183 protein-coding genes, 36 tRNA genes, 3 rRNA genes, 3 pseudogenes and 3 riboswitches (2 of these 228 cut by a window edge) are annotated in these 230686 nt (G+C 45.6%); of the genes and pseudogenes, 48 read left to right on the top strand and 177 right to left on the bottom strand.

Annotation, left to right across the window (positions count from 1 at the left end; genetic code table 11):
* The 4 genes from fmt to Ami103574_RS11760 all read right to left on the bottom strand — a co-directional run.
* Positions 1–853: the 5' portion of a methionyl-tRNA formyltransferase gene (gene fmt / locus Ami103574_RS11745; RefSeq protein WP_163067198.1), read on the bottom strand. Its footprint begins 104 nt before the window's first position; 853 of the gene's 957 nt are visible here — the first part of the coding sequence; its start codon is at positions 851–853; its stop codon lies off the left edge, out of view.
* Complete coding sequence (def, locus tag Ami103574_RS11750) at positions 837–1301, bottom strand: peptide deformylase (RefSeq protein ID WP_163067199.1); 465 nt, start codon at positions 1299–1301, stop codon at positions 837–839. The genes fmt and def overlap by 17 nt, the downstream gene beginning before the upstream one ends.
* Positions 1302–1565: 264 nt before the next feature.
* Positions 1566–3572, bottom strand: a complete 2007-nt coding sequence (gene priA, locus Ami103574_RS11755) for a replication restart helicase PriA (RefSeq protein ID WP_163067200.1) — start codon at positions 3570–3572, stop codon at positions 1566–1568.
* Between the two features lie 24 nt (positions 3573–3596).
* On the bottom strand, positions 3597–4259 hold the full coding sequence (locus tag Ami103574_RS11760) for an epoxyqueuosine reductase QueH (RefSeq protein WP_246213139.1): 663 nt from the start codon (positions 4257–4259) through the stop codon (positions 3597–3599).
* Between the two features lie 135 nt (positions 4260–4394).
* On the opposite strand from Ami103574_RS11760, the gene Ami103574_RS11765 reads away from it, so the two are divergent.
* A complete protein-coding gene (locus Ami103574_RS11765) occupies positions 4395–5300 on the top strand; it encodes a TIGR01212 family radical SAM protein (protein WP_163067201.1) in 906 nt (301 codons plus the stop codon).
* Between the two features lie 104 nt (positions 5301–5404).
* Here Ami103574_RS11765 and Ami103574_RS11770 read toward each other — a convergent pair whose 3' ends face one another.
* Positions 5405–5983: a thymidine kinase gene (locus Ami103574_RS11770; protein WP_163067202.1), complete on the bottom strand. Its 579-nt coding sequence runs from the start codon at positions 5981–5983 to the stop codon at positions 5405–5407.
* Between the two features lie 158 nt (positions 5984–6141).
* On the opposite strand from Ami103574_RS11770, the gene Ami103574_RS11775 reads away from it, so the two are divergent.
* On the top strand, positions 6142–6480 hold the full coding sequence (locus Ami103574_RS11775; RefSeq protein WP_163067203.1) for a hypothetical protein: 339 nt from the start codon (positions 6142–6144) through the stop codon (positions 6478–6480).
* Between the two features lie 57 nt (positions 6481–6537).
* On the opposite strand, the gene Ami103574_RS11780 is transcribed toward Ami103574_RS11775, so the two are convergent.
* The 40 genes from Ami103574_RS11780 to Ami103574_RS11975 form a co-directional block, all read right to left on the bottom strand.
* Positions 6538–6613: transfer RNA gene (locus tag Ami103574_RS11780), tRNA-Phe, on the bottom strand.
* A gap of 90 nt (positions 6614–6703) precedes the next feature.
* A tRNA-Pro gene (locus tag Ami103574_RS11785) sits at positions 6704–6780 on the bottom strand.
* 47 nt (positions 6781–6827) lie between these two features.
* Positions 6828–6903: transfer RNA gene (locus Ami103574_RS11790), tRNA-Lys, on the bottom strand.
* Positions 6904–6906: 3 nt separating this feature from the next.
* Positions 6907–6981: transfer RNA gene (locus tag Ami103574_RS11795), tRNA-Gln, on the bottom strand.
* Positions 6982–7036: 55 nt separating this feature from the next.
* A tRNA-Arg gene (locus Ami103574_RS11800) sits at positions 7037–7113 on the bottom strand.
* 16 nt (positions 7114–7129) lie between these two features.
* Positions 7130–7203, bottom strand: a tRNA-Gly gene (locus tag Ami103574_RS11805).
* 6 nt (positions 7204–7209) lie between these two features.
* A tRNA-Gly gene (locus Ami103574_RS11810) sits at positions 7210–7284 on the bottom strand.
* A gap of 22 nt (positions 7285–7306) precedes the next feature.
* Positions 7307–7391, bottom strand: a tRNA-Tyr gene (locus tag Ami103574_RS11815).
* Positions 7392–7424: 33 nt separating this feature from the next.
* A tRNA-Thr gene (locus Ami103574_RS11820) sits at positions 7425–7499 on the bottom strand.
* Between the two features lie 23 nt (positions 7500–7522).
* Positions 7523–7599: transfer RNA gene (locus Ami103574_RS11825), tRNA-Asp, on the bottom strand.
* Between the two features lie 10 nt (positions 7600–7609).
* Positions 7610–7685 (bottom strand) — tRNA-Val (locus tag Ami103574_RS11830).
* A 202-nt stretch (positions 7686–7887) separates the two neighbouring features.
* Positions 7888–7963 (bottom strand) — tRNA-Phe (locus tag Ami103574_RS11835).
* Between the two features lie 12 nt (positions 7964–7975).
* Positions 7976–8052 (bottom strand) — tRNA-Ile (locus Ami103574_RS11840).
* A 20-nt stretch (positions 8053–8072) separates the two neighbouring features.
* Positions 8073–8149, bottom strand: a tRNA-Pro gene (locus Ami103574_RS11845).
* Between the two features lie 24 nt (positions 8150–8173).
* Positions 8174–8249 (bottom strand) — tRNA-Trp (locus Ami103574_RS11850).
* A gap of 10 nt (positions 8250–8259) precedes the next feature.
* A tRNA-Ser gene (locus Ami103574_RS11855) sits at positions 8260–8351 on the bottom strand.
* Between the two features lie 13 nt (positions 8352–8364).
* A tRNA-Ser gene (locus tag Ami103574_RS11860) sits at positions 8365–8453 on the bottom strand.
* 38 nt (positions 8454–8491) lie between these two features.
* Positions 8492–8567 (bottom strand) — tRNA-Lys (locus Ami103574_RS11865).
* Positions 8568–8580: 13 nt separating this feature from the next.
* Positions 8581–8657 (bottom strand) — tRNA-Arg (locus Ami103574_RS11870).
* Between the two features lie 16 nt (positions 8658–8673).
* Positions 8674–8747 (bottom strand) — tRNA-Gly (locus Ami103574_RS11875).
* Between the two features lie 6 nt (positions 8748–8753).
* Positions 8754–8828: transfer RNA gene (locus Ami103574_RS11880), tRNA-Gly, on the bottom strand.
* 22 nt (positions 8829–8850) lie between these two features.
* Positions 8851–8935, bottom strand: a tRNA-Tyr gene (locus Ami103574_RS11885).
* Between the two features lie 33 nt (positions 8936–8968).
* Positions 8969–9043 (bottom strand) — tRNA-Thr (locus Ami103574_RS11890).
* 23 nt (positions 9044–9066) lie between these two features.
* Positions 9067–9143 (bottom strand) — tRNA-Asp (locus Ami103574_RS11895).
* 10 nt (positions 9144–9153) lie between these two features.
* A tRNA-Val gene (locus Ami103574_RS11900) sits at positions 9154–9229 on the bottom strand.
* Between the two features lie 118 nt (positions 9230–9347).
* Positions 9348–9422, bottom strand: a tRNA-Asn gene (locus Ami103574_RS11905).
* A gap of 134 nt (positions 9423–9556) precedes the next feature.
* Complete coding sequence (locus Ami103574_RS11910) at positions 9557–10195, bottom strand: YigZ family protein (protein ID WP_163067204.1); 639 nt, start codon at positions 10193–10195, stop codon at positions 9557–9559.
* On the bottom strand, positions 10182–11465 hold the full coding sequence (gene hflX, locus Ami103574_RS11915) for a GTPase HflX (protein ID WP_163067205.1): 1284 nt from the start codon (positions 11463–11465) through the stop codon (positions 10182–10184). The genes Ami103574_RS11910 and hflX overlap by 14 nt, the downstream gene beginning before the upstream one ends.
* A gap of 50 nt (positions 11466–11515) precedes the next feature.
* Complete coding sequence (yunB, locus tag Ami103574_RS11920) at positions 11516–12223, bottom strand: sporulation protein YunB (RefSeq protein WP_163067206.1); 708 nt, start codon at positions 12221–12223, stop codon at positions 11516–11518.
* Positions 12224–12290: 67 nt separating this feature from the next.
* Positions 12291–13073 (bottom strand): GTP-sensing pleiotropic transcriptional regulator CodY, encoded by a 783-nt coding sequence (codY, locus tag Ami103574_RS11925; RefSeq protein ID WP_246213140.1) that lies wholly within the window; start codon positions 13071–13073, stop codon positions 12291–12293.
* A gap of 319 nt (positions 13074–13392) precedes the next feature.
* Positions 13393–14817: an ATP-dependent protease ATPase subunit HslU gene (gene hslU / locus Ami103574_RS11930; RefSeq protein WP_207710497.1), complete on the bottom strand. Its 1425-nt coding sequence runs from the start codon at positions 14815–14817 to the stop codon at positions 13393–13395.
* A 13-nt stretch (positions 14818–14830) separates the two neighbouring features.
* Complete coding sequence (gene hslV / locus Ami103574_RS11935; RefSeq protein WP_163067208.1) at positions 14831–15370, bottom strand: ATP-dependent protease subunit HslV; 540 nt, start codon at positions 15368–15370, stop codon at positions 14831–14833.
* Positions 15371–15395: 25 nt separating this feature from the next.
* Positions 15396–17477 carry a type I DNA topoisomerase gene (gene topA / locus Ami103574_RS11940; RefSeq protein WP_163067209.1) on the bottom strand — a complete coding sequence of 694 codons (2082 nt, stop codon included), beginning with the start codon at positions 17475–17477 and terminating at the stop codon, positions 15396–15398.
* Between the two features lie 77 nt (positions 17478–17554).
* Positions 17555–18421 carry a DNA-processing protein DprA gene (gene dprA / locus Ami103574_RS11945; protein ID WP_163067210.1) on the bottom strand — a complete coding sequence of 289 codons (867 nt, stop codon included), beginning with the start codon at positions 18419–18421 and terminating at the stop codon, positions 17555–17557.
* A gap of 16 nt (positions 18422–18437) precedes the next feature.
* Positions 18438–20021, bottom strand: coding sequence for a YifB family Mg chelatase-like AAA ATPase (locus Ami103574_RS11950; protein ID WP_163067211.1), 1584 nt, complete (start codon positions 20019–20021; stop codon positions 18438–18440).
* Between the two features lie 15 nt (positions 20022–20036).
* On the bottom strand, positions 20037–20378 hold the full coding sequence (locus Ami103574_RS11955; protein WP_163067212.1) for a YraN family protein: 342 nt from the start codon (positions 20376–20378) through the stop codon (positions 20037–20039).
* Between the two features lie 139 nt (positions 20379–20517).
* Positions 20518–21036 (bottom strand): translation initiation factor IF-3, encoded by a 519-nt coding sequence (gene infC / locus Ami103574_RS11960; protein WP_207710545.1) that lies wholly within the window; start codon positions 21034–21036, stop codon positions 20518–20520.
* A gap of 184 nt (positions 21037–21220) precedes the next feature.
* On the bottom strand, positions 21221–21385 hold the full coding sequence (locus Ami103574_RS11965; protein WP_163067213.1) for a zinc-ribbon domain-containing protein: 165 nt from the start codon (positions 21383–21385) through the stop codon (positions 21221–21223).
* 245 nt (positions 21386–21630) lie between these two features.
* Positions 21631–22458: an HAD family hydrolase gene (locus tag Ami103574_RS11970; RefSeq protein ID WP_163067214.1), complete on the bottom strand. Its 828-nt coding sequence runs from the start codon at positions 22456–22458 to the stop codon at positions 21631–21633.
* Between the two features lie 2 nt (positions 22459–22460).
* Positions 22461–23054 (bottom strand): MBL fold metallo-hydrolase, encoded by a 594-nt coding sequence (locus tag Ami103574_RS11975; protein ID WP_163067215.1) that lies wholly within the window; start codon positions 23052–23054, stop codon positions 22461–22463.
* 199 nt (positions 23055–23253) lie between these two features.
* Here Ami103574_RS11975 and trkA point away from each other — a divergent pair, with 199 nt between their 5' ends.
* From trkA to Ami103574_RS11995, 4 genes are all read left to right on the top strand, one after another.
* Positions 23254–24624 (top strand): Trk system potassium transporter TrkA, encoded by a 1371-nt coding sequence (trkA, locus tag Ami103574_RS11980; RefSeq protein WP_163067216.1) that lies wholly within the window; start codon positions 23254–23256, stop codon positions 24622–24624.
* A gap of 6 nt (positions 24625–24630) precedes the next feature.
* The gene (locus tag Ami103574_RS11985) at positions 24631–26100 is read left to right on the top strand and encodes a TrkH family potassium uptake protein (RefSeq protein WP_163067217.1); all 1470 of its coding nucleotides are present in this window, start codon (positions 24631–24633) and stop codon (positions 26098–26100) included.
* A 19-nt stretch (positions 26101–26119) separates the two neighbouring features.
* Positions 26120–27586, top strand: coding sequence for a TrkH family potassium uptake protein (locus Ami103574_RS11990; protein WP_163067218.1), 1467 nt, complete (start codon positions 26120–26122; stop codon positions 27584–27586).
* Between the two features lie 124 nt (positions 27587–27710).
* On the top strand, positions 27711–28133 hold the full coding sequence (locus Ami103574_RS11995; protein ID WP_163067219.1) for a CBS domain-containing protein: 423 nt from the start codon (positions 27711–27713) through the stop codon (positions 28131–28133).
* Between the two features lie 68 nt (positions 28134–28201).
* On the opposite strand, the gene rnr is transcribed toward Ami103574_RS11995, so the two are convergent.
* The 11 genes from rnr to trmL all read right to left on the bottom strand — a co-directional run bounded on the left by rnr (position 28202) and on the right by trmL (position 41435).
* Entirely contained in the window at positions 28202–30310 is a 2109-nt protein-coding gene (gene rnr / locus Ami103574_RS12000; RefSeq protein WP_163067220.1) for a ribonuclease R, read from the bottom strand.
* Between the two features lie 123 nt (positions 30311–30433).
* Entirely contained in the window at positions 30434–30709 is a 276-nt protein-coding gene (locus Ami103574_RS12005) for a hypothetical protein (protein WP_163067221.1), read from the bottom strand.
* A 241-nt stretch (positions 30710–30950) separates the two neighbouring features.
* Entirely contained in the window at positions 30951–32018 is a 1068-nt protein-coding gene (locus Ami103574_RS12010; RefSeq protein WP_163067222.1) for a branched-chain amino acid aminotransferase, read from the bottom strand.
* A gap of 259 nt (positions 32019–32277) precedes the next feature.
* On the bottom strand, positions 32278–34284 hold the full coding sequence (locus tag Ami103574_RS12015) for a sodium-translocating pyrophosphatase (RefSeq protein WP_163067223.1): 2007 nt from the start codon (positions 34282–34284) through the stop codon (positions 32278–32280).
* A 115-nt stretch (positions 34285–34399) separates the two neighbouring features.
* The gene (gene secG / locus Ami103574_RS12020) at positions 34400–34630 is read right to left on the bottom strand and encodes a preprotein translocase subunit SecG (protein ID WP_163067224.1); all 231 of its coding nucleotides are present in this window, start codon (positions 34628–34630) and stop codon (positions 34400–34402) included.
* 213 nt (positions 34631–34843) lie between these two features.
* Complete coding sequence (gene eno, locus Ami103574_RS12025) at positions 34844–36136, bottom strand: phosphopyruvate hydratase (RefSeq protein ID WP_163067225.1); 1293 nt, start codon at positions 36134–36136, stop codon at positions 34844–34846.
* 24 nt (positions 36137–36160) lie between these two features.
* On the bottom strand, positions 36161–36907 hold the full coding sequence (gene tpiA, locus Ami103574_RS12030) for a triose-phosphate isomerase (protein ID WP_163068002.1): 747 nt from the start codon (positions 36905–36907) through the stop codon (positions 36161–36163).
* Between the two features lie 119 nt (positions 36908–37026).
* A complete protein-coding gene (locus Ami103574_RS12035) occupies positions 37027–38211 on the bottom strand; it encodes a phosphoglycerate kinase (protein WP_163067226.1) in 1185 nt (394 codons plus the stop codon).
* 91 nt (positions 38212–38302) lie between these two features.
* A complete protein-coding gene (gap, locus tag Ami103574_RS12040; protein WP_163067227.1) occupies positions 38303–39319 on the bottom strand; it encodes a type I glyceraldehyde-3-phosphate dehydrogenase in 1017 nt (338 codons plus the stop codon).
* A 50-nt stretch (positions 39320–39369) separates the two neighbouring features.
* Positions 39370–40866 (bottom strand): RNA polymerase factor sigma-54, encoded by a 1497-nt coding sequence (rpoN, locus tag Ami103574_RS12045; protein WP_163067228.1) that lies wholly within the window; start codon positions 40864–40866, stop codon positions 39370–39372.
* A gap of 98 nt (positions 40867–40964) precedes the next feature.
* On the bottom strand, positions 40965–41435 hold the full coding sequence (gene trmL / locus Ami103574_RS12050) for a tRNA (uridine(34)/cytosine(34)/5-carboxymethylaminomethyluridine(34)-2'-O)-methyltransferase TrmL (protein WP_163067229.1): 471 nt from the start codon (positions 41433–41435) through the stop codon (positions 40965–40967).
* Positions 41436–41618: 183 nt separating this feature from the next.
* On the opposite strand from trmL, the gene Ami103574_RS12055 reads away from it, so the two are divergent.
* Together Ami103574_RS12055 and Ami103574_RS12060 are read left to right on the top strand one after the other, a co-directional pair.
* A complete protein-coding gene (locus tag Ami103574_RS12055; RefSeq protein ID WP_163067230.1) occupies positions 41619–42593 on the top strand; it encodes a homoserine dehydrogenase in 975 nt (324 codons plus the stop codon).
* A gap of 21 nt (positions 42594–42614) precedes the next feature.
* Positions 42615–43115: an SEC-C metal-binding domain-containing protein gene (locus Ami103574_RS12060; protein ID WP_163067231.1), complete on the top strand. Its 501-nt coding sequence runs from the start codon at positions 42615–42617 to the stop codon at positions 43113–43115.
* Positions 43116–43130: 15 nt separating this feature from the next.
* On the opposite strand, the gene pylC is transcribed toward Ami103574_RS12060, so the two are convergent.
* The 8 genes and pseudogenes from pylC to Ami103574_RS12105 form a co-directional block, all read right to left on the bottom strand.
* Positions 43131–44258, bottom strand: coding sequence for a 3-methylornithine--L-lysine ligase PylC (pylC, locus tag Ami103574_RS12065; protein WP_163067232.1), 1128 nt, complete (start codon positions 44256–44258; stop codon positions 43131–43133).
* Positions 44255–45283 (bottom strand): methylornithine synthase PylB, encoded by a 1029-nt coding sequence (gene pylB, locus Ami103574_RS12070; RefSeq protein ID WP_163067233.1) that lies wholly within the window; start codon positions 45281–45283, stop codon positions 44255–44257. Before pylB ends, pylC begins: the two co-directional genes overlap by 4 nt.
* A 15-nt stretch (positions 45284–45298) precedes the next feature.
* Positions 45299–47074, bottom strand: coding sequence for an ASKHA domain-containing protein (locus Ami103574_RS12075; RefSeq protein ID WP_163067234.1), 1776 nt, complete (start codon positions 47072–47074; stop codon positions 45299–45301).
* Complete coding sequence (locus Ami103574_RS12080) at positions 47071–47817, bottom strand: vitamin B12 dependent-methionine synthase activation domain-containing protein (RefSeq protein ID WP_163067235.1); 747 nt, start codon at positions 47815–47817, stop codon at positions 47071–47073. The genes Ami103574_RS12075 and Ami103574_RS12080 overlap by 4 nt, the downstream gene beginning before the upstream one ends.
* A 58-nt stretch (positions 47818–47875) precedes the next feature.
* Positions 47876–48556, bottom strand: coding sequence for a cobalamin B12-binding domain-containing protein (locus Ami103574_RS12085; protein WP_163067236.1), 681 nt, complete (start codon positions 48554–48556; stop codon positions 47876–47878).
* A 285-nt stretch (positions 48557–48841) separates the two neighbouring features.
* Positions 48842–50257, bottom strand: a pseudogene (mtbB, locus tag Ami103574_RS12090) ([dimethylamine--corrinoid protein] Co-methyltransferase).
* Positions 50254–51744 (bottom strand): annotated as a pseudogene (mttB, locus tag Ami103574_RS12100) ([trimethylamine--corrinoid protein] Co-methyltransferase). The pseudogenes mtbB and mttB overlap by 4 nt, the downstream one beginning before the upstream one ends.
* Position 51745: 1 nt before the next feature.
* Entirely contained in the window at positions 51746–52393 is a 648-nt protein-coding gene (locus Ami103574_RS12105) for a cobalamin B12-binding domain-containing protein (protein ID WP_163067239.1), read from the bottom strand.
* A 240-nt stretch (positions 52394–52633) separates the two neighbouring features.
* Here Ami103574_RS12105 and Ami103574_RS12110 point away from each other — a divergent pair, with 240 nt between their 5' ends.
* Positions 52634–53947: an AraC family transcriptional regulator gene (locus Ami103574_RS12110; protein ID WP_163067240.1), complete on the top strand. Its 1314-nt coding sequence runs from the start codon at positions 52634–52636 to the stop codon at positions 53945–53947.
* Between the two features lie 80 nt (positions 53948–54027).
* Entirely contained in the window at positions 54028–54288 is a 261-nt protein-coding gene (locus Ami103574_RS12115) for a hypothetical protein (protein WP_163067241.1), read from the top strand.
* A 127-nt stretch (positions 54289–54415) separates the two neighbouring features.
* Here the strand turns inward: Ami103574_RS12115 and eutM are convergent, their stop codons facing one another.
* Positions 54416–54700: an ethanolamine utilization microcompartment protein EutM gene (gene eutM / locus Ami103574_RS12120; RefSeq protein ID WP_163067242.1), complete on the bottom strand. Its 285-nt coding sequence runs from the start codon at positions 54698–54700 to the stop codon at positions 54416–54418.
* 213 nt (positions 54701–54913) lie between these two features.
* Between eutM and Ami103574_RS12125 the strand changes: the two genes are divergently transcribed.
* A complete protein-coding gene (locus tag Ami103574_RS12125) occupies positions 54914–55279 on the top strand; it encodes a DUF4180 domain-containing protein (RefSeq protein ID WP_163067243.1) in 366 nt (121 codons plus the stop codon).
* Positions 55280–55289: 10 nt separating this feature from the next.
* On the opposite strand, the gene Ami103574_RS12130 is transcribed toward Ami103574_RS12125, so the two are convergent.
* Positions 55290–56957 (bottom strand): methyl-accepting chemotaxis protein, encoded by a 1668-nt coding sequence (locus tag Ami103574_RS12130; protein WP_163067244.1) that lies wholly within the window; start codon positions 56955–56957, stop codon positions 55290–55292.
* Positions 56958–57443: 486 nt separating this feature from the next.
* The gene (locus tag Ami103574_RS12135; protein WP_246213141.1) at positions 57444–59108 is read right to left on the bottom strand and encodes a methyl-accepting chemotaxis protein; all 1665 of its coding nucleotides are present in this window, start codon (positions 59106–59108) and stop codon (positions 57444–57446) included.
* A 383-nt stretch (positions 59109–59491) separates the two neighbouring features.
* Between Ami103574_RS12135 and Ami103574_RS12140 the strand changes: the two genes are divergently transcribed.
* From Ami103574_RS12140 to Ami103574_RS12155, 4 genes are all read left to right on the top strand, one after another.
* On the top strand, positions 59492–61150 hold the full coding sequence (locus Ami103574_RS12140) for a S8 family peptidase (RefSeq protein WP_246213142.1): 1659 nt from the start codon (positions 59492–59494) through the stop codon (positions 61148–61150).
* 33 nt (positions 61151–61183) lie between these two features.
* On the top strand, positions 61184–62872 hold the full coding sequence (locus Ami103574_RS12145; RefSeq protein ID WP_246213143.1) for a S8 family peptidase: 1689 nt from the start codon (positions 61184–61186) through the stop codon (positions 62870–62872).
* A 100-nt stretch (positions 62873–62972) separates the two neighbouring features.
* Complete coding sequence (locus Ami103574_RS12150) at positions 62973–64154, top strand: restriction endonuclease subunit S (protein WP_281350953.1); 1182 nt, start codon at positions 62973–62975, stop codon at positions 64152–64154.
* Positions 64155–64231: 77 nt separating this feature from the next.
* A complete protein-coding gene (locus Ami103574_RS12155; protein ID WP_163067247.1) occupies positions 64232–65041 on the top strand; it encodes a tyrosine-type recombinase/integrase in 810 nt (269 codons plus the stop codon).
* Here the strand turns inward: Ami103574_RS12155 and Ami103574_RS12160 are convergent.
* The 5 genes from Ami103574_RS12160 to Ami103574_RS12180 form a co-directional block, all read right to left on the bottom strand.
* A complete protein-coding gene (locus Ami103574_RS12160) occupies positions 64985–65269 on the bottom strand; it encodes a hypothetical protein (RefSeq protein WP_163067248.1) in 285 nt (94 codons plus the stop codon). The genes Ami103574_RS12155 and Ami103574_RS12160 overlap by 57 nt on opposite strands.
* Positions 65266–66705: a class I SAM-dependent DNA methyltransferase gene (locus Ami103574_RS12165; protein ID WP_163067249.1), complete on the bottom strand. Its 1440-nt coding sequence runs from the start codon at positions 66703–66705 to the stop codon at positions 65266–65268. The genes Ami103574_RS12160 and Ami103574_RS12165 overlap by 4 nt, the downstream gene beginning before the upstream one ends.
* Positions 66698–67144, bottom strand: a complete 447-nt coding sequence (locus tag Ami103574_RS12170) for a hypothetical protein (RefSeq protein WP_163067250.1) — start codon at positions 67142–67144, stop codon at positions 66698–66700. Before Ami103574_RS12170 ends, Ami103574_RS12165 begins: the two co-directional genes overlap by 8 nt.
* 307 nt (positions 67145–67451) lie before the next feature.
* Positions 67452–69185 (bottom strand): methyl-accepting chemotaxis protein, encoded by a 1734-nt coding sequence (locus Ami103574_RS12175; RefSeq protein ID WP_163067251.1) that lies wholly within the window; start codon positions 69183–69185, stop codon positions 67452–67454.
* A 338-nt stretch (positions 69186–69523) separates the two neighbouring features.
* A complete protein-coding gene (locus Ami103574_RS12180) occupies positions 69524–70516 on the bottom strand; it encodes a hypothetical protein (protein ID WP_163067252.1) in 993 nt (330 codons plus the stop codon).
* Between the two features lie 241 nt (positions 70517–70757).
* On the opposite strand from Ami103574_RS12180, the gene nth reads away from it, so the two are divergent.
* Together nth and Ami103574_RS12190 are read left to right on the top strand one after the other, a co-directional pair.
* A complete protein-coding gene (gene nth, locus Ami103574_RS12185) occupies positions 70758–71393 on the top strand; it encodes an endonuclease III (RefSeq protein WP_163067253.1) in 636 nt (211 codons plus the stop codon).
* A gap of 152 nt (positions 71394–71545) precedes the next feature.
* Positions 71546–71791, top strand: a pseudogene (locus Ami103574_RS12190) (transposase domain-containing protein); the annotation flags it as partial.
* Between the two features lie 198 nt (positions 71792–71989).
* Here Ami103574_RS12190 and Ami103574_RS12195 read toward each other — a convergent pair.
* The 4 genes from Ami103574_RS12195 to Ami103574_RS12210 all read right to left on the bottom strand — a co-directional run bounded on the left by Ami103574_RS12195 (position 71990) and on the right by Ami103574_RS12210 (position 84686).
* Positions 71990–73561 (bottom strand): RCC1 domain-containing protein, encoded by a 1572-nt coding sequence (locus Ami103574_RS12195; protein ID WP_163067255.1) that lies wholly within the window; start codon positions 73559–73561, stop codon positions 71990–71992.
* A gap of 230 nt (positions 73562–73791) precedes the next feature.
* Positions 73792–74433 (bottom strand): hypothetical protein, encoded by a 642-nt coding sequence (locus tag Ami103574_RS12200; RefSeq protein ID WP_163067256.1) that lies wholly within the window; start codon positions 74431–74433, stop codon positions 73792–73794.
* Positions 74434–74520: 87 nt separating this feature from the next.
* Positions 74521–80445, bottom strand: a complete 5925-nt coding sequence (locus Ami103574_RS12205; protein WP_163067257.1) for an RHS repeat-associated core domain-containing protein — start codon at positions 80443–80445, stop codon at positions 74521–74523.
* Between the two features lie 86 nt (positions 80446–80531).
* Positions 80532–84686 carry an RCC1 domain-containing protein gene (locus Ami103574_RS12210; protein WP_163067258.1) on the bottom strand — a complete coding sequence of 1385 codons (4155 nt, stop codon included), beginning with the start codon at positions 84684–84686 and terminating at the stop codon, positions 80532–80534.
* Between the two features lie 311 nt (positions 84687–84997).
* Positions 84998–85177: riboswitch (cobalamin riboswitch) on the bottom strand.
* A gap of 300 nt (positions 85178–85477) precedes the next feature.
* Here Ami103574_RS12210 and Ami103574_RS12215 point away from each other — a divergent pair.
* The 15 genes from Ami103574_RS12215 (at position 85478) to Ami103574_RS12285 (ending at position 98939) form a co-directional block, all read left to right on the top strand.
* On the top strand, positions 85478–87400 hold the full coding sequence (locus Ami103574_RS12215) for an aconitate hydratase (protein ID WP_163067259.1): 1923 nt from the start codon (positions 85478–85480) through the stop codon (positions 87398–87400).
* A gap of 2 nt (positions 87401–87402) precedes the next feature.
* Positions 87403–88530, top strand: coding sequence for an isocitrate/isopropylmalate family dehydrogenase (locus tag Ami103574_RS12220; RefSeq protein WP_163067260.1), 1128 nt, complete (start codon positions 87403–87405; stop codon positions 88528–88530).
* A 37-nt stretch (positions 88531–88567) separates the two neighbouring features.
* Positions 88568–89227, top strand: a complete 660-nt coding sequence (locus tag Ami103574_RS12225; RefSeq protein ID WP_163067261.1) for a GntR family transcriptional regulator — start codon at positions 88568–88570, stop codon at positions 89225–89227.
* 127 nt (positions 89228–89354) lie between these two features.
* Positions 89355–90374 carry a type I glyceraldehyde-3-phosphate dehydrogenase gene (gap, locus tag Ami103574_RS12230; protein ID WP_163067262.1) on the top strand — a complete coding sequence of 340 codons (1020 nt, stop codon included), beginning with the start codon at positions 89355–89357 and terminating at the stop codon, positions 90372–90374.
* Positions 90375–90595: 221 nt separating this feature from the next.
* Entirely contained in the window at positions 90596–91720 is a 1125-nt protein-coding gene (locus tag Ami103574_RS12235) for an ATP phosphoribosyltransferase regulatory subunit (RefSeq protein ID WP_163067263.1), read from the top strand.
* The gene (gene hisG / locus Ami103574_RS12240; RefSeq protein WP_246213144.1) at positions 91704–92378 is read left to right on the top strand and encodes an ATP phosphoribosyltransferase; all 675 of its coding nucleotides are present in this window, start codon (positions 91704–91706) and stop codon (positions 92376–92378) included. The genes Ami103574_RS12235 and hisG overlap by 17 nt, the downstream gene beginning before the upstream one ends.
* Positions 92356–93642 carry a histidinol dehydrogenase gene (gene hisD, locus Ami103574_RS12245; protein ID WP_163067264.1) on the top strand — a complete coding sequence of 429 codons (1287 nt, stop codon included), beginning with the start codon at positions 92356–92358 and terminating at the stop codon, positions 93640–93642. Before hisG ends, hisD begins: the two co-directional genes overlap by 23 nt.
* A 35-nt stretch (positions 93643–93677) precedes the next feature.
* A complete protein-coding gene (gene hisC, locus Ami103574_RS12250; protein WP_163067265.1) occupies positions 93678–94814 on the top strand; it encodes a histidinol-phosphate transaminase in 1137 nt (378 codons plus the stop codon).
* Between the two features lie 11 nt (positions 94815–94825).
* Positions 94826–95416: an imidazoleglycerol-phosphate dehydratase HisB gene (hisB, locus tag Ami103574_RS12255; RefSeq protein WP_163067266.1), complete on the top strand. Its 591-nt coding sequence runs from the start codon at positions 94826–94828 to the stop codon at positions 95414–95416.
* On the top strand, positions 95413–96042 hold the full coding sequence (gene hisH, locus Ami103574_RS12260; RefSeq protein WP_163067267.1) for an imidazole glycerol phosphate synthase subunit HisH: 630 nt from the start codon (positions 95413–95415) through the stop codon (positions 96040–96042). Before hisB ends, hisH begins: the two co-directional genes overlap by 4 nt.
* Positions 96039–96809 carry a 1-(5-phosphoribosyl)-5-[(5-phosphoribosylamino)methylideneamino]imidazole-4-carboxamide isomerase gene (hisA, locus tag Ami103574_RS12265; protein WP_163067268.1) on the top strand — a complete coding sequence of 257 codons (771 nt, stop codon included), beginning with the start codon at positions 96039–96041 and terminating at the stop codon, positions 96807–96809. The genes hisH and hisA overlap by 4 nt, the downstream gene beginning before the upstream one ends.
* The gene (hisF, locus tag Ami103574_RS12270) at positions 96806–97561 is read left to right on the top strand and encodes an imidazole glycerol phosphate synthase subunit HisF (RefSeq protein WP_163067269.1); all 756 of its coding nucleotides are present in this window, start codon (positions 96806–96808) and stop codon (positions 97559–97561) included. The genes hisA and hisF overlap by 4 nt, the downstream gene beginning before the upstream one ends.
* Before the next feature lie 28 nt (positions 97562–97589).
* On the top strand, positions 97590–98243 hold the full coding sequence (gene hisIE, locus Ami103574_RS12275; protein ID WP_163067270.1) for a bifunctional phosphoribosyl-AMP cyclohydrolase/phosphoribosyl-ATP diphosphatase HisIE: 654 nt from the start codon (positions 97590–97592) through the stop codon (positions 98241–98243).
* Positions 98244–98430: 187 nt separating this feature from the next.
* The gene (locus Ami103574_RS12280; RefSeq protein ID WP_163067271.1) at positions 98431–98727 is read left to right on the top strand and encodes a hypothetical protein; all 297 of its coding nucleotides are present in this window, start codon (positions 98431–98433) and stop codon (positions 98725–98727) included.
* 5 nt (positions 98728–98732) lie between these two features.
* Positions 98733–98939 carry a helix-turn-helix transcriptional regulator gene (locus tag Ami103574_RS12285; protein WP_163067272.1) on the top strand — a complete coding sequence of 69 codons (207 nt, stop codon included), beginning with the start codon at positions 98733–98735 and terminating at the stop codon, positions 98937–98939.
* A gap of 90 nt (positions 98940–99029) precedes the next feature.
* On the opposite strand, the gene pfkA is transcribed toward Ami103574_RS12285, so the two are convergent.
* From pfkA to Ami103574_RS12360, 15 genes are all read right to left on the bottom strand, one after another.
* Positions 99030–99992 carry a 6-phosphofructokinase gene (gene pfkA / locus Ami103574_RS12290; RefSeq protein WP_163067273.1) on the bottom strand — a complete coding sequence of 321 codons (963 nt, stop codon included), beginning with the start codon at positions 99990–99992 and terminating at the stop codon, positions 99030–99032.
* A 74-nt stretch (positions 99993–100066) separates the two neighbouring features.
* Positions 100067–103528, bottom strand: coding sequence for a DNA polymerase III subunit alpha (locus tag Ami103574_RS12295; RefSeq protein WP_163067274.1), 3462 nt, complete (start codon positions 103526–103528; stop codon positions 100067–100069).
* A gap of 151 nt (positions 103529–103679) precedes the next feature.
* A complete protein-coding gene (locus tag Ami103574_RS12300) occupies positions 103680–105215 on the bottom strand; it encodes a YfcC family protein (RefSeq protein ID WP_163067275.1) in 1536 nt (511 codons plus the stop codon).
* A 179-nt stretch (positions 105216–105394) separates the two neighbouring features.
* Entirely contained in the window at positions 105395–105874 is a 480-nt protein-coding gene (locus tag Ami103574_RS12305; RefSeq protein WP_163067276.1) for a EutP/PduV family microcompartment system protein, read from the bottom strand.
* A gap of 4 nt (positions 105875–105878) precedes the next feature.
* Positions 105879–106262 (bottom strand): BMC domain-containing protein, encoded by a 384-nt coding sequence (locus Ami103574_RS12310; RefSeq protein WP_163067277.1) that lies wholly within the window; start codon positions 106260–106262, stop codon positions 105879–105881.
* Between the two features lie 211 nt (positions 106263–106473).
* Positions 106474–108495 carry a sodium-translocating pyrophosphatase gene (locus tag Ami103574_RS12315; RefSeq protein ID WP_163067278.1) on the bottom strand — a complete coding sequence of 674 codons (2022 nt, stop codon included), beginning with the start codon at positions 108493–108495 and terminating at the stop codon, positions 106474–106476.
* 354 nt (positions 108496–108849) lie between these two features.
* Positions 108850–110379, bottom strand: a complete 1530-nt coding sequence (locus Ami103574_RS12320) for an amino acid permease (protein WP_163067279.1) — start codon at positions 110377–110379, stop codon at positions 108850–108852.
* A 673-nt stretch (positions 110380–111052) separates the two neighbouring features.
* Positions 111053–112087, bottom strand: a complete 1035-nt coding sequence (locus Ami103574_RS12325; RefSeq protein ID WP_246213145.1) for an FAD:protein FMN transferase — start codon at positions 112085–112087, stop codon at positions 111053–111055.
* Between the two features lie 138 nt (positions 112088–112225).
* Positions 112226–113257: a hypothetical protein gene (locus Ami103574_RS12330; protein WP_163067280.1), complete on the bottom strand. Its 1032-nt coding sequence runs from the start codon at positions 113255–113257 to the stop codon at positions 112226–112228.
* 65 nt (positions 113258–113322) lie between these two features.
* Positions 113323–113862, bottom strand: coding sequence for a Gx transporter family protein (locus tag Ami103574_RS12335; protein WP_246213146.1), 540 nt, complete (start codon positions 113860–113862; stop codon positions 113323–113325).
* Between the two features lie 28 nt (positions 113863–113890).
* The gene (locus Ami103574_RS12340; protein WP_163067281.1) at positions 113891–114283 is read right to left on the bottom strand and encodes a NusG domain II-containing protein; all 393 of its coding nucleotides are present in this window, start codon (positions 114281–114283) and stop codon (positions 113891–113893) included.
* 34 nt (positions 114284–114317) lie between these two features.
* Positions 114318–115223, bottom strand: a complete 906-nt coding sequence (locus Ami103574_RS12345) for a UbiA family prenyltransferase (RefSeq protein ID WP_163067282.1) — start codon at positions 115221–115223, stop codon at positions 114318–114320.
* Positions 115224–115271: 48 nt separating this feature from the next.
* Entirely contained in the window at positions 115272–116243 is a 972-nt protein-coding gene (locus tag Ami103574_RS12350) for a polyprenyl synthetase family protein (protein WP_163067283.1), read from the bottom strand.
* A gap of 10 nt (positions 116244–116253) precedes the next feature.
* Positions 116254–118263, bottom strand: coding sequence for an NAD(P)/FAD-dependent oxidoreductase (locus Ami103574_RS12355; protein WP_163067284.1), 2010 nt, complete (start codon positions 118261–118263; stop codon positions 116254–116256).
* A gap of 147 nt (positions 118264–118410) precedes the next feature.
* Positions 118411–118890, bottom strand: a complete 480-nt coding sequence (locus Ami103574_RS12360; protein WP_163067285.1) for a ferritin-like domain-containing protein — start codon at positions 118888–118890, stop codon at positions 118411–118413.
* Between the two features lie 205 nt (positions 118891–119095).
* Here Ami103574_RS12360 and Ami103574_RS12365 point away from each other — a divergent pair, with 205 nt between their 5' ends.
* The gene (locus tag Ami103574_RS12365) at positions 119096–119746 is read left to right on the top strand and encodes a DUF3298 and DUF4163 domain-containing protein (protein WP_163067286.1); all 651 of its coding nucleotides are present in this window, start codon (positions 119096–119098) and stop codon (positions 119744–119746) included.
* Positions 119747–120003: 257 nt separating this feature from the next.
* Here Ami103574_RS12365 and Ami103574_RS12370 read toward each other — a convergent pair whose 3' ends face one another.
* The 9 genes from Ami103574_RS12370 to Ami103574_RS12410 form a co-directional block, all read right to left on the bottom strand.
* Positions 120004–120948 (bottom strand): copper amine oxidase N-terminal domain-containing protein, encoded by a 945-nt coding sequence (locus Ami103574_RS12370; RefSeq protein WP_163067287.1) that lies wholly within the window; start codon positions 120946–120948, stop codon positions 120004–120006.
* 201 nt (positions 120949–121149) lie between these two features.
* On the bottom strand, positions 121150–121473 hold the full coding sequence (locus tag Ami103574_RS12375) for a hypothetical protein (RefSeq protein ID WP_163067288.1): 324 nt from the start codon (positions 121471–121473) through the stop codon (positions 121150–121152).
* A 319-nt stretch (positions 121474–121792) separates the two neighbouring features.
* On the bottom strand, positions 121793–124036 hold the full coding sequence (locus tag Ami103574_RS12380; RefSeq protein ID WP_163067289.1) for a U32 family peptidase: 2244 nt from the start codon (positions 124034–124036) through the stop codon (positions 121793–121795).
* A gap of 226 nt (positions 124037–124262) precedes the next feature.
* A tRNA-Cys gene (locus Ami103574_RS12385) sits at positions 124263–124337 on the bottom strand.
* Between the two features lie 27 nt (positions 124338–124364).
* A tRNA-Gln gene (locus Ami103574_RS12390) sits at positions 124365–124439 on the bottom strand.
* A gap of 14 nt (positions 124440–124453) precedes the next feature.
* Positions 124454–124529 (bottom strand) — tRNA-His (locus tag Ami103574_RS12395).
* A 36-nt stretch (positions 124530–124565) separates the two neighbouring features.
* Positions 124566–124642, bottom strand: a tRNA-Asp gene (locus Ami103574_RS12400).
* Between the two features lie 12 nt (positions 124643–124654).
* Positions 124655–124730 (bottom strand) — tRNA-Val (locus Ami103574_RS12405).
* A 7-nt stretch (positions 124731–124737) separates the two neighbouring features.
* A tRNA-Met gene (locus tag Ami103574_RS12410) sits at positions 124738–124814 on the bottom strand.
* 388 nt (positions 124815–125202) lie between these two features.
* Between Ami103574_RS12410 and Ami103574_RS12415 the strand changes: the two genes are divergently transcribed.
* Positions 125203–125883 carry a TIGR00266 family protein gene (locus tag Ami103574_RS12415; protein ID WP_163067290.1) on the top strand — a complete coding sequence of 227 codons (681 nt, stop codon included), beginning with the start codon at positions 125203–125205 and terminating at the stop codon, positions 125881–125883.
* Positions 125884–126022: 139 nt separating this feature from the next.
* Here Ami103574_RS12415 and Ami103574_RS12420 read toward each other — a convergent pair whose 3' ends face one another.
* Positions 126023–135934, bottom strand: coding sequence for an immunoglobulin-like domain-containing protein (locus tag Ami103574_RS12420; protein ID WP_163067291.1), 9912 nt, complete (start codon positions 135932–135934; stop codon positions 126023–126025).
* Between the two features lie 176 nt (positions 135935–136110).
* A riboswitch (cobalamin riboswitch) is annotated at positions 136111–136298 on the bottom strand.
* A gap of 276 nt (positions 136299–136574) precedes the next feature.
* Here Ami103574_RS12420 and Ami103574_RS12425 point away from each other — a divergent pair.
* Positions 136575–137264, top strand: coding sequence for a hypothetical protein (locus tag Ami103574_RS12425; protein WP_163067292.1), 690 nt, complete (start codon positions 136575–136577; stop codon positions 137262–137264).
* 43 nt (positions 137265–137307) lie between these two features.
* On the opposite strand, the gene Ami103574_RS12430 is transcribed toward Ami103574_RS12425, so the two are convergent.
* From Ami103574_RS12430 to Ami103574_RS12460, 7 genes are all read right to left on the bottom strand, one after another.
* Positions 137308–137961, bottom strand: coding sequence for a Dph6-related ATP pyrophosphatase (locus tag Ami103574_RS12430; protein ID WP_163067293.1), 654 nt, complete (start codon positions 137959–137961; stop codon positions 137308–137310).
* A 6-nt stretch (positions 137962–137967) separates the two neighbouring features.
* A complete protein-coding gene (locus tag Ami103574_RS12435) occupies positions 137968–139443 on the bottom strand; it encodes an LlaJI family restriction endonuclease (RefSeq protein WP_163067294.1) in 1476 nt (491 codons plus the stop codon).
* Positions 139440–141431, bottom strand: coding sequence for an AAA family ATPase (locus Ami103574_RS12440; protein ID WP_163067295.1), 1992 nt, complete (start codon positions 141429–141431; stop codon positions 139440–139442). The genes Ami103574_RS12435 and Ami103574_RS12440 overlap by 4 nt, the downstream gene beginning before the upstream one ends.
* 26 nt (positions 141432–141457) lie before the next feature.
* Positions 141458–142924 carry a phosphodiester glycosidase family protein gene (locus Ami103574_RS12445; RefSeq protein ID WP_163067296.1) on the bottom strand — a complete coding sequence of 489 codons (1467 nt, stop codon included), beginning with the start codon at positions 142922–142924 and terminating at the stop codon, positions 141458–141460.
* Positions 142925–143179: 255 nt separating this feature from the next.
* Positions 143180–144451 carry a GNAT family N-acetyltransferase gene (locus Ami103574_RS12450; RefSeq protein ID WP_163067297.1) on the bottom strand — a complete coding sequence of 424 codons (1272 nt, stop codon included), beginning with the start codon at positions 144449–144451 and terminating at the stop codon, positions 143180–143182.
* Between the two features lie 40 nt (positions 144452–144491).
* Positions 144492–145631 carry an aminotransferase class I/II-fold pyridoxal phosphate-dependent enzyme gene (locus Ami103574_RS12455; RefSeq protein WP_163067298.1) on the bottom strand — a complete coding sequence of 380 codons (1140 nt, stop codon included), beginning with the start codon at positions 145629–145631 and terminating at the stop codon, positions 144492–144494.
* 29 nt (positions 145632–145660) lie between these two features.
* Entirely contained in the window at positions 145661–146674 is a 1014-nt protein-coding gene (locus Ami103574_RS12460) for an ornithine cyclodeaminase family protein (RefSeq protein WP_163067299.1), read from the bottom strand.
* A 281-nt stretch (positions 146675–146955) separates the two neighbouring features.
* On the opposite strand from Ami103574_RS12460, the gene Ami103574_RS12465 reads away from it, so the two are divergent.
* From Ami103574_RS12465 to Ami103574_RS12475, 3 genes are all read left to right on the top strand, one after another.
* Positions 146956–148131 (top strand): PucR family transcriptional regulator, encoded by a 1176-nt coding sequence (locus Ami103574_RS12465; RefSeq protein ID WP_163067300.1) that lies wholly within the window; start codon positions 146956–146958, stop codon positions 148129–148131.
* Between the two features lie 78 nt (positions 148132–148209).
* Positions 148210–149025, top strand: coding sequence for a MerR family transcriptional regulator (locus Ami103574_RS12470; RefSeq protein ID WP_163067301.1), 816 nt, complete (start codon positions 148210–148212; stop codon positions 149023–149025).
* A 95-nt stretch (positions 149026–149120) separates the two neighbouring features.
* A complete protein-coding gene (locus Ami103574_RS12475) occupies positions 149121–149597 on the top strand; it encodes an SAM-dependent methyltransferase (RefSeq protein ID WP_163067302.1) in 477 nt (158 codons plus the stop codon).
* 53 nt (positions 149598–149650) lie between these two features.
* On the opposite strand, the gene crcB is transcribed toward Ami103574_RS12475, so the two are convergent.
* The 4 genes from crcB to Ami103574_RS12495 all read right to left on the bottom strand — a co-directional run bounded on the left by crcB (position 149651) and on the right by Ami103574_RS12495 (position 152639).
* Entirely contained in the window at positions 149651–150040 is a 390-nt protein-coding gene (crcB, locus tag Ami103574_RS12480; RefSeq protein ID WP_163067303.1) for a fluoride efflux transporter CrcB, read from the bottom strand.
* Positions 150033–150425: a fluoride efflux transporter FluC gene (locus tag Ami103574_RS12485; protein WP_163067304.1), complete on the bottom strand. Its 393-nt coding sequence runs from the start codon at positions 150423–150425 to the stop codon at positions 150033–150035. The genes crcB and Ami103574_RS12485 overlap by 8 nt, the downstream gene beginning before the upstream one ends.
* 75 nt (positions 150426–150500) lie before the next feature.
* A riboswitch (Fluoride riboswitch) is annotated at positions 150501–150561 on the bottom strand.
* A 49-nt stretch (positions 150562–150610) separates the two neighbouring features.
* Positions 150611–151864: an L-lactate MFS transporter gene (locus Ami103574_RS12490; protein ID WP_163067305.1), complete on the bottom strand. Its 1254-nt coding sequence runs from the start codon at positions 151862–151864 to the stop codon at positions 150611–150613.
* Between the two features lie 16 nt (positions 151865–151880).
* The gene (locus tag Ami103574_RS12495; RefSeq protein WP_163067306.1) at positions 151881–152639 is read right to left on the bottom strand and encodes an SDR family NAD(P)-dependent oxidoreductase; all 759 of its coding nucleotides are present in this window, start codon (positions 152637–152639) and stop codon (positions 151881–151883) included.
* Positions 152640–152890: 251 nt separating this feature from the next.
* Between Ami103574_RS12495 and Ami103574_RS12500 the strand changes: the two genes are divergently transcribed.
* Positions 152891–153733, top strand: a complete 843-nt coding sequence (locus Ami103574_RS12500) for a MerR family transcriptional regulator (protein ID WP_163067307.1) — start codon at positions 152891–152893, stop codon at positions 153731–153733.
* A gap of 95 nt (positions 153734–153828) precedes the next feature.
* Here Ami103574_RS12500 and Ami103574_RS12505 read toward each other — a convergent pair whose 3' ends face one another.
* The 4 genes from Ami103574_RS12505 to Ami103574_RS12520 all read right to left on the bottom strand — a co-directional run bounded on the left by Ami103574_RS12505 (position 153829) and on the right by Ami103574_RS12520 (position 156581).
* On the bottom strand, positions 153829–154323 hold the full coding sequence (locus tag Ami103574_RS12505; RefSeq protein WP_163067308.1) for a rubrerythrin family protein: 495 nt from the start codon (positions 154321–154323) through the stop codon (positions 153829–153831).
* 135 nt (positions 154324–154458) lie between these two features.
* On the bottom strand, positions 154459–155712 hold the full coding sequence (locus Ami103574_RS12510; RefSeq protein WP_163067309.1) for a DUF429 domain-containing protein: 1254 nt from the start codon (positions 155710–155712) through the stop codon (positions 154459–154461).
* Between the two features lie 5 nt (positions 155713–155717).
* Positions 155718–156113, bottom strand: coding sequence for a DUF2500 domain-containing protein (locus Ami103574_RS12515; RefSeq protein ID WP_163067310.1), 396 nt, complete (start codon positions 156111–156113; stop codon positions 155718–155720).
* 63 nt (positions 156114–156176) lie between these two features.
* Positions 156177–156581 (bottom strand): hypothetical protein, encoded by a 405-nt coding sequence (locus Ami103574_RS12520; protein WP_163067311.1) that lies wholly within the window; start codon positions 156579–156581, stop codon positions 156177–156179.
* Positions 156582–156821: 240 nt separating this feature from the next.
* Here Ami103574_RS12520 and Ami103574_RS12525 point away from each other — a divergent pair, with 240 nt between their 5' ends.
* On the top strand, positions 156822–157751 hold the full coding sequence (locus Ami103574_RS12525; RefSeq protein ID WP_163067312.1) for a YncE family protein: 930 nt from the start codon (positions 156822–156824) through the stop codon (positions 157749–157751).
* 383 nt (positions 157752–158134) lie between these two features.
* On the opposite strand, the gene Ami103574_RS12530 is transcribed toward Ami103574_RS12525, so the two are convergent.
* The 5 genes from Ami103574_RS12530 to Ami103574_RS12545 form a co-directional block, all read right to left on the bottom strand.
* Positions 158135–158794 (bottom strand): hypothetical protein, encoded by a 660-nt coding sequence (locus Ami103574_RS12530; RefSeq protein WP_163067313.1) that lies wholly within the window; start codon positions 158792–158794, stop codon positions 158135–158137.
* Between the two features lie 198 nt (positions 158795–158992).
* Complete coding sequence (locus Ami103574_RS15980) at positions 158993–159328, bottom strand: Na+/H+ antiporter NhaC family protein (RefSeq protein WP_207710500.1); 336 nt, start codon at positions 159326–159328, stop codon at positions 158993–158995.
* Positions 159325–160401 carry a Na+/H+ antiporter NhaC family protein gene (locus tag Ami103574_RS15985; protein ID WP_207710501.1) on the bottom strand — a complete coding sequence of 359 codons (1077 nt, stop codon included), beginning with the start codon at positions 160399–160401 and terminating at the stop codon, positions 159325–159327. The genes Ami103574_RS15980 and Ami103574_RS15985 overlap by 4 nt, the downstream gene beginning before the upstream one ends.
* Positions 160402–160437: 36 nt before the next feature.
* Positions 160438–161373: a glycyl-radical enzyme activating protein gene (locus Ami103574_RS12540; RefSeq protein WP_163067314.1), complete on the bottom strand. Its 936-nt coding sequence runs from the start codon at positions 161371–161373 to the stop codon at positions 160438–160440.
* Positions 161374–161393: 20 nt separating this feature from the next.
* Positions 161394–163772, bottom strand: coding sequence for a glycyl radical protein (locus tag Ami103574_RS12545; RefSeq protein ID WP_163067315.1), 2379 nt, complete (start codon positions 163770–163772; stop codon positions 161394–161396).
* A 447-nt stretch (positions 163773–164219) separates the two neighbouring features.
* Here Ami103574_RS12545 and Ami103574_RS12550 point away from each other — a divergent pair, with 447 nt between their 5' ends.
* Positions 164220–166085: an AraC family transcriptional regulator gene (locus Ami103574_RS12550; RefSeq protein WP_163067316.1), complete on the top strand. Its 1866-nt coding sequence runs from the start codon at positions 164220–164222 to the stop codon at positions 166083–166085.
* 236 nt (positions 166086–166321) lie between these two features.
* Here Ami103574_RS12550 and Ami103574_RS12555 read toward each other — a convergent pair whose 3' ends face one another.
* From Ami103574_RS12555 to mraZ, 30 genes are all read right to left on the bottom strand, one after another.
* On the bottom strand, positions 166322–167347 hold the full coding sequence (locus Ami103574_RS12555) for a restriction endonuclease (RefSeq protein WP_163067317.1): 1026 nt from the start codon (positions 167345–167347) through the stop codon (positions 166322–166324).
* A gap of 257 nt (positions 167348–167604) precedes the next feature.
* A tRNA-Met gene (locus Ami103574_RS12560) sits at positions 167605–167680 on the bottom strand.
* 37 nt (positions 167681–167717) lie between these two features.
* Positions 167718–167806 (bottom strand) — tRNA-Leu (locus Ami103574_RS12565).
* Positions 167807–167847: 41 nt separating this feature from the next.
* Positions 167848–167922 (bottom strand) — tRNA-Asn (locus Ami103574_RS12570).
* 188 nt (positions 167923–168110) lie between these two features.
* Positions 168111–169208 (bottom strand): tetratricopeptide repeat protein, encoded by a 1098-nt coding sequence (locus Ami103574_RS12575; RefSeq protein WP_163067318.1) that lies wholly within the window; start codon positions 169206–169208, stop codon positions 168111–168113.
* The gene (locus Ami103574_RS12580) at positions 169205–170731 is read right to left on the bottom strand and encodes a B12-binding domain-containing radical SAM protein (protein ID WP_163067319.1); all 1527 of its coding nucleotides are present in this window, start codon (positions 170729–170731) and stop codon (positions 169205–169207) included. The genes Ami103574_RS12575 and Ami103574_RS12580 overlap by 4 nt, the downstream gene beginning before the upstream one ends.
* Before the next feature lie 39 nt (positions 170732–170770).
* Complete coding sequence (locus tag Ami103574_RS12585) at positions 170771–171643, bottom strand: B12-binding domain-containing radical SAM protein (protein WP_163067320.1); 873 nt, start codon at positions 171641–171643, stop codon at positions 170771–170773.
* A gap of 19 nt (positions 171644–171662) precedes the next feature.
* Positions 171663–173381, bottom strand: coding sequence for an arginine--tRNA ligase (gene argS / locus Ami103574_RS12590; protein WP_163067321.1), 1719 nt, complete (start codon positions 173379–173381; stop codon positions 171663–171665).
* Positions 173378–173827 (bottom strand): DUF523 domain-containing protein, encoded by a 450-nt coding sequence (locus Ami103574_RS12595; protein ID WP_163067322.1) that lies wholly within the window; start codon positions 173825–173827, stop codon positions 173378–173380. Before Ami103574_RS12595 ends, argS begins: the two co-directional genes overlap by 4 nt.
* A 29-nt stretch (positions 173828–173856) precedes the next feature.
* On the bottom strand, positions 173857–176232 hold the full coding sequence (locus tag Ami103574_RS12600; RefSeq protein ID WP_163067323.1) for an endonuclease MutS2: 2376 nt from the start codon (positions 176230–176232) through the stop codon (positions 173857–173859).
* 7 nt (positions 176233–176239) lie between these two features.
* Complete coding sequence (gene zapA / locus Ami103574_RS12605; protein ID WP_163067324.1) at positions 176240–176830, bottom strand: cell division protein ZapA; 591 nt, start codon at positions 176828–176830, stop codon at positions 176240–176242.
* Between the two features lie 96 nt (positions 176831–176926).
* Entirely contained in the window at positions 176927–179356 is a 2430-nt protein-coding gene (gene pheT / locus Ami103574_RS12610; protein ID WP_163067325.1) for a phenylalanine--tRNA ligase subunit beta, read from the bottom strand.
* Between the two features lie 11 nt (positions 179357–179367).
* Positions 179368–180390 carry a phenylalanine--tRNA ligase subunit alpha gene (pheS, locus tag Ami103574_RS12615; protein WP_163067326.1) on the bottom strand — a complete coding sequence of 341 codons (1023 nt, stop codon included), beginning with the start codon at positions 180388–180390 and terminating at the stop codon, positions 179368–179370.
* A gap of 66 nt (positions 180391–180456) precedes the next feature.
* Positions 180457–181281, bottom strand: coding sequence for a TrmH family RNA methyltransferase (locus Ami103574_RS12620; protein WP_163067327.1), 825 nt, complete (start codon positions 181279–181281; stop codon positions 180457–180459).
* Between the two features lie 77 nt (positions 181282–181358).
* Complete coding sequence (gene ftsZ, locus Ami103574_RS12625) at positions 181359–182486, bottom strand: cell division protein FtsZ (protein WP_163067328.1); 1128 nt, start codon at positions 182484–182486, stop codon at positions 181359–181361.
* Between the two features lie 86 nt (positions 182487–182572).
* On the bottom strand, positions 182573–182962 hold the full coding sequence (locus Ami103574_RS12630) for a small basic family protein (protein ID WP_163067329.1): 390 nt from the start codon (positions 182960–182962) through the stop codon (positions 182573–182575).
* On the bottom strand, positions 182959–183696 hold the full coding sequence (locus Ami103574_RS12635; RefSeq protein ID WP_163067330.1) for a DUF881 domain-containing protein: 738 nt from the start codon (positions 183694–183696) through the stop codon (positions 182959–182961). Before Ami103574_RS12635 ends, Ami103574_RS12630 begins: the two co-directional genes overlap by 4 nt.
* Before the next feature lie 15 nt (positions 183697–183711).
* A complete protein-coding gene (locus Ami103574_RS12640) occupies positions 183712–184449 on the bottom strand; it encodes a DUF881 domain-containing protein (RefSeq protein ID WP_163067331.1) in 738 nt (245 codons plus the stop codon).
* A 10-nt stretch (positions 184450–184459) separates the two neighbouring features.
* Positions 184460–185206 (bottom strand): cell division protein FtsQ/DivIB, encoded by a 747-nt coding sequence (locus tag Ami103574_RS12645; RefSeq protein WP_163067332.1) that lies wholly within the window; start codon positions 185204–185206, stop codon positions 184460–184462.
* Positions 185196–186455, bottom strand: a complete 1260-nt coding sequence (gene murA, locus Ami103574_RS12650; RefSeq protein WP_163067333.1) for a UDP-N-acetylglucosamine 1-carboxyvinyltransferase — start codon at positions 186453–186455, stop codon at positions 185196–185198. Before murA ends, Ami103574_RS12645 begins: the two co-directional genes overlap by 11 nt.
* A gap of 102 nt (positions 186456–186557) precedes the next feature.
* Positions 186558–187655, bottom strand: a complete 1098-nt coding sequence (gene murG, locus Ami103574_RS12655; RefSeq protein WP_163067334.1) for an undecaprenyldiphospho-muramoylpentapeptide beta-N-acetylglucosaminyltransferase — start codon at positions 187653–187655, stop codon at positions 186558–186560.
* A 49-nt stretch (positions 187656–187704) separates the two neighbouring features.
* Positions 187705–188829: a putative lipid II flippase FtsW gene (gene ftsW / locus Ami103574_RS12660; RefSeq protein ID WP_163067335.1), complete on the bottom strand. Its 1125-nt coding sequence runs from the start codon at positions 188827–188829 to the stop codon at positions 187705–187707.
* A 14-nt stretch (positions 188830–188843) separates the two neighbouring features.
* On the bottom strand, positions 188844–190214 hold the full coding sequence (murD, locus tag Ami103574_RS12665; protein WP_163067336.1) for a UDP-N-acetylmuramoyl-L-alanine--D-glutamate ligase: 1371 nt from the start codon (positions 190212–190214) through the stop codon (positions 188844–188846).
* 10 nt (positions 190215–190224) lie between these two features.
* Positions 190225–191181, bottom strand: a complete 957-nt coding sequence (mraY, locus tag Ami103574_RS12670; RefSeq protein ID WP_163067337.1) for a phospho-N-acetylmuramoyl-pentapeptide-transferase — start codon at positions 191179–191181, stop codon at positions 190225–190227.
* Positions 191182–191195: 14 nt separating this feature from the next.
* Positions 191196–192578 (bottom strand): UDP-N-acetylmuramoyl-tripeptide--D-alanyl-D-alanine ligase, encoded by a 1383-nt coding sequence (locus Ami103574_RS12675; protein WP_163067338.1) that lies wholly within the window; start codon positions 192576–192578, stop codon positions 191196–191198.
* Positions 192579–192582: 4 nt separating this feature from the next.
* Positions 192583–193785, bottom strand: a complete 1203-nt coding sequence (locus Ami103574_RS12680) for a UDP-N-acetylmuramoyl-L-alanyl-D-glutamate--2,6-diaminopimelate ligase (protein WP_163067339.1) — start codon at positions 193783–193785, stop codon at positions 192583–192585.
* Between the two features lie 6 nt (positions 193786–193791).
* The gene (locus Ami103574_RS12685; RefSeq protein ID WP_163067340.1) at positions 193792–195801 is read right to left on the bottom strand and encodes a penicillin-binding transpeptidase domain-containing protein; all 2010 of its coding nucleotides are present in this window, start codon (positions 195799–195801) and stop codon (positions 193792–193794) included.
* Between the two features lie 144 nt (positions 195802–195945).
* Entirely contained in the window at positions 195946–196380 is a 435-nt protein-coding gene (locus Ami103574_RS12690; RefSeq protein ID WP_163067341.1) for a hypothetical protein, read from the bottom strand.
* Positions 196381–196386: 6 nt separating this feature from the next.
* Positions 196387–197325 carry a 16S rRNA (cytosine(1402)-N(4))-methyltransferase RsmH gene (gene rsmH, locus Ami103574_RS12695; RefSeq protein WP_163067342.1) on the bottom strand — a complete coding sequence of 313 codons (939 nt, stop codon included), beginning with the start codon at positions 197323–197325 and terminating at the stop codon, positions 196387–196389.
* A 16-nt stretch (positions 197326–197341) separates the two neighbouring features.
* Complete coding sequence (mraZ, locus tag Ami103574_RS12700) at positions 197342–197767, bottom strand: division/cell wall cluster transcriptional repressor MraZ (RefSeq protein WP_246213147.1); 426 nt, start codon at positions 197765–197767, stop codon at positions 197342–197344.
* A 431-nt stretch (positions 197768–198198) separates the two neighbouring features.
* Here mraZ and Ami103574_RS12705 point away from each other — a divergent pair, with 431 nt between their 5' ends.
* A complete protein-coding gene (locus Ami103574_RS12705; protein WP_163067344.1) occupies positions 198199–199428 on the top strand; it encodes a hypothetical protein in 1230 nt (409 codons plus the stop codon).
* Positions 199429–199792: 364 nt separating this feature from the next.
* Here Ami103574_RS12705 and Ami103574_RS12710 read toward each other — a convergent pair whose 3' ends face one another.
* The 14 genes from Ami103574_RS12710 to Ami103574_RS12775 all read right to left on the bottom strand — a co-directional run bounded on the left by Ami103574_RS12710 (position 199793) and on the right by Ami103574_RS12775 (position 211227).
* Positions 199793–200266, bottom strand: a complete 474-nt coding sequence (locus Ami103574_RS12710) for a DUF523 domain-containing protein (protein ID WP_163067345.1) — start codon at positions 200264–200266, stop codon at positions 199793–199795.
* Between the two features lie 43 nt (positions 200267–200309).
* Positions 200310–201362 (bottom strand): ABC transporter substrate-binding protein, encoded by a 1053-nt coding sequence (locus Ami103574_RS12715; RefSeq protein WP_163067346.1) that lies wholly within the window; start codon positions 201360–201362, stop codon positions 200310–200312.
* A gap of 16 nt (positions 201363–201378) precedes the next feature.
* Positions 201379–202152: an ABC transporter permease gene (locus Ami103574_RS12720; protein WP_163067347.1), complete on the bottom strand. Its 774-nt coding sequence runs from the start codon at positions 202150–202152 to the stop codon at positions 201379–201381.
* A 33-nt stretch (positions 202153–202185) separates the two neighbouring features.
* On the bottom strand, positions 202186–202953 hold the full coding sequence (locus Ami103574_RS12725) for an ABC transporter permease (RefSeq protein ID WP_163067348.1): 768 nt from the start codon (positions 202951–202953) through the stop codon (positions 202186–202188).
* On the bottom strand, positions 202950–203723 hold the full coding sequence (locus tag Ami103574_RS12730) for an ABC transporter ATP-binding protein (protein ID WP_163067349.1): 774 nt from the start codon (positions 203721–203723) through the stop codon (positions 202950–202952). Before Ami103574_RS12730 ends, Ami103574_RS12725 begins: the two co-directional genes overlap by 4 nt.
* 177 nt (positions 203724–203900) lie before the next feature.
* On the bottom strand, positions 203901–204836 hold the full coding sequence (gene cysK, locus Ami103574_RS12735; RefSeq protein WP_163067350.1) for a cysteine synthase A: 936 nt from the start codon (positions 204834–204836) through the stop codon (positions 203901–203903).
* A 328-nt stretch (positions 204837–205164) separates the two neighbouring features.
* On the bottom strand, positions 205165–205935 hold the full coding sequence (locus Ami103574_RS12740; RefSeq protein WP_163067351.1) for a tRNA threonylcarbamoyladenosine dehydratase: 771 nt from the start codon (positions 205933–205935) through the stop codon (positions 205165–205167).
* An 82-nt stretch (positions 205936–206017) separates the two neighbouring features.
* Entirely contained in the window at positions 206018–206689 is a 672-nt protein-coding gene (gene deoC, locus Ami103574_RS12745) for a deoxyribose-phosphate aldolase (RefSeq protein WP_163067352.1), read from the bottom strand.
* A gap of 245 nt (positions 206690–206934) precedes the next feature.
* Positions 206935–207144: a hypothetical protein gene (locus tag Ami103574_RS12750; protein ID WP_163067353.1), complete on the bottom strand. Its 210-nt coding sequence runs from the start codon at positions 207142–207144 to the stop codon at positions 206935–206937.
* Between the two features lie 566 nt (positions 207145–207710).
* On the bottom strand, positions 207711–208805 hold the full coding sequence (ychF, locus tag Ami103574_RS12755) for a redox-regulated ATPase YchF (RefSeq protein WP_163067354.1): 1095 nt from the start codon (positions 208803–208805) through the stop codon (positions 207711–207713).
* A gap of 16 nt (positions 208806–208821) precedes the next feature.
* The gene (gene lgt / locus Ami103574_RS12760) at positions 208822–209619 is read right to left on the bottom strand and encodes a prolipoprotein diacylglyceryl transferase (protein ID WP_163067355.1); all 798 of its coding nucleotides are present in this window, start codon (positions 209617–209619) and stop codon (positions 208822–208824) included.
* 162 nt (positions 209620–209781) lie between these two features.
* Positions 209782–210303, bottom strand: coding sequence for a hypothetical protein (locus Ami103574_RS12765; RefSeq protein ID WP_163067356.1), 522 nt, complete (start codon positions 210301–210303; stop codon positions 209782–209784).
* A gap of 243 nt (positions 210304–210546) precedes the next feature.
* The gene (locus Ami103574_RS12770) at positions 210547–210789 is read right to left on the bottom strand and encodes an AbrB/MazE/SpoVT family DNA-binding domain-containing protein (protein WP_162362799.1); all 243 of its coding nucleotides are present in this window, start codon (positions 210787–210789) and stop codon (positions 210547–210549) included.
* 102 nt (positions 210790–210891) lie between these two features.
* Positions 210892–211227 carry a hypothetical protein gene (locus Ami103574_RS12775; protein ID WP_163067357.1) on the bottom strand — a complete coding sequence of 112 codons (336 nt, stop codon included), beginning with the start codon at positions 211225–211227 and terminating at the stop codon, positions 210892–210894.
* A 231-nt stretch (positions 211228–211458) separates the two neighbouring features.
* Between Ami103574_RS12775 and Ami103574_RS12780 the strand changes: the two genes are divergently transcribed.
* The gene (locus tag Ami103574_RS12780; protein WP_163067358.1) at positions 211459–212037 is read left to right on the top strand and encodes a nucleoside recognition domain-containing protein; all 579 of its coding nucleotides are present in this window, start codon (positions 211459–211461) and stop codon (positions 212035–212037) included.
* Positions 212038–212110: 73 nt separating this feature from the next.
* Complete coding sequence (locus Ami103574_RS12785; protein WP_163067359.1) at positions 212111–212638, top strand: spore maturation protein; 528 nt, start codon at positions 212111–212113, stop codon at positions 212636–212638.
* Between the two features lie 56 nt (positions 212639–212694).
* On the opposite strand, the gene Ami103574_RS12790 is transcribed toward Ami103574_RS12785, so the two are convergent.
* The 10 genes from Ami103574_RS12790 to Ami103574_RS12835 all read right to left on the bottom strand — a co-directional run bounded on the left by Ami103574_RS12790 (position 212695) and on the right by Ami103574_RS12835 (position 224761).
* Positions 212695–213459, bottom strand: a complete 765-nt coding sequence (locus tag Ami103574_RS12790) for a tRNA1(Val) (adenine(37)-N6)-methyltransferase (RefSeq protein ID WP_163067360.1) — start codon at positions 213457–213459, stop codon at positions 212695–212697.
* A 7-nt stretch (positions 213460–213466) separates the two neighbouring features.
* The gene (locus Ami103574_RS12795) at positions 213467–214390 is read right to left on the bottom strand and encodes a PSP1 domain-containing protein (RefSeq protein ID WP_163067361.1); all 924 of its coding nucleotides are present in this window, start codon (positions 214388–214390) and stop codon (positions 213467–213469) included.
* A gap of 3 nt (positions 214391–214393) precedes the next feature.
* Positions 214394–215209: a hypothetical protein gene (locus Ami103574_RS12800; RefSeq protein WP_163067362.1), complete on the bottom strand. Its 816-nt coding sequence runs from the start codon at positions 215207–215209 to the stop codon at positions 214394–214396.
* Positions 215210–215215: 6 nt separating this feature from the next.
* Positions 215216–215854 (bottom strand): dTMP kinase, encoded by a 639-nt coding sequence (gene tmk / locus Ami103574_RS12805; protein WP_163067363.1) that lies wholly within the window; start codon positions 215852–215854, stop codon positions 215216–215218.
* A gap of 294 nt (positions 215855–216148) precedes the next feature.
* Positions 216149–216265 (bottom strand): 5S ribosomal RNA (gene rrf / locus Ami103574_RS12810).
* Between the two features lie 80 nt (positions 216266–216345).
* Positions 216346–219239 (bottom strand): 23S ribosomal RNA (locus Ami103574_RS12815).
* Between the two features lie 272 nt (positions 219240–219511).
* A tRNA-Ile gene (locus Ami103574_RS12820) sits at positions 219512–219588 on the bottom strand.
* 38 nt (positions 219589–219626) lie between these two features.
* Positions 219627–221145 (bottom strand): 16S ribosomal RNA (locus Ami103574_RS12825).
* Together the 16S, 23S and 5S rRNA genes with 1 tRNA gene alongside form the textbook arrangement of a ribosomal RNA operon.
* A 478-nt stretch (positions 221146–221623) precedes the next feature.
* Positions 221624–222337, bottom strand: coding sequence for a pyruvate formate-lyase-activating protein (gene pflA, locus Ami103574_RS12830; RefSeq protein WP_163067364.1), 714 nt, complete (start codon positions 222335–222337; stop codon positions 221624–221626).
* Between the two features lie 75 nt (positions 222338–222412).
* A complete protein-coding gene (locus tag Ami103574_RS12835; protein ID WP_163067365.1) occupies positions 222413–224761 on the bottom strand; it encodes a peptidase U32 family protein in 2349 nt (782 codons plus the stop codon).
* Positions 224762–224928: 167 nt separating this feature from the next.
* On the opposite strand from Ami103574_RS12835, the gene Ami103574_RS12840 reads away from it, so the two are divergent.
* A complete protein-coding gene (locus Ami103574_RS12840; RefSeq protein ID WP_163067366.1) occupies positions 224929–226167 on the top strand; it encodes an AI-2E family transporter in 1239 nt (412 codons plus the stop codon).
* Between the two features lie 75 nt (positions 226168–226242).
* Positions 226243–226641, top strand: coding sequence for a hypothetical protein (locus Ami103574_RS12845; RefSeq protein ID WP_163067367.1), 399 nt, complete (start codon positions 226243–226245; stop codon positions 226639–226641).
* 191 nt (positions 226642–226832) lie between these two features.
* On the opposite strand, the gene Ami103574_RS15870 is transcribed toward Ami103574_RS12845, so the two are convergent.
* Both Ami103574_RS15870 and Ami103574_RS12855 read right to left on the bottom strand, forming a co-directional pair.
* Positions 226833–227501: a hypothetical protein gene (locus Ami103574_RS15870; RefSeq protein WP_246213148.1), complete on the bottom strand. Its 669-nt coding sequence runs from the start codon at positions 227499–227501 to the stop codon at positions 226833–226835.
* A gap of 174 nt (positions 227502–227675) precedes the next feature.
* The gene (locus tag Ami103574_RS12855) at positions 227676–228326 is read right to left on the bottom strand and encodes a GntR family transcriptional regulator (protein WP_163067368.1); all 651 of its coding nucleotides are present in this window, start codon (positions 228324–228326) and stop codon (positions 227676–227678) included.
* A gap of 239 nt (positions 228327–228565) precedes the next feature.
* On the opposite strand from Ami103574_RS12855, the gene Ami103574_RS12860 reads away from it, so the two are divergent.
* A complete protein-coding gene (locus Ami103574_RS12860; protein WP_163067369.1) occupies positions 228566–229336 on the top strand; it encodes a dimethylarginine dimethylaminohydrolase family protein in 771 nt (256 codons plus the stop codon).
* A gap of 125 nt (positions 229337–229461) precedes the next feature.
* Positions 229462–230686, top strand: the 5' portion of a protein-coding gene (locus Ami103574_RS12865; protein ID WP_163067370.1) for a basic amino acid/polyamine antiporter. The gene runs 227 nt beyond the window's last position; the window shows 1225 of its 1452 coding nt (coding positions 1–1225); it begins with the start codon at positions 229462–229464; its stop codon lies beyond the right edge, outside the window.

The raw sequence follows: 230686 nt of genomic DNA on the forward strand, positions 1-230686 counted from the left end.
GCAGCGTACCCCCTCCTGCGGCCACCCGGATGCCTTCATTCGAGACCCCTAGAATAGTGCCAACTGCTTCTGTACTCTCTTCATTCAGAACCTCTGCACACCAAAACTTAATAATCTGCCCCTGGTAGGAACTATATGCTCCCGGCCAAGAATCCAGTCCCCGAATCAGCTGTTCGATTTCCTGCGGGTCCTTGGAAAAGTCCACTTCTCCGTCTTTCTTGAAAATCATGGCTGCATAAGTCGCTAAGTCATCCTGCTGCTTTTCTCTGCTGATATTTCCTTCTGCCAGATGAGGAAGCTGTTCAGCCAGAAGTTCTGCTCCCAGCTCCGCCATTTCATCGTGAAGCTTTGCCGCTGTCTTTTTTAAGATGGGTACAGTCTTTTTGGCAATCATATCTCCGGTATCTAAGCCTTCTTCCATATACATCAGCGTCACGCCGGTATACTTGTCCCCCGCCATGATGGCCCGCTGCATTGGAGCAGCTCCCCGCCAGCGGGGCAGCAGTGAGGCGTGGATATTAATACAGCCTAGTCGTGGCAAATGGATGATTTCAGGGGGCAGCAGTTTGCCATAAGCGGCTACCACAATCAAATCCGGTTCATAATCCTGAAGCAGCTGAAAAAATTCATCATTTCCCTTTATTTTCTCCGGCTGTAACACAGGGATTTCTAATTCCAACGCTTTTTCTTTCACCGGCGTAAACTGAATCTTTTTGCCCCGGTCTCTGGCTTTGTCCGGCTGGGTAACCACATAGCCGATTTCGTGCCCGCTGGCTGCCAATGCTACCAGACCCGGTACAGCAAATTCCGGCGTGCCCATGTAGACAGTTTTTAATTTATTCCTCTTCTGCATCCCGCACATCCTTTGCCTTGTCGGTGTATAGAATTCCGTCCAGGTGATCATTTTCATGACAGAAGGCTACTGCTTTAAAGCCTTCGGCTTCATGTACGACCTCCTTACCAAACCGATCTAGCCCTTTTATCTTTATATATTCTGGCCGTTCCACCATACCGATGAGGCCTGGCAGGCTCAGACAGCCCTCGTCCTCCCAAACAGCGCCTCTCGTTTCTATTATCTCAGGATTTATCATTTCTATTACATCGCCTTCTTCCACCTCGATAATAAACATCCTTTTGAGGATGCCCACCTGTGGAGCCGCAATGCCCACACCGTTGTAAGCCCGCATGGTTTCCAGCATATCATCTAATATAAGCCGGATTCTCTCATCTACTTCCGTTACCTCCCGGCATTTTTTTCTTAATATTTCATCGCCTTCTACGATAATGTTTCTTAAAGCCATCTTCAACCTCCAATATTTCAATTATTTCATCTTACAATTTATTTCATACAGCAATAGTCGTCCATTCAATATCTCTTTCTTGCAGCACCTACGCAAACTTCGTTTGCTACGCTGTCCGTTTTGCCATCAAAGTTTCTTCGAGCCGTTGGTCAAAAAGGCGATGCTGACTCACAATAGTAGCAATTATTATAACACAAAAACTGCCTAGTATAAACCAATTGGTCAATTTTTTTCTATCCCAGCATTTTCCACAATAGCTCCTTTTTAATAGGGATTTATGTCCACAGAAACAGAAAAAGGCACTTTTTTGCCGATGTTTACCGCCCGCTTAATCTTGTCCACCGCCCACAGGCAGGTTCCCCGCTTCCCTTTGGGGCATTTGATTAAAATACCATATCGGAAATGCTCTTTTTTGCTATTAATCAGCAGGGGTTGAGGCGGAAAAATTTGATGTTTAAATTCTTCTCCCAGCTCTCGCTCCAACGCGCCTAGCACTTGCTGGGCGCCATTTATACATACATTCTCTTTCGCTGCTGCCACGATGACCTGTACAATGTCGCTAAAAGGCGGGTACAACAGACTCTGTCGAACCATCAGCTCGGTGTGATAAAAGGCCTGGTAATCTTGCTGTGCAGCGGCTTGAATGCTGTAATGTTCCCCATTATAGGTCTGAATTACCACCTTGCCTTCCTTGTCTCCTCGTCCAGCCCGTCCTGCCGCCTGGGTGACCAGCTGAAAAGTAGTTTCCGCTGCCCGGTAGTCGGGAATGTTCAGAATCACATCGGCCGAAATGATGCCCACCAGGCCCACCTGCTTGAAATCCAAGCCCTTGGCCACCAGCTGAGTGCCGATGAGGATTTTGGTCTTCCCCTTTCGGAAATCGTTGATAATTTTGTCCACACTGCCCTTCAGGCGAATAGTGTCCAAGTCCAGCCGTCCGATGGGATAGTCCGGAAACAACTCTGCTGTGAATTCCTCCACCTTTTCTGTACCGGTGCCGAAGTGGCGGATGTATTTGCTGCCGCAATCAGGACAGGCAGTGGGCAGCGGTTCTGTTTTACCGCAGTAATGGCAGACCGCCCCCTGTTCCGCTTTGTGATAGGTCAACGCAATACCGCAGTCGGGGCATTTCATCACATAGCCGCATTCCCGGCAAGAGATGAAAGTAGAATAGCCTCTCCGGTTGAGAAAGAGGATGACTTGCTGCCCTTCCTCCAGGCAGGTTTTCATCTGCCCGTACAGGGCTGTGCTGAACATGGATTTATTGCCTGCTTTCAACTCCTGACGCATGTCTACCACTTCTACCATCGGCAGCGCTACCTGATTATAACGTTCTGTCAGTTCTACCCGCTTGTATATGCCTTGTTCTGCCCGATAGGTGGCGGATACCGATGGGGTTGCACTACCCAGCACCACCAGTCCGTCATAGCTTTTAGCCCGTTTGATAGCCACTTCTACCGTATCATATTTAGGCGCCATATCCGACTTATAGGTTGCTTCGTGCTCTTCATCCAGAATGATGATGCCGATATCCCTTAAAGGGGCGAAAACCGCTGACCTAGCCCCGATGACGATGCGGACTTGCCCGCTGCGAATCCGCACCCATTCATCATATCTCTCTCCTAGGGAAAGGCGGCTGTGCAGCACCGCAATCTGGTCCGGCCCAAATCGGCCGATAAAACGCTGAATGACCTGGGTAGTCAGCGAAATTTCCGGTACCAGCACAATTGCATTTCGCCCTTCTTCCAGAACAGAGTTGATTAACCGGATATAGAGCTCTGTTTTTCCGCTTCCAGTGATGCCGTGAATGAGAAAGATTTCATGCTGCTTGCTTTTGATATCCGGCTCCATGATGGCCATGGCTGCGGCCTGCTCACCAGTCAGCTGAGGCGGGAATCGCCCTTCCCCTTCCATGTCCTTGTAAGGCCGCCGCTCTTTGCCCCGCTTGGAGACACTGCCTGCCGGCGTAAAACAGTTGATTCCATCTATGTACCGACACAAATACCGCTTGCGCATCCAGCGGCAGGTGTCCATCATCTCCGTCGATAAACGAATCTCTTCGTCGACGCTCTCAATATATTTCAGTCCCTTGATTTCCTCTTCCAAATGATCCAGCACGTCAAAGACGTATCCCGTCCTAACACGGTTTCCCTTGGCAAAGGGTACCGTCACCTTACTGCCTACCTGGATATCGTCAAAATGGGAGCCATAGGTATATAAATTATCAGTATTATCATTTTTATTGTCAATCGCTACATTTACGTATTTCATAAATCTCCAACTCAGTCTTCAGCTCTAATCCCATTTGGAAAAACAGCATCCGCAGTAATTTTGGCGGTACAGTCCATATTCTCGGGATAATTCCACACTTCGCTGATAACCTGCTTTTTTCTTGAAATCCATGTCCAAAAACGAAAGAGCATATTTTAAGGACAGGTCTTTGCCGATTTTAGCAATCAACGGATAGTCCTTGTGGGGACTAACTGTCAAGGTGGTACCAAAGATAGAAAAGCCGTTGAGCCTAGCCTCTGCTGCCGCCCGCTCTAATCGCAGCTTAAAACAAACGGTACAGCGTTTGCCCCCTTCTGGTTCTTCCTCCAACCCCTGCACTGCCTGGAAAAATTCCTCCGGGAAAAACTCCCCTTCCGAAAAAGCTACTTTTTCTCCCTCTGGGGCCTGCTGATTATAGGATTCAATAAAGGACAGTTGGGTTTGCTTTCGCCGTTCGTATTCCTCTTGGTCTGTAATATTAGGATTGTAAAAAAACACAGTGATATCATAACTGCCCGCCAGCCGTTCCAGCACAGCGGTGCTGCAAGGTCCGCAGCAACTGTGAAGCAGCAACTTGGGCCGTTCCTCCATCCGGTCCTTCATATCCGACAGGAGGACCATTTCGGTTCCCTTAAAATATGATTCTGCCAGTTCTCCTGAAGGCCCGTTTTGTCTTTTATCTCTCATGCTTTCCTCCCATTTTGTTATCGTACTTATAAAGTTAATTATACCATAAATTTAACGCTCATAAAATTATTCTTCTGATTTGTGTTATAATGATTGCTACGATTAAATTTATCATACCTATAGTGAGGAGTTTTCATGAATACCACCACCTGCGGTCCCGACCTGCCCATTAACAGCATCGGCCAATATTTAAAAAATTATTTTGGAAAAAAGACAATTAAGCTCTCTTTGGATGGGGGCTTTACCTGCCCCAACCGAGATGGGAGCAAAGGCACCGGCGGCTGCATTTTCTGTTCTGCAGACGGCTCTGGAGACTTTGCCAGCAATATCGAAGATCAAATCAGACTACTGTCTGACAAATGGCCAGATAGCAACCATCTGGCCTATTTCCAGAATCATACCAACACCTATGCATCGGTTGCTGAGCTGAGGGAAAAATATGAGACGGCCCTAAATCATCCTGGCATCGCTGGTCTAGCCATCGCAACTCGGCCGGACTGCCTGTCGGAACCCATCTATGAGCTCCTCAGCGAAATCAATCAAAAGACCTTTCTCTGGGTAGAGCTGGGATTGCAAACTATCCATCAACAAACGGCAGAACGAATCAACCGCTGTTACTCCTTGGAGGTATACGACCAAGCCGTCAAAAGGCTCACCGAATTAGGCATACGCACGGTGGTACATGTAATCTTCGGCCTGCCTGGTGAATCCAAACAAGATATGCTGGATTCCATTCGCTATGTCTGCACCAGTCCCATCTTCGGCCTGAAAATACATATGTTGAATGTGGTAAAAGGTTCTCAGATGGAAACGTTGTATCCTGATTATACGTCGTTTTCCAGCATTGACGAATATGTCCAACTAGTAGCTGATGCGTTGGAACTCATACCGCCAGAAATTACCATTCATCGCATGAGCGCCGATGCCCCCAGACCCATCCTGATCTCTCCGGAATGGAGCTATCAAAAACGAACCATCTTAAACGGCATCCACCGAGAACTGCGAAAAAGAAATAGCTGGCAGGGAAAGAACTGCACCTAAATAAGATAAGTTTTTTACATCTAAAAATGGGAGTGCATTGCCACTCCCATTTCCTCTAATATCATTTTTTAATTCGGTTTACACAAGAGTCCCGCTTTATCTTCTTATGGCTCCAATCGTCCATCGTTATAATGCTTCCGGCACAAGGAAACATACATATCGTTGCCTCCTACCAGTACCTGCTCCCCCTGCTTGACAAACCTTCCATCCACTACCCGGGCGACCATAGTAGCCTTGCGTCCGCACCAGCAGATAGTTTTGATTTCTTCAATCTTATCTGCGTAAACCAGCATATAGTAAGACCCCTCAAACAGCTCATTTCTGAAATCATTTTTCAAGCCATAGGCCAAGACCGGCACATCGCAACTGTCTACAATTTCCACCAGCTCTTGAACGTGATGCTTCTTCAAAAACTGACATTCATCCACTAGTACACAGTCTACCTTTTCCTTGGTGTTTTCTGACAGGAACAATTCCAGGATATTGGTATCATCTGCCACCATGATGGCCTCCCGCTGGATGCCTATTCTTGAGGTAATCACACCTGCGCCATAGCGGTCGTCCACACTTGGAACCAAGGTCAGGACTCGCTTGCCCCGCTCTTCATAATTATATGCTACCTTGATCAGTTCAATAGACTTTCCCGCATTCATCGTACTGTATCGATAATAAAGCTGTGCCACGATCTGCCCTCCCCATAGTTCTCCATGTTCCTTCTTTAGTGTTGCGAAACTATTGCTATGCAATTCCGCTGCTCTTATCATTGTAATTGAAATTCCCGCTAAAATCAAATATAATTAGTGCTAGACAAATTGTTTTAGAGGAAGGATACAAAGGAAAGATGGAATTATTTTGGTTTATTGGAAAATGTGCGCTGATTGGTATCATCTGGGCGGCGCTTTTAATCCCCGTGCTCTTTGATAAGGGAGGTGCTTTTAAATATATCCTGGCTGTGGGTATCATCGGAGCGCTATGCTTCTTCTTTAAGAACTATAGTGCTTTGATTAATACTATGACTCTGATCGGTTTAGTGGCTCTGGTTATTGCCTTTATTTCCTCCATGGCTGTCTTCGATAAGGAATCCAAGGCTAAATCAAAAATCATTGCCTTTTCCTGCATCATAGCAGGCTTGTCTTATCTGGTGACGGTGCTGTTTTTCGACAGCGTGCATATTCTTTAAACGGTACATAACAAAAATACCTGTTCCTTGAACAATCAGGGAACAGGTATTTTTTAATGGTGCCCAGACTCGGAATCGAACCAAGGACACGAGGATTTTCAGTCCTCTGCTCTACCTACTGAGCTATCTGGGCAGGTTTCTTGAATAATAACACCATCTTACTTTTTAAAAAAATAACGTCATTCCGTTCTCAGCAGAAGACGTCTTGTTCTATCTATTCTTATGGTCGGGGTGGCAGGATTTGAACCCGCGGCCCACTGGTCCCAAACCAGTTGCGCTACCAAACTGCGCTACACCCCGATAGAAAACATTTCCCCCATCTCTGAAGAACTGCATAATAATTTAAATGGTGACCCATCGGAGACTCGAACCCCGGACACCTTGATTAAAAGTCAAGTGCTCTGCCGACTGAGCTAATGGGTCATATGGCTGGGGTAGCAGGACTTGAACCTACGAGTGACGGAGTCAAAGTCCGTTGCCTTACCACTTGGCTATACCCCAATCTCAAGGTCTTAGCATAATCGTCCATTGATTCATGGCAAATATTTTAAAAAAATGGTGAGCCCACAGGGATTCGAACCCCGGACACACGGCTTAGAAGGCCGTTGCTCTATCCAACTGAGCTATGAGCCCATAACATGATCCTCTTTGGAGCGGGTGATGAGAATCGAACTCACGCCATCAGCTTGGAAGGCTGAGGTTCTACCATTGAACTACACCCGCAAAAGTTGGAGCGGAAGACGAGATTCGAACTCGCGACCCTCGCCTTGGCAAGGCGATGCTCTACCCCTGAGCCACTTCCGCATATTACTTTTTACTATTTAATTGGTCGAGGGTGGTGGATTCGAACCACCGAAAGCTCAGCTAACGGATTTACAGTCCGCCCCCTTTGGCCACTCGGGAAACCCTCGATATTTTGTCAAGTCTACCAAACTTTTTTTGTTTGGAGCTGGTGGAGGGAATCGAACCCCCAACCTGCTGATTACAAATCAGCTGCTCTACCGTTGAGCCACACCAGCCTACCTAGCTTGCTTTATTTTAATGGCGACCTGGATCGGGCTCGAACCGACGACCTCCAGCGTGACAGGCTGGCATTCTAACCAACTGAACTACCAGGCCATTTGTAATTTGGTGGGCGTTATAGGGCTCGAACCTATGACCCTCTGCTTGTAAGGCAGATGCTCTCCCAGCTGAGCTAAACGCCCAAATCACTTGCTGTTTCAGTATTTAATTGCTTGGCACATTTATACATGTTACATGATTTGTCATTGTTTGTCAATACTTTTTTAAAATTTTATCTATTTTTTATTTTTTTCAAACAATTTGAGTATTTATGGCCATTTTATCAGCACCCTTTGGGAAAAAAATAGCCTCTCGGACTAAGTCTGCAAGAAGCTACTTTTCAAATGGTGCCCAGACTCGGAATCGAACCAAGGACACGAGGATTTTCAGTCCTCTGCTCTACCTACTGAGCTATCTGGGCATGTGTGTGTAATGGTGGGCCATCAGGGACTTGAACCCCGGACCTGCCGGTTATGAGCCGGATGCTCTGACCAACTGAGCTAATGGCCCCTATGTAACATAACGGTTAATGGTCGGGGTGGCAGGATTTGAACCCGCGGCCCACTGGTCCCAAACCAGTTGCGCTACCAAACTGCGCTACACCCCGTAGCTATGATAATAAAGAAAAAAATGGCAGGGGTAGTAGGACTTGAACCCACGGCGCATAGTTTTGGAGACTATCGCTCTACCAACTGAGCTATACCCCTATAAAATATATGGCGGAGAAGATGGGATTCGAACCCATGCGGCCCTTACGAACCCTAACGGTTTAGCAAACCGTCCTCTTTAGCCTACTTGAGTACTTCTCCATTTTATATTTAATGGCGGAGAGGGTGGGATTCGAACCCACGGTCCCTTTCGGAATCACTGGTTTTCAAGACCAGCTCCTTAAACCACTCGGACACCTCTCCATATGAGTTCTACTTTTTTTCATCTTATTTAATTAAATTGGTGACCCATCGGAGACTCGAACCCCGGACACCTTGATTAAAAGTCAAGTGCTCTGCCGACTGAGCTAATGGGTCATAATTCTTGAAATGGTGAGCCCACAGGGATTCGAACCCCGGACACACGGCTTAGAAGGCCGTTGCTCTATCCAACTGAGCTATGAGCCCATAACATGATCCTCTTTGGAGCGGGTGATGAGAATCGAACTCACGCCATCAGCTTGGAAGGCTGAGGTTCTACCATTGAACTACACCCGCAAAAGTTGGAGCGGAAGACGAGATTCGAACTCGCGACCCTCGCCTTGGCAAGGCGATGCTCTACCCCTGAGCCACTTCCGCATATTACTTTTTACTATTTAATTGGTCGAGGGTGGTGGATTCGAACCACCGAAAGCTCAGCTAACGGATTTACAGTCCGCCCCCTTTGGCCACTCGGGAAACCCTCGATATTTTGTCAAGTCTACCAAACTTTTTTTGTTTGGAGCTGGTGGAGGGAATCGAACCCCCAACCTGCTGATTACAAATCAGCTGCTCTACCGTTGAGCCACACCAGCCTACCTAGCTTGCTTTATTTTAATGGCGACCTGGATCGGGCTCGAACCGACGACCTCCAGCGTGACAGGCTGGCATTCTAACCAACTGAACTACCAGGCCATTTGTAATTTGGTGGGCGTTATAGGGCTCGAACCTATGACCCTCTGCTTGTAAGGCAGATGCTCTCCCAGCTGAGCTAAACGCCCAAATCACTTGCTGTTTCAGTATTTTTATCTACTTGACACATTTACTTATATTACACTATCTGGCATTGTTTGTCAACCACTTTTTATCAGAAATTTACTTTCCTTTTTCTTAAAAAGTTGGCTCCAAGGGTGGGGCTCGAACCCACAGCCTATCGGTTAACAGCCGAGTGCTCCACCATTGAGCTACCTTGGAACGCCCTTGCTAACGAACAACATTCATTAGCGACGATATTTATCTTAGCATAGCCCCATTCATATGTCAAACACTTTTTTACAATTTCTTATCGCTTTTTATGATTTTTTCAAAGGCCTGCTTCTTTTAGAAGGTCAGGCCTGCTCTAAAGGCACCGAAGTCAGCTCAGTACCCTCTTCCAGAAATACGCCAGTGCCACTTGTCAGGTCAGAAACAAGACCTTTTAATTCCGCTTCCTTTTCCGGCTCTGCTGCCAAAATAACTCGCACCGCCTCTTCATAAAACACCTGATTAATTTGAAAAATACCAGTGGAAGCCAGGTTTTGCAGTTTGCTCAAATAGGTATAATCCAGCTTTACCTGAGCCACATACATATCCTTTACCGCACAAATTCCAGCTTCCGCCAGCCCCAACTTAGCAGAACTGGTATAAGCACGGACTAGGCCGCCAGTCCCCAGCTTAACCCCGCCAAAGTAGCGTGTCACCACCACCACCAGGTTGGTCAGCCCTTCTTTTACCAGCATTTGAACCATAGGTGCCCCTGAAGTGCCCTGAGGTTCCCCATCGTCACTGGCCCACTGAATTTGAAATTGATCCCCAATGACCATAGCTGGTACATTATGCGTAGCATCCCTGTGCTTAGCCCGGATTTCTGCCAAGAAAACATCCGCCTCGTCTTTAGAGCTCACCGGACGCACATAAGCAATGAAACGGGACCGATCGATAATCTGCTCCGCCTGTGCTTCTCGCTGTATTGTCTTATATCGTATCATATTGCTTCAACCTGCCATAATCAGCTTGGTCTAGTTCTACCTCAAAGACAGTGCCTTCCTCTGTGTAATCCATAGAAATCACCTTGGCTTTTTCACATAAGTAAGAGGTGATATCTCCCCGATCATAAGGGATGACCAGTCTGGCCCGTATCCAATCAGAAAACAGTTTTTCTCGAATCACTTGCAGCACCTGCTCAAAATTATCTCCCCTCTTGGCAGAAATACAGATGTGCTCCTGTTCTGTCATAGGCAAGTCTTGGCCTTGCAGCAAATCAATTTTATTGTATACTAGTACCCTTTCCTGATCCCCGGCTCCAATCTCCTCCAGCACCTTGTCCGTAACAGCAATGTGAAAATCATTAGCCTCATAGGACACATCTACCACGTGGAGCAGCAAGTCCGCATATAAAACCTCTTCTAGGGTAGCTTTAAAAGCCCTCACCAGGGAATGGGGCAGCTTGCTGACAAATCCTACTGTATCAATGAGGACAAACTCTTCATTTTTATCCAGCTTAAAACTCCGCTGCGCCGTATCCAATGTAGCAAAGAGCATATCTTTCTCTAAAACCGTCTTTTCTTCTCGGTCCACGCCCTCCAGCAATCGGTTCATAATTGCAGACTTACCCGCATTCGTGTAGCCTACCAGCGCAACGATAGGCAGTCCGGACCGCTGCCGTTGAGCACGCTGTACATTTCGAGTTCCCTTCAACTCCTCCAGCTCTGCCCGAATGTCATCTAGCCGCCGTTGTACGTGACGCCTGTCCGTCTCCAGCTTCTTTTCCCCCGGACCTCTAGTGCCAATACCTCCCCCCAGCCGGGACAGGCTTTTACCAAACCCCAGCAGCCGAGGCAGCCGGTATTGCAGCTGTGCCAGCTCTACTTGCAGTTTTCCCTCCCGGGATATCGCTCGATCCGCGAAGATGTCCAAAATCAGAATCGTCCGGTCAATAACGCGGACCCCTAAAGAATCTTCTAGGTTCCGCAGCTGCATGCCTGAAAGCTCATCGTTAAAAATGACCGTGTCTGCCCCCATATTTCCGCACAGCTCCGCTAGTTCCTCCACTTTACCCTTTCCGATAAAGGTTGCGCTGTTAGGCCGTTCCATATTCTGCGTCATACGCCCCAGCACCTGCACGCCAGCAGCTTCCGCCAGCCCCGCCAGCTCCTCCATGGAATAGTGAATATCCTCTTTCAGCTGAGCACCTACCAGAATAGCCTGATATTCTTCCTGCTGAATGACCTGGTTATCTTCCGTAAATTTTACTGTCATGTATTTTATACCACACTTTCTCACTGCTTATAAATCTCTGGTTCTGCCCATTATTTTTGGTCGCCAGAATTCATACCGTCCAGAATCTCCTCCTTCGGCACGTTTACGTAACTGTTAGGAACCTTCCCCAAGATAACCGCTTCAGATACTAATACTACATTGCGCACCTCCATAGTACGGGAAGAGAAGGGCGCCATGATCTTCACCTTGCTGGTCAGCGACAGGTATACTTTGTATTTAGTCTGATTGATTCCCTGAGACTCAAATTCGCTCAAAAACTCAATATTAGCTACGCTGATAGGAAGAACCTTCAAATCCACATAAAGATCGGCCTGAGACATCAATTGACTGCCCAGGATGGTCCCTAAAGGCACCTTCATGGTGGTGGGTTCCATTTCCCGGTACCGCTGCTTAATCTCCTTGCCCAGCTCCGCCGCCAAAATATTCATCGCGATGGTGTTGGATTGCACCAGTTCTATACTTCCCTCTTGGTCGGTATTTATAATTAAAAGCTCCTCTGCCTTCGAAGAATCCTTAAAAAATTGCTGGAAGGTCGCTTCGTTTATAGCGTAGGTGACCATTTCTTTGGCTTTAATTTCTGCCAGAGATTGAATAGATGGCTGTACCACCTTTACCACCTTCCACCCCAGCCCACCAGCCATGCCTGAAAACAGAAGCAGCACAAGTATCCAACTCAGCCATCCCCTTTTTTTCTTTTCACATGCCTTGAACCTTTTGGAAGAACGCCATCCAAGCATAAAAAACACCTCCGAACAGATATAGTCATCATATGCTGAACGGAGGCAATCTGTGTCAAATGGATTTTTACATATCTAATTTTCCCAGTTCTTCGTAGAATTTTGGGTTTAAAATCTTGATATGAGTTCCCTTCATTCCCAGGGAACGGGATTCAATAACGCCAGCACTCTCCAGTTTTCTCAGCGCATTGACGATAACGGAACGGGTAATACCGGAACGATCTGCAATCTTACTGGCCACCAAAAGGCCTTCGTTTCCATCCAGTTCGGCGAAAATCTGCTGTACGGCCTCGATCTCCGAGTAAGACAGCGTACCGATTGCCATCTGCACGATAGATCTCATCCGTTCTTCCTCTTCGAATTCTAACGTCTTTCTTCTCTGAATCTCCAACCCTACTACCGTAGCGCCATACTCGCCCAAGGCCAGGTCTTCATTGCTGAACTCCGGCTCATATCTGGTGCAAATTAAGGTGCCCCATCGTTGGCCGCCCCCTAGAATAGGAATGATTGTGTGGAGCTTATCGTAGGTATCATAGTCATACTTAAAGACTTCCAGTGCTTCCTCCGCCTTCAGGTTAGCCTCCGTAGAGGTAATCCGCAGCAGAGCCTCGTTGTATTCCCGGGGGAATTTTTCCACACCGGTCTCCGGTTCGGTAATAGTGGAACTATCGGATTTAATCTTGTAATGAACCCCTAAAACCTTGCCCCGCACATTGGCGATATATACATTGGCTTCCATCATGTCACTCAATATATTGCAAAGCTCATCAAAAGAAAATGCCCCTGTCGGACTCTCTTGTAGCACCCAATTCAATTTTCTGATCTTGCTTAAAAAATCTTTCTCTAACACGTTTCTCTTTCTCCTTCTATATCTAATTATATCTGTCATCTATCAGCCAACCCAAGCAGAAAAACTGCTCATCGGTAAACTCTCGCCAAGAAACCACAAGTCTATGCCTTGTAAATTTCTGCAATATTTTAAGGCTCTTTAAAGCCTATTTTCCATGTTAATATATATTATATCTTTTTCCTAAAAGAATCAAGCTATTATTTTGACTTTTCTAAAAACTGTTTATTTTACAAACAATTTAGTAAAATACCTAAGTTTTTTGGTAAAAAAACAGATTGGCTACCTAAAAGATATACCAATCTGCTCATTTCTGTCAAGATTAAAGAATAAATTTGTCTATATCGTCCTCATGTATCTTCTCTACAAATTTCTCGTTTACGTAGCACTTGTCGATGATAATCTCTTCTTCCTCCATCTCCGGAATGTTGAAAGAGATGTCCTCCAGCAGTTTTTCCATGATGGTGTGAAGTCTTCTGGCACCAATGTTTTCTGTCTGCTCGTTCATCAAAAATGCCATGGTAGCAATTTCTTCCACAGAATCCTCTGTAAAGGTAATTTTGATACCTTCCGTCTCCAGAAGCATCTTGTGCTGTTTCAGCAAAGCGTTCTCCGGCACAGTCAAGATTTTCACAAAAGAATCTTTTGTCAAGTTTTGCAGCTCTACCCGAATCGGGAAACGTCCCTGGAGCTCTGGAATCAAATCTGTCGGTTTAGACGTGTGAAAAGCACCTGCACCGATGAAAAGCACATGGTCTGTCTTCACTGGCCCGTATTTAGTATTGACCACACTGCCTTCTACGATAGGAAGGATGTCTCGCTGAACACCCTCTCTGGACACATCAGCCCCGGATTTATAACTGGATCCTGAAGCAATTTTATCGATTTCATCAATAAAGATAATGCCATTCTGCTCCGCATTTTCCAGCGCTTCCTCTGTCACCTGATCCATATCAATCAAGTTCTGGGCTTCTTCCTCCCGCAGGATTTTCTTGGCATCCTTAACTTTTACCTTTTTCTTTTTCTTCTTCGGCGGTACCATATCCCCAAAGATATTGCCGATGGCGATACTCATGCCTTCATTTCCTAGGTCTAAAGCATTATTTTTAGGTGCTTCGCTGACCTGAATTTCAATATACTGTTCCTCCAGCATGCCATCTCGCAGCTGCTGGCGAACCTGCTCCCTGGCCAGCTCAATGTCATTCTTGTCATCCCCAGATAAGGTCTCCTCCTGCTCCAGCTGAGGCTTCTGCTGGAAGCCGCCTCCCAGGATGAAATCAAAGGGGCTTTTCACGCCTCCTGCTCCACCAGAAGATTTCTTCTTTCCAGGAATGATGGCCTCAATAATCTTTTCTTCGGCAATCTCCTCAGCAATGGAATATTTTTCCTGAAGACGGTTCTGCTTAGTAATGCGGATAGATGCTTCTACCAAGTCCCGAACCATGGAGTCTACATCTCTTCCCACATAACCCACTTCTGTAAACTTAGTAGCTTCTACCTTTACAAAGGGAGCATCCATCAATTTAGCCAGCCGACGAGCGATTTCTGTTTTACCACAGCCGGTAGGTCCAATCATGAGAATATTCTTCGGTGTAATCTCCTCCCGCATTTCGTCCGGCAGCAGATTTCTCCGATACCTGTTCCGCAGGGCAATGGCCACTGATTTTTTGGCCTCGTCCTGACCGATAATATATTTATCCAGTTCCGCCACAATCTGTTTCGGCGTCATGTTGTACAATTCTCCCATGTTTTCCTACCTCCTACAGCTTTTCTACAGAAATATTATCGTTCGTATAAACACAGATGGAAGACGCAATCTTCAGGGACTCTCTCACGATATTTTCCGCATCCATCTCCGTGTGATTGAAGAGCGCATTAGCCGCCGCATAAGCATAGTTTCCACCTGAACCAATAGCGATGAAATCCTGATCCGGCTCGATAACCTCTCCGTTTCCGGATATGAGGAGCATGCTCTCCTTATCTACCGCAATCATCAACGCTTCCAGATTTCGCATGGCCCGGTCGGACCGCCAGAGCTGGGCTAAAGCTACCGCTGCTTTTTTTAGATTGCCGGAATGTTCTTCCAGCTTCTTTTCAAATTTTTCTGTCAGGGAAAACGCATCTGATACAGAACCTGCAAATCCTGTAATTACAGAGTTCTTGTAGATTTTCCGAACTTTCTTCGCCTTATGTTTCATCACCGTGGTCTCGCCCATAGTAACCTGGCCGTCTCCTCCGATGCAAATGTCATTTTCTCCTCGTCTTACTGCTACGATTGTCGTTGCATGAAATTGTGTCATCTAACCTTCCCTCTCTTTCGTTATATTACTCTTTATACCCGCATTCACTGTTTGAACACGCCAAAGAAGTAGTTTTTGTCTTTTTCTCTAACAACAGTGACCCGCACTGAGGGCACTTCTGATTCGTGGGCTTACTCCAGAAAACTTGATTGCACTCTGGATAGCCGCTGCAACCATAAAACATCCGCCCATTTTTGCCTCTTCTTGCCACAATATCTTTGCCGCACTTCGGGCATTGAGCATCAATCTTGGTAATGATTGGCTTGGTATTTTTGCATTCCGGATAGCCAGTACAGGCGATGAAATCACCAAATCGTCCGCTCTTTTTCGCCATGGGCTTGCCGCACAGCTCACACATGTCACCAGTAAGTTCGTCCTCCAGCTTAACCTTTTCAATCTCTTTGTCAGCCACCTCTAACTCTACTTTTAAAATCTCATAAAAATCGCTGACAATCTGTTTCCAGTTGAGATTTTTTATTTCGATGTCATCCAAGCGATCTTCCAGCTCTGCTGTAAATCCAACATCCACGATTTCTTTAAAATACTTTTCCATGAGTTCAGTGACGATAAAGCCCAGGTCCGTAGGAAGTAAAGATTTCTTCTCTCTGGAAACGTATTTCCGCTCCATGATGGTGCCGATAATCGGCGCGTACGTGCTGGGCCGACCAATATTTTTTTCTTCCAAGTCCTTCACCAGGCTAGCCTCCGTATAGCGGGCAGGAGGCTGCGTAAAGTTTTGGTCACATTGTAATTCCAGCAGGTTTAACTTCTGTCCCGGCACCAACTCAGGCAGCATCTTTTCGTTGCCATCCTCTCCGCCATCCTGGTAAACCCGTAGATACCCGTCAAATTTCAACTTGGAGCCATTGGCTTTTAACGTATAATCGCCATTTTCAATCTCTACCGCCATGGAATCATATACCGCCGCTGCCATCTGACTAGCCATGAACCGAGACCAGATTAACTTGTACAGATTGTACTGGTCCTTGCTCAAGGAATCCTTGATTTCATCTGGGACTAACTCAATATAGCTGGGACGAATGGCTTCATGGGCATCCTGCACATCTTTCTTCTTGTTAGAGAACACATGGTTTGTATAATATTCTGGGCCATACCGCTGACTGATAAATTCTTTAGCGGCTCCCTTGGCCTCATCAGAAATTCGCACGGAATCGGTACGGATATAGGTTACTAAACCGATGGTACCGTGTCCTTTTACCTCTACGCCTTCGTACAGCTGTTGAGCAATCATCATCGTTCTTTTGGTATAAAATCCCAGTTTGTTGGCCGCATCCTGTTGAAGACTACTAGTAGTGAAAGGGGCATAAGGCCGCTTATTCCGCTCCTTCTTATCCACCTTTTTTACCATATAATCGTGGGCATTTAAAGCTGACACCACCACATCTGCTTCTTCCTTGTTGTCTACGGTAATTTTCTTGCCTAAATGCTCAATGAGCTTGGCTGTAAATTTCTTTTTTTCGGCAGGCTTTCCGCCTGCTGCAAGCTCCGTTAAAAGAGCTGCAATATTCCAGTATTCTACCGGTTTAAAGTTTCGGATTACATTTTCTCGGTCGCAAATCATCTTTAGTGCTGCCGACTGCACTCGGCCTGCACTGAGGCCTCGGCGAATCTTCCGCCACAGGAGCGGGCTGATCTGATACCCTACCAATCGATCCAGAACTCGACGAGCCTGCTGCGCATCTACCAGCTTGGTATCAATATTTCTTGGATTCTTCACCGCTGTCTGAATGGCGTTCTTTGTAATTTCATTAAAAACAATCCGGCACGCATTCTCCGGATCAATTCCCAAAAGGTGTGCGATATGCCAGGAAATTGCTTCGCCTTCTCGGTCCGGGTCAGTTGCCAGATAGATTTTATCGGCCTTTTTGGCTTCCTGCCGCATGGCTTTAATTACGTCGCCTTTGCCTCGTATGGCTATATATTGAGGGTCAAAATTGTTTTCGATGTCAATCCCCAGCTTGCTTTTAGGCAAATCCCGAACATGCCCTACAGAAGCCACTACCTTATATCTGCTTCCTAAAAATTTTCCTATTGTCTTTGCTTTGGACGGTGATTCCACAATCACCAGGTTCTTAGCGCCTGCCATATATCATTCCTCCTGGGAAGTTTTTTTCTTCATATATTATTATCCCTATTCAAAACATGATTATATTTCTATTTTCATCAGTTTGCAATAAAAATTTTCCCAAGAGCCGAGTAAACCACTCCTTTCATTTCTAAAATGGTCAGCAGTGAATTCACTTCCCACACCTTCATACCCAACGTGCGGCACAACGAGTCTACCGTTACTTCTCCACCTTGGCAAACCGCCTCCACCATCCGCTGTTCTTCAACCCCCAACCCCGATATCCGCTGTTGCTGATCTTTTTTAGGAAGCCCTAGCACGTCAAAAATATCGTCAATAAAAGCCAGTGGATAAGCGCCGTCTTGAATTAGTTTATTGGTGCCAATCGAATAAAAACTGTTAATATTTCCAGGCAAGGCGAAAACTTGACGGCCCTGCTCCACCGCCCGCTCTGCCGTAATCAGTGAGCCGCTGTTGACTCCTGCCTCTACGATAACCGTAGCCAGAGACAGACCACTGATAATCCGGTTTCGTTGTGGGAAAGTATACCGGCTGCCGGGAACCCCCGGCGGGTACTCTGACAGCAGCAAGCCCTTTTTTCCAATCTCATTGCGCAGATTCCGATTAAAAGCTGGAAAGCAGATATCAATCCCACAACCCAGCACGGCCACCGTAGCGCCTCCTGCGGCCAAGGCTCCCTTGTGGCTGATGGAATCAATTCCAGCCGCCATACCGCTGACCACCACTAACCCGCTGGCTGCCAGCCGTCTGCTGATTTCTTCAGCCGCCCATCCACCATAAGGGGACGCCTTTCTGGAACCCACCACGGACACCGCCTCCCGAGAGGCTAACTGCAAATCGCCTATATAATACAGCTTCTCCGGCGGATCTTTGATAAGCCGCAGTTGTGCCGGATAATCCTCTGAATCAAATTCTACCACCCCAATTTTCCTCGTTTCGTCCATATGAATTCCCCTTTCTTCACAAACTTCCGCCCGCTCCATGCCGATCCATCGTCCGGTAACTCAGTGCTTCGGCCACGTGGGCCGTCTGAATCTGAGAACTGCCTTGAAGGTCGGCAATGGTGCGGGCTATTTTCAGGATGCGGCTATAAGCTCTGGCGCTAAGACCATAGGCCTTAAAGGCAGTTTCCATCAACTGCTTACCGTCCTGGTCCAGCTGGCAGTGGCGTCGAATCAACGTTGGGGAAAGTTGTCCGTTGAGCAAGACAGCAGAATCCCCTTGATTCCTTCTGGACTGACTGTCTGCTTCTGTCTCGTATCGCTCTCGCTGCCGCCTTCGAGCCGCTTCTACTTGACTTCGCATATCAGCTGAACTGACAACAGGCGGTCCGCTCTCACTCCGGGACAGCGCTTGACAGTCCACTGGCAGCACCTTGACATGAAGGTCAATTCGGTCCAGCAGCGGACCAGACAGCTTGTCCATATATCGATGGATCTGAGCAGAAGAACAGGTGCACTGATGAAGCGGGCTGCCGAAATAGCCACAGGGACAAGGGTTACTGGCAGCCACCAGCATAACTTGACTGGGAAAGGTAAAGTTTCCGTTTACCCGTGCGATAGTCACCTGGTTGTCTTCTAAGGGCTGCCTCAGCATTTCTAAAACCCGCTTGCTGAACTCCGGCAATTCATCTAAGAATAGCACCCCTCTGTGGGCCAAGGAGATTTCTCCCGGCGATGGCCGACTGCCGCCACCAATCAGCGCTGCCCCGGACACGGTGTGATGAGGCGCTCGAAAAGGTCTTTGCTGAATTAAGGGCAGTTCTCGGGACAAATGGCCACCTACACTGTAAATCTTGGTCACATCCAGGCATTCTTCATAGGTCATCTCTGGCAGCACGGTCGCCATCCGCTTGGCAATCATAGACTTCCCCGAGCCCGGCGGCCCCATGAGCAGCATGCCGTGTCCCCCAGCACAGCAGATGGTTACAGCCCGCTTCACCCTCTCTTGACCTAGCACATCGGCGTAATCCAACTCGTAGATGCCCTTTATCCCCGCTGCAAGCTCTCTCTTTTGGTTTTCTCTTATGAGCATCCCCCCGCCGAAGTGAGCAACCAGCTGACTTAAATCCGCTGCGGGATACAGACGGATTCCTTGAACTAAGGAGGCCTCTGCTAGATTGTCTTCCGGCAGAATCACCCGTTCTATGCCTCTTTCTTTCAGCCCTAATACCAGGGGCAGAGCTCCGTCCACCCGATTGATACTGCCGGTGAGGGACAACTCCCCCAGAAAGGCGTATTCTTTCAAATGTCCAGTCTCTAAGATCCCCGTGGAGATCAGTATACCTACAGCGATGGGGAGGTCGAAATGGCTGCCTTCTTTTCTGGTGTTAGCAGGAGAAAGGTTGACCGTAATCCGCTTAGAGGGGAAGGCGTATCCAGAGTTAATAATAGCACTGCGGATACGCTCCTTCGCTTCCCGGACTGTTATATCTGGCAGCCCCACCATGGTCAAGGTCGGAAGCCCTGGTGACAGGTCGGTTTCCACGGTAACCAGCTCGGCCTCCAACCCATGAAGCACCGCCGTATATACAGTTGACAGCATATTTACCTCCTTTTCTTAAAAAGCATTTTCTGTATGCCGAATATAGGCTTTTTCTCCCTGATATAGGATTTCCACTACGTCGATTCGCTGATCGATATGGCTCATATTATTTTTCAGCAAATAAAAACCTGCCACTCGACGGATATGTAGTTGCTTGGTCTTTGTTACCGCCTCGCAAGGCAACCCATACGTCTGGCTACTTCGAGTCTTTACCTCCACAAAGACCAAAATACGTCCGGTGCAGGCAATGATGTCGATTTCCCCCATCCGGCAGCGGAAATTCCGCTCCAATACGTGGTACCCTTTATTTTTTAAGTAGTTTGCTGCAATTTCTTCCCCCTGTGCACCTAAGCTCATCTATATTCTCCTTCCTTCTCTCAACATAAACTCCCAGACACCTTCGCCTTAACGTTTTTCTATATTTTATATTTATTGTAATTATTTGTCAATATAGCCCATAAAAAATACTTTGGGATTCCAAAGTATTTTATTTTTTCTATATATTCTTAGGCCCTATAATCATTGTCATGATTCTGCCTTCAAGAGTAGCATTCTTCTCAACAACTCCCACTTCCTTTACGGACTCGGCAAATCTTGAAAAAACTTCTAAGCCATCTGTTGCATATTTTTGTTGCCTGCCCTTAAAGCGGAGGCTTACTTTTATTTTATTTCCTTGTAATAGAAATTTTTGAGCATTTTTACTTTTTACCTCTAAATCGTGGTCGCCAATCCCAGCAGATATCCTCACTTCCTTGAGGGTTACAGTCTTCTGGTTTTTCTTTGCTTCTTTCTCTTTTTTAGCCTGTTCATATATGTTTTTATTGTAGTCAATAATTTTGCATACCGGTGGAACCGCATTCGGCGAAATTTCTACTAAATCGAGATCTTTATCTGATGCCAATTTTAATGCCTCTGAAACAGGCACGATTCCTAACATGGTGCCGTCTGTGTCCACAAGCCGAATCTCATTATTGTTGATTTCCTCATTAATGCGTATGTTCTTTTTGTTATTAATATTAAATACCTCCTATTAATCCTTAAAGATACCTCTGTGAGGCCCTTTGGCTCTCATGACCTGGCATTTAAGGTACAGCTGCTTCTGAAATCTAGCAAATATCAGCATTTCATCCATATTTTCTAGATTACAAATAAAAGTGGACTATTAAATCCACTTTTATTGCTTGAAATAAACATTATTATTAATATCTATTGCCGTTATTTCTCTGTTGTTTTCTTGCTCTTCTGCATTCAGCACATCTTTGTGGTTCGTTATCAAATCCCTTTTCTTTGTAGAATTCCTGCTCACTTTCAGTAAACGTGAATTCTGTTCCGCAATCTTTACATACAATTGTCTTGTCAGCCATAACACTAACCTCCTTTGTTTTATTTGGGCTCTCAAAATCAGAGACATCTCTCTCGAAATAAATCAAAGAAGTGTTGTCAAAAATAAATTAACCCGTTATTGATAATGCTCTTATTTACCTTTACAAGTATAATATAATTAACATTATTAAACAAGAGTATTTTAAATTTTTTAATTTTTCTAATTTTAAATAGAAGTAGTCCTAACGTTATCCGCGTTGTCTCCTTAAGTTATGTAATCTTTTCTTCAGCCCTTTCCCAAAGCAAATTTCCTGATGGCTTCTGCCACCCCGTCCTGATCATTGGTACCAGTTATATAGCCTGCCCGCTGCTTCACCGCCTCTTCGGCATTGCCCATAGCCACAGCCAAGCCAGCTACCTCCAGCATTGCCTCGTCGTTGTGACTGTCTCCGCAGGCCATCATCTGGTTTATGTGAATCCCCAGCCTTTCACACAGCGCTTTCAGGGCAGATGCCTTGCTGGTGGTAGCTCCTCCAATCTCAATATTCCGCTGGGAAGAGCTGGTGACCGTTATGTCTCTCAGTTTCAAAAGCTTTTCCCGCATGTGGCGCCTCTCTTGCAAATCCGTAAAATTAATATTTATATTCTCCACAAGATTTTTGTTCCTAATCATCATATCCATGACCCCTACATGGGGCTTTCTGGTTCGCCGCACGTAGCTCATATGGCTGTCGGAAAGGCCTACCTTCTCCAGATTCTCAAAAATATGCTGTTCCACGTAAGCGCGGCCCCGAATAAAGACCTCAATCATGAATTTTTCTTGACTTAAAACTCGGTGTACCTGTTCCAGCGCCAAGGCATCAATGTAATTTTCATAAACCAGCACATCTCGTTGCAATTCAGTGATAGCAGCTCCATTGGAGGTGATAACGTACTCCACTCCAGGCAGGTCCGCTACCTCCTCTGGAAGAGAGCACCGGGCCCGGCCTGTAGCGATAACAACATGAATGCCCTGGTTTGCTGCCTGTACCAGTGTTTCTCTGGTGACCGTTGTCAGCTTTCCTTGACTGTTCAAGGTCGTGCCGTCTAAATCCAATGCAATCAGCTTAATCATCTTTACTCCCCTACTATTGCTAAAAATTCCTGGTTGTACCGTCGGACAAACTTCATGTTACATGAATCCCCATGTCCAGGATAAATGGTAATATCATTTTCCCACTTGTCAATAATCTCCCGAATAGAGTTTTCCATCTTTTCCGGGGAGCCATCCTTTAAATCGGTTCGTCCTAAATCCACATTGAAAATCGTGTCTCCTGTAAAGACCAGCTTGCTCTTTTGGGCATAGAAGCAAACCCCGCCCTCTGTATGGCCAGGGGTATGGATAACCCGCAGTTCTTCTTCATCCAAATCTAGTATCATACCGTCTTCCATAATCACATCTACCGTTCCCTTGTACATACCCAGGTCCCCCCAGTGCATGTATACGGGGCAGTCCGTCAGTTCCCGCAGTCGCGCCACGGCTCCGGTATGGTCATAATGGTGGTGAGTCAGCAAAATGCCTTTGATGGACAGTTTCAATTCCTTCATCTGCTTGACAAACTTTTCTGCATTATAGCCGGGATCTATAACAAAGCAGCTGCCGCCGCTCTTTTGAAAGATAATATAGCCATTGCTCTCTAAATTGCCGCCGACAATTCGTTTCATTTTCATACTTATACCTCTTCCTATACATATTAATACTGGAATCACTCTTTATTCTAGACTATTTTCAAATATCTTGCAAATAAATGTTGCCAAAACTGCTGGAAGTGATACAATAGTTCTTACTACTGTGGAGGCAGTAGCATTTTAAGTGCCTTCACGGGCTTGGACGAGCAAGCCGCAAAAAACGAGTAAAAGAGGAAATCACATGAAGATAGCTATCGCGGGAGCCGGAAAGCTGGGATTAAAAATTGCAGAATCTCTGCTGGGGGGCAACCATTCCATCACCATCATCGACAAGGATGAAGAGGTCACCAACAAATTAAACAGTCATATGGATATCCTGACAGTCACGGCTAACGTGAAGCAGATCAGTATTTTACAGGAATTAAATATCCATACTTATGACTATTTTCTTGCCGCCACTGATCGGGATGAAAAAAATATTGTGGTGGCTAGCTTTGCTAAAAAGCTGGGCTGTCCCAAGGTCATTGCCCGTGTCCGGGACCCGGAACACATGAACCAGTTGGACTTCATCAAGGAAACGATGGATATTGACTACATAGTCAACCCCGATTTAGCCATTACCGTGGAAATTTACAAATATCTGGTGGAAAAATATACACTGGGTAACGGGATTTTTTCCAGCGGCAAGGCATCTCTTTTGGAATTTCCAGTAAAGAAGATGCCACAGTTGATCGGCGCTACCATGGCCGAAATGAGCGAAATTTTTCCTGGCATGCTGCTGGTGGCCGTTTCCAGAAGCGGGAAAGTAATTATTCCCCATGGCAAAACTTCTATTGAAAAAGGCGATGGCCTGTACATCATTGGTGAGCGTCAACCCATCCAGAAACTGGCTTCTAAGGTTCATGAAAAGGGCAAGTACACGAACCTGCAAAAGGTGATGATTATCGGCGGCGGAAAAACTGGACTATACCTGGCAAAAAAACTGTCGGATTTTGGCATAAGCGTAAAGATTATTGAACGCAACAAGGCCCGCTGTCATTATCTGTCTACCCATCTGGACGATGTAATGATTCTTCACGGAGACGCCACCGACATCAACCTCCTGGAGGAGGAAAATCTAGACGACATGGACGCCGTAGTAACAGCCACCGGTTTTGACGAAGAAAACCTTCTGTTGGCCCTCATGGCTAAACAGCACAATATCGAGGATGTCATCGCCAAAGTCAGCCGGGAAAGTTATGTGAGCCTCATCGAAAAGATGGGTATCGACATGGCCCTCAATCCTTTAGATATTACAGCTGCCAGCATCCTGCGATTTATTCAGGGATCCAAACGGGTTCTCTCCTCTCAGCTGATACAGGGCCAGGCGGAGGTTATGGAAATCATCGCAGTGAAGCCTATGCCGCTGGTGGGTGTGCCTCTGAAAAACTTGAAGCTGCCGGAAGGAGTCATCGTGGCGGCCATCCATCGAGGTATTCAGGTAATCATTCCTGACGGAGAAACCAAAATTCAAGAAGATGATAAAGTAATCATTCTCTGCCTCCTATCGGAACTAACCGATTTGGAGAAGTTCTTAAGCAATCATAAAATAGGGTTTTTAGGCAGGAGATAATAGGTCATGAATTTAAATCGGAAAGCATTTGTCAGAGCCTTGGGAGTCCTCATGATGGTCATGGGAGCCACCATGCTCCTGCCCTTGGCGGTCTCCATCCTCTATGGCGAGGGGAAGGTCGCGCTGGCTTTCGCTGGCACGATCATACCAGTGTCTGCCTTTGGCTTCCTATTATATTATGTCGTCGTTCCCGGCCACACGTCACTGACCGCCCGAGATGGCTATTTGACGGTGTCCATCTGTTGGATTTTAGCTTCCTTTATCAGTGCCATTCCCTTTGTGCTATCTGGTGCAGTTTCCAACATCTTCGACGCCTTTTTTGAGTGCTCCTCCAGTTTAACCACCACAGGAGCCACTTCCATAGCGGATGTAGAGAGTCTGCCTCACGGCATACTTTTTTGGCGTGCCTTCACCAACTGGCTGGGAGGTATGGGAATCCTCATCTTTGCTGCCGCTGTTCTGCCATCTCTGGGCATCGGAGCAAATATCCTGGCTGCCACAGAGGCCCCCGGCCCAACTATGGACAAGATAACGCCTAAGATTTCTGACACAGCTAAAAATCTGTACAAAATTTACACCATCTTCACCGTGTCAGAAATCATTCTTTTAATGGCAGCAGGGATGGACCTGTTTGATGCCTCCACCCACACCTTCGGCTCCGTGGGAACCGGGGGTTTTTCCAACTACAACAACAGCATCGCCCACTTCAACAGTATGCCTATTGAAATGATTATAACGGCTTACATGCTGCTATCGGGGGTAAATCTGAACTTATATTTCTATTCCTTTAAAAGGCGCGGTGGCATCCGCAACTTATTGGCCGACGAGGAATTTAAGTGGTATATCATTATCATCGCCACGGTGTCCGGCCTAATCAGCTTGAATCTGTGGCTGACCCATACCTATGAAAATTGGGGGCAGTCCTTCCGCTTCTCCATCTTTCAAACGGTGTCCATCCTCACCACTACCGGCTCTGTATCGGCTAATTACGATTTGTGGCCGACCTTCAGTAAAATGCTGATTTTTACCCTTATGTTTATTGGCGGCTGCTCGGCCTCCACGGCAGGAGGACTGAAGGTCATCCGCTTTCTGGTGGTCTTTAAGCTGATCAAGCGGAGCATTCAAGTACGGCTGCATCCCAACGCCATCATCTCCATTAAAATTAACGATAAGAACTTGAGCATCGACACGGTATCAGAAATTACCAGCCTCATGTTCCTCCACATCCTGGTGGTCACAGGGGCAACCCTGCTCATCAGCATCAACGGGTATGACATGGTCACCAACCTAAGTGCCGTCCTGACTTGTATCGGCAATATCGGCCCTGGCTTCAATCTGGTGGGTCCTGCTCTGAATTTCAGCATTTTCTCTAATACAGATAAATTGCTGCTTTCCTTTGTTATGTTGGCAGGTCGCTTGGAGCTGTACGCTTTTATCGTCCTCTTTCTGCCTCGATTCTGGCAGCAGAATAAATAAATGAACAGAAGGGTATTCTATGTCTTTTAATTACCGCGTTATTTTTAAATTTGTCAGCTTAATCCCCTTGATTATGGGGCTGGCGATGATTTTGCCCGCCGGAGCAGGTGCCTTTTATGGTGAATGGCCGGAGTGCCAGGTTTTCAGTTTCTTGGCCCTTTTTTCCCTTCTCTTGGGCTCAGGGCTCTTCTACTTTTTCAGGCCGCGTTCTGGGTCCTTGCACTTGCGGGATGGGTATTTGATTGTGTGCCTGTGCGGGCTGATAGCCTTTGCTTTTGGTGCAGCGCCTTATCTGCTCACCGGCCAAACGGCTTCCTTTATTGACAGTTTTTTTGAGTCCGTATCTACTTTGACCACCACAGGCTCTACGGTGTTTCATCTAGATGACCTTCCTCGTAGTTTGCTGTTGTGGCGGGGAATTTGCAGCTGGCTGGGCGGCATCTCCATTTTGGTCTTGTGCATCGCCATTCTCCCCTCCTTTGGCATGGAAGGCAAGTCGCTGGCTCAGGCAGAAGTGCCCGGGCAGATTTTAGGACGCAGCATCAGCAGAACAGCGGATTCTGCCAAGTACCTGTACATTTTATACATTGCTTTTACGGCAGCAGAATGGCTGCTGCTGGCTCTTGGGCCGATGGACATCTTCGATGCCCTCATCAATACCATGAGCAGCATCAGCACCAGCAGCCTGGGTTGGACCCGCCATTCCTTCGCCCAATACGACGACCTGTATACCGAGGCCATCGTCGCCGTTTTTACCCTGCTGGCTTCGGTAAATTTTGCGCTGTACTTTCTGCTGATTCATCGAAACTGGAAGGCTGTTTTGAACAATATTGAGCTGCGGGCTTTTTTCCTTATCATCCTGCTCAGTTCCTTGCTGGTATCCCTAAACTTATATCTGACCCACAGCCACAATCTAGTGAATTCAATCCGTTATGGTATTTTCCAGGTGATTTCTATGGCCACCACCTCGGGCTTTTCCATCGCTAGCCAAGAAAATTGGCCAGCTCTTAGCCTGGGGATTCTCTCTGTGCTCATGCTTATGGGCAGCTGCTCTTTTTCTACTGGAAGCGGAATCCGGGTTATTCGAATTTTGGTCCTTTGTAAACTCGTAGCCAGAGGTTTTACCCGGCGAATTCATCCTCGCTCCGTCGTGGCGGTAAAAATTGGCCCGCGATCGATTTCTGCCCTGCGCGTATCCTATATCACGGTATTTGTTCTCCTGTATTTTATCCTGATTGTGTTCGGCAGTATTCTGCTATCTCTGCAAAATCTGGATATGCTCACGACCCTATCCACTTCCCTCTCTATGATTTCCAACGTGGGAATTGGTTTTGGGGAAGCCGCCAGTGGGAATTTCAGTATTTACTGTGCCCCTCTAAAGCTGGTGCTGTGCTTCCTGATGATTGTCGGCCGCTTGGAATTATTTACTGTTATCACCTTATTTATGCCGTCCTTCTGGAGTCCGGACAAATACAAGAATAATTGAGAATAAAAACCCACAAAAAAAGCAAACTATCAAAAGAGTTTGCTTTTTTGTTTTAAGTTTTTTCCCTGTGCACAAAACAACAGGAAGCAAAAGCTTAAAACATGCCTTGAAAGGAGTTTTTATTATGCTAGTAAAAGACATCATGACTTCTTGCGTCAGCTGTGTCCGTCCTGACAGCCCCCTCTCTCAGGTGGCAAAACAAATGAAGCAAGAAAACATTGGTTCTATCCCTGTATGCAGCGATTCTGGCAAAGTGATGGGTATTATCACGGATCGGGACATTGTTCTTCGAGCTGTAGCTCAGGGTCAGCAAGACCTGAAAGCTCAGGATATTATGACCCAGAGTATTACTTGTGCCTCTCCCAGCATGAATACCCACGATGCAGCCATGCTTCTATCTAAGCATCAGATTCGCCGACTACCCGTAGTATCCAGCGATCGGCTGGTAGGCATCGTCTCCCTTGGCGATATTGCCCAGAAAACTATTTTAGTAGATGAAGCAGGGGATGCCCTCTCCGCTATTTCAAAACCAAACGGCTTGAGTTAAACTCAAGCCGTTTTTTAGATCATTTCTCATTTGACAGCCTCCTCATTTCAAAACCGAAATCAGAAGTCCTATTTCGCACCAGTTTTCTTTTTTGCTTTTGTCTCTTCCTCTGCTACGATAAAATCAATTTCTTTATCATTGACCTCCGCTCTAGCGACCTGAATCCGCACCTTATCCCCTAAAGTATAAATTTTGTGAGTTCGTTGGCCTATGAGCCGGTATTTTGTCTGTTCATAGTCGTAATAGTCGTCTTTCAGGCTTTCCACCCGCACCAAGCCTTCAATGGTGTTAGTCAGCTCTACATAAAAGCCAAAGTTTGTCACCCCGCTGATGACGCCTTCAAAAGATTCACCGATATGGTAAGACATATATTCTGTCTTTTTCAGTTTTTCTACTTCTCGCTCCAGCTCTTGAGCATGTCGTTCTGCTTTAGAAGAAAGCTCTGCCGCTTCTTCCGTCTTCTTCTTCAGCTGCCGATTGCGCTTCTCCCCGATACCTGCACCGATGGCTTCTTTGATAATCCGATGAATAATTAGATCCGGATACCTTCGGATCGGTGAGGTGAAGTGACAATAAAATTTTACGCCCAAGCCAAAATGTCCATCGCAAGAAACATCATAAAAGGCCTTTTTCATCGACCGAAGCATAACGGTATTGACAACGGTCTCATAGGATTGGCCTTTGACTTCCTTAAGCATATCACTAAGCACCCTCGGGTGGACATTTTCTGTACTGCCATGGAGTGTTAACCCAAAACCCCGCACAAAGTTTTTAAATTCGTCCATTCGATCCATCGCTGGTTTTTCGTGAACTCGATATACAAAAGGGAGTTCCAGCCAGTAAAAATGCTCTGCCACCGTCTCGTTGGCAATAAGCATGAATTCTTCAATCATCCGATTAGCAATCCGGCGTTCTGCTGTCTCTACCGTCACCGGAATCCCTGCTTCATCTAGCGTGATGTACGCTTCATCAAAATCGAAGTCCAGACTCCCCCGAAGATCCCGCCTCTTATGAAGAATATCTGCCAGTTCTTTCATATGGAGAATATCCTTGTAAATATCATCGTACTTGGAGATTAAGTCCACCGCATTTCGCTCCAGCATGTCTGATACGTCGTCGTAAACCATCCGATGAGCGGAATGAATAACGCTTTCAAAGATCTGATGACGTACCACCTGTCCGGTGCTGTCGATTTCCATAGAAACAGACAAGGTCAGTCGATCCACGTCCGGGTTTAAGCTGCAAATACCGTTAGAGAGGGCCTTTGGCAGCATCGGGATGACCTGGTCCACCAGATAAACGCTGGTACCTCTTTTTAGCGCCTCTTTGTCCATCGCCCCCCCTTCAGCCACATAATGGCTTACATCGGCAATATGAACGCCCAGCAGGTAATTACCTCCCGGCAGCTGCTCGATAGAGACGGCGTCATCCAAATCCTTGGCATCCGGTCCATCTATGGTAATAATATTCTTTTCTCGAAGATCCACGCGACCTTTTAGCTCTTCTGGCGCAATCGGCGTAAAATCTGCTTCTTTCTGCTCCTTCAGCCTAGATACAGCCTTAGCTTCTGCATTAACCCGGCTAGGAAAGGTCTGAAAAAGATTGTATTGGCGAATCATTCCCTTGATGTCACCGCCAGGTTCACCTTTTTTGCTGATAATCTCTGAAATCCGACCCTCGGCCCGATTCCCTTCCTCTGGGTACTTGGTGATCTGCACCACCACCCGGTCGCCATTCTCGGCATTTTTCCAATCACTTTTTTTCACAAAAACATCTTCGTTATTAAAGTGCTTATCATCAGGCACTACAAAGCCGAACCGCTTATTCTTTTCAAAGACACCTACGATTTCCGTCACTCCATGGGTGAGAATCTGCTGAATGATGCCTTCCCTGGAACGATTGGTCTCTTCTTTAGGAATCAGCAACACAGATACCAAGTCCCCATTCATGGCACCGTTTAGATTTTTTCCAGCAATAAAAATATCTTGCCGTTCCCCATCCTCTGGAACCTGTTCAGTCCCTTCTTCTGGGGTGACAAAACCGAAGCCTTTTTTGTGCCTCGAAAGAATGCCTTGGACTAATTCTGCGTCCTTTGCGGCCTTATTTTTCTTTTTTATAAACGGCACCCCCTGTTTGGGACCGTCTTTTTTCTTCTTTTTCGCTATTATTTTACTCATAACTTCAGTATACCACAATTCTCCAGAATATGTTCTTATTATTCACGGGAATTTTTCTGTCATCAGCCATTTTTCATAGAAAACATAAAGGATGGCAAACGCCACCCTTTACGCTTCTCTTCTTTATAGGTTGTTGTTTTTTACTGTACCGTCATCATTCAGCGCGCCATCACTGGTCACTAAATCTCTGGCGGCATCTCCCGTATCATCTACAGCTTTCTCCACATCGTTTCCAGCTTTGTCTACAACGCCATTATCATTTACCGTTCCATTGTTATCCGTCACGGGATTTGGCGTGTTGGTATCTGGATCCAATGAGGTGCCGTTGTTACTGCAGGCTGCAAAAGCCATCAACACGACAACCAATAAAAGTCCTAGAAAAATTCGTCTTTTTCTCAACTGTTTCAACTCCTCTCTTTTTTCTCAATCTTAGTATGAACCGAACAACATTTTTTACTCGGGTTAAAACAGTAATTTTAAAGTTAAAATTAAACAATTTGTTTTTATCAAAAAAAGACAAAAAATTATAAAGGAGGAAGTCCCTTATACCATTCCCTGTGTATTGAATATGGGATAGTACAGTTGCGGGATTCCGCCTTTATATTTTGTGCAGTATATTTTATTTTCGTTCAAACTGTTTTTAAACTTCTACGGTCCACCCCATCTTGTCTTCGACTTCACCAATCTGCAAGCCGTAGAGTTCATCATAAAGCCGTTGAGACAGCTCACCGATCTCTCCGTTATTGATGGTGATTTTCTCTCCCTTCCAAGAAAGTTCTCCGACCGGAGAGATAACGGCCGCCGTACCGGAGGCGAACATCTCTACCAGCTCGCCGGCCTCTCCTGCTGCAAAGACTTCATCAATAGTCATGCGGCGCTCAGATACTTTTATGCCCCACTGCTTTAACAAATTAATAACAGAATCTCTCGTAATACCTGGCAGGATGGTGCCTGTCAGAGGGGCTGTCACTACTTCGTCTCCTATTCTAAAGAAGGCATTGGAGGTACCAATCTCTTCCACATATTTTCGCTCCACGCCGTCCAGCCACAGCACCTGCTCATAGCCATTCTGATGAGCCTTCTCCTGGGACTTTAGACCAGCAGCATAATTCCCGCCAATCTTTGCCGCACCAGTGCCACCCGGCGTAGCCCGCACAAATTCGTCTTCTACATAAATCTTTGTCGGTGCCAGACCACCTTCATAGTAAGGACCGACTGGACTGAGGATGACCATGAAGAGGAAGTGGTTTGCCGGGCGTACTCCCAGAAAAGCTTCATCAGCAATGATGAAAGGACGAATATATAGAGAGGTTCCCTTTTTGTTTGGAATCCAGTCCTGGTCTACCTTGACTACCGCCTTAATAGCCTCCACAAACAATTCTTCGTCGATGTGTGGAATGCACATGCGCTCATTGGTATTGGTGGTCCGCTTAGCATTCATATCCGGCCTAAACAGTAAAACTCTGCCATCCTTGGAGCGATAGGCTTTTAACCCTTCGAACATCTCCTGGGCATAATGAAACACAGCGGCAGCAGGATCTAGCTGTAAGGGCGCATAAGGCTGCACACGTCCGTTATGCCAGCCATTCTCCGAACTGTATTCCATAATGAACATGTGGTCGGTGAAGAGCTGGCCAAAGCGCAGAGTATCCGGGTTTGGTTTCTCCTTCGGGCTAGCAGTTTTGATTACTGGAAAATCATATTTCATGGCGAACCTTCCTCTCTTATCTTCCTCTATAAATAAATTCCATTCGTTGTTTATTACAACAATATAATACCTCTTCTCTTTCAACATGTCAACAGTATTTATTGTTTTTAACAACAAGTTTTATGCTAATTATTTGTTTTTACTTACAACTATTTTTAAATATTTTCATTTAATGGTATCATTTAGCTCCGATTTTCCTATTTCTCCCACAAAAAATACCGCTTCAAAAGAAACGGTATTTTTTACGTAAAAATGAAATCTAAAGTAAGCCGCCTACTGCCGCAAACAGCGGCGCAAAGACTAGAGAAACGATGGCCATGCACTTGATAAAAATATTGAGCGCAGGCCCTGAGGCATCCTTTAATGGATCGCCTACTCCATCTCCAACTACAGCTGCCTTGTGGGCCTCAGAACCCTTGCCACCAAAATGGCCTTTTTCAATATATTTCTTCGCATTTTTCAATGCGCTTCCGGTATTGGTCAACATCATAGCCAACAGCATACCCGCAGGCAGCACGCCCATAAGCATAGCCCCCAGGATTTCCGGTCCGAAAACAAGACCTACCACCAAAGGCGTTGCAATGGCCATCACCCCTGGTGCTACCATTTCCTTCAAAGCCCCCTTGGCGGAAATATCCACACAAGTCGCATAGTCCGGCTGAGAGGAACCCTCTAGGATACCCTCGTCCAGATTGAACTGCCGCCGTACTTCCTCTACCATGAGCTTAGCCGCACGTTCTACTGAACCTACGGTCAACGCTGCAAACAAGAAAGGAAGCATAGCCCCTACAAAAATAGCCATCACCACCATCGGGTTCAGCAGACTGAGCCCCTTTATACCCACTACTTGCACATACGCTAGGAAAAGTGTCAAAGCAGTCATGGCCGCAGCGCCCATGGCAAAACCCTGGCTTGCTGCTGCCGTCTTATTGCCCACGGTGTCCAAGGCTTCTGTTACCTCTCGAACCTCCTCCGGCAGACCGCTCATCTCCGCAATGCCGCTAGCATTGTCTGCCACTGGCCCATACACCGCCACAGCAGCAGTCACCGCCACCGTAGACAATAGGCCTACGCCAAAGAGACCGATACCGTATAGGTCTCCAAACTGAAAAGCCGCATAGCCGCCTATAGCAATCGTGGCCAGCGGCCATACTGTAGATAGCAGTCCTGTGCCCAACGCAGAAATAATAGCAGTGGCTACGCCTGTACCCGCCTGCTCTGCTATATGCTGCACATGCTTGTAGTCGCTAGATGTGTAGTATTCCGTAATCTTACTGATGAGAATGCCTACCAACAAGCCAGCACCGACTGCCACTGCCCAACGGAAACCGCCCAACAGAACCTTTGAGAGAATGCAGGCGGCTACTGCCATAATCACGCTGGCAATATAAATGCCCAAATTCAGGCCCTGAGCCGGATTGCCTTGTTCCCGGCTGCGGACAAAGAGAATGCCCACCATAGAGGCCACAATCCCCGCCGCTGCCAGCAGCAGCGGAAAAGCAACCCCTGCCATATGGCTGAAGCCTACGCCAGAGCCGGAAGCTACTGCCAGCACCATAGCTGCAATAATCGTCCCCACATAAGATTCAAAGAGGTCAGCCCCCATGCCCATCACATCGCCGACATTATCGCCGACATGGTCTGCGATGACTGCTGGATTGCGAAAATCATCTTCCGGCATACCGGCTTCCAGCTTGCCCACCAAATCAGCACCTACATCCGCCGACTTCGTATAGATGCCTCCACCGATGCGCCCGAAAAGTGCAATCGTGGAGGCCCCCATACCAAAAGCCGCCACGCACTGCAAGGCGGTAGCCAGATTAACGGCCACAAAGGCGGCACTGAGACCTAAAAGCCCCATCCCAGCCACGCAGAGCCCTACGGCAGAGCCAGAGCGAAAAGCAACCTTAAAAGCCTTGCTCAAACCCGAAGACAGCGCTCCATTAGCTGCACGTACATTGCCCTTGGTAGCTGTTCGCATACCGCAATAACCTACCAACGCCGAAAGCACGACGCCTCCTGCATATAAAATAGCCGAAGCCCAATTTACCAAAAATCCCGTCAAAAGAACCAGCGCCACCAACACGGCCGCCATAGCCCGATATTCTCTCTTTAAAAAAGTCATAGCACCTTCTCGAATATAGGCTGCCACGTCTTTCATCTGGTCGCTGCCCTCCCGAACCCGGTTGACCCAAGCCGTCATGGCATAAGCGAAGACCAGGGCCAGGACCGCTGTCGCAATAGCTGCTAGAGCGAAAATACGCATTGATCTTTCCCCCTCCTTAAAAGACATTTAAGAGGCGTCTTCGACACCTCTTAAATGTAAGCAATATGTTCAATTTTTATAATAATCAAATATGCTAACGGCTGCACCCGATGAATTATTCGATAGTGACTAATGCCAGTGAAATGATGATAAAACAAGCGGCCGCCACCGTAGTGATTTTGTTCAAAATAGCTTCATATCCCTTGCTCTTCTTTTTACCGAACAGCTGCTCTGCGCCGCCGCCGATGGAACCGGACAAGCCTGCACTGTTTCCAGACTGCAATAAAATGCTTGCAATCAGCACGATACTGGCAATCGCAAGTATGGCCATCAGAAATATTTTCATCTCTACACCTCCTAATACATGATTAACTTCTAGAGTCTACCACATGTCCACTAAAAAATCAAGAGTTTTTACGCGGTTTGGATACATGTCTATACAGATAAAGCCGCAGGACTTTAACCTCCTGCGGCTTTGCTAATGTGGTTTCTACTTATATATCAGTTCCTTTTTCCTTTCAGCTTCTTTGTAAGGCGGGAACCGATATAATTTGCTCAACTATGCTCGTAAATTGTAGAAAGCGGACAATCCAGCGTACTGGCCGGAAGTGTCTAAGGTCTCTTCAATCCGCAGCAGCTGATTGTATTTTGCAATCCGGTCTGTTCTGGATAGAGAACCGGTCTTAATCTGTCCAGCGTTGAGCCCCACCACGATGTCAGCGATGGTCACGTCTTCTGTCTCTCCGCTTCTGTGAGAAACGACGGCAGTGTATCCAGCTCTCTTAGCCATTTCAATGGCATCAAAGGTTTCCGTCAAAGTACCAATTTGATTAACCTTGATGAGGATTGAGTTGGCGATACCTTCCTGAATACCTCTGGCCAGCCGCTCGGTGTTGGTAACGAACAGATCATCTCCCACCAGCTGCAACTTCTGACCCAGCCGTTCAGTCAACAGCTTCCAGCCTGCCCAGTCATCCTCTGCCAAGCCATCTTCTATTGAGATAATTGGATATTTAGCTGCTAGCATCTCGTAGTAAGCCACCATCTCCTCTGCCGTTCTGGTAACCCCTTCTCCTGTCAAGTTGTAAGCCTTAGTCTTTTCATCATAAAATTCACTGGCAGCTACATCCAGCGCAATTTTAATTTCTTCTCCTGGCTTATATCCAGCCTTCTCAATAGCTTCCAGAATAACCTGAATGGCCTCTTCGTTGGTAGTCAAATTAGGAGCAAAACCGCCTTCATCTCCTACCGCTGTGTTTAACCCTTTTCCTTTCAGAACAGCTTTCAAGCTGTGGAACACTTCTGCACCCATGCGCAGGGCTTCCCGAAAGCTAGGTGCTCCCACCGGCATAATCATGAATTCCTGAATATCCACCGTGTTGTCCGCATGAGAACCACCATTTAAGATGTTCATCATTGGTGTCGGCAGAGTCTTTCCATTCACGCCTCCCAGGTATTGGAACAACGGCAAACCCAGGCTGTTTGCTGCTGCATCCGCAGCGGCCATAGACACACCTAGGATGGCGTTAGCGCCCAACCGACCTTTATTTGGTGTACCATCCAACTCAATCAGCAGCTTGTCCAGTCCTACCTGGTCCAGTACGTTGTAACCGATGATCTCATCAGCAATGATGCTGTTGACATTCTCTACCGCCTTCAAAGTCCCTTTTCCTAAATACCGAGCCTTATCCCCGTCTCTCAGCTCTACAGCCTCATGAACACCTGTAGATGCGCCGGAAGGAACGATAGACCGTCCCATACTCCCATCCTCCAAGTAAAGTTCCACTTCTACTGTTGGGTTTCCTCTGGAATCCAATACTTCCCGTGCGATTACATCTTCTATAAACGGCATAAATGCGTCCTCCTTTTTATCTACTTAAAAATTTACGATTTGTATAAAGTCCTCTGGTACCAGACTGGCACCGCCTACCAAAGCTCCATCGATATCTCCCATGTTCAGGAGTTCGCTGGCGTTGGACGGCTTTACGCTGCCACCATAGAGAATCAGCACCTTGTCAGCCGCTTCCTCTCCATACAGATCCTCCACCACCTGACGGATAAACCCGCACATTTCGTCGGCCTGTTCTGGTTCAGCAGTCCGGCCTGTTCCGATGGCCCATACAGGTTCATACGCGACGATTAACGCCGCCGCCTGATCTGCATGAAGGCCCTGCATGCCTGCCTTCATCTGGGAACGAACCAAGTCAAAAGCTTGTCCTCCGTCTCGTTGTTCCAAACTTTCCCCTACACAGAGGATGGGGCGGATGCCTGAAGCGAAGGCCTGATGCAGCTTTTTGTTCACCATTTCATCCGTCTCCCCGAACAACTGCCGCCGTTCCGAATGGCCGATGATGCAGCAATCTACACCGATTTCCTTCAGCATGGCTGCTGAGATTTCTCCTGTAAAGGCCCCCTCTTCTGCAAAATGCAGGTTTTGGGCACCTACCTGAATATCCGTATCCTGAAAGGCTTCTTTCAAGGCCTCCAACTGAGTGAAAGGGGCACATACCGCCACCTGGATATCTGAACTCACATATATTTTTTTAAATTCCGCCGCAAAGTCTTTAGCTTCTGCGGTAGTCTTAAACATCTTCCAATTCCCCGCTATCAGTGGTTTTCTAATCATGGTCTCCTCGCTTCCTCTTCTGACTGCCAGTCCCAGGGACTGCACCTGCGGCCCCATCCGGCATCGGGAGCTATTTTAGAAATAGCTCCCGATTTGCCAGTATGTTTACGGTTGTACTACTTATCCTGCAAGCAGGCAATGCCCGGCAGTACCTTTCCTTCTAAAAATTCCAAGGAGGCCCCTCCGCCAGTGGAAATATGGGTCATCTGGTTCGCTAGGCCGAATTGTTCTACCGCAGCCGCTGAATCCCCACCGCCGATAACCGTAATCCCCTTGCAGACTGCCAAAGCTCTGGCTACTGCCAAAGTTCCCTCCGCAAAATTCGGCATTTCAAAGACCCCTACCGGGCCGTTCCAAATCACCGTCTCTGCCGTCTCAATCGCCGCTGCAAAGAGTGCCTGCGTCTTCGGACCAATATCCAGTCCCATTCGATCTGCTGGAATTCGGTCCATATCGCAGTAAGACCACTCCGAATCGTTAGCAAACTCTTTCGCTACCTTGATGTCCACCGGAAGAAGCAGCTTCACACCAGCCGCCTCGGCCTTTTTCAGCAGCTCTGCCGCCAAACCCACGTTGTCTGCATCCAAAATTGATGTGCCGATTTCATAGCCCTGTGCCTTATAAAAGGTATAGGACATGCCTCCGCCGATGATGAGGGTGTCCACTTTTTTCAATAGATTCTCAATGACTAAAATCTTATCGCCTACCTTGGCCCCGCCCATAATAGCTACAAAAGGCCGTTTGGGAGATTCCACCGCACTGCCTAAAAACTGTACTTCTTTTTCAATCAGGAAGCCAGAAACCGCTGGCAAATAATCTGCGATACCGGCTGTAGAGGAATGGGCCCGGTGAGCCGTACCAAAAGCGTCGTTGACAAAGATGTCACCCAAAGAAGCCAGTTCCTTGGAGAAGTCGGCACCGTTTTTGGTTTCTTCCTTGCGGAACCGCACGTTTTCCAGCAACATCACCTGTCCCGCTGTCAGACCAGCGGCCTTCTGACGAACCGCCTCATTGACCACCTCTGGCGCACTGATAAAGGCTACGTCCTTGGCAAGAAGCTGGCTGAGCCTGTCGGCCACTGGCTTTAAGGTGTACTTCATGTCCCCTTGGCCTTCCGGTCTGCCCATATGAGACAGGAGGATGACCTTGGCTCCCTTGCTGATCAGATAATTGATGGTCGGCATTGCGGAAGTGATGCGGATATCATCGGTGATGACTCCATCCTTCATCGGCACGTTAAAGTCACACCGTACTAGGACTTTCTTCCCAGAAACGTCTATATCTCTCACCGTTTTTTTCATGTTTAAATCTCCCTATCCATAATTTTTTGGCTGCCCTTTGAAAATTTCCGGCAAGCCTGCGGCGTTGCTGCTCCCTGCAGAAAAAAGGGTCTTAAGCCTGATCTACCTGGTACATATGTTGAATCAGCATGAGAATCTTGCTGGAATAGCCGTATTCATTGTCATAGAAGGCAATGAGCTTAACAAACTTTTCATTGAGCATAATCCCTTCTCTGGCATCGAAGATGGAAGTATGAGGGTCTCCGATAAAGTCGCTGGATACCACCTCGTCGTCCACATATTCGACGATGCCCTTCATGGCGCCATCAGCAGCTTCCCGCACTTTTTTGCAGATGTCTACATATGTAGCCGGATTTTTCAGCTGCACGTTCAAATCGATAACAGATACGTCAGCTACCGGTACCCGGTAGGAGATGCCTGTCAGCTTTCCTTGAACCGATGGAATAACCAGACCTACCGCCTTAGCTGCACCTGTTGAAGAAGGAATAATGTTGCCGAAAGAAGAACGGCCTGTGCGCCAGTCCTTCATAGAACGGGCATCTACTACTTTCTGCTTGGCTGTAGCCGCATGAATGGTGGACATAAGGCCCTGCTCAATGCCCCAGTTGTCTTCCAGTACCTTCACCAGCGGTGCCAGGCAGTTGGTGGTGCAGGATGCGTTGGATACCACATGAATATCCTTGCCGTATTGATCATGATTTACACCCATCACATAGGTCGGAGTCGCCTTGTCTTTAGCTGGAGCAGAAATAATAACCTTCTTCGCTCCGGCCTTAATATGCTTCATAGAGCTTTCCGTGGTTACATAAGCCCCTGTGGCCTCTACGATGTACTCTGCCCCGCATTCTCCCCAAGGAATATTTTCGGCATCACTTTCACTATATACGGGAACCTTTTTGCCGTTAATAATCAAGCCTTTCTCGTATACGTCCAGACTCTTTGGAAACCGTCCAAAGATGGTATCGTACCGGAGCATGTAGACCATATATTCCAGATCTGCATTTCGCACGTTAATACCGCAGATTTCGATGTCCTCAAAATCCATCGCTGCGCGTATAACCACCCGTCCGATACGACCGAACCCACTAATGCCAACTTTAATAGCCATTTTCTTCTCCTTCCAGCAATCTCTGCTCTTTACATGTTAACTTTTATTTATTAATATCTTTTCCTTTTAGAGGAAGATAGGATATTCAATTCATCCCGATACTTGGCTACCGTCCTGCGGGAAATCTCAATGCCCTTGCCTTTAAGCAGCTGGACCATATCCTGGTCACTGTATGGGGCTTTAGGATCTTCTCCTGAGACGATTTCCTTGATAAAGGATTTAATGCTCTGAGAGGATATGCCCTCTCCCTGGTTGCCTGCCACCCCACTGGTAAAAAAGTACTTTATTTCATAGACTCCCCTAGGGCTCTGCATGTACTTCCCATTAATAGAGCGGCTGACGGTGGATTCGTGAATCCCCACCTCTTCTGCAATCTGCTTTAAGGTCAAGGTCTTCAGATGTTTTGGGCCCTTATCAAAAAAGCCTTGCTGATACTTGACCACAGCGCTGACCACATTGTAAATGGTCTGCTTGCGTTGCTCAATGCTGCGAATCAGCCAAATGGCTGAATTTAACCGGCCCGACAGAAACTTGGTCAGGTTGGGATCGTTGTTCGATTCCTGTAGAACTTTTTCGTAATAAGAACTGACCATCAGCCGAGGGGTACTGCTCTCATTAACCGTAACCAGATATTCTCCATTGACCTCCTCCACAATAATGTCCGGTACGATGTACCGGGTGGTGGATTGTGAGGCAAACTGCCGTCCAGGCTTTGGCTCCAGGCTGCGAATCAAGTCGCAGATTTCCTGAACCTCCTGAACCGTAGCACCTAGCTCCCGGGCAATAGCGGATAATCTATTATCGGCCAAATCCTCCAGATAGTCATCGATAACCCGCTTGACTTGCTGATCCAACTGCCCCCGGCTCTCCAGCTGGATCAACAGACATTCCCCCAAATCTCTGGCACCAACCCCCACAGGTTCAAACCCCTGGATGGCCTGGAGCACCAGTTCCACCTTTTCACGAGACACGCTCAAGGCTCTGGCAATCTCCTCCACGGTCAACGTCATATAACCATTATCGTCCAGCGACTCGATGATGTATCTGCCGATGTTTCGATAGCTGGGCTTAATAGCCGCAAACTGAAGCTGAAACATGAGATGCTCCGACAAGGTCACATCTGAGGTGACGAACTGTTCAAAAGAATAGTCCTTATCCTCCTTGGTGTAATCTCCCTGACGATAGCTGATGTCATCGTATTCCCGCTCCTTGATGTGTTCAGCCCACTCCTTGCTGCTCAGTTCGTTACTGCCCAGGGTTTCACTGTTTAACTCTCTGGTACGCTCCCGAAGTTCTTGTCCTGAATCCGGCCTTTCAGCGTGCCCACCGATTTCCAGGCCTTCTCCTCTGTCTCTGCTGCTACTGGAAGCCTCCCCTGTGTCGGCAGGGCTCACCTGCTCCAATACGGGATTGACCAGTATCTGCTCCTGGACGTAATTGTCCAGTTCCTGAGTATTGAATTGTAAAATCTGAATAGCCTGAATCAGCTCTGGAGTCATGACTAGCTTCTGCGTCTGTTCTATTGTTAAATCATACCCAAGTTTCATCTTTCACCTCAAATCGCAAGAAAAGCAAAGTTATTCATCATAATTATACTATAAAACAACAAGAATGCCACCCCAAACTGGCAATCGGTTTGGAAAAATTACTCCAATCCTGGAAAACCCAGCTGACGCAAGGCTTCAAAGAGGATAATATTAGCCGAATTAGACAAGTTCAGAGACCTCAGCCGGGTATCTGCACTCATAGGGATGCGGATGGCCTGTTCCTGATGCTCTTTGATAAAGTCTCGTGGCAAGCCTGCCGTCTCCCGTCCAAACAAAATCATATCTTCATCCTGAAACTGAACTTCTGCATACTGGCGCCCTCCTTGGGTGGTGGCCAGATAAAGCTGACGATCTCCATACTTCTCCATAAAAGCATTTAAACTCTCATGGACCTCCAACCGCACAAAAGGCCAGTAATCGAGACCGGCCCTTTTGACACTTTTGTCATCTATCGAAAATCCCAAAGGTTCCACCAGATGGAGAACGCTGCCAGTGGCCGCGCAGGTCCTGGCGATGTTCCCTGTATTTGGCGGGATCTCCGGCTCTACAAAAACGATGTGAATTGCCATATTTTCACCTTCCAATCCTATTAGTATTCTATTTGTGAGTTTATTTTATCACATTTTATGCCAAAAAAACAACATTTGCCGTCAGACTTCCCAAAAAATTAAAGACAAATCCCACTAAATAGTATATAATATTTTCTACGGTTAAACGGCGTTGCCGGCAAAAATGATCCAGGAGGTATGAACATGAAAACAATCAAAATTGGACTACTGGGCCTAGGTAACATTGGAACTGGCACTTACAAGACTTTGGAAATGAACAAAGTGCAGATTACTGAGGCAACCGGTCTGAATCTTGAAATCAGCAAAATTCTTGAAAGGGATACCACCCGTGAAAGAGATATTACCGTGGTTCCCCAACAGTTTACACAAGACCCGGACGAAATCTTCCGGGATCCGGAAATAGACATTGTTATTGAGCTTTTGGGCGGCATTGAACCAGCCACCACCTTTATGCTGGAGGCGATGAAAAATAAAAAGAGTGTGGTCACCGCCAACAAGGCTGCTGTGGCTGCCAACTTTGAAAAGCTTGCAGAGACTGCTAAGGCCAATCAGGTGGAGTTCCGCTACGAGGCCAGCGTAGGCGGCGGTATTCCTATCATCAATGCCCTGACCACCGTTCTCCAAGCTAACCAGTTTGTGGAAATTCAGGGCATCCTCAACGGGACCACCAACTACATCCTCACACAGATGACGGACTTTGGTCTGAATTATGAGGATGTACTGAAAAAGGCTCAAGAGCTTGGCTTTGCAGAAGCGGACCCTACCGCGGACGTGGAAGGCATCGATGTGGCGAACAAGTTGTCTATCCTTATCGCCATTTTATTTCGCAGTTATGTTGCTCCGGGGCAGATACCAACTCAAGGCATCAGCAACATTACTCCTGAAGACATTGCGGAAGCCAAGGCTGAGAACAGCAAAATCAAACTCATTGCCTGCGCCCGCATGGAGGAAGGTCAGCTGACCTACAGCGTCAAGCCGACCAAGCTAAGCAGCGACCATCCTCTGGCCGCCGTCAGCAACGAATTCAATGCGGTTTACGTGACCGGCAATGCAGTAGGCGAATTGATGTTCTACGGCAAGGGTGCCGGCCCTCTTCCGACGGGAAGCGCCGTTATGGGCGACGTGCTGGAAATCGCCAAGAAAATTACAAGTAGATAAAAAATATCAGAGGTGAATACAATGAGTTTATATGAACAATGGCAAGATTTAATCAACAACCAGACAGACGACAGCTTCGCTGAATTCTGGGAAAAGTACAGCTCCACAGAGACAAAAATCTACACCGATATTCTGGAAAATCACCAGCATACACCGGTAGGAACCTTTCAGGAACTGAAAGAAAAGTATGAAGCCGACCCGGTGATTTTCATGGGTTTTCTGGATGGCATCAACACCAGTTTGAAAAATCCGCTTCCCATTGAAGAATACGATGAGACAGCAGCCATCCAACTGGATATTGATTTTGAAACGTTATTCTTCAACATGCTGGGAGCCGAAGCGGATTACTTATATTCCATTCCGGCTTGGGATCAGGTGCTGCCACTAGAAAAACGAGAAGAAATCGTCCGGGAATTCAAAAAATCCAAGACCGTCGTTAAAGAAAAAGAACCTGGCAGAAATGACCCGTGCTCTTGCGGAAGCGGCAAAAAATACAAAAAGTGCTGCGGCGCTGCTAAATAAACGTCTCGAAATTTTTCATAAAAGCTGACCTTTTAGGTCAGCTTTTAATTTTTGCCGCTTTTGTTCCAATCCATCTTCATCTTCTCCCCAGTTGACAAAGATGCCCTTAAATTCTCCGCAGCCAGGAAAGTAATCCGACAAAGCAACATCCGACCCGAAAAGCCCTTCTGATCTAGCCAAAGGCCGAGCCTGGCTCATCATATGCTCCCCCTCCTGAATAATTCGGCCCTCCTCCAGCTTGTAATGCTCATAGGCGCACCAGCGGCCTTCATTCTCCTGTTTCCTCTGAAACCGCCCCCACAGGGCTATATCCGCCAATTCTGCCAACAGGTTTACCCCTGAGGCATGGTACACGGCTATGGGAGTCTGGCTGGGCAGCCGGGCATCGATTTCCAGCACCTTCAACAGTCCTCCCTGATGGATAACTTCCACATCCATGATTCCTCGCAACTCAATCAGTTCCGCTAGAGAACATGCTATTTTAGCAAACCTCTCCAGCTCCTCTCCTGTCAGCTGCGGACAGGGGGCCGTCACTTTACAACAGTCGTAAACCTTATCCATATGAATCTGGGTAACCGTATACGTTCGATAATGCTGTTCGCTGCCAATGACCTCTAAGGAATAAGAGGGCCCCTCCAGGTATTCCTGGACAATCCATTGGTCCGAATCTGACTGATTGGCTAAAAAGTCCTCTACCTGCAAGTCCGTCTCCAAAAAGGTCACGCCGACAGAGCCACTTTCTCCGGAGGGTTTAGCGATATAAGGAGCCTTTCCCTGGGGGTAATACAAGGGTGAAGGAATGTGATTGTGGCGAAACAGCCGGTCCGATTGAAGCTTGGAAGCCGTTACAGCATAAGCATTGAAGTCAAAGGCTACCGTCAAGCCCTCTTCCTCCCCTATTTCCCGGATGGCTTGCAGGAGCTGCCAGTTCTCATTAGTGGGGAGCACCAGATCCGCCTCCTTCATCGCCGCCATCACCTGCGGCTCCCTAGCCACCACATCTCCACAAACAAACCGGTCACAGATCCCAGCTGCCGGGGCCTGAGGATTTCTGTCAATCAGAATGCTCTCCATCCCCGCTTCCCGGGCCAGGTAAACCGCCTCCGTCCCCTGTAATTTCCCGCCGATAATGGCAATCTTCATGACTGCACCTCCTCTTTCCCCCATAAAAAGGCTTTGTATTCTTCTCGGGAGGCCATGCGCAGCCCCATCTCTCCCAGAATACGTGCGGCCTCTTCCACGGTGCGGCCGCCGTCATCCACGTCCATGGTATTCTGTGCCACACCCATGAGGCCAGACCGTGGAGGGATAATAGAGGTAATTAAATTCGCTCCTGCTCCGATTCGCTCTTTAAGACCGCCGATGCCATCCACATCCAGAGACGCGGGAATCAGAGCATGAGGATAAAGAATTCGCAGGAGGGCGATAATTTTTAATTCTTTCAACCGATCGGGAGTCTGACAGCCCTCCATGGGGCTGCCCTGCTGAGGGACAAAGCTCATGACCCGCACCTGCCGAGCACCGATTTGGCCCATGACCAACAAGGATTCGGCAATGTCTTCGTCCGTTTCTCCCACTCCGGCCAACAGCCCCTCTTCAATGCACATTCCCTGATTTCGAGCATATAGCTTAGCGTTCATCCGCTCATCATAGTCCTGTTCCTTGCGCAAAGTTTTAAACAGCTGTCGGTTATGGGTCTCCTGATAGAGCGCATACCAATCGGCTCCGGCGTCAGCCATCCGCTGGATGGTCTCCGGTTCCACCACCCCAGGGGAAATCATCACCGGCGTGTCATACTGGTCTTTGATGGTTTGAATAATCCCCACGACGCTGTCAAAGGCCTCTTCATGATAGACAGGGTCTTCCCCCATGGTCAAATCGATGAGGTTCACCCCGGAATCAATCAGCTCCTGTGAGATGGACAAAATCTCCTCGCTTGTCTTTCTGTACCGCTCAATGGGGTTGGACTTCCGGTAATAGCAAAAATTACAGTCGTTTCTGCAAAAGGTGGTAAAATATACGAATCCATAGGCAAAAATCTTTTTTCCCTGTATCTCCTGCCGAAGCTGGCAAGCTCTAGCAAAAAGTTCTTTCAACACCTGTGGGTCGGAACTGCCCAGTAAGTCGACCAATTGCTGTTTGGTCAAAGCACCGTTTTTTAAATCCATCGTCCTTTCCTCCTTTTAAAATCCCATGGCCGCCATGTAATATTCCTGAAAATCGCTTCTGGCCGCCAGTTCTACATGTTGAATCTGTCTAGCCAGCGCCTCTGCTGCCTTCTGGCAGTCTGCGGACAGCAGAATCATCGCCGCACCGATTCCCGCCGTATTGCCAGCAAAAAAGAATTTATCTTCCTCTACATTGGGCAACAAGCCCATATTCACCGCACTTTCTCGGCGGATGTAACTGCCGAAGGCTCCAGCAATAGTAATCCGTTCCAGTTCCCGGAGCTCCAACCCCAGCTCTTTCATCAAAATAGTCATGCCTGCTGAAATGGCTGCCTTGACCAGTTGTACTTCCCTCAGATCTTTCTGAGTCAACACCACATCCCTAAACCCGTCGGGACTGAAATAAAGCACGAACTGGCTAGACCGTCCTTCTTCCCGTACATGCTCCAGCAGGGGCTCACTGATTCCCTTTTGCCGCAGCTTCTCTTTGCTCAGCAGACGGCCCGACTTATCCAGCAGCCCGGTGCGAATCAATTCCCCTACCGCATCGATAATACCAGAACCACAAATGCCTAGGGGTTCTCCCCCGCCAATGGTCTGAATCCGCACCTGTTCCTCTTCAATCTCTACTTGCTCGATTGCGCCAAGGGCGGCCCGCATGCCTTGTCGGATAGAACTGCCTTCAAAAGCTGGTCCAGCAGCGGTCGAACAAGCTGCCGCCCGGCCTTTTCCTGCCAGCACAATCTCCCCGTTGGTACCGATGTCCAGAAACAAGTGTCCTTGCTGCCAATCCAGCAACGAGGTAGTAAGAATGCCCGCTGTAATATCCGAGCCTACGTGGCCAGCTATGTTGGGGGCAAGGTGGACCCCAGCGTTGGTATTGCCCTTTAGCCCCAGTTCCAAGGCCCTCACCTCTACTCCCCTCGTAAACACTGGTTCAAAGGGAGACACGGCCAGTGGACAGGGGTCAATGCCCAGAAGGATATGACTCATGGTGGTATTTCCCACCAGGGAATAGCGGTAAATGTTCTCTGCTTGGACACCTTCTGTTTCCTCAAAGCTGCTGACGGCCTCGTTGATACACTGAATCATCAGGCCCTGGAGCTTTTGAAGGTTTTGCCCATCTTCCATGACCCCGGTGATGCGCGAAATCACATCCGCTCCGTAAACGCTCTGAGGATTCGTCTTAGCGGCCACCTGGACTAGTTGTCCTTTGTTCAAGTCCCAAAGCATGATAACAACTGTGGTGGTGCCCATGTCCACGGCTACCCCATAGTTTTTCCACTGCTGGTCTCCAGCTTCTGCATGAAGCACCTGACTGCCCCATAAGGTCAAAGTCAGTTCCTGGCTCTCTTTCAACAGAGTGGGCAAGACTCTTAACACCTGACAGGGAAAGACCAGCTCTGACTGCCCTAGGGCGTTTTGAATACGCTCCTGAAGACTCTGGGATTCTGCTAAGCCAGTCTTCGTCAGCCGAACGAGCTGCTTGCGAACAGTTGGCTGGGGCACGAAGTTTTCTGGCAGACGAATCAGTTTTTTCTTTCGGTCGTCTGCCGTCTCCAATTCGGGTACCTGAACGATCATGCCATCCCACACGAGTTCAGTACAGGCCAACCGATATCCTGCCTCCTGCTCTGCCCTGCCCGAAATTTTCACCAGACACTTTCCACAGGTCCCTGCTCCGGCACAGTTTCCGTCGATATGGATTCCTGCTCTGGCCGCAGCTTGGAGAACCGTCTCTCCTGGCTGCCCTTGGATGGTTCGGTTTTGTGGTAAAAAAGTTATGTTCATTCCGCGTCTCCTTCCCGCCTCTCTTTATCACTCGTTGAAAATCGGCAAAAGCCACAGCCAGAAGCAGTCCCCCGGCACTTCATACATCCCGGCTCTATACGAACCTGGGCATCGTTGAGCACAAAATATAGTCCAGTACAGGATTTTTGAGGAATTATCAAACCATTGTCCTTGACTGCTATACCTAACTCCTCTCCCTGTAATAAACTCATAATTTTTTTGGATTCCTGCACTGACATGCCGTAATAACCCGGTCCAAATTCCTCCGACAGATACGCCGAAGACGGAATCCCGAAAATGGAATCTCCCATACGGCTTTCCAAATCTTTCCGAATGCGATCCCGCAGAAGTTCTGCCGCCGCATCCACATAAGCCGTTCCCCACATGTCGGCATAGAGAAAGTCTACAATATTCTCCTCACTGGAAAAATAACATTCTCCTGCGGTGAGCAGGTACAGGTACAGGCCTGATACCGCTTCTTCCGGCAGCTGCTCAAAATAATGACAGTGAATTTCCAGTTCTCCCAAAGTAAGCTTTCCCTGATGGAAGTATTCCGCCCCCCAAAATGAAAAGACACCCCCAAGACGAATTCCCGCCAGACCATCGGCCCGAACCTGGCTGCCCCTCTTCAGCATCCGCTGGTGTTTCGGCTTGCTGAGATCGAAGCCACAGGCCTTTATAAAACGCTGTTCCGCCAGGGGATAGGCGGTTGCCTCCTCAAACCATAGAATCTCTCTCTTCATAAATGCCCTCGTTCCTCTATCTTGAGAAAAAAGGTGATAAACCCTGGGGCCTACCACCTTACCGCTTCATTCTTTTTTCTTTTTCTTTCATCAACTTATCCGCTACCCACACCGCTTCAACGGCATCCTCACTGTAGCCATCTGCGCCGATTCGCTTAGCCCATCTGGGGGTACAGGGAGCTCCCCCTACCATAGTCATAAAGGCTGCCTTTTGACCAGCCTCCAGCAGCAGCTTCTCCAGCTTTTTCTGCTCCGCCATGGTGGAAGTCAGCAGTGCACTGGTGCCGATGATATCCACCTGATTTTTGACCGCTTCCTCCAAAATAACTTCTGCCGGCACCTCGCAGCCTAAATCAATGACCTCAAACCCTGCCGTCCGCAAGGTGGAAGCCACAATGCCTTTGCCTATATCGTGAACGTCGCCAGCCACGGTGGCCAGCAAAACCGTACCTTTCTTCTTAAAAAAGGAGTCCTCTTTTTCAGGTGAATTCAACAGCTTTAAAATGTTATCGGTGACATTTTTCATCACCTCTGCTGCATAAACCAACTCTGGAATAGACAATCGCCCACTGTCGAACCGTTGTCCCAACTCCTGATTGCCTGCCCCAAAACCGGACATCAGCAATTCTAACAAATCTACCTGCCTCATCTGCGCTTCTAAAATCAAGCTGAAGGCCTGCTCCTCATCCGCCTCGACGATAGCCTCTTTTGCCCGTCTGAACAATTCCTGTTTTTCCAAACCTGCGCCTCCCGACATCACCTGACGTTCCTCGTGAAATATGTCATAAACTCACAGCACACAAACGTTTCCCTCGCCTGTGATTTTATTCATATTTTATCATACTTCCCATTTCTTTACTATCTGTAATTGCGGTGATAGAGACAAGCTTTTAGAAAAAAACAGAATGCTCCAGATTGGGACTGCTCCTCGCTGAACCACCCTGGAGCCTGTTTCTTTCTAGTTCTATATATTCTCCCTGGTAAGGTTTATGGTCAGGCTTCTAAACATCCTGCTCCTCGCAGTTTATTTTAAGCCGGCCCGTTCCTTAAACCGCTCCACGGAATTAATTTTGACACCGAGAAGTTCCTGAATCCGAAACTTGGCTTCCATCCCTGCATTGGCACCGGCACACGGTTCCACGTGGGCTAAACCCAGCCCCAGCTCTTCTCTCTTTTCCGACATGGTCACCACGTCGCACAATTCTTCTAAAGATACCCCCAGCTTCTCTGCCACGTATGCCTTCGCTTCGTCGATTTTCATCTTCTCCGCTAGCTGTAGCCGCATAACCAGATCTCCGGCAGTGCGGGTACCGCCCATACAAGCGGCCAGAGCGTGTGCAGCCTCGGCACCTAAAGGATCCCCTACGCCTATCTACAATCCGTCAATCTTGCCGATCTCAATTAATGCCTTATCCGCTCTAGATACCACATCTGCCGGAAGATTCTCACACATAGGAATACCACATACACCCATGCCTGCGTTGGCGTGGACCGGAATATTGGCGACAGCAGTACAGGCCTTTACAAAGGTGCAAACCCGAGCAATATTCCAAGGAAAAGACTTGTTGCAGTTGGTGTTGACTACCAGTCCAAAGATGCTGGCCCCAGCCTCTTCCACCAGCTTCACCTGTTTGTGGGGATACAGTCCCGCCAGCCGTTGCCCATTATACTTTAGCTTGCCGTGCATCCCCAGTACAAACTCACCGGCCATGCCAATTTCTACTGGCATGTGAGGAAATTTCTCCCGAATGACCTCTGTGGCCTTTAACGCTACTAAAAAATCAGCATCGCCGGCAGCCCCCGAGGTGTCCAGCATAAATCCATCCGCACCCACGTCGTTCATCTGCTCCGCCACATAGACGATATCCCGAACCGCATGACCTACCGCCTCTTCCTGAGCCGCCATGGCTTCCTGAATCTTGCCCTCTGGCAGCAGCACCGCCCAGTTGTCCACCGGACCGTCCGGCTTGGTATAAAACCCCAGGTTTGGCATGGCCCCGTAAAACAGGGGCATGGTGCAGCGGCCTAAGGCCTGTTTTAATACGGTGGCCTCTCTTTTTGCCACCCCTTTTACAGTTTTATAATTGTAGTCACTGTAACCGATATCTACCGAATCCGCTCCCAATACGCGCTCGTGAATCATCGCGTTTGTATCCCTGGATGTAGGTACGCCGCACTTGGTGCTGATTTTATCTGATCCGGAATCGTTGGAGGAAACCACCTCCATACCCGGATTTACTCCTACAATACTGCCCGGCATGGTGACAATCTCATAGAGATATTCCGCCTCTGCCTCGGTCAGGGCATCAATCTTGCCTCTGCGAACGGCATCCGCAATGCCCTCTTGGATGTCTGCCCGGATAGCTTCTTCCGTCATATGCACGATGGACCCATCGCCCATACGGGTAAAAAAGGTTTTCTCTTGGCCCATATGTATCATCCTTTCTGCTTTCTAGCCTTAAACTGCGCTAATTCTTCTGCTTCTTCCTCTCCTTCCAAGACGATGTCATGAATCCTCTTCTTCACATCCTCTGGCAGGGGTGTTACCTGGTAATTTTCTAAGATTTGGCGAGCTTGTTCGTTGGCGGCCTGATCCATGGTTTTTGAACCGTTTGCCTCCCAATTCTCTCGCATACGGCGGTTAATCAAGTTGGTGGTAGACAATTCTTGCCTCATATACTGTCTGGTGTGCTTCTGAGCCAGATAATTTCCGGCAGGTCCTACTGCCTTGATTACCTCTAAGGCCAAGGTGTCCTTGTTTACTGGGATACCTTGAAGAATTCGTCTGGTCATCTTTACAATTTCCTGATCGATGAGCAGCTGCTCATAACTCATGGTCATACCCATTTCCAACATGCCCATACCGTAAATTACATTGCTTCCAGTGACAGCCGGCAACAGGTTTGTGAGAGTCTTCTCATGTCCCAGCTGTTCATCCAAACATTTACTGTCCCCCTATGTGCCGCCTACATTGGTAGGTATGCCATAGTAATGACCAAGCTGGCCTACAGCGGCTCCGCATAAAGCATGCTCGGGAGCGCCTACCGGCGATTGGGCTGTCTTCATGTCCATGATGGTGGTAGAGGTCCCATAGAGAATTGGATTTCCTCGGTTAATGATTTGAGCCAAGACAATCCCTCCTAGAATCTCTGCATTGGTGCAGACCAGCGTACCCGCCAGGGTAGCCGGCGTGGTTCCGCCGCACAGGCCCATGGATAAAATATCAATCGGCAAACCATACTCGGCAGACAGCTTGATGATGCTGGTCTCGTTTTCATTAATCTCCAGCGGGCTGTTGGGACAGGCCCCCATGGTGATGATCGGACGCTCTCTCAGCTTGTCATATCCCCCTTGTATGGCCGCCGCCATGTCTATAAAGCGTTTCGTATTTTTGATCCCTTCCAGGTCGTGAGCGAAGTTTTTAGTCAGATTGTTCAGCACGGCCTCCGCTTCGTGAAGGGAACGGACTTTCTGGTTCACATCTCCGGCTGTGACAGCGATAGAAAATACGTCACAGGCTTCCATGGCATCGCAAAACCTGGCTACATCACACAAATCCTGTTTGGTCGTTTCCCGGAGTTCATGGGTGTAAGGGTCCAAGATAAATACTCCTGTACCAAAATTCTTATACGCCACTCGTTTTCCGCCGACCAGGGTATCATGCTTAGGGTCACGTCCGCAGAGCGTGAATTCTGCGGGACAAGCTTCAATGGCGTCGATAATCAGGTTCCTAGGAAATTTTACCCGGTCACTTTCGTAATTAACTTCACAGCCGGCACCGGCATAAATGTCTAAAGCTTCTTTCCCGTGAATTTGCAGACCGTACTCTTCCATGAGCTCCAGCGTAGCCTCATGAATGGCATCTAAATCTTCATTCCTAAGAACGCAATACCCGTATATATCTGTTTCATGGGTAAATTTAGCCATCTTATAATTCCTCAATCCATTTTAGAAGGTAATTTACCGTATCGGAAGCATCCTCGCAATAAGCATCTGCACCAATTTTCTCTGCCCAGCGGTTGGTCACCGGAGCACCGCCCACCAAAGTCTTCACCTTGTCCCGGATGCCAGCTTCTTTCAGTGCTTCTTCGATGTCTTTCTGCACGGTCATGGTGGTAGTCAGCAAGGCACTGCTGCCTACAAACTGCGCGTTGTGCTCAATTGCTGCCTCTGCAAATTTTTCTGCGGGCACCTCTCTGCCCAGGTCGTACACTTCAATACCGTTGGTCTTCACCAAAGAGGCCACGATGCCCTTGCCAATATCGTGCACGTCTCCTTCTACGGTGCCAATAACAAATACGCCTTTGGACTTCATGGACGACATATCCATCTTTCCTTCGATTTCTGTACTCACAATCTTCATAACTTCCGTAGCAAAAATCAGCTCAGGCAAAAATACTTCTCCCATGCCGAAAAGATCGCCCAATTCTTTCATCCCGGCACTGTAGCCTTGAGTTAACAGCTCTACCAGGTCCAACCCTTCTGCTTCAGCGTCGGCGAGAGCCTCCAAAGCCAAGTCCTCATCTGCTTCGATGATGGACTGCTTTGCTGCTTCCATGATTGCTTCTTTACTCATTCCTATTTCCTCCCAATCAACATTAAAAGCCCTTGTAACAAACATATTGATGGTTTCATTTTACTGGTTTCAGCCCATTCAGGTATATAAAGTATTTTAGTAATTTTAGTGATATTTTTATGTGGATTATTCGATAGGATTTGTCTTTTTACCGCCCCTGTGATACAATTCATGTAGAAATTTTTATAAAATTTAGAATTATCTTTGTATAGTAACCAATGATTTGATTGGAGGACAGGCATGAAAAATGTTCTTATTCCCATGATGGATAAACCCAAGGGCAACTCCCTGTCCGACTATCTCATCCATTCTCTGGAAGCCTTTGCCACAATTGCCGAAATTCCTGTCACCTACTTTGATAATCGGCACCAAATCTGCCGAGAATTCAGGCGGGACCACAAAATCTGCAACTTTTTTGAAGTTTACCAGCGGTGCTCCGGCCCTTGCAGACGCAACCTGGCCTCCTCGGGCCAATTTGCCTCTCGGCTGGGAGAACCCTATATCTTTCTATGCAAAGCTGGTTTAACCCATATTGCCACTTCTCTGATTGTGGAGAAGAAATCAGTAGGCTACTTCATTGCTGGCCCCTTGGTTATGGGTGAACTGAGAAACAGCACCTCCGGCAAGTTTTCCGCTCTGAATAGTCTGGAGCAAAAAGACCTCTCTCAGGCAGAAGCTTTTGCCCGCCAAATGAAGGTTTATCACCCCAATGAAATCTCTCAGCTGGCTTTACTCTTTTACAACTCTATTATTACCTCCGCTTCTGCTGCCATGGACTACGACGACCTGCGAAACCAATATAGCCAACAAAACCGGATAGGCAGTGACATTCAGCAATACAAGAAAGACCTGCGCCCGATGGAATATCCTTATGAACTGGAAAACCTCTTGCTTGACAGCATTACCCAAGGGCAGATGGACGAAGCCAGAAACCACCTGGACCAGCTGATGAAGACATTTTCCGTCCTGGAGGCTGGAGATCTGGAAGGAATTAAAGCCAAGACTCTGTGGCTCTTTGCAATTATCCTGCGCATCGCTGGAGAAAATGAGAAGAACCTCAGCGACATATTAGATGCAGACCTAGACGTCATTCACCGGCTCAGCGAAGCCACCTCCTGCAATCAGCTAATAGACGCGGCCCAGGATATCACCCAGGTAATCACGAAGAACATGCTGACCTCTATTTATAATGGCCATTCCCAAATCGTCGCGAAAGCACTACAGTTTATTAACCGACATTACCGGGATAAGATTACCCTGCGTGACATGGAGGAGACCCTTCACGTAAATCCATCCTACTTCTCTACCCTCTTCCGCCATGAGATGGGCGTCACTTTTACCGATTATTTGAACGCTTTAAAAATTCAATGGGCCTGCCAGCTGCTATCCACCACCAATCTGAGCATCATTGACGTGTCCTTGTCTTCTGGCTTTGACGATCAGAGTTACTTCACTAAAGTCTTCAAGAAGGCCAAAGGGGTCACGCCTAAGCAGTACCGCGGCACTCATTCTTCTGGGGATACGGATTCTTCTTGGCGAACTTTCCTGAATTGACAGGAAAAGGAGAATGCGTTATATTTAATTAAGTAGAATACATGGAAAGCATGTACGAGAAAGGATTTATAAGAATTTATATGGAAAAGTTAAGAAATCTTCTAGTCGTCCTGGGCATCATGGTAGGCCTTCTGCCATCATTTCTCTACTACACCCAGAACACCTATTATGGAATGTCCTTCAGCCTGATTACCACCTTTGCCACGGTCGGCTTCTTTATTGCTGCCTGTATCACACAGATACGCATTAATCGCCAGGTAGGCCGCAGCATCATGTTTCCTTGTATCTTTATTGGAGGTTTTGTGGTTCTGGTCGTGTACGTCATTTATCGGTTTATTTAAAAGAGTTATCTGAAAAACTCAAAAAGAGTACCGTTTCCCCTAGAGGAATCGGTACTCTTTTCAGTTTAAGGATACAGCAAATGGACAAGGCTGGTCCGCCTGCTCATCCCGCTGTAATAACTTGTGTTTATTTTGCCTTTACAGCAGGAAGGATAGTCTCTACCTCTGCATGTGGTCTAGGGATTACGTGTACAGAAACCAGTTCGCCAACTCTCTGGGCTGCTGCTGCCCCTGCATCGGTAGCTGCCTTTACAGCACCTACATCTCCTCTGACCATGACGGTAACTAATCCACCGCCAACAAATTCTTTACCAATTAACGTTACGTTTGCTGCCTTCACCATGGCATCTGCCGCTTCGATGGAGCCTACTAGTCCCTTTGTTTCAATCATTCCTAATGCATCATACTTCATCTTAAAACCCTCCTGCACCTAAATTCACCTTTATATTTTTATTTTAATAGATTTTTTAATTTTATTCAAGAACTTCTTTTCGCTCTTGTCTATCCTTTATTCCCCAATCAACCACAGGATCTGGGCCTGCCAACTCAAGTCTCCTTGTTTTTAAATTTTCTAAAATAGGTTATAATGAATACAACATGAAAAAATATACAAAGGAGAAGCCATATGAACCTAGAGAACATAAAGGAAAATGGTGCAAATATCGCCGTTATCTTTAGCCAGATACCTCTAATCACAGATACTCAGTCCGCCCTGGACTTGATTATGACGGTGAAATACGACACAGGAGCCCAGCGAATTGCCATCAACAAGGAGGCCATCGCCGAAGAATTTTTCATTCTGAGCAGCGGACTGGCAGGAGATATCCTCCAAAAATTCATCAACTATCAGATTAAGTTTGCCATTTACGGCGATTACAGTAAATACACCAGCAAACCGTTAAAAGACTTTATATACGAATCCAACTGCGGCAAGGATGTCTTCTTTCTTGCATCAAAGGCAGAAGCCGTTCATCAGCTGGCAAACGTTTAATGACCACCGTTTAAGCCAATCGGAATTGGCGAACCTCTTTTTGCAGCATATGAGCCTGAGCAGCCAATTCCTCACTGGAAGCCGAGCTTTCTTCTGCTGTTGCTGCGTTATTTTGAACCACTGCTGAAACCTGAGCCAGCCCTTGATTTACCTGTTCAATAGCTCCGGCCTGTTCTACTGTAGATTCCTCTACCTGCTGAATGGACTGCTGAACTAGCTTGGCCTTCTCTTCCACATTCATCAAAAGCCCCAAGGTCTCTGAAGCCAAACGTTCCCCTTCGGCTACAGTAGCGACGGACTGCTGAATCAAAGCAGCCGTCTGTTTAGCGGCTTCGGCAGATTTGCCTGCCAGACTTCTCACTTCGTCTGCTACTACAGCAAAACCTTTCCCTGCATTTCCTGCCCGGGCAGCTTCTACCGCCGCATTCAGGGCCAAAATGTTAGTCTGGAAGGCAATATCCTCTACCAGCTTCGTAATCTTGGATATTTCTTGTGAAGACTCCCCAATTTCTGTCATGGCGGTGTTCAGATCTTCCATGTGTCGATTGCTGTCGACCACGCCTGAGCTTGCCTGCTCAATGTACGACGTAGCCTTGCGCACGTTGTCTGTATTAGCCTCTGCCTGCTGTGTAATGCTTGCAACAGCAGCAGTCAGCTCTTCTACGGTAGCAGCCTGTTCTGTAGCCCCTGATGCCAGAGCCTGAGAGGCATTGGATACCTGTCCAGATCCGGCGTCCACCTCGTCGGCAGCAGAATAGATAGCCTTTAGTGTACGGCTTAAATCCTGCTCTACCCGCTGGAGTGCCAACCCTAAAGCATCTTCTTGCGACCGCAACGGCACCTCCTGGGTAAAATCGCCTCGGCTAATCAGTTCGGCAACCTGAACCTGCTTGCGTATGCCAGCCAGCATATTGTTGAAGGAATCAGCCAAACGTCCAGTCTCGTCTTTGGAATCCACTTGCAGGTCAACATCAACCCGCCCCAAAGAAATATTGTCGGCTGCGGCTACTACTTGCTCAATCGGCTTGCTGATAACATTAGATATCCGCCGACCCAATAAGATGGCGGCTACAACGCCCAACACAATAACCACCAGCGAGGTGAGAATCATAGCTAAAGATAAGGTATTATTTCCTTCTGCCACCTTTTTAGCACTAGCCATTCCGTCCTCAACCAAGGAATTAATGTTTTGTACCAATACCTCGGTATCGTCAGCCGCTGCGTTGAGGGCCACCATCGCTTCATCCATCTTTCCTTGTTGTGTCAGAGAAAGGACTTCTTCCACCGATGGAAAATAGTCCTCTGTAAAGATTTTCTCTATGGTCGCAATTTTTTTCTTAGCACTCGTGTTGGACACCGTCAGGTTATAGGCTGACAGATACTTTAAAAAATCTTCTTTGTCCTGTCGGCATAACTCCGCATACTGATTTAGCTTCTGCGGATCCTCTGCGTAGAGCATGGCACTGCGCACATCAATGCGGATTTGAAAGAAGACTTCCACTCCCTTGGTTAAATCTTCAAGAGGTGCGGTCTGCTCCTTGTACAATTTGGTGTCGGCCTTCGTAATCTGGCTCATGCCAAAGATACCCACAAGCCCAACCACCAGCATCAAAGCAGATAGAACTAAAAATCCGGTCAGTAATTTTTTTGAGATGGAAAAGTCTTTAAAATTCTTCATGATAAAAGCCTCCTTCTTTCACCAGGACGTATATAAGTAATAGCGGATGAACTGCCTCCTATACGCACCTTTATTTTTGCATAAACTTTCACCTAAAAATTTTTATACATTTTAACGATTCAGATTTTGCCTTGATTGCAGTAAAATCAATAGGTTTCTAATATTACACAATTATACAAAATATTACAATTACTCTCTAATTATACGCTCGTAACAATATCTTGTCAATATCCACATTTCTGTGGGTTTTTGAGACTTTTATTCCTGTAAATATTTCTAACATTTCCCAATTAATGTTCATCAAATTTCTTCAAAATTGTTCGTTTAAACATAAAAATACACCGCCTTAAAAGAAATTCTTTCTTCCTTCTTGTTGACGGTGTATTTTTGGTTATTTATACAGTTATATACACTTTTCTTGTTTTACGGTTTCAATCCTTCTCCGATACCCACAAAGTACTTGTTCCACTAGGCCTTTATTCCCCGCTAATTCAGCTTGAACTCATGAACCTCGTTTTGCAGCATTTGGGCCTGAGCAGCCAACTCTTCGCTGGAAGCAGAACTTTCCTCTGCGGTAGCGGCATTGTTCTGCACTACGGCGGACACCTGAGACAGTCCCTGATTAATTTGTTCAATAGCTGCCGTCTGTTCGACAGAGGCCTTGTTTACCTGTTGAATGGACTGAGCTACCAGCGTAGCCTTTTCCTGTACTTTGGCCAGCACCACCAAGGTCTCCGCAGATAGGCGCTCCCCTTCCCCTACAGTAGATACCGACCGCTGAATCAGCTCTGCTGTCTGTTTAGCTGCTTCTGCCGATTTACCTGCCAGATTTCGCACCTCATCTGCCACCACAGCAAAACCTTTCCCTGCATTTCCTGCCCGGGCAGCTTCTACTGCCGCATTCAGGGCCAAGATGTTGGTCTGGAAGGCAATATCCTCTACCAGCTTGGTAATCTTGGATATTTCCTGAGAAGCTTCGCCGATTTCAATCATGGCGGTATTTAAATCTTGCATGTGTTGGTTGCTTTCAGTCACGCCGCTGACAGCCTGTTCAATGTACTCCGTAGCTTCCCCTACATTCACCGTGTTTTCCTCCGCCTGCTTGGCGACACTCATAATTGCCGCCGTCAGCTCTTCCACAGTGGCTGCCTGTTCTGTGGCCCCAGAGGCCAAGGCCTGAGAAGCCGTGGCCACCTGTCCGGCTCCCGCATTTACCTCATCAGCTGCCGTATTAATCGTTCTCAAGGTCTGGCTGAGGTCATCTTCAATCTGCTGCAACGCCACTCCTAAAGCATCTTCACTAGACCGCAGCGGCACTTCCTTGGTGAAGTCTCTTTTGCTGATGCAATCGGCTACCTCTACCTGCTTTCGGATTCCTTCCAGCATGCTACGAAAAGCCTCTGCCAAGCGCCCCGTCTCATCTTTCGAGTCTACTTGTAACGCCACATCAATCCGCCCCAATGCAATCTCATCGGCAGCTTTGACCACTTGGCTAATCGGCTCGCTAATCATGTTGGAAATTTTGCGGCCTAGGATAATAGCCGCTATCATTCCAATAAAAATCGCTACCAAAGAAGATATAATTAAGATGATAGCCATCCGCGTATTACTGTCAGCCGTCTTCTGCGCACTGGCCATTCGGTTATCCACCAATTGATTTAAATCGTCTTCCAGCTTTGAGGCATCGGCAGACACCTCTTCTAGAAGAGCTCTTGCCTCCTGAGTTTTACCTTCCTTAGACAAGGCAATCATTTCTTCCACAGCCGGATAATAGCTATCAAAGAACAGGCTATTGACTTCTTTCATCAAGTTTTTGGAGGAATCGCTGGCTACCGTTGCTTCATAGGCTTCCAACGAATTCGAAAAATTTGCTTTAGCCGTCTGGCTCTTTTCTTCGTATTTTGCCAGTTCATCGGCATCTCCCGCATTTAAAATGACCTCCCGTGCATCCAGCCGCAGTTCTATAAAGGATTCGATAATGTTGGTCATATCCTTTAAAGGCACCGTCTGTTCCTTATATAGCTTGGTGTCTGCCTTGTTAATCTGAAACATACCAAAAATGCCTAAAAGGCCTACGATAAGCATAATCGCTGCCACTGTAAGAAACCCCGTCAGCAGCTTTTTAGAGATGGAATAATCTTTAAACTTCATGATACTAAAATCCTCCTTTTATTCATATGGTATACCAAGACAATAACAATTCCAGTTTCACTATTTACACAGGTTCTGCTTGTGAAGTTTTACAAGCAGGATCTGCTATTTCTTTATCAACTTCTCATTTCTGCTATCTGAAACAAAAGAACTGCCTGTCGGCCTATCCTATGCAAGTTTATGTAGCCGGCAGGGATAAATTTCGACCATATTCTACTTTTTACGTCATATTTCACACTTATAATATGCTTTTAATATACTCTTGTCAAGATTGTTTTTCCATAATTAACCAATTTATGAAAGATTTTTTCTTTTGCTCTGATGATTGTTTTGTTAGGAGGTGTGTTCCCATTCCAGAGGAAATTCTCTTTGAATCGGACATCATGGACTTCACTATTCGAAAAGACGCCTATTACACTCCTTTTATTCTGGCAAACCCTAAGCTGGTTGCCAGCCATACGGTATCTGACCTGTACATCATCTGCTATGTTCGCTCAGAGGATTTTCCTGAAATGATGACTTATATGGGCTCGGACTTTATTAACAGCATCTCCAATGTCTTCGGGCTGACGGACCAGCCCAGCTTAGAGGATTCTGGCATCATCCAGGTTCAATCGCAGCCTTACCTGAATCTTCTGGGAAGTGGCGTGCTGTTAGGTTTTGTGGACACGGGCATCGACTACACCTTACCAGTCTTCCTTTATGAAGACGGCACCAGCAAAATTCATGCAATCTACGACCAAAGTATTCCCGGAACACCTCCAGAGGGCTTTCCCCTAGGCCAGGAATACACCAACCAGCAAATTAACGAAGCCTTGGCTTCCGATGACCCGTATGCCCTAGTGCCTCATCAAGATGTGTCAGGACATGGCACATTTTTAGCTTCTGTAGCTGCCGGCCGCCCTGTAGATGGGTATACGGGTGCTGCTCCAGATTCTGAAATCATTATGGTCAAATTAAAAAAGACGTCTCCTTTCTACTTGGATTATTATTGTGTTCCTCCAGAACAGGATAACGCCTTTTCCTCTACCGCAATCATGATGGGCGTTCAGTATATCTTGAGAAAAGCCCAAGAATTAAAACGTCCGGTGGTCATTTGCATTGGCTTAGGTTCCAATTACGATAGCCACGATGGGGAATCCCTGTTAGAGGATTATCTATTTAACACGTGCACCATACCAGGGGTATGTACCTGCATTTCTGTGGGTAACGAAAGCCAGGCCCGGCATCACTTCTTTCAGCAGGTAACATCAACTGATCCCCCGACAAATGTCGACATACGCGTGGGTGAAAATGCGGGAGATATCTTTTTGATTGTCACTAATAAATACAGTGACCGGCTTTCCATCTCCGCCCGTTCTCCTACCGGCGAACTGATTAGCCGTGTGCCTGCGAAAGCCGGGCGTACTTACACCACTCAACTCATTTTGGAACGTTCCACCGTAAGCATTTCCTATTATTTCCCTGTAGGCGGCAGCGGAAATCAGGCTACGATCATCCGCATCCTAGATGCGACTCCGGGGGTCTGGTCCATTATTATCTACGGCGACATCATTATTGAAGGTCAAATCAATGCCTGGCTGCCTCTGACCGGCTTTGTTTCCCCTACGGTAGAATTTTTATCTTATACGCCTTACAGCACCATCACCTCTCCGGCCATCAATCTGGGACCAATTCGCTGCGGGGCCTACAATAATTTCAATAACAGCTTGTACCCCCGCTCATCCTGGGGGCCTACTCGCCACTCCCAAAATGTGCCGGATTTCGTCGCGCCTGGCTATCAGGTGGGGGGCTTTTATCCTACCGGCTACGGCACGATGGACGGTACCAGCGTGGCTACCGCCATTACGGCGGGGGCCAGCGCCCTGATGATGCAGTGGGGTATTGTAGAAGGCAATGATCCGGGTTTCAACACGCCTACTATCCGTACTTATCTGATTCGAGGCTGCCGCCGCAGCGAAAATATTCAGTATCCCAACGTCCAGTGGGGCTACGGAACCCTGAACCTCATGCAGACCTTTATTGCCATGCGTCAGTTATAATCACAAAATAAACCAATTATAGGAGGTATTTCCTTGGACGACGATATTCTCTACTCCCCCGACATCGTGGACTTTATGATTCGCAAATCTGCCTCCTACGCAGACCAAATTCTGGCGCATCCCGGCTTGATTCGCGTTCATTCTGTAGGAATCTATCTCATCTGCTACGCTCGGATGAAGGATTATCAAGAAATGATTGTCTATATGGGCAATGATTTCATCAATACGGTGCCTACTGTGCTGGGGCTTTTGGATCGAGCCAGCCTGGAGGCTGCCGGAATTATTCAGGTTCAACAGCAGCCTTATTTAAACTTGTATGGTGAAAATGTCCTCATTGGCTTTGTAGACACAGGCATCGACTATACTTTGCCAGTTTTCCGCTATGATGACGGCACCAGCAAAATTCGTTACATCTACGACCAAAGTGTGCCCGGCCAGCCGCCAGCAGGATTTCCTTTAGGAACAGAATACACCAATGAACAGATTAACGCTGCACTGGAATCTGAAGACCCCTTGACAGAAATTTCGCACATAGACCTAACCGGCCACGGTACTTTTTTAGCCTCGGTGGCCGCCGGCCGTCCTGTGGATGATTTTATTGGAGCTGCTCCTGACTCAGAAATTATCATGGTAAAGTTAAAAAAAAGCTATCCTTTTTATTTGGATCGGTTCTGTGTTCCTTTAGAACAAGAAAATGCTTTTTCTGCCACTTCTGTTATGCTAGGCATCCAGTATATCCTTCAAAAAGCCGAAGAACTAAAGCGTCCGGTGGTCATCTGCGTGGGCCTGGGCTCTAATTACGACAGCCATGATGGGTATGGCATTTTTGCGGAATACCTCTATAACATTTCTAACAACGCAGGAGTCTGCCTCTGTGTCGGAGTAGGAAATGAAAGTCAGGCCCGGCATCATTTCTACCAAGAATTCACTGCCAGCGGGGAACCAGAAAATATTGACATTATGGTAGGTGAAAATGCCGGAGATATTTTCGTGCTGGTAACCAACACCATCAGCGACCGGATCTCTGTGTCCGTGCGCTCTCCCACCGGGGAACTAGTGAACCGGGTTACGCCTAAATCCGGCTATACCTTCAGTACCCAGCTGGTTCTGGAGCGCTCTCAGGTAACGGTATCTTATTACTACCCGCTGGACGGAAGCGGTGACCAGATTACCATTGTGCGCATCTTAGATGCCACCCCGGGCATCTGGACCATCACCGCCTACGGGGACATCATTCTCAATGGACAACTAAACGCCTGGCTGCCTCTAACCGGCTTTGTCGCACCTTCCGTTGAGTTCCTCTCCTCCACCCCATATAATACCATTACCTCTCCGGCCAACGCTCCCGGTGGTGTTCACTGCGGTGCGTACAACAGTATACGTAACAGTCTGTATCCGAACTCTTCTTGGGGAACCACTCGACTACCTTTGGATCTGCCAGATTTTGTGGCTCCTGGCTACCAAATCGGCGGATTTTACCCCTACGGCTACGGCACCATGGACGGCACTAGTGCCGCCGCTGCAATTACTGCCGGTGCCTGTGCCCTCATGCTACAATGGGGTATCGTGGAAAGCAACGACTTAGGCTTCAGCTCGCCTCTAATTCGGGCCTACCTCATTCGGGGCTGCCGCCGAACTGACGTTATGACCTATCCGAATCCACAGTGGGGCTTTGGCACCCTGAATCTGCTGCAAACGTTTTTCTACATGCGAGAACTGTAAAAAGAGAAAATAATCCGTCGGCATCACTGCACATAATTGTCATTATGAGCAGTTCACGAATTCAAAGGCAATTTGTGTCGAAGCAGAACTGCCTTTTCAGCTGCCCGAAGGCTGGGCTTGGTGTCGACTTTCTTCTTTAGTGGCAATTGGATCTGCCAAGCGGGTCTTACAAAAAGACTGGCGACCTTCCGGCATTCCCTTCTACCGAGCCAGAGAGGTTGCCAGGCTGGCGGCACAAGAAGAAATTGAACAACCGTTGTTTATTTCAGAGGAGCAGTATGCCCGCTTGACCATCGATGACAGCGGGCCTCAGGCCGGTGATTTGATGGTTTCCGCCGTAGGAACTCTAGGTAAAATCTACCTGGTGCCAGAAGGCCAGCGTTTTTATTACAAGGACGCCAGCGTAATTCGTCTTTCTGCATGGCAGAAGCGGGTATCTTCAGAATACCTAAAAATCTATTTGGAATCAGATTATGCACGCTGTCAAATGATTCAACATTCCCAAGGAAGTACGGTTGACACCATCAGCATCTCCGCCGCAGGCCGATATCTGATTGCACTTCCGCCGTTGAGAGAACAGCGGGCTATTGCCGCACGGTACGCTGAGATTTTGATCAGAATTCAAGAGCTGGAACAAGCAAAGAAAAGGCTGCTCCAAGCAACAAACAAAATAAAAGTACGGCTGCTGGACCTAGCTATGACAGGAAACTTGCTTCCCCAAGAGGTAAAACGACAACAGCAAGGGAATTGGCCTTTTTCCCTTCCGGAAGACTGGAATTGGTACCGAGGAAGCCGCTGCTTTGGAAAAAAGGCAAAAAAAAATTCTAGCAGCCCTACAATCCGCTACATTGATATTGATGCCATTGACAATCAAGTCTGCCAAGTCACGCTACCAAAAAAAATGCCAGCTACCCAAGCGCCTAAAAGAGCTCGCCATACCGTGCAGGAAGGCAACGTTCTCTTCTCTCTAGTGCGGCCATATCTGAAAAACATCGCCTATATTTCCGCTGATTTAGAGGGCTGTGTGGCTTCTAACGCCTTCTTTATCTGTCATCCCAGCAGTGTTCTTTTAGGTAGATATGCCTACTACCTGATGCAGTCCAGCTATGTGGTCTCGGGTCTAAATCAACTGATGCGGGGCGACAGCTCTCCTGCAATCAATCAGGCAGATGTAGAAGCTTGGCTGTACCCCATTCCTCCCATTTCAGAGCAACAACGCCTTGTGCAAATCTTAGATCAAAACTTTGACCAAATTGAAAAATTAGAAAAAAATTTTTTTTAGGATTTTTTTCTCCTTCAGCTTCTGTATAATAAATTTTGTGCGGTCATACGCAACTATTTATTATGGAGGTGTCCAAGATGAAGACACAATCTACCTTTGAAGAGCACTTAAGAAAAAATAATCTCTCGGAAAACACCATCGCCTCGTACCTATGGACCGTGGAATTCTATCACTCTCACTATCAGAGCCTGAGCAAGGAAAACTTGCTGGCCTACAAAGGCTATTTGACGGAGTTTTTTAGGCCCAAAACCGTCAATCTGAGAATACAAGCCATGAATAAATATTTAAAATTTCGTGGGAAAGAGCAGTTGCAATTAAAATCTGTCAAGGTTCAGCAAAAAAACTTTTTAGAGAATGTAATCAGTGACGGAGACTATGCTTTTTTAAAGAAGCAGTTAAAGAAGGATGGGAATTTAGACTGGTACTTTCTGGTATGGTACCTGGGAGCTACAGGCGCGAGAATCAGTGAGCTGATTCAAATTAAAGCAGAACATGTTCAGCTAGGCTATTTTGACTTGTACACAAAGGGAGGCAAGGTACGCAGACTGTACATACCTAAAAAATTAAAAAAAGAGTCACTGCTGTGGCTGGAGGAAGCAGACCGTTCCTCTGGCTATTTGTTTTTGAACCGTTTTGGTCAGCGAATTACCCCTCGAGGAATCGCTCAGCAGTTAAAGACTTTTGCAGACAAGTATGGCTTGGATAAGCGCGTCATCTACCCCCATTCCTTCCGCCACCGCTACGCCAAGAATTTTCTAGAGGCTTATAATGACATTGCCTTACTGGCGGACCTGATGGGGCATGAGAGCATTGAAACCACTCGAATCTACCTACGCCGTACTGCCAGTGAACAGCAGGCTTTGGTAGATCAAGTGGTTACATGGTAAGCTTTTATTCGTGAACTGCTCATAATGACAATTATCCGCTGCTAGAAAGATAATCGAATCCCCCTTAGCCTCCTTGGGTCTCAGCTTGCCTGCCTGGATCAGCCGGGCCTTCTCTTGGCGAATTTCCTTTAGCAAGGCTGAGGCGGGTTCATCCGCCGGATCCTGGGGTATCAATCGTCCTCGCACGGCCAATTCCAGCACTTTCCTGCGCAATGCTGCGGTATTCATATTTGCTCCTCCACTTCTGCCATCAATTCTTTCAACGCTGCGATGGCCACATTCATCTGGCCTGCTGCTGCCTCCATTTCCCCTAACAAGTTTGACAGGCTCTCCTCTTCCATATCTTTGCTGTCAGCTATCCAGGTAATATCCAGGTTTACTCTGGGCCGCTGCAAAATTTCTTCATAGGAATACTTTCGCCAACGGCCTCTTGGGTTTTCTCGGCTATAAGTTTCCTGCCGATCCCCCATATGACCTGAACAATAGCACTGAATAAAGTCCTCAAAATATTCTTTTTTCAGCGGGTTGCTCTTGTTAAAGGCCGGCATATTCTGGCGCAGGTCATAAATCCATACCTCTTGGGTTTTTTGGCAATCCTTCTTTCCCCTTTGAAAAAACAACACATTAGTCTTAACGCCCTGAGCGTAGAAGATTCCCACAGGCAGCCTCAGAATAGTATGTAGGTTGCAGGTCTCCATCAGTTCTCGGCGAATCAGCTCGCCGTAAGCGTCGGCAAACAACACATTGTCCGGCAGCACCACCGCGGCTCTGGCAGTTTCTTTATCCCATCTCAAAGAACCGTAAATGTGCTGTAAAAAGTCTAGCTGTTTGTTGCCGGTAGGATAGGTCAAGTCTGTTCTGGCACTTCGCTCGCCTCCCTTCTTACTGCCAAAGGGGGGATTGGTCAGCACCACATCATATCCTTTCATGGATTGACCCATAAGGGACAGGGTATCTCCTAGCTGAACAGCACTATCCAGCTGATGTAAAGCGGCGTTCATCAAGGCTAATCGATGAGTGTCTCGTACCAGCTCACCGCCGGTAAATGCTTCTTTTTTTTGAAATTCCTGCTGCTCCCTTGTCATTCCTGTCAAGCCGCCATTTTGCTCTTCTATGTAACGATGGGCTGCTGTCATAAAGCCAAAAGTGCCACAGGCCGGATCGCAGCACCGTTCACCCAGCTGAGGGTCGGTTAGCTGAATCAGAACATCTATCAATACTCGAGGCGTAAAATATTGACCTGCCCCCGACTTTTTCTCTCCGGCGTTCTTTTCCAGCAAACCTTCATACAACTGCCCCAGCCCTTCCTCTTTAGCACTATACCAATCCAAGCAATCCATTTGATAAACAATTTTACTCAGGTTGGCTTCTTCTTCGATGCTGGATCGAGCTCCCTCATAAATCTGTCTAATACGTTCATTCTCCCCAGTACCTAAAGCGGTTAACAAACGGTAGTAAAAGACTTTTAATTCGCCTGTCTTCTGGCTGACCAGCTGATCCCAGCGGTATACCGCCGGGATAGCCTCTTCAGCTCCAGTCTCTTTGGCAAGCTTTAAAAACAACAGGTAAGTCAGTTCTGTCACGTACTGGTGGTAAGTGATGCCGTCATCCCGCAATACGTGACACAGATTCCAGAGGCTGTTCACCAGCTCCCGGTTATTCATGAATAACCTCCTGGATGGTCTTGACCACTTTCAGCCTCGGACGACCGGTGAGCTTGTAGGTGCTGGCAGAGGTCACATATTTGACGCCCATCTGACGAGGCATATCCTTCTGTCCAGCAGGCTGGTAACCAAAAGGTTCCAACGCAGTGCGCACCATACGCCCCAATCCTTGCTTGGTAAAGTTGTCCGTCAAATCAAATTCTTTTATCTGCTTCTCTTCATAATACGTCTCCACCTCCGAAATACAAGCAGACAAAGCCGGCTTTCCTCTTTCAGCGGCCTCCACCATGGCAATCAAGTTTTCTTCTCTAGAGAGGATGTTCTCAAAGATCTCTTTCCCTTGACGGTTCCCTTCAAATTTTCGATAATTAGGGCTTCCCTCCAAGAAGTCCTCATAAGATGCCTTTTTTACAGCGGTTTTCTGAATACTCTTGTCCATTTGCTCTCCTTTCAGATATGTGATATTACGTGTTTATATTAAACTCAATTTAACATATCCGATTTCAGTTGTCAACACGTAAATCTTTACTTTATTATTCTTTATCTTTGAGCTATTTTAATGCACAAAGCAGGAGCTCTCTCCACGTGCATTCCTGCTTTAGTCTATCCATTTAGTTAAAATAAAAAAAGCCTCTGCGAGGCGATTTTTGCAATATTTCCTACGTTATAAAAAAACAGACCGGCTGCCTATATGACAAATAACCGTTCTGCTTACTACATCTTCGAACTATTCCTCGGAGGCAGACCTATAGCTGTCTTTTTAAAGAAAACTTAGAAACTTCATCCCGCAACATCTGCGCTTGAGCGGATAGCTCCTCGCTAGAAGCCGAACTTTCCTCGGCAGAAGCTGCATTGGTTTGTACAACCGCAGAGAGTTGAGACAGGTTGCTTGTAACTTCTTCAATAGCCGATACTTGATCGCTGGAAGCCGTTTCAATCTGCCTGGTAGACTGCTCAATCAATTGCGCCTTTCCTGCCACAGCCTCCAAAAGCCTAGCCGTCTTTATGGCCAGCTGCTCGCCATGAGCCACCGTACTGGCAGACTTGTCAATTAGCATAGCAGTCTGCTGCGCCGCTTCTGCCGACTTGCCCGCCAGATTTCGCACTTCATTAGCAACCACCGCAAAGCCTTTCCCTGCATGCCCCGCTCGAGCCGCTTCAATAGCTGCGTTCAGGGCCAAAATGTTAGTCTGGAAAGCAATGTCCTCAATAACCTTGGTAATATCTGAAATCTTCTCGGATGAGATGCTAATCTCTCGCATAGCACCGTTTAAACTTTGCATGTGTGCATTTCCCTCCTGGATGCTGTTTGCCGTCTGCTCCACATATTCAGAGGTCTTTCGGACATTTTCTGCATTTTGCCGAGCCTCCCGTTCAATCTTTCCTACAGAAGTGCTCAGTTCTTGAATAGCAGAAGCCTGCTCTGTGGACCCAGAAGCCAACCCTTGTGAGGCACTAGCAATCTGTATAGCCCCACTCCCCACTTGGTCGGCAGAAATCTGAATAGCTGCCAAAGTCTGGTTCAGGGCTTGAATGGTTCCATTTATAGCTTGCTTAATAGTATCAAAATCACCTAGGTATTCCAAGTCCACCTCTAAACACATATTTCCACCAGCCAACAAAGTCAGTTTGTCGGAAATGTCCTGTATATAGGCGACTAACATGCGATTGGTCCTCCGAATGGTGTCCGCCATATGCCCCAACTCATCTTCCCCTTCATAGGAAACGGTACTTTGAAGGTGGCCCCGGGACATATCCCCAAATACTTTTTCAATTTCCTTAACCGGATTCATGATGGACCGAGCGATCAGACGGATAACCGTTATCGCAAAGAAGATTGAAGCAATGAAGGCACTCATCAAAATTAGGATAGATACCCTCATGGCAGCAGCAGCCTCTTTATTCAGCTTCTGCATTTGAGAGTCAATATGCTCAGCGGCTACATTGATTACATCGTCTACTTTAACAGCATTAGGCACGTACTCATTGACCAGCACTTCCCTCCCCCGTATATCGGCTTCTGCGGTGTTTTGCTTGGCCATCCGTATGATTTCATCCTTGGCTTCATTGTTGACCATCATGATGGCATTCAGTTCTTGGAGAACCTCCTCCGAGGTCTTGTAATTTTTCTTAAACTCAGTCAAGGCTACGCTCAGACCTGTTTGCTCAGAGGTCAGCTTTTCTATGTAATCGGCCCGCTTTTCGTTATCGGTGGTGGTGAACATCAGTGCCGCATAGCGCTGCAAAGACAAATTATACCGCCGGATGGTCCAAATGCTTACCGTATTGGGCAGGGCCTCCTGTTCATATCGCTGTACCTGAGAATATATTCGGTTCAGATTCACCCCAGATAGTATGGTAGAAATAAACATCAGCAGCAAGATTACCGCAAACCCCAAGATTAATTTTCTTCGGACAGGAAGGTTCCGCACCATCCTGTCAAGCCCTTTACTTCGGCCAACTGTTTCAGTGTTTTTCATAGGCTATTTCTCCTTTTTAATGTATGCAATCCCGGTTGACCTTGTCCATCCACCCAATGGCCACAATCCTTTATTCAAATTCGCTTCCAGTCTACGGCAAAGTACCCAAAATCATTCAAAACAAGCTAATTTTTTTTATATTATACTAATCTACTGCAAGCCATGTCAACACTACCGAGCTTAAATTTTCTTAATTTTCGAAACATTTTACAAATTTTACTTCAATTTTACCAAAGGGCTAATTTTCCTAGCCGTGAATCAATACAGAGTCCTTTACTGAAAAGGACTCTATTTTGCATGAGAGGTTTATCTTTTATTAAAATGCGCGATACTATTTTTTATCCTTTAACTGGCAATACTTCTATCTTTGGCAGGGCGGCCTTTTCCGTACTTCGTCCAGATAAAAACGAAAGCGGGTCTGATGTGGTAAGCAGCCGAGCAATACGCAAAGAAGATACCACAATCGGGGTATTCCCATCATCGTCCGAAAGAACCAGAACGCCTGGTTCATTTCTATAAACTCGGCCTGAAGCAGAGACATTAGGTCCCATGTTCATACTTAAATCCGTCCCCACAGGCACATAGCTGACCACGCCGAAGGCTGCATCTGCATCACAGCCTTCCGGTACCGGCTCTGGCAAAGGCAAGAAGGTAAAGGCCGGGTCCCATACTGTACCCTCGCCGGGATATACTGCATTGAGATTTCCTAAGGCCAATGCCTGATAGCTGCCTCCGCCGTCCAGCAGCCGTAAAAACCACGGGCCCGCTGCCCCGGGGGCTTGATACAGGTCTATCGGCTGTCCGCTGTAAGAGGGCAGCGTATTCATGAATACCGACCAAGTGCTGCTCCCATAAGCGGTAATCATTTGCTCCAGTAGATTTGCCAGCTGCCTCATGGCAAAGCAAGTCATGGAAGTCTCTGTCCGATTTTCTTGACCGATAACAGCCAGGGAAGCTTTTACCGGCATAGCTGCTGAGTCATAAATCATCCCGCCGCCGCTGTTGCGCAGGCCAACTGTAGCAGGTGCGGTTTCCACCTTGATCAGACCCATACCCACCACTTCGCCAATTTTAGCCGGAGAATTCCCCAAGATGACGGCCTCCTGAGAAGTAAACAGTTCAAAACCTACGCCAACCCCTGATACAGAGGACTGCGTGGCCACCCACCAATGAACCTCATAAGTGCCCGGCTCATTCAGGCTGACTAAACCCGTCACATTATCGTAAGTCATATTTCCCGCTGAAATCACGGTTGAATCGAAGAGAAGGGTTGCCCCCGCCCCTACAGGTCCCGCGATTAAGCGCTGTATTTGCAGTATTTGTGTGCTCATTTGCATACGCTCCTTACCCAATATGATAAATTCTTCCTGAACGAAAAAACGCAACAGGAAAATATATCCTACATTTATTCACATAGTTTATTTTATTCTGATCCTGCTTCTTTCGTGTCTGAGGCCGTCCATCTTTTAAAGGGTCAAGCGTTTTGGCGTTCCCTTATGGGGGTAAAAAAGTTATAATAAAGATATTAACTAAAGAAAACGATGCACAAGAACAAACGGAGGGACTTAAAATATGAAATTTACCAAACAAAAGATAAAAAAATTATTAGATAAATTAGAAGAGATGTATCCGGAGGCGGACTGCGCCTTGCACTTTCAGACCATATTCCAGCTGCTGGTGGCCGTTGTCCTCTCTGCCCAGACCACCGATAAAAGCGTAAACCTGGTTACCGCAGACCTGTTTGCGAAGTATCCCGATGCGTCTTCCCTGGTTCAAGTGCCAGAAGAGGAATTGCAGAATATTCTCCGGCGAATTGGCATGTATAAGACCAAATCAAGAAACGTGCTGGCCCTATGTCATACCTTAATTGAAAAATATGATGGACAAGTTCCCGAAGATTACGACAAGCTGGTGGAACTGCCCGGTGTAGGCCGCAAGACAGCTAATGTAGTCCTTTCAGTAGGGTTCGGTCACCAGCGCATCGCTGTGGACACTCATGTTTTTCGGGTTTCTAACCGCTTAGGCCTGGTACACGAAAAAGATGTGTTGAAGACAGAGCTAGCCCTCATGGAGCTCCTACCGGAGAACAGATGGTCCCGAACTCACCACAGTCTAATCTTTCACGGCCGCTACTGCTGCGACGCCAGAAAGCCCAAATGTGAAGTCTGCGGCGTGTCTGAATTCTGTGAGCACTTTCGAGCTAAGTAGCTGATACACTCCATATTTTATAGGGCCGCTTCTTCTAATCTTCATAAACAAAACGGAAAATATGTTATCAGGCCTAAAAGCGTTCCGAAAACGCATGTCAATAAGGGAAAAATAATTAATCCTCCCCCCCTCCGGCAAGGCCAGTATAAATATTGTCACCTTTTGTTATTGGCAGAAAGCACTGGCTCTTTTCCAACACATCAAAAGGAGCAGAGGCAAGTGCTGTGATTTACAGTCTGATTGAAACGGCCAAGGGAAATGATCTAAACCCTTTTTCGTATCTTGAGTATCTGTTGGAACAGCTTCCTAACGTGGATATAAAAGATTGGGGAATACTAAAGAAATATCTTCCCTGGTCAAAAGAATTGCCACTCATATGCAGAAATCTACAAGTGTAGTTGATGGATAGTTAATGAGTGTTAGCGGCCTCTATTGATACCTTACAATCATATAGATTCATAAAAAATTTTCAGGTGCAGCAACGGTGAGTAAACACAGCTGGTTGACGTGCTCAAATCAGATCAAAACAAGGACAGGATCTCAAATCCAATTTGAGCCCAGTCCTTTTCTTATCAACTGTGAATAGTAACGGAGTACTAATTACTCTCAGATTCAATTTTTATTACATTCTGTGTAGAATCCCAATTAACACTAAATCCTAATTTTTCCCCTATTTCCCTTAACTTAAAATAGTTGTTGCCAGCAATATTATATGCTACAAGGTTAATCTCTTTACTATCAACATATAACTTTGATGATGACAAAATTGCATTTTTAGCAGTAGTTCCTCTGCTCTTTGAAAGTTCACTGCCAACCGGTGTGTAAACTTTTCTATTTAACAAACTGATAGCATTCTTCTCTTTATCCCAAGCGACATCAAATTGGCTTGCAGTACCATTGATGGACATTGCTATATCTCGAAGTTTAAAGTAATTATATCCTCCAATATTATAAGCTTCAAATCCAACTTCTTTGCCGTTCACTAACACTTTTGATTTGATAGGTACTGCTTGAAAAGAGGAATTCGTATCAAATGAGGTGTTGACTTCCTGTAAGCCTAAACTAATTGAAACCGCCGTAGGCGTGGCCACTCCTTCTTCCGAGCCATCTAGATTTCCCCAATTCCATAAGCTGCCGTCTTTCTTTAATGCGATAGCATGATCGCTCCCTGCTGAAATAGCAATCACATCATGCAGTGAATCAATGCAGGCAGGTCTAGGCGAATCTTGAAGTTCTTCATCTGATGAACCTCTGCCAAGTTTTCCATATAGATTATCTCCCCAGCTCCATATAGTTCCATCCTTACAAAGTGCCATTGAGTAACTATCTCCAGCTGAAACTGCAATAATATCCTTTAATCCATTTATTTGAGCAGGCTTGTTTCTATACTCAAATGTATCTATCGCAAGTTCTCCCATAGTATTATATCCCCACCCCCATACCGTGCCATCTTTTTTCAGTGCCAAGGTATGAGTATCTCCGGCTGAAATGCATTGAATATCTGATAACCCTTTCACTTGAACTGGCATATATTGATTCATTGTAGTTCCATCCCCCAGTTTTCCAAAGTAATTTTCACCCCAGCCCCACACCGTTCCATCTTTTTTGACTACAAAAGCATTTAAAGCGCCCATTGATATGGAAACCGCATCAATGAGGTTTGGTATCTTCATAGGAGTAACATGTTCTTCTTTTGTCCCATCTCCCGAAATCCAAGTGTCCCAAGACCAAACTGTACCATCCTTCTTAATCGCCAATGAGCCTGCCAGATTAGTCGATATTGAAATAATATCAGAAAGTCCTTCAACTTTTACCGGATTCACGCTTCCTCTAGCATCATCAATATCTCTTCCCCACATCCACACAGTCCCATCTCTTTTTAAGGCTATGGCATGATACCATCCTACAGAGACTGCTGTTACATCTGTCAATCCTTGAATCTGTGTAGGTTTACCGTTTGGCTTTAAACCAAAGTCAGAGAAGTCATTAATTCCCCAAATCCATACTGTCCCATCACTTTTAAGAACAGTAGTCATCCCCAGGCCACATGAAATAAAATTTTCAGATGATTTTTCCAATCCATAAGCCGGGGTTAAAACTCCACCCACGCTGAAACAACATATGAATATCATCAACGATAAAAAAATGGATAAAATACGTTTCTTCATAATCTCCTCCTAAGTATATAAATTTATATGTTTACTTAATATGTTAGGTCAATAATTCTACCTGCCAAAATTGGGTTCATTGCTAATTCTGATTGGAGGATTAAAGTAATCGCCCGTCTGAAATTGAATAAAATTTTGTTTCATCATCGGTTTCAACATATATATATTTCTCTGAGACTTCGTAGTTATTTATGATATCTGTACATCTATACCAAACTACAGCAAATGCTCTATTCTAAATGCTCGTCTTCAATCTTCTTAGCTAAATAGTATTTTAGGAAACACGACGTTCCCCCATATGCACACGTAAATGCAACAAGTATAAGCATTAATAACATTGCTTTATCCAATATATTTCGATCTATGGCACCTAGTATTTCTCTTCCGCTTACTATCATAATTATCATTATGCCTGAGGTAATCCATTTCACATTTTTATATTTTTTTTGTTGCCTGTAATGTCCTTTTTTTATCCATTGGAAAATGATCGTAATATATACAGCTATACATATAATATACACCCCTAAAATAAAGCATATTATTTGCAATGGCACTTCATGGTTATTATTACTTGCATAAGTTTTATAAGCTAAAATTAAAGTTGATAAAGAAATAGACAGCGCACTTGCACCCAAAAAGAGATTCAACTTATTTTGATTAATTGGATTCTTTAATAATAAAATACCCCAAATACATATCCCCATAATAATTGGTAGCATTACAGCACTAGTAATATTTGAATACGCACCAAAAATTGCTGTTGGCATACCTAAAATTAGTATCAAAAGTAAGAATGATCTAATCATCTTTTTAGGAGGAGAATAGCTTTCTTGATTAATAAAATATTGTATGTCGTCTTTTTGAATGTTCATAAGTTTTTCCCTTTTCTTTCATCATAAAAATCTACAATAAGTTATATGTAGGAGAAAGAAACAAATTTCTTCTCCTACATATACTCTTTATCTTTTAGGATCATATAAATCAATTGCCCACTGTCTAGCTGTTTTGTTACCTAAATTTTCGTATGTTTGTACATCAACATAATAAGTATATGCCACCGGTCCAGCTACTCCACCTATTATAGCTCCAGGCGGACCACCCAAGCCTTCCCCCGCTACAGTTGAAAGTTTTGTTGCTCCCACACCTCCAATACCCACGGCACCATTCACTGCGGCATCATAAGCTATTTTGCTTATAGGTTTTCCTGCATTATAATCTTGGTAAATGCTGCATCCAACATCTATTACAATAGCGGTATTTCCTACTTTTGTACCAAAATTAGATACTTTATTCATATCGGAAGCCGCTGTTGCAGTATTCGCTGCAAGAGTTTTATTCCATGTCCCAGCGCCGATATTATTGGGTTTTGGTGTGTTTGCAATTGCGTTAGGCATGGCCACCTTTCCAGTATCCCCTAAAGCAGTAATTCCAGTTCCCATAGAGCTTGTAACAGTACCTAGTGTATTTAAATTAGCATAAGGTGATACTTTTTTACCACTGCCCCCGGACATCCTATAGTCACCCGAAGCTGTATGAACCACTGCTCCCTCTGGCGGTCTACTGCCATTTGTTAGAGTAGTCACTCCATTTTTAAGCGTCGCCTTTACAGTGGTCCCATTTTTCAAAGTGACCGTAACAGATACCGAACTGCCCTTGGAAGAACCACCCGAAGATGTAGATTTATTTGACGATGAACTACTGCTGTTTCCACTCTTAACCTTTTCTGATTTATAGCTACCATTCTTATTAACACCCGTTATCTTATAGTTACCACCCGCGGTCTTTACTATATCACCTTTTTTTAGGCCTGTAGGTGCTTTGCCATTGGACTGAACTTTAACTGTTTTGTATCCACTAGGATCAATATTATTAATTGGATCGTTCCCGCAGTACGCATACCAGTTCAAGCTTCCCGGCTCCATAACACTTCCAGGATAACTATCTTCTTGTGTAAACCGCTGAATACTTGGGTCATAATACCTTGCTCTCAGGTAGTAATTTCCGTTCTCTTGATCCTGATACTGACCGGTGTATTTATACGGGTTATTTAAAGCCTGATCTTCTACCTCTTCTTTCCATTTGCTTTGGAAGTAGTTATCTCCAAAGGTATTTTTCCTACCCTCTATGTCCTTGCCAAAAGGCTCGTATTGGTAGTCCTTGATGACCTTACCGTCACAGTCCAATAGTTTGGTCACGTCACCATTACTGTTCTGAAGATAATAGTAGGTAATGAAATCCTTGTATGCCGCCTGATCTTCTTCTCCTTCTGTTAAGTTTGCGTTAGAAGCAAGAGAAGAAGTCGGCACTAAATTCGGGTTGGCTGCTTCCTTAGCGGTAGCAATAGCAGCAGGCAGCGCACCCTTTGTTTCTCTTTTAATCAGGTGGATTCCATGAAGAGTTTTGGCTGTAGTCTGGTTATCTTTGTCTGTTTCCAGGACAATATTTCCATTATTGTAATAATAGTTTATCACATTAGCAGGCTTATTGTCCTCAGTTTTTAAGGGAGTTTGCTCTATTTCATTCTGAAAAGTTGGGTTGCTCAAGCTCTGTAGTTTTTCTTTTCTGGATCGCAGCCCTTCCGCATTGTAATAATACCGATAATCTCCCTTTCCCCCGCTGTACCCGGTCTGCTGGTTAAAGCCGTTATAGGTATACCTATTTATTTCTGTTCCCAGGTTGCCCATGTTCTCATTTCTGGAGTAGTCTTTCTTCTCCAGCAGATTACCTTCGCCATCATATTGCAGGAAAGTTTCCTTCTGTATATCAAAAGTTCTGCTTCCTTCTGTATAATTTAGATAGGTCAAGCGGTTTCCTGAATCATACTTGTAGTCCGTTTTAGAATAGGCAAACATTTTATTGGGCTTGCTTTGGTCCTCTTTATATTTGATTTCCTGCTGGATATTGCCGTATTTATCGTATTCATAATCGATGTGACTGTCATTAAAGATAGAGTATTCAAGCCGACCCAGCATATCGTAGTTGTATGTATACTTGTCCTGATTCTCTTCCTTATAGGTAATGTTTCCAAGCTCGTCATATTCATAATAGGCTCTGTCTATGGCAGCCAGATTGATAGAATCTTTTCCAACCTTATCTGTAACCACGCTCCGTACTTTACCTGATTTATAATAGGTGTAGTTTCGGTCTACGTTTGTCACCGGATTGCTTTCTTTTAAGAGCTTTCCTGTCTTATCGTATTCATAAGCATAGAGGATGCCCTTTTCTTTTATTCCCGTCAGCCTGGATAGTTCATCATACCTGTATTCTTCTTTTTGCTCTAAGGTCGTATTGTTATAGATTTCAAAACTTTTTATCCGGCTCAGGTTATCATAACTATACTTTTTCTGTATCACTGTACTGGTCCCCTTGTCATTGATGAAAGGGCTCTGAGCTTTATCGTACAGGCTGTATTCTGAGTTTTTGACCTGAACATTGGTTACCCGATTCAAGTCATCATAGGAATAATCTGTTACAGCTAATTCATCCTTTGTTCTGACTAGATTACCCATCAAGTCATATTCATAGTTGAGTAAATTTTCCTCAGATTCCTTGCTGTTTCTCTTTTCAATCAGGCGTCCAGCTCCATCATATTTAAAAAAGGTCGTAATGCCGTTTCTATCTGTTTTTTCTATCAGCCTTCCTTCTTTATCGTACTTATAGCTTGTTTCCTTCCCCTGTTCATCCAGTTCCTTGACAAGGTCTCCCAAACCGTTATAGAAATACTTATTTTCCTGATAGCTGGTATCATCCGTTTCATTGGTTATGCCCTTTTTTAAGGAAGTAAGCCGTCCTACATTATCATAAGTATACTTGGTGGTGATAGACCTCTGATTTTTATCATACTGTTTTACCCCGGTGAGTTGTCCTCGTTTATCATAGGAGTAATCCAATTTTTCATTTTTTGCATTTACTGTGCGCACCAGATTCCCCAGAGAGTCATAATCCGCATAGCTTTTTACATAAACACCATCCTTGTAAGGCATACTCTGGCTGATAAGCAAGCCTACGTTGTTATATTCATAATAATAATTGATATCATTGGCATCTTTCAATCTGGTGAGATTTCCTAGTGAGTCATAATAATAATTGGTGGCATATTTTTTAGGATTCACATCTTTTAATAAATTGCCGAAGATATCATATTCATAAGTAGAGCTTTGTTTTAACTCGTCTTCATAGGAAACCACATTTCCCTGGTAGTCATAGTCATAGCTTTTGGTTAGTTCCTGCTCCCCTGAAAGGATACCTTCTTTTTCCAGTTCTTCATATCTGTTGTAATAGAAGTTCTTGGTGACTTTATTGTCATTACCAATTTGGCTTAAACTTACCCTTGTATAAAGTCGTCCTGATTTATCCTTATATACATCCTCATATTTTAGCTCTTTTTTCATCAAAAGCTTGTTTCCTGCATCCAATAAGGCGACTGCTTCAAGGCGTGAAAAAGAATCATAAGCGTATTCCACTCTTGCTCCTTCCGCATTTTCCTCTGATGTCAGTCTTTCATAAGCATCATATTGATTTCTTTTGGCAACCAACTGCTCACTGGGGTATTCAATAGCTTCCAGACTTCCCGTGGGGGTATATGTATACTTAGATAACTCTCCGTTTTCATTAACTGCTTCAATAATATTTGTTTTATCATCATACTTATAGTTGATCTCTGTGCCATCTGGATTTACTACATTTACGACCCGGTCTGCTTTATCATAATCGTAATAGGTCTGATTATCTTCTGCGTTTTTTTGGCGCAATAATAATCCTGTAAAAAAATCGTATTCATATTCGGTCACGAGATCCCTTTTATCTGTTTTTCCCAGTTTCACATCCTCTATAATCTGCCTGACAGGATATAATCCTTTTTTATCATACTCATACAAATCCGTGCGCACTGGCTTATTGTCGCTAAAGAGCTTTGCTTCAATAAGATTGTTATTTCCATCGTATCTATAAGTAGTTTTCCTTATGGGAACCAAATTCTTAGTATCCACTTTTACCAGCTCTGAAGCTTGAACATTCTCTTTTACGAACCGAAATACATTTGTTTCAATGATATTTTTTCTATTGTCATCCAGCTTATTTTCCACCAGTATACCGGTATTCTGGTCCTTTTTATAGCCTTCCCGAATCTTAATATTAAAGCTATAATCATACACATTCCTTGTTTCATAAGCTTTTTTACTTTCTTCTGTGTTTTCCTTCGGGCTTGCTGTACTTACCAAGTTTCCTCTGCTGTCATACCCGTAATAATCGTAGTGCTCTTTCTTTAAGCCCTCCGCTCCATATTCTGTGCTTACCACCTTTTGCGGCAGATTTAATTTGTCAACGTAGCTTGTGGCTATGCTCTTCTTCAACTGATATTCTTTTTCAACAAGAACAGATTGCTCTTCTTTAATCAGCTGATGCCGACCATTATAGGTAAAATCGATTGCTTCTCCTTTCTTATCCGTCTGCCTTGTTTTATATTGATAGCTTTCATTGACGTTTTCATGTCCATTTGGATAACCATCTGGCTCACCAAAATACTCGTATTTCAGCTCATTTTTTATAGTTCCCTTTGATACATCATATCGTTTTGAAACCTTATAGTATTTGGCCTGCCCTTTTGAAAAATTTTTTGTTCCTTCGCTGTACTCATACTTTGTTTCTAATCCATTTTGATACTTAATATTGGTTACTAAGGCTATCTTGTTAGCAGCCATTTTGCCCGTTCCTATGCCGTCAAAGGCCGCCTCTTTTATTTCATAGTCATAAGACGTTTCATTCCCCATTTCGTCAATAATTTTATCCAGTACCCATTTATCCTTTGCGATTTCTTTTTTAATCAGACTTATTTTTTTCTCCCCATAGTCAATGGTTACTGTATCGGCTGTATAACTCAAATTAATACAGCGGCCTGATTTATCCGCTATTTTTACAAGTTCTTTTTTGCCTAGAACTTGATCATAGTAATAGATTATTTGATTTCCATATAAACCCTCTTCTTCAATAACTTCTCCACTTGCATTGTAGTAGATCTTATACCCATTGGCATAACTGAGCTTATAGGCCGAATTCTCTGTGGCGGTTTCTTCAGCAGAATATTTTGCAAACTGAATATTGGTCAACTCATAGCCTGTTAATCCGCTTTGCTTATTAAAATCAGCCCGATAAGTTTGTCCATTATCAAGCGTTACATATATCAGCCCATTGTCTATATTTAAACTAGGCATGTCTATATTAAGGCCCAGTCCAAAAGTACTATCATAATCCCCCTTACTCTTTTCCCGTACACTGTTTTTGATATTTCCTGCATGATAGATGTTTTTTTCAGACCCTTCATAACAATAGTAGCCATTAAAAAATAACTTCTCATTTGTGCCTTTAATATTTACTTCTTTCTCAACGGTTACCTTTTCTCCAGGCTGTGTCTGATAAGGGACTCCTCTGGTATTTCTAAAAGAACCATCTGTCTCAAAGCTGTCATAGTATGCAATAAGAATCTTTCCTTTTGACACGACACTTATTTCTTCTGCCCTTGTGGTCTCATCATAAAAACTTGCCTGAGATGCCTGATACCTTAAATTTAATTCCAAATTTAGATCATTTTTCCCACTTACATTGATTAGTTCCTTTCCGATGATTAGGTCTCCTGTATCTAATCGGATCTCCTCCCGAATTCCGCCGGTAGCCTGATTAAAGGGGGCATTCAGTTTCGTATTATATCTGCTGTCTAAGGACCCTGATTTGATATCCTCTAAGGTCCTGGACATCTTTACGGTCTTTTTCCCCTCAATCTGAGGTGCATTCATTGAAAAAACCTGACTTATGGGGATCATTACCAACAGGGCCACTATCAGTATTGCCGCAATCTTGTCAGATTTCAAACCTTCTTTTATCTTTAACATAAGTACCGTCCTTGATTATTTAAATATTCAGCAAAAGATATCCCCCATATCAAAACCTAAAATGGGGGATATTAAATAAACGTCCTTTATTCCTGAACTGTCACGTTGACAATCATGTAATAGTTTATAAACTCATTTGTGTTTCCACTTTTTAAGCGGTAGAAAATTGGACCTTGATTTACCTGTCTTCCTGCCACCCATTCCATAAAATCCTCCACCTGTACTTTCGAAAGATTGGAGTATTCTTTTGTTTTCCCATCATTTTGCTGAATAACAATCTTTAAGTTTTCACTTTCAAAGTAATTTTCTGTGGTACTTAATCGAAAAGCCACTTTATATTTTGCAATATCCCCATCATCTAGCTTAGCAGCATAAACAATCCCCATAACCGCTTCGGACGTTGCATCTGTTAGAAATTCTTTTGTCAACGCTTCTGCGGGAATATTAATTAATTCTGCCTTTGTCATACCTGCTAGCTTTAAATCAATCCAGTTCTTCCTGACATCTTTTAATAAAGAATCTATACTATCCCCTTCACTAAATTCACCCTCTTCATTGTATGTCAGATACTTGTCTCCTTTTTTTAGAAAATAAACATATTCTGTTGGTAAGTTAACGGACTCTACCGCATTTATGCCATTTATTTTTCTTACATTATCAAGACTAATATTTTCTTCCTTGGCCATATAGGTCTTTTGCCCATACAGTTTACTGTCCATATCATCTTCATTGATAAAGCATCTTATTTGCCTGATGTTTTGCGAGCCGTAATATGCTCCCGATTTTATCATAGCAGCTACGTCTACAGAGTAGATCTGTCTGTCGTTTATATATAGCTTATTAAAATCTTCACTATTTAGTGCATTCATTTCCAAAAGACTCATGCCGTATTTTTCAAAACTTTCATCTGTTAGATTGTTGGGATTTGGAACAGTAACCCATCTTCCATTTTTATAGCTCTGGAACGTGCATTTTCCATCAAAGGAAAGTAGATAATACTGTCCTGCAGCTTCGGTTATTTCATCTAGATACTTCACCTTTAATTCATTATTTGTAGTCTTATAGATAATCTGTCTTCCATCTTCTGCTACCAAATATTTATCAATATCAGCATCTGCTGGCCGGATATCTTTCATTTCCTCTGTCTGCACATCAAATATCATGTATCGGGAATTGGCATCATAGAGGTACAGCTTGTTATTCTCGCTTACATAAATAATCTCCGGATCATTCAAATCTATTTTTAATTCTCTTGCAGACTTGGTTTTCGCATCTACCATATACCATTTTTGATCCTGTAATTTCACAAAGGCTGTATCTGCTTTGCTGTTTGCTTTAATGTCAATCACATTGGCCTTTAAGCTTGTAAGTTTCGTTTTCAAATACCCACCGTCAGGACCTTTTGTATTGAGGTAGATATTGAATTTTACATTCTCAAGACCGCTTTCATCATTTACTATTTTCCCTGAAAGTCGATCATAGCGATAAGTAAAAATCATACTATCCGCTACATAAGTTATTTCTACAATATTCTCATTATCACTAATTCCTATAACCGTTCCATTATCATAGTCAAAATTCAATAAAGTAGCCGTCTTTTTATTTACATCTATTGCATACCAATCATACTTTTCCTGCGTTTGAACTGAGTTTGTGATGGTAGTACTTTCAGGTGAAAGTTCTCCTACACTTTTTACTGTAGTTGAAGTAGATTCGCTATCTGTTTTTGTACCGTCTACACGCGTATTTTGGTTTATAGGCACTGGAACATTAATTGCTGTGGAAGTTGAACTACTAGTCGTTGTTGATGTTTCATTTGTCTTGTTTTTAGTTGTATTTTGTATTATCGTCTTTGTATTTGGTTTGGTTTTCACTATCAACAAATCTTTTCCAGGATTCTCTATTATAGCTTGGATGTAGGATTTAAGTGTAACTACGTTTTCTGTCACCTTTTCACCTTTTGTATTTGTATGTGTTACAACAACTTCATTTCCTCGATCTGTAAAAGTCCTGTCAACACCATATTTGGAAATAATATAGGCATTTTCATCTTTCTCTTGTTCCTTTTTATAGGAAAAATATTTTTCTTGATTTCCGTTCATAGACAAATAATTGAGATATTCATCCTCTGATATAATATTTTCAGTAATCCCATTATTTTTAATTTCAAATAATTTGTACCGGTAAATTCCCGTCTCTATATCTTTATCAAATTCATTCATTATATATTGATTTTCTTTTAACATAAGTATATCGTTTGATAAATACTGTAACTTATCAACCTTATATTGTGCACCAATATCTGTTACCTTTTGCCCATTAATATCTATATTATTAGTCAAGTCTATTCCATCTTTAAATTTGTTATAATAAATAGCTCTATTATCATTTGTCAAAAACTTAGTTATACCTATCGTATCCTCCACAGCAATAATTTTTTTACCAGAAAAATCTTGCTGCTTTGGTATATATAGAAATTCACCTTTGTGGCTTGAACCCCATTCCCATATGGTTCCATCTTTTTTTATAGCATAGCTAGTATCATATCCAGCTGTTATTGAAATGATGTTGCTTAGATTGGTAATCTTATTAAGTGCAATACCGCTGTTGGTAGTTTCAATTCCTAATTGGCCTTTTGAATTATCTCCAAAAGACCATACGTTTTTTTGTTTATCCAAAACGAGCAAATGATTATTCCCCCTTGAGATTAGAAAAGGGCTGGCTATATCATTCTTCTTATATAAATTTACGCCCTTACTCTTACCATTTATAAAATAAAACCCGTCATTAGCAAAGGCTAATCCATAAGAAGCAAACGCACAAACAGAAACAATGTTATCATCTTTTAATGAAAGGACTTGTGTTGGCAGTTTTTGAATGTCGTTTAAATCTGATTTTCCCCAGATCCATACGGTTCCATCTTTCTTTACCGCACAACTAAAATTATCCCCTGCACTTACTGAGACAACATCCGTTAAATTAGAAACGCGTATCGGAGTCTCTGTCTCTACCGTTGTTCCGTTTCCCAATTCTCCCTGAAAGTTCTTGCCCCAGGCCCAAACAGTTCCGTCCTTTTTAAGTGCCAAGCAATGATTCGGTCCTGCAGAAATGGATTTTACTCCAGTTAACCCTCCTATTTGTTTAGATATGCAATGGACATCAGGAAAAAAACGAAGTGTCCATTCCCAAACTGTTCCATCTTTTTTCAAACCCAAACTCTTGCCATTTGCATTAGAAACTTCTACCCATGGTGTATATTCATCCACAATATTTGAAACAATATTTTGAGTATCAGAATTAACATCAAATGAGTTTACCCTTTGTGAAGGGCCATCAAGCTTAACTTCCGGCTTTCTTATTAGAATCTCTTCCTGCGTCTGTCTATCATATTTATAAAACCCATCATTACTCTTAATATAATATAGGTATCGTCCATCTTTACTTGCTTTAAGTCTATCTTCAGCAATCTTACTTATAATGCCGTCTTTTAGCTTAATAGTTCCCGATTCAGAAGAATTCCTCGTATCTTCACTAATTTTAATGCCACTGAGCTTTCCATGTTCCATAGAATTGTTTAGTGTTGATTGCCCGTAATAAAGTATATTATGTTGCTCAGCTGTGGCAGATTTAAACGATGCCTGAGATAAACGCTCTAAATCAAATGACTTTTCCCTTTTAAGCTCTATTTTATCAAAATACCATACAGAGTTTTGATTTATCATTGCCTTAACATTATTAATATTATGCCAGGAATCAAGTAAAGAAAGATCAATTTCAATCTCATTCCACTGTCCGCTTTTTAATCTATCCCCAACCTTAAAGCTTCTTGTTGTTTTATCATCTATCAAAACTGTTAATTCTTTTGCATTTTGGGCGGGTTTTACATATAGCTTCATCTTACCAAATTGGTTAGCCATAAGCTCCTCGCTGCTGTTAAAGGTCATTAAATCTATATAACATGAATTTGCCGTTCTATCATTACCAACACTTACTTTTAATGAGTATTTTCCATCAGCACTGTCATCAGATAACTCAATAGAGCTATTTGTAGTTAATTGTGATTTATTATTTAGTACAGTTACAGCTTTTATATCTTCTTTACTTTCAAAAGAATTGGTTTTTGGTTTAGCATTTTCTTTATCTTCATAAATCAACTTTTGGTCTGCGAATCCAAATTGAAAATTTGAAAGAATAAGTGACAAAGTTACAATAAATATTAAAGCTTTTTTACATTTATGCATTTTTTTCTCCCCTGTATCATTATAATTAAAACCTGTTTATAATCATTGTTACGATTTTTCATTGACAGTACAGCCTTTCTCTTGTAATATCCTCAAAAGGCTTCTCATCAAAGATTCGTTGCCTACTATTTTTTATCTGTCCCCCCTTTGTACACTTGAAATATACATTTTCCTTCAAATAATCTTTTTGCACACAAAAAAACTGTAGCGAAATTGCTACAGCCGTATTTCTGTATAATATTAAAAGATACACAACAAACACACACTTTATGTTGTCTAAGCCTCTTCCATGCATTGCCGATTATCCGTCGGATTACATCACATTTTATGCAGGTATTCTGGCTTACGAATCACCATCTTTATCAGTCCTTCCCAAGTATTTCTTAGTGGTTATTCTGATAGACTCCTCGAATACAGCGGCGGTACCGCGCAGGATTCAAACCTGCTTCCCTCTTAGCTATCCTATTACTAGTCACAGAGTGAAATCACCGAGACTTTTAATATACAGAACATAAATGCTAGATTAAATTAATTCTATTATACCCCTTCTATTAAGCCTTTGGTTTTATCATTTTTTGCCTTTTTCTTTCATTATTCGACATTTTACGTTAAAATATAATAATAATATTTTTGCCCTTTTCTTCCCATTTTCCCCACGGAAACCTTGACAGCAAGCCCTATTAATTGTATAATCGTATACACATATACAATGTTTTGAATTTGTAAAAGTTGAAGGGAGAACAGCACATCGTTCTCTTTTTCACCTGCACGCATATCAGAGGAGGACTTAAATGGGCAATACGTTAACCTATAAAATTCTACAAGCGCACCTGCTGGAGGGCACCCTCACCCCAGGAAGCGAAATAACCATTAAAATGGACCAGACCTTAACTCAGGATTCTACCGGAACCATGGTCTATCTCCAGCTGGAAGCCATGAACGTGGACAAGATTCAGACGGAGCTTTCCGTGGCCTATATCGACCACAATACACTGCAAACAGGCTTTGAAAACGCCGATGACCACGCCTTCATCAAAAGTGTCGCTCAGCGTCATGGGGTACTGTTCTCCAAGCCAGGCAACGGCATCTGTCACCAGCTCCACTTGGAAAATTACGGCAAGCCAGGCAAAACCCTGTTAGGCTCCGACAGTCACACACCTACCGGCGGCGGCTTGGGCATGATTGCCATCGGCGCCGGCGGTTTAGACGTAGCGATGGCCATGGCCAAGGGTACGTATAGCTTAACGGTTCCAAAGGTGATTCAGGTAGAACTGACCGGTTCCCTGCGCCCTTGGGTTTCCGCTAAAGATGTTATTCTCTATGTACTCCAGCAGCTGACTGTAAAGGGCGGTGTCGGCAAGGTTGTAGAATACACTGGCGAAGGCGTCAAGTCGCTGTCCGTTACAGATCGGGCCACCATCACCAACATGGGTGCTGAATTAGGCGCTACCACCTCTATCTTCCCAAGTGATGAGAATACTCAGAAGTACCTGACAGAACAAGGCCGGCCCCAGGACTTTACTGCTCTGGCTGCGGACCCAGATGCCATCTACGACGAAACCCTTACCGTGGATTTGTCTCAGCTGACTCCGCTGGCTGCTATGCCTCACAGTCCAGACAACGTAGATTCCATCCGTCATATCGGACCGATTAAAATCGACCAGGTAGCTATCGGCAGCTGTACCAACGCGTCCTACACAGACCTGATGAAGGTAGCTGCCATCCTGAAAGGCCACAAGGTACACCAGGACGTGAGTCTGGTTATTTCCCCGGGTTCCAGCAAAATCTTATCGAAGCTGGCTCAAAACGGAGCCTTAGCCGCCATGATTGATGCCGGTGCCAGAATCATTGAAAACGCTTGCGGACCCTGTATCGGCATGGGCCAGTCGCCAAAATCCGGCGCAGTGTCCCTGCGAACCTTCAATAGAAACTTTAAGGGCCGAAGCGGTACCTTGGATGCCGATGTGTATCTAGTCAGTCCAGAGACAGCGGCTATTTCTGCCATTACCGGCCTGCTTACCGATGGCATGAACTCTGGCAGAGACCTGCCAGCCATCGAATCCGTAGATTTTACCTTCAGTGATCAGTTTATCGTCTATCCTGAAGGCACCAATAAAGAGAATACCCCGGTAGAAATGGGACCAAATATCAAGCCATTCCCGAGGAATACCGCTTTAGGCCACACTGTAGAAGCGACCGTCGTTCTTCATGCGGGGAATAATATCACCACTGACGATATTATGCCATCCGACTCCCGACTGCTGCCATACCGGTCCAACGTGCCCCACTTAGCCAACTACTGTTTTGAGAAGATTGACAGTCAGTTTTCTGCTCGCTGCAAGGAGGCTGGAAGCTGCGCCATTATCGGCGGTGAAAATTACGGTCAGGGAAGCAGCCGAGAACATGCCGCCTTGGCTCCCCTTTACTTGGGTGTTAAGTTCGTGCTGGCCAAATCCTTTGCTCGTATTCACCGTTCTAACTTGATCAATAGCGGCATCATGCCGTTGGTCTTTGAAAATCCAGCAGACTACGACGAACTGGCTATTGGTCAAAAGCTGGTCATTGAACAGGCAGATAAGCAGGTTCAGGAAGCGGTTATTTTAGTGAAAAACCAAGAGACAGGAAAGGTATACCGTACACTTTCCCATTTCTCCGAATTAGAGATGCAGATGATTCTCTGCGGCGGAAAAATTAATTCCATTAAAGGAGCGTAACCATGACATATATACAGGATTTTGAGAAAATTATTACAGAACAGCTGGCTCGAGTGGAACGCATGAAAGAAGGCGAAGCCTTCGCCGACTTTGAACACATGGATAAAATCGTCATCGGCGTTATTGATGGAGACGGCATCGGACCAGTCATTGTCCGAGAAGCGCAACGCGTACTGGAAGTTCTCCTCAAAGAAGAGATTGTCAGCGGTAAAATAGAGCTGCGCCAAATCCAAGGACTGACTATCGAAAACCGCATTGCCCAAAATGCTACGGTGCCAGCAGAAGTGTTGGCAGAAATCAAGGCTTGTTCTGTGCTTTTAAAAGGCCCAACCACCACCCCGGGAAAAGGCGACAATCTGCCAAACATCGAAAGTGCTAACGTAACACTGCGCCGGGAACTAGATCTTTTCGCTAACGTGCGGCCCGTATTCATTCCGGAAAAGAACATTGACTGGGTGTTCTACCGGGAAAATACCGAAGGGGAATATGCCCTGGGAAGCCGCGGCATTGAAATCAGCCCAGACATCGCCATTGACTTTAAAGTAACCACCACAGGCGGCACTCAGCGCATTGCCAAAGCAGCCTTTGAATACGCCAGAGCCAACGGCGGTAAAAATGTATCCATCGTCACCAAGGCCAACATTATGAAGAAGACTGACGGAAAGTTCCTGGACCTCTGCTATCAGGTGGCCAAAGACTATCCGGAAATTAAAGTAGATGATTGGTATGTGGACATCATGGCTGCAAATCTGGTTAATGAACAGATTCGTTCCAATTTCAACGTATTCATCCTGCCGAACCTATACGGCGACATCATTACTGATGAGGCCGCACAGATTCAGGGCGGTGTAGGTACAGCGGGCAGCGCTAATGTAGGCGGAAAGTATGCCATGTTTGAAGCCATCCACGGCAGTGCTCCGCGAATGGTGGCTGACGGCATCGCCGACTACGCGAACCCGTCCAGTATCCTCAAGGCAGCAGAGATGATGCTTCGTCACATCGGTCAGGCTCAGAAAGCAGATAAGCTGTCTGACGCTCTTCAAGCTGCCCAGGCAGAAAAGTCTATGACCGGAGACAGCTCTGGTGAAACAGCAGCGGCCTTTGCAGACTGTGTGCTGGCTCGCCTGTAAGAGATATTTAATATCTCAGGATTGGAGGCTTACGAACATGGTACTTTACCAACACAACGAACATGCAAAATCTCAAAATTTACCGATTTCCAACAGTCTTTTTTCCAAACTGCAGAAAGATATTCTGCAAGGAAAAATGCGTTCTGGCGAAAAGCTTACTGAGCAAAGCATCTGTGATAAATACCAGGTGAGCCGAACTCCTGTGCGGGAAGCCCTGCGGCAGCTGGAAATGGAAGGGCTAATTGAGACTATCCCCAACCGGGGAGCCTTTGTCATCGGCTTTTCTCCCCAAGATATGGCCGATATGTACGAGCTGCGCAAAGCTTACGAGGTCCAGGCTGTGAAATGGGCCATCCAGCGTATTACCGACGAAGAGATGGAAGACTTGGAAGAAACCTTTGAATTCATGGAATTCTACACACAGAAAAACGATATTGACAAGATGCTGAACATCAATACCGGCTTTCACCAGCTGATTTACACAGCTTCCCATAACCGGATGCTCCAGCATGTGCTCTCTTCTTATCAAATTTACATTAAGCACAGCCGCCGGCCAACTCCTTATCCGGAGAATTATCTGGCGGAAGTACTGGAAGAACACCGGGCCATCTTTGAGGCCTTTCAAAACAAAGATGTGGAAGCAGGTGCTCTAGCTATGACCAAACACATGGAAAAGTCCATGTCCCGGCCACGCTGACCGTTCCTTCCGGGAATACGCCAAAAATAGGTATAGCTTCCCGGAAATTCAAACACAATAGGATAATGGAAGGAATCACGAGTGCCCTTCTCTGGCCCGGTGATTCATATAAGGAGGTTCAGGCAACATGAAAAAAAAGATTGCTATTAATGGATTTGGACGAATTGGACGGTTGACATTCCGGCGCATCTTTGAAGAAAAGCTTTTTGAAATAGTGGCTATCAATGATTTGGCCCAGACAGACATGCTGGCCTATCTGTTGAAGCACGACAGTGTTCAAGGACAGTACGACAAATATTCCATTGAGCACGATGAGGATTCCCTGACGGTCAACGGTCAGCGGATTCGCTTCTGTAAGGAATCGGACCCCGCCAATCTGCCTTGGGGGGAGCTGGATGTAGACATTGTTCTGGAATGTACAGGCTTTTTTACATCGAAAGCGAAAGCCCAGGCCCATATCCAGGCCGGTGCCAAAAAAGTGCTGATTTCCGCCCCATCTGGAAATGACCTGCCGACCGTGGTATACGGTGTCAACGAAGAAATCCTCACAAAGGAAGATACCATCATCTCCGCCGCATCATGTACCACCAACTGTCTGGCCCCTATGGCTAAAGCCCTTAACGATTATAAGGAAATACGGACAGGCTTTATGACTACCATTCACGCGTATACTGGAGATCAGATGCTTCTGGATGGCCCTCATAAAAAAAATGATTTCCGGCGGGCGAGAGCAGCCGCCATTAATATCGTACCCAACAGTACGGGTGCCGCAAAAGCCATTGGCTTGGTCATCCCCGAGCTGGATGGCAAACTGATTGGCTCCGCCCAGCGAGTACCGGTTGCCAGCGGCTCCCTAACCATTTTAGATGCCGTTTTAAAGGATTCTACGGAAAGTGTTACCCTAGAGGGCGTTCATGAAGCGATGAAAAAAGCAGTCTCTTCTTCTTTCGGCTATAGTGAGGAAGAACTGGTTTCCAGCGACATCATCGGCATGGATTACGGTTCCCTCTTCGACGCCACTCAGACACTGGTAGCTCGAAGCGGCACTGGCGTCTACGAAGTACGGGTAGTAGCCTGGTACGACAACGAGAGCAGCTATGTAGCCCAACTGGTTCGGACGTTGGATCATTTATCTACGCTCTTCTAAAAAAACTGCCCACAAGCTCTTGATGGCTTGTTCAATTGAAACCTTATAGCGATGGAATATTACCCAATATTCCATCGTTTTTTTGTGTTCTTACACAATTTTTTCATTTTCCTCTTTACTTTATCGCTTTAAAGTGTTATATTGTTATCGTGTTAAATCAAAGTTGTTTTAGTAAGCCCTGTTCAGCAAAATAAGAGGGCTGCACAGATGGAGATGGTCTTATGAAACCAATAGAAACCTTGTTAAGCCAAGAAGAACGAATCACCTTAGATCTGCGCTTTCTCTATGAAAGCCATGGCTACAGTCCCTTTAAAATGAGTAAATTTGAGGAATACGACTTATACGCCCGCAATAAAGACTTTCTCCTTAGCGATACCATCATCTCCTTTACGGATACAGATGGCCGCCTCATGGCGCTAAAGCCTGATGTGACCTTATCTATCATCAAAAATATTAAAGAAGATAGAGGAGGCCTGCAAAAGGTCTATTACCATGAAAACATCTATCGGGTTTCCAAAGACACCCACACCTACCGGGAATTCATGCAGCTGGGTCTGGAGTGTATGGGCCTCATCGACTTATACCATTTGGTGGAAGTAAGCCTGTTAGCTGCTGCAAGCTTGAAGGCCATCCACAGCCACTACATTCTCTCCCTCTCTCACATGGGTATTCTCTCTGCTCTGCTAGCGGACCTGTCGTTGAATTGGGAGCAGGAAAAACAAATTCTGCAATTTATTGGTGAGAAAAACCGCCACGGCATTAAAACAGTTTGCCAGCAAGCGGGCAGCAGTCGGGAAGCCTGCCAGCGGCTCACAGATTTACTCGCTGCCTACGGCCCGCCGAAAGTGGTTCTGCCTAGGCTGAGAACCATCTGTACCAGCGAAAAAACCGCTTCTCTTCTAGATGAACTGGAGCGCATCTGCCAAGTTCTCACTCCTGACCATGGAGACAGCATCTTGCTGGACTTTTCTATCAAAGGAGGCATGAACTATTACAACGGCCTGGTCTTTCAGGGTTTTATCCAGGGCATTCCTTCCGCCGTTCTCTCTGGAGGCCAATACGACAAGCTCATGGAAAAAATGGGCAAGACCCAAGGGGCCCTTGGCTTTGCCATCTACCTGGACCTGCTGGATTACTTAGGAAGCGTTCAGAAAGATTGCGATATAGACGTGTTGCTGCTGTACCAGGAAAGCACCGATGTGACACTTTTGATTGAAACGGTAAAAAAGCTCCAAGAAGAAGGCCTGAGCGTTCAAGTTCAGCCCCTTATTCCAGAAAAACTTAAATATAAAAAATTATTGCAAATTAAAGGTGGGAGGCTAGAAACTCTTGAATCAACTGATTAACGTCGCACTGCCCAAAGGCAGATTAGGCGACCAAGTATATAAGCTGTTTGCAACGGCAGGTTTCCCCTGCCCCGCTGTGGAAGAAGACAATCGCAAGCTGATTTTTGAAAATCAGCAGGCCGGCGTGCGCTATTTCTGGGTAAAGCCTTCGGATGTGGCCATTTACGTGGAACGTGGTGCGGCAGACATTGGTGTAGCCGGCAAAGATATTCTTTTAGAATACACTCCCGACGTGTACGAACTGCTGGACTTGAATATCGGCAAGTGTCGGATGGCCGTGGCAGCTCAAAAAGACTTTCGGGACAATACTGACCGCACCCTGCGGGTAGCTACGAAGTTTAAAAATATCGTTCGGGAATATTATGGTAATCGAGGTCGGGCTATTGATATCATCAAGTTAAACGGCTCTATCGAACTGGCCCCTATTCTCAACCTCTCTGACGTCATCGTAGATATTGTAGAGACGGGCACCACCCTAAAGGAAAATAATCTGGAAGCCATTGAAACCGTCATCCCCCTCAGTGCCAGACTGATTGCTAACAAAGCCAGCTTTCAGTTTAAAAGCAGCCGGATTGAACGCCTTTGCAGTCAAATGAAGGCTCAGTGCCCTCCATTAGAGAAAGGAGCATGTACATATGATTCAGATTTTAACATATGACGGCACAACCGATGCCGATATTTTTCAGCGGATTCATTCCTCTTCTGGCCTGGAAGAGGCGGTGGCCGGCATCATCACAGAGGTGCGAGAAGGCGGAGACGAAGGGCTCCTTCGCTGCTGTGCTCGGTTCGACGGAGCGGCCCCCAGCCATCTAGAGGTAACTCCAGAGGAATTACAGGCAGCTTTTGATGGGGTAGATCCAAAATTTTTAGCTATTTTAGAAAAGGCTGCTGCTAACATCACCGCTTTTCACAGCTGTCAGCGGCGAAACAGCTTCATTCTCAACGACCAGACCGGCATTGTTCTAGGCCAGAAAGTACTGCCTTTAGAACGCGTGGGCCTCTACGTCCCGGGGGGCACAGCCCTGTATCCTTCCTCGGTGCTGATGAATGCCCTACCGGCTAAAATAGCCGGTGTGGAAGAACTGATTATGGTCACGCCCGCCAAAGAAGGCAACATCAGCCCAATGATTTTAGCTGCCGCCAAAATAGCCGGTGTAGACCGAATATTCAAGGTTGGCGGGGCACAGGCCGTAGCCGCCCTGGCCTATGGCACCGAATCGATTCCCAAAGTAGACAAAATCGTGGGCCCGGGCAATGCCTACGTGGCCGAAGCGAAGAAACAGGTTTTCGGCCTGGTGGATATTGACATGATTGCCGGTCCCAGTGAAATTCTCATTGTAGCTGATGGCACCGGAAATCCCCGTCATCTGGCCGCTGATATGTTATCCCAGGCAGAACACGACAAACTCGCCAGCGCGGTGCTGGTAACCGACAGCCCTCAGCTGGCAGCGGGAGTCAACTTGGAATTGGAGCGACAGCTGCCGCTCTTGCCACGAGAAGACATCGCCCGCCACGCCATTGAGCACCATGGCAAAATCATCCTCACCGCAAATTTAGAAACTGCTATCCAGTTGGCCAACCGCATGGCTCCCGAGCACCTAGAATTGTGCCTGGATACCCCTTTTGATTACTTGGATCAAGTTCGTCACGCCGGTTCGGTGTTTCTGGGCAAAAACTGTCCAGAAGCCTTAGGTGACTACTTAGCAGGCCCGAACCATACGTTACCTACCAGTGGTACTGCCCGTTTCTCCAGTCCCCTGTCTGTAGACGACTTCGTAAAAAAGTACCAGTACACCTACTACACAGGAGAAGCCCTAGCCGCTGTAGCGGAAGAGGCCGCTTACTTTGCAGAACAAGAAGGCCTGTCCGCCCACGCCAGAAGCCTGCTGGTTCGATTGGAAGCAGCAGTTTCCATCCCATAATCATCCCTACAGAAATAAATTAAAAGGAAGCAGACATGAGCAGATTTTTAAATGAAAAATATCAAGGCCTGGAAGCATATACGCCGGGAGAGCAGCCTCAGGACATGATCTACATCAAACTAAACACCAACGAATCCCCCTATCCACCATCCCCTTCCGTACTCCAGTCAATCGGACAGGGGCAGTTGGAACAACTCCGGCTCTACTCTGACCCCGAGAGCACCCGTCTTCGGAACAAGCTGGCAGCAGCATATGGCGTTGGGCCAAAACAAGTATACGTAGCCAACGGCTCTGATGACATTCTCCACTTTGCCTTTATGGCCTTCGGCAACCCTAAGACTGGCGTGGCCTTTCCCGCCATCAGCTATGGCTTTTATAAGGTCTTTGCAGACCTTCACCAGCTCCCTGGGTTCCCGATTCCATTGAAGGCCGACTTTTCCATCGACGTTCAAGATTACTTGGGCCTGAAACAACTCATTGTTATTGCCAATCCCAACGCCCCTACAGGCCTTGTGCTCTCCCTAGCTGAGATAGAGGAAATCCTCAAAACCAACCGGCACAACGTGGTGGTTATAGACGAAGCCTATATCGATTTCGGCGGCGAATCCTGTTGTTCCTTCATCGGACAATACGAAAACTTGTTGGTGGTACAGACCTTTTCCAAATCCCGTTCCATGGCCGGAGCCCGGCTGGGCTTCGCCTTGGGAAACCAAGCCCTCATAGAAGATCTGGAGCGGCTAAAATACGCCACCAACCCCTACAACATCAACCGACTGACTTTGCTGGCCGGAGAAGCCGCTATCGAAGACCAGGCCTATTACCGAGAGAAGTGCCGTCTCATCGCCCAAACCCGGGAGTATACCGCCGACAGGCTGCGGCAGCTGGGCTTTACAGTCCTGCCTTCCAAGGCCAATTTTCTCTTTGCCTGCCACGAAAACATCAGTGGGCAAACCTTGTATCAGGAACTGAAACAGCGAGGGATTCTTATCCGCCATTTTTCAACTCCTGCCATCGAAGCCTATAATCGAATTACCATCGGGACCAGAGCACAGATGGAGCAGTTTCTCCTTCAGACAGCGGAACTTTTGGCTCAGCGGCCTGCTGCTTTTCCGCCGATAGCTGCATCTAATTTCGCCCGCAATGCAGCCACGCTCTCCATCTGCAACCAGTGAAAGGAGCTCTCATGCGCACCAGCCAATACAAACGAACCACCACCGAGACTGATATTTGCCTGTCTTTAAACCTAGACGGCAGCGGGCAAAGCCATATTGCCACTGGCTGCGGGTTTTTGGATCACATGCTGATTCTCTTCACTCGCCACGGCAACTTTGATCTGGAGCTTCAGTGCACCGGGGACAACTACATAGACGATCATCATACGGCAGAAGACATTGGTATCTGCCTGGGCACTGCCTTTGCCGAAGCCCTGGGGGAAATGCGAGGCATTCAGCGCTATGGCCACATCATCCTACCCATGGATGAGGCCCTGATTCTCTGTGCCGCTGATTTCTCAGGCCGCAGCTTTCTGGCTTTTGATTTACAGCTAACCAGGCCTAAGGTGGGCACCTTTGATACGGAGTTAGTGGAGGAGTTCTTTTTAGCCTTTGTGCGAAAATCCGGCCTGACTCTTCACATCCAACAGCTGGCTGGCAGGAATACCCACCACATTATTGAAGGAACGTTTAAGGCTTTTGCCCGAACTATGGCTCAGGCCATTCAAATCGACCAAGCCCGGCCTGATCAGATTCCTTCCACAAAAGGAGCATTATTATGATAACCATCATCGACTACGGCGTAGGGAACCTATTCTCCCTCAAAAGCTCCTTGGAGGCAATCGGTCAGCCGGTAACCATCAGTAACCAGCCTGAAACCATCCGCCAGGGACAACGAATTATCTTGCCAGGTGTAGGCGCTTTCGGGGATGCTGCCCAAAAGTTAAGACGCAGCGGCCTTGACCAAGTCCTCCTAGAGGAAGCGGACAAGGGCAAGCCTCTCTTGGGGATCTGCCTAGGCATGCAGCTGCTCTTTGATACCAGCAGCGAATATGGGCTGCACACCGGACTTGGATTGATTCGCGGTCAGGTACAACCCATTTCTTCGGTCATTCCCCCGGATCTGAAAGTACCTCACATGGGCTGGAATGCTCTGCACTTTCCTACAGATCAAGAAAAACATCCCCTTTTCAATTATACAAATGACGGGGATTGCGTATATTTTGTCCACTCCTATTATGCCGCTCCCTGGGGTCCGGCCCTCATCGCCTTCAGTGAATACGGAGCAGCTCTTACCGCTGCAGTAGCCCGAAGAAACATCTGCGGCTGTCAGTTCCACCCAGAAAAAAGCGGCCTGGTAGGCTTGAATATTTTACGAGCATTTTGCGAGATGGGAGAAGATCTATGAACATTTATCCAGCTATCGATTTATACCAAGGTGCCGCTGTACGCTTGTTTAAAGGGGATTATAGTCAAATGACAATATACGATGAATCCCCCTTGACAGTGGCAGAAGCCTATAAAATTCAAGGGAGTTCTTCTCTTCATCTAGTAGATCTGGAGGGGGCCAGAGATGGTAAAACCACCAATCTGTCGGCTATAAAAAATATCGTCGAGCATGTGGATCTGTTTGTTCAGCTGGGAGGAGGCATCCGAGATATGAAAACCGCAGAGACCTACCTAGATATGGGCGTGGATCGGCTGATTCTGGGCACAGCAGCCATTACAGACCCTGCTTTTCTAAAAGAGGCCGTCCGCAGCTACGGCAGCCAGATCGCCGTAGGCATCGATATAAAGGAAGAAAAAGTAGCGATTAAGGGCTGGACGGAGTTATCGACATACACTTGTGACCAGTTTTGCCAGCAAATGCAGGAGTTGGGCGTTCAAACCATCATCTGCACCGATGTTTCTAGAGATGGAGCCATGAAGGGAACGAACCGCCAGCTGTATCGACGGCTTTCTCAGGCCTACTCTTTAGACATTATCGCCTCTGGAGGAGTGTCCACCCTGTTAGATATCAGTGCCCTCTCTGCCATGGGCCTTCACGGGGCTATTTTAGGCAAGGCCCTATACACAGGGGCTTTTACCCTAGAAGAAGCCTTAGAGACAGCTGTAGCCACTTCAGCAAGCCAGAATCCCCTCCCAGAAGCAGAGAGAAAGGAGGCCCGCCGATGATTACGAAACGGATTATCCCCTGTCTGGATGTGCGAGATGGACGGGTGGTCAAAGGCGTAAACTTTGCCGGTCTAGCTGACGTCTCCTCTCCGGTGGAGCTGGCTAGATATTATTCGGAACACGGAGCGGATGAACTCGTATTTTACGATATTACTGCCTCTTCGCAAAATCGGCGGTTGTTTACGGATATCTTAACCAAGGTGGCTGGCAGTATCTTCATCCCCCTGACTGTAGGCGGCGGCATCAACAGCCTGGCAGATTTTGACCGGGTGCTGAGATGTGGAGCCGACAAGGTCAGCGTTAATTCAGGCGCTTTAAAAGATTCTCAGCTGATTCGTCAAGCGGCTCTTCGCTATGGGAATCAGTGTGTCGTTCTCTCGGTGGATATCAAGCGGGTAAATGGTTGTTTTACGGTTTTTGCCAAGGGTGGCCGGGAAAATACCGGCCTGGATGCTCTCGCTTGGATAAAGGAGGCCGTAGACTTAGGCGCCGGAGAGGTGGTGGTCAACAGCATTGATACAGATGGAGTCAAGGCAGGCTTTGATCTGGAGCTGCTGTCTGCAATCTGCCAGGCGGTATCGGTACCGGTGGTAGCCTCCGGGGGTGCTGGGGGCATAGAGGATTTTATTGACCTCTTCCAGCAGCTTCCCAAGGTGGACGCGGGGCTGGCGGCCTCTATCTTCCACTTCGGGGAAGTGTCCATTCCGGATTTGAAAGCTCAGTTGGCTCAAGCAGGTATTACCGTTCGCTGATTCCCACGGTGAGCAGAAGGAGTATGTAATGATAAAGATAGATAAATTGAAGTACGATGAAAAGGGATTAATTCCGGCTGTGGTGGTGGATGCAGTCAGCGGTCAGCTGCTGACCTTGGCCTATATGAACAAGGCCAGCCTGGAGCGTTCTATAGCCGAAGGGCTCACTTGCTTTTGGAGCCGTTCTCGGCAAGAATACTGGTTAAAAGGAGAAACTTCCGGCAACTATCAGCACATTGCAGCGATTGAAACCGACTGCGATCGAGATTCTTTGGCGATATATGTCCACAAAGACGGCCCCGCCTGTCACCTGGGGAGGGAATCCTGTTTTAAAGAGCCGGTGTACATCAGTGAAACCCAGACCTTGCCCTTCAATATAAATCTGCTGATGGAATTGATTGCCGAACGAAAAGAAAACAAGCAGGAAGGTTCTTATACCACTTACTTGTTTGAAAAGGGCTTAGATAAAATCTTAAAAAAAATTGGAGAAGAAGCCACTGAGGTCATTATTGCCGCCAAGGCCCAGGATAAAAAAGAAACCATCTACGAAGTGGCTGATTTGGCCTATCACTTAATGGTGCTCCTAGTGCAGATGGACATCTCCCTGGAAGAAGTCCGTCAGGAACTGTCCTCCCGGCACGTAATTGATCAGAAAATTAAGCAAGAGAAGATGACAACATAAGATTCCTCCAAGGAAGCAACTACCAGATATAAAAATGATGAGACAAACAGCCAACAGATTTAGCATGCATGCAAAACAGATATTTCCAAAATCTACTGATATCAAAATGTAAAAAACTATTGACATTTTTGTGTGTGGACAGTACTCTATAAATGTAAAATTCTTTTTACATTATGGAGGTTTAATTATGAGAAAAATGGACGAAATGGAATGGCAGATAAACTTGAAAGGAATCAAATGGAGTTATTTATTCCTAGTAGTATCGCTCTTTATATGGGGTGCATATAACTTTATTAAAACTCAAGAAATGTCATTGCCATCGATTTTAGTCATCCTACAATTTTTAGTTTATTTCTTTGTCACGAACGTTGCTAAATCTAATGTAGATGATGATAGTGGAAAAAAACAAACATTTATTTCTTTGGGTGTTATCTTCTTGCTACTTGTGTTTGGTGCAATTTTGTATTTTACCGTTGGTCGCTGAAAATTATGAAGAATAATATTAGGGAACTGCGCAAAGAAAAAAAATATAGACAGGAAGATTTAGCGACGGCATTAGGCGTCACACGACAAACAATAAATGCAATTGAAAATGACAAATATGACCCTACTCTGCTATTAGCCTTTAAACTGGCAAACATACTGAAAACCACAGTAGACGAACTTTTTGAACCCGACCCAACCATCCTAAAATGAAAAGCTGCCCTGCGGTATAACCACATCGGCGTGGCTGACCCCTATGAGTTGATGCCCATTAAGACACAGTCCTAATGGGCATCGTTTCAGTTAGATTGACAAAATATCCGCCAGCTCCATCACCTGCTTGTCGTAATCCCTCTTCATCTGCAAGGCATCTGCCAAATCGTAGTGAACAATCTCACTGCCGTTTATGCCAATGGCCCGGCTTTCACTGCCTTCATTTAACAGCTCCACTGCCTTATAGGCTGATCGACTAGCCAGCATCCGATCTCTAGCCGTAGGGGAGCCTCCCCGCTGGATATAGCCCAGGACCACAATCTTTGTCTCCATGCCTGTCCGCTCCCGCAGGATGTCGGCCAGCTCTTGAGTAGACATGTCAATCCCCTCTGCTTTGATAATGATATTGTGCAGTTTACCTCGGTTCCGTCCCTGCACCATCTTTCTGCATACAGCATTAATATCCACGCCTACTTCCGGTATTAGAATCGTCTCGGCTCCGCCGGTGAGTCCGGCATACAAGGCGATATCTCCGCAATGTCTGCCCATGACTTCAATAACCGTTGTTCGCTCATGAGAGGAGGAGGTATCCCGAATGTTGCTGATGGCCGACAGTACCGTGTTCACCGAGGTATCAAAGCCGATGGTGTAATCTGTATAGCCCAAATCGTTGTCGATAGTGCCTGGCAGCCCCATGACCACGATGCCCATTTTAGACAAATCAAGTCCACCCTTCATGGAGCCGTCTCCACCGATGACCACCAGCCCTTCGATGCCAAAGCTCTCCAGCATCTGCTTGGCCCGCTTTTGCCCTTCTACCGTCATGAATCGGTCACTTCTAGCCGTCCGCAGGATTGTGCCCCCCTTGTGCAGAATATCAGAAACCGAGGAAATGTCCATCTGCCGGATATCACCGTCGATGAGCCCTTCATACCCCTTCTCAATGCCATAGACTTCCATGCCCAGATAAATGGCTCCCCTGACAGCAGCCCGAATAGCCGCATTCATGCCTGGTGAATCGCCACCGCTTGTCAATACGCCGATTTTCTTCATCACTCATTACCTCCCACTCTCCTATAGTATGGCCTTTTTTATGCTTTTCTTTCCAGGTCCTCGAACGCGCCCCTTCACAGCTTTACATTTTCTGCTCCCAACAGCGCTTCCACCGCTTGAAGAAAGCTGTCATTGGCATCAACCCACAAGTCCCGATTGGTCTTAAACCGCTGTCCGCTCTGTTCGCTGTAAATCATTACGGGCTTTTCTCCCTTATTAGAGAGAATCAACTCTTTAATCAGGCTTAGGCATTTGCCTTCATCCAAGGCCTTCGGTATGCGAATTTTCAGCGGACTTTGTACCTCTCCCTCAGGTTCTTCCAGTGGTATAATCTTATCCGCCAAAATCTTCGGATTTTCATCCTCTTTGAAGTTCACCGTACCTCGAATGGCTACGATGGCTTCTTCCTTGAGATGTTGTCCATACCGCTCGTAAATATTAGGGAACACAACCACTTCAATCTCGCCATATAGGTCTTCCAAATCCAGAAAAGCCATCTGCCGGTTATTCTTTGTCACCAACATCTTCTTGCCGCTGATGATACCTGCCACGGTGGCTTTCATGCCATCGGTAATCGTTTCGTTAGTATCCGCATGAGCTAAATCCTCCGCGGTGACCGTGGTTAGCTTTTCAATCTGCTGCTCATAGTCTTTCAGCGGATGTCCCGTTAAGTAAACCCCCAGCATCTCCTTCTCCATGGCCATGAGGATAGCCTGAGCAAAATTAGCCACCTCTGGCAGCTTCCCAGCGATGGATTCCACCTCCATCTCCTGACTGTTCAGCTGGAAAAGTGACATTTGCCCTTCAATGTTCTTCTTCGAATTGCTCTGGGCCGATTCTACCAGCCCTTCATACACCGCCAAATGCTGAGCTCGGTTTTCATTAAGGCAATCCAACGCGCCGGCCTTAATCAAGCTTTCGATGGCTTTCTTGTTCACTTCGTGAATGTTTAGGTTGGCTATAAACTGGAAGATGTCTTTTGGCTGCCCCTTTTCTTCCCGAGCCCGGAGAATTTCGTCGATGACGCCCGGCCCCACGTTTTTTACGCCCAGTAAGCCAAAGTGAATCTTACCATTCACCACGGTAAACTTTTTATTGCTGCCCTGAATACAAGGAGGCAGTACCTCGATGCCCATTTCATTACAATTGCGGATGTACTTGGCGATTTGAACTCCATCCCCGATGACGCTGGTCATCAGGGCAGCCATGAATTCCACCGGATAATAAGCTTTTAAATAGGCCGTCTCATAGGCTACCACCGCATAGGCTGCTGCATGAGACTTATTGAAAGCATATTCGGCAAAGCTGACCATCTGGTTGAAAATTTCTCCGGCGATGTCTTCGGGAATGCCATTTCGTACACAGCCCATGACCTCCACCTGGCCATTCTCGTCGTCCTGCCCATGGATAAAGTATTCCTTTTCCTTGAGCATCACATCCATCTTCTTTTTTCCCATGGCACGACGCACCAAATCGCTTCGGCCAAAGGTGTAGCCAGCCAAGTCCCGGACAATCTGCATAACCTGCTCCTGATACACCATGCAACCGTATGTCACGGACAGGATTGGCTCTAGGCTTTTATGTAGGTACTCGACTTGCTCCGGATTCTTTTTGTTGGCAATATAGGTAGGAATGGACCCCATCGGTCCTGGTCGGTACAGGGAGATACCGGCCACAATATCTTCAAAGCAGTCCGGACGCAGGTTTTTCATAAATTGCGTCATACCGCCGCTTTCCAGCTGGAACACCCCTTGTGTGTTGCCAGCAGCAATCATCTCATACGGCAATGGGTCGTCGTAGGTCATCTTGGAAAAGTCAATCTGCACGCCGTGATTGGCCTCAATCATTTCCAGCGCATCCCGGATAACGGTCAAGTTCCGCAGACCTAAAAAGTCCATTTTCAACAGACCCAGTTCTTCAATGGTCGTCATGGTAAATTGAGTAGATATGCCTTTTTCTGCTAGATACAGCGGCACGTATTCGTCGATACTCTTTTTAGAGATTACCACTCCTGCGGCGTGGGTGGAGGCGTGTCGAGGCATCCCTTCCAAGGCCTTAGCCATGTCGATAACCTGTGCCACCCGTTTGTCGTTTTCGTAAGCAGCCCGCAACTCCGGATTCATCTCCAAGGCTTTGCCGATGGTCATCTTCAGATCAAAAGGAATCGCCTTGGCAATGGCGTCGGTCTCCGCATAACTCATGTTTAAGGCCCGTCCCACATCCCGCACGGCCGCTTTTGCCTTCATGGTACCAAAGGTAATAATCTGGGCAACTTTATCCTCTCCGTATTTTTCAATAACGTAGTTGATAACTTCCTGCCTGCGTTCGTAGCAAAAGTCAATGTCAATATCCGGCATACTGATTCGCTCCGGATTGAGAAATCGTTCAAAGATTAAAGAGTAGCGGATGGGGTCAATATCGGTAATCTTTAAAGCATACGCAACAATGCTCCCCGCTGCCGAGCCTCGTCCCGGACCGACTACAATCTTATTTTCTTTCGCGTAATTAATGAAATCCCAGACGATGAGAAAATATTCCACATACCCCATCTTCTCAATGACAGACAGCTCATACTCCAACCGCTGCCAAATCTCCGGACTGCCCTCCCCATAGCGATAGTGAATGCCTTTTTCGCACAGTTCCCGCAGATACTGACTCTTTTCCTTCCCTTCTGGCACTTCAAATTCCGGCAGATGAAGCTCTCCAAAGGTAAAGTCCACCTGGCACTGGTCAGCAATAATCTGGGTGTTTTCTATGGCCTCTGGTATGCCGGCAAAAAGAACTCGCATCTCCTGCTCAGATTTCAAATAAAACTGGTCATTGGGGAAACGCATGCGTTTTTCGTCGTCCACATTGGTAGCGGTCTGAATGCACAGCAGCACATCGTGGGCTACTGCATCCTCCTGTCTTACATAGTGCACATCGTTAGTGGCCACAAAAGGAATGCCAGTCTCTGCCCGCAGCTTTTTCATATCTTCCATGATTGCATATTCTTCTTCCAACCCCTGATCCTGCAATTCCAGATAGAAGTTCCCTTCCCCGAAAATATCTAAAAGAGCCAACGCCTCCTCCTTTGCCCCCTGGTAATCCCGGTTCATCAGCTTCCGCTGGATATTTCCCGCCAGACAGCCCGATAAAGCAATGATTCCTTCACTGTGCTGCCGCAACACGCTCTTGTCGATTCGCGGCTTATAATAATACCCTTTGGTAAATCCCTCAGATACAATTTTAATCAAGTTCTGGTAGCCTTGTTGATTTTTTGCTAAAAGGACTAAATGTCCCTGATATTTATCTTTATCTGCATCCTTGTCCAGCATCGTTCTGGCAGCGGTGTATACCTCGCAGCCAATGATGGGCTTGATGCCGTGTTTCAGCGCTTCTCTGTAAAAGTCAATGACGCCGAACATAACCCCGTGGTCGGTAATGGCGATGGAATCCATACCCAGTTCCTTGGCTCTGGGTATCAGCTCCTTTATCCTGGCCGCACCGTCCAGCAGGCTGTATTCTGTATGTACATGAAGATGTGTAAATGCCATATTTGTTCTCCTTCTTGGGCATAAACCCTACCTCTATATTTTACCACATTCCCGTCTTTTCTACCAGATACGGGCAGAAAAAAAAGGCCTTCCAGTACATTGACCGGAAGCCCTTTCTTCTCTTTATCCTACATATAGCTATTGGCGTTTCCTAAACCATTGCTACCTCAACGCAGAGGAAGGCAATGGAGAATACCACCAAAATGCCCATCAACGGCAGAACAAACTTTATGTATTTGTCGTAATTTACTCGAACCAGTTGGAGAACTACCAATACTAAGCCGGTTGGCGTGATGAAGCCCATGGTACCCTGACCAAACATGTATGCGGTAATAACAACTTCTCTAGGAAGTCCTACTGCATCTGCCAGCGGAGCCATAATTGGAATAGACAGCACAGCCAGACCAGAAGAAGAGTTGATAAAGAAGCCCAAAATGATGTAGATAAAGTACATCACGATAGCAAATACATATGGGCTCATGCCTTCTACCCAGCCGGACATGGTGTTCAACAGGGCATCGGATACCAGACCGTTTTCCAGAATTACGTTGATAGACCGGGCTACACCGCAAATCAAGGCGACACCAATCATATCTCCAGCACCTGCCAAGAATTCGCTGACCATCTCGGTTTCGCTCATACGCAGAATCAGGCCCATGATGATGGCAGAAACCAGGAACAAGCCTGTCATTTCGCCGAACCACCAGCCCAGCTTTACAACGCCGTAAACCATGATAGCAAAGGTTGCAAAGAATTGAAGAAGGATAATCTTGAACCGCAGAGTCAGTTCAGGCACTTCTGCCTCACTGCAATACTTTTCATCGATATAAGCCTTGCTTTCCAGAATCAGAGACTTTTCTGGATTCTTCCGTACCATGTTTCCGTAACGAATTACGTAGAGGATACAAATCACTGTACCCACAATCAGCGCTGCCACTCTCAGCTGGAAACCTTCCATAAAGTTGATACCAGCGGCATTGGAAGCGATAACTGCGGAAAACGGATTAACTGTAGAACACATTGTACCAATGCAGGATCCAAAGTATACAGCGGCGATACCTACCAAGGCATCATAACCGGCGATAACAAAGATTGGAATGACTACTGCATACAGTGCAACCGTTTCCTCGGCCATACCAAAGGTAGTACCACCCAAGGAAATTAAGAAAGTAATCAAAATGACCAGAATGTATTCTTTTCCCTTGGTTGCTCGAGAGAGCGCCCCCATACCTGCGGAGAAAGCGCCAGACTTATTCAGATAAGCCAGCATACCGCCCAGTACAAAGATGAACAAACTGATATCAATGGTATCATATACACCGTTGACTAAAGCTAAAACACCGTCGGTAAAGCCCTGTGGGTTTGGATCGATGGCTTCATAGCTTCCCGGAATGCCGATGGGTTTATAGATACTGCCGTCCAGGAACAAGTCCAGCTTTGCTTTAATGTTCAGTTCATCCAAAGTCTGCTGATCCGCAGCCATGGATGCCACACTGCCATCTGGCGCAGTGATATCAAACTGATTGCTGTCTGCATTGTAAAGCAGCTTGGAATAAGTTCCCGTAGGCATGAAATTGGTGGCAATAGCGGCAATGATTAAAATAATAAATAATACCGTGAAAGCCGATGGGAATTGACGCTTTTTCTTCGCTGGAGCTCCCGACCCCACTACATTTTTTTCCTCCATGTTTAACTCTCCTTAACAAATTATATAGAATTTAGCTAGTGCAGTTGTTATTGTATACAGTTTTGTTATAGGGTTCAATGGTTTTTGGAAAAAAATTAAATAATTATTCAAAAACTGTGAGTTGCAACAAATTATCATTATTTTTATGGTGTTTTTTGCCACATCTATAGAGCAATTTGCTATATCAACAGGTCGTCTTTTGCTTTCGCTTCCTCCCAAGGGAGTACATCCCCATCTTCTTTTAAATATTCTAAAATATCTGAAATTCCTTCTCCTGTATAGGAACTGATGAAAAAGATTTTCTCACAGCCCGCCAGACGCAGCCATTCCTCCGCCTGCGCCACATTGGCATCTTTATGATCAATCTTCGTGATAATGCCTACCACTTCCCGGGTGGCAATCGCACATACCGCAGGAGGATACAAGGAGTAAGGTTCGATGGCACTGAGCAGCATACCGATTACATCCGCCTCATAGGAATAGATCGCCAATGCTCCAGCCAGCTTGTTGGTCTCTGCATATTCTCCCGGCGTATCGATAATCACATCATAGTAGTTGACATACTGGGTCTTATGATAAGTAATTTTCTCTCCCTTTAAGGCTTGAGTCAACGTGGTCTTTCCCGCTTCACTGCGTCCAAGAAGCATAATTTTCCTCATAATATTACCTTCTTGTAATCTTGCACACCGCAAATTCCAGTTCATTCTTAAAATAGTTGACAATCGCTCCCATAGCCGTATCCACCTCTGACAACCGACCCGTGATAATCAAGCTGCCGCTGAACCGGTCCACAAACCCCAGATACACGTCTCCGGACTTGATGGCCACATCACTGGCGATGACAGCCGATTCAGGCGGCGTCACGTTTAGGATGCCAATAGCGGAACTGTCAAAATCAATGTCAGGATTGAGCCCCAGCTTCTTGTAGATAATTGGTCTCGGTCCACCAATAATGTGGGCCAGAGAAATCTGCTTTCCTGGTACGCTTTCCTGTATAATCCTCAATCTTCCTTCTGAATCCTCTGGTAATAAATCTCTTATGTCCATACTCTTCATCTCTTTTCTTTACGTTTTTACATTATAGTTTATCTTTTTCATTATGATGAACGGCAAGCAACGCTTGCAATTCTTTCATTAATTATAACACATTTTCTGAAGTTGAACAAATTTTACACGGAAATTTACCCATAAAAAAGACTGTGTCTAAACTTCATTAAACACAGTCTTTTTTCATGCTTTATTTATAAATCTGCAAGATTTAGATCATAGCAGCGATAATCGGAGCAACAATCAAGGAAATAGTACCCATAACCTTGATAACAGCGTTTAAGGACGGACCAGCTGTATCCTTGAACGGGTCACCGATGGTGTCGCCAACTACAGCAGCCTTGTGAGCTTCTGAGCCTTTGCCACCCAGGGCACCAGCCTCGATATACTTCTTCGCATTATCCCATGCACCACCGGCATTGGACATAGTCAGCGCCAATAATACACCACTGGCTGTACCGCCTACCAGCATACCGCCCATAACATTTAAGGCGACTTCTGGATTAAAGGCTGCAATACCGAAGCCAACAACGATAACGCTTAAAGGGGCCAGCAGACCTGGCTTAATCATTCTCTTAATAGCGGCCTTTGTAGAAATATCTACGCAACGCTTATAGTCAGCCTTCGCCTTGCCGTCCAGCAGGCCCGGGATTTCTCTGAACTGTCTTCTTACTTCTTCGATCATTTCAAAAGCTGCTGTTCCAACTGCACGCATTGCATATGCGCAGAAAAGGAACGGAATCATCGCACCGAACAACAGACCCAGCATAATCATCGGATTCAAGATATCCAAAGATGCCAGACCAGCTCGCTGTGCAAAAGCGGAGAACAGCGCGATGGCCGTAATAGCAGCAGAACCAATGGCGAAGCCCTTAGCGATAGCCGCTGTAGTGTTTCCTACAGAGTCCAGCTTGTCCGTTACCTGACGAACTTCTGGATCTAAGCCAGCCATTTCAGCGATACCGCCTGCATTATCTGCAATCGGACCGTAAGCGTCGATGGCAACAATGGTGCCAGCCATAGACAGCATACCCATAGCAGCCAAAGCGATACCATAGAATCCATATACGCCGCCCCCTGGTACCAGATAAGCTACTGCTACAGTAGCGATGATGATGATAATAGGCACCGCTGTACTTTCCAGACCTACAGAGAAGCCGTAGATAACGTTAGTAGCCGCACCAGTCTTGGAGGATTCTGCAATATTCTTAACCGGTGCATAGTGCTGAGCTGTAAAATACTCCGTCACAAAACCGATGAGAAGGTTAGCTATAAGACCAGCCATGATGGCAACGAAAAATTGAATCTGGTGATCTGGTAGTAAGTATCTAGTCAAGAAAAATGCAGCGATAGCAGAAAGGATGAAGGAGGAGTAAAGGCTCCTGTTCAGTCCGGACTGCGGATTTTCGTCGTTTCCAGTATAGATAAACAAAGTTCCAACGATGGAAGCAATGATACCAGCTGCACCCAACAGAAGCGGCAGGATTACGCCGGTCTGACCTGGCATAAAGGTACCTAACAGCATAGCTGCAATTGAAGTAGCCGCATAGGATTCAAACAAGTCAGCGCCCATACCGGCAACGTCACCTACGTTGTCACCTACATTGTCAGCAATAACAGCCGGATTTCTCGGATCGTCTTCAGGAATTCCTGCTTCTACCTTACCTACCAAGTCCGCACCTACATCTGCTGCTTTGGTGAAGATACCGCCGCCGATACGGGCGAACAGAGCAATCAGGGAAGCACCGAAAGCAAAGCTGTCAATAGCAGCGATGGAATCCGGATTCTGCTTTGCCACGAAAAAATATAACAGAGATACGCCTAGCAGGCCTAACCCTACTACGCCCATACCCATTACAGAACCGCCTTTAAAAGCGATACCTAATGCTTTTCGCAGACTGCTCTTTGCTGCATGAGTCGTTCTGGCGTTAGCTCTGGTAGCGATGTACATACCCAGATAACCTGCCAAAGCAGAGAAGAGGGCACCTACGCCGAAAGAGATGGCCGAAGCCCACTTGTGTTCAGTCAACAATCCAAGAACAATAAAAATAATGATAGCGATTGGAAGCAAGGACTTGTACTGTCTGTTTAAAAAAGCCATTGCCCCCTGCTGGATTGCCTCTGAGATTTCAATCATTTTTGCAGTTCCCATATCTTCTTTAAGAACTGACCTGGATAAATAGGCTGCAAATATCAATGCTAAAATAGATGCTGCCACGATAAAATTGGTCATTTTTATATCTCCCTTTACATTAAAAAATTTGCCAGATTGAAGGTCCCTTAATAGGTTTTCTTCAACCAAGCATGGCATACTGATACCGTATATTTACAATTCTACCCTTTTCCTTCTTCATCCATTCAGATTTACTCCCGACATAAATCTGTGGTAAATATATAAAATCTATAATTCCGGAAATAATCAGGGGAATTAAACGGGATGCTCGCTAAATATTTTATACCAGGTTCACAAATAAGTCCAATAAAACTTATTAAATTTGGCAAAAAAGATGAAAAAACAAGAAAAGAGACAGCAAATTTCTCATCTGCTGCCTCTCCTGTTTTACTTTACTTTATTTTAGTTCGCTTTTCAGCCAACTTTTCCATCTGAATTTTTCCCTGCAACTACCACTGGGTCCTCTCTAGTCTCATCTGGAATGGTGAAGTCACATTCCGTCAAAGGAACCATCTTGGTCTTTTTCTTAATCTTATAGCCGATAATCAGCAATGGGAATACTGGAATCAGCGCATAGTTGGTGATAAAGTCGAACCAAGTAAAGTTGCCTGGTTCAAATACCCACATGTTTGCCAAGAAGATAATAATGGTAATCATCACTGCGGCAAAGATTGGTCCAAACGGATAGAGCAAAGACTTGTATTTCAGCTCAGAAACGCTATGGCCCTGTGCTACCCAAGCTTTTCTGAAACGGTAATGGCAAATAGAGATACCCAACCAGATAAAGAATCCACTCAACGCAGATGCATTATAGAAAATGGTGTAAATCTTACCTTCACCAACCATGGAAGCAAAGAAGGACAAGGCTGCGATACAGCCAGTAGCCCATACGGCATAAACAGGAACGCCGTGCTTATTGGTAACAGAAAATAACTTTGGTGCGTTGCCTCTTACAGCCATGGCATGCAACATTCTGGAAGAAGTGTACAAGCCAGAGTTACCGCAAGAAAGCACGGATGTCAGGATAACAGCGTTCAACACAGAAGCTGCCGCCGCAAACCCTACATTTTTAAATACTAAAACGAATGGGGAAGCTGCAACGTTCTCAGCACTTCCATTCAATAAATCCGGTTCAGTAAACGGAATCAAGGTACCAATTATAAAGATACTACCTATGTAGAACAACAGGATCCGCCAAAATACCGTGTTAATCGCTTTCGGCACGTTCTTTTGAGGATCTGCTGTCTCAGCAGCAGCAAGACCTACAATTTCTGTACCTTGGAAAGAGAATCCAGCAACAGCAAATACGCTCATCATAGCGGCAAATCCGCCTACAAACGGTGCTTTTCCTGCATCACCTGCATCTAAATGCCAGTTACCCAGTCCTATGGTATGAGTACCGATGATACCCAGGATGCACAGAAGACCTGTTATTAAGAAAATAACTACTGCTACTACCTTAATGCCAGCAAACCAATACTCTGCCTCAGCATAAGAGCGAGTAGACACTAAATTTAACCCCATCAATAATGCAAAAGATAGTATTGCAACCAGAGTACCCGGTACTTCTGGCATCCAGAATTTAACAATCAAGCCTGCTGCAACGAACTCGGCAGCTACTGTGATTGCCCAAGAGAACCAATAGTTCCAGCCAACGGCAAACCCGAATGCCGGATCAATAAACCGGTTGGCATACGCTTCAAAGGACCCTACCAGCGGCAGCTGAGTAGCCATCTCGCCGAGAGATGACATCATAAAAAATACTATAAGACCCATCATTCCATAAGCAATCATTGCGCCGCCTGGACCGGAAGAGGATATCGCGCTTCCGCTGGCAAAGAACAGTCCCGTTCCGATAGCACCGCCGATGGCTATCATAGTAAGCTGTCTCGATCTTATACCACGACTAAGCTTGGTATCTTCGCCATGTTTTTCTGAACCCATAAAAATTCCTCCTTACCTTCAAAAAAAGCAAAATCATTTCAATTGTGCCAGTCAAACCGTACCTGATCGGTCTGACTCCTACTATTTTAAAGGCCTCCCCTTAAAATAGTACAATTTTGTTGTTTTTGGCCTCGTATCACCTCCCAATTTGTCATCCAGGATACTACACAGAAAATTCATTCCTATCAGCAATAAATTGATTTTGCGAAGTATTCTGTAAATTCGTTTTTAATTATAGCACGGTGTCGGGAAAAAGCAAGAGCCAACCGATACTTTCTATAGTTTTTTCATTTCCAGATGCCAAGACTTTTCTTCTACATCCTATAAAAATCAACGTTCTTGCTCTGACGCTGAATTAAAATTCATAAAATTGGCTAAACACACTTTTTTGTTTATTTAGATTATATGCTGGTATTATCTGAAATCTTCCCTAAAAAAAGTGAAAAAAACACACGAGCCTTTGAGGGGATTTCAAATTGTTAATAAAGCAACAATGTACAAAAATTTTTAATATTTTTTGATCTCAGAAGAAAAAATTTAATATAGGCCTTTGCAAAAGAACATAGTTGCTTTTTGTTCTCACCCGCTGGAGAGGTGCTTTAATGATGTCTTTGTTCTAAATTCGCCCATAAAAAAACACCGATTGCAACATCGATGTTTTTACTAAAAGGTTTCAATCACTTATTGGAAAGCCCGAACTGTATTTTAAAGACCCATCCTCCAGAACCCATAAAGCTTCTGTATCCGGTAAGCTTTCGATGAGTGCAAGACCTTCTTCATACGGCATATTAAAGATTTTCGCTAAGGCATCCGCCTTGCCCGAGTCTTTACACAGGATTGTAACTGATGCAAAGTACCTTGCTGGAAAGAGCGTATCCGGATCAATAATATGGTGATATTTCACACCATCCACTATGTAGTATCTCTCATAGGTTCCACTAGTTACTAGGGAGGCATCTATCAGGTTCACATCACAAACATTGGCCCCATCTTGATCAATGGGATTCTGAACACCCACCCGCCAAGAAGTTCCGTCTCCTCTTATGCCGATTGCCCGTACATTGCCGCCAACGCTGATCAACATGGAATTTATACCATGTTGGGCTGCCAACTGGGCTACCTGCTCTGTGGCATAACCTTTTGCGACACCGCCTACATCCAAACTCATTTCAGGGTCCGCAAGGAATACTGTGGAGTTTTCCTTATCAATGATTACTTTGTTGATATCTGCATGCTTTGCCGCCTCTTCAAGCTGCTCCACAGCGGGCAGTTTTGCTTTTTCCGGATTATCAATGCCTTCTGTGCGATAATCATGCCAAATCTTTAGTACGGCACCCATGGCCACATTTAGCTGCCCATCGGTGAGTTCATAGCTTTCCTTTGAAAATAGCAGTAAGTCAATAATTCTAGGGTCCACTTTTACAGGAGCTTTACCCGCTTGCTCATTAATCGTTTTAACATTATTGATTCCTTCGTAGTCGTTATAAATATCGTAAAGCTGGTGATATTCTTCCAGACTGTCATGAACAAACTGTGCCTGATCTGTAAATGCCTCCTTGCTTTCAGCATAACCGACAATTCTGGTAACCGTATCGAATAAAGTTAAAAATTCAGCCTCATACCGATTATTTTCTGGTTTTGAAGCGCACGAAGCACTGTTTAAAGCCATCATTAGTGCTACTATAACGACCATTAATTTTTTTAACAATGTTTTCCTCCACTATCACTGAAAAGGATAGATTTTCGGAATTCATAAAAACCCGCAAATCTATCCCTCAGCCATTCTTTTAATGATAGAAAGGAGTAAAATTCCTGCCTACCCTATCGTTGATGATTGAAGACAGCCTTACTCTGCGTCATTAAGCGCCTTCTCAAGAACGGTTATTAAGTCTGTCACATGAATCGTTACAGAGGTCTTTAAATCCTCTCCACTTGGCACGCCATCTGTTACCGCAATGCCCTTAACTTCGTTGATATTCTTTCCAACTACATATTCAGCAAAGGAAGCGGCCTGTTCATTCCATTCTTTACCGATGGAGGAGGCTTTCTTCATTCCGTAAGCATCTCCCAATTCATTCTTTGTCTGGAAATCAGCTTTCAGATCAGACGTGATTTTACCTTCTTTTGAAAAGTTAATGTTTGTCTGTGAGGCATCGATAATGCTGCTTGTAATGGCTCCGTCAGCAGTAAAAGTAGTAGCCGTGTAATACGTGTAGGCTTGAGCTAAACCATCTTCTGCACCAGCATCCGTGGACTTATCAATAGTGGTAACAAGCCCCAGACCCAGCTTGTCGTCAGCCGCAGCGCCCATGGCCTTTGCATTGCTGACAGCCTTCTCAATACCAGCGATGAACTCCGTTACGTGAATAGTTACGGAAGAGGTTAAATCACTTCCAGTCGGTACACCCTCTTCATTAACGGCGATTCCCTTTACTTCATCCACCGTCTTTCCAGTAACATATGCCGCAAAAGCGTCGGCCTGTTCGTTCCACTCTTTGCCGATGGAAGAAGCCTTAGCCATACCATACTCTTTGCCCAGTTCTTTCTTGGCTGCAAATACAGTGTCCAGCGGAGTTACAATCTTTCCGTCCTTACCGAATTCAATCTTTGTCTGAGCCTGATCGATTGAGCACTTTACGATTTTACCTGCATCATCAACCATAACGGCCACAGCGAGAGAATCCGCCTCAGCTACGCCGTTGCTTTCGCCAGCATCTACAGACTTATCCGCAGTTGTAATAACTGCCAACCCTGTTTTTACAGCACCTGTAGCAGCGTTATCCTCTGGTGGCGCTTCATCTGTCTTACTGCCTCCGCAGGCAGCAAAAGTCAGTATTACCATAGCTAGAACAAGAAATAGTGCCATTTTCTTTCTCATAATTTCTCCTCCAAATATTTTTTATTTTATGAAGAATTGCTGATCAAGATTATCAGCAACCTTTATTAAGCCAGCCGATTAAAAGCCGGCATAATAAACCGCAATAAGGTCGAAGTCACGATTCCCGCGGCCAGACCCGATATGAGCAGTACCGGAAAGTATGCCCACAAGTTCATACCTGTATAGATAACAGTAATAACGATGAATTGCCCTATGTTGTGAAATACTGCGCCGAAAATGCTGAGCACTAGATAGGTTATCTTATCCTTAAAGACAAATAAGAGCACAATCATCACCGTAATGGAAAGTACGCCTCCTGTCAGGCTAAGTGCCGCAGCAACAGCGCCCCTTGTGATAAACACAAACCCGGCTTTCAGCAGGGCTACCGTATAAGCCTCTTTTCTTCCCAGAAAAAACACCGCGTACATAACAGCAATGTTGGAAAGACCAAATTTCACTCCTGGCACTGGGATAGGAAGCGCAGGCAGCATATTTTCAACAATCGCCAGGACGATAGCAGTTGCAAATATCATAGACGTTAATACCATCATCTGCGTCTTATTCTTTTTTTGTATCATTGTCTTCTCGCTGAATTTGTATTTCATGTTAGCCCTCTCTTTATTTCCAGCCTGTTCAACGACCCACGACGATATCTGCGTCTCCTTCACTATGCTCTCCTGCCGGCACAACTTTCATCACAAAGCCTTTCGGCAAACAGGCTGCAAACTGTCCAGCCGTTTTTATTCGTCCGGCATGAACGCAGACCTGATCGGGACAGTCCGACGATTCGAAAGCGATGGATCCGTCCTTATATAGATGAAATACTACTTGCTCATCCTCCGGCGGGGAAAAACGGCGTTCATCCCCCGTATCTAAATCTACCGTCATTACCAACTTGGAATAATAGTATATTTCAGCTTTTCCCGGCTTCTCTGCCAAGAAATGCTGATACCCCCACCAAGAGAGCCCACTGATCACAAGAATGATCAAAATAATCACCACATCTGTTTTCTTTGCAAATAGCATATTACCCCCTAGCTAAACACTGCAGCTGACACAATCAACGGAGCAATCCGCCTAAAAAGATCAAAAGTGAAATGGCCCCCATAATAATGACATAATTCTTGATAGCAACTATAAACGTTTTCTCTTTATCCTGCACCCTAAAAAATTGGTTGATGTTCTTTTGCACAGGAATCAGCGTGACTAGAAAAAGCAGGCTGACAACAGGCAAAATCCCGGCAGCAGTCATAACCAGCACCGCTGCATAAGTACAATAATAGATGGCGGCAAATAAGTAAAGAGAGGTCTTTTTCCCTAGGTAGTAAGGAAGGGTATAGCGCTTTACTAAAATATCCTTTTCCACATCACAAATGTTGTTCGCCAGCATAATGTTAGCGGTCGTGCATACCGGGATGACCGCAAGCAGCGCAAGGGTAATTAACGGTAAAATCTGAAGTTCAAGGGAAATCGTCTTTAAATTCCACTGTAGGCTTATATACGTCCCTTCTGGCATGTTCATATATAACAAGATAAAGGGAATAAAAAAGCCGTAAAAAATTCCTGAAAGGATTTCACCCCAAGGCTGCCTGGAAATAGGCACTGGCCCATAGGTATACAATATCCCGCAGAGAAAGCACAAACCACCCAGCAGCAGGACAACAATGTCCGTCTGATATACCAACAGCAGTCCCAGCAGCGTACTGCTCCCCAGCAATACAAGAATAATTAGCAGCGCGATGCTCCTTTTAAAGGGCAGCACCTGTTCATTGGTCTTCGTATCAATATAATTATTTATAGCAGTAGTTGTCAAGTCAAAAAGAAACATGGCTCCAAAGAACATCAAAGTCAATCCCCATTTAATTGGCTGGCTACTGTAAAACAAAAATGCAAGGGTAAGAAGAAAGGCAAAGGTGCTGGTAATCTTTGTCTTTATTTCAACATAATTCAGAAATCGCTTTATCACTTATTTACTCCATTTCTGGCTCTTTTGCTGCCTCATTCCAGCTATCTGCTATACCAACCGAAAAGACTTGTCCAAAATAAATTTCAGCCGCTCTCGCTTTTCCTCTGGTGCGTGAAGTTCTTCAATCAACGCCAGCGATCGGTTATAATATTTTTTTGCCACAAGCCTAGTATAGCTTAGGCCTCCCGTATCCGCCACCACCGTATTGATTTCAGTTCTTGTCAACACATTTTTCTTTGCCTTATCCTTTAAGTCCGCTGCCTTTTTAAACGCATAAATCAGCGGCAGCGTAATCACATTTTGTTCATAGTCAGACTGCACCGGCTTCATAGCAGTCTCTTCTGTTTCTTCAAAGTCCATACAGTCATCGGTAAGTTGAAAAATCATGCCAATATTTCTTCCCAATTTCATATATTTTTTGAGTAAATTAGGATCCTTTTCACAAATAGACGCTCCGGCGAAAAAAGCGGCCTCAAAAAGTGCAGCCGTTTTTCCCGAAATAATTCGTAAGTACTGGTGTAGGGTGAGATCAATATTGCCGTTATTGATATGTTGATTCAGTTCCCCTAGGCAAATTTTCTCCATATAATCTGGCAGTTGAAGTTTTTGCTTCTCCTTCCAGTCTGCCTCATCGGCAGCGGAAGCGGCAGTCTTCATTGCCACACAGACAAGATAGTCGCCACAGATTACGGCGGTTTTCTGTCCAAATTTCTTCTGTAAAGTAACCTCACCTCTTCTTAAATCTGCATTGTCAATCACATCGTCATGGACCAGCGTAGCAAGGTGCAGTATTTCAACTGCCGCCGCCACCTTTATGGTCCTTTCTGGAACCAAGCCATTTTCATCCTGGGCGCAGGCTGCTACGGAAGCCGCACGTATGAATTTTCCAACGGACAAGGCCAGATGCTTTGTATATCTACGAATAATCAAAGGTGAGGAGGACAGCACGCTGTCAACCTCACATCTTATTTGTTCAAGAGCATCTTCGTAGGTCAGCTTCTTCTCAAGTGTTTTTTCCATACTTTATTCCTTAATCATGGTAGAGATAAGACTTCTTTACAACTGACACGCCGTTCCACCCGCTTTTCAAGGCAGGCATGGCGTAATAATCCAGCCCAAAGGTCCTTCCTGCACCAATCAATACCGCGATCCCAGCAAAAATCATCCAGAAAGTTCCCAAATACAGTCCCGTAGTCGTAACAAACATGAACTGGAGTATTAAGGAAAATCCGGCTGCCGGTGAACTGAATAACCCGCCGATTAAAGCCAGGCCAATGAGTATTTCCGCGATAACGATAAAAGCCTGCATACCGATCTGAAGACCAGCATTAGGGATAATCAGTTCTTTAATCATCCAGTTAATCAGAGGGACATCTACCTTAAAGGCCAAATCTTGCAAGGTTGAATGGGCGAGTTCTTTGCCACTTACGAAAATTGTGCTAAAAAGACCTAAGAAATCAAGGTTAAAAATCACCGTTCCCGCAGCTGTTGCTGCATTTCCGGTCTGAGCGGCTCCCTCAGCAGCTCCTGTGCCGGTTGCGGCAGATACCGCATCGGCAGCGGCCGTAGCTGCTTTAGCAGCAGTTCCGGTTGCATTAGCATCGATAATTGTATTATACCAAGTTTGTGCCCCGCCAAAGAATCCAGTGAGCTTCGGGGAGGTCATCCAGCCTTCTATAACCTTCATTACGCCTTCATAAAACCACACGGCCCCCAGCCAGACTCGCAAAGGCACCAGCAAGAAACTAGGCGTCCGGTTAGAAAAGTGTCCTCCTACGAAACTCCGGCAGTTTCTTATGGTAAAGAACTCGTGCTTCATATAACTGAAAACTTTATTCCAGCCGAGAACCTGAATAAAGTAAATGATATTGATAAAATGCTTGGAAAACATAGCTAGCCAGGATGGAAGGTTAAACATCTTATTAGGCATGCCAACTCGCGCTACACCATACCTTCCCCCGATGCAAACCATAAAACCATGGAATGACGGCTTATAGGCTTTCATTTCACCTTTACCTGTAATGGCACAGGTAATATTATGAGCAGCCGTTGCTGCACTGTGTTCACAGTTCTCTACGATTTGAGGCACTGGCTTTTCTTCGCCCTCAGGCGTGTAAAGCATGTTGTCACCCACAACGTAAACCTCTTCATTGTCAAGAGAACGCAGGTGCGCATCCAGCGCAATACGACCTCTGCCACCCGATTGAAGGGACTTAGCAGCCTCTGCGGTCACATCGGCACTTTCAATACCAGCTGCCCAAACTACTGTATAAGTTCCTTCGCTGGTAATATGATCATTGTGTTTGGTTTCTACGAAATCTTCGCCTACCCGAACAACGCTGGTATTCATCATGATACGAACACCCATCTTTTCCATGCGTTTCTCCACCTTGGCGGATAATTTCTCCGGCATATTAGGGATCGACCTGGAGAGCACATCAACATTGCAGATAGTAACTTCGCTGCGGTCAATCTCGAAATTCTTACATAAAATCGGTGCATATTCAGCCAGTTCTCCAGCCATCTCAACACCCGTAAAACCTGCTCCCACTACAAAAAAGGTCAACAGCTTTCTTCGTTCTTCCAGATTCGTCTCAATAGCAGCCTTTCGGAACATATTGTGAATATGATCCTTTAGCAATACCGCATCGTTATAAGACCACAATTTATAAGTATATTCTTCTGCTCCTGGCGTACCAAAAAAGGTCGGCTTTGATCCGGCGCATAATACCAAATAGTCATAGGCATAATTTCCGGCAGTCCCTTTAACCATCTTCTGCTGAAAATCTACTGTCGTTACAGTATCTAGTTTAACATCAACTTTTCTACCTGCAAAAACTCTTTTCAGGCTAATCTTGATGCTCTCTTCATCCACCCGATTAGCTGCCACCTCGTGCAATTCAGTCAGCATCGTGTGAAACGGGTTTTTATCAATAATTGTTACGGAAACATCATCATCGTTTTTAAAATTTTTAGCAAGCTTCTTGGCAGTCAGTATGCCGGAGTACCCCGCTCCAACTATTACGATTTTCTTTCCCATGTTTTTCTCCTCATCGTTAATTGATTCTAAATTCAAAACAAATAAAAGTCGCAGTATAGCAGGACTTCGCAATATTAATATACCCCAAAAAATTCCGTTTAATCAATCACAATCTTTAAAAAATTACAAGATATGGTATATATAAGTTTAATATTCTTCTCTAATTCCAAATTCTGCCGATTCTACCCATTCCCTAGGTCTGCTCACCATTTCCACCAGCTGCTCCATCATTTTTTCATGGCCTTTTTCTTGTTCAATAATAAAGTTTATAACTTGCCGTTCCTCTTCATTGGTAGCTTCCTTCAGCATTTCCGTATAAAGTGATATGCTTCGCCGCTCATTTTCAAGTGCAGTGGAATAGGCATCGACGGCATCTGGTGCCAGTGCGATCAAGTCTCTATACTCCTCAATTTCTAAAAATAAATTTTTAATTTCGGCATAGGTATCGACTAATTCATACGACAAGGCTTCTGCCTTATTCTGGAGGATTTGCGCATGAATACGCTCTTCCTCTGCCAAGGTATGAAAAATTGACTTCAATCCGTTGTTAGTAGCACTTTCAGCCTGTTGAAGATAAAAATTTCTTCCGTCTATCTCTAGTTTAATCGCACGTTCTATACTGTTCATAAGTCTCCTCCTTGTGTAATTTTCAAACATTTCAGTCTTTTCTAAATTATAGCAGAATTTCGTTTTAATTCAAGAGCATTCTTATATAAAAACTGCCTAAAGGCTGCCCCGCTGAAAAACTGTTTTTCTGCCTTGTAGTATTGTCATTTTATCTTTTTCTTTTGCTCTTGCATATACTAATGCAACTTTTAATTTAGGAGGGGCTATGCAAACAGTATTCCAAAAAACCTTAAAAGATACCATGTATTATAACAATATCCCCGTATTCATTTATCAAATTAACTACCCTTGTTTTATGACCACCTGTAGCACCATATCTGCTGTAAATATAAATAATCACTACATTTATAACGCCAAACAGACTGAAACCTATTGCCGTACAGTTCTTTATTCCCAGGCTTTAGACAGTGCAAGATATCTTCAACCTGCCAGCCCATTCAACAGCTATACCTTTGATGTGGATTTTGAAATAACGTATAATGCCGGTTGCTTCACCAGCCTCTATATGGACACGTCCATGTATCTGGGCGGCGCCCACGGCCAAACGAAACGGGAATCCGACACTTGGGACTTTAAAACGGGGAATCGGCTCTTTCTTAGTGATCTCTGCCCGAACACCCCTGACTATTTATCTAAACTTCAAACTTCTATAATCAACCAAATTAGAAAGCGATTGCAAGAATCCCCTGGTTCTTATTTTGATGATTATGAAACGCTATTACGGGATTCATTTAATCCGAATAGCTTCTACCTAATACCTAATGGTTTTATCATATATTTTCAGCAATATGATATAGCTCCATATGTTAGTGGAATGCCGGAGTTTTCGTTCTCTTTACGTCTTGATCATTTTTAAATAGGCAGGTTGGCTTACGGTTTTATTTTAGGAAAAGCTATATTATCTAATATCTTTTAGTTTTTTATTTATATGAAGCAGTAAGATTAATATTATAGCATTTCTATTTTCTATAAAAGATAATAAAAAAGGTGCCTAAACAGTCGATTTTTCAACATTTTAGGCACCACATTAAAAAGCAAATCTCATTGTTTCGTTTAAATTATCCTCGGCTCTCTCTATGGTTCATCCCCTCAAAGATTTCCTTGCAAATTTTTTTATAATGGTTTGCCCAGTAATCCCAGTTTATACAAATCTTCTCCCTTGAATTTTATGGATGGCTCGGCCATACCATCTATCCCAGAACTCACACCAAATTCAATAGTAACGCCATCAAACTCTTTTATCGTTCCGAGGTCTTTCTTCAATAAGGTGTACTCCGGGACATCAATGGTCACTGTACTTCCTTTCCCTTTCAGTATAATTGTTCCACTAAAAATATATGTACGATCCTCATATGAGTCCCCTTCTCGCTTCATGGAAAAGGCAGAATAATCGGCTTCAATCCCTTTCTCCTTAAGACTATTATAGTCGCCGTCATACCATTCAAAATAATAAAATACGCCGGTTGGTTGGCTGTATCTGCTCAATACATCTCTCTCCGCCAAGGCGGTTGCTACCTCCTTGTCCTTTTTTAACTGCCAGCTTCCTTTATAATATTCAATTAAATCATTAACGGTCTTTATATTTTGGCCTTGCTCTGTCAAAACCTTTTCCTGATTATTAATATAGTCCGTAAAATTTGCTGCATACACAGTCTGCGTTGTTTGATCCCATTGTACGCTGAAACCTGCAGCCTCCAGCACCGGACGAATTGGCAGATAGGTTCTGCCCTCAATAATAACAGCAGTCGTATCCGTTTCTACTTGCTTGCCATCTACAAGGATATATTTGGCGCCCACCGGAACTCGAACCACCTTTCCATATTTTTCAACTGTTGCAGTCTTGGTATCCTTATCCCAAGAAACTGTAGCCCCAGCCTTTTCCATTGTGATCCGAAGCGGTACTTGAGTTCTATCATTAGCATCCACATACGGAGCCCCCGTCTCTTTTGTGAATTGTACCCCTTCCCCATTCACATTAATATTAGTAGCATAAACACAAGAAAAAGAGCTAACTACTAAGGTAAAAATTATTGTTGTACTTAATAACCTTTTTTTCATTACACGCACCACCTTTTTTAATTTTAATAATACCACCATATATTACCAATTTCAATACATTTGTATATTCATCATAATAAAAAGCATTTTAGTTTAAATATAATAGCTATTTTCACTCCAATGCTCTCCTCCATTTGGGCTCCCAAAACTAGGAGTTTCTATCCCATCTATTGCCAAACTGAATGCCTCTTACCTCATCTTTTAATAAATACCTACATAACCATGCTGATTAATCACGAACTTTTCTATACCATACCAATCACCAAGCCGAGCGTTATATTTAAGGTATTTATGTGTGCAATTTTGACTTCTTGCGCCAGAAATTCCTACTTCCTTTCCATCTGAATTCACAGTTCCCTTCATTGACCTTTGGCCTGGCAAAACTCTTACAGTTGCACTTTCCGCTCTACTAACAACTTGTCGGGAAAAAAAGAAGCACATCTCTTCCCCAATCCATGTGCTTGTCATAAATCCATAAGAACAAGCCTTTAAAATATAATAACAAAATTTTATATTAAACTTCACATAGCAAGATTCACCTTCTACTCCATTTGTATTAACAGGTTCATAAGCTCAGTTGCTTTCCAGTAAATCATAAAATCCCACAGATGCATGAACACAAACAATGCGTGCAAATAGAAAAAAGTGATAAACTAGGCTAAATCATATTTAAAGCGTTCCGGCCACCTAAGTTGTAAGATTGCTAGTCTTAAAGGTTTACACTCTTAAAAACCATCCCCGCGTCTAACGCGTGGTTTTCTTTATACAAAAAAGGAATCAGCTTTGAATCTTCGCTGATTCCCCAAATTTCTGGAGATACCACCCCTATTTAAACTAAAATTTCCTACAAAATCTCTTTATTAAAATGCCCTCTGGTATCGGTTTCCCGATTAAAGACAGCTTTATCCACTCTGCCATTTAATTTACTTAAGGCCTTCTTGATAGTTTTCACGACCTGCTCTTTTGATTCAACGGTGAAGTTTAATCTAAATGCTTCGACTCTTTTTATGCTTGGCAGCTCATCTAAAAGATTGAGAGTCTTGCCATTCAGAATAGTCGTTGTACAATCCTCATGACAAATAATAGGGAATGTTCCGTGCTCATCTTTTAGCTCATATCGTTTTGTTCTGCAAATACCGCACTGATTCATTTTTTTCAGCGGACAATATTTTGTAAACAGCAAAGGAGCCTTACCATATACAACCATTTCTAGTGCAGGATAGCCGTCATTTTCTTCATAATAAGCATGAATTAAATCTTCAATTTGTTTCTTATTTAATTCATAAGATAACGTTACTCGTTTCGCACCTAGTCTATATAATTCATAGCAGCTAGCAGAATTAACAACATTGAGAGAGTAGTCTGTAACAAAAGGATTCGTTTTTCTGTAGTGATAAATTCCGCCATATCCTCCGATGAGCAACGGCCCTTCTTTTTGCTGATAAGCGTTCTGGTTTCTTCTAACAACGTTTTCAAAATAGATTTCCTCTATTCCACAGCTCACGCAAGCATCATACTGTTCCTTCGTCGTTACAGAAGCCGTAAGGATTGGTTTTTTAGGGACAAAGCTTATTTTTTCTTTTGCTTTCAACGCCTTGGTCCTTTTCTTTTGGCTGTTAAGCTTTAAGTCATATAAGCCCTGCACAAGTTCTCTTCTCGCTGCATTTAACAGTTTAGCTGGAATAAATGCATTACATTCCTCAAAATCCACCTGATTAAGTTCGAATATCGTATCATTTAATCTTGAGAATTGCTTTATTACCTGCTCTTTTGTTGTTGGATTATTAATTGCACTCCCCAGTATTTCCTCGCTTTCATATAAATAGTTAAAGCCTAAGCCCGACCCATCTATGATAAGCTTTGAATCTGGGTATGCGTACACGCTAATATCTAGGTTAAAACGCTTAAATTCTTTTTCCAGCGATGCTTCTAATTCTTTGTAATAGGAATACTCCTTCGTTATATACACTACATCCCCTGTAGAAATTTTTTCTTTAATCTTGATATAACAGACATCCTCTGCTTTGTTGATTAAATTCCCATCTTTATCATACAACTTTACAACCGTTAAATTAATATCCTCATTGTTATGACTTATTCGGATGATATCGTTTTGATGTAAAGTCCGTGTAAGAGCTATTTCAACCATGTCTTTAACTGTCCTGCTAATTCTGCCAATTTCATAGCCAAAGTTATTCGGTCTTAAAATGTTTGTAATATCTTTCGGATCTTCGCGAAACAAATATCCCTTCGTAAAGGTTCTATTGAAGGTTTTGTTCAGATTTTCTTTATCTTCTTTGGCTATCTTACCGTCTAAGGCCATGCGATATGTTGATACCACGTTAGCAACATACGCAGGTTCTTTCATTCGACCTTCTATTTTTAAAGAATCAATTTCTTTTAAATCATGAATATAATCAATTGTGTTTAAATCCTTCGTCGATAGAATATAGCTTTTTTCTAGAGGAGTATTTGTTGTTTTATCAATTAGTTCATACTCCTTACGACAAGAACCAACACATCTTCCACGATTTCCGCTTCGATAACCTATAAGTCCTGACATGAGACAGTTCCCAGAATAAGATACACATAACGCCCCGTGAATAAAAATTTCTATAGGGATTTTAGCTATTCTCTTTATTTCTTTTACTTTTTCAATCTCAAGCTCACGAGACAGGACAACTCTTTTCGCACCAAGCTCTTTAAATAATAAAGTTCCGTCTAAATCGTCTATGCCCATTTGAGTGGAACAATGTGCTTCCATATCAAGAAAGTTTTTAACTACATAATCGAAAGCTGCTAGGTCCTGAACAATAATTCCATCCACACCGATTTCATTTAATTGGTGCATCTGCTCTTTCATTTCTTCCACTTCGTTTTCGAAAACAATGGTATTCATTGTTGCATAGATTTTAACATTCCTTAGGTGCGCGTAGGTAACAGCCTCTTTTAACGATACTACATCAAAATTAGAGGAGTATGCCCGTGCACCAAATTTTTGCATCCCTAAGTATATCGCATCACAACCATTAGAAATTGCAGCTTTTAAAGCCTCCATATTTCCTGCTGGCGCTAATAATTCAGTCATTTTTTCCTCCATACTACTCGCTACTTAGCACTAAGTGCTTCTAACTGCCTGCAAATCTTGTCTAAATTTGCTACAGTAGAATTATAACAATTCACACCACACAACACAAGAAAAGTTGCAAAACAACATTATCTCTTTTAAGATCGTACCACCCGTTGCATGTATAATCAAAAACAAATAAAAAACTCTAAACTCATCAAATTCAATGTGTTTAGAGTTTCAACTTTGGAGGCGACACCCAGATTTGAACTGGGGAATAGAGGTTTTGCAGACCTCTGCCTTACCACTTGGCTATGTCGCCACAACTGACCGGATGGTCAGTAGTTATTGGCTAGGGTAGCAGGATTCGAACCTGCGCATGATGGAATCAGAATCCATTGCCTTACCGCTTGGCGATACCCCAACATTGCATATATATGGGGTGGATGATGGGATTCGAACCCACGAATGCAGGAGCCACAACCCTGTGTCTTAACCACTTGACTACACCCACCATATATACTTTTTTATTAAATTTGCTTTAATAAAATGGCGACCTGGATCGGGCTCGAACCGACGACCTCCAGCGTGACAGGCTGGCATTCTAACCAACTGAACTACCAGGCCATATTATTAAAATGGTGGGCGTTATAGGGCTCGAACCTATGACCCTCTGCTTGTAAGGCAGATGCTCTCCCAGCTGAGCTAAACGCCCATTTTAATGGTAGCGGTGAGTGGACTCGAACCACCGACCTTCCGGGTATGAACCGGACGCTCTAGCCAACTAAGCTACACCGCCATCTTGTGTTTTCAACATTTTGTGCCGTCAACATTAAATATCTTACCATTTCCCCTTCACTATGTCAACATCTTTTTTTACATATTATTATTATTTTTTTACTTTTCTTGGAAAGACTGTCTTTTCAACGTTTCAAGAACTTTCCAAATAAAATCTTTTTAAAAGCTGCTCAACTTTTAAAAATTTCTCCGAGGTTTTTCGCCAGTAGAACCCCTGTGTATGCTTGCTATCTTACAGAAAATTTTTAAATCTAATTGACTTTCCAAAATTACCCTTATATTATGAAGATATCCTTGTTAATAGATGTTGACCTGTGGCATCGCCATAAGGTCTTCGCACTTATTCTATCACAAAAGTAATAAAACACAAGAAAAATATGGAGGTATTTATGGAGTATAAGATTGAAGGGGCACCGCTTCCGGTGCTGATTTGTACGTTAAATGAGGGGGAGACTATGATCACGGAAAAGGGCTCCATGAGCTGGATGTCCCCTAATATGAAAATGGAGACCAGCAGCAACGGTGGTGTCGGCAAAGCGCTGGGCCGGATGTTTGCCGGCGAATCTCTCTTTCAGAACCGCTATACAGCTCAGAACGGAAAGGGCTTAATTGCCTTTGCATCCAGCTTCCCCGGATCGATTCGAGCTTTTGACATTACACCACAGCAGTCCATAATCGTTCAAAAGGCTGGTTTTTTGGCAGCTCAATCCACTGTAGAATTGTCGATTTTCTTCCAGAAAAAAATTGGTTCCGGTCTCTTCGGCGGAGAAGGCTTTATCATGCAGCGCTTATCCGGCAGCGGCCAGGCCTTTATTGAAATTGACGGTCATGCCGTGGAATATGATTTGGCAGCTGGAGAATCCATGATTGTAGATACTGGTTATCTAGCAGCTATGAGCGATACTTGCTCTATGGATATCGTCACCGTGCCTGGTGTAAAAAATATGATTTTTGGTGGAGAAGGTCTGTTTAATACAGTCGTTCGGGGTCCGGGAAAAATCATCCTGCAAACGCTGCCAGTCAATGCGGTAGCCAATTCTCTGCGACCATACTTCCCTGCCAGCAAATAGATAGCAACGGTAGTCGGTCCCAAACAATAGCCCTATTTGAAGCTCTATTTCAATTAAATAGGGGTCTTAATCGGTATACGTAAAGAGGCCGCAGCACAAAACGTGCTGCGGCCTCTTTTAGCTTATGCTCCCATTATACTTATAAATAATCCTGCATTAACACAGATATCATTTTTGAGCATTCCGCTCTCGTTGCATTTCCTTTCGGTGCGAAACCATCTGCGGTCTTTCCATTGATGACGCCTGCCCGCTGTAACTCTTTTACAGGGGACAGGGCATAGCTGTCTACTTGATCTCTGTCGGTAAACACGATTTCCGCATTTACTTCCCTGAGCTGTTTCTGTGCAATCTTTGACATGTATCTGGAAAGGATTACAGCCATATCTTGCCTTGTAATATTGTCATTGGGATTAAAAGCGACGTCTCCATTGTCACTTACAGTTCCCGTTGTAAGGCCTTTTTCAGCTGCCCAGGCTGCTGATTTTGCAAACCAGGCATCTTTCTTCACATCATTAAACGGTGAAACGTCATATCTAGTTACATCTTCCCCTGATAAATTTGCAAGAATCTGTATAAACTGTGCCCTTGTTATACTGCTATTGGGTTCAAACGTAGATTCAGACATTCCCTTAATGACTTCTCTTGCCGCCAGATAAGTAATATTGCTGTCCGCCCAATGGTTTTGGGTATCTGCAAAATTCACCTCCTGGTATGTGATAACATAGGTGGACCAATGATCTGTTGTTATTTTAAACATTTTTTGATCCTTTTCCATTTTTCCATTAAGCACTGGTTTCATCACTCCATCAGAGTTTAGTTCATAAGCGACAATACCCTCACTTTTTTGATTTGCAAGCTTTTCATATGGCATTTTTATTACCACATTCCCCCCAACCTGTGAAAGGACTTTTGTTCCTGCTGTCACCGCAATCTCAAAAATCTTGCTTTTTTCCATCCGCTTTTCCTCTTCATCGGAAAGCTTTTGTACATTTGCAAGAGTCGTTTGCACATCTTTTTGAGTAATTGTCACCTTTAATTCAGTAGCTTCTTTCGCCATCGCCTTCACCGCGTTATGATCGAAGCTAATTTCTCCCATGACAGTGGATAGTTTAAGGGTATCTACTTTATTATTGAGCTCTGCAATTGCTTCTTTCGCCATGGCTGCTTCTATGCGGCTGGTTGCTGAATCGGACCGAACGTCTAAAACAATTTCTTTATTTGTAACAAAACCTTGTTTTTCAACAAGCTCCGACTCTTTTAAAACCTGGGCAATCGCTGCATTGATGGTCTCCGTGCTTATGGCAGCTTTTGCTGTCCCCTGCCCATCGGTCTTAGCTTCTGCCGTCACGGTTGCCGTCACGGTTTTTAGCTGTTCGGAGCTAGGTTCAACTGCTTGTATTACTTCTTCCGTTTTCCACCCTCTTGTTTCTGGCACCTTTGTCCAGTCTGGTGTATAGAACCAAAGAATCTTCTCTCCGCCGTTCAGCTTCCAATCCGCTGCACTGATATCAATTAAGTCGTTGTTGACTTTCACCATCCAGCCCGAGTTTTTACCTAAATCGAACTCCCCTAAGCCATTTATGCTAGAGATATATTTGTCTCCGGCTTTGATCGTATAGGTTGTCCCATGAAGGGCTAACACAGCCTTTAAGGCATCCATCACTGAAGTAACGCTCGGATTGATGACGTAGCTGTCACTAATCCATAGTTTATTATTTGCCCCTCTGATGGTCAAAATGACCGACTGTTCTTTTACTTCCGGTGTTTCTGTGCTGCCCTCACTTACGTTTACCACAAAAACAGCGGTCGCGTAGATTCTCTTTATGAAGTTCTGGTTGACATCATAATAATCCTCATAATAAGACACTTGAACGCTCTGTGCCCCTGTTTTCTGACTGTCAAACCCGTCAACGGTACACCGAGCTGTATCAATTTCCTTTAAGACAACGGCTCCATTAGAGATATATTTACCCTTTATAGTCAGCCCTGTCAGGTCCAGCTCTTCCCCTATTTTGTATATACTCTTATTTGGTAAAGCTGTAACAATTAAATCAGATAGATAAGTGGTCAGTTGAGCTTCTGCGTTATCTTCAATTGTTACCCCGGTTACGTTAATCACATATACCGTTGGCTCTTTTTCGCCATTCTGCACCAGAATCCTCACCTTGTAGGATAAGGCCAATGGCTCCGAAGTGGCACCAGAAGACACTCTTTTATTATTGATAAAGATGTTGTCTGTGCTTTCACCAGTTGCTGTAATAATCAAGCTCTTTGCTTCCGCAGCATTATATACATAATCATATTTGCCGTTGATTAAACCGATTTGTTTGCCATTTATAATCAGACTCTTTAAATCGGCTGTCACGCCCACTGCATCAGCTTTACTTTGTGCCGCCAAGATACCAGCTACTTCAGTAGAGCTTTCTCCCATAATTCCATGGTTTTCAAGTACAGCCGTATAAATTTTTACATATTTTATGTTGTCAACTTGTACCGGATTACCGTCTTGGTCAACCGCCCAATCCAAGTCCATGCCATCGCCATTATATCGTTCCATATTATAGGCATATGGATTAATAGCAATGGAATTGCTGCCTGTCTTATGACAATCGGCATAACCGAAGGCCGGCACGGTTTCTGCATTAATCTTATTTCCTGTAAAAGAAAGGGTTGTATCCGAGTACTTTAAGTTTGCAGCAACCCCCTGGTTGTATGCACTATATATTTTGGGGTTTGGATAATACGCCTGTGTATGGGCATTATTTTTATAAATATATCCCGGCTTTTTATCGGATGTTACCCAAGAAACATCGGCTGCACCCTTAAACGAGCTATCTGGGTTCGTATAGGTTATCTCCAGGTTTTTCTTGGTATCGGCATTGTAATATTCACTTCCTGCCAATTCGTACCAGTTTTCCCCATCGTTGGAAACCATAACCGCTCCAGGCTCACTTTCTCCATTCCCTGCATTTCCATATACAATAAAGTCTACGCCGTAAGGATTGTTGGGGTGATTGGTTATTGGCTTATCAAATTCATATACGATATACCCGCCATAGGCTCCCAGAGAAACTACTTTTTCAGAAAGTGGATTTTCCAAGGTCACCTCTGGGTTTGGATAGGCATTATACAGCATTTCCGTTTTATTTATAAACTGGCCCGGAGCCGGTGAAAAGGCTGCGATTTTGCTCGGTTTATTTATTTCTGTGGAAATCGGTTCTGCTTGATACAGCGCTAGTTCCTGCTCATCCTTATAATTGGCCCGGACAATCAGTTTCTCCCCTCTTATCAAAAGACCATAACCCGGGTCAATGCCTATCATCTCATCGGATATCAATTTTTTAACTTTATTCTTTAAATCATAAGCGTACACATCCCCCGTATTGTCCACGAGATAAAGAATTCCCTTATATTCAATCTGGGCGCGAATATTCTTTAATGAAATATTTTGTAATGTCTGTACTTGCGTATTTCCCGCCCCATCAAAATAGATTTTGCGATACCGGGTTGTACTGCTTTGATTTTCTACATTGAAGAAGGCCTTCGCTTCAGCATCGTATACAAATGGTACGGTACTGGTTTTCCACGGTGTATCTCCGGCATAAGGTTCTACACACTTGATATCATATCGAGTGGACCATTGGCTGTGGTGAGTCTGGTCTTTTATCTGCTCATCACTCAGTAAGAAATAATCATGCTTTACTGCTCCTGGCCTGTCTGGCGTGTCATCTGCCCAGGTAGAGTCCACATGGTACCAGCTCCCTGCGATTTTCACCACATTCCAGGAATGATCTTGTCCGCTTACATAATGGCTTGATACCCCTGCTTTCTGAAGCAGTAAATTCAAGGCCATTGAATAGCCTTGGCATACGGCATCCCCTTCTACCAAAGCACCATAAGCCGTGTAAGCATTCATGGTATCTGCTTTTCCGTTCAAATGGCCTGCTTGATTATATTGGCAGTGGTTTACAAGCCAGTCATGAAGGGACAGCAGTTTTTCCAGATCGGTCATTTCCGCAGAAATGCACTTTTCAATTGCTGAATTGAATACCTCTTGGAATTGATTTATTGCAGCGGTGAGGGCTTCCTTGCTATTAAAATCTTCAAGGATGGAAGGGGTTATAATCGCTGTCTTTCCTTCAAATTCTATGTTGTATTCTGTTCTCACATAAAACAGTTCCGGATGTTCAAATAAAACATTTAAATATAAGTTGACCAGATTCTTTTGGATTGCATCTTGTGTACCGGAATAAGGCACTGCAACGATAATCTCCGTTGGCGCACCGCCTTTATAAGCCTTCAAGCTTGTGTAAATCACATCATAAGCCGCCTGTTCCTGTACGATTCGTTCTTCTATTGTCAACTGAGCATTTGTTTTAATGGTGTCAATTTTCTTTTTGGCTTCCGAAAGTGCTGTCTTGACCAAATCAAAAGTTTCCGCCTGATTAATTATTTCCGTCCCTTTGGCAATAGCATTCTCTAGCTCTTGCTTTTGAGCTTCCCGGTAATCCATGCTGCTTTTATAGGCGGTCAACTCCTGTACGGCTGCCGTTTTCTTTTCCTGTAAAGTTCCTCCTGATACGACGACGATCTTAGAAAGCGGTAAAAGAATCGGCGTGGAGCTGCTCCGGGTAGCCGTCATAACATAAGTCCCTGGGGCTAAGGTCAGTCTCGCTTGCCCATTTGCATCCGTAACAGCCTGTTGCATTGGCACTATTACACCATTCTCATCCACCAGCGCAAGTTGTGCCCCCACCATGTTTTTAGTGTTCTTCTTGATCTCCCCATCGTCTTTCATGCCATCACGGGCAATAGAGAATCCTTTTAAAGACACGTCGAAGGGAACATTAGCTGTTGCCTGGATTTCTTGACCTTCTTCAAACCAAGTATAGAGGTCTGAATAGTTCGTTGTATCCCCATAGATAAAAAAGTCTATCAAATCATTGTTTTTTAAGGTCGCCTGATTGAGGTTGTACCCCGTATAGCCTCCATTGAGTTCATTATAAATTCCATCATTCGGCGTCTTTCCGTTAACTGCAAAGCCGTTGTTTGACGTTTTTCTTTCAAACAGAAGGGAAACAAACCCGTTGGATCCTACTTGTAAATATTTATTTTTTGTCTCCTTGGTAAAGGCTTCTCCAAAGCGCAATTCGTGTGCTTTGACTAACGCATCCAAGGCAGATACATGATTTTTTACCAGGTCGGTGTACCCGTAGTTTTCAGCTAGATCATATGCCACCGTGACGGTTTGCGGTGCCACTAAGAAGCTTCCATCTGCTTGCGCTTTAATGGATGCCGACACTTCCACCTCTGGCGGTTCCGGATTTGGATCTACCGATCCATCGCTGCCTTTGACGATGACAGTTGCCGCTACCAGCTGATTGACTAATTTCTTAAAGCTTTCATTTGTCGGATATTTTTCCGCATATTTGGCAAATTGAGCGCTCCGTAAATTGCTGGTTATGATAATCTCTGTATCATACTGCGGTACGGATGCCAACACTAAATTTTCATGCTGAAGGATTGTCGGCTCACTGGAATGAAACAGATTATAGGATTCATCATATCCGGTTTTAGGTAAACCATATGCCTCAATGCCCGTATCTTTACGCTGAGAATAGTCATATACCCAAACTAAATTATTCTCGGCATCTAGATAGCACTCTTTAAAGGCATGTAAATTTTTTGTCACCTGACTTCCATCTGCACCGTCTAAGATACCCTCTGCATAACTAGCTTTCACCCGCTCCATCAGCGCGATCTCCTGGTCGATTTCTGTTTGCACAAGGGGCTGAACCTTCACTGTTAGGTCCTTGCTCACAATGATGTCTGTATTATTTCGCTGCATAAAGACAGTAAGAATTACCTTTTTTGCAGTCTCCTCCGGAAGCGGCCTGTATACAGCTGCTCTGTAGCCGTTGATAGCTATTGTTTCTGGGTCACTGCTGGATACCGTAAACTTATAATCAAAATATTTGTCAATTCCCGTATTTTTCCCTACAAGCAGTTGAATATCTTCCGTGATGTTTTCTGAATCAATCGGTTTGCCGCTTGAAGAAATTTTCAACTTATCCAGCGTATATTTTTCATTTAATTGACTCTGCATATAGCTAGGCCAATCAATATTATCACCTTTCAGCACTATGTTAAAAATCTTTTCAACAGTTATGGGTGTTTCTTCATTTGAACTACCTGTTTTATTGAACGTAATAGTAGCGATCAGCGTTACTTCTGTATCATTCTGAGGTCTGGTTACTTCTCCCGTAAGATCACCAAATAATACACTATCCTTCTTCACCGGATTGATGTATGTACTGCTTGACTGCCAGCTAATGGTTGCCCAAGCTTTTCCACTTAGCTGCTGTGGTAAATTTAAATTTTCAGTAACCCCATGGCTATCTGTATTAGCTCCCCTTATCTTCTCAAAGGTAAGATTGGCGGCAATCTGCTCGTTTATCGCCTGGAGAACTCTGCTGCCATCCCAGCGGATATTTGCATTTACCGTATAGTCCACATGCTGATGAGCTTTGCTCAAAGCAAATTTTAACTCTTTTACTTGCGCAAAATTCATTACATTATTTAAATTGGGATCCACATAAAAGTACGTAATATCCCCATTGGGTGCAATATAGGTTTCGTCTACATTATTGATAAGCGTTACTGTTATGTCTGAAAAGCCTAATGTATGAAGTTTTTCTTCTACCAGATCAACAACATTTGTATCTGCCCCAAAGGCTGGTAATAACAATTTGCCCAATGCATTATTTGCTGCTGTCAGATAATCCATGGTTGCTTCATCCAAAGATTTTACGGTCACTGCAAACTGCTTTGTATCAGAAACCGTCCCTTTTCTGATGGTGGCGGTCAGAATAACTTGAACATTTCCGGAGGAAGGCAGCTGGACCAAACCCGTATCGGTTATAATATCTGTATTGCTACTTACCCAGGAAATAGTCGTTCCATGCTCTCCTACAACCGGAAGCGTTAAATTTCCTGCCTCTTTTATAATCAGCGACGCCAGTTGAAGCGCCGTTCTATCGGCTGCAACCGCTTCCACATTTGCATTGCCGCCTACTTCTAATCCGCCCTGCCATTTTAATACCGGGTATCCCTCGTTAATGGCCTGCGCCCCCGAATTATCCTGATTAAAAGCCTCCCCAAGAATGGTAACGAATGTTTCATCCTTTATTTCCGTCTCGGTCTTCGCTGTAACATCTCCTGTACCACTTCCTAGTCCAGTACCAAAGCTGTCTGCCAGATAATAACAATTGCTGGAAGTTCCTGAAGAAGAGCCTGCTACCGCACCGACTTTACCCATGGTAGCAGTTTCTTTCGTTATAACGCCAACATTATAGCAGTTCTGCATGGAACCGGTTGATTTTCCAGTAATCCCCCCGATTTCCCCATAGCCAGATGCCGGGCAAGCTCCACTTATGGCTCCTGCATTATAACAATTTTTCAAAGTTCCTGAAGATTGTCCAGCAACACCTCCTGCATACAAGTCGGTTGCAAAGCTTGCGGTCGACACCTTAGTCGACGCATAATTGACGCAGTTTTCAACCGTTCCTCCGGCGTTATTTCCGGTAATACCGCCAACACGCTGTCCTGTAGAAACAATGCTGCCGCGGAAAGAGCAGTTGCTTATCATTCCAGAATTTACGCCCATAATGCCGCCGACATTACTGCTGGCTGGAGCGATAATGCCTTCAACAATGACATTTTTTATGACGCTGTCCACATCACTATAAGCGAAAAGGCCATTGGAGCCTTTTAGTCCCGTGATTTTAAACCCTTGTCCATCAAAGGTTCCTGCATAGGCCTTGTTGTAAGCACCTATAGATATCCAAGTATTATCTTGTTGTTCATTACTTAAAAGGATGTTCCCTGTCACAACTGCATTGGCCGTTACCTTGCCAGAATTCACATAATTGGCAAACCAGGCCAGGTTTTCACCATTTTCTATCTGATAATAGGTTTTCCCATCTTTTAAAAGCGTGGAAGGTTCCTCTGCCGCTCCGCTCCAAACGGTTCGGATATCCATGGTTTTTGGGATATGAATTCCTTGGCCTGCTACCGTGATGGTGCCCATGATTGTCTTATATCCATGGCAGGTTATGGCATAGGTGTATTCCCCGTCTGCTAAGCGATAGCTCCCATCCTGGCTTTTTTCTTGCACTTCCTCCCCATATTTTACGGTGATGCTGCTTACAGCCGAGGGATTATTATCTATAAAAGAAATCTCAAAGGTAACCGGACTTCTAGCCGATTCGGCCAACACAATTTTAGGGATTGTTGCATTCACACCGGTTACAGTAAAACTACCGACTGCTGTTTGAAAGCCGAATTTGTCAATCGTATACGTATAACTGCCTTTGGGCAAATGATACACCCAGCCATCTCCTGGGCAGACAGTTCCCTGGGCATCTTTAACCAGAATGTTGGCACTGACTGGGCTGATTTCGCCAAAAGTAACGTCATAGGTTTTAATCTCTAAATTTACGGTAATTTTTTTTCCACCGTTATTGATACTAAAACTGTCTTCTACCGTTTTATATTCATCCTTTGAAACAGTATAGGAGTACGTGCCTTTACCTAACTTATAAAGCCCCTCTCCTTCAGCGATAATCAATCTGCCTTCGCTGTCTCTTACTGCGATCTCCGCCTGCTCTTGATCGATATCAAAGGCAACCGTGTATTTTGCCTGGGGATCCTGCCAGCCGATTATTGGATAGCCATTATTTTGATTTGGCATTGTATCTGCTACAAAGTTTCCCCCGAGGTCTGCTACAAATCCAGCAGTTTTCATGGCATCAGCAGACTTTACAGTTGCATTGGCATTTGTACTGTCATTACCTATGCTCACTGTATAGGTCCCGTCAAGATAATAGGTCTTTTCTAAAATAGCCGTTGCCGATTTAAATAAGAAGCCTACGACTGCACCGACATTAGAGGTGCCAGTAGATGTAACTGCGCCGACATTGTAACAGCTTGTAATTGATCCAGTGTAACCATATCCTACAACACCGCCAGTATTAGAACCTGCTGATTCTACCTTTGCCAGATTGTAACAGCTGCTGATATTGGCGTTTCTGTTTTGTCCGGCAATTCCTCCTGTATCCGACTTTGCAGAAATAACCCCCTCATTATAGCAACCTATAAGGTTTGCATACGAAGTAGCTCCATAGTTGCTACCAGTAATTCCTCCTACATACTTTTGAGTTGAGGTAATAGCTGCCTTATTGCAGCAGTTTTCAATGGTTCCGGCATTGTACCCTGCTATGCCTCCTGCATAGTTGGCTTTTGCCGATATATTTCCTTCTACGGTGGTGTTTCTAACAACACCTGTGCTTCCTACATACCCGAACAGTCCTTGGTAAATAGCCGTTGCCTCTATCCTGAGGTCACAAATGGTGTAACCCGCCCCGTCGAAAGTTCCTGTGTACTGATTAGAAGAATTTCCTACTGGAGTCCAGTTCGTTTGGATGGTATCGCTTCCCAGAACAATATCATTTACAAGAACAGCTTTTGCCCCTTTGTTCTGTGCCGTTCCGTCTGAAAGCGTTCCGTTTACCAGCTTTGCAAACCAAGCCAGATTTTCGCCGTTGGCAATTTGATAAATTTCATTTTCATCCACTTGCGGTTTGGTTACGGTTTGCCCATCCCAAACCGTTCCAGCCTGTTGACCCGCTAGTGCCAGTTTTTCTTCTACCGTCACCCCTTCCGGCTGCGCTGTAAGAATAGAGGTTTCATCTACATCCTCTTCTTGATTCCGGTCTTCCGGAAACTTGGATGCTTCCTCCTCACTCAGCTCTGGTGAAAGTTCTGGGACCGTCTCTCCCTCTAGTGCCTCAGAAGGCACTCTTTCTTCTGGAGTGAACCGTTCTGATTCTAAGCTGTCCTTAGCCTTGAGACTGTTTTCTTCCTGCACCAAAACCGGCGGTTCAACAGTTTCTGCCGTATCCGCCAGTGCAAGGGTTGGAAACAAGTTTAAACACATTATTCCACTTAAAATGATTGCTAAGATTTTCTTTTGTGTCTGCTTGTTCTTCATTTTTTTGTATCACTCTCCTTCTTTTATTTTTACTTTCATTTATATAATCGCTAAAGCGTTATTTTCTACATAAAAAAACTGTAGCAATATGCTACAGTCCGTTTTTCTGTAAATTATATGTTTCGTATTACACGAAAATATAAAAGTTTCCATCCACACAACCGATTACCGCGGCCTGCTTTCTAACATTCTATGCAGGTCTTCTGGCTCACGTATTACCATTCCTCTCTGCCTTCCCAGATAAAATCCAGTGGCCTTGTCGGAGAAACTACACGTATACAGCGGCGGTACCGCGCAGGATTTTCACCTGCTTCCCTCTTAGCTGCGCAACCTGGCCTAACTCAGACTAAAGGTTAACAAGTCAGAGGTCTGGCACGCAGAACGTAGATGCTTTATTCAGTTCTGCTTCATCATAGCATTCCCGTGGAAATATTGTCAAGTAAACTTCGACAAATTTTGCAACATTTCCCTATCCTATTTTTATTGCCTTGCCGAACCCTAACCTGTGCCGAAGCAACTACTGAACGATTTGACAAAGCTAAGATTCTTATATAAAATAGACACAAGAAAATCATGCCTATGAACTCTCGTTCATAGGCATGATTACGCTATAACATGTAGAAAGAAAAATTGGGGCATTATGAAAAAAAGAAAAATTGACGGAAAGACGGTTTTGGTGCATTTCGTACTGTGGTCCTTGGTGGCCTCTGTTATTTTTGTGGTCATCAAGCTGGTCCTATCCCCTTCTGAGGCGGCTTACGCGAAGCAGCGAAGCGACTACGTCCTGATGCTGCTCCAGTGTATTATCGGGATTTTTGCACTCATGCTTCCTTCTATCTTAAATCACCGCTGGAAGATTGAACTACCCAGCTTCATGCTGGTGCTCTATGTATTGTTTCTCTACGGTGCTATTTACCTGGGGGAAGTGCGGAGCTTTTATTACCGCATACCGGGCTGGGATACCATCCTCCATACCTTTAGCGGTGCCATGCTGGGTGCTTTGGGTTTTTCCATCATCAGCCTGCTGAACGCGAAACACACCTGGGTCAATTTAAGCCCTATCTTCGTTTCGCTATTCGCTTTCTGCTTTGCCGTTACCGTAGGCTGTATCTGGGAAATCTACGAATTCAGTGCAGATGCCATCCTGTCTACCAATATGCAGAAATTCATGCTGGAGGATGGCACGCTGTTAGTAGGTCGAGCTGCTCTGACAGATACCATGAAAGATCTGATTGTAGATATCCTCGGTGCCTTTGTCATGTCGACGGTGGGTTATTTATCCCAGCTAAAAGAGAGCGGCTTTTTAAAACGATTTGTGATTAAGAACTAAAGGGCTTCCCCATAGGTGGCCCTTCCTGCTCTTCATCAACAATTTATGCAATCTTAATTCTTACATATCTGCCATCAAAGCTTGCAGTTCCAGTATCCAGTTGAATCGGTCTGTTGAAAAGCGGGCCGTCGCATACAAAAGTATGGTATTCCCCATTCTCCCCACATACATCAATCCCTTCGGATTTAAGTTGTGAGACAAGTTCACGAGTCAAGGGTTTTCCAATGTGGCTGCCATCCATCTTCTCCGTATCAATTACCGTGATATACGTAATAAACCCACTGTCTATAAAGTCATAGACTACCTGCTCTCGCGCCTGCTGCCAGAGCGGCAGGAAGGGCTTTAGCCCTGTATTGTTGCAGCGTTCCTCATTCCAATCTAAATGTGCCTGAATGTCGATGTCTCCAAAGACACACACGTCAGCTCCTTTTCGCCTCTCTTCTAGCAATGTTTTTTCAAAATTTGCTTCATATTCATTTCCCGATGTTGGTATGAGTTTTATAGGAATTTTTAAGGATTCTGCAAGCCGAACGATCATGCCCCTGTCAATGCCATGAAACCAAGTTCGTTCCTTGTCCTTGTTATAGGTCATAAGTAAGCTTTGGGGTTCCAGCCCCATGGAAACCGCTTTATAAATAGCGAAGGTACTGTCTTTACCTCCGCTGTATGCGGCTGTAAATTTAACTGTATTTTTCAAGCCTCTTTACCTCCTTACTGCCTGTTTCCTCTGCTCTGCCTGAAAAGGCTCCACGAAGCCGTGATAAAAGGCTTCCTCCGTAACTTTTTCTCCTCTCAGACACCATTGATACAGCAAGTCCGGCCTGACGCTGAACAGCAACACCCGATCCTCCGGCCAAGCTTCTGCGCACGCTTCCCCTTCTTCCGCTTCCCACCGCTCTCGCCTTGACTCCAACTGCTGCTGAACCTCGTTTTTGTCCAATCCCAGCAGCTGATCAATTTCCCGGTGGTGCTGCCGATTAGGACAAGCATACCCCAACTGCTGAAACATCTCCTCCTGTTCGGGGTCCGTGGCAGGAAAGAGAAAAGCGTTGGTATATCGGATATCCCCTTGAAAATATAAGGTCTTCGTATATCGGTAATAGCCGATTTGTTTAGCAATATCCCCATTGGCCGGCGCTCCGTAGAGCAATCCGTTATCTGGATTCACCTGAGGGCAGTAGTATTTGGCATCGAGAATGCCGATAACCCGGCAATCCGCTGACGGGTGTTGGTATACTCGCAGAATATCCGGAATAAAGTCACCCTGAGCCTGGTATTCTCGATTTTGGAGAATATAATGAGGGGGACCAGACCTGGTATCCGTCAAGTTGCCGAATACAGCTTTGGCTGCATATTCCCAAATTTGCTCAAAAGCGGTAACCCCCAACTGCCGACGATAAAATGCACTTTGGCCGCACCAGGCCCATAGGGCTTTTAGCAGCCGCACTTCCCGTTCAGAAAAGACAACCGTCAGCCGATCGGCTAAATAAGCAGTAAATTGAGACAAGTCGCTGCCGTCAAAGTCCTCTGCTTCCGGAAGTTCCAGTTCCTGGTATTGCCCCAACCCCTGCATCAGCAGACCGCACTGGCGCAAGATAAACCCATGGAGCTGTGTCAGCAGTTGGGAATAGTCCTGCTGGTTCTGGCGATGGAAGGTATCCAGGTAGACCACGTCTCTGCCAAGAAGGGGTGTCCCCTGAGAAATGGTCTGCTGCCATTGGATGGGGCCGTTGCCGTTTCTTTTCAGCTCGCTTTTTTTACTGAAATAAATTCCGTTATTCTGGTAATCCTGTAACAACCAGCTGGCCAACTGAAATCGATCAACCTGTTGTTGGTGTTCCTGTGCATGATAGGCATCAAAAGCATACGCCTCCTCAAAGCGGGATCGGTCTAATTGGCTCTGAGCCCGCTCCACCAACTGGCAAATCAAGCCTACGTGATGGAGGACCGCTGGCAGTTCCTGACTCCCAATGTCTGATTTCAGGTATTTCGGATATCCAATAACGGAGGTATCTGTCTTGCTGCTGTAATAGATTCCTACAAAGGTAAACCGCTGTCCGCTGAAAAAGCCACATTCCATCAGTTCCGGCAACACGGGATGAGCAGACCAAGGCTGGCCTTTCTCCCTGCCGCCTATCCGGCTTCCTTCCCGAATCAGTAACAGTTCCGGCCTCTTCATAAGGAGCTGCCCACGCTCTCTGAAGTTGATTGAGCTTCATTTTTGCTCTCCGCCGAAGCCGATTCAAAGGCGGATGCCCTTCCGTCTTTTGCCACTGTACCCGCTGCCCCGCCAGCACTATAATCGACTGCAAATTCCAGTTGTTCAGGCTCTTCCTCTCTCTTTTCTCTTGGGGTGGCCGGCACGGCTACAAAAGCAGAATCCGGAAGTCCCGTCACCTCCCCCTGCAAGGAAACCGGCTGATGCCCAGCTACTTCCAGATGATTGACGGCCAGGCGAATAGCTGACAGCGTGCGGCACTCCTCCCTGAAAAACTGAGTGGGAATGTTGCGGAACACATCCTGCCTGAGATAAGCCAGCAGCTTGTCCATAAAGGGATTAGGCAGCCCTTCTAGCTGGCTGGCTGCGGCTGGATCTCCCTGGAAAGCCTGAACCACACAGTTGCTGTGAACTTCAATATCTGCCAGCTCCTCTTTTGTGAAAAACCAGTAGCCAATACAGCGGTCTTCATCAAAACCCGCCTGCAAAATAAGCCGATTAATGGCTTTTCGCAGTACATTCCAATCATATCGTTCTGTCCGAACCAGATTAGAAGTCTGGCAATCGGGCAGACAAATAACCGCTCGATTAGCTTCTTCCGGGGCCAGCCCGTTCAAATCCTTATAAATAAAAGACCAACGTCGTTTAAAAGCAGAATCCAAAGGGAATACCCCTTGATCCGCACTGTTCATCGTTCCCCATATGTATAGATTTTCTGGCAGCCTAAGGTTTTTAAAAGATTCCGCTGAAAGCCACGGCCATTGCGTCGTCTTTCCAGCCAGTTCTTCAGAAACGGCTCTATAGAGATACTGTGCAAAGGCATCTGGCAAGGTGATGGCATAATTACTCACCCCTTTGTCTCGATCCAGCAGCTGAAACAAATCTCCAAACACACCAGCGGCGTTAGCCCGGTTCATCTCCTCAATAATCAGCACGTACTTGTCCGGCCTCCCGGACAACTTAGCTGCCAGGGATTTAGCCAGCAAAGAGCCGAAGGGGCCGGGAACAAATTCATAGGTGATGCGGGGGCCTGTCATATTGCCGCTGAAAACTCGAGTTCCATCGGTCACTTCCAACTGCTCCTGAATATCCCCTCTGGGAACAGGCATATATCCTCCCACAAACTGCTGATAGGTATAGTCCGCATAGAACGTTACCCGACTAGCCTTTACCTGTCCTTCTTTATTTTTCTCCGCCAGTTCTTTTACCTTCTTTGCCAGCAGATGACTCTTCCCCGTACCAGGGGCACCAAATACCAACATATTCCAAGGGTAACGGCTGTCCGCTGCCGCTGCTTTTTCAAACAAGGCTGACGGTTCATAAACCACCTGCTTTCCTTCCCGGCTGCTCAGCACATAAGGCCTATTGTCGAAATAGGTCAGATACGCTTGCAGCACCTCTGAACCAATCGGCTGTCCCTCCCTGCTGATGCGGATGAACGAAGCCTGCGCCACGCTGGCACAAGCGTGTTGTCCTGCGGAAAGACGGAAATACGCCTTCCCCTGATTCTCTGCTAACGCTTCGTACATGCTGCGGATATCAATCCGACCACTGGGGCAGCGGTCAAAGCTGCTTTCCAGGGATACCAAATAGTCGTCTGGATAGATGCCCGCTGAAAATTTTAGGGTAGCAGGGTCGGTCTTACAGATGACAAAGGCGAAAAAACGCAGTTTCTTCCACTTAGCATATTTGTAGGCAGCGATAAGCCGATCTGTAAAAAGTCGAATCTGCGGTTTAGCTCGCTCTGTTCCTGTCACCGAAGTCTCAGAAAAAATCGCTACGATTTGTTCCCCTTGTGGACTCACCAGCAGACTGACTTGCTGGGGTGTAAAGGCGGCAGTTCCAGAAGCTTCTTTTTCTGCCTCGCTTAGCGGTGGAATCTCCTGCAAGCTCCACCCCGGCAATCTGGTATAGAAAAGCTGATAGATGTCGGTAACTGTTTTAGGCATAAGTACGTTCTCCCTTTCTTCTGCTGTTATTTGGTTTGAATAGTAATCGTCTTCGCCGAATAATCATAATCTACGGCGATATCAAACAGCTGAGCCACATCCCGCAATTTAAAATAATTATTCCCGCCAATGCTGTAGGCCATTAAAGCCTGGCTCTGTCCGTCTACATAAATGGGGCTGCTGGTAGCTGCGATGGTTTTAGCAGAACCATCTCCCCACGCAAGTTCACCGCCCACCGGCGTATAAGCTGTCTCCGATAACAGCTGAACCGCTTTTTTCTCCTGGTCCCAGGCAACTTGGAAATTCTTCTCCGTATGATTCACCGCCATAGCCAGATCTCGAAGCTTTAAATAATTGCTTCCATCTATGTTGTAGCCTTCAAAATCTACCATTACACCATCTACCTGAACCTGAATGTGACTGGCCTTCGTCAGCGGTGCATTATTGCTGTATGTAAAGCCCAAGGCATTGTTTACCTTTCTGCCGGCGGTCAAGCTTTTCCCCTGATGATACAAGGCGATAGATCCGCCCCCATCGAGGCACATGGCGTTAATCAGCCCCAGCCCTTGGCACACAGCGGCCGCTTCCTTGATGGTAGCTGCTTGAATGGTCCCCATCCGTACTTTTCCATCGGCACCAGCGCCAATAAAGGTTCGGGCGGCTTTGCCTGTCAAGATTTTACCCTCAAAGAATTGCTCCGCTTCCCCATCTGCTGTCACTTGTCCGTTGATAATCAGGCTAGGGCCTGCACCCACCGCCTGAATGACTGAATCCCAAGTCTCTGCTTTGGTAAAGGTCGGCGTGATTTCTACCTCGTAGCGAACTTGATCCCCCACTTGGAAGCGTTCATCTACCAAATCCGCCACCTGTGGATTATATACGATAGCAAACCCCCCAGCCGGCACATAAAAATCCGTCGTTGCAATATACGTCACCGTCCCATTTTCTACCACAGGAGCCTTCGCTCCCCCCGCCATTTTCACAACCGCGCCGTATTCCGGTGTAAAGATGGTAATGGCTTCTGCTTCATCGCTGGGATGATTGATTCTCCAGGGAATAGCGCGATATTCCCCATTGATATAGCCTTTAAAGTGAAAAGAAAGCCTGTCCACCACCAGCCGGCCTTGACTGGTAAAGCCCGCCACCGCCCCGCCATTGCTGACATGGAGCACCTTCCCATTGCGAATGATCGTGCCCCAAGGTACAGGAATACCGTCATAAGCAGAGAAATACGTGCCGTTGATGGCGGCAAAGCAGTTGTTGTTTCTAGCCATATTCGCTACAGAATCTGCCGAGCACAGGTTGTTCCCTGCGGTCATTATCAACGGCTGAACCTGTTGATTATTCATATCCACCACCATGTAATTGGTGCTGAGGCCGTTAATCTTGGTCCCTGAAATATAGGCCGACGGTTCTGCAAAAGCAGTCAGCGGCGTGCTGATCAGCAGCAGCAATGCAACCAACACGGACCATCCCTTGGTCTTAAAAATCATAGCGGTTTCTCCTTCTTTTGCTATTTTTATATTTATTATGCTTTAAGTATGTAGAGAAAACAAGACTAATCACACAATTATAACTACTTTGCGGACAAAAATTACATTTTATTGTCTCAATTACGTGCACCCATCGAGAAGCTCAACAAAAAGAAGCCACAAGATTGCATAACCGATGCCACATCTTACAGCTTCTTTCTACTTGCCTATACGTGTTGGTATCAGCCGCTTCTGATACCCCGAAGATTCCGTCTGCTAAAAATCTGAGTTGCCCCAAGGCTTCTGCCGATAATAAAACAGTTGATCAACCACGTCTATATAGGTCGAATCGCTGATTTCCATTACCCCCAGACGAATCATGGCAGCAAATCGGCAAGAGCCCAAAAGCAACGAAGACAAATCGGACTTTTTACAACGAATCTCCACGAACGCCCCTTCTTCTTCCGAACAAACCCGCCAATGGGCTTGACCTTTTTTCCCATCTCCACCAAAGGCTATGCTGACCGCCTCCTGTCGGTGGTTTAGTTCATCTTCCCAGCTGATTCGCAGATTCACCTCTTGGGACGGAAAGGCTCGATATTCGGTTTGCTGAATAAACTTCTCTACCGATAGGATTTTGTGCATAATGCCAATAGCTGATACATTGGATTGTAAGTAGCCAAAAGGAATATAATTATTTGAAAGATCCTGGGGGCTGCGAAGGAGATGGTAGAAATCTTCTTCCCCTGTACGCAATACCACAGACTGCGCCTCGTCGGCCTGCATCCGCAGAAAATTCAACAAGCCTTTTAAGATGGCTCCATTTTCATAGATCAGTTCATCCACTTCGATATGGTTTAAGGTATAATTCATCGGGCTGTCACAGATAAAACGGTAAGCCAAATATCCCTTTAGTTCACCCTCTTCTAGCCAACCAAGCCTCCGAACTGGCGAATCGGCTTCCATGGCCCGGATTTCTTCACTGAATTTCATCAACATGCCGTGGTTGTTCTTTGCATATCGTTGATGGCAAGCCAGGACCTCAGGCAGATCCTCTTTCCCCAGCAGTTTCAAATGGGTCAACTCCCCGTCTCTTGGCAGACTGTCAGCAGGAATGTGGTATTCGTCCAGCTTACTGCCAAACCCATAGCCCATTCTTCTGTAAAAATCCATGCTGAAAGGCAGAAGCAAGGCTATCAGTCCTCCACTTTTCTCTGTATATTCCTCAAAGAACTGCACCATATTCAGTGCCACCCCCTGTTTCTTGTGCAGGGGGTGGACTGCTAGAGACATCAGGCCTACCGCTTTTTGCATCTGCCCAAAAAGATTCATCTTGAACTCAATCAGCTTCATGGTAGCAATGAGTACCTGTTCTTCATAGAGGCCAAAAAAGTGCACATCTTCGGCCTCTTCCATATCCCGTAAAGTCTTTTTGCGGTAGGTCTCATAGCATTCCCCATCTAAGGTTTTAAAGGCCGGGTAAGCATTCAAATAAATCTCCAAATAGTCCTCCATAACATCCGGTCCGATGGCCTGAATTCTTCTCATTTCTATACCTCCTTCTTTTTCCGGGAGCACCTTCAGCGCTCTAAATAGCTCCTTTTTCTTCTAATGACTTTACATATTCGCCGATGCGAGCCAAACCACCCTTAAAATAGTCCACATCTCCGAAACCATAGCCAATCCGGAAGCTGTGTTCCTGCTCGAAGCAAGCTCCGTGGCATACCAGCACCTGCTTCTCCTCATATAACCCTTGGGCGAATTCCAAGGCTGGAATATCAAAGTCGTAGCAGATAAAAGAGGTGGAACTTTTACTGTCACAGGCCACTTTAAAGTGGGGCTGCCCTTTGATCCACTCATACAAAGCGGCCCTGGCCTCCTCGACAATGTTCTTGTTTCGCTTATAGAACAGGTCTTTATTCTCCAGTACGATGGCCGCAATTAGCTCATTAATTGGCCCTTCGCAAATGCTGTGATAAGAGCGCATGTTCATCAACGTATCCTTCAACGCTAAATCCCTAGTAACAATCCAGCCTACTCTGGTACCGGCACTAGAGAACACCTTGCTGGTACTGCTGGTGGCAATGCCCTTTTCATACAAATCACAGATAGAATACATGTATTCATCGCTCAGGCCCCTGTAAATCTCATCACAAACCAGGTATGCATCTACTGACTTAGCAATGTCAACCAATTCCTCCAGCTGCCCCTTGGTCAGGGTATAGCCCGTAGGGTTGTTGGGGTTGGCCAGATTAATCATCTTGGTGTTCTCATCTACCATAGCCCGTATCTTGTCAAAATCTATGGCGTAACCAGATGCGGCATCACAGGTAAAAATTCGCACCTCCACCCCTATAGCCTCCGGGATGGAATAATACTGCTGATAATTTGGCAGGATGCTGACAACGTTGTCCCCTTGCTCACATAGGGCGTAGCAGACGATGGAATTAGCTCCCGTACCGCCGTGAACTGAGAGAATCATGTCTTCCGAAACCGCATCAGTATACAAGCCGGCAATAGCTTTTTTCAGCCGGGGCATTCCTTCAAAATATCCGTAGTGAAGGCTCATGCTGCTTATTTCCTGAAAAAAGCCTTCTTTATCCGTGCCAGTCATCTCTAAAAGCTGCTCTACCGTCACCGGCTGACAGCAGCTAGAGCCCAAGTTGTATTCGGCCTTGTCATCCAATGGGTTCAGCCAATATTCCACTTTAAATTTGCTGATGTTCATTTATACACCCTTCCTTTCTTCTCCTTCGATTAAATATCCGCTAAGATTCCCAACTCTTTAGCTTGAGCTAAATCGATGGCACGCTTGCCTGTAACCAAGTCTAACAACGCCAAACCAGTGGCATCAAAGATGGTAATCTCCTCTTCGGAGCAGCGGCCAGGTATTTCTCCGCTCAGCACCTGACCAATCTCTCCAGCAATATCAGCCTCACGTATAACTCCCTGTTTAATCGGCAGCTCCATCTCCCCTACCTGCACACATTGCTTCACATCGTCAGCATAAATTTTGGCTCCCTGGAATAAGGTCGGGTCAATTTCTTCCTTTCCTTCCATATCTGCCCCAATGCAGCTGAAATGGGTGCCCGGCTTTACCCACTCCTTGAGAATGACCGGGCTGCGGGAGGGCGTAATGGTGATGATGATGTCGCTTTCCCCCACCGCCGCAGCTAAATCTTCCGCAGCCAAAAACGCCCCCTGGCTGCATTCTAAGGAAAAATCTTTCTGAAGACGTTCAGCACAAGCGGCAGCAAAAGTTCTGGCATGTTCTTGATTCAGAGCGTCAGCTATATAAACCTTTTTGATGCCTGGCAGAAGGGTTAAGGCCGCTGCAATCTGATAGATGGACTGCTTTCCTGCTCCCAGGATTAAAAGTACCTCTGAATCGCTCCTGGCCAAGGCCTGGGCTCCTATAGCCCCTGCCGCCCCCGTCCGCATGCAGGTGATATAGGCCGCATCCATAACGCCCAAAGGAATACCTGTGGTGGAATCAAAAATCATCAGCATACCATTAAAAGGCGGCAGCCCCTTCTCGGTGTTAGCCGGAAAATTATTCAGCATTTTCAAACCGTGGAGATTCTCACCGAAAATACACCCGGAGCGAATGTCCATCACCCCGCCGACCTCTTCAAAATCATAGGATACCAAGGGCCAAACCACCGTTTTTCCCGCCGCCTTCAGCCGATAGGCCGATTTTACTCCTTCGATGACACTGGGCAGCTCCAGCACCTGTTCTAGATTTTTTCGTCCTAAGATTGATACCTTCATCCTTTTGCTCCTTTCAAGTTTTATCTTTAATATAGCTGTTTCATAACTTCTTTAGCCTTATTATATCCCAGCGTTTTCCTCTTTGCCATGGTATTTAATTGTACGAAAGTATAATCCATCAGCTCTTGTTTTATACTATTTTACAAATGAATTGGGTGAAATCTGCACCCTCTTCTCATCTTTTTGTACACAGACAGGAGACGAGGCGGTATAATGATATGGATTGGTGGGGACGAGCCTTTTGCCTTCCTCTTTCCTGACAGTCCAGCGGAGGTTTAACGATGAGTTACTTAGTTTCTGATTTTTATCACACCTTTTCTCACGGCCTAAAAATTGTCGCGGGTATGGGCGGCGTATCCAGAGCCGTTACCAATGTAGGTATATTGGATTACGAACTGGAACCCAGTTTAAAAAATAAATATTTTCATACAAACATTCACGCAAATCAACTGATTATCACCACTTTTTTATATGCGAAAGACAACCCTTTCCTGGTGACGGATGCGGTTAAATACTTAATCGCTAAAGGCGCCAGCGGACTAGTCATAAAAAACGTCTTCCACATTCCCCTTCATGAATCCCTGCTTCGGTATGCGGACTCCAAAAACTTTCCGATTTTTGTAGTAGAATCTCAGGATATTTATGTAGAACAGATTATCGCTCACGTAAGCCGCCACAGCCAGTTGCTTTCGGACATGCAGTTTGCCAGTGAAAAAATCCGTCTTATTCTTTCCCAGGATTTCACCGAAGAGGCAGTTAAGCAACAAGCCCAGGCCATTAACCCTTCCTTTTATAATGAATTTTTTACCGCTTTCATTCAGCTGGACGATTTTTTCGATTTGACCGCCTTTCAACGAATCTATGATGCTTACGCCAAAAGCAGCCTGAATCAGATTGGCAACAGCCTGATTTACTGCCAGCACGGCCTGCTCTTGGTCTGCTCCGGTGAAAATATTACTCAGCCCTGTGCAGATCCTTTGGTCCGAGAAGCACTGGACGTACTCCTGCCTGATGAAACCGACCTGTCTGTGGGTATCAGCGATTTGCATCTGAAGCTGGAGGAATTCAAAACCAGCATTCTGGAAAGTCGGTATGCCTGCCAGCTGCCCGGCATCTCCGGCAATGCTATCCAGCAATACAGTCAGCTGGCTGCCTACAAAATCATCTTTCCCTTTTATAACAGCGATCATATGCAGAAATACGCCGATGAACTGTTAGACCCTATCTCCGATTATGATATCGAGAACAATACGCATCTGTTAGACACCCTGCTCTGCTACATCCAGTTGGATTGCAGCCTGCTGGAAACCGCCGAACAGCTCTCTCAGCACCGCAATACCATTCGCTACCGGCTGGAAAAGATATCAGAAATCACTCACCTGAATTACAAAAGTTTTTCCGCCATGGAGCAGTTGTCCCTGGCAGTAAAAATACACCGTTGTTCTGAAAAAAGATAAGCCGTTGTTATCCGTGCCAGAAAACGATTGAAGTGTTTAAAACAATAAGTATAATAATAGTTGACAGGTGGTGATAACATGTTCAAAATAGGAGAGTTCTCCAAATTAACCCAAGTCTCCATTCGTATGCTTCGGTATTATGATGAGACAGGACTTCTAAAACCAGCAGAAATTGATAAATGGACAGGATATCGTCTTTATTCCGTTGAACAAATACCTATCCTCAATAAAATCGTCTATCTTCGCGACAGTGGCTTTCTTATTTCAGAAATCATAACGGCGCTTAATAAAAAAGATGACCCTGGGCTTTTAGCCCAGTTGGACAAGAAATATAAAGAAATAGAACAAAATATTCAAGAAGAACAAGAACGGCTAAGAAAAATAAATCTCGCCAAAGCTGAAATTTTGATGGGCAAAAGGGATATACACTACAATATTTCAATTAAAGAGATTCCCAGTTATCAAGTGCTTTCCTTGCGTAGAATAATCCCCGATTATTATGCTGAAGGAACCTTATGGCAAGAACTGTCCGCATTTGCTGCGGAGCATCAGATCCCCCTGTCCAGTAACACCTTTTCGATTTACCACGATACCTCTTATAAAGAAACGCTCGTAGATGTTGAATTGTGTGCTCCCGTAGAAAGATTGGGGAAAAGCAGCGAAAACTTTGTCTATCGAAGCACAAGTCCGGTACCAACGATGGCTTGCACCATGGTCTATGGCGCTTTTTCTAATATCAGAAAAGGTTATCTGACTTTTTCCAACTGGCTGCAAGAAAACAACCGATATCAAATGTCCGGACCAACTCGCCAAATCGTGCACCGAGGACCTTGGAATGAAAACAACCCCGACAATTATTTGATTGAACTTCAAATACCATTCGTGCAGATCTAAAAATATCTTGCTTTTGCAGGATATTTTTTTATGCCCTTGACCCTCACACCATGTGAGGGCTTACGCTGTACTCACATCAACTAAGGAGGTATGATATGAACAATTTAACACTGCGCCCTATTGGCAAAGTCTGCAACAACGAGAATGGCACCTATATCAAGCTGGATAAAAATTATATTCCAGCTTTACAAGCCCTGGAGAGCTTTAGCCATATTAACGTGCTCTGGTGGTTTAGCGATTATGATGACGCCCCATCACGGGCTGAACTGCAAACGGAACAGCCTTATAAGGGTGCCCCCTCTGTAGTGGGTATTTTCGCAACTAGGTCGCCCATACGCCCCAACCCCATAGCATTGACTACGGTAGAGGTTATCCATATTGATTTGGAGGAAGGCCTCATTCAAGTTGCCTTTATCGATGCCAACGATAACACACCCGTTCTCGATATCAAGCCGTACACCCCCAGCTTTGACCGAGTTGAGGCGCCTAGTGTGCCTGCATGGTGCAGTCAATGGCCAAAAAGTACAGAGGAATCTGGCTATTTTGACTGGTCTGAAGTTTTTAATTTCTAAATAAAATCCATAGAAAGACGGCGGTACCCTAAAAAGTATCGCCGTGTTACTTTTTACAAGCCACTATTGCTGGCAGACAGGTAAATCAGTAGATTTCCTATCTGCAATCCCACCATGGCCAATCCCACACCGCCGACACCAGATGACAGCACGTAGAGGATTAATTTCCGGTATGCACGCTGCTGAAACAAGGTAATGTTTTCCATTTCAAAGGTAGAAAAGGTGGTGAATCCACCGATAAGGCCTGTCCCTATCAGCAGCTGGCTAAAATGATTGGCGTGAATGCCAACCAGCAGGCCCATGCCAAAAGAACCAACTAAATTAATCCATAAGGTTGCCAAAGGAAAGGAACTTGAAGTGTCCCTCTTCATAAGGGAAGAAAGCCCAAAGCGGCATAACGAGCCTATAGCCCCGCCAGCCATGACCAACAAGAAATTACTCATTCTCTGTAAGCCCCCTTCTAACAATCCATTTATTGCTGGCATAAACGCCCAGAGCTGCTGATAAAAAACCGCATAATAGGCTAATCAGCACATACGCTCCCCCCATGACATAATGCCTGTTTAAGATGAAGTCAGCAGCTTGTACACTAAAAGCAGAAAAGGTGGTAAAAGAACCAATCAAGCCTGTCCCCAGACCTACGACCAACCTATTGGAAATCCCCGGTAAGGTAGACAAATATGTGACAACAACGGCTAAAAGGAAGCTGCCGGCAATATTAATTAAAAAGGTCCCATAGGGAAAAAGGTTCCCCTCCAGCGTTATGCTGATCCAATATCGGAGTGCAGATCCAATCGCGCCAAAGATGGCAATATAGATGTAATACATGTTTCATTCTCCTTACCCATCATGAACTGCTGCAATTATATTTAGAAAAACAAAAAACTCCTACATAGCGAAAAAACGCTTGTAGGAGTCATTAGCTTAGCAGCACTTAAAGGCGAACTCCATCGCCGTTTACTATTTAATTCTGCACTTATCTTATCATAGGCCGTATAGAAATTCAACTTATTTTAATAAGCAAGCTTTTTCTTTCTCAGGGTGCAAAATAGAAAGACTAACAAAAGCCCCAGAAACGTAATCCCCAGTGCAATCAGATAAGCGCCTTGGAAGTTGCCTACATAATCTTTGAAATACGCGGCAATCCTCGGTCCCACAAAGGCACTTCCCGCATAGCCAAGAAATACAAAGCCATAGTTTGTGCTGAGATTTTTTACCCCGAAAATCTGACCGCAAAGAGGCGGAAAGATAACCATAACCGCACCAAACCCAATGCCAATTAAAGAAACCGCCATGATGTAAAAGGGTAAATCCCTCACAAACATCATCAGCACCAGCGTTATCCCCGTAATACATAAACTGATTATAAGGGACTTGACAGCACCAACCTTATCCGTCATATAACCAAACAAAATCCTGCCGCCAAAATTGGCCAGTGCGCAGATGCTGACTGCCATAGCCGCTTCTGAAGCATCTGCACCAATCTGAATCTGTGCGATACTATAATTAGCACCTACAAACATGTTGCCTGCGGTGGTGGCACTGATAAAAATAAATAGTAGGGTATAAAATAGCGGGGATTTCAGCATTTCTTTCCAGATAAAATCTATGGAAGGCCCCATACCATTTGCCTGTATTTTCGGGACCGTATAGCCGGCAGGCAGATACCCGTCATCTGCTTTTCGCAGAAATAAGGCCGAAGCAGCCATAAAAATGACACAAACCACACCAAAGATTTTAAACGCTGTCTGAGAACTGCCAAAAGTATGAATCATGGTGCTGGCAACTGGCGAAAAGGTGAAGGGTCCAAGCGCTGCACTAGCTAACAGCAAGCCCGATATCAGCCCTCTCTTGTCCGGGAACCACCGCAGAGCTGCGGTCACATTAGGGTTGTAAACCATACCGGCACCGCTTCCTGCTAAGATTCCAAAGGCCAAGTAAATTTCTACGATTTCATCACAGAATCCAGTAATAAACCAGCCTAAAGAGAAAACAAGGGACCCAATGAAAACGACCGTTCGAGGCCCCATTTTATCGACGATCCTTCCTGCAAAAATGCCCACAATAGCCAGACAAAGCTGATAAATGGCATAGGCATTGGCTAACTGTGAAGAAGTAAATTTTGGGTTGCCAAGAGTATCCAAAATCCCTGTTGTGCTGTCCGTCATGCCCGCTGAAAGGACACTAAATGCTGATACAGCGGAAACAAAAAACGTTATTATCCATGCCATGGCGAGAATGCCATAGCGCTTTTTATCTTGTTCCATCTAATTTATTCTCCTTCTAGGACAAAAGCCATCCACCATCTACAAAGAGTGTCTGACCGGTTATGTAAGAAGCTTCCTCGGAAGCCAGGAACAACACCGCATTAGCAATCTCGCCCACCGTCCCCTGCCGACCTAGCGGCAGGCGGCTTTTAAGGGCTTCCAGCTTGCCTGGCTGCTGATAAATGTCTTTATTGATATCTGTAGGAATACTTCCGGGACCAACAGCATTAACCCGGATACCAAACTCACCCCAATCCTTCGCCAAGCACTTTGTCAGCATTTGAACACCCGCCTTGCTCACACAGTAAGCGGTGCTGTTTGGCACGACAGACTGCGCATTAATGGATGCAATGTTGATGATAGTACCTGGCTTATTACGTTCAATCATATTCTTTGCTGCAAATTGTGAGCAAAAAAACTGGCTCTTCAGATTGACATCCAGGGTCAAATCCCATTGGCTCTCTGTCACATCAACGCTAGGTGTTACCATGTAAACCCCGGCATTATTGACTAAAACGTCAATTTGCCCAAACCGCTTCACCGCCTCTTTCATGAAGCCATCTAATGCATCCATTTTAGTCAAATCTGCCGCCATCCCAAAGATACGTTCTCGGTTCGCGCCTGCAATCTCTGTTAATATTTCATCGGAATAATCTCGTTCTACACTGCAAAGAGCTAAATTAGCCCCTGCATCATAAAAACTCTTTGCAATTTGTTTTCCAATCCCCTTTGCTGCTCCTGTTACAATAACTGTTCTTCCTGTGAAATTAAACATATAAAAATCCTCCTGTTTGTTATTTTTTTAACTCACAGTTGCAGAATAACACATAAAGCAACTTTAAAGTCAATTGGAAATAAAGCTATTTTTATCGGAAAGAATGGGATTATATGCTCTTCAGACTTGTAAACTTGCATAGAATCCGTTATACTTCCCTATATCAGAATACAATATGTCAAACATTTCACAAATCTGCCTGGAAGGAGATTAAAGTCCCTTTAAGGTTTTCGAATAAGGAGGGAGAAAAGATGGAAGGAAAAGGAGGCGGAGAAAAATATAAGATCGGCGACGTGGCAAAAATGCTGGGGATTACCCCGGAAGCCATCCGTTTTTATGAAAACCACGGCATTATTAAACCGCAAAAAGATGATAACACGGGATACCGTTATTATGATGTCTGGGATATTCACATGCTCATCCGCGCACGCTCATACCGCCAATTCGGATATTCACTGTCGGACACCGTAAAAATGCTAAATGACTATGGTACCGATGAATTTATCGGTCACCTTGAAGAAAAAGAACAACAAATTCAACAAGAAATCATCTGGAATATTAATCTGCTCAAGCGATTGCGTCAAACACAAGAAATTGTAAGCGAAACACAAAAAAGCTTCGGAACCTATAGCATACGCACACGTCCGGCCATCTATCGCCTGGAAACACAACAGGCCTATAGCATTCACGCCAATGCTGATATTCGCAGGAAATTACAAGAATGGATTTCCAAAGTTCCTTTTGTATATCCCTGTGCACTTTTTTCTCAGCAAGAAGTGCTCCTTGGAGGAACAGAAGGAACCTTTACTTTTGGTCTTGGGGTTGATGCAGAATACAAAGAATTTTTTGATTTAAAACAGCAGGACGATATTCAGTTTTTCCCTGAACTTACTGCCGTTTATACGACGATTCGTACAGACTCCAACGAAGTGTTAACCACAAAGCGCCTGATACCGGCCATGGAATACCTGAAAAGCCAAGGACTTACCTTGACTGGCGATATTTTGAGCCGTGTCGTACTTATGCGAAAAGAAGAGGATATTTATGTCAGCTATCACCAGCTCTGGTTTCCTTTTGAGACCTTTAGCAAGTGACGATAGCACAAGAGCCTGTCCCCTACGGGGACAGGCTCTTCCTTTTCTTAAAAGATACGCGGATTGCTATCCTATAGCAACCAGTTCTCTAGGCATTAGTATTTAATAAACTTATCGCCAGGAACACCGCAAATGCTGCATTTTTCCGGAACAAATTTTTCAATGTTTCCACATACGGGACATAGATAATAGAAGACTTCTTCCTTCTGATCCAGATTATCCAAGGCCTCTTGATAAAGCTTCGCATGCACTTCTTCCGCTTTCATGGCAAAGGTAAAGGACATAACTGCCGCTTTATTGCCTTCCTCTTCTGCCAGCTTCACAAAGTCTGGATACATGTCTTTGTATTCATGTGTTTCACCTGATACCGCATCTTGCAGATTCTCCACGATTGAGCCCACTTTTCCGGCTACTTCAAAATGCTTTAGGGCATGCAAGGTTTCCGCATCAGAAGCTGCCTTAAATAACTTTGCAGCATTCAGATGTCCGTCTTTCTCGGCTTTTCTGGCATAAGCCAAGTACTTTCTATTTGCCTGAGATTCTCCTGCAAAAGCTTCCATCAAATTGTCCATTGTCTTACTTTCAGCCATTTTTTCTCCTCCTGTGTTTCACAAATACTTTTTCCAATTACTACCCTTATCTTACTATAAATAGTTTGCCAAAGGTAGCTAAATTAAATTCAATTTAGTAATATTCACACCATTTATTAAATCCTAAAGTATGTTTTACACAATATTAAGCTCCACCCCAATGATTGCCATGTTAAGGCCTTCCGCATCATTTTTGACTTCTTGAGGCACGGTTGTAAAACCATTTTCAAGCCCAAGTTTTCCTATTATAGCTAAACAAAGTGCATCCAGTACATCATCTCTATTCCTCTGGCTCTCAATAGTTTTTGATATACAAGGGCAATACTTCTCTAACAACTGCATTCTTTCTAAAGCCCCTTCATCCGTCCTTTTCTTTGACATAACTGGGACTCCACCATTCAGAATACTGAATCCGTACTCGGGATGACCCTCTTTCAAACGATTTTTCCATTCCGAGTTTCCATTAAGAAATTTATCGACCTGCCTTATAGCCGGTATTATAGCCAGCGACTGTTCTGACAAACTTTTTCCAACTAATTTCATATTTTCTTCTTTTGCCAGTTGCTTATTTTCTGCATATACAGCGTTCCGATATGGCACATTAAAAACGCTAGACGCTTTTCCCTTCAATATTTTTCGTAGTGCATTATCCGGCCTACGCTCTGCCATCTCCTTGCTGTCCGGCAACCCTATAGGTATATCTATAATCATAGAACCTGCATCCGTATAGGTTCTGCAAATGTCGTCTATACATTTATATTTATGTATATTTACCTCTTCGTCCGTTAATACGGCTACTATCCACTGACCTTTACATCCATCAATGCCTATCGATAAGAGTGTGTTTTCTCCATTTTTTAAAACAGTATATTGCCTTAAAAACTGTTTTTTTATCTTTGTATGAGCTATTTCTTCTACAGGTAGTGTAATCCTTAATTCCGGTTCTTTTTCAAATAATTTCTCCCCATTATAAAGCTTAAACTCATGGTAAAGAAGGCTGTCATCAATTTCTTTTACTGCTTTTTGCTCTTCTTTATCAATATCAGGTATTTCTAGTGCTCTTAATATAATGGTCTGCATAAGATTTTCGTATTCGCTATAAGCCGTTAATTGTCTTTTAAGTGGTCTTGTCATATCACCGATGTATGCTTCAGATGCATCATGCAGTAAGCATGCAAGTTGTATTTCTCTTGACAACCCTCTTGCTTTTGCTTCCATTGCACAATTGATGGAATGTTGAGCAACAGAATAAAACATTTTAAAGTGCCCATTAGCTCTACAAATCATCGACAATGCATGAGCAATATCCTCTATTGTAATATCCCTTATCTCTGGTGCCGTTGGATTAAACCGTCTTCCAGTTATTGTTGAAATGCAATTTTTATCCATTCCTCTTATAAACTCCGTTCAAAACTCAGGTATCGGCTCCCCTGAAAAGATAATTGTCCATGATCCCCTTCTACCAGAAACCCATACTCCGAACCACCTATCAGAAATTCGATTCGATCCCCACTTTCCACTTGAAAAGTCACATAATAACTTGTAGAAGAGGTGGTGTAAGAGCCTTGTGCTCCGGTGATATCGCCCCCATTGTTGTGGTGCCCATGACTGACGTCGATACGCTTTGCCACGACCGTCGCGGCTACTGTCAGCCGAGGAGAATGGTTATTTTTATTCCATTGTCCAATGCCTCTAACAATATTGACCACTATAATACAAAGCACTAAAATAAATATCAAAAAAAACACGATTTCAAAGCCCCCACCGAAAAAGAATACATCACTAATCATCTCTATTACCTCTCATTTCACTTATCTTAATATACTAAAGCTTCTTCATTCAACAAAACAACATCATTCTCGGAATAAATCTATCAACGATAAAACCGTGGTAGAAATCAGCCGGCCCGGCATTAATAGCACCATAATAAAAATTAGCATTCGATTCATATCGTCAGAAATTCTAAAGGGATTGTTAAAAAGCCCTCCAGCCCAACCAATATTCGAGTAATCTGGTCTTGGTGTAATAAAATAACTGACCGTACTGTAAACTGTAATTCCAGCTATAAAGGATAGCAGCTCTTTCATATGAAAGGACAGGCCTACGATTAACCAATACAGCCCTCCTATAATTACTGTTGATAAGAAGGTTTTTACCATTAACAGGCCTAGATGCTTCTCTTTTTCCCCTTTGCGTATATCCACTGTACCTACTTTTCCCGGGTTTATCCATTCACCGATGAGTTCTATTAATCCCATAATACCATCCCCTTATTTCACCCATTGCTTTCTATGCGGCAACACCGCCTATACAACCAATGCATTCATTATATCATGAATGGACCATTAATTGATTAATTTTTAAGAGGCCTATGCGATTGAAAAAGAAACTAAAACAGTCGATATCAACAGGTATCGATTGTGCACATATACTGGAGTACTGGAGAAACCATTTTATATTTTACAGCTATTTTGGGGAATCACATGGAGGATATGAAGATGAATCACATGAATATGAATATAAATTGCCAGAAACCACTTTGCCCTCCCCCGGCATATATCTGTTGCAGTACAAGTGCTAAAGTTGCCATTGTCAACTTGGCGGAAGGCCGCCATCTCGGTGATATTCCCTGTGGAGAGGATTCCAATCCGTATTATATTGTTATCAGTGCAGCTGATAACATGGCTTATGTGGCAGACTACGCTCATAAGAAGATCCTAAAGCTAGACTTAACAAGCAACCAACTGATACTTCAAGCTGCTGTTGTCAGTTGGCCAAGAGGATTAGATCTATCGCCTTGTGGTCAATATCTTTATGTCGTCCTTGATGATGAACCCATTATGCAGATTCTTAATTCCAAGCTGGAAAACTTAGGGCAAATCACTTTACCTTCCTCCAGCGGGTCTGTAACCGTTACAAATGGAGGTTCTCAAGCATACGTTACCCAGCCTGTCTTAAATCAGACAGCAGTAATTGACCTATGCAACCAGACCCTCATCCGGCTAATAGATACTGGCACAAATCCTGGCCGCATGACGTATTCGGCCAAAGAATCATTATTGTTAGTTGCTGGCAGAGACAGCCAGACTTTGACTCCCATTGACACGTGTCAGCTATGCAGCTACCCGAACATTACCCTTAGCGGCTCCCCTTCCGGGTTGGCACTTACCAGCGAGAATCAACAGTGCCTGGTGGCGATTCCTCGTGACAATGAAGCAGCTATGGTAACCCTTTGTTCTCAACAAGTAACCGCACGAATTCCTGTTGGCGACGTGCCAGGGGGCGTAGCTGCCAGCAAGTTTTATCCGCTGGCGGCAATCTGTAATCAAATAAGCTCTACCGTAAGCATTATTAACACAGCAACCCTGTCTGTTACTGCCACCTTAAGCGTTGGGAACGGCCCTGCGGGAATTGCCATAGTCGGTTAATCGCTCTATCAGTTTTTCCTCATATTTTTTAACTCACTTTTCTACATGGGTTGAAAAAGAAGCTGCCGCTAAGGCCATCGCTGTTCCGGTAACAGATATTTTACACTTGAAGACAGGTGTAGTTTATAGAAGCTTATGGCGCAAATGTAATCTTTATGAACGACACAGTTGTCGTTGCAGAAGGTTACCCAACTGTTTTAGCAAAACTGAAAGAGTTGGGATACGATACCATGGACAAGTCTTCCCTAAAATGAGCTTGTAAGAATCTCTACAAATTTTATAGGAGAATAACTAGTGCGGCCTTCTATGATAAAATACATTCATAGAAGGCCTTTTTATTGTATTCAAAAGGAGTGCATAGACAGGCACTAAAAAAAGGAGAATTATTCCCCTTTATTTAGTATCATCTCGTTTTCCTGAATGTCTTGTATTTCTGGCGTCCCTTTCATGGAAATGTTCATGGTCGTTTCATAATATTTCCGTTCAAACTGTGACCAACTGACACCATCTCTATTGCTGTCGTTCTTACTAAAGCTAGATTCGTCTGTCTTTTGTCCTAATAGCAGCGACAAATAATCCGGGACATCGAAGGCATGTTTCCAAGCTTCTGCCTGCTGCTTGGCCACGGCCATCTCATGCTGCATGATGTATTTATTGTAGGCAACCTCCCGATCCGCTTGTGCCTGTTTGTCAACAGCGGTCAGTTGTGCTTTCACCTCATCGGTTAGGGGTATATCGGTACCGTTTACGGTAATATAGCCTCTTGATACCGCCCTGCTTACCATGGCGCTGTCAGAAAAATGAACAACATAGGAATCCTCCCCACTCCCCTTTGTGATTCCAAGGGTGTCTTTACCAGAAGTAGCACTTGGTTCTTTAGAATTCTCCTTCCGTCCATAGGCTTCTGCTGAAATCTCTACCGAATCCCTTTTAGCCATCGCCCTAGCTGACTTCGAATCATCCAATTTATTTATTAAATTAGTATTGCTAATTTTAGAACGTTGATTACTATATTCATTGCGCATAATCGAATTTATGTTCATTCCCCACCTCTTTACTTCTTTTAATCCTATCAATTCCTTTATACCTACTATATCGACAGGTAGCTATAAAACTAAAGCAAAACAAGGGTCTGATTGTTCTCTAGTCCTTTCCCCTTTGATGACTGCGATATAAAACTTTACTGCAATTGAAAAGGGGCCGGATTGAGAATCCAGCCCCTTTTCACGTTTTGTCGTCGTCTATGACATGGCGAAACCAAAGATTACATATCCGACAAAAGATATTGCAGTAACAATCCCGATGTATGGCAGTTGTGCCACGGCATAGTCTACATTATTAATTTTACAAGCTGAAGCCGAAAGCAGCGTTACGTCTGAATAGAAACAAGCCTGTGCGCCAAAGCATGCTGCGGAAATAATTGCGCCCAGTGTAAGCGGTATGCTTGCACCGCTTGAAACAGCCAACGGCAAAATGATCGGTGTACAAACTGCCGGAATGCTCCAGATATTGCCGGTTGCGAAACATACAAGACCGATGAGAATAAATGCAATTGCCGGAAGCCATGCTGCACTCATATATGGCCAGCAACTTCAACAAGGTAATCCGGTAAACCGATTAAGGTGATTGATTCTCTATAGAATAAGGATGTAACCAGTACAGCGGCTATAAATAACATGTCTTCAAGGCCTTTGTAACAAGCGTCACAGAATTTGCCAAGACTCATTATCCTGGTGGGAACAAACAGAAGGAAGCAAGCGAAGATACCGCAGCTTACACCGTAAAGAACATCGCTCAGCCATATAGTGACGATAATAACAACTGCCATTGGTACCATGAAGGCCCAAAGATGTGGAGTTATTTCTTTTTCTTCCTTGCCATTATCCGAGATAGCACCCATTACCTCACCGAGTTCATCGCCTTGATTCTGCATATTACTTGATGGCGGCCAAAGTTGTCCGGTTTCTTCCACTCGCTGGTAGGCCTTTTTAATACCACCCATCTTCGGAACGATTCCCAAAATTACTAGAAGCACGAAGAGTACACAGAGAAACGGATAGAAAAAGTATGGCATGATATTATACCAAATGCTCATTGCACTATCGCCGACTACTGCGGCAGCTTCCTGTTGCTCAAAGATTCCGGAGAAGAATACAACCCATGCAGAAATCGGTATGATCAGGCAAACCGGGGCAGAGGTGGTATTGATGATGTAGCAAAGCATTTCTCTCGGCGTCTTGTGTTCATCTGCAAGAGACAATACACAGTTTGCAGTAACCAGAATGCCGAGATAGTCGTCGATAAAAATGATGATTCCGCATAACCAAGTTATTAATAGTACTTGTTTTTGTGACTTGATATACTTTCTAGCTAAGTCGCCGATTGCGACTGCGCCCTTTGCCTGTTTAAGCAGTTGTATAAAACATCCGAAGAGCAGACAAATGATAACGATATAATTGTTGTCTGCATCGCAGGAGGCGGCAAGTAATGCATCCATCATTGGTATGAAGAACCCTGCCTTGTAGTAAAATATATATCCGAGTATACCTGATAGCATGATACTCAGGATACACTTCTTTGTTATTAGCGCGAATGCTAAGAAACCCAGCGCTGGAATTAGGGTGATGATACCTAAATTAGTCCCGTCCATAGTGTTTCCTTCCTCTTAATTAACAATAAATACTTCTTATACCCTACCCAAAATTTCCACCTTTAAATTTAATTCATTTTTAAAATAATTTTCTATTTCTGTTAAGCGCTCTTCTGTGGGCTGCTCAAATTCTTCCTGGGCCCCACCTACGTTCCTTTTCTTACTGATTCCCAGGCTGTGGTATGGCAGCAGATTCACTCGTTTCACCCCAATTTCTCTGTAAAGCTCGCCTGTACGCCTAATGATATCGTCGCTGTCATTTACACCCTTGATAAGCGGCATTCTCATGGTTAACTTATCTGCCGTCCTGGCATCCGCTGCCAGCATTCGCAAATTATCAAGGATTAACTGATTGCTGACTCCGGTATACTCTCTGTGCACGTCGTCGTCAATGGCCTTCATATCGTAAAGAATGTCCGTGACATTTTCCTTGAGGGCCATTTCCATAAAAGCCTGTGAATCCCCAAAGCCGCAAGTATCCATACATACATGAATCCCCTGTTTGCCCGCTTCATCAATGAGCTTGTTTACAAAGTCTGCATGGAGAAGGATTTCTCCTCCGCTGACGGTAATACCGCCCCCTGTGTTATCATAGAAACCTTTATCCTGCAAACCTATACGGAGTATGTCATCAATGGTCATGGGCTTGGCCACAGGTCTCAGGGCCTGTGCGTAGCACTCGTCTGCGCATTTAAGGCACCGATCGCATTTGGCTCTGTCAATGACAACGCCCTCTTCCGGGTTCATTGTCACTGCCCCCTGGGGACAGACCTTGACGCAGTGACCACATCCGATGCAGTTGTTCGGTGACTGAATCAGCTGCTGCTGTGGGTCGATTAGCTCCGGATTGTGGCACCACTTGCAACGGAGCGGGCATCCTTTCAGGAATATTGTTGTCCGGATGCCGGGTCCGTCTTCTACAGAAAATTTCTGAAGGCTGCCTACAAGAACGCTTTCAGGTGCATTACTCATTGAAACAACCTCCTGTACTGCTAATTCTGTGATAAGTGCGCCGTTCTGTAGATAATGGTATCCTGTGCACTCTTATCAAGTTCGGTGAAGTATGCCATGTAGCCGGCTACGCGAACCATAAGGCCCTTGTAATTCTCCGGGTTTTCCTGTGCCTTTTTGAGGGTTTCATTATCAACTACATTTATCTGTATATGTTGGCCACCATCTTCGAAATAAGTCTTGATAACCCCTTCGATAATATTCAGGCCATCTTCTCCCTGAACCCCCTTCGGGTCGAAACGCAGGTTGTATAGCGCACCTTCGTGTAAGGCCTCATCTACCATGCTGGCAACGGATTTCACGGTAGCTGTTGGGCCATTCCTGTCCCTGCCCATCATCGGTGAAGACGCATCGCAAAATGGTTCCCCGGCAAGCCTTCCATCTGGAAGTGCTCCTGTAACCGCACCGTGTGGGATGTTCATCGTCTGGGAGTCAATACCGAAAGCGTAATGTCCGCCTCTGGCATCGGGCCATTCCTGAACAATATCGGCAATATAGTTCATCATCTCCTTGTAGATGCTGTCCACATGCTGCTGGTTGTTTCCGTATTTCTCCGGCTTGTTCAGCAGAAGCTGGCGCAGTCTTTCCTGTCCTTCGAAGTTGGTGTCGCATGCCTGAATCAGTTCATCCATGGTCAAATCCTTATCCTGGAATACGCACTTTTCTACTGCTGCAATGGAGTCTGCTAAGTTAGCTGGTCCGGTAACGTACAGGCCATTTGTTGAATACCTTGCCCCACCGTGCTGTACGGATTTGCCGCTTTCAACACAGCCCTTGGTTACCATGGACGCGAAGATGACCGGGTATCTGTTCATGTGAATGCTCTGCATTAGATTGTATCCAGTTCTGATTAGACTATAATGGTGGATAATCTGCTTCTTGAGCGCATCCTTAAACTCTTCTATATTCTTAAATTCTCTTGGATCTCCCGTTTCAAGCCCCATCAGCTCACCAGTAGCCGGGTCAACGCCGTTGTGGAGGACAAATTCAAGCATCTTGCCCATGTTAACATATCCGGCATCCGGGGAACCATCTGTTCCGCCGCCGCCAGGCCCTGGCTGAATACAGCCGACGATGGTCCAGTCTCTGGCTTCTTCTAGGGTGCTGACCCGACCCTTGCCCAGGCACATCTTTATAGCCGCATCGTCGTTAAAGAATCCCGGGTTTGCCTGTCCTTCCTGAATCATTCTGCACCCAAACTTAATCAGGTCTTCAGGGGTTTCTTCCCAAACTCTTAATGCCATTACCGGCTGTTTTACCTGAAGCTCGCTTGCCGCTTCCAGACAGAGGTAGGATAAGTCGTTTGTCGCATCTTTACCCTCCGGAGTCTGTCCGCCTACCACCAGGATTTGCCACATTGGATACCCTGCAAAGGCAGTAGCGTACCAACTGTCTCGTACTTCATATACCTCGCAGCTTTTGAGATAAAGACATTCCAGCATTTCCAACGCTTCTTCTCTGGTGATGTTATTCTCGTCAATTACATCCTTCTTGTAGAACTGCCACATGTACTGATCAAATCGGCCGAATCCGCAGGCAGTCGTACACACTTCAATGTAGAAATAAACATGTACGAACCATACGGCCTGAAGGGCCTGCTGGAACGTCTGCGGTGGGTTTTCAGGAACGGCTCTGCAATTTTCTGCAATCGTGAGAAGTTCCTTTTTTCTCTTTTCATCGGTACATGCTGAACCCATTCTTTCAGCTTCAGCTGCCATTCTATGTGCGTAAGTAATCAAGCCTTCGCTCTGAATGATGCAGGCTTTCCAAAAATCCACCTGGGCCTGTTCTTCCATACTCTGTGGAATCATGCTATCGATATTTCTCTGGCACTCTTCTATGTACCCTCGAATTCCCACTGTCAGAATTTTTTCGTGGTTGCATGTCGTTTCTCCTGAAACACCATTCTCCAGACCTACGCAAATGATATCACCTTTCTCAAGTTCTCGAATGTGTGCCGGAAGTGCTGTCTGTGCCAGATCTTCCATTGACCTACCCTCCCAGTACTTGAGTGTCTCCAAAATAGTCACCTTGTCTTCTGGTGAAATATAATAGGGGTCCTTGTCTCTTGCCCCAAATTCGTCAATATCACTGATGTACCATGAACTTGACTGGAACTCTGGGTGCAGATTGGCACCTCGATATACATTTGTTGTGGTTCCCACGATAAGCTCATCATCCATGATCAGTGTTGTCATGTTCTCCATGATGTAGTTGACAACCTTAGCCCTGAAAATAGGAACGGCATCGCCAGCAAACTTCTGATATGCTTCCGTTGCCAGCACCAGTCGCTCTGCTGTGATAGCGGGAATCGTCTCAAAATACTTTTCCTTCATTCTTTTAACTCTCGGTGTTAACATATTGTCCTCCTTTCATTTTTTAATTTCTTACAATGATATATTACCGTAGAATTGAAGGCAAGAACTGACTTGCTGACTTTCCTGATTGTATTGTTGCTCAGAAAAAAAGATCATAAACTTAAAAAATCAAGACATATCGCCATACTCCTAGAAGATAATAGTCAGCTGCTTTAGTCCCTCATATCAACAGTCACGAACATTTTTATTTTTTTGCTCGACCTAAATTCATGCCATTTTTTTCCTCCTAGGTAAAAACGTATCCTCCCCCCCTTTTCTATATCGCGAGGACTTGCAGCGATTAGCTTGCTGCAAACCCTGATTAGCTTGCTAAAAAATCATGGAAAAGCTTTTCCCCCTTTTCAAATCTGGTATATAATATATACATCGGATTGTGTACGAAGACTTGGTTTTAAATAGGCAGGTTAGTTTTCTAAGGAGGGGTTCGGCATGTTATTTGAAAAAACAACATATCTTGATGACTTTCCAATAAAAATAAGAATTGCAAGAGTTACGGAATATCCTTTTCATTATCATCAGGATGTTGAGTTTATCTATGTTCTCAAAGGTGAAATCGCTCTGAAAAACGTCTGTCATCATTATCTTCTGAAAGAAGGAGACATTTTTACCAACAGCGGCCATGAGGTTCACGGTTTAACTGCGACAGATAAAGAGAATGTTGTCGCAATCATCCAGGTCAGCAATCGCTTTTTTACACAGTATTTTCCAACTTTAGGTAAGGCATGCTTCATGTCATACGTAAACGACGATAAATATCTTAAGATGGATACACTCCGTAAAATGCTTCTTCACATTCTGCTGGATTATTCAAGGAGAAGCTTTAATTATAAAAGCACCTGTATCGATCAAATGATTGAAGTAATCAAATACCTGAACCAGTACTTCAACTTGTTTGCTTTCGAAGGTGAAGTTGTGGTGAATTTCCAAAATGACAATTCTATAGCAGTTGAGCGAATCAGCCGAATCATAAATTATGTATACGCCAATCATGCCAGCAAAATCACCCTGGAAGACCTGGCAGAAAGAGAACACTTAAGTACTTTTTACATTTCTCATCTGATCCGGGATTACATGGGCATCAATTTTCAGGAGCTCCTCTGTTTCGCCAGAGCTGAAATGTCGGAAATACTCCTGCTGGAAACCGACCGCAAAATCAGTGCGATAGCCCGTGATGTAGGTTTTTCAACCACTTCATATTATGATAAATTCTTCAGCAAATGGTTTGGTCATACACCATCGGAATACCGTCAGCTTTATATGCCACACATTCTCAGTGCCGCAAGGCCTGCACGGTTTGAATTGTTTTCTGACAATCAAGCGGTCAGTCTCATCAGACGGTGCATGTCAGCTGTTAGTGATCAGGAAAAAAACGCTTCCGTCATAAATCGCCTTCATCTCACCGTTGATGTAAATCCTCAGACAACGCCGGTGATGAATATACGCCATTTTCTTGAAGTCGTTATCACTCAGGAGGATTATCACATAATGGGTGAACGGCTTTTCAATCTGCTCTATGACCTTAACGCCTCCAAGGTTATCCTTGCTTTCCGCCAGGGTGACAGCGAAACAACAACCGCACTGATTGCAAATCGGCTTAGTTTCATCGGATACAACGTGTCTACGGTCTGTGACAACGGATTGTGTTGCGGTTCTTCAGCCGGGTATGACTCCATAGTCGCTGCGATACACATATTCCGAACCTATTTCATCTCAAAAGAGAACAACTTACATTGTAAATTGAGAGATCAGGGTGACCCATCAAAAATATTAAAAGGAGCCCCTTCCTGCATCACTTCCTCTCTTATTCCCAAACCTTCCTTTTATGCCTACCGGCTGCTTAAGAATATAAAAGGAAAGCTGCTTTACTGGGGAAAATATTACTATGTCATCAAAAATGACTTGTCCGAAAGAGATTCCTATACCCTTGCGGTTATCAACTATAATGACGACATCCAAAATCTTTACATGCGCAATGCTGGTGCCTACGAAGTAAATGACATCATCAATTCCTTTAAAGATGAACTCCAGGTTGACTTCAGCATACCGGTTGAATCCGGTCAATATGTTATCGCAAAATATGCCTTGTCAAATGCCAATTCTATTTTTGCGCATATGTCACATCTGGAATTTCCGGAAGATTTTCCTTTGTCAGAAGCCTGGGTTCACATGCTGAATACAGAACCCCCTGCACAGGTCAGCATAGAAAATGTTGACGATCGACTTCATATCACATCCACCATAAAAGGCACAGGAATCCATATTATTGTCGTGGAGAAAGTCGGCGGCACGGATTAGGTGATGATAGACAAACTTTCACTGCACTCAAAAAAGAGCAGGACTGAAATTCAGCTCTGCTCTTTTTATGATTTTGTTGGTTATGATAAAGTGTCTCAAATCGTCTATTTGCGTTCTGTAAGCAGTCCGGCTCTCGCGCAAAGATCTCAAGTGGTTGATTTTACGAATTCATCGTATTTAGGCGATGTAAAATCCCGATCAGCCGCTTCACAGAAAAATTGTCTCAAACTACGTTTCTAGTCTTCTTCACTTAGAATCCAAATATTTTTAAGGGGTATTTCTGCTCTTATTTCTGGGCTAAGTTTTTCATAGTTTTCAAATAGCTCTCGAATAACATCGTTTGAATCCCAGAGCCTAATTCTAAAAAACTGCTTTCCTTCTTCTCTTGCCACACTATCCTTGAATCCGCTCCAAGATACCAGCAATCCATATTCAGCATTAACATTATTCATCACTCCGCCCAACTGGTCTAAAGTCGGCCGATCCACTGCAGCATCATGTGATTTAACTTGTACACAAATTTTAGGTGTCCCAAATCCCATTTCACCCCCTGCTGCCAATATATCTTTTCCCCCATCAGCACCAGGCTTACTATGATAAACTGTAAAGCCCTTTGCCTTTAATATATCCATTATTAAATCTTCAAGTTTATATCCTTGAAATTTACGAATAATGTATTTAGAAATCGAATCATAAACCGCTTCTTCAAGATTTGCCTGCGAGTTCGCTTCAGTATCCTCTGCATCATTAAAAGAAATCGTTGAAATCGATTTTACCTTCCAGTTGTTCTCTGCCATTGCCTTTATTCGTTTCTCTGCGTCATTTCTCGTAATCTTGCATATCGTCATAAATGCACCAAATGAATAAAGAATATCTTGGTCAAAATTATTTCTTGGAATATCTTTTGCAAACCAATCTACTTTTCTATAATGAAAGTACGGCTCACCATTGTTTTCATTGTATTTGTATTCACTTACTATAGTTCCAATGTGAATAGTACTTGTCCTTTTGCTTGGCAAAACAACCCAATCACCAATTTCCATTCGATGTGCAATAGGATATATTTGAGACGCCCAATTCTTTATTGTGTTTAATTTTTCGCCGGAATATAGTTCTAGCAGCTTACTTAAAAGTTTTCCTCTATCCTTGTAATCCTCTAGATTAATATGTAAATTAGTCCAAGTCAAATAGATACGGCCGTCCATAAGAAATTTTTCTTCGAATTCCCCCTTACTTCCAGCTCTAAACAACCAAACTCCCATAATATCGTCTCCTCTTGTTTTAAATGGATTATATCCTAGCTCATAAAATAATTTTCCTCTTTATTCCATCATTATTATACCTCTTAATAAAACAGAATCCAACAATAATTGGATTTTACTTTATTAAAGTTACCATAATATACAACTTGTTTCATAATTTTTCATCGAGGGCAGCAGTTCTGCGGAATGATACAAGACTACCCATGTTTGGGCATAAAAAAAGACTTCCAGAAAAACTCTGAAAGTCTTAAATTACATGGTTGCGGGAGTAGGACTTGAACCTACGGCCTCCGGGTTATGAGCCCGACGAGCTACCAACTGCTCTATCCCGCGATATTGTTATTTGGTGATATTCATTCCAACACATTATTGGTGCCGAAGACCGGGGTCGAACCGGTACGATCGGTAAAGATCGCAGGATTTTAAGTCCTGTGCGTCTGCCAATTCCGCCACTCCGGCGTATCACCTATCTTCAGGAGAGAATGTCATGAATTTTTCATTGGCTCCAAGGGTGGGGCTCGAACCCACAGCCTATCGGTTAACAGCCGAGTGCTCCACCATTGAGCTACCTTGGAACATTCATTTTTTTATCATTTCTCGCTGACGACAAGATTAATTATAGTACAGATACCCCCTGTTTGTCAACACGTATTTTAAAGTTTTTTACCTTTTTTGTAAATAAAGTGGAAATGATGAAATCAAAGGGTTCTCTTTGTCAAGTCTGGGTGCAGACAACCCTTGTAAATACTGATGTTCACAAGTCTTACTCTCCAGTGCGGTCCGCTTCCTGCTGAGACAAAATCAGCTCCACCTTATCCGTATATTTCTTCTGATTCTCTAAATCGCCCTCCGCCCGGTAGATGGCCGCCAGTTCCAGCATAGCCTCCACATGGCTGGGTTGTAAGGTCAGCAGATGCTTAAAGCTCTTTTTCGCCTCCTGGTGCTCTCCCAAGCCTGCGTGGGCCATACCCAAATAGTAATACAGCGGCCACCAGGAACTAAAGGAAGACTTCTCATAAGGTTCCAGTTTAAAAATGCCCTCTTCATACCGACCAGCCAATACATCGTTGCAGCCGTCCTCAATCTTCACCGGACCCTCCAACTGAGTAAGCCGCTCTTGAATCTCCTGCCGCTCCTCCTGATCTTCCGACCGGTCCAGATACTGCTGCCAGGTGATGGCCGCTTTCGCATACAGACCCAAATTGGCATAGGCATAACCCAGATAGTAGTACCCCGGCCCGAAATCTGGATGCTCCAGAGTCAGCACCTCCAGATACTCCATGGTCTCTGCTTTCAGATTGCCCACGTAGTCCTCATCGCCGCCTTCTAAATACATATCCCGGCAGACCCGGATATAGCCGTATAGGCCCTCCAGGCTGTCAGGCTGCAATCGCAGGCAGGCCCGAAAGTAAATACAGGCCTTTTTCAGTTGCCCCTGCTCAGCGGCATCTTGGGCCTCTCTCAGGGTGCTGTCCAAAATCTGCTGCCGAAACAGCTTCAACAGAAAGGCCAGATAATGTTCTCCGTACTTAAACTGAGGATCGACTCCCAGAAGCCAAATCATATTTTCTGCCAGCTGATTAGCTGTCAGCTGCTGACCCTGCTGAATCTGAACCAGCTCTCCCCGGCGAATTGGTACCGGAACCCCCGCCATCAATTCTGCCACACCAATCTTTTTCAGAAACTCAGGTGAAAGCTCATCAAAGACGAAATCCGCTAGAAAACTGGTCAGATAGGGGCCTACCCGATCACCTCGAATTCGCCCCTGCCCTGGACCTTGGCTTCTGCCATCAGCCTTCGCCTCAGCATGACTGCCGCTCTCCACCTTCTTCAACTGTCTTTCCGTCTTCTTTACCTTCATATAGTTCTCCTGTCTATGTTCCAGCCTTTTTTATTAAACTTTTTCACGGCATCGGGATTCAAGGTTCGCTGCATATCTGCCGTCAACAACTCCTGTATGTCTGCTGCCACCCCAGGCAGGCTCCGGTCTTTCCAGCAAGCGTATTCATAAAAAATCCGGTACAGGTCTTCCTTCTTGTGAGAACGGTGCTGATATCCCTTCAAATAAAAGAAATACGCCAACTCCTCATAAAAGTCAAAAGCGGTCACCTGCAAGTGCTGAATAGCATATTCCAAGGTCTTCTGGAAGCCACCCCGGTTGTAATATAAGTCTAACAAATGTTCCACCATTTTCAGCCGGGCCATCCCCTCTGCCGACATAAACTTGTTGGCAATGACTTCGTAAGGAGCTGATTCCCGAAACACATACCCGTATTTATCCTTTTCTTCCCGTATCTTCGTCCCTTTCAACAGCTTTAAAAAGCCCAGCTGGAGCTGATCCGCCCCTAGCTGGTATACGCCATTAAAAGAATCAATGAAGGACAGGTAATCCTCAAAAGGCAGCCCGGCAATCAAGTCTACGTGAGTATGTACTGTTCCCAGCTGAACCAGCTGCTGAATGTTAGGCAGCAGCTTATCCGTATTCTTCTGCCGGTCCACCGCCCCCAAAGCCAGAGGATTTAAGCTCTGAACGCCGATTTCTACCTGGAAGAGCCCTTTTCTGGCCGCTCCCAGCAAGCGGAGGAATTCCTCGTCGATTAAATCGCCGCAGATTTCAAAATGAAAATTGGTGATGCCATTATCATGATCCATAATATACTTCACCAATTGATTACATCGCCCTCGGTCATAATTGAAAGTCCGATCGATGAACTTAACCTGCTTCACGTGTTTGAACAGAAAAAAGCTCACTTCTTTCTTTACCCGTTCCAAAGGCAAAGGCCGCACATGCTTTTCTACGGAAGACAAGCAATAGCTGCACTGAAAGGGACACCCCCTGACCGACTCGTAGTACACAATGCGGTCGTCGCTGGGCAAGAGAAAGCCATAGGGGAAAGGAACCGAATCAAATTCTTGCATATCTGCCGGCGGGTTGACAAAAATCTTGCCCCCTAACCGGTAAATTAGGCCTTTCACCTTGTCAAACGCTTGGTTCCGGGAGACAAAAGTTTTCACAAAGTCCCGGAAAATTTCTTCTCCCTCCCCCACCATGATGTAATCTACAGATTTATGACTCCGCAGAAAATCAATGGGTTCAAAGCTGACTTCCGGTCCTCCCAGGGCAATCTTCATCTCTGGTTTGGCCTTTTTCAGGTTTTCCACCAAATACAGCACCCTGGAAATATTCCAGATATAGCAGGAAAAACAGACGGCACTGTATCCACCTCGAATAATCTCTGTATAAATATAGTCGTCATCGTTGTTGATGGTGAACTCCCGCACATCTATGGAACGTCGGTGCTCTACGGCAGACATATACAGGTACTTCAAAGACAGATTTGAATGAATATATTTAGCATTTAACGTTGTGAGTAATATTTTCATACAAGGTTTCCCCTACTCTTCGTCTATTTGTAAAGTTCTTTAAAGGGCTCGGAATCGCTCGTCCTTAATCAGTCCGGTGTTTTCCATCGCCCGTTTCAGCTGTCCCATCATCCGCTCCTTATCCCGAGGCAAATCGCCTTTTAGGGACACGTAGTTGGAAGCATGGTTGCTGCGGAATACGCAAGGTTTCGTCACCTGAATATTTTTCAACATCAGGGCAGTTTCCCCCAAAACCTCTTCCGGGGTCAATACCCGGAACCGTCCAGCCCGTATATCCTCATAAATTGGTGCATCTGGTTCCACCATCAAGGTTAGCAGGCCCACATAGGAAGGCTCCATGGCGGAAATCATACTAGCAGTTTCCAGCGCGTGCTCCTCCATATGCTCCGGTCCAGCCAAGCCGGAAATAAAGGTAACAGAAGCCTTGATACCAGCAGCTTCAATCTTTTTCACCGCCTCAATAATCTGTTCCCGGCTGACCCCCTTGTTGACGGCTTCCAACACCTTTTGGCTGCCGGATTCTGCTCCGATGTAGACAATACCCAGGCCGTGCTGCCGCAGTTCCGCCAGTTCCTCTGGGCTCTTTCCCAGTACGTCCTGTGGGGTACCATAAGCCCCCACACGCTGACATTCCGGGAACAGCCGTCGGATGTGCTTCAAAATCACCAAAAGCTTACTATTCGATAGGCAGAGGGCATCCCCATCGGCCAAAAATATCTTTTCTACGTGACCGTAATGGCGTCTGGCAGACTCGAGGTCTTCCAGCACCTCCTCCATCTGGCGCACCCGGAAAGTCTTGTCCTTGAACATGCTGCAAAAGGTACATTTGTTATGGGTGCAACCGATGGTCACCTGAACAATCAGGCTGTAGGCCTCACTGGGAGGCCTGTATATATTTCCCTCGTAACGCATAACGCCTCCTTATCCCAGCCTACATCTTCTCCGGTGCTTGAATACCCAGCAGGAAGAGGCCATTTTTAATGGTGTTCTTGGCGGCTATAACCAGAGCCAGCTTCGCCAGCTTTTCCGCTTCATCCTCTACCAGAATGTATTCATTGTGATAGAAACGGTTGAAGCTCTGGGCGATATCCACGATGTGACGTGTCACTACGGAAGGCTCGTACTTGTCTCCGGCTTCTTCTATCACCTGCGGGAACTGATAAATCAATTTAGCCAGGTCATAAGCACTGTCAGATGTCACATGAGACATATCCAGCTTCTGAACCTCTGAGGCCTTTTTCACGGCTTCTTCTCCGGCCTTTCTCAGCACGCTGATGGCACGGGCGTGAGTATACTGTACATAAGGTCCAGTCTCCCCTTCAAAGTTCAGCACCTTATCCCAGGAGAATACATAGTCCTTAATTCGGTTGTTGGACAGTTCTTGGAAAATAACTGCACCAATACCAACCATCTGGGCCGTCTCATCCACATTGTCGGTGGCTACGTTCTTTTCCTTGATAACGGCCTTCGTCTGCTCTACTGCTCTGTTCAGTACATCCTCCAAGAAAACTACCCGGCCGTGTCTAGTAGACATAGTACCCTCTTCCAGGCTTACCAGCCCAAATGGAATGTGTACGCAGTCTTTAGCCCATTCACAGCCCATGAGTTCCACGATTTTAAACCACTGCTGGAAGTGAAGATTCTGCTGAGAGGCAACAATATATAAATTTTTATAGAAGTTGTAATGCTCTTTTCTGTAAACAGAAGCGGCAATATCTCTGGTGATATACAGCGTAGAGCCATCTTTCTTGGTAATTAAAGCTGGGGACATCCCATATGGCTCCAGATCTACGATCTGTGCGCCTTCGGATTCCTGCATCAGATTCTTATCCTTCATCCATTCCACTACCCGATCCATCTTGTCGGAGTAGAAGCTTTCTCCTGCATAAGAATCAAAGCTGATGCCCAGCATGTTATATACCCGGTTAAACTCTTTCAAGCTTTCGTCCCGGAACCACTGCCACAGTTCCACTTCCTCTGGGGAGCCATTTTCCAGCTTCGTAAATACGGCTCTGGCTTCGTCATCCAGACTCGGGTCTGTTTCTACCTCCACGTGGAATTTCGTGTAATATTCCAGCAATGTCTTAATCGGGGACTTAATTACATCTTCTTTATTTCCCCATCTTCTGTAGGCCACAATCATTTTACCAAACTGGGTACCGTAGTCTCCCAAATGGTTGATACGCACAGTGTCATAGCCTAAGAAATCATAAATTTTGTAAATAGAGTTACCGATAACGGTACTCCGGATGTGACCGATATGAAACGGCTTGGCAATGTTCGGGGAAGAAAATTCTACAATGACCGTCTTATCCTTACCCAGGTCGCTTCTGCCGTAGTTATCCTGTTCACTTACAGCTTCCTTGACCACGTCTTCCATAAAGCCCTTTCTGGTCAGAAACATGTTTACATAGGCGTTGACGCTTTCCACCTTGGCAAAGGCAGCCTCTCCGCCCAGTTTTTCTGCAATATCCTGAGCAATGGCAGGAGGAGCCTTTCTCAAGGTCTTAGCCAGCTTAAAGCACGGGAATGCGTAGTCACCCATCTTTGTATCTGTAGGAACTTCTACCATGGACATGATTTCTTCAAGGGTGAGGCCCTCTACATTTTTGCAGATTAACTCTGCGATCTCTTTCTTATAATTGATCATTTGTTCTTCCTCCGATCCATTTCCAATTCAGTTATAACCTCTATATTCTTTTCTTTTAAAAAGGTTGTCAGAAAGCCATCTCCTGGAATCTCCCGGTGTGAAAAGCTCCCATCATAAATGATGCCGCAGCCACAAGAAGGGCTCTTCGCTTTTAAAATGGCCCCTTCTATTTCTTCATTCAGCTCCCGAGCCCTCTGACAGCTATCTGCCCAGACAGCCTTACAGCCTTGCAAGAAAGCTTCCGTCACATCCAGCCCTTCTTGATTAATCGCCCGGCCTTCTACGATTTCCACGGGCGGCCGAGGTGCTTCCAAGCCCCCCGCCAGCTCCGGGCAGACAGAAATAAACGGATGGGCCCGGGCAAATTCTACAATCCAATCCGTCCGGTTATTGCCGCCGTTGTACTTACAGTTTTCTCCTAATAAACATCCGCTTATAATATACATGGCTTCCCTCTTTTCAACCTACTTGCCGTTTATTTCAAGGTCACCACGGTGACCCCATCTCCGCCTTCGTTAAAGGCCCCTTTCCGGTAACCTTCCACATGCTTATGCCGTTTGAACATATCCTGAAGACCATTTCGCAGGATGCCTTCTCCACGCCCGTGTATGACGGTAACTTCCTTTAGACCTGCCATATAGGCATCATCCAGGTATTTGTCCACATCCATCAGGGCATCTTCCAGATTTTTTCCCCGTACATTCACCGACAGGGAGATATCCTGTGCCTTGGATTTGTACATGCTCCCGTATTTGCTCCTGCCTGGGGCTGGCTTCTTCTTTTTCCCACCGTCATGAATTAACATCAGATTCTTGACATTGACATTGGCTTTCAACAAGCCCACCTGCACCAGCAGCTCACCTCTGTCGTCAGGCAGAGACAAAATCTCTCCGTTCTGTCCCAGTGTCAGCACCTTGACCCGGTCACCGATTTTCAGTTGATCGATGGTCACTGGCGCATAGTTTTCCGGCACCTGGATGGTCTCCCGATACTTATTATCTGCTTCCCGAATCCGACGTTTACTGTCTGACAGCCGGGCGTGTCGCTCTGCCATGGAGTCCATCTTATCCAGGTCTTTCAACTGCTTCTGGGCATCCTCTGTCACCTCTTTGGCTTCTTTGAGGATATCCCGGGCCTCGTCGCGAGCCTTCGTCAGAATCTTTTCTTTCTGTTCTTCCAGCTTTTTTAGCCTGCGCTCCAGTTCTTCCCGCTGCTTTTTCATCTCCAGATTAATGGCGATGGCCTCGTCCCGTTCGGCTTCTGCTCGTTTTTTATCTTCTTCAATGGAACTGATGACGTTTTCAAATTCCAAGTCTCCTTTGTCCAAAAGGGCCCGGGCCTTACGGATAATCCGTTCTGGCAGCCCCAGCTTTTCCGATATTTCAAAAGCGTTGGATTTTCCCGGTATGCCGATGGTCAGCCGGTAAGTAGGACTTAAGGTCTCCACGTTGAATTCCATGGAGGCGTTCTGTACCCCTTCCCGTTCAATGGCATACTTTTTTAATTCGGTGTAATGGGTGGTAGCAATGGTGTGGGCGCCCTTGTTATACAGGTCTTCCAGTACAGCGATAGCCAGAGCTGCTCCCTCTGTAGGGTCCGTTCCTGCTCCCAGTTCGTCTACCAGCACCAGCGTGGCACCGTCCGCCTCTTCCACAATGTTTACGATGTTGTTCAGGTGGGAGGAAAAGGTGCTCAAGCTCTGTTCAATGCTCTGCTCATCCCCAATATCCGCATAAATCTTTTCAAAGATTGGCATAACCGTTCCCGAACCTGCGGGAATGTGCAAGCCGCTCTGGGTCATCATGGCCAGCAGACCTACCGTCTTTAAGGTGACGGTCTTTCCGCCTGTATTCGGGCCGGTGATGACCAGGGTGTTGTAATCTCCCCCCAATGACACATTAATCGGTACAACCTTTTTAGCATCCAGCAGTGGATGCCGGCCTTTTTTAATATCCAGCCAGCCCTCCTGGCTGATTTGGGCGTCCGCCCCCTTATACTGGACACTGAGCCGGCCCTTGGCAAAGATGAAGTCCAGCTTCACCAACAGTTTTTGGTTGTTCAGCAGCGGATGAAAGTGCTCCGCCACGTTGGCGGATAGTTCCGCCAAAATCCGTTGAATCTCTTTTTTCTCTGCCAGCTCCAGCTCCCGCAGTTCGTTGTTCAGCACCACGATGGCCTGAGGCTCGATAAACAAAGTAGCTCCGGTGGAGGACTGGTCGTGAACAATACCGGGAAATCGATTTTTATTTTCCTGTTTCACTGGTATTACGTACCGTCCCTGACGCATGGTCACAATGGCATCCTGGAGCAGTGTTTTGTTATCGGAAGAGGCAAGGATATGGTTTAGCTTAGCCTTGACTGCTTCATTTTGCCGGAGGATGCTCCGGCGAATCTGCTTCAGTTCCGGGCTGGCGTTATCAGACATTTCATCTTCGGACAGAATACAGCGGTCAATGTTGTCTTCCAGCCGTCTTTGTACGGAGAGCAAGTCCGACATCTCGTGGATGATAGGCAGTTGCGGTAAATCTGTCTTTAAAAAGCTCACCACTTCCCTGGCTACCCGCAAGTTGTAAAGCACTTCCAGCAACTGTTTCATCGTCAACGTGCCGCCTTTTCGGGCCAGATGCAAACTTCCCTCCACATCGTAAAAACTACCTAGTGGCAAAGGGCCTTTATGCACAATAACGGAAACCGCTTCCGAGGTTTCCGCTAACAGTTCTTCAATTAATCCCCCATCCAGCTGAGGCCGCAGCTGAGAAATGATTTCTTTGGTCATTTCCGAGGCCGCCTCCCCTTTTAGTCGCTGAATAATTTTATCATATTCCAATACCCTGTATGTTTTTTCATTCATGAATTTTCTATTCCATTTTCTTTTTATAGCGGTCCAATTCTCCCTTCAGCTGGATGTTTTCCATCTGAATGTCAAAGAAGCTGCTTTCCAGATCCTTGTACTTGGCTTCCAATTCGTTGACCATATCGCTGGAAGATTCCATGAGCTGCACTTCAATTTTGGCGGAATCTTCTTTGAGTTTGCGAATTAACGCCTCTTTTTCTTCCCGCTCCCGCTGGAATTCCGCCAGCTGCTCTTCCAGACCTTCTTTTAAATCGGTCTTTTGACGGCTCAATTCTTTGATTTCTTCCTGCTGCTGGATGTGGCTTTTCTTCGCCTCTTCCCACAGCTGGACGTAATGTTCCGTATCCTTTTCCGCCTGAGCATTGGTTACCTCTAAGTGCTGGAATCTCTCCAAGGCACTGAAGTAGTCATCGGCGATGTTCACGGCCGAAAGTACTGCTATGGACGACAGGGGGCCAGCATTTAATGCCTGAGAAATCTCTTTCATCCTAACGTCAACATAATCTGCCACCTTCATGATGTGCTCTCTGGGCTTGCTGCCCATAATGGTATATTCCTGGCCAAAAATCTTTACGGTCACTTTGTTGTTGTCCATGTTCATGTTCCCCCTTGCCACTAACACTATACTATTTTCCTCTCGGCGACACCGCAGGGGACAACCGTGTTGTCCCTAATATAATTCAAAGCAATATTACATTTCTCTCAGCACTGCATCCAGCTGATCCTTTAAGGCTTCTAAAACCTTGTGATGAACCTTTGCTACCTGTTCCTCCGTCAGAGTTCCTTCCTCCGAGCGATAGGTCAGATTGAAAGCTGCGCTCTTCTTGCCTTCCGCTACCTGCTTTCCTCTGTACACATCAAACAGCTCTACCTTTTCCAAAATCTTGCCGCCGTTGGAACGGATGATGTTCTGTATCTGGCCCACGGCCACTTTTTCATCCACCAGCAGCGCAATATCTCTGGAAGTAGACGGATATTTTGGCAGCGGCTCGTAAACTACTTCCCGGTCGGATTTAGTCAATACGTTGTCAAAGAACAGCTCGCATACATAACAACGTGTAGCAATGCCGTATTTTTCCGTCACATCTGGGTGTACCTCACCCATAATGCCCAGTTCCATATCTTCCAGCTGAATTCTGGCACACCGACCCGGGTGATATACGCCGTATTCGCTTTCGCTGGTAAAGTTGACGTCCGTTATACCTAATACATTAAGCAGTTCTACCACCATCCCCTTCAGGGTGTAAAAGGATTCTTCTTTGCCATAGACACCGATGCACATAGAATCGGATTCCTCCGGCAGCTGATGAGGGTCCACCTCATTGGCCATAAAGGTGTTACCCAGTTCAAAGGCTCGCACGTTCTCAATGTTTCTTCTATAATTGGTTCCCAGCACCTCCAGCATGTTCGGCGTCAGGATGGTTCGCATAACGGAGGTCTCTTCGCCCAGTGGGTTCAGCAGACGCACAAAACTCCGCTCCCAAGAATCCTCGTCGATGCGCACATTGTCTACGCTTTTTGGGCTACAGAAGGAGTAGGTCTGAATCTCGTTGGCACCCAGTCCGCACATGGTATCTCTAGCCAGGTCTTTCAATGTCCGTTCCTTAGATTTACAAGCTTCCGTGTTGTTCTTCGGCAGAGTTACTGGCAGCTTATCATACCCATACATTCTGGCGATTTCTTCTACGTAATCCTCTTCTATTTCCAGATCCTGGCGAACAGTAGGCGGAGTCACGGTCAAGATGTTGCCGGCTCCTGCCACCTTCATCTCCAGTCCTTCCAAGATATGAACCATCTCTTCCCGGCTCAGCTGAATACCCAGCACCTGATTAATTCGGTCTACCCGCACATCTAAAGTCTTCGCCTGAACGGGTGCCGGATACACATCTACACTGCCTTTGCAGACAGTTCCTGCGCCTAAAATCTCCACCAGCCGACACACACGGTCTGCTGCTGCCTGACACAGGTTCGGATCGATTCCCTTCTCAAAGCGGGCCGATGCTTCGGTCCGCAGACTCAGCTTCTTGGAGGTAGTGCGAATGCTGTCCCCGTTGAAGTTGGCAGCTTCGATTAGGATTGTAACGGTATCTGGCTGAATCTCTGAATTCAGCCCCCCCATAACTCCAGCGATTGCCACGGACTTCTTGCCATCTTTTATCAGCAGCATATCCTTGGTCAGTTTTCGCTCCGTTCCGTCCAAGGTTGTAAATACCTCGCCGTCTTCCGCGGTATCCACCACAATCTTGTTGTCCTCTACATTCCGAATGTCAAAAGCATGGAGGGGCTGGCCATATTCCAACATAACGAAGTTGGTGATATCCACGATGTTGTTAATCGGCCGCATACCTGCTGCAATCAGCCGCTTTTGCAGCCACCATGGGGACTGCTCAATTTTTACATCTGTGATGATCCTGGCTGCATACCGCTTACATAATTCTGGCTGCTTCACCTCTACCTGAATGTAGTCCGCCGCATTCCCCTGTTCATTAACGCAGATAATATCCGGATACCGCAGCTCTTCTTTAAACGTAGCCGCAGCCTCTCTAGCCATGCCAATCATGGACAGGCAATCCGGCCGATTCGGCGTAATTTCAAAATCTACCACGGCTATCTTCATGCCTAACGCTTCTGTGAACTCCTGTCCGATGGTATAGCCCTCGCCTAAAATCCAGATGCCTTCTTTATGGGCTACAGGAATAACTTTATCCTCCAGTCCCAGCTCGCTGGCGGAGCACAACATCCCAAAGGACTCCACGCCTCTCAGCTTGCCTTTTTTAATCTTCACGCCTTCTGCCTGTTTTGGCTGGCCGTGAATAGGACCTGGTATCGTACTGCCATCTAAGGCCACTGGAACCACAGCACCCTCAAAGACGTTGGGTGCTCCCGTCACAATCTGCACCGGGTTTTCCTGTCCTACCTCCACCTGACAAATAACCAGTTTATCTGCATCCGGATGCTTTTCAATCTTAGCAATCCGTCCTACTACAACCTTTTCCGTATTTTCTCCGAAATATTCCACCGTCTCCAAGTTTGAGCCGGACATAATCATTCTGTCGCAGAATTCATCTACGCTCACCTTTACATCTGTATAATCTTTTAGCCATTCTACTGGAACTAACATGCTGGCACCTCCTATTTGAACTGGTTGATGAATCTCATATCGTTTTCATAGAAATTCCGTATATCATCAACTCCATATTTAAGCATTGCAATTCGCTCTACGCCCATACCGAAGGCAAATCCTGTATACTTTTCTGTATCCAGCTTGCCTACCTGAAGCACGTTTGGATGTACCATGCCGCAGCCCAGAATCTCAATCCAGCCGCTGCCCTTGCAGACATTGCAGCCTTTTCCGCCGCACTTAAAACAAGATACGTCCATCTCTGCACTAGGCTCTGTAAACGGGAAGTGATGAGGCCTGAACTTGGTTTTGGAATCAGAACCGAACAGCTGCTTGGCGAAGCTGTCCAGGGTGCCCTTTAAATCTGCCATGGTAATGCCTTCATCCACCACCAGACCTTCCACTTGGTGGAACATCGGGGAATGAGTAGCATCCGGCGTGTCACAGCGGAAACATCGGCCTGGGGAAATAATCTTAATAGGCGGTTTCTGCTTCATCAGCGTTCTAGCCTGTACTGGAGAGGTTTGAGTACGCAGCAGAATATCCTCAGAAATATAGAAGGTATCAGAAAAGTCTCTGGCCGGATGGTTCGGGCCTGCATTCAAGGCATCAAAGTTCAGGAATACGGTCTCCACTTCTGGTCCTTCCGCAACAGAAAACCCCATGGACATAAATACTCTAGAAATTTCTTCTATGGTAATTGTCAACGGATGTTTTACCCCTAAATTGTGGGCAACTCCAGGCTCTGTCACATCGATGGTCTCCAGCTTAAACCGTTCCTGTCTGGCGGCTTCCTTAACTGCTGCAAATTTTTCTTCCAGCAGTGCTTCGATTTCTCCCCGCACGCTGTTGGCTGCTGCGCCTAAGGCCTTCCGTTCTTCTGGTGCTAACTTACCCATGGACTTGAGAATCTCTGTCAGCTCCCCTTTTTTGCCGAGAACTTTTACCCGGATTTCTTCTGTTTCAACTTGCGAGGAAGCTTTTTTCACTTGTTCTTTTACTTCCTGCAAAATCCTGCTTAATTGAGTCTGCATGTTCTATTCCTCTCTATATCTTAATTTTAAGGAGGGACAGACCGTCTAACGGCCCACCCCTTTTCTTCACTTTCTCATAGCCTCATACATGAGGACTGCGGCAGCCGCTGCCGCGTTTAAGGACTCTACTGAACCCCACATAGGGATTTTCACCAGCTGATCCGACTGCTGCTTAAACGTTTCACAGATACCATTTCCTTCATTGCCCAGAACCAGCGCCACATCCGACTTCAAATCTACATCATAATAATAGGTCTCCGTCTGAAAGCCTGTACTGATTACTCGCTTACCCTGCCGTCTCAGCAGGGCTAGGGTGCCCTCCGGCGATTCCCCAAAGAGGATAGGCATCCGAAAGAGGGAGCCGGTACAGGACCGCACCACCTTGGGAGAAAAAATGTCCACCGTCCCTTTCAGTACAAGAATCCCTTCATAGCCGGCGGCATCTGCCGTGCGAATCATGGTTCCCACATTGCCGGGGTCTTGAAGGCGGTCTAGCACTAGGATGTTGCCGCTGCCCCGCCGCTTCTGAAAAAACGCCTCCTCACTCCAAGAAGGCTGCCGGACTACGCCAGCGATACCTTGAGAGTTCTCCGTCTGGGCCAGCCGCCGGAAGAGACTGGATTCTAGTACCAGCACCTTTTCCCCGGCATAAAGCTTTCCAGCCTCCGCTAACCGGGTTTCATAATCCGAGCACAACTGACGGATTTCCTCCCCTTGACTATCCCCCTCATCTATCAGCAAAAACTCTGGCAATACTTGATTTTTCAGTGCTTCTCCTATGAGGTTGGGGCCTTCCAGCAGGTACATTCCGGTCTTTTCCCGATGTTTTCTGCTTGCCAGCTGCAAGGTGTTTTTAAATATCTTGTTGTCCTGAGATGTAATCTTCTTCATAAAATATCAATTTTCACCATTTTTCTGATTTCCGCTATAGAAAAAGCCGGTTGTGGTACCGGCTTCTGCTGATTCTTTTAAAACCCGTTTCGGTCTTTGTTCTGAAGAAAAACCGGAATCTCAAAATGCGGATTTCCTCCTGGTGAAAATGGGTCTTCTTCTCTTCTGCCAGGTTCCTCAGCCTTCTCTTCCGGCTCCTCCGGTGCAGCCGCTGGCGCAGCTTGCTTCGCCAGACCAATGGCATCACCAGCTCTGTCTTCAAAGCCGGTAGCGATAACTGTAACCAGAATCTCATCCTGCAATTCTTCCTTGATGGAAGCACCGAAGATAACGATGGCATCTTCCCCTGCTGCGTCCTCGATTTGAGCCGCCGCCTGACTGACTTCCAACATACCCATGTCGTAGCCACCCATGATGTTGAGGATGATAGCCTTGGCTCCGTCGATGGAAGTCTCCAGCAACGGACTTTCGATAGCGTTCTTTACAGCCTCTTCTACTCGGCTGTCGCCGGAAGCTCGTCCTACGCCCATGTGAGCAATGCCCCTGTCGCTCATAACGGTCTTCACGTCAGCAAAGTCTAAGTTGATCAGACCTGCTTCGGCGATTAAATCGGAGATACCTTGAACACCCTGTTTCAAAATCTCATCCGCCATACTAAAAGCTTGGAGCATAGAAGTGTTCTTCTCTGCTACCTGGAGCAGCCTGTCGTTCGGTACTACTACCAGAGAATCGACATATTTTTTCAGCAGGCTGATTCCCAGCTCTGCATGCTGTCTTCTTCGCTTTCCTTCAAAGTTAAAAGGCTTTGTCACAACCCCTACCGTCAGGATGTCCATATCTTTGGCAATCTTAGCGATGACCGGCGCTGCGCCGGTACCCGTGCCTCCGCCCATACCGGCGGTGATGAAAATCATATCCGAGCCCTGTATGAACTTAGAAATATCTTCTATATTCTCTTCTGCGGCCTTCTGTCCAATCTCTGGATTGGCTCCTGCACCAAGACCCTTGGTCAGCTTCTCGCCAATCTGAATCTTCGTCTCTGCCAAGCTTCCGGCTAACGCCTGCTTGTCCGTATTAACCGCCATATAAGTAACGCCCTTAAGGCCTTTTTCAATCATTCGATTCACAGCATTGCAGCCGCCGCCGCCAACACCGATGACCTTAATCTGGGCAGCATTTTGTTCGTTTACCTCAAACTGCAGCATGGTTCAGTAACCTCCTGTCACTATAGCACAAAATTAAAACACATGTTAATGGTTTATTATATCATAAACATTGTATATTTGCACTATTAATCCTCAATATTTTGTTTATTTTTTAACCCGTTTTTTCGCTGTTTTCCTTCAAAGTACCGCTCTATAGCTAGCCTTCTCAAGACAGCTAAATTGTTGAATAACCGTCCGCCAAAAACGAATATTGCCGCAAAGTAAAGAGGCACGCCTAACTTGTCGCCTACGTAAGTCAAAACCATCGCCAGCAAGGCATTGGTGATAAAGCCCGATGTAAAAATCAGATTGTTGTATTTCTGTTCCATCATTGAACGGGCTGCCCCGACGATTGAGTCCATTGCTGCCAATAAACCCATCGTAATGTAAAAAGAATATTCTGCCGGATAGGAGATATCCAAGCCAAACCCCAGGGCCAGGCCTATGGCCAGACCAATCACAATTGCAAATATCAATTTGTTCCCTCCTTTTGAAGCTTGTTCATATACCGGTACACGTATTCTTTGGACAGGGCATCAATCGTGATGTCGTCCTTTAATCGGACCTCAAACTGTACTCCCCAATTTTTCAGGGAAGTGCCATACCCATCGGGATCTACCAGCGCTGCCGCCATCCGTTTTCCATCACCAATCGCTTTAATACGAAACGGGCGGGCGTACACTTCTCCGTTTATGCGCACGGTGTAACCAGAGCAGTAAACAGAGGTATTCGCCGTAATACGCTGACCATTTACAGCTACAGCTTCCGCTCCGCAGCGGTTCAGCTCATTGATAATCATCAGAATATCCAAATCGTGAACCAACAGGTTGTTCACGTCTTCTCCAGCGAACAGCTCTCTGGTTCCGTCGTCGATAACCACTTCTACGCCCGGTCCTCTGACGGTCTCCAGTCCGCTGGCCATCTTATATTTTTCCACATCAGCTGCCAAATTTTTCTGGAAGGCCTCATCAGACTGGCCATCCTCTTGGCTGTCTTGCTCATAGCTGGCCAGCTTTTCCTCTGCCTCCTGAATCATCAGCTGCAATTTAGTGACCTCTTCCTTCTCACTGTTAATCGTGATTTTATAGTCCTCCACCGTCTTAGGTGACACATACAACCGCTGGCCGTCACTGACCTTCATCTGACAGGCTAATCCTATGCCAATCACGGTACATATGGCAAAGACCATCCACATCCTTCTCTTATTCATCTTGCACCCCTGCCGCTACTCAGGCTTTTCTGATTCCACAGGCTTGGCATACTTGAAGTTGATAGTGCCTGTGTATCGTGGGATGACCATGTTGTCTTTCTTCTCCGTGGTGACAATCAAGTTGTATTTCAGCTTCATGGTCTCCAGAATACCGCTCCGGATGTTGATCGCATCGTGAAGGGTATCCGGGTTGCCGATGGCCTTTACGTAATAAGGAGGAGCCGTCGGAATGCCGTTGATATTGACATTGCTGCCGGCCATGCTGATCTCTGTGGTGCCTACAATTCGCTGTTCATTGATAGAGACTCCCTCTGCACCCGCTTCCTTCAATTTGTTTACCAGACTCAACAGCAATTCGTAATTGTACATAATCGGACTGAAATCCTGTTCGTATTCGTCAGAAGTAATCGGGTCCTTAATCGTGACCAGTACCCCCGGCCCCTGAACATCCAGCACCCCAGCTGCGATCTTATACTTTTCCAAGTCCGACACCAAGCCATTGATAAAATCATCTTCCTTAGCCTTGTCCCCTTCTATGGAATTTAATCGCTCCTCCAGTTCTACCAACTGCTGAACCACAATTTCCTTTTCATCCTTCACGTTTTTCAACTCTGCTTCATATCCCCTGAGCTTTACCAGAGGAACCAGACCGCCCTGGTCGCTGCCGGCAGTCATTCTCATCTGCACGGACAGGACCAGCCCAATGAACAGGGCTAGCATTCCCAAAACAATGTATCCGCTGTATTTCTTCATCCTTACTCTCCTACTCCACCTTGGGGTCAAAAGAACAGTAGCTGTCAGAACCAATCTTCAGAGTTCCTCGCTTTATTCCCTTGCTGTACATCTCATAAAGGGCCGTCTCCAGATTGCCGTTTTTCAGACTTTCTTTCAGGTTCTCCGGCACACCCTCGCAGACCAAATCATCGTAAATATGGGCCTTGACAATTACGCTTGAAATATTAATCTTCTTAAAAAACAAGTCGGAAGCCTCCATGGAAGCCAGCATGCTAAGGGTATCTGTCAGCATAGAATTTTCTTCCACTTTTAACGCCTTCCCCGGCTTCGCTTCCTTGAGAGTCAGCCCTTCAATCAAGGTAAGCTTCGGTTCTGCATGGGTCTTGCGCAGCACCAGCCCATCTCCGTCAATGATAATATAGGTGCTCTTGTAGAGAACCGCCGCTTTTTCTGACCGTTCCTCTACCTGAATGACCACGGTAGATGGCAGCTTTCGCTTAATGACCACATTTTTGAAATAAGGATCTTTCAATAGCTTGTCTTTAATAATGCTCTTCTTCATGGAAAAAATATTTTCACTAATTTTGACCCCAGCCATGTCCTTGACTTGCTCCACTGTATAATAGCTGTTGTTCTCCACCTTCACAGCGTCAATGTCAAACCACTCAGAGGTCAGCAAAAAATATAAACCAACTCCTACAGCTATTATCACTAATAGCCTTAGGAGATAGTTCTTTTTCTTTCGTTTTTTCTTCTTTCTAGGTTTATCCGCCATGTGTCTTCCTAATATCTGCTCCCAATCCCCGTAAGGTCTGGGAAAAATCTGCATATCCTCTCTCTATATGTTCAATCCCTTCCAGGATCGTCTCTCCTTGAGCCATGAGTCCAGCTATGACTAAGGATGCCCCGCCCCGCAGGTCGGTGGCCTGAATGTGGCAGCCTTGCAGCCCGCCAATTCCCTCTACAGCAGCCCGATTTCCTTCTACAGTAATCTGTGCCCCCATCTTTCGCAATTCCTCGGTAAAAGCAAAGCGATTTTCAAAGATGGTCTCTTCTACGGCACTCTTTCCCTCCGCCTGAGTCAGCATGGTTAAAAACGGTGATTGCAAATCAGTAGGGAATGCCGGATACGGTCCAGTGACCAACCGGCTCAGCGGTTTTAGCCGCTTCGGTGCTTTAAGGTATATTTTATCCTCTTTCACCCCTATTTCGCAACCTGTTTCTATAAGCTTTTGCAAAATACTTTCCAGATGTGCTGCTTGAGCGTGTTGAAGAGTAATTTGGCCTCCGGTAGCGGCCGCAGCAGCTAGATAAGTACCACTTTCAATGCGGTCCGGTATAATCCGGTAGCTGCATCCGTGAAGGGCCTGACGGCCCCAAATATGTATAGTCTTTGTCCCTGCGCCGCTGATCTGAGCTCCGCAAGCGTTAAGAAAGTCCTGTAAATCAGTAATCTCTGGCTCCATGGCACAGTTGTGCAGCACCGTGTGTCCTTCTGCGGTGGCGGCGGCCATGATAGCATTTTCAGTAGCTCCTACGCTGGGAAAGGAAAAGTGGATATCTGCCCCCCTCAGCTTGCTGGCCTTGCAAAGAATGACACCTTCCGTTTCAAAGATCTCTGCCCCCAGCTTTTTTAAGGCGTATAAATGCAGATCGATGGGCCGGCTGCCAATATTGCAGCCCCCCGGCTGACTGATGACTGCGCTTCCGCATCGGCCTAGCAGTGCGCCCAACAAAAAAACGGATGACCTCATTTCTCGCATCCGCTCCAAGGAAATGGTGTCAGTCATCAGCCCCCTTGAATCCACGATTACCGTCTCGCCGCTTGTGTCTGTCTTACATCCTAATTCATCTAATATTTTTTTCATGCTGCAAACGTCTGTTATTTCAGGAATATTAGAAAGTTGACATTCAGCCCCACTCAATATGGTGGACGCCAAAATTGGCAGCGCTGCATTTTTAGCTCCTTTAACGCAGCACTCACCGCTGATCTTGTGGCCGCCCCGTATATGATATGATTCCAAAACAGATACACCTCCACTATTATTACTATATAATATGAAAATGTACTCTTTTGGTTCCAACTTATATGAATCCTGTTAAAAAACAACATCCCTTTGGGGATTTCAGCCCATCCCCAGATGCTCATAAATAATTTGTGTAGCCTCATTAGGTGCCGCTGTTCTGCTAGCCAGCTCCATATCCCGGCGTTTTTGAGGGTCTGTCTTGAATTGGGAAATGATCTTCATCAGCGCTTCCGAATTCAAATCCTTTTCCTCCAGCAGAATGGCTCCGCCTTTATCAGCCACCGACTTAGCATTGTAATACTGATGATTGCCCGTCACATTAGGAGAAGGAATCAGCACGGAGGCCCTGCCGCAAACCGTAATTTCTGACACCGCCAGCGCACCCGCCCGACTGACCACCAAGTCCGCAGCACTGATATAATCCTGCATGTTGCTGATGTATTTTTTTAGGTGGATGTTGTCTTCCTCTGGGATACCTTTTTCCTTCATGAGGTGAGTCATCTGATCATAATAACCCTTCCCTGTGACAAAGTACAAGGATACATCCTGAACTCCGCTGAGGCTTTCGGCCACTTCTGCCATAACACTGTTAATCTTGCCCGCTCCTTGGCTGCCGCCAAAGCACAAGATGACAAATCGATCCTCCGGTTCGCCAATAATTTTCCGTGAATCACTCTTCACCGCCTGGAAAAAAGACTGCCGCACAGGGTTCCCTGACAGCACCAGCTTGCCCTTGTCCTTAAAATACTTTTCTGCATCTGCAAAGCTGATAAACACTTGATCCACGTATTTTTCCAACATCTTATTCGTCATGCCGGGAAAAGCATTCTGCTCGTGTATAAAGGTCTTTACGCCTAGTTTATGAGCCGCCCGTACCACGGGACCGCACACATAACCGCCGGTACCAATGACTACATCCGGCTTAAATTCCCGAATAATTTTCTTTGCTTCCCGGCTTCCTTTCAGCAAGTCCTTAACGACCTTTACATTTTTAAGCAGTTGCTTGCGATTAAACCCACTGACCGTTATAAATCGAATTTTATAACCGTTCTGAGGGACTAAATCTTTTTCCAGCCCCCTTTTGGTGCCAACAAAGAGAATCTCTGCCTCCGGATTGTTCTCCTTGATTTTATCCGCAATAGCTATAGCCGGATAAATGTGGCCGCCCGTGCCTCCTCCTGTCATGATTACTCTCATAAGCTGCTCCTTCTCTCCGGCTTCCTTCCCTAGGAGGCCGACTTCTTCCTCATTCCACTGCTGCGGTATGCCGCGATATATTTAACAATATGCCCACCGAAGCCATAAAAATCAGCAAGGCGTTGCCTCCATAACTGACAAAAGGCAGTGTCACCCCTGTAGGTGGCATGGAGGAAGTAACTACGGCAATATTCAGGATAACCTGTATGCCAATCATGATAGAAATACCGGATGCCAGCAAGCTGCCGAATAAATCTGCCGCATTGATGGCGATGTGAATGCCCCGCCATACGAGAATGATATAGGCCGTAATTAGTATTAAGCAGCCAATGTAGCCCAGCTCCTCACCGATAATAGCAAAGATAAAGTCGTTCTGAGGCTCCGGAAGATAAAGGTTTTTCTGAATGCTCTTGCCCAAACCCAAGCCGAATAATCCGCCAGAACCCAGTGCCAGCAAGGACTGAACCACCTGATATCCAGTATTCAGCGGATCGGCAAAGGGATCCATAAAGCTGGTGAACCGCTTCATCCAATGGCTGTCCGGATTGGTGATTAACAGAACAAAAATACCTAAGCTTCCTGCTCCCACCAGCCCGCCCAAATAGATGTAATTGAGCCCAGCTGCAAACATAATACCAATGATAATGATACACACGGTAATAGCCGTGGACAAGTTGGGTTGCAGGACGATAAGTCCCCCATAAATCCCACACAGCACAAACAGGGGAATAACGCCCTTAGTCAGGGACTTGATAAGGCGGGGATCTCTGCTCAAAAACCACGCGGTAAAAACAATGGCTGCCGGCTTTGCCAGCTCCCCGGGCATGATGGTAATTCCCCCCACACCTAGCCAGCGGACGGCATTGTTTCGATCAATACCCAAAGGCGTGAAGAGCAGTACCAGCAGCACAATGCTGACAATCATCACCGGTTTAGCAAACTTACCGTAAATCCGATAATCGATGGATGCTGTCACCATCATAGCACACAATCCCAAGCCGGCCCAAATTACATCTCGTATGAGATAGGCATAGGGATTGCCACTCTTGTTGATAGAAGTGTAATAGCTGGCGCTAAACACCATGATGATGCCGAAGATAACCAGGGCCATGGTGATGAGCACCAGCATAAAATCTCCGGATTTCATTCTTCTTTTTATCTTTGTCTTTGCCATTTTATACTCCAACCTTATTTCTCTAGGCCATGGACACAATTTTTAAAATGTTCTCCCCGCTGCTCAAAGCAGGTATACATATCCCAGCTGGCACAAGCTGGCGACAGCAGAACGGTATCCCCCGGCACTGCCAGACGGAAAGCCTCAGCCACACATTCCTCCATATTCTTAGCCATGGTAATATGCCTAAAGCCTACAGCCTCGGCCTGCTCTTTTATCTTGGCCGCAGTCTTCCCCAGCAGAATCATATGCTTTACCCGCCCGTTAAAGCCCTTTATAAACTCCGTAAAGTCGGAGCCCTTGTCGTATCCCCCCGCTATGAGAAGGATATTTTCTTTCATAGCCTCGATGGCCTTCATCGAAGCGTCTGGATTGGTTCCCTTGGAATCATTAACAAAGCTCACGCCATCCACCTGGCCACAGTATTCCAATCGATGCTCTACGCCCCGGAAAGTCCGCAGCGTATCGCCAATTACCGATGGAGCAATTCCCGCAAAATAAGCCATAGCGGCGGCGGCCAGCGCATTTTCCAGATTGTGGGTGCCAGGTATTTTTAATTCGTCCACTCGGCACAAGACTACTCGCTCTCCCTCATCACCTAAGATTGTCAATTGATCTTTTTCCACAAAAGCGCCATAAGACAACTGGGTCTTGGTGCTGAAAGGCACCACTTTAGCCTTTTCACAGTGGCGGCTCCATTCATAGCTGACCGGATCATCAAAGTTGGCAATGTGGTAATCCTCTGCCTCTTGATTCTCAAATATTTTAGCCTTAGCTTTACTATAGTTCTCCATGGTGTGATGTCGATCCAAGTGGTCAGGCGTTAAATTCAAAAGGGCTGAAATCTTTGGTTTAAAAAGTTTGGTGGTTTCCAGCTGAAAACTGCTGGTCTCCGTTATGAGCCAGGAATCCGGCTCTGCATTTAACGCCATGGAAATAACCGCAACACCAATATTTCCTACTACATACGTCTTTCGCTTGGCATTCCGAAAGATTTCTCCCACCAGAGTGGTGGTCGTGGTTTTACCGTTGGTGCCCGTGATGGCCACATAATTGCCTTGACCCACTCGGTAAGCAATCTCCAACTCTCCTACTACTTCCACGCCGCTGGACATGGCTTTTTGCACAAAGTCCGTCTCCAGAGAAACTCCTGGACTCATGACCATCATATCCATTTCCTCCAAGGCTTTCGGCTCCTCTGCAAAATAGCAGGTCACCTCCCGGCTGTTGAGGAAGTTTATCAGCTGCGGCTCTATATCCGAAGCAGGCTTCGAATCCTGCACGTATACCTTTGCGCCCAGTTTCAGCAAGGCCTGAGTTGCTGCAATGCCCGATTTGCCCATGCCCACTACTAAAACCTTTTTATTTTCCATTTTATTTCTCATGTGCTCACCTCTATAGAATCAATAGTCCAACCACGCAGCAAATCAACGTGAATGCCCAAAACAGCCCAACTACCCGAGTTTCTTTCAGGCCGCAAAGCTCAAAGTGATGATGAAGGGGTGCCATCTTAAACACCCGCTTCCCGGTGGTCTTGAAGCTGATTACTTGGATCATAACCGAAAGGGCCTCCAGCACGAACAGCAACCCTGCAATCGGCAGCATCAACTCCATGTTCATGATGATGGCCGCCGCCGCCAGTCCTCCGCCCAAAGCCAAGGACCCAGTATCGCCCATAAACACCTTGGCCGGATTCTTGTTAAACATCAAGAAACCCATGCAGCCTCCCGCTAAAGCCGAATTAAAAATACCGCCGGCATTCATGCCAAAATCTACTGCCACAATGGCAAAGAACAACGCTACCAAGGTCGTTACCCCAGAAGCCAGTCCATCCAGCCCGTCGGTTAAATTGACGCTGTTGACCATAGCAACGACCACAAAGGCTACAAAAGGGATGTACCAGATGCCGAAATCCCAATGCTGATTTAGAATCGGAATGTAAATAGATGTTCCATACACAGAAACGCTAGCCTGATAGGCTGCCACCGTGGCAGCGATAACAATTTGCAGCACCAGCTTCTGCCAGGCCCTAAGCCCTAAATTCTGCTTTTTTGCTACTTTGAGATAATCATCCAAAAAACCAAGCAGCCCAAAAAGGATAAAGGCAGCCAGAATCACCAGCATATCCCGGGACATACCCCCAGAAGTCAGACAGGTAATCGTAGTGGCCGCAATGATAGCCAACCCGCCCATGGACGGTGTCCCCGCCTTTGCCAGATGGGCTCTCGGCCCCTCCTGGCGAATGTTCTGTCCCGCCTTTAAATTTTGTAGGATGGGGATCGCCACATAGGTGAGAACCAGACTGATGAAAAAAGCCACGACTATTAAAATTCCGATTTGCAAATAACTCATAACATCTCCTAAAACTATTCCATAATTTTTTTCACGACCTGATCCATGGCCATGCCTCTGGAGCCCTTTACCAGGATAATATCTCCCAGCTGAACCAATCCTTTTATATCAGCCGTCAGTGCTTCTTTCTCTCTGTAATAGCGGACCTTTTCCTGGCCCAAAATAGCTGCCGCAGCCTCTGCCATATGCTGAGATTCCTTGCCTACGGCAATAAGCAAATCAACTTGCTGCTGGGCGGCGTACTCTCCCACCTGACGATGGTATGCCGGGCTGTCCTTTCCCAGCTCCAGCATATCAGCTAAAATGGCAACTTTCCGCATGCCTTTGGCTGCTGCCAGTACGTCAATTCCTGCCTTCATGGAATCGGGGCTGGCATTATACGTATCGTCTATTACCTTTATACCATCTTTGCCCTTGATGTTGAGGCGCTTATCAGTAAGAACCATCTTTTTCAAGCCTCTGGCGGCCTCCTCCATGGTAATGCCCAGCTCCAAAGCTGCAGCTACTGCTAAAGTCCCGTTGATAGCGTTATGCCGTCCGGGAATAGTCAGTTCAAACCGCTGGGTGTCCAGTTTATGCTCTACCGTAAAAGCAATTCCTTCCTCACCATTATCCACAATATCGGAAAGGATGAAATCACTCTTGCCGTTGCTACCCACTGTCAAGGTTTTGTAAGCTCCATTCGTGTTTTCTCTAGTCAACAGGTCGTTGATTTCATTTATCACCAGCACATTCTCTGCGCCAAAATAATCTGTAATCTCCAGCTTGGCTTTCAGTATTCCATCTCTGCTGCCCAAATTTTCTATGTGAGAAGTGCCGATGTTGGTGATGATACCCACATCTGGACGAACAATATCTGCCAGCAGGTGAATTTCACCGAACTGACTCATACCCATTTCCAGAATCCCCACTTCTGTCCCTGCTTCAAAGCCCAATACGGTTAAGGGCAGCCCGATATGGTTGTTGAAATTTCCCACATTACGGGCTGTCTTATACTTTTCGCTGCATATGTAGTACAGCATATCTTTTGTCGTTGTCTTGCCAGTACTTCCCGTCACACCAATAGTTTTCATAGAAAAGGTAGACAGGTAATAAGAAGCCAGCTGCTGCAATGCCTCTGTGGTATCTGCAACTTGAATAACCGTCAGCTGGTCCCTCAAAGGATGGTCTGCCAGGATGGCAGAATCTGAAACAATCAAATCCCGGCAGCCGCCTTCAATAGCCATGGGTATAAATTTATGAGCATCGTGGGACTCTCCAATCAGCGGGAAAAACAGATCTCCTGCTGCTGCCTCTCTGGAATCCGTGCAGATCCGCCGGATGGCATGTTCATCTCGTTCCAAGATCATCTCACCTTTTAAGGCCTGACAGACCTCTCTCATCATCAGTGTTTTCATATGTTCACTCTCTCTTTTCCACCCGTTCCCGGATGATATCCTCCACGGCCTTTTCATCGTCAAAAGGCAGCTTTTTCCCGTTTATCAGTTGATATTTCTCATGACCTTTTCCGGCTATGACAATTAAATCTCCCGGCTCATACATATCGATGGCCTTTCGGATGGCTTCTTTTCTGTCGAGCTCTACCGTGTATGGGCAGCCCGCCTCCTTTACTCCGACCTCAATCTCCTCTGTAATCCGTATCGGTTCTTCAAATCGAGGATTATCGGAAGTGATCAGGCAGAAGCCGCTGCGATTGCCAGCGATTCGACCCATGATGGGGCGTTTTTCCCGGTCCCGATTGCCTCCGCAACCAAACACACAAATCAGCCGGCCGTCATGAAGCTCTCCTGCGGTTTTCAGCAAGTTTTCTAGGGCATCTGGCGTATGGGCGAAATCCACTACCACGTGAATGCCTTGGTTATTCTGTATCTTCTGAAACCGTCCCGGGACACCTTTCAGCTTGCGCAGCCCTGCGGTGACCGTTTCCCTGGAAAGTCCGGCCTGTCTCGCTAAAGCCAGCGCCAACATTCCATTGTAAGCCGTGGTCCTGCCTGGCAGACTAATCGCTACAGGCCCCCAAGAACTGCCCTTCTCGAAGGGCTCCAGCAAGATGCCCTCTATAGTATTTTCCAGGAGTTTGCCGAAATAATCGGCCTTTGAATCCTGGAAAGAAACCGACTCAATTCGGATCTCTGGAGCGATATGTTCTCGCCGTTGATCCTCTAAGAGTTTTTCGTAAAGTCGTTTCCCGTAAGCGTCATCCACGTTAATGACCATGCCTCGCTCCGCCTTATAAAAAAGCTTTGCCTTGGCCTGGAAATAATTTTCCATGGTCAGGTGATAATCCAGATGGTCCTGGGTCAGATTGGTAAAACCAGCATAATGAATCGGTATTCCCTCAATGCGCCCCTGATCCAATCCATGGGAAGACACCTCCATAACACAGGTTCCAATCTGCTGGCTCTCCAACTCCGTGAAATACTTTTTCAGCACCTCACTGGATGGTGTAGTGTTCAATGCATCGTATTCTTTCTGTCCAATGGCATGGGTTATGGTCCCCACTAGCCCGCAGTTTCTGCCTCCCTCTTCCAATATGCTTCTCAGCATGTATGATACGGTGGTTTTTCCGTTGGTTCCCGTTATACCGAAAACTTCTATGGTCACCTATAATCACTCCCTATACAAATATACTGCTCCACCTGCGCTTATTTTCTCGCCGGCCTTTGGATACTGATCCACTACGGCCACCTCGCCCAGGCTTTCTCCTTCACCTAATGCCGGTGAAATGGTATACGTCAGGGATACGCCGCCCAAAACACCGATGGCTTCTTCAAAGCTCATACCGGTTACAGTTGGCACGACAGTTTTTCCGCTGTTCATCTGAGCCTCTTCCTCCTGTGTGTAGGAAGGCTGTATATTTAAATATCTGAGAGTATCTTCTAAAATCAGCTTCACGCCTGGCGCCGCTGTCTGGCTTCCGAATTTTACCCCTTGCGGATTATCCACGATAAGGAGAATCGCTACCTGAGGGTCATTCATCGGAGCCATGCCGATGAAGGAGGAGTAGGTCTCCTCGCTGTAGGCCCCGTTTTTCGGCTTGTTGGCGGTACCTGTCTTTCCGCCGACCCGATATCCTGGAACCTTTGCTGTTCCGCCTCCGCCTTCAGAAACAACGCTTTCCATAATCAAGCGCATTTCTTCTGCCGTCTTTTTGGAGACTACCTGACGAACCACTTTGGTATCAAACTTTTCTACGACATTACCGTCACTATCGGTAAGCTGCTTCACCAGCCGAGGTTGCATGAGCTTTCCATCGTTACCAAAGCTGGAAACCGCAGTGATGAGTTCGATTGGGGTAACAGCCACACCTTGGCCATAGCCCATGGTGGCCAACCCTACAGGACCTGCTGTGTCTTTGTTCTGGAGGATGGCGGAGCCTTCCCCTGGGTAGTCGATGCCGGTCTTATCTTTAATGCCAAAGAGTTCCAGATATTGATAAAACTTTTCAATTCCCAACCTGGAGGCCAGTTCAGCAAAGACCGGGTTACAGGAGTTACCTACGGCCTGCACCAACGTTTCCACTCCATGAGGTTGATAATAACGCCAGCATTTCAGCAGCGTCCCGGCAATGGTATAGGTACCGTGGCAGACAAATTGTTCTGTCAGCGTAGTCAGCTGCTCTTCCAAGGCCATGGAAGTGGTAACCAGCTTGAAGGTAGATCCGGGTTCATAGGTATCGCTGACCATGGGATTCCGCCACATAGCGTTCCAATAGTTCAACTTTTCACTGTCCGGAAGGGTTTCTACATAGGTGGCCTGTTCCGGATTCGTCGGTACTCTTGGATCGTTCGGGTCATAGTCCGGCGTCATGGCCATAGCCAAAATATCGCCGGTCTTCGGGTCCATCATGATACACATAACCCGATCCGCTTGGGTTTTCTGCTGGACGATATCCAGAGATTTTTCTACATAATGCTGGATGACTTCGTCGATGGTCAACACCAGGTTCAGTCCGTCTTCCGCTTTATAATATTTTTCCATGCCGTAAGCCAGCCCATTGCCGTTTACGTCGGTGTTTTTTATCCATCTGCCAGGAACGCCGCTGAGGTACTGGTTGTATCTCAACTCTAAACCTGCCAGCCCGTTATTATCATCAGTAACACTGCCCAGCACCTGAGAGGCAAAGGACCCCAACGGATAATATCGTTTTACGTCCTCGGCGATTTCAATGCCTGGCAAGCCCTCCTGGCGAACAGCGTCTGCGATGTCTTTTTCCACGTATTTAGCCACTTTGACCAGGGCCTTGTTCTGGCTGATAATTTTCTTGACATCTTCGCTGGTCATATTCAGCTGTTTTGCCAAAAAGTCCGCCGTCTTATCGATGTTCTCTTCCTCGCTCAGCTTCTTACTGCCAAAACGAACCTTATCAGGCCTGGCCCATACAGAGAAAGTCACCGCACTGACGGCCAGTTCCTTTCCGTTCCGGTCGTAAATAGCACCTCGCTTTGCCGGAATGGGCACATCTCTGGTCTGAGACTCCACCGCTTTTTTAGAAAGCTCTGCTCCGTCTACAATCTGCACCCAGCCCACCCGAAAAGACAGGCCTGCCGTCACCAGGCAGATCATCAAAAAACCGGCTATTATTCTCTTTTTTACACTGTTTGGTGTGGGATTGTTCATCTATTTCTTCCTAATTTCCTCTTCCATAAAAATCAAACCGGACTAAAAAATTGCTGTTAATTTAATTGTCCGGTTCCATTCCATATGCAGTTAAAAGACTTCAATTTAGTATATTTCTATTAAAAACTATTATTCCATTTAAAGCTAATTATATGCTTCCTCTTTCAGCAATAAAGCAAAATCCTTAACTGGTTTTTCCTCTGCCGAAATGTAAACAAAATCGTTGGGATCCGGGTATACCATGCCTAGTTCGGTAGTTGCCTTGTACTCGATAGCCTGTATGTTATTTGCCTTATTCAGCTGCACGGTCAAATTTTCAATTTCACCGATTATCACTTGATTTTCTTTGATGATATTGTTGATATCATACTTTACGCTGGCCGCATAGGCCGTCATGATGATGGCCGATACACAAAGGCCCCCCACCACCACTGTGAGAAACAGGATAGCGATTCGATCTTTGGGCGTCACGCTGGACTTTTTTTTCACCTTAACCTTTTGAGGCTTTTTTGGCTTCATATCAAAGCCATATTTCTTGTAATTGTCCTGGTACTCGTACCATTTCTCAGCAGGCATCATCCGTCTTCACCTCTTCTTCTCAATAATTCTAAGTTTGGCACTTCGTGCCCTAGGGTTTTCTTCTAGCTCTTCTTTTCCAGAAACAATTGGTTTCCCTGTCACTTTTACCATGTCTGTCACTTTTCCGCAGGTGCACAGCGGAAATTCCTTGGGACAAGTACAAGGGTTCAACCGTCGATTAAAGTATTCCTTGACGATACGGTCTTCCAAAGAATGAAAAGTAATGATGCAAAGTCGGCCGCCTGGTCTGAGGGCATCGCAAAACGCTTCCACCGCCCGCTCTAGGTGACCCAATTCATCATTTACTTCAATTCGTATGGCCTGAAAGGTCCTCTTGGCCGGATGGGGCCCCTCTCGTCTGGCCGAAGCAGGAATAGCTGCCTTAATCACGTCTACCAACTTTGCCGTAGTTCTTATTGCTTCTTGGTTTCTGGCCTTTACGATGAATTCGCTTATACGGGATGCCCACCGTTCTTCGCCGTAGGTCTTGATGACCTCTGTCAGCGCGTCCTTGGAATAGGTGTTGACCACCTCTTCCGCTGTCAAAGCATCCTCTGCATTCATCCGCATGTCCAGAGGAGCTTCCTGCATGTAGGAAAATCCCCGTTCAAAATTGTCCAGCTGGAAGGAAGAAACGCCTAAATCCAGCAATGCCCCGTCAATACCGGGTAGTTCAAGCTTGTCCAATATTTCAGCAATATTGGAGTAGTTATCCTGTACAAATTCTTTCCGACAGGGAAAAGGCTCCAGCCGACCAGCCGCCGCATTCAGCGCATCCTGATCTCGGTCAATGCCGATAAGTAGGCCCTCTGGCCCCAACAGGCTGCATATGCCAGAAGCATGTCCGCCTCCGCCCAAGGTGCCGTCTGCATAAATGCCTTCTGGCTTCACTTGAAGCCCCTTCATACATTCGTCGTACAGAACAGACACGTGTTTAAACTCCATGTTCCATCCCCTTTCATCAAATGCCGTATTCGGCCATTTGGGCTGCAATGTTGTTAGGGCTCAGTTCTGCTTCTTCTTCAGCCTCAGACCATTCCTTCCTGCTCCAAATTTCTATTTTATCCAATAGTCCCACCGTTACTAAATCTTTTTCAATGTTTGCATATTCCCGCAGTTCCTGAGGTATCCCCAGGCGGCCCTGCTTGTCGATGTCGCCCTCCACCGCATTGGCGTAAAAATGGCGCACAAAAGCCCTGGCGTTGGCGTCGGCGGTAGGCAATTTGGCTAATTTCTCCATAAACTTTTCCCACTGAACCATAGGGTAGATGTACAGACACTTGTCCATCCCCCTAGTAACTACGCAGCGGTAGCCTAATTCTTCCCGGTACTTAGCCGGAACAATCATCCGCCCTTTAGCATCTATTGAGTTTTGGTATTTTCCCATCAACATCTGCTCACCTGTACCCTGTATGCCAGAGAATCTTCTTCACTCGATTTTATATTGTCCTATTCTTCTCTTATCGTCTATTATCAAATTTTACTTTCTTCCACTATACTCCACAACGCTCCACTTGGCAACAAAATAAGCAAAAAATTGGTCTTCTTCATCCACTCATTAACAAATTCTTAAATATTCCTCGATAATTTTTTTATTCTTTTACAATATCTTGTAGCTATCTTTTGATTTGCCCTCAATATCTTGTCTCAACATCTTTTTTCATCTCTAGCAGCAATAGGGGCTGCCCCCATGTAACTTTTCCTAAACCACCCTCATATATTGAAACATGGCAGTCTGTATAGGGGCAGTGTAAAAAGTACATAGCAAAATGATTTTTCATTTTGCTATAAAATCAAAATATAGTGAGGTAAATAATTATGAAGAACCATTCTTGTCCTCCAGGATGCACAAATGGTCTTTCCCAAATCTGTGGAACTTCTCTCGATCTTGACGATCTGAATTTCGCAGAATCCAAGAACCATCTGTTATATGTAAATAAAGTGTATTCAAAGGGCGAAGGGGTCGCAAGTCCCTTAGTATTCAATCTAAATACGTCACCAGCTACATTCCAGACCCAGTTGTTACTGTCCCCGCTGAGATCACAGGAAACCGATAATCTCTGCGAAGAAGTATTAGGGGCGGAGTGCAACTGCCGTCGCGATCGAAATCGCGACAGCATCTTTGATTCCAATGGGAATTGGGGTTGTGACAGAGATCCAAATCGGCGAGAAGGTATTAACTGTAACTGCAACTGTAATTGCGGCAACGTGCTGGGGGCTGCCACCTGCCAGCTGGATGAAAACGCCGTATTTACAATCTTAAGAAGCCGCGTTCGAGTAACATCTTTCAATCTGGAGCATCCGGGATGCCTGAGTCCGAATCAGGTAACCGTAGACGGCTTCCCAGTAGACAGCTTGTTCAACTTCGACGGTTCCTATGAGGCTTCCGTTGATTCTATCCTGCCGGATATCATTAAAAAGCCTTGTGCAGAGAATAATCTGCCGACCAAGGCATTTTTCCTAATCTCTTGTGCAGGTCCGTGGATATTCCAGGCCGAGTTTATCGTAGAGGGTACAGTTAATACTAACGGTACTATCTGCTGCTTCCGGGCGACCTTCAGTACGTTCTGCCCAACTCCAATCTGTGCTAATATTCCGGTAGTCAACTTGTCCGTACCAAAGATTAGTATCCCTTGCGCATCCGGCGGCATGACCCCTCGGATCGTATTCAACTTTGGTGCCAACATGAACCTGTTGAATCCAATACTTCGCTTGATACCTGACAGTGACAATGACGCTCTGCGGCTAGTGCTGGATACTGCCGTGGCCGTAGAACCGACAGTAGATGTGCAGGTCCTGAAACAGGCTCTGCTGTGCATTAATGCCTGTGAAGCTATTTTCCCATGTGAAGGCACCGACAGCGAGCTGGAAAGCGAAGAAGAGGAAGAGGAAGAGCTGGAACAGGAATGCCAGTGTGGTAATGGAAACCAAACTGCTGGGGCCTCTAACCGCCCAAGCAATTGCAGCTGCCGAAGCAGAAACTCAAGCAGGAACCCATCCGTGCTGGGCGCGAACACGTCTTGCTCCAGCTGCTTTAGAGGTTTTTAGCTGAAGATGACAGGGCAAACGTCCTCTGGACAGAATGCCCCGTAAAACAGAGCGCCGGTGTATCCTGGCTTATGGCCAGGGGCTGAGGCCCTGACAGACTCCCACCAAGGGACTGTTTCAGGGTGAGGGCCGACGGGCGCCGGCGCATCTATTTCTTTTTCACGGCTGGGTTGGGAAGCCCTGCCTGCGCGGGCCGCTAAGGCTCTGAATTCCATAGCAAATTTGCCGGACCAGACCAGGGAGACTGCCAAATTTCCCAACAAACAGTTCGTAAAAAGGAGTGTCATTCACAGGGCTTTCTAAAAGCCTTGTAAATGGCACTCCTTTTTCTTATCTCTTTACCTATATCAGTTTAGGCCCTGAATCATTCACCATCCTTCTCTTCTAGGTCCTTTAACAGGGCCTCTGCCTGATCCAACTCCTCTTCATTAAACACGGTAAATCCTGCTCTTTGCAGGTATTCCACCGCCAGGCCCACGCCTTCCTTCTTGGTGTCAGTAAAAGTCCCGTCATAAATGAAGCGGTTGCCGCAGGAAGGACTATCTGCCTTCATCAAAGCAAAGCCAACCTGGGCTTCCTTTGCCAGCCGCAGGGACTCTTCTGCCCCTAGGGTGTATTCCCTCGTTACGTCCAAACCGGTGCAAGACAACACCTTTTCTCCCACTCGCTGAGAATCCGGACGAGGGATAGGCAGTCCGCCAAATACCTCCGGACAGACAGGGACAAAACGCCCCTCCTCTTTCCACTTCAGGAATCGTTCGTCTAAACACGGAACATCCCCATCATCATATCGCACATGCTCCCCATACAGGCAGCTGCTCACCAATATTTTTACCATGCTTTTCTCTCCTTTTCTACTGACTGCGGTTTGCTCCCCAGCCCTATTTCTCCTGGGTAGCCAGTTCCCAAATTTCAGTAGTGTACAGCTTAGAAAGGTCTGGCTTATTTTTCACTACACCAAACTGATACGCAATATCAGCGGTCTGCTGTAATTTTTCTTCATCCATATAGCCGATATCTGACAGATTTAAATCTTCTGGCTTGACCAACTTGCTGATTTCCTGTGCCTGTTTCAGTTGGTGCTCCCGGGTCGTACTGGTGGTATCTACATATTTCATTACGATATCTGTGGCTTCTTCTGGATGCTCCACCGCATATTGCCAGCCTTTCAGCGTAGCTCGCAGGAATCTTACGGCAGATTCCTTGTTCTCCTTCAACCAATCCTGGTTAGCAAATAAGCAATCTTCCAGCATGGCGACTCCTTCGTCGTTCATATCAATAACATTTAAGTCGTCTTCACTGATGCCGGACTCCAAAATGCTCATATATTCATTGTAGGACATAGCAGTAGCCACATCAATCTGCCCTTGATAAAGTTGATCCATGGTATAGCCTTGTTTCGTCAATTCCACACCCTGGTCCGAATCAATACCATATTTATTCAGCAAGGCTAATATCTCGTATTCCCAGCCGCCGAACCACACACCGATTTTTTTACCAGCTAAATCTTCTGGACTTTCAATGCCCTTTTCCTTTTCCGACACTAAGTACAAGCCGCTTTTCTGCGCAATCTGAGCAATTTCCACCAAAGGGAAGCCCTGATCTTGATGGGGCAGCAGGCTTCCGCCTACCCAGCCGATACCGATGTCCGCCGCTCCGTTTGCTACCTGCTGCTCCGGCACGATATCCGGCCCTCCCGGCAGGATCTCAATATCAATGCCCTCCTCCGCATAATAGCCTTTTTCCTGAGCCACGTAATAGCCCATCCACTGAGTTTGCGGCAGCCATTTCAACTGCAAACGCACAGTGGCATTTCCTGAATCCGCCTGATTGCCCTCCTTATTATCTTCTGCTCCGGCTCCGCAGCCGGCTAGCAGCGTGGTGGTCAAGGCCAACACCAATCCTATTCCGATGATTCGTTTAATTCCTTTCATAATATCTCTCCTATCTTTAGTTTATTTGTTGAGAAGCGTGCCACTTCAACTTATATCTTTCAACGAGGCTGACAGCACTGTACAAGCCAATGCCAATCAATGCTGCAAAGCAGATGCCTGCCCAGCCTTCCGACATTCTGGCTACCTTTACCGAATTGGAAATCATGTAGCCCAAACCCTTGGATGAATAGAAAAACTCTCCGATGATGGCTCCGATCATCCCTGCTGTCACATTGATTTTCATAGCAGTCACCATATGAGTGACGCTGTTTGGCAGCCGCAGCTTATAAAAAATCACCCACCTGGAAGCGCCATAAGATTGCATCAGATCTTCGGCAAAAGGCTTTAATTCATTAAGGCCTCTATAGGCGTTAAAGGCCATGGCCGCCATGGTGGTAATAGCTACTACAGCGATTTTACCGGACAGTCCATCCCCGAACCACAGGTTCATAATAGGTGCTAAAGCGATAATAGGCACCGCATTTAACGCCGATAAGACAAAGAGCCCGCCATACCCCCACTTGGGAAATACCGTGGCTAAAACAGCTACGATAAATCCCAAGAGCGAACCGACTAAAATGCCGAAAACCGCTTCCGTCAGCGTCACCCAGCTATAAGCCAGCAGCACCGGCAGTTTATCCACGATGGTGGCTCCAATGCTGGATGGCAGCGGCAGCTGATACAATTCCACCCCCAATAAAAGATGAAAAATTCCCAGCTGCCAAAAAAGAAAGAACATTACTCCTGCTGCGATTGGCATCAGCCGATCCGTACCATTCCCTTTATTCATCGCTTATCCCTCCTTTCTGCAAAGATACCATTCTTACAGCGCTGCTTTAGTCCAGCGGGCGAAAGCTCGCTCTATGCTGACAATAAAGATATAACTAAAAATGCCTAAGCAAGCACTGTCCAAAACGGTGGCCCAAAAGTTTGCTGCCTGAGCAGAACCGTAATAAAGGCTCCTTAAAATTAAAATGCCTACACCACTGTTTGCCCCCATGATCTCCACCAAAATAGCCGAAGTAATAGACAGCGGTGCCGCTATCTTTAAACCCGTGAATAACCCGGGCACAGCCGACGGCAGTAACAGCTTGCTATATAGCTGAATCTTGCTGGCCGAATAACTGTACATCAGCTCCCGCTTTTCTTTTTCCGCACTTTTCAGCCCACTTAGCATATTTACAGAAACCGGGAAAAAAGTAATATATGCCGCGATGATAACGCGAGCCAAATCCCCGTCCCGTACCATGCCGAACACCATAGGGGCTAGCCCCAGCACTGGGAGCATCTGGGCCAGAATCAGATAGGGGAAGATTGTTTTTTCTGCCCACCTGGATCCGCTCATAGTGATGGCTGTCAGTACCCCGACCAATGCCCCCAGCAAAAACCCTTTTCCTGCACTGACTAAGGTGGATATGCTCTGAGGCCAGAGCACCTGTCGTTCCTGAAACATAGCCAATAAGACATGGTGCAGATATGGAAGCTTTATCCACGAGCTGCCAAGACCCGAAGCAGAATCAGCTGCCCAGGCAGCCCCTTCCCACAAGAGGCCTAAGAAGACAAAGATTAAAAGAATGCGCAGCTTTTTCATGTGAGCCCCTCCTGAAAACTGTTCCGGATGCTGGACACCAACTGGAAGAATTCAGCCTTATTTCGCAACTCTCGGCTTCTGGGCCGTGGAAAAGGAACCGGAATAATATCAGCTAGCTTGCCCGGATGGGGAGTCAGCACACACACCCGGTCGGATAAAAAAGCTGCTTCTGGAATACTATGGGTCACGAAGACCACGGTCTTTTTAGTCTGACTCCAAATTTGCAAAATGTCTTCATTCATCTTTTCTCTGGAAAACTCATCCAGGGCAGAAAAAGGTTCATCCATCAATAAGATTTCTGGATCGGCGGCCAGTGCCCGAGCAATGGAAACACGCTGCTGCATGCCGCCACTCAGTTCTCTGGGGTAACAGTTTTGAAACTCCTCTAGGCCGACTAGGGCCAGCAGCTCCTGACTCCTGCGCTCCCGCTCCCCCTTGTCCACCTTCATCATTTCCAGAGGCAGCGCAACGTTATCCTTAATCTTTCGCCAATCGTACAGGACTGGGTTTTGAAAAACCATGCCATACCTCTTTTCCTTCCGAATCTGGCTTGGTGTTTTGCCGCCAATGGATACTTGACCAGAAGTCGCTTGCAGCAAGTCGCCAATGACTCGCAGGAGGGTAGTCTTCCCACAGCCGGAGGGGCCTAACAGGGAGATGAATTCTCCCTGTTGAATCTCCAAATTGATATTCTGCAAGGCAGTAACGTTCTCTCCGGAGGCTTCATATATCATAGATACATTTTCAATCTTTATTTCAGGGACACTCATGTGCTCTTCCTCCTTTCATATTTTTCATATCGTTTTAATATGAATTAACTTTAAAAAAATAGGGCAATTTAATCTGGGGTTTTACGATTCCGCCAATACCTTTCACAGTATTAGCGGAATCTCATAAAAGCCACAGTTAAAATGCCACTAAACGGGAACTACAAGTTTCCTCTACAATCAGTTTCCAAACAGTGGGGTAGACAAATAGCGATCCCCGGAGTCTGGCAGCAAGGCAACAATGGTCTTGCCTTTGTTTTCTGGCCTAGCTGCTACAATTTTAGCTGCCTTTAAGACTGCACCTGAGGAGATACCCACCAAGATGCCTTCGCTGACAGCAAATTCTCTGCCTTCCGCAAAGGAGTCATCATTTTCAATAGGCAGAACTTCATCATAGATATCCGTATTTAATACTACTGGCACAAATCCGGCTCCGATGCCCTGAATCTTGTGGGGCCCTGGGGCGCCCCCTGACAGTACCGGACTGGCTGCTGGCTCTACAGCGATAATCTGTACATCCGAATTTTTCTCTCTCAAGTATTGGCCTACACCAGTGATTGTACCGCCCGTACCGACACCTGCGATAAAGATATCAACCTTGCCGTCAGTCTGCTGCCAGATTTCTGGTCCCGTAGTGGCTTTGTGGACTTCTGGATTAGCTGGGTTTACAAACTGTCCTAGAACAACAGCACCCGGAATGCTGCTTTTCAGTTCTTCTGCCTTTTCAATAGCGCCTTTCATGCCTTTGGCTCCATCTGTAAGCACCAACTCAGCACCATAAGCTTTCAGCAGATTTCTCCGCTCTACGCTCATGGTCTCCGGCAAGGTCAAGATGGACTTGTATCCCTTGGCTGCGGCAATAGCCGCTAAACCAATACCGGTATTTCCCGAAGTGGGCTCAATAATCGTCGCTCCCGGCGCTAAAATCCCTTTCTTTTCTGCATCTTCAATCATGGCCAAAGCAATTCGATCTTTAACGGATCCAGCCGGATTCAAGTATTCCAATTTTGCCAGAATGGTAACGTCTTTTACCCCGCCCCGCTGGCTGTATCGGTTTAATTTCAGCAATGGCGTTCCCCCGATAAGTTCTACTGCGCTTTCTTTAATCTTTGACATAGTATTTACCTCCCTATTCTATATGGCCCCTATGACTTCCGCTATCATCGCTCCGCCGTTGGGTGCTAATTTAATTTTATATTCCTACTTATCCGATAGGTTTTATATGTAATTAAATTATAGTATGGGTACTTTCATCTGTCAATATAAATTTTCAGTAAATTTGCGCAGGCATTTCCCTTTTTTCAGAAAGAACTCCTGCCTGTCTTCCATTATAACAAGAACTAAAAGAAATCAGTAATGCAAAAAATCTTCATCTAGCCATAGGCATCACCTATAACCAAATGAAGATTTCTCTATAGTATACGGCTGGTCTCTCGACCGTCCTCTATTCTGTTATATCCCCTATGCCAGATAACTCCCGAATAACTTCCCCAGCTATGAGCAGGCCCGCTACCGAGGGCACAAAGGACGTACTGCCAGGAATGCTTCTTCGCTGAGTGCAGGTATGTTGTGAGCCTGGGGGGCAGATGCAGTTGTTTTTACAACTGGCATGCTGATCCTCCAGCGGCAGCTTTGGCTTTTCGGTAGAATAAACTACCCTTACCCCTTTGATGCCGCGCTTTTTCAGTTCTTGGCGCATAACCTTAGCCAAAGGGCACATGGAAGTCTTGTGAATATCTTCTACCTTTAACCGGGAAGGATCCAACTTATTTCCAGCACCCATGCAGCTGATTACCGGTACCCCCGCCTCTTTTGCCTTGACAATGATATCAATTTTAGCGGATACTGTATCCACTGCATCTACCACATAGGAATAGGCAGAAAAGTCGAACTGATCCGCCGTCTCGGGCAAATAAAAACATTTGTGTACCTGAACCTGAGCATCTGGGTTAATATCTAATATTCGTTCTTTCATCACATCTACTTTATACTGGCCTACGGTCTTTCTCGTGGCGATAATCTGACGGTTTAAATTGGTCAGACATACTGTATCATCATCCACCAAGTCAAAGGCCCCCACTCCGCTCCTAACCAGAGCTTCTACCGTATAACCTCCTACACCGCCAATGCCGAAAACCAACACTCTGGCCTTCTTTAGTTTGTCCATAGCTTCCTGCCCCAGCAGTAGTTGCGTTCTTGAAAATTGATCCAACATATTCTTTATTCCTTTTCTTACAATTTCTATAGTTTTACTAGGCTTTAATTATAGAAAGAAAGCGGCCGCTGGCCGCCAATTTCTACTTCTGTCGATAGGCCTCCATAATCGCCACCGAAGCGCTGGCTCCAATCCGATCTGCTCCAGATTCAATCATCTTTAAAGTTGTCTCTAGATCACGGATTCCTCCGGAAGCCTTCACCTGCGCCTGATTGCCCACAGTTTGACGCATGAGGGCTACATGATGGGCCGTAGCACCGCCAGTAGAAAACCCTGTAGACGTTTTTACAAAAGCGGCGCCTGCTTCCACAGACAGCTCACACGCTTTAATAATCTCTTCATCTGTCAGCAGGCAAGTCTCTAGAATTACCTTAACAATCGCATTATTTTCCTCCGCCAAGGTCACGACGGAGAGGATGTCCTCTTTTACGTCCTCATAACGTCCCTCTTTTAAAGCGCCTACGTTCAGGACCATATCAACTTCATCTGCTCCCAAACCACAAGCCCAATCCGTTTCAAAAGCCTTGGCCTCTGTAGCCCCTGCCCCCAGTGGAAAGCCTACCACTACAGCCACCTTTACGTCAGATCCCTCCAGCAGCTTAGATGCCAGTTCGACATAGCAGCCATTTACGCAGACAGAATAAAAATTATATTCTAGTGCCTCTGCACAAAGCTTGCGGATATCTTCTTCTGTAGCCTCCGGCTTCAACAGTGTATGATCAAAATATTTATTTAACTCTTTTACCAGTTCCATATTCTCCTCCTTTGGTGCCCTAGCTGCACCGCCCCCTGCCGACTTCTTCAAACTCATTCCATTATACATTAAGTTGCCGAATGTTGTAAAGCCCAAGAAAGAAGGGCGCCTTGCTCACTGGCAAAAGAAAAGCACTCTGTTTCCAAAGTGCTTAAAATTTTTTATAAAGTTACGCTTCCGTCTTCAGATTTTGCTAGCGAATTAGGCTGCAACCATTCTTTACTGTAAAAATTGAACAATCCCTATCAATAAAAAACAATTGGTTTCCTCCCTGAAAACTCAACTTGCACAAATCCTTCTCGGTGCACTTCTTTGACAACTTCTTCGGTTTCTCTTCCTTGTAAATTTTCCATGCCGTCGTTGTAACTATACAGTTTTGACGTACAACTTATTAAATTCCCAAAAACATCTCTTTCTTCAACTACAAGCCTTTTTATTGTTCTTCCTTTATACATGTTCCTTTTCTCCCTCTTTGTTTTATCATATTCCTAATTATTCCATATTTCAACAGATATGCTTCGACATAATTCAGCAAAATGTGTCACATCGAGATATTTGCCCACTTTCCAACACAGAGAACTCTTTCTTACAGGTATAAATTGGCTGACCTCTAAACTTAGAATGGCTAGTAAAAAATAATTTCAAATTTCTTGGTTATCCTAATTTTGAAGGGAGGTGATAAAATGAATGTGAAAACTCGCTCCAGCAAAGATGGAGATATTTATAATCCTGCCTCAGCAGATGTTCATCCCGTTGGCACTCGGGAAGAATTGGGAAACGACAGTTCCGACTCCGATTACTAATAATTCTCTGTCGCCAATTTGATCGAATTGCGTCTTCACGAATAGGTGTCAGGTAAATTTTTGAAACTTTTCTTGGTGCAATCCTGGTGCAATCCGGATGCGCACCGACATGATTCAGGGAGTTTTTAGGCCGTTGAAAGAACCTTAAAAGGGAATAAAAAAATAAACAGACCCCGGAAAATCAACATTTTCATTGATTTTCCGGGGTCTTAAAATTCCTACACGTTAAACAGGAAATGTATTACATCTCCATCCTTTACTTCATATTCCTTACCTTCCGAGCGAATCAGCCCTTTTTCCTTAGCCGTAGCTAAATTACCACCACAGTCCAGGAGTTTGTCATAAGCGATGGTCTCTGCCCGGATAAATCCTCGTTCAAAATCCGTGTGAATCTTGCCCGCTGCCCCAGGAGCCTTGGTTCCCCGCTTAATCGTCCAGGCCCGCACCTCTGGCTCTCCCGCTGTCAGGAAAGAGATCAGGTCCAGCAGGTGATAGGAAGATTTAATCAGCTTATCCAAGCCAGATTCCTGTATACCCAGCTCCTCTAGGAACATCTCTTTTTCCTCTTCTTCCAACTCAGAGATTTCAGCCTCTACCTTAGCGCAGATGACCACCACCTCAGAGCCTTCCGTAGCAGCAAAGGCGCGAACCTGCTGCACATATTCATTCTCACTGCCTTCTGCCAGCTCTTCCTCCGACACATTGGCCCCATAGATGATAGGCTTGTAGGAAAGCAGCTCCAAGGATTTCACGAACTTTTCTTCTTCCTCTGTCAGCTCCATGGTTCGAGCCGATAGGCCCTCTTCTAACACCGATAGAACTTTCTGCAAAATGTCCAGCTCCCCCTGAAGCGATTTATCTCCCTTCAGATTTTTCTGCGTTCGTTGTAGCCGCCGTTCCACTACCTCCATATCGGAGAGAATCAGTTCCATGTTAATGGTTTCAATATCCGATAATGGATTAATCTTTCCATCTACGTGAACCACGTTGGGGTCCTCAAAACAACGCACCACATGAATGATAGCCGCAACTTCCCGGATATGGCCCAAGAACTTATTGCCCAGACCTTCTCCCTTCGAGGCACCCTTTACCAATCCCGCAATATCGTAAAACTCAATGCTGGTGTGGACGGTTCGTTTAGCTTTATACATGTCCGTCAGCACTTGCAGCCGCTGATCTGGTACTGCGACTACGCCTACGTTGGGTTCAATGGTACAAAAAGGATAATTCGCCGCTTCTGCGCCGGCTTTAGTAATGGCGTTAAACAGCGTGCTCTTCCCTACGTTTGGTAATCCAACTATTCCTAATTTCATGTTTTTCTCCTTAATATTATTGTTTAAACTTTCCGGTGTATTTACTGTAGCTTCCGTAGAAAATCTTGCCTGCTCGCTTGGAACGCCTGCTGAGAATAATATAGACCACCAGACAGAGGACGAACACCAGCGCACTAAAGACCATCGCCTGTTTGATGATGCCGAAGAGCATCAGGCTGTCCGTTCTCAAATATTCCACAAAAAACCGCTCCAGAGAATAGAGAATGCCATACATCAAGAGCACTTGTCCAGCAAACTTGCGGTTGCTGTCTACATAGCTTAAAAGGAAAAAGAGCAGCAAGCACCACAGGGATTCATATAAAAAGGTCGGGTGCACTCGCTGTCCGTCCACCAATATCCCCCAGGGTAAATTGGTAGGTCCGCCGTGGGCCTCTGAGTTGAAGTAATTGCCCCAGCGTCCAATGGCTTGAGCCAAGGCTACAGGAGGCATAGCTAAATCTAGTAAATCCAGCAGCTTATAGTTCCATATCTTACTAAGTATCGCAGCTGCCAGCAGACCGAAAATCAGTCCACCGTGAATGGCTAGACCCCCTCCCCGGATATTGATAATCTTGTAAAAATCGCCTCCGTAATATGTCCAGTTAAAAAGCACATAATACAGTCTCGCTCCTAGAATACCTACAGGTACACAAATCAAGATGAAATCCAAAGAGCGCTCCGCTTCAATTCCGTGGCGAGGCGCCCGCTTGTACACCAAGAGTGTCGCTAAGATGATGCCTATGGCAATCAAAATACCATACCACCTGATATCTATATTAAAAAGCGTAAATGCAACGGGATTTGGAACCGGCATATTATGTCCTCCTTATCTTATGATTGGACCGTGTCAAAACTTAGTGGCAATAAAGAGGTTTTTCTAAAGAAAACCTCTTCTTTCGTATATCATCTAATTATATACAAAAAAGTGCAGCGTCCGCCACACCTTTTTACATAAATCTCTATAAAATTTATTTTACTATGGAATATACCGTTCCAACATCAGTTCGATTTGATCTCCCATAATGTACATATCATACAATTTGTGATTAGCATAACCTGAATTTTTCTGGCTATACTCTGCTACATCCTCCTGATATGCCTTGACGAATTGCTCTGCTGTCATCACCTGAGGCAGACTGGAGCCTCCTGACAAAAAAGTGCACCGAGCTTCCGCAGGCAGTCCATAGGACACGCTGTAATTTTTATCTTCAATGAAAAATCCGTTGGGCTGATCCGGGTCCTCTACATATTCTTTGGCCGCAACCTGTACCGTTGTAGAACCATCTGCCCCTTCTGAAAGACTAATACTGCCAAAGACATGCTCTGCTCCATCTCGCAGCAACTGATTAACATAATCACCTTCCAGATAATCTGCGGTGATCTCAGGTTCATCGATGGTAGAACCGCTCTGGTTCTTGTCGCCGCAGCCGGAGAGCAGCATGGCCGCAGTGAGCACAACAATCCATCCAACACACATCATGGCTTTCATCGTCTTCATTTTGATCCCCTTCTTTTTCACAATATCCATATTAAAGTATGCATTTCTCTTTACTTTATTATGATAATATCACACCAAATCATACTTTTGTTAGAAAAAATATATTTGTAACACAACTGTAAGATTTTGCTTTTCCCTTCTCTTATTCCATGACAAATTTGCGGTAAATAAAAAGACCACCTTTCTTCCAGCGCTTTTTTGCTGGAATACCGGAGGTCTTTTTATTTCACCTTTGGTTAAAAATTACAGTTCTTTAATTTTCTTAATGCAATCCTCGCAGATATTCTTATCCTTGATATGCTTCACATTCTTTGCGTTACCACAAAAAACACAAGCTGGTTCGTACTTCTTCAGCAAAATGTACTCCCCTTCTACAAAGATTTCGATGGGATCTTTAATCTCTATGTTGAGCGTTCTTCTTAACTCAATAGGTAATACGATACGCCCCAGTTCATCCACTTTTCTAACAATGCCCGTAGCTTTCATTCTTACTCCTCCTCTCTATGCAAAGCTCTTCTCTTTACACTTCTTTTTGTACTTCCTAATTTTAACATTCAAGTTATACAATGTCAACGTCCGAATTTATAATTATTCGCTCGAATCGCTTTTCTTTGTACAAATATTTTTCAGAGACATGACGGCGTTTACGATGGAAGACAAAGCCGCTATGGTGCTCTGGTTTCCTTTCATGACGTCTGCCATCTGACTGACCGATTGAGCCACCTCACCCACCGCTTCATCCAGCTCCTGGGCTCGCTCAGAAGCTATGGCCGTTATTACCTGCGTGTCCTCTAAAATCTTATTGGTATGCTTAATAGTTACCGTCAGGTGCCTGATAAAACCAATGCAGTACATCAACAGCACGATGAGGCCTGTCCCTATTAAAATCAACCCTAAGTCTTTCAAGGTTAAGGCTATCTCCAATACATTCACCTCCCTCTCGGTATGTATATTATCTACCCAAATTTGTAAAAATTCAACATTTATTTTAAACTCCAGAATAATATTATAACTGGTGGAATAAAAAAGCCGCTATGAGACGTGCTTGGTTCACATGATTTCTCATTTAAATCGTAGCTTTTTATAAAATCTATGAAATATCAAACATTCAGCGATATTTCCTCCATAAAATAATAACAGGGGTGATTTACATTGATGAACTATATTTGGGCAGGAATGGTCTGCATCGGCATTTTCTTTTCCTTAATTAACAATACGCTTCCCGCTTTTACAGACGGTCTTTTAGACAGCTGTACCCGCGCGGTGGAGTTTGTCATCGGTCTGTCTGGTATTATGGCCGTCTGGTGCGGTATCATGAAAATAGCCGAAAAATCTGGGCTCATCGATGCGGCAGCCCGTCTCGTCATGCCCTTTATCCGCTACCTCTTTCCCAAGGAGCACAATGCCGAGACCATTGCCATCATGCTCATGAGCTTCATGGCCAATATTTTTGGTGCTGGAAACAGCGCCACGGTATTCTCTCTAAAGGCCATGGAACGACTAGATGCCGAAAATCATTACAGTGATACAGCCAGTGATACCATGTGCATGTTTCTAGCCTTGAATATGTCTATGATCCAGCTGGTGCCTATTACCGTTATCAAGATTCGATCACAGCTGGGCTCCTCTGACCCTTCATCCATCATCATTCCTTCTATCCTGGTAGGATTTCTATCCATGGCAGCCTCCATCCTAGTATGCAAGTTTTTTGAGCGGCGACAGTCTAAACCATAGGGTTGCCCCCCAAACAGGCCTAGAACGGCTGTAAGAGCCTCAGTCAACCATTCAGAAGAGAGGAAGAATCCATATGTCACAGTTTTTGAGCACCCTATCCTATTTTTTTATTCCGGGAATCCTGACCCTGGTTATCGTCTACGGACTGTATAAACGGGTGTCCATCTATGACTGCTTCGTAGATGGCGCGAAGGATGGACTGCGGTCAGCAGTGGACATCATGCCTTTTATTATTGCCATATTTGTCGGAATTGAAGCCTTAGTTTCCTCTGGAGCCATGAAATTTTTTGAGGGCCTTCTTTCGCCTCTTTTCAACTTTTTTCACATTCCAAAAGAATTGATTTCCCTTATTTTGCTGCGTCCTGTTTCCGGCAGCGGCTCTCTGGTGCTTATGGAGCGGATTATGGCAGATAACGGTGCCGATAGCTTTGCGGGAACCTGCGCAGCCATCATGGTCGGCACCTGTGAAACCATCTTTTATGTTTTAGCCCTGTATTTTGGGGTTACTGCCGTAAAGAAGATGCGGCACTCCTTTGCCGCTGGTCTGGTCGGGTATATTGTCAGCGTACTAGCTTCCGTATATATCTGTAAATTTATATAAGCGATATTCTTATGTTATGAAAAAGCAGGAGCTTGACTTCTGTCCTGCCCCTGCCTCTATCTCTCATATATATTTATCAATTCTTCCGTATAACGGCTGCCATCTTCCTCATAAACGTATAAAGGTTCCAGCAGCTTCAACTCCCGATTTCCTCCCTTTACACAGCGTATTAACAGGATATTGGGCTTTGTATTTTTATTAGGTGATACAAACCGCAGCTCCTTGGGTTCGACCTTATATCTACGGCAAGCTTCACAAATGTCCACCAGCCGGCTGGGCCGATGAACCATAAAGAGTTGTCCTTTATCCCTCAATAAAGAGGCTGCCGTCCTGATGAAATCCTCCAGCCCAGCAGTCGTCTCGTGTCTAGCTGTGGTTTTGGCCGAATTACCATTGGTCAGCCCCGCCCCTCCGATCATATAAGGTGGGTTGGTGGTAACCAAGTCAAACGTTCCTTTCCAATGAGATAGATTGGTTTCTACGTGTAAAACATCTTCCCGGACTACGACAATCCGCTCTTTCAGTCCATTCAGTTCTACATTTCGGCAAGCCCTTTCAAAGGAAGGCTGCTGAACTTCCACGGCATAAATCTGATTTAAAGAGGTCTTGTGGCTGAGAATCAACGGAATGATGCCAGTGCCGGTACCCAAGTCTACGGCTTTCATCACGGCACTGCCGCCTCTGGCAGCCTTGGCCGCAAAATCCGCCAGAAGAACAGCGTCCACTCCGTAGCAGAACTCCTCCGGCTTCTGAATGAGCTTTAGCTGCCCGAATCCAGTGCCATCTACCCGCTCACCCGGCAGGAGAAAATTATCCCACATACCGTCATTACTCCTTCAACAAGTTCTTGATTTCATCCAGCAGATCATCGTCCAGATCCTCCAGAATATCCTTGTTGCTCTCTTTCTTTCGGTGGTGATCCATACGCTTGATTTCCTGCTTTTTATAGGTATAGAAATCTACGCTGAGCTTCTCCGGCTTATCTGCCGTCTTTTCTTCTAAAATCAGCCGAACTTTAACCTTATTTTCCAAAATATTGGAGTCAAACACGACGCCAATTCCATCTGCTGTCTTAATTCGTTCTCCCACCTCTGGCATACCCTTGCGCAATTCCATATAAATGTCATTTTCATACTTTAAACAGCACATAAGTCTGCCACAGATGCCCGATATTTTTGTAGGGTTCAGGGACAGGTTTTGCACCTTGGCCATCTTGATGGATACGGGCTCAAATTCTGGCAGCCAAGTATGACAGCAAAGGCCTCTGCCGCAGCTGCCGATGCCGCCTACCATCTTCGCCTCGTCTCGGACACCTATCTGCCGCAGCTCAATCCGCATTTTAAACACGCCGGCTAAGTCTTTAACCAACTCCCGGAAATCCACCCGGCCGTCCGCTGTAAAGTAGAAAATAATCTTACTGTTGTCAAAGGTGTATTCCACATCGATGAGCTTCATATCCAGCTTATGCTTATTTACTTTTTCCTGACAAAGGGTGATGGCCCGCTCTTTTTTCTTGAGGTTTTCCAAATGCTGCGCCCGATCTTTCTCGGTGGCAATCCTCATAATTTTTTTTAAGGGTGCCACAATCTCACTTTCAGACACATCCTTTATATCAGAAGTAACCGTTCCGTACTCCATGCCACGAGCAGTTTCCACGATTACATTGCTGTCCTGCTTAATGTCTAAATCACCGGGATCAAAGTAATATACCTTTCCCGCTTTTTTAAACCGCACGCCCGCTACTTTTACCATTATCTATCCTCCAATTTTTATCATCAAATTTTTCATGGCATAGCCTGTATTCATGCCTCTTTGCAAATCTCTTCTTGCTTCTTCAATCCATTCCACCGCTCGGTAGATGGATTCCTTGGTATAATTTCGGCTCTCCCGCGTATTGGCGATGGCCAAATCTCTATAAATCAGTTCCATGCCGTCCAGCAGTTTCATCGCTGCGTCTTTATCCTCCGCAACTTGTCCCAGCTTGGCTTTCAAGGCATAAAAGGGATCTCGGTTCAGCAGCATTCGCACCAGTTCTTGAGCATTTTCTTTGATCTGTCCGTACTCCGGGGTCTCAAAAGGCTCTACCCGGAATGCTACACACCGAGATAAGATCGTTGGAATCAGATTCTCTGTATTTTCCGATAATAGGATGAGAATCGTTCCTCTAGGTGGCTCTTCCAAGGTCTTCAACAGGCGGTTCTGCGCCCGCACAGTCATGGTATCCGCCTGCTTGATAACGGCAATATTTCGATCTCCAAAAAAAGGCTTTTTTTGCAGCCTTCCCTGAAGCTCCTCAATCGCCTCATCTTTAATACTTTTCCCATCGGCTGCCACGTAGAGAATATCCTCGTAATTCCCATGGTTTATCTTATTGCAGGAGATACAGCTGTCACAGCCTTCTCCCTGATGCTCCTCACAAAGAATAGCCTTGATGAAGCAGTTTGCTAACAGCTCTTTATCTACACAGGCATCTCCTTCAAAGATATACGCATGAGAAAGGTTTTGTGAAGCCGAAAGGTAACCCAGCCGCTCCATTAATTTTCTATTGTTATCAATATCTCTTAAGATCATTCTCTCTTATCTTTCCGTCTGCTGCAAGTCTTTGCTTAGACGACTTAAGTGTACCAGTATATCCTGGCTCACCTCTTCGATGCTCCTAGAAGCATCAATGCCGATAATTCGCTGAGGATAAGCCTTTTCCATGGCTAAATAACCTTGAAATACAGCTTGGTGGAATTCCAGCTTCTCTTTTTCCAGCCGATCCTGCTCTTCTTCCCGGATACGCTTTTTCCCCACACTGGGATCAATTTTTAGCAGGAAGGTCACATCAGGCATACATCCAGCTACTGCATATTCGTTAATTACCTGAACCGGTTGGGCTAACTGCCTGCCATAACCCTGATAAGCTATGCTGGAATCTACAAAGCGGTCGCAGATGACCGTTATGCCTTTTTCCAGTGCAGGCTTAATTATCTCTGCTACATGCTGGGCCCTGGCCGCAGCATACAAAAGAGCTTCTGTCATGGGGTCCATTTCCGTATGCTCCTTATCCAGAATAATCTGTCTGATTTTTTCACTGATAACAGTTCCACCGGGCTCTCTAGTCAAAATGACTGCTCTTTCCTGGCAATTAAAAAAATCTCTCAATAAGTTGATCTGTGTGGATTTGCCGGAGCCATCTGGTCCTTCAATCGAGATAAACAGTCCCCTTTTCATACTACAAACTCCTAATTATTTTTTCTTTTTCGTCTCCGCCGTCAATTTGGCTATAAAGATCATGGACACGTAAAGGATAGGAAAACTTAAAAGGGCTATAAAAAGAATTTTAAAAAACGTCATGAGCTTTCCCTCCTTTCAAATAGTCAACACCAAACCTAAGCAGTCGGGTTTATTATATTATAGCATATCACGTCAGCCTTTTACAAAACAATTTAGTTTTGTCCTGGGGGCAAAGGATAATATCTCTACCCATAGAAAAAAGACATCCCTTTCGGAATGTCTTTTTTCTCAAACTAGCAACGTCCTACTTTCCCAGGCAGCTGCCCGCCAAGTATCATCGGCGCTAAGGAGCTTAACTACTGTGTTCGAGATGGGAACAGGTGGAGCCTCCTCGCTATTGTCACTAGATTCTAGCTTGTTTACTTGAGAGCGTACTCTCAAAACTGAATAATATACATTGTTCTATCAGATTTTTCCTTGAAACCATTTTGGTCAAGCGCTCGACCTATTAGTATCGGTCAGCTCCATGCATTACTGCACTTCCACCTCCGACCTATCAACGTGATAGTCTCTCACGGGTCTTACCATTTCTGGAGGAAATCTTTTCTTGTGGGGGGCTTCGCACTTAGATGCTTTCAGCGCTTATCCCTTCCATACGTAGCTACCCAGCTATGCCTTTGGCAAGACAACTGGTGCACCAGAGGTATGTCCATCCCGGTCCTCTCGTACTAAGGACAGCTCCACTCAAATTTCTTACGCCCACAGCGGATAGGGACCGAACTGTCTCACGACGTTCTGAACCCAGCTCGCGTACCTCTTTAATGGGCGAACAGCCCAACCCTTGGGACCTACTTCAGCCCCAGGATGAGACGAGCCGACATCGAGGTGCCAAACACCGCCGTCGATGTGGACTCTTGGGCGGTATCAGCCTGTTATCCCCAGGGTAGCTTTTATCCGTTGAGCGATGGCCCTTCCACTCGGTACCACCGGATCACTAAGCCCGACTTTCGTCCCTGCTCGACTTGTTGGTCTCGCAGTCAAGCTCCCTTCTGCCTTTACACTCTTCGCGCGATTTCCGTCCGCGCTGAGGGAACCTTTGGGCGCCTCCGTTACTCTTTAGGAGGCGACCGCCCCAGTCAAACTGCCCGCCTGACACTGTCCCAGTACCGGTTCACGGTACATGGTTAGAACTTCAACGTTACAAGAGTGGTATCCCAACGGTGGCTCCGCTAAAACTGGCGTCCTAGCTTCGTAGCCTCCCACCTATCCTGTACATGCAACGCCGAAATCCAATATCAAGCTGCAGTAAAGCTCCATGGGGTCTTTCCGTCCTGCTGCGGGTAACCGGCATCTTTACCGGTACTACAATTTCACCGAGTCTATTGTTGAGACAGTGCCCAGATCGTTACGCCTTTCGTGCGGGTCGGAACTTACCCGACAAGGAATTTCGCTACCTTAGGACCGTTATAGTTACGGCCGCCGTTTACTGGGGCTTAAGTTCATGCCTTCGGTTACCCTAAGCAGTCCCCTTAACCTTCCAGCACCGGGCAGGCGTCAGCCCCTATACTTCAGCTTTCGCTTTTGCAGAGACCTGTGTTTTTGGTAAACAGTCGCCTGGGCCTTTTCACTGCGGCCTGCTTTCGCAGGCACCCCTTCTCCCGAAGTTACGGGGTTATTTTGCCGAGTTCCTTAACAATAGTTCTCTCGCTCACCTTAGGATTCTCTCCTCATCTACCTGTGTCGGTTTACGGTACGGGCACCTACATTCTCGCTAGCGGCTTTTCTTGACAGTGTGAAATCAGCTGCTTCGGTACTTTATTTCCCTCCCCATCACGCCTCAGAATTGAACAAGCGGATTTGCCTACCTGTTCTCCCTTGACGCTTAGACGCACTCTACCAACGGTGCGCTCAGCTTATCCTTCTGTGTCCCCACTTCGCTCAAACGAATTTCGGTGGTACTGGAATCTCAACCAGTTGTCCATCGCCTACAGCGTTCGCTCTCGGCTTAGGCCCCGACTAACCCTGAGTGGACGAACCTTCCTCAGGAAACCTTAGATTTTCGGTGGACAGGATTCTCACCTGCCTTACGCTACTCATGCCAACATTCTCTCTCGTATGCAGTCCACCAAGCCTTCCGGCTTCGCTTCTGCCCGCATACGATGCTCCTCTACCAATTATCTTACGATAATTCCAAAGCTTCGGTAGTAAGTTTTAGCCCCGTTTATCTTCGGCGCAGAGCCACTCGACTAGTGAGCTATTACGCACTCTTTAAATGAGTGGCTGCTTCTAAGCCAACATCCTAGCTGTTTATGCAGCTCCACATCCTTTTCCACTTAACTTACATTTTGGGACCTTAGCTGTTGGTCTGGGCTGTTTCCCTTTCGACTATGAAACTTATCTCACATAGTCTGACTCCCAAGTTTAATACTTCGGCATTCGGAGTTTGATAGTTTTCGGTAACCGGTGAAGGCCCCTAGAACATTCAGTGCTCTACCTCCGAGTATCATTTTCCTTGAGGCTAGCCCTAAAGCTATTTCGAGGAGAACCAGCTATATCCGGGTTCGATTGGAATTTCACCGCTATCCACACGTCATCCCAGCCTTTTTCAACAGACATGAGTTCGGTCCTCCACGAGATTTTACTCTCGCTTCAACCTGCACATGGATAGGTCACCCGGTTTCGGGTCTACAGCATGCAACTAACCGCCCTATTCAGACTCGCTTTCGCTACGGCTCCAGTGCTCCAGCACCTTAACCTTGCTACATACCATAACTCGTTGGCCCGTTCTACAAAAAGTACAAGGTCACTTGCGCTCCCTTTGCTTGTAAGCATAAGGTTTCAGGTTCTATTTCACTCCCCTCCCGGGGTTCTTTTCACCTTTCCCTCACGGTACTGTTCACTATCGGTCACTAGGTAGTATTTAGGCTTGGGGGGTGGGCCCCCCGGCTTCCCACCGGGTTTCACGTGTCCGGTGGTACTCTGGATTCACTCTGCATCTTGTGCATTTCGTCTACGGGACTTTTACCCTCTTCGGTTTGCCTTTCCAGACAACTTTGACTATACACGCCATACGTGATGAGTGTCCACAACCCCAGTGCAAGCACTGGTTTGGCCTCTTTCCCTTTCGCTCGCCGCTACTTAGGAAATCGATGTTTCTTTCTCTTCCTCCGGGTACTTAGATGTTTCAGTTCCCCGGGTTACCTTCTCTATGACTATTTTATTCATCATAGGATACCTACGCATTACCATAGGTGGGTTCCCCCATTCGGACATCTGCGGGTTGACGGATGTTTGCTCCTCACCGCAGCTTTTCGCAGCTTGCCACGTCCTTCATCGGCTCCTAGTGCCAAGGCATTCACCTTATGCTCTTATTTGCTTGACCAGCAATTTACCTGTTTAGCGTTAAACAGGATTTAGTTTGTTAAGAAACTTCGTCATTCACACTTGTGTAAAGACTTGCATTTCTTCTGGTTTCTCGGTTGAAATCGTAGTTTCCCCTTAACAATTCTAAAAAGACTTGTCTTAGTTTAACTGTTCTTTTGTTATCTTTCGATAACCTCGATTTCGTATCTATTTTTGTGTGTTATTAACACTTCTGATATTTATTTGCATATTATTCAGTTTTCAAAGTACGTTTAGAACTTTTTAAAGTTCTGGTGGGCTTGGGAGGACTCGAACCTCCGACCTCACGCTTATCAGGCGTGCGCTCTAACCACCTGAGCTACAAGCCCATGAAAAAAACTCATAGTGTAAAAGTTAGTCTCCTTAGAAAGGAGGTGATCCAGCCGCACCTTCCGATACGGCTACCTTGTTACGACTTCACCCTAGTCATTGATTTTGCCTTAGGCAGCCTATTTACTGGCCGACTTTGGGCACCCCCAACTTCCATGGTGTGACGGGCGGTGTGTACAAGACCCGGGAACGCATTCACCGCAGCATTCTGATCTGCGATTACTAGCAACTCCAACTTCATGTAGGCGAGTTGCAGCCTACAATCCGAACTGGGACTGGTTTTGGAGATTTGCTCCACCTCACGGTCTTGCGTCTCTCTGTACCAGCCATTGTAGCACGTGTGTAGCCCAGAACATAAGGGGCATGATGATTTGACGTCATCCCCACCTTCCTCCGTGTTATCCACGGCAGTCTCAATAGAGTGCCCATCTTACTGCTGGCAACTATTGACAAGGGTTGCGCTCGTTGCGGGACTTAACCCAACATCTCACGACACGAGCTGACGACAACCATGCACCACCTGTCTCCTCTGTCCCGAAGGAAGATCCCGGTTAAGGGACTGTCAGAGGGATGTCAAGTCCTGGTAAGGTTCTTCGCGTTGCTTCGAATTAAACCACATGCTCCGCTGCTTGTGCGGGTCCCCGTCAATTCCTTTGAGTTTCACACTTGCGTGCGTACTCCCCAGGCGGAGCACTTAATGCGTTAACTGCGGCACCGAAGTCTTGCGACCCCGACACCTAGTGCTCATCGTTTACGGCGTGGACTACCAGGGTATCTAATCCTGTTTGCTCCCCACGCTTTCGTGCCTCAGTGTCAGTTACAGTCCAGAAAGCCGCCTTCGCCACTGGTGTTCCTCCTAATATCTACGCATTTCACCGCTACACTAGGAATTCCGCTTTCCTCTCCTGCACTCAAGTCTCACAGTTCGCAGGGCTTACAATGGTTAAGCCACTGCCTTTCACCCCACGCTTACAAGACCACCTACGCACTCTTTACGCCCAATAATTCCGGATAACGCTCGCCCCCTACGTATTACCGCGGCTGCTGGCACGTAGTTAGCCGGGGCTTCCTCCTTGGGTACCGTCATTTGTTTCTTCCCCAAGGACAGAGCTTTACGACCCAAAGGCCTTCTTCGCTCACGCGGCGTTGCTGCATCAGGCTTTCGCCCATTGTGCAATATTCCCCACTGCTGCCTCCCGTAGGAGTTTGGACCGTGTCTCAGTTCCAATGTGGCCGATTACCCTCTCAGGTCGGCTACTGATCGTTGCCTTGGTAGGCCGTTACTCTACCAACTAGCTAATCAGACGCAGGCCCATCTCATGCCGATAAATCTTTGACAAGAAAAACATGTGTTTTCCTTGCATCATGAGGTTTTAATCCCGGTTTCCCGAGGCTATCCCTCTGCATGAGGCAGGTTGCCTACGCGTTACTCACCCGTCCGCCGCTTTCCATTTACGCACTCTTCCGAAGATTTGTTTGTAAATTTCTCGCTCGACTTGCATGTGTTAGGCACGCCGCCAGCGTTCATCCTGAGCCAGGATCAAACTCTTTGTAAATGGTATTTAAGTCAGATTGCTCTGATTCAAATCAAGTTTGTCTTTCGACTCAAGCTAAACACATTTGCGTTTGCTTGTTCTATTCTTTACGTTTCCGTAAATCCTAGAATTATTGTTTTTAAGAAATTGTACGTTGACTTCCAAAACAAGTTTGGTTATCTTACCAATCATGCTGATTGATTGTACTTAGTTTGGAGAATAACTTAATATTCTCTTGACTAATTCTTTTACACTATGAAGTTTTCAAGGTTCATGCTGCGCCGTTTTCGTTGCGATCACTTGCGACAGCTATATTAGAATACCAAAGCTCACATGTTTTGTCAACACTTTTCCGCAAGTTTTTCAATTTTTTTCTTCTTTCTCATTAAACTGCCAGAAAACACGCCTTTTCCTTCCCCTCAAAACGGCGTTCTACAGCCGTTTTCGCCGCATATCCCCTTCACTAGACAAAATTCATCATTGCCTGCTTTGTCACTCTTCACCTACCATATATTACCTTGCTCTGCAATTGCTTTAAAACATCTCCATCCAGAGGCAAGACTTTTTTCAGCGAGTAAGGAATCCCCAGCGCTTCATATTTTTCTGCACCCATGCTGTGGTATCCCAGCAGTTCCACTTTTTCAATCCGATGAATTCGCTGGATAAATTGATTTAATTGAACGATGTCTGCTTCTGTATCGTTTAGTCCCGGGATAATCACCTGTCGTACCCATACAGGCTTCTCGTATTTATTGATTAGATCAATTAACTGCAAAAGAGTCTCCTGTCCTCGTCCTGTCAAGTCCCGAAATCCTTCCGGCTGGGTATGCTTCACATCTAGCAGAACTAACTGGCAAGCGTCTACCGCGCCATCTGTAAATTCATCTACATACGTACCGCTGGTGTCAATCGCGGTATGAATCCCGGCTTCCTTTAAAGCCAACAAAGCTTCCCGGAGAAAGGCCCCCTGTAAAAGCGGTTCTCCCCCAGAAAAGGTCACGCCCCCCTTATCCCCATAATAATTCAGCCCTCGCTTAGCCCGTTGGAGGATATCTTCTGTTCCCACTTCCTGTCCGCCTTGAGGACTCCAAGTATCTGGATTGTGGCAATACTTGCACCTTGCAGGACAGCCCTGCAAAAACACCACCAGTCGGAGCCCCGGTCCATCTACTGCCCCTAGGGATTCAAAAGAATGTACTTTTCCTGTGACCACAGCTTCCACCTCCTATTTGTACTATAAATATAAACCTTAGCTGCTATATAATATTGCCTGTTCTCTCTCGCTTTGCTACTTATAATAGATGCGTAGTTTTTTTCCGCATCCTCTCTGAAGCTCTTCGGTTATAGAAAGGCCTTCTTTTCTCAGGAGCATGCTCTTGCTGCCCAGAGCGTCTTCAGCAAAAGCAAATGCTTGGTTCTTCCGGTCTATAAACGGCTCTTGTGAAAAAAGGTGTTCGCTGACCATTAAGGGAATATCGCCGGCAAAGGTGTCTGTCCACCGTTCTGCATTGCTTCCTTCCCAACTTTTGTACGTTTCATGAGAAGGGATAAAATCGGCTAGACCCATTTCCCGGCACCATGCAGCCGCCTCTTCATTAAATATATTTAGCCCGTAATCTCCATATACCGGTACTCCAGCCTGCTGAAATTCGCTGATCCATCCTAAATTGCCCATAGCGATACCAGAATCCTGACAGAGCAAAACCAACGATTCAAAATTGGCCCTTACGTAGTCATCCCAAGCGCCCTTCGTCACGCAAGGCAAATACGGAGTGACCTCCAGCTCATACCCCTGCCGAATATTCGCCAGCCTGATGCTCAAATCCCCTTCCGTTCCTTGCCGCTGGCGTTCTGCGGCATACTCATACAACGGGACATAGACCCGCCAACCTGCCGGAACCAAGCCCACCTGTCGAAGCTGCTCTTCGGCCTGCTGAATCGTCTCCAGTCGAAGCTGATCCAAGGTGTGAAAATAAAGTTCCACCTGAAGGCCCCCAGCCTCAGCCTGCAACTGGCCAGCTAAGAAAATAACGGAACAGGCCTCCTCCGGTTTTTCCGGACAGACAACGTCCTGCTCTGAAAAAAGTTCCTGCTGCTGCGGATTCAAGCAGCGGCCTCGAACCTTTTCCGTCATCAACAGCTGAAAAGCCTCCCGCCGAAGTTCATTGATGGCTGAAGCTGACAACGCCAATCCTTCCTCCAGATGGCATTTTAATTCCCCCAGCTTAAAAGGCATATCCCCGGTCTTACTCAACTGCTTTTTGATGTCCTCTTCTCCAATACTCCTCTTCAACGCTTTTTCTACTTTCACCTTGCCTGTCACTTGGACAGACAAAGCTCCTTCCCGCAGCTCCAACTGCGGATATCGATCAATTTCGGCTCTAAAAACAGCGTTCACCGGAATTTTCTTATATTGCTGCATACGGTGGCTGCTGGCATCCTCAAAACTCTCTCGGGCGTCCTCCATGAGCTTTTTATCTGTGATTTTATACACTTTATCCCCAGGTTTTACCGGCCCCCGTATATCTCCTACCCGTACCTTGCCGTCTCCTAGATCTTTTAAATAGCTAAGCACATTGCCGGGCATATGTGGATTGCGGATTTCAATGCCGTCCCCCATAGCCAAGTCCCGCTCTAGCTGAATATCAATCAGACTTCGGCCTGCTGAGCCTAAGACCCTGCCCACAAACACCCCTTGATGCTTAGGCAGCTCCGGCCACATAAGAGAATCTCCCGGATTTCCTTCCAGATATCCCGTCGTGAAGCCGCCCCGGTTGAATACCTGCTCCAATTTCTGCCGATCTTCCTCTGACACCTGATAGCAGCCATTCTCCCGATATTCATCTAAATACTTTCGGTAGATGCCCGTTACTACAGCTATATATTCAGCTGACTTCATACGTCCTTCAATTTTCAAAGAATCTACACCGGCTTCTGCCAGCTGATCTAAATAATCAATGGCGCACAAATCTTTGGGGCTCAGCAAATGGGAACCCTCTTCTTTTTCCTGGTCTATCCTGCTCTTCACCGACGTAAAGCCCAGTCGGCATGGCTGGGCGCAAAGCCCTCGATTCCCACTGCGTCCGCCCAAAATCCGGCTCATCTGACATTGGCCCGAATAACAGATGCAGAGCGCGCCGTGAACAAAGACCTCGATTTCCAACATCTGCTCCCGAGTGATATCCTTTATCTCCTCCAGCGTGACCTCCCTGGCCAGCACTGCCCGCTGAAAGCCCAGCCTCTTAGCCATCCGTACCCCGGACAGGTTATAGACAGTCCCCTGGGTAGACAGATGTAATCGCATCTCAGGCAGACGCCTTCTCAAAAGCCGGGCAAGCCCTAAATCTTGAACAATAAGTGCATCTACCCCCAGTTCATACAATTCCCTGGCATAGTTCGCCGCTTCTTCCAGCTCACTGGTCTTCACCAGAATGTTCATGGTCACATATACTTTTACATTTCGTAAGTGTGCGTAAGCCACTGCTTCCGCCATAAGCTCTCGATTAAAATTGTCCGCATGAATACGGGCGTTAAACAGGTTTCCTCCCAGGTACACAGCGTCCGCTCCGTTTTCCACGGCAGCTTTCAACTGCCGCATTCCCCCTGCAGGCGCCAACAATTCAGGAATACTTTTCATAATTCGTTCTTTTCTCCTTGTCTGTCCCTGTGTGAAACGATATAATAATGGATATAATTTCTACTATAAGACTGTTTCAGGGCCTTTCTCTGTTTCAGCTCCGAATGCCGGTATTCCGGCTTATTTACCTATACATATGATACTATCTAAAGTTGAAAGGTGCAAGTATGACAAAATTTAAAGAATATCTGCCGGAAAAGCATTGGTGGAAGTACAGCATTTTTATAGCCTTTACCGCTGCCGTGCTTTACGCGCTGTTTTTCATCATAAAAAACTTCAATAATCTGACCGCTGGGTTATTGGCTGTATTTTCCAGCCTGGGCTCTGCCTTGAATCCCCTGTTTATCGGTCTGATTCTCACGTATCTCCTCAGTCCTCTAGTGGATATGATTAATAAAAAATTGATGAGTAAGATTATTTTTACCCATACCAAGGACTCCGCCCGACTAGCTAAAATGGAGAAGACCAAGCGGCTGATCAGCGTCCTTCTGACTTATATCATCCTCATTGCGATTATCGTCATGGTCATCTATGCCTTTGCCGTACTGATTTTAGGTCAGTTTGTTTTTTCTGGCATCGACAGCATGGTCAATGCGGTGGTGGAGTATGTTTCTACCTATGAGGTCAGCATCAAAAACTGGATTGCAGGTCTTCCTGACATGGGCCTGGCAGAGCACGTTCAAGCTTTTGCGAATCGAGGAATGGTGTGGCTGTCCACTCATTTTAGTGCTGGTTCAGCCATCAACTGGATTACCGGCATTAGCGGCAGCATCGTCAACCTGGTCATCGGCATGATTATCAGTATCTACATCCTGATGGATAAGGACTTTTTCGCCCGCCTGTGGCGAAAATTTCTCCACTTGACTCTACCGCAAAAAGCCAATGCCGTGCTGACAGAGACTTTAAATGATATCAACAGTGTGCTCTCTGCCTTTATCCGAGGTGCCCTGCTTGATTCCTTGATTGTGGCCATTATCTCTTCCCTAGGACTGTCTATCCTGGGATTGGACTTTGCTGTTTTCATCGGCTGTTTTGCCGGTCTGGCCAACATCATCCCATATTTTGGGCCGATTATGGGAATGATTCCAGCCTTTATCGTGGGGGCCTTTACCGATGGGCTGACCCAGGGCATCACAGCGGTAATCGTTCTGCTCATCGTCCAGCAAATTGATGGTAATCTAATTTATCCTAAAATTGTAGGCTCTACCACGGGGCTTCATCCGCTGTTCGTCCTGCTGGCCGTTTCCGTCGCAGGCTATTACTGGGGCATCCTCGGCATGATTCTGGCGGTACCCCTGGCAGGAATCACCCAGACATTCCTTCTGAAATGGGTCCATTGGCAGGAAGCTCAAGCCAGCCTCAAGGTGGAACAACAGTCATCTTCTCATAGCTGGGAAAAAGAATGATAGCAGAAAGCAACTTTCTTCATATAATGTAGTAACCCTATCATTGGGTAATATCATATAAATGAGGAATGAAATATGAATTGTAATTGCATAAGAGGCATAGCAGATATTCGTGAAGGTATCTGTAACGCGCGAAAAGGGCTGGCTTGTCTATGCGAAGCCTTGCAGTCGCTCCAGTGCTGCCAGCTATGCGAAGCCCAGCAACTTTTGAACAACGCGATTTGTCTAATCAAAGAAGCCATCTGTCAGCTTGAGCGGGGTCTGTGTCAGGCAGAAAATAACCTGAACTGTCAGGAAGTCCGCGACATTCGGGAAGGCATCTGCTGCCTCCGCAAAGGACTGGAAGAAGCTTGCAGAGCCTTGAATGCGCTTTGCTGCAGAAGGCTATGTGAAGCCGCTGAAAGTCTTGAAAGTGCCGCCTGTCTGATCCAAAAGGGTATCTGCAAGGTAGAACAGGCTTTAGAGAATATATAGTCAGCACCTGCTGGCAGCGTACAAAGAAGAATCCCTAGGCCAAAAGGCCTCCTATAAAAAATAATGTTTTCAGATCTAGAGAAAAGCCGTAAGATAATTAAATCTTACGGCTTTTATTTCAGGTCACACAACCAACGAAGAGGTACGCTGCATGAACATTGCGGCGTACCTCTTCATCTGTCTCAGCTGCCTCAGCGAGAAATAACCTGCACAGAAAGTGCACTGGTCTGAGGGGGAATACTTGCGGTCTGAAAAGCCTCTCTTTCAATCCTCACAATCTGCCCCGGTCGGATAGCCATCAAATTGATTCGGTTTCCCTGCCGATCCCGCAGCTTCGTCTCATTGCTGACCACGTAGCGCATCTGCCGATTGGGATTGTTAGCCATACCGGTGAGAATATAGCCGAATCGCCCATCTGACGTCACCTCTACTACCCGGCCTTCGTCTATAATAGACGATTTTCGCTCCCGAACAACGGTGATGGTGTATGCCCGGGCTTGGGGAGGAATGCTCTTGGTCATCTCCTCCGAAAAACTGGCATCTATCACCATGCCCGGATTCAACTCACGAAAGCCGATTCGGTTGCCGAACTGATCCCATATCCGAGTCTGTTTTTCCACCACTAGAGTCACAACTTGTGTCTCTACAATACGGTTCCGCCCCATAGCCCCATAAGAAATAGTCACAAAACCTGTTCGATTACGAATAAATGTATCTTCTACAAAGGCGTTCTTGGCCATTTGCCTGCGCCTCATTCCTTCTGCCTCTTGGCTTGCCTCTGGACGGTTCTCCTTATTAGACAAGCTGCCTGCTGGCTGGTATAAGTTTTTCGAATTATTTATCCTTTTTAATGTCCTCATATAGTTCACCTCTATATAGTATATTTTCGCTGCCTCGATAAGGTTCCCTCCTCTCGCTTACGGTCACGCCCACAAAAAAAGCAGGGAAGTCTGTCGCCTGCTGCGACCTGAACTGCCTCCTGCCCTTTTTACTTTCTATATCTTTACTTTTTCTTCCTTTTTTGAAGAAATCCGTCAATTGGTCACTTCCGTATCAGATTTAGTCGGGTCCCAATGAACCGAGCGGATATAGTGCTCTAATTCGGAGTTTTTGTTGCTGCGGAATAAATCCAACATAACCTTGTGCTCGTCATTGGTCTCCTGCAATACATTTTCAAGATCCATAATATGATTAAGGTTATAGTTCTTGGTCATAAACTTGTTCTTCAATTTAATCAGGCTGTCAATCAGCGTATCATTGCCACATTCGACCAGATACAGCTGATGAAAAATCTCCTGCTGTTTGTAGTACATTTCATAATTTCCGGAATGGATAGCCAAATCCATGCTCTCAATATAAAACTCCATGTCCTTCAAGGTCTTTTCCGACAACTTGCCGCAAGCCAAAGTAGCGGCATAGCCGTCCAGGACACCTACCACTTCGTATATCTCCGCTGCCTCCCGGGAATCCAGTTTTCGCAGAACGAATCCCTTTCGCGGAACGTTTTCCAGCACGTTCTCACTAGCCAGCTGAATCAATGCTTCCCGGACCGGAGTCCTGCTGATATCCAGCTCCTGGCAAATCTTATTTTCGTTGATTTTTTCATCCGGCAGCAGATTGCCCTCTAGTATCTGTTGGGCAATGTAATTGTACACGTGATCTTTTAAGGATTGAAACTTATACATAAAAAGCCTTTCTCTGCACACACTACTTCGATGTGTGTCAACTGTAGTATGGATTCATGATATCACCACAGACAAACAAAATCAAGAATATAAAATACGATATATAATATACAATATATAATTCTAAAAAAGGAACTTGACAATTATACGTATACAATATATTATATATGCAAGAAATGTTTGAAAATTTAATTAATTAAGTTTCAATTAAATGAACCACAATTTATGGAGGTAAAGGAATGTTTAAAAATTGTATCGTAAGAAGACCGTGCAAAGCTATGGTAGAAGGTATCACCTCTGCTCCTGAATTAGGCCAACCTGATTATGAACTGGCTTTAAAGCAACATGACAATTATATTGAAGCATTGAAGCAGTGCGGGGTTGAAGTAACCGTTTTAGAAGCACTGGAAGACTTTCCAGATTCCTGCTTTGTAGAAGATCCGGCTGTTATCACCAGCAAGTGTGCTATCATCGCCAATCCAGGTGCAGACAGCAGAAACGGCGAGAAAGCAGAAATTTTGCCTGCGATTAAAAAGTTCTTCTCCGACGACAAAATTGAGTACATTCAGGACCCTGGAACACTGGATGGCGGCGATGTTATGATGGTAGGCGATCATTTCTACGTTGGACGTTCTGCCAGAACAAATGAGGAAGGCATCCGTCAGTTCATCGCTATTTTAGAAAAGCACGGCCTGACCGGTTCCGAAGTCCCTCTGGAAAAAGTACTCCACTTAAAAACTGGCGTAAACTATATCGAAAACAATAATATGCTGGTTTCTGGCGAATTTATTGAAAAGCCAGAGTTCTCCAAATACAATAAGCTTATCATTCCGGATGACGAGGCTTATGCGGCCAACTGCATCTGGATGAACGGAACAGTTATCGTTCCAGAAGGCTATCCAACTGTTGAAAAAGTAGTAAAGGATGCCGGCTATAAGGTTCTTTTGGTTGATACATCTGAATACAGAAAGCTGGATGGTGGGCTCAGCTGCCTGTCCCTGCGCTTCTAGTTCCGCAGACAATCAAAGAATCACTTCCATACCAATTAGAATAACTAAACACTATGTAGCATACATCAGGGGGTGCCTGTCACCCTCTGATGATATTATTCTATTCCGGAAAGGAGTCCTTTTATATGAAAGATAATTCTTTAGATCAGACTAGAACTCTCGGCACGTTAAGATTAACCATGTTTGCCATAGGCACCACCCTAGCCAGCGGTGTGTTCAGCTTGTCAGGGGATTTTGCAGCAGGCGGAGCACATACCCTAGCGGTATTGATTGGCTGGCTCATCTGTGGTGTAGGTATGTTGGGTCTGTGCATGTGCTTCTTCCAACTCAGCGTGCGAAAGCCTGAAATGACCAGCGGTATTTACAACTATGCCAAGCACGGCTTTGGCGACTACATCGGCTTTAACGCAGCCTGGGGCTACTGGATGAGTGCCATTTTAGCCCAAATCGCATTTGTAACTTTATTCTTTTCAGCTTTAAGCTATTTCTTCCCGGTATTCGGATCCGGCAGCAATTTTATATCTATCCTCTGTGGTTCTGCGTTTATATGGCTTCTAGCCCTGCTGATTCTGAAGGGCGTCAATGAGGCCGTCACCATCAATGTAATCGTCGTTATAGCAAAGCTTTTGCCTATCCTGGTTATGGTCGTGGCCATTATTGTGGCACGGGCCTTTGATCTTGCGGTTTTCATGGAAAACTTCAGCGGTTCCAACAGTGATATGAGCTTATTAGAACAAGTAAAATCCACCGCTTACGTGACCGTTTGGCTGTTTATCGGCATAGAAGGTTCTGTTGTTATCTCTGGACGTGCCAAGAGCACAGCCATCGCCGGACGTGCTACCGTCATATCTTTCTTGTGTCTGCTTGCGCTCTACCTGATGATTTCTATGCTGAGCATGGGTGTTCTCACACAGTCCGAGTTAGCTGAACTAGGCAACCCGCCAATGGCTGGCGTGTTGGCTGCAGTAGTTGGCCCTTGGGGGGCAGCTTTTGTCAACATCGCCGTTATCATTTCTCTGGGTGGCGCTATGTTTACCTATTCCATCCTCAGCATCGACAGCGGCTACGGTCCAGCTCTTTCCAAATGCTTCCCACAAATGTTTACGAAATTAAATAAGAACAATTCTCCAGTGGTTTCCGTTATCATTACCACTCTGATTGTACAAATGTTTTTAATCATCGTATATTTCAACGAATCCTCTTATCAGGCTTGTTATACCCTCTCTACCAGTGCCATCATGTTCCCGTATATCTTCTCGGCCCTGTATTTCTTGAAGATTAACATACAGGGAGACGGACTGGAAAATGCAAGCGCTGGTGAACGAGCTAAATCGTGGTTTTTCGCCATTA

Source organism: Aminipila butyrica (assembly GCF_010669305.1).
In the GTDB taxonomy this organism is placed as follows: Bacteria; Bacillota; Clostridia; order Peptostreptococcales; family Anaerovoracaceae; genus Aminipila; species Aminipila butyrica.

Bases quoted from the DNA above. Each gene is read 5' to 3' on its own strand.
- ftsW (WP_163067335.1), bottom strand. From the start codon at position 188,829: ATGGCAAAGACAAAGATAAAAAGAAGAATGAAATCCGGAGATTTTATG.
- Ami103574_RS12455 (WP_163067298.1), bottom strand. From the start codon at position 145,631: ATGAACATCAGCAAATTTAAAGTGGAATATTGGCTGAACCCATTGGAT.
- Ami103574_RS12160 (WP_163067248.1), bottom strand. From the start codon at position 65,269: ATGAATACCGCAGCATTGCGCAGGAAAGTGCTGGAATTGGCCGTGCGA.
- hisA (WP_163067268.1), top strand. From the start codon at position 96,039: ATGAACATTTATCCAGCTATCGATTTATACCAAGGTGCCGCTGTACGC.
- Ami103574_RS12725 (WP_163067348.1), bottom strand. From the start codon at position 202,953: ATGAAAAAGCTGCGCATTCTTTTAATCTTTGTCTTCTTAGGCCTCTTG.
- ychF (WP_163067354.1), bottom strand. From the start codon at position 208,805: ATGAAATTAGGAATAGTTGGATTACCAAACGTAGGGAAGAGCACGCTG.
- Ami103574_RS12675 (WP_163067338.1), bottom strand. From the start codon at position 192,578: ATGAAAACACTGATGATGAGAGAGGTCTGTCAGGCCTTAAAAGGTGAG.
- pylB (WP_163067233.1), bottom strand. From the start codon at position 45,283: ATGGATTTAAAAAACGGTGCTTTGACCAAACAGCAATTGGTCGACTTA.
- Ami103574_RS12115 (WP_163067241.1), top strand. From the start codon at position 54,028: ATGGAAAAGTTAAGAAATCTTCTAGTCGTCCTGGGCATCATGGTAGGC.
- Ami103574_RS12705 (WP_163067344.1), top strand. From the start codon at position 198,199: ATGAAGAACCATTCTTGTCCTCCAGGATGCACAAATGGTCTTTCCCAA.
- Ami103574_RS12530 (WP_163067313.1), bottom strand. From the start codon at position 158,794: ATGAACATAAATTCGATTATGCGCAATGAATATAGTAATCAACGTTCT.
- Ami103574_RS15870 (WP_246213148.1), bottom strand. From the start codon at position 227,501: ATGAGGACATTAAAAAGGATAAATAATTCGAAAAACTTATACCAGCCA.
- Ami103574_RS12470 (WP_163067301.1), top strand. From the start codon at position 148,210: ATGTTCAAAATAGGAGAGTTCTCCAAATTAACCCAAGTCTCCATTCGT.
- Ami103574_RS12835 (WP_163067365.1), bottom strand. From the start codon at position 224,761: ATGAAAAGTATTCCTGAATTGTTGGCGCCTGCAGGGGGAATGCGGCAG.
- Ami103574_RS12055 (WP_163067230.1), top strand. From the start codon at position 41,619: ATGAAAACAATCAAAATTGGACTACTGGGCCTAGGTAACATTGGAACT.
- Ami103574_RS12520 (WP_163067311.1), bottom strand. From the start codon at position 156,581: ATGGGATTAATAGAACTCATCGGTGAATGGATAAACCCGGGAAAAGTA.
- Ami103574_RS12640 (WP_163067331.1), bottom strand. From the start codon at position 184,449: ATGAAGAAATACAGCGGATACATTGTTTTGGGAATGCTAGCCCTGTTC.
- ftsZ (WP_163067328.1), bottom strand. From the start codon at position 182,486: ATGCTGCAGTTTGAGGTAAACGAACAAAATGCTGCCCAGATTAAGGTC.
- hslV (WP_163067208.1), bottom strand. From the start codon at position 15,370: ATGACACAATTTCATGCAACGACAATCGTAGCAGTAAGACGAGGAGAA.
- Ami103574_RS12280 (WP_163067271.1), top strand. From the start codon at position 98,431: ATGAGAAAAATGGACGAAATGGAATGGCAGATAAACTTGAAAGGAATC.
- Ami103574_RS12205 (WP_163067257.1), bottom strand. From the start codon at position 80,445: ATGTTAAAGATAAAAGAAGGTTTGAAATCTGACAAGATTGCGGCAATA.
- Ami103574_RS12595 (WP_163067322.1), bottom strand. From the start codon at position 173,827: ATGTATATTATAAGCGGATGTTTATTAGGAGAAAACTGTAAGTACAAC.
- def (WP_163067199.1), bottom strand. From the start codon at position 1,301: ATGGCTTTAAGAAACATTATCGTAGAAGGCGATGAAATATTAAGAAAA.
- Ami103574_RS12555 (WP_163067317.1), bottom strand. From the start codon at position 167,347: ATGGGAGTTTGGTTGTTTAGAGCTGGAAGTAAGGGGGAATTCGAAGAA.
- Ami103574_RS15980 (WP_207710500.1), bottom strand. From the start codon at position 159,328: ATGAGTGCAGCATGGCTTCCGGCAATTGCATTTATTCTCATCGGTCTT.
- Ami103574_RS12285 (WP_163067272.1), top strand. From the start codon at position 98,733: ATGAAGAATAATATTAGGGAACTGCGCAAAGAAAAAAAATATAGACAG.
- Ami103574_RS12720 (WP_163067347.1), bottom strand. From the start codon at position 202,152: ATGAATAAAGGGAATGGTACGGATCGGCTGATGCCAATCGCAGCAGGA.
- Ami103574_RS12220 (WP_163067260.1), top strand. From the start codon at position 87,403: ATGACATATATACAGGATTTTGAGAAAATTATTACAGAACAGCTGGCT.
- argS (WP_163067321.1), bottom strand. From the start codon at position 173,381: ATGATCAATTATAAGAAAGAGATCGCAGAGTTAATCTGCAAAAATGTA.
- Ami103574_RS12440 (WP_163067295.1), bottom strand. From the start codon at position 141,431: ATGCCTAAAACAGTTACCGACATCTATCAGCTTTTCTATACCAGATTG.
- Ami103574_RS12465 (WP_163067300.1), top strand. From the start codon at position 146,956: ATGAGTTACTTAGTTTCTGATTTTTATCACACCTTTTCTCACGGCCTA.
- Ami103574_RS12540 (WP_163067314.1), bottom strand. From the start codon at position 161,373: ATGAGTAATGCACCTGAAAGCGTTCTTGTAGGCAGCCTTCAGAAATTT.
- Ami103574_RS12770 (WP_162362799.1), bottom strand. From the start codon at position 210,789: ATGAAAGCTACGGGCATTGTTAGAAAAGTGGATGAACTGGGGCGTATC.
- Ami103574_RS12795 (WP_163067361.1), bottom strand. From the start codon at position 214,390: ATGGTAAAAGTAGCGGGCGTGCGGTTTAAAAAAGCGGGAAAGGTATAT.
- Ami103574_RS12445 (WP_163067296.1), bottom strand. From the start codon at position 142,924: ATGATTTTTAAGACCAAGGGATGGTCCGTGTTGGTTGCATTGCTGCTG.
- Ami103574_RS12645 (WP_163067332.1), bottom strand. From the start codon at position 185,206: ATGGCGGATAAACCTAGAAAGAAGAAAAAACGAAAGAAAAAGAACTAT.
- Ami103574_RS12060 (WP_163067231.1), top strand. From the start codon at position 42,615: ATGAGTTTATATGAACAATGGCAAGATTTAATCAACAACCAGACAGAC.
- Ami103574_RS12360 (WP_163067285.1), bottom strand. From the start codon at position 118,890: ATGAACAGTATAGAACGTGCGATTAAACTAGAGATAGACGGAAGAAAT.
- cysK (WP_163067350.1), bottom strand. From the start codon at position 204,836: ATGTCAAAGATTAAAGAAAGCGCAGTAGAACTTATCGGGGGAACGCCA.
- mraZ (WP_246213147.1), bottom strand. From the start codon at position 197,767: ATGGGAAAATACCAAAACTCAATAGATGCTAAAGGGCGGATGATTGTT.
- Ami103574_RS12415 (WP_163067290.1), top strand. From the start codon at position 125,203: ATGGAGTATAAGATTGAAGGGGCACCGCTTCCGGTGCTGATTTGTACG.
- Ami103574_RS12490 (WP_163067305.1), bottom strand. From the start codon at position 151,864: ATGGAACAAGATAAAAAGCGCTATGGCATTCTCGCCATGGCATGGATA.
- Ami103574_RS12180 (WP_163067252.1), bottom strand. From the start codon at position 70,516: ATGAGCACACAAATACTGCAAATACAGCGCTTAATCGCGGGACCTGTA.
- mraY (WP_163067337.1), bottom strand. From the start codon at position 191,181: ATGAGTTATTTGCAAATCGGAATTTTAATAGTCGTGGCTTTTTTCATC.
- Ami103574_RS12175 (WP_163067251.1), bottom strand. From the start codon at position 69,185: ATGAAAAACACTGAAACAGTTGGCCGAAGTAAAGGGCTTGACAGGATG.
- Ami103574_RS12510 (WP_163067309.1), bottom strand. From the start codon at position 155,712: ATGGATAAAAATTGCATTTCAACAATAACTGGAAGACGGTTTAATCCA.
- Ami103574_RS12335 (WP_246213146.1), bottom strand. From the start codon at position 113,862: ATGAAATACAAATTCAGCGAGAAGACAATGATACAAAAAAAGAATAAG.
- pylC (WP_163067232.1), bottom strand. From the start codon at position 44,258: ATGAAGATTGCCATTATCGGCGGGAAATTACAGGGGACGGAGGCGGTT.
- Ami103574_RS12460 (WP_163067299.1), bottom strand. From the start codon at position 146,674: ATGAAGGTATCAATCTTAGGACGAAAAAATCTAGAACAGGTGCTGGAG.
- gap (WP_163067262.1), top strand. From the start codon at position 89,355: ATGAAAAAAAAGATTGCTATTAATGGATTTGGACGAATTGGACGGTTG.
- Ami103574_RS12110 (WP_163067240.1), top strand. From the start codon at position 52,634: ATGAAAAATGTTCTTATTCCCATGATGGATAAACCCAAGGGCAACTCC.
- Ami103574_RS12125 (WP_163067243.1), top strand. From the start codon at position 54,914: ATGAACCTAGAGAACATAAAGGAAAATGGTGCAAATATCGCCGTTATC.
- Ami103574_RS12420 (WP_163067291.1), bottom strand. From the start codon at position 135,934: ATGAAGAACAAGCAGACACAAAAGAAAATCTTAGCAATCATTTTAAGT.
- murG (WP_163067334.1), bottom strand. From the start codon at position 187,655: ATGAGAGTAATCATGACAGGAGGAGGCACGGGCGGCCACATTTATCCG.
- Ami103574_RS12015 (WP_163067223.1), bottom strand. From the start codon at position 34,284: ATGCGTATTTTCGCTCTAGCAGCTATTGCGACAGCGGTCCTGGCCCTG.
- pfkA (WP_163067273.1), bottom strand. From the start codon at position 99,992: ATGAAGAAAATCGGCGTATTGACAAGCGGTGGCGATTCACCAGGCATG.
- hflX (WP_163067205.1), bottom strand. From the start codon at position 11,465: ATGACAGTAAAATTTACGGAAGATAACCAGGTCATTCAGCAGGAAGAA.
- Ami103574_RS11955 (WP_163067212.1), bottom strand. From the start codon at position 20,378: ATGAGCTTAGGTGCACAGGGGGAAGAAATTGCAGCAAACTACTTAAAA.
- Ami103574_RS12130 (WP_163067244.1), bottom strand. From the start codon at position 56,957: ATGAAGAATTTTAAAGACTTTTCCATCTCAAAAAAATTACTGACCGGA.
- rnr (WP_163067220.1), bottom strand. From the start codon at position 30,310: ATGAGTAAAATAATAGCGAAAAAGAAGAAAAAAGACGGTCCCAAACAG.
- Ami103574_RS12170 (WP_163067250.1), bottom strand. From the start codon at position 67,144: ATGGACAAGAGTATTCAGAAAACCGCTGTAAAAAAGGCATCTTATGAG.
- yunB (WP_163067206.1), bottom strand. From the start codon at position 12,223: ATGCTTGGATGGCGTTCTTCCAAAAGGTTCAAGGCATGTGAAAAGAAA.
- Ami103574_RS11965 (WP_163067213.1), bottom strand. From the start codon at position 21,385: ATGGCTGACAAGACAATTGTATGTAAAGATTGCGGAACAGAATTCACG.
- Ami103574_RS12690 (WP_163067341.1), bottom strand. From the start codon at position 196,380: ATGATGCCTGCTGAGAAATGGTACGAGTACCAGGACAATTACAAGAAA.
- Ami103574_RS12380 (WP_163067289.1), bottom strand. From the start codon at position 124,036: ATGACTGAATTATTAGCGCCAGCAGGAAATATGGAGGCTTTAAAAGCT.
- Ami103574_RS12685 (WP_163067340.1), bottom strand. From the start codon at position 195,801: ATGAACAATCCCACACCAAACAGTGTAAAAAAGAGAATAATAGCCGGT.
- Ami103574_RS12165 (WP_163067249.1), bottom strand. From the start codon at position 66,705: ATGAATAACCGGGAGCTGGTGAACAGCCTCTGGAATCTGTGTCACGTA.
- Ami103574_RS12075 (WP_163067234.1), bottom strand. From the start codon at position 47,074: ATGAACATAACTTTTTTACCACAAAACCGAACCATCCAAGGGCAGCCA.
- Ami103574_RS12620 (WP_163067327.1), bottom strand. From the start codon at position 181,281: ATGAAGAAGATTACATCTCAGGACAACAAGATATTTAAAAACACCTTG.
- Ami103574_RS12790 (WP_163067360.1), bottom strand. From the start codon at position 213,459: ATGTGGGATAATTTTCTCCTGCCGGGTGAGCGGGTAGATGGCACTGGA.
- Ami103574_RS12425 (WP_163067292.1), top strand. From the start codon at position 136,575: ATGAAAAAAAGAAAAATTGACGGAAAGACGGTTTTGGTGCATTTCGTA.
- hisIE (WP_163067270.1), top strand. From the start codon at position 97,590: ATGATAAAGATAGATAAATTGAAGTACGATGAAAAGGGATTAATTCCG.
- Ami103574_RS12515 (WP_163067310.1), bottom strand. From the start codon at position 156,113: ATGATTAGTGATGTATTCTTTTTCGGTGGGGGCTTTGAAATCGTGTTT.
- Ami103574_RS12600 (WP_163067323.1), bottom strand. From the start codon at position 176,232: ATGAATGAAAAAACATACAGGGTATTGGAATATGATAAAATTATTCAG.
- Ami103574_RS12140 (WP_246213142.1), top strand. From the start codon at position 59,492: ATGGACTTCACTATTCGAAAAGACGCCTATTACACTCCTTTTATTCTG.
- Ami103574_RS12550 (WP_163067316.1), top strand. From the start codon at position 164,220: ATGTTATTTGAAAAAACAACATATCTTGATGACTTTCCAATAAAAATA.
- Ami103574_RS12780 (WP_163067358.1), top strand. From the start codon at position 211,459: ATGAACTATATTTGGGCAGGAATGGTCTGCATCGGCATTTTCTTTTCC.
- hisC (WP_163067265.1), top strand. From the start codon at position 93,678: ATGAGCAGATTTTTAAATGAAAAATATCAAGGCCTGGAAGCATATACG.
- Ami103574_RS12215 (WP_163067259.1), top strand. From the start codon at position 85,478: ATGGGCAATACGTTAACCTATAAAATTCTACAAGCGCACCTGCTGGAG.
- secG (WP_163067224.1), bottom strand. From the start codon at position 34,630: ATGAAAATATTTCTGATGGCCATACTTGCGATTGCCAGTATCGTGCTG.
- Ami103574_RS12035 (WP_163067226.1), bottom strand. From the start codon at position 38,211: ATGAAAAAAACGGTGAGAGATATAGACGTTTCTGGGAAGAAAGTCCTA.
- Ami103574_RS12800 (WP_163067362.1), bottom strand. From the start codon at position 215,209: ATGATCTTAAGAGATATTGATAACAATAGAAAATTAATGGAGCGGCTG.
- nth (WP_163067253.1), top strand. From the start codon at position 70,758: ATGAAATTTACCAAACAAAAGATAAAAAAATTATTAGATAAATTAGAA.
- Ami103574_RS11775 (WP_163067203.1), top strand. From the start codon at position 6,142: ATGGAATTATTTTGGTTTATTGGAAAATGTGCGCTGATTGGTATCATC.
- Ami103574_RS11760 (WP_246213139.1), bottom strand. From the start codon at position 4,259: ATGAGAGATAAAAGACAAAACGGGCCTTCAGGAGAACTGGCAGAATCA.
- rsmH (WP_163067342.1), bottom strand. From the start codon at position 197,325: ATGGAGTTTAAACACGTGTCTGTTCTGTACGACGAATGTATGAAGGGG.
- Ami103574_RS12840 (WP_163067366.1), top strand. From the start codon at position 224,929: ATGACAAAATTTAAAGAATATCTGCCGGAAAAGCATTGGTGGAAGTAC.
- Ami103574_RS11970 (WP_163067214.1), bottom strand. From the start codon at position 22,458: ATGATTAAGCTGATTGCATTGGATTTAGACGGCACGACCTTGAACAGT.
- Ami103574_RS12845 (WP_163067367.1), top strand. From the start codon at position 226,243: ATGAATTGTAATTGCATAAGAGGCATAGCAGATATTCGTGAAGGTATC.
- Ami103574_RS12500 (WP_163067307.1), top strand. From the start codon at position 152,891: ATGGAAGGAAAAGGAGGCGGAGAAAAATATAAGATCGGCGACGTGGCA.
- Ami103574_RS12105 (WP_163067239.1), bottom strand. From the start codon at position 52,393: ATGAGTAAAGAAGCAATCATGGAAGCAGCAAAGCAGTCCATCATCGAA.
- Ami103574_RS12305 (WP_163067276.1), bottom strand. From the start codon at position 105,874: ATGAGGAAAATTATGCTTCTTGGACGCAGTGAAGCGGGAAAGACCACG.
- Ami103574_RS12370 (WP_163067287.1), bottom strand. From the start codon at position 120,948: ATGAAAAAAAGGTTATTAAGTACAACAATAATTTTTACCTTAGTAGTT.
- Ami103574_RS12300 (WP_163067275.1), bottom strand. From the start codon at position 105,215: ATGGAGGAAAAAAATGTAGTGGGGTCGGGAGCTCCAGCGAAGAAAAAG.
- Ami103574_RS12350 (WP_163067283.1), bottom strand. From the start codon at position 116,243: ATGGAAAAAACACTTGAGAAGAAGCTGACCTACGAAGATGCTCTTGAA.
- rpoN (WP_163067228.1), bottom strand. From the start codon at position 40,866: ATGAAACTTGGGTATGATTTAACAATAGAACAGACGCAGAAGCTAGTC.
- Ami103574_RS12450 (WP_163067297.1), bottom strand. From the start codon at position 144,451: ATGAGAAGAATTCAGGCCATCGGACCGGATGTTATGGAGGACTATTTG.
- Ami103574_RS12750 (WP_163067353.1), bottom strand. From the start codon at position 207,144: ATGTATAAAGGAAGAACAATAAAAAGGCTTGTAGTTGAAGAAAGAGAT.
- Ami103574_RS11985 (WP_163067217.1), top strand. From the start codon at position 24,631: ATGAATTTAAATCGGAAAGCATTTGTCAGAGCCTTGGGAGTCCTCATG.
- Ami103574_RS12740 (WP_163067351.1), bottom strand. From the start codon at position 205,935: ATGTTGGATCAATTTTCAAGAACGCAACTACTGCTGGGGCAGGAAGCT.
- zapA (WP_163067324.1), bottom strand. From the start codon at position 176,830: ATGGACAACAACAAAGTGACCGTAAAGATTTTTGGCCAGGAATATACC.
- Ami103574_RS12155 (WP_163067247.1), top strand. From the start codon at position 64,232: ATGAAGACACAATCTACCTTTGAAGAGCACTTAAGAAAAAATAATCTC.
- pheT (WP_163067325.1), bottom strand. From the start codon at position 179,356: ATGTTAGTTCCAGTAGAATGGCTAAAAGATTATACAGATGTAAAGGTG.
- Ami103574_RS12295 (WP_163067274.1), bottom strand. From the start codon at position 103,528: ATGGCATTTACACATCTTCATGTACATACAGAATACAGCCTGCTGGAC.
- eno (WP_163067225.1), bottom strand. From the start codon at position 36,136: ATGCCGTTTATAGAAGATGTAATCGCACGGGAAGTATTGGATTCCAGA.
- trkA (WP_163067216.1), top strand. From the start codon at position 23,254: ATGAAGATAGCTATCGCGGGAGCCGGAAAGCTGGGATTAAAAATTGCA.
- hisB (WP_163067266.1), top strand. From the start codon at position 94,826: ATGCGCACCAGCCAATACAAACGAACCACCACCGAGACTGATATTTGC.
- priA (WP_163067200.1), bottom strand. From the start codon at position 3,572: ATGAAATACGTAAATGTAGCGATTGACAATAAAAATGATAATACTGAT.
- Ami103574_RS12730 (WP_163067349.1), bottom strand. From the start codon at position 203,723: ATGAGTGTCCCTGAAATAAAGATTGAAAATGTATCTATGATATATGAA.
- Ami103574_RS12310 (WP_163067277.1), bottom strand. From the start codon at position 106,262: ATGGACATAAGAGATTTATTACCAGAGGATTCAGAAGGAAGATTGAGG.
- Ami103574_RS12365 (WP_163067286.1), top strand. From the start codon at position 119,096: ATGCAAACAGTATTCCAAAAAACCTTAAAAGATACCATGTATTATAAC.
- eutM (WP_163067242.1), bottom strand. From the start codon at position 54,700: ATGAAGTATGATGCATTAGGAATGATTGAAACAAAGGGACTAGTAGGC.
- Ami103574_RS12010 (WP_163067222.1), bottom strand. From the start codon at position 32,018: ATGAAATATGATTTTCCAGTAATCAAAACTGCTAGCCCGAAGGAGAAA.
- Ami103574_RS11765 (WP_163067201.1), top strand. From the start codon at position 4,395: ATGAATACCACCACCTGCGGTCCCGACCTGCCCATTAACAGCATCGGC.
- Ami103574_RS12135 (WP_246213141.1), bottom strand. From the start codon at position 59,108: ATGAAGTTTAAAGATTATTCCATCTCTAAAAAGCTGCTGACGGGGTTT.
- Ami103574_RS11950 (WP_163067211.1), bottom strand. From the start codon at position 20,021: ATGCTGTCAACTGTATATACGGCGGTGCTTCATGGGTTGGAGGCCGAG.
- dprA (WP_163067210.1), bottom strand. From the start codon at position 18,421: ATGGACGAAACGAGGAAAATTGGGGTGGTAGAATTTGATTCAGAGGAT.
- Ami103574_RS12585 (WP_163067320.1), bottom strand. From the start codon at position 171,643: ATGCGTTACGAGGGAAATATATACAGGCCTCCCAGTGAGGCCTACAGC.
- Ami103574_RS11990 (WP_163067218.1), top strand. From the start codon at position 26,120: ATGTCTTTTAATTACCGCGTTATTTTTAAATTTGTCAGCTTAATCCCC.
- tmk (WP_163067363.1), bottom strand. From the start codon at position 215,854: ATGAAAAGGGGACTGTTTATCTCGATTGAAGGACCAGATGGCTCCGGC.
- Ami103574_RS12200 (WP_163067256.1), bottom strand. From the start codon at position 74,433: ATGAACATTCAAAAAGACGACATACAATATTTTATTAATCAAGAAAGC.
- Ami103574_RS12525 (WP_163067312.1), top strand. From the start codon at position 156,822: ATGAATCACATGAATATGAATATAAATTGCCAGAAACCACTTTGCCCT.
- lgt (WP_163067355.1), bottom strand. From the start codon at position 209,619: ATGCCGGTTCCAAATCCCGTTGCATTTACGCTTTTTAATATAGATATC.
- deoC (WP_163067352.1), bottom strand. From the start codon at position 206,689: ATGGAACTGGTAAAAGAGTTAAATAAATATTTTGATCATACACTGTTG.
- Ami103574_RS12235 (WP_163067263.1), top strand. From the start codon at position 90,596: ATGAAACCAATAGAAACCTTGTTAAGCCAAGAAGAACGAATCACCTTA.
- Ami103574_RS12355 (WP_163067284.1), bottom strand. From the start codon at position 118,263: ATGGGAAAGAAAATCGTAATAGTTGGAGCGGGGTACTCCGGCATACTG.
- Ami103574_RS12785 (WP_163067359.1), top strand. From the start codon at position 212,111: ATGTCACAGTTTTTGAGCACCCTATCCTATTTTTTTATTCCGGGAATC.
- Ami103574_RS12765 (WP_163067356.1), bottom strand. From the start codon at position 210,303: ATGAAGACGATGAAAGCCATGATGTGTGTTGGATGGATTGTTGTGCTC.
- Ami103574_RS12635 (WP_163067330.1), bottom strand. From the start codon at position 183,696: ATGAATAAGAGAAGGATGTGGATGGTCTTTGCCATATGTACCGTGATT.
- Ami103574_RS12210 (WP_163067258.1), bottom strand. From the start codon at position 84,686: ATGCATAAATGTAAAAAAGCTTTAATATTTATTGTAACTTTGTCACTT.
- Ami103574_RS12710 (WP_163067345.1), bottom strand. From the start codon at position 200,266: ATGGTAAAAATATTGGTGAGCAGCTGCCTGTATGGGGAGCATGTGCGA.
- murD (WP_163067336.1), bottom strand. From the start codon at position 190,214: ATGAGAAATAAAATGGAAAATAAAAAGGTTTTAGTAGTGGGCATGGGC.
- Ami103574_RS12435 (WP_163067294.1), bottom strand. From the start codon at position 139,443: ATGAAGAGGCCGGAACTGTTACTGATTCGGGAAGGAAGCCGGATAGGC.
- gap (WP_163067227.1), bottom strand. From the start codon at position 39,319: ATGGCTATTAAAGTTGGCATTAGTGGGTTCGGTCGTATCGGACGGGTG.
- Ami103574_RS12225 (WP_163067261.1), top strand. From the start codon at position 88,568: ATGGTACTTTACCAACACAACGAACATGCAAAATCTCAAAATTTACCG.
- hisH (WP_163067267.1), top strand. From the start codon at position 95,413: ATGATAACCATCATCGACTACGGCGTAGGGAACCTATTCTCCCTCAAA.
- Ami103574_RS12080 (WP_163067235.1), bottom strand. From the start codon at position 47,817: ATGAAGAGAGAGATTCTATGGTTTGAGGAGGCAACCGCCTATCCCCTG.
- Ami103574_RS12485 (WP_163067304.1), bottom strand. From the start codon at position 150,425: ATGTATTACATCTATATTGCCATCTTTGGCGCGATTGGATCTGCACTC.
- Ami103574_RS12495 (WP_163067306.1), bottom strand. From the start codon at position 152,639: ATGTTTAATTTCACAGGAAGAACAGTTATTGTAACAGGAGCAGCAAAG.
- Ami103574_RS12330 (WP_163067280.1), bottom strand. From the start codon at position 113,257: ATGAGAAAGAAAATGGCACTATTTCTTGTTCTAGCTATGGTAATACTG.
- Ami103574_RS12580 (WP_163067319.1), bottom strand. From the start codon at position 170,731: ATGAAAATATTACTCACAACGTTAAATGCTAAATATATTCATTCAAAT.
- hisD (WP_163067264.1), top strand. From the start codon at position 92,356: ATGATTCAGATTTTAACATATGACGGCACAACCGATGCCGATATTTTT.
- Ami103574_RS11975 (WP_163067215.1), bottom strand. From the start codon at position 23,054: ATGAAAATGAAACGAATTGTCGGCGGCAATTTAGAGAGCAATGGCTAT.
- Ami103574_RS12575 (WP_163067318.1), bottom strand. From the start codon at position 169,208: ATGAAGGTAAAGAAGACGGAAAGACAGTTGAAGAAGGTGGAGAGCGGC.
- topA (WP_163067209.1), bottom strand. From the start codon at position 17,477: ATGGCAGGCGCTAAGAACCTGGTGATTGTGGAATCACCGTCCAAAGCA.
- crcB (WP_163067303.1), bottom strand. From the start codon at position 150,040: ATGAGTAATTTCTTGTTGGTCATGGCTGGCGGGGCTATAGGCTCGTTA.
- Ami103574_RS11910 (WP_163067204.1), bottom strand. From the start codon at position 10,195: ATGATACGATATAAGACAATACAGCGAGAAGCACAGGCGGAGCAGATT.
- Ami103574_RS15985 (WP_207710501.1), bottom strand. From the start codon at position 160,401: ATGGACGGGACTAATTTAGGTATCATCACCCTAATTCCAGCGCTGGGT.
- trmL (WP_163067229.1), bottom strand. From the start codon at position 41,435: ATGGCAATTCACATCGTTTTTGTAGAGCCGGAGATCCCGCCAAATACA.
- Ami103574_RS11995 (WP_163067219.1), top strand. From the start codon at position 27,711: ATGCTAGTAAAAGACATCATGACTTCTTGCGTCAGCTGTGTCCGTCCT.
- Ami103574_RS12715 (WP_163067346.1), bottom strand. From the start codon at position 201,362: ATGAAAGGAATTAAACGAATCATCGGAATAGGATTGGTGTTGGCCTTG.
- Ami103574_RS12340 (WP_163067281.1), bottom strand. From the start codon at position 114,283: ATGCTATTTGCAAAGAAAACAGATGTGGTGATTATTTTGATCATTCTT.
- pheS (WP_163067326.1), bottom strand. From the start codon at position 180,390: ATGCAGACTCAATTAAGCAGGATTTTGCAGGAAGTAAAAGAACAAGTG.
- Ami103574_RS12320 (WP_163067279.1), bottom strand. From the start codon at position 110,379: ATGGGTTCAGAAAAACATGGCGAAGATACCAAGCTTAGTCGTGGTATA.
- Ami103574_RS12860 (WP_163067369.1), top strand. From the start codon at position 228,566: ATGTTTAAAAATTGTATCGTAAGAAGACCGTGCAAAGCTATGGTAGAA.
- Ami103574_RS12475 (WP_163067302.1), top strand. From the start codon at position 149,121: ATGAACAATTTAACACTGCGCCCTATTGGCAAAGTCTGCAACAACGAG.
- hslU (WP_207710497.1), bottom strand. From the start codon at position 14,817: ATGGGAGAATTGTACAACATGACGCCGAAACAGATTGTGGCGGAACTG.
- Ami103574_RS12505 (WP_163067308.1), bottom strand. From the start codon at position 154,323: ATGGCTGAAAGTAAGACAATGGACAATTTGATGGAAGCTTTTGCAGGA.
- Ami103574_RS12545 (WP_163067315.1), bottom strand. From the start codon at position 163,772: ATGTTAACACCGAGAGTTAAAAGAATGAAGGAAAAGTATTTTGAGACG.
- hisF (WP_163067269.1), top strand. From the start codon at position 96,806: ATGATTACGAAACGGATTATCCCCTGTCTGGATGTGCGAGATGGACGG.
- Ami103574_RS12855 (WP_163067368.1), bottom strand. From the start codon at position 228,326: ATGTATAAGTTTCAATCCTTAAAAGATCACGTGTACAATTACATTGCC.
- Ami103574_RS12195 (WP_163067255.1), bottom strand. From the start codon at position 73,561: ATGAAGAAACGTATTTTATCCATTTTTTTATCGTTGATGATATTCATA.
- Ami103574_RS12315 (WP_163067278.1), bottom strand. From the start codon at position 108,495: ATGACCAATTTTATCGTGGCAGCATCTATTTTAGCATTGATATTTGCA.